This is a genomic window from Tateyamaria omphalii, assembly GCF_019802125.1.
Lineage (GTDB): Bacteria > Pseudomonadota > Alphaproteobacteria > Rhodobacterales > Rhodobacteraceae > Tateyamaria > Tateyamaria omphalii_B.
Map to the genome: position 1 here is coordinate 507,159 of NZ_JAHVHT010000003.1, position 176,591 is coordinate 683,749.

173 protein-coding genes, 1 other RNA gene and 1 pseudogene (1 of these 175 only partly in view) are annotated in these 176,591 nt (G+C 61.4%); 86 read left to right on the forward strand and 89 right to left on the reverse strand.

Annotation, left to right across the window (positions count from 1 at the left end):
- From KUV51_RS14935 to KUV51_RS14945, 3 genes are all read left to right on the forward strand, one after another.
- Positions 1–1,787: the 3' portion of an ABC transporter transmembrane domain-containing protein gene (locus KUV51_RS14935; RefSeq protein ID WP_218463147.1), read on the forward strand. It extends 25 nt beyond the left edge of the window; 1,787 of the gene's 1,812 nt are visible here — the last part of the coding sequence; its start codon lies beyond the left edge, outside the window; the stop codon is at positions 1,785–1,787.
- Between the two features lie 165 nt (positions 1,788–1,952).
- The gene (locus KUV51_RS14940) at positions 1,953–3,851 is read left to right on the forward strand and encodes an acyl-CoA synthetase (protein ID WP_218463146.1); all 1,899 of its coding nucleotides are present in this window, start codon (positions 1,953–1,955) and stop codon (positions 3,849–3,851) included.
- 323 nt (positions 3,852–4,174) lie between these two features.
- Positions 4,175–4,645 (forward strand): hypothetical protein, encoded by a 471-nt coding sequence (locus KUV51_RS14945; RefSeq protein WP_222522394.1) that lies wholly within the window; start codon positions 4,175–4,177, stop codon positions 4,643–4,645.
- Positions 4,646–4,827: 182 nt separating this feature from the next.
- Here KUV51_RS14945 and KUV51_RS14950 read toward each other — a convergent pair whose 3' ends face one another.
- The 8 genes from KUV51_RS14950 to KUV51_RS14985 all read right to left on the reverse strand — a co-directional run bounded on the left by KUV51_RS14950 (position 4,828) and on the right by KUV51_RS14985 (position 14,901).
- On the reverse strand, positions 4,828–5,664 hold the full coding sequence (locus KUV51_RS14950) for an alkaline phosphatase family protein (protein ID WP_218463144.1): 837 nt from the start codon (positions 5,662–5,664) through the stop codon (positions 4,828–4,830).
- Between the two features lie 145 nt (positions 5,665–5,809).
- Positions 5,810–7,444 (reverse strand): ABC transporter ATP-binding protein, encoded by a 1,635-nt coding sequence (locus tag KUV51_RS14955; RefSeq protein ID WP_218463143.1) that lies wholly within the window; start codon positions 7,442–7,444, stop codon positions 5,810–5,812.
- Positions 7,445–7,508: 64 nt separating this feature from the next.
- On the reverse strand, positions 7,509–8,327 hold the full coding sequence (locus KUV51_RS14960) for an ABC transporter permease (protein WP_218463142.1): 819 nt from the start codon (positions 8,325–8,327) through the stop codon (positions 7,509–7,511).
- A 19-nt stretch (positions 8,328–8,346) separates the two neighbouring features.
- Positions 8,347–8,763 carry a hypothetical protein gene (locus KUV51_RS14965; protein WP_218463141.1) on the reverse strand — a complete coding sequence of 139 codons (417 nt, stop codon included), beginning with the start codon at positions 8,761–8,763 and terminating at the stop codon, positions 8,347–8,349.
- On the reverse strand, positions 8,763–9,719 hold the full coding sequence (locus tag KUV51_RS14970; RefSeq protein ID WP_218463140.1) for an ABC transporter permease: 957 nt from the start codon (positions 9,717–9,719) through the stop codon (positions 8,763–8,765). Before KUV51_RS14970 ends, KUV51_RS14965 begins: the two co-directional genes overlap by 1 nt.
- Positions 9,720–9,815: 96 nt before the next feature.
- Positions 9,816–11,408: an ABC transporter substrate-binding protein gene (locus tag KUV51_RS14975; protein ID WP_218463139.1), complete on the reverse strand. Its 1,593-nt coding sequence runs from the start codon at positions 11,406–11,408 to the stop codon at positions 9,816–9,818.
- A gap of 132 nt (positions 11,409–11,540) precedes the next feature.
- Entirely contained in the window at positions 11,541–13,493 is a 1,953-nt protein-coding gene (locus tag KUV51_RS14980) for a CocE/NonD family hydrolase (protein WP_218463138.1), read from the reverse strand.
- 307 nt (positions 13,494–13,800) lie between these two features.
- Positions 13,801–14,901 carry a DUF4147 domain-containing protein gene (locus KUV51_RS14985; RefSeq protein WP_218463137.1) on the reverse strand — a complete coding sequence of 367 codons (1,101 nt, stop codon included), beginning with the start codon at positions 14,899–14,901 and terminating at the stop codon, positions 13,801–13,803.
- Positions 14,902–15,123: 222 nt separating this feature from the next.
- On the opposite strand from KUV51_RS14985, the gene KUV51_RS14990 reads away from it, so the two are divergent.
- The 4 genes from KUV51_RS14990 (at position 15,124) to KUV51_RS15005 (ending at position 23,219) form a co-directional block, all read left to right on the forward strand.
- Positions 15,124–18,327 carry an Ig-like domain-containing protein gene (locus tag KUV51_RS14990; protein WP_218463136.1) on the forward strand — a complete coding sequence of 1,068 codons (3,204 nt, stop codon included), beginning with the start codon at positions 15,124–15,126 and terminating at the stop codon, positions 18,325–18,327.
- Positions 18,328–18,487: 160 nt separating this feature from the next.
- Positions 18,488–19,810 carry a TolC family protein gene (locus tag KUV51_RS14995; protein WP_255553511.1) on the forward strand — a complete coding sequence of 441 codons (1,323 nt, stop codon included), beginning with the start codon at positions 18,488–18,490 and terminating at the stop codon, positions 19,808–19,810.
- Positions 19,807–22,041: an ATP-binding cassette domain-containing protein gene (locus KUV51_RS15000; protein ID WP_218463135.1), complete on the forward strand. Its 2,235-nt coding sequence runs from the start codon at positions 19,807–19,809 to the stop codon at positions 22,039–22,041. Before KUV51_RS14995 ends, KUV51_RS15000 begins: the two co-directional genes overlap by 4 nt.
- Positions 22,038–23,219 carry an HlyD family type I secretion periplasmic adaptor subunit gene (locus KUV51_RS15005; RefSeq protein ID WP_218463134.1) on the forward strand — a complete coding sequence of 394 codons (1,182 nt, stop codon included), beginning with the start codon at positions 22,038–22,040 and terminating at the stop codon, positions 23,217–23,219. The genes KUV51_RS15000 and KUV51_RS15005 overlap by 4 nt, the downstream gene beginning before the upstream one ends.
- A 20-nt stretch (positions 23,220–23,239) precedes the next feature.
- On the opposite strand, the gene KUV51_RS15010 is transcribed toward KUV51_RS15005, so the two are convergent.
- The 5 genes from KUV51_RS15010 to KUV51_RS15030 are packed head-to-tail and all read right to left on the reverse strand — an operon-like array spanning position 23,240 to position 26,284.
- Positions 23,240–23,575, reverse strand: a complete 336-nt coding sequence (locus KUV51_RS15010; RefSeq protein ID WP_218463133.1) for a hypothetical protein — start codon at positions 23,573–23,575, stop codon at positions 23,240–23,242.
- A gap of 60 nt (positions 23,576–23,635) precedes the next feature.
- Positions 23,636–24,082: a D-aminoacyl-tRNA deacylase gene (dtd, locus tag KUV51_RS15015; RefSeq protein WP_218463132.1), complete on the reverse strand. Its 447-nt coding sequence runs from the start codon at positions 24,080–24,082 to the stop codon at positions 23,636–23,638.
- Positions 24,079–24,750, reverse strand: a complete 672-nt coding sequence (locus KUV51_RS15020; protein ID WP_218463131.1) for a nitroreductase family protein — start codon at positions 24,748–24,750, stop codon at positions 24,079–24,081. Before KUV51_RS15020 ends, dtd begins: the two co-directional genes overlap by 4 nt.
- A complete protein-coding gene (locus KUV51_RS15025; protein WP_218463130.1) occupies positions 24,747–25,868 on the reverse strand; it encodes a TFIIB-type zinc finger domain-containing protein in 1,122 nt (373 codons plus the stop codon). The genes KUV51_RS15020 and KUV51_RS15025 overlap by 4 nt, the downstream gene beginning before the upstream one ends.
- A complete protein-coding gene (locus KUV51_RS15030) occupies positions 25,865–26,284 on the reverse strand; it encodes a hypothetical protein (protein ID WP_218463129.1) in 420 nt (139 codons plus the stop codon). The genes KUV51_RS15025 and KUV51_RS15030 overlap by 4 nt, the downstream gene beginning before the upstream one ends.
- Before the next feature lie 570 nt (positions 26,285–26,854).
- Between KUV51_RS15030 and KUV51_RS15035 the strand changes: the two genes are divergently transcribed.
- Positions 26,855–27,697 carry a hypothetical protein gene (locus tag KUV51_RS15035; RefSeq protein ID WP_218463128.1) on the forward strand — a complete coding sequence of 281 codons (843 nt, stop codon included), beginning with the start codon at positions 26,855–26,857 and terminating at the stop codon, positions 27,695–27,697.
- Positions 27,698–27,794: 97 nt separating this feature from the next.
- On the opposite strand, the gene KUV51_RS15040 is transcribed toward KUV51_RS15035, so the two are convergent.
- From KUV51_RS15040 to KUV51_RS15070, 7 genes are all read right to left on the reverse strand, one after another.
- Positions 27,795–28,904, reverse strand: a complete 1,110-nt coding sequence (locus tag KUV51_RS15040; protein WP_218463127.1) for an SPFH domain-containing protein — start codon at positions 28,902–28,904, stop codon at positions 27,795–27,797.
- Positions 28,905–28,995: 91 nt separating this feature from the next.
- Positions 28,996–29,466, reverse strand: coding sequence for a hypothetical protein (locus KUV51_RS15045; protein WP_218463126.1), 471 nt, complete (start codon positions 29,464–29,466; stop codon positions 28,996–28,998).
- A gap of 85 nt (positions 29,467–29,551) precedes the next feature.
- Positions 29,552–30,514, reverse strand: a complete 963-nt coding sequence (locus tag KUV51_RS15050) for a DUF2927 domain-containing protein (protein WP_255553510.1) — start codon at positions 30,512–30,514, stop codon at positions 29,552–29,554.
- 38 nt (positions 30,515–30,552) lie between these two features.
- Entirely contained in the window at positions 30,553–31,749 is a 1,197-nt protein-coding gene (locus KUV51_RS15055; RefSeq protein ID WP_218463124.1) for a toxic anion resistance protein, read from the reverse strand.
- 16 nt (positions 31,750–31,765) lie between these two features.
- On the reverse strand, positions 31,766–32,665 hold the full coding sequence (locus KUV51_RS15060; protein WP_218463123.1) for a 5-bromo-4-chloroindolyl phosphate hydrolysis family protein: 900 nt from the start codon (positions 32,663–32,665) through the stop codon (positions 31,766–31,768).
- 4 nt (positions 32,666–32,669) lie between these two features.
- The gene (locus KUV51_RS15065) at positions 32,670–33,296 is read right to left on the reverse strand and encodes a M23 family metallopeptidase (RefSeq protein ID WP_222522395.1); all 627 of its coding nucleotides are present in this window, start codon (positions 33,294–33,296) and stop codon (positions 32,670–32,672) included.
- 298 nt (positions 33,297–33,594) lie between these two features.
- The gene (locus KUV51_RS15070; protein WP_218463121.1) at positions 33,595–34,395 is read right to left on the reverse strand and encodes a pseudouridine synthase; all 801 of its coding nucleotides are present in this window, start codon (positions 34,393–34,395) and stop codon (positions 33,595–33,597) included.
- A 56-nt stretch (positions 34,396–34,451) separates the two neighbouring features.
- Between KUV51_RS15070 and KUV51_RS15075 the strand changes: the two genes are divergently transcribed.
- Entirely contained in the window at positions 34,452–34,901 is a 450-nt protein-coding gene (locus KUV51_RS15075) for a nucleoside deaminase (protein WP_218463120.1), read from the forward strand.
- Positions 34,902–34,934: 33 nt separating this feature from the next.
- Here the strand turns inward: KUV51_RS15075 and KUV51_RS15080 are convergent, their stop codons facing one another.
- On the reverse strand, positions 34,935–35,627 hold the full coding sequence (locus KUV51_RS15080) for a metal-dependent hydrolase (RefSeq protein WP_218463119.1): 693 nt from the start codon (positions 35,625–35,627) through the stop codon (positions 34,935–34,937).
- 335 nt (positions 35,628–35,962) lie between these two features.
- On the opposite strand from KUV51_RS15080, the gene KUV51_RS15085 reads away from it, so the two are divergent.
- The 6 genes from KUV51_RS15085 to rnpB all read left to right on the forward strand — a co-directional run bounded on the left by KUV51_RS15085 (position 35,963) and on the right by rnpB (position 40,455).
- A complete protein-coding gene (locus KUV51_RS15085) occupies positions 35,963–36,610 on the forward strand; it encodes a ceramidase domain-containing protein (protein WP_218463118.1) in 648 nt (215 codons plus the stop codon).
- Between the two features lie 52 nt (positions 36,611–36,662).
- A complete protein-coding gene (gene gatC / locus KUV51_RS15090; RefSeq protein WP_218463117.1) occupies positions 36,663–36,950 on the forward strand; it encodes an Asp-tRNA(Asn)/Glu-tRNA(Gln) amidotransferase subunit GatC in 288 nt (95 codons plus the stop codon).
- The gene (gene gatA, locus KUV51_RS15095) at positions 36,950–38,434 is read left to right on the forward strand and encodes an Asp-tRNA(Asn)/Glu-tRNA(Gln) amidotransferase subunit GatA (RefSeq protein WP_218463116.1); all 1,485 of its coding nucleotides are present in this window, start codon (positions 36,950–36,952) and stop codon (positions 38,432–38,434) included. Before gatC ends, gatA begins: the two co-directional genes overlap by 1 nt.
- Positions 38,435–38,468: 34 nt before the next feature.
- Positions 38,469–39,284, forward strand: coding sequence for a hypothetical protein (locus KUV51_RS15100; protein WP_218463115.1), 816 nt, complete (start codon positions 38,469–38,471; stop codon positions 39,282–39,284).
- 47 nt (positions 39,285–39,331) lie between these two features.
- Entirely contained in the window at positions 39,332–39,949 is a 618-nt protein-coding gene (locus KUV51_RS15105; RefSeq protein ID WP_370630852.1) for an N-acetylmuramoyl-L-alanine amidase, read from the forward strand.
- A 117-nt stretch (positions 39,950–40,066) separates the two neighbouring features.
- An RNA gene (rnpB, locus tag KUV51_RS15110) (RNase P RNA component class A) lies at positions 40,067–40,455 on the forward strand.
- 63 nt (positions 40,456–40,518) lie between these two features.
- Here the strand turns inward: rnpB and KUV51_RS15115 are convergent.
- From KUV51_RS15115 to KUV51_RS22305, 4 genes and pseudogenes are all read right to left on the reverse strand, one after another.
- Entirely contained in the window at positions 40,519–40,995 is a 477-nt protein-coding gene (locus tag KUV51_RS15115) for a YHS domain-containing (seleno)protein (RefSeq protein WP_218463114.1), read from the reverse strand.
- 105 nt (positions 40,996–41,100) lie between these two features.
- Positions 41,101–41,466 carry a hypothetical protein gene (locus KUV51_RS15120; protein WP_218463113.1) on the reverse strand — a complete coding sequence of 122 codons (366 nt, stop codon included), beginning with the start codon at positions 41,464–41,466 and terminating at the stop codon, positions 41,101–41,103.
- 139 nt (positions 41,467–41,605) lie between these two features.
- A complete protein-coding gene (locus KUV51_RS22300) occupies positions 41,606–41,956 on the reverse strand; it encodes a helix-turn-helix transcriptional regulator (protein WP_315898836.1) in 351 nt (116 codons plus the stop codon).
- Positions 41,957–41,989: 33 nt separating this feature from the next.
- Positions 41,990–42,634, reverse strand: a pseudogene (locus KUV51_RS22305) (cupin domain-containing protein); the annotation flags it as partial.
- A 143-nt stretch (positions 42,635–42,777) separates the two neighbouring features.
- Here KUV51_RS22305 and rpmG point away from each other — a divergent pair.
- From rpmG to KUV51_RS15140, 3 genes are all read left to right on the forward strand, one after another.
- Positions 42,778–42,945 (forward strand): 50S ribosomal protein L33, encoded by a 168-nt coding sequence (gene rpmG, locus KUV51_RS15130; RefSeq protein WP_039682682.1) that lies wholly within the window; start codon positions 42,778–42,780, stop codon positions 42,943–42,945.
- Between the two features lie 71 nt (positions 42,946–43,016).
- Complete coding sequence (locus KUV51_RS15135; RefSeq protein ID WP_218463112.1) at positions 43,017–43,319, forward strand: hypothetical protein; 303 nt, start codon at positions 43,017–43,019, stop codon at positions 43,317–43,319.
- The gene (locus KUV51_RS15140; RefSeq protein ID WP_218463111.1) at positions 43,316–43,795 is read left to right on the forward strand and encodes a GNAT family N-acetyltransferase; all 480 of its coding nucleotides are present in this window, start codon (positions 43,316–43,318) and stop codon (positions 43,793–43,795) included. Before KUV51_RS15135 ends, KUV51_RS15140 begins: the two co-directional genes overlap by 4 nt.
- A gap of 117 nt (positions 43,796–43,912) precedes the next feature.
- On the opposite strand, the gene KUV51_RS15145 is transcribed toward KUV51_RS15140, so the two are convergent.
- Complete coding sequence (locus KUV51_RS15145; protein WP_218463110.1) at positions 43,913–44,692, reverse strand: Bax inhibitor-1 family protein; 780 nt, start codon at positions 44,690–44,692, stop codon at positions 43,913–43,915.
- Positions 44,693–44,875: 183 nt separating this feature from the next.
- The gene (locus tag KUV51_RS15150) at positions 44,876–45,091 is read right to left on the reverse strand and encodes a DUF1127 domain-containing protein (RefSeq protein ID WP_218463109.1); all 216 of its coding nucleotides are present in this window, start codon (positions 45,089–45,091) and stop codon (positions 44,876–44,878) included.
- 123 nt (positions 45,092–45,214) lie between these two features.
- Between KUV51_RS15150 and KUV51_RS15155 the strand changes: the two genes are divergently transcribed.
- The 5 genes from KUV51_RS15155 (at position 45,215) to KUV51_RS15175 (ending at position 49,494) form a co-directional block, all read left to right on the forward strand.
- A complete protein-coding gene (locus tag KUV51_RS15155; protein ID WP_218463108.1) occupies positions 45,215–46,099 on the forward strand; it encodes a LysR family transcriptional regulator in 885 nt (294 codons plus the stop codon).
- Positions 46,100–46,516: 417 nt separating this feature from the next.
- Positions 46,517–46,888, forward strand: a complete 372-nt coding sequence (locus tag KUV51_RS15160) for a helix-turn-helix domain-containing protein (RefSeq protein ID WP_218463107.1) — start codon at positions 46,517–46,519, stop codon at positions 46,886–46,888.
- A gap of 55 nt (positions 46,889–46,943) precedes the next feature.
- Complete coding sequence (gene hisN / locus KUV51_RS15165; RefSeq protein WP_218463106.1) at positions 46,944–47,738, forward strand: histidinol-phosphatase; 795 nt, start codon at positions 46,944–46,946, stop codon at positions 47,736–47,738.
- Complete coding sequence (locus KUV51_RS15170; RefSeq protein WP_218463105.1) at positions 47,735–49,075, forward strand: 8-oxoguanine deaminase; 1,341 nt, start codon at positions 47,735–47,737, stop codon at positions 49,073–49,075. Before hisN ends, KUV51_RS15170 begins: the two co-directional genes overlap by 4 nt.
- On the forward strand, positions 49,072–49,494 hold the full coding sequence (locus KUV51_RS15175) for a CAP domain-containing protein (RefSeq protein ID WP_218463104.1): 423 nt from the start codon (positions 49,072–49,074) through the stop codon (positions 49,492–49,494). The genes KUV51_RS15170 and KUV51_RS15175 overlap by 4 nt, the downstream gene beginning before the upstream one ends.
- Here the strand turns inward: KUV51_RS15175 and guaD are convergent.
- Positions 49,491–50,777 carry a guanine deaminase gene (gene guaD / locus KUV51_RS15180; RefSeq protein WP_218463103.1) on the reverse strand — a complete coding sequence of 429 codons (1,287 nt, stop codon included), beginning with the start codon at positions 50,775–50,777 and terminating at the stop codon, positions 49,491–49,493. The genes KUV51_RS15175 and guaD overlap by 4 nt on opposite strands.
- 113 nt (positions 50,778–50,890) lie before the next feature.
- On the opposite strand from guaD, the gene mgtE reads away from it, so the two are divergent.
- The 6 genes from mgtE (at position 50,891) to KUV51_RS15210 (ending at position 57,149) form a co-directional block, all read left to right on the forward strand.
- Complete coding sequence (gene mgtE, locus KUV51_RS15185) at positions 50,891–52,285, forward strand: magnesium transporter (RefSeq protein WP_218463102.1); 1,395 nt, start codon at positions 50,891–50,893, stop codon at positions 52,283–52,285.
- Positions 52,286–52,352: 67 nt separating this feature from the next.
- Entirely contained in the window at positions 52,353–52,907 is a 555-nt protein-coding gene (locus KUV51_RS15190; RefSeq protein ID WP_218463101.1) for a 5-formyltetrahydrofolate cyclo-ligase, read from the forward strand.
- Between the two features lie 115 nt (positions 52,908–53,022).
- Positions 53,023–53,832: a TIGR00282 family metallophosphoesterase gene (locus KUV51_RS15195; protein ID WP_218463100.1), complete on the forward strand. Its 810-nt coding sequence runs from the start codon at positions 53,023–53,025 to the stop codon at positions 53,830–53,832.
- Positions 53,829–54,755 (forward strand): DMT family transporter, encoded by a 927-nt coding sequence (locus KUV51_RS15200; RefSeq protein WP_218463099.1) that lies wholly within the window; start codon positions 53,829–53,831, stop codon positions 54,753–54,755. The genes KUV51_RS15195 and KUV51_RS15200 overlap by 4 nt, the downstream gene beginning before the upstream one ends.
- Before the next feature lie 25 nt (positions 54,756–54,780).
- Entirely contained in the window at positions 54,781–56,559 is a 1,779-nt protein-coding gene (locus tag KUV51_RS15205) for an SLC13 family permease (protein WP_218463098.1), read from the forward strand.
- Positions 56,560–56,651: 92 nt separating this feature from the next.
- Positions 56,652–57,149 (forward strand): hypothetical protein, encoded by a 498-nt coding sequence (locus tag KUV51_RS15210; protein ID WP_218463097.1) that lies wholly within the window; start codon positions 56,652–56,654, stop codon positions 57,147–57,149.
- 47 nt (positions 57,150–57,196) lie between these two features.
- Here KUV51_RS15210 and KUV51_RS15215 read toward each other — a convergent pair whose 3' ends face one another.
- The 5 genes from KUV51_RS15215 to KUV51_RS15235 all read right to left on the reverse strand — a co-directional run bounded on the left by KUV51_RS15215 (position 57,197) and on the right by KUV51_RS15235 (position 63,362).
- A complete protein-coding gene (locus KUV51_RS15215) occupies positions 57,197–57,619 on the reverse strand; it encodes a PAS domain-containing protein (protein ID WP_222522396.1) in 423 nt (140 codons plus the stop codon).
- A gap of 189 nt (positions 57,620–57,808) precedes the next feature.
- Positions 57,809–59,467, reverse strand: a complete 1,659-nt coding sequence (locus tag KUV51_RS15220) for an FAD-binding dehydrogenase (RefSeq protein WP_218463095.1) — start codon at positions 59,465–59,467, stop codon at positions 57,809–57,811.
- A gap of 11 nt (positions 59,468–59,478) precedes the next feature.
- Positions 59,479–60,336, reverse strand: a complete 858-nt coding sequence (locus KUV51_RS15225) for a bile acid:sodium symporter family protein (protein ID WP_218463094.1) — start codon at positions 60,334–60,336, stop codon at positions 59,479–59,481.
- 123 nt (positions 60,337–60,459) lie between these two features.
- A complete protein-coding gene (locus KUV51_RS15230) occupies positions 60,460–62,232 on the reverse strand; it encodes an SLC13 family permease (RefSeq protein WP_218463093.1) in 1,773 nt (590 codons plus the stop codon).
- Between the two features lie 179 nt (positions 62,233–62,411).
- Positions 62,412–63,362 carry a glutathione S-transferase family protein gene (locus KUV51_RS15235; RefSeq protein WP_218463092.1) on the reverse strand — a complete coding sequence of 317 codons (951 nt, stop codon included), beginning with the start codon at positions 63,360–63,362 and terminating at the stop codon, positions 62,412–62,414.
- Between the two features lie 156 nt (positions 63,363–63,518).
- Between KUV51_RS15235 and KUV51_RS15240 the strand changes: the two genes are divergently transcribed.
- Entirely contained in the window at positions 63,519–64,265 is a 747-nt protein-coding gene (locus tag KUV51_RS15240) for a YebC/PmpR family DNA-binding transcriptional regulator (protein ID WP_218463091.1), read from the forward strand.
- 94 nt (positions 64,266–64,359) lie between these two features.
- Entirely contained in the window at positions 64,360–65,103 is a 744-nt protein-coding gene (locus tag KUV51_RS15245) for a metallophosphoesterase family protein (RefSeq protein ID WP_218463090.1), read from the forward strand.
- A gap of 154 nt (positions 65,104–65,257) precedes the next feature.
- On the opposite strand, the gene KUV51_RS15250 is transcribed toward KUV51_RS15245, so the two are convergent.
- Positions 65,258–65,494: a hypothetical protein gene (locus KUV51_RS15250; RefSeq protein WP_189369043.1), complete on the reverse strand. Its 237-nt coding sequence runs from the start codon at positions 65,492–65,494 to the stop codon at positions 65,258–65,260.
- 280 nt (positions 65,495–65,774) lie between these two features.
- On the opposite strand from KUV51_RS15250, the gene KUV51_RS15255 reads away from it, so the two are divergent.
- The 8 genes from KUV51_RS15255 to KUV51_RS15290 all read left to right on the forward strand — a co-directional run bounded on the left by KUV51_RS15255 (position 65,775) and on the right by KUV51_RS15290 (position 74,849).
- The gene (locus KUV51_RS15255) at positions 65,775–66,371 is read left to right on the forward strand and encodes a LysE/ArgO family amino acid transporter (protein WP_218463089.1); all 597 of its coding nucleotides are present in this window, start codon (positions 65,775–65,777) and stop codon (positions 66,369–66,371) included.
- Between the two features lie 39 nt (positions 66,372–66,410).
- A complete protein-coding gene (locus KUV51_RS15260) occupies positions 66,411–67,313 on the forward strand; it encodes a DMT family transporter (RefSeq protein WP_255553509.1) in 903 nt (300 codons plus the stop codon).
- Positions 67,314–67,382: 69 nt separating this feature from the next.
- A complete protein-coding gene (gene betI, locus KUV51_RS15265; protein WP_218463088.1) occupies positions 67,383–67,958 on the forward strand; it encodes a choline-responsive transcriptional repressor BetI in 576 nt (191 codons plus the stop codon).
- Positions 67,955–69,463, forward strand: a complete 1,509-nt coding sequence (gene betC, locus KUV51_RS15270; protein ID WP_218463087.1) for a choline-sulfatase — start codon at positions 67,955–67,957, stop codon at positions 69,461–69,463. Before betI ends, betC begins: the two co-directional genes overlap by 4 nt.
- A gap of 88 nt (positions 69,464–69,551) precedes the next feature.
- A complete protein-coding gene (locus tag KUV51_RS15275) occupies positions 69,552–70,733 on the forward strand; it encodes a BCCT family transporter (protein ID WP_218463086.1) in 1,182 nt (393 codons plus the stop codon).
- Positions 70,734–70,790: 57 nt separating this feature from the next.
- Positions 70,791–72,242: a betaine-aldehyde dehydrogenase gene (betB, locus tag KUV51_RS15280; protein WP_218463085.1), complete on the forward strand. Its 1,452-nt coding sequence runs from the start codon at positions 70,791–70,793 to the stop codon at positions 72,240–72,242.
- 255 nt (positions 72,243–72,497) lie between these two features.
- Positions 72,498–74,144 carry a choline dehydrogenase gene (betA, locus tag KUV51_RS15285; RefSeq protein ID WP_218463084.1) on the forward strand — a complete coding sequence of 549 codons (1,647 nt, stop codon included), beginning with the start codon at positions 72,498–72,500 and terminating at the stop codon, positions 74,142–74,144.
- Positions 74,145–74,198: 54 nt separating this feature from the next.
- On the forward strand, positions 74,199–74,849 hold the full coding sequence (locus KUV51_RS15290) for a thermonuclease family protein (RefSeq protein WP_218463083.1): 651 nt from the start codon (positions 74,199–74,201) through the stop codon (positions 74,847–74,849).
- Positions 74,850–74,879: 30 nt separating this feature from the next.
- Here the strand turns inward: KUV51_RS15290 and KUV51_RS15295 are convergent, their stop codons facing one another.
- Positions 74,880–76,280: a short-chain fatty acyl-CoA regulator family protein gene (locus KUV51_RS15295; protein ID WP_218463082.1), complete on the reverse strand. Its 1,401-nt coding sequence runs from the start codon at positions 76,278–76,280 to the stop codon at positions 74,880–74,882.
- Between the two features lie 65 nt (positions 76,281–76,345).
- A complete protein-coding gene (locus KUV51_RS15300; RefSeq protein WP_218464882.1) occupies positions 76,346–77,563 on the reverse strand; it encodes a multidrug effflux MFS transporter in 1,218 nt (405 codons plus the stop codon).
- A 180-nt stretch (positions 77,564–77,743) separates the two neighbouring features.
- On the opposite strand from KUV51_RS15300, the gene KUV51_RS15305 reads away from it, so the two are divergent.
- From KUV51_RS15305 to KUV51_RS15345, 9 genes are all read left to right on the forward strand, one after another.
- The gene (locus KUV51_RS15305) at positions 77,744–79,276 is read left to right on the forward strand and encodes an acyl-CoA carboxylase subunit beta (RefSeq protein WP_039682631.1); all 1,533 of its coding nucleotides are present in this window, start codon (positions 77,744–77,746) and stop codon (positions 79,274–79,276) included.
- 32 nt (positions 79,277–79,308) lie between these two features.
- Positions 79,309–79,782 (forward strand): hypothetical protein, encoded by a 474-nt coding sequence (locus KUV51_RS15310; protein ID WP_222522397.1) that lies wholly within the window; start codon positions 79,309–79,311, stop codon positions 79,780–79,782.
- 456 nt (positions 79,783–80,238) lie between these two features.
- Positions 80,239–80,634 carry a cupin domain-containing protein gene (locus tag KUV51_RS15315; protein ID WP_218463080.1) on the forward strand — a complete coding sequence of 132 codons (396 nt, stop codon included), beginning with the start codon at positions 80,239–80,241 and terminating at the stop codon, positions 80,632–80,634.
- A 128-nt stretch (positions 80,635–80,762) separates the two neighbouring features.
- Positions 80,763–81,119: a DUF6497 family protein gene (locus tag KUV51_RS15320; protein ID WP_218464881.1), complete on the forward strand. Its 357-nt coding sequence runs from the start codon at positions 80,763–80,765 to the stop codon at positions 81,117–81,119.
- Between the two features lie 178 nt (positions 81,120–81,297).
- Positions 81,298–81,441 (forward strand): hypothetical protein, encoded by a 144-nt coding sequence (locus tag KUV51_RS15325; RefSeq protein WP_172839352.1) that lies wholly within the window; start codon positions 81,298–81,300, stop codon positions 81,439–81,441.
- A 57-nt stretch (positions 81,442–81,498) separates the two neighbouring features.
- Entirely contained in the window at positions 81,499–81,855 is a 357-nt protein-coding gene (locus KUV51_RS15330) for a hypothetical protein (protein ID WP_218463079.1), read from the forward strand.
- A 421-nt stretch (positions 81,856–82,276) separates the two neighbouring features.
- Positions 82,277–82,480 carry a hypothetical protein gene (locus KUV51_RS15335; RefSeq protein ID WP_218463078.1) on the forward strand — a complete coding sequence of 68 codons (204 nt, stop codon included), beginning with the start codon at positions 82,277–82,279 and terminating at the stop codon, positions 82,478–82,480.
- A gap of 108 nt (positions 82,481–82,588) precedes the next feature.
- Positions 82,589–84,607 (forward strand): acetyl/propionyl/methylcrotonyl-CoA carboxylase subunit alpha, encoded by a 2,019-nt coding sequence (locus tag KUV51_RS15340; protein WP_218463077.1) that lies wholly within the window; start codon positions 82,589–82,591, stop codon positions 84,605–84,607.
- Positions 84,604–85,191 carry a hypothetical protein gene (locus KUV51_RS15345; RefSeq protein WP_218463076.1) on the forward strand — a complete coding sequence of 196 codons (588 nt, stop codon included), beginning with the start codon at positions 84,604–84,606 and terminating at the stop codon, positions 85,189–85,191. Before KUV51_RS15340 ends, KUV51_RS15345 begins: the two co-directional genes overlap by 4 nt.
- Before the next feature lie 160 nt (positions 85,192–85,351).
- Here the strand turns inward: KUV51_RS15345 and KUV51_RS15350 are convergent, their stop codons facing one another.
- Positions 85,352–85,801: a DUF4174 domain-containing protein gene (locus KUV51_RS15350; protein WP_218463075.1), complete on the reverse strand. Its 450-nt coding sequence runs from the start codon at positions 85,799–85,801 to the stop codon at positions 85,352–85,354.
- Positions 85,802–86,141: 340 nt separating this feature from the next.
- Between KUV51_RS15350 and KUV51_RS15355 the strand changes: the two genes are divergently transcribed.
- Positions 86,142–86,909 carry a hypothetical protein gene (locus tag KUV51_RS15355; RefSeq protein WP_261385855.1) on the forward strand — a complete coding sequence of 256 codons (768 nt, stop codon included), beginning with the start codon at positions 86,142–86,144 and terminating at the stop codon, positions 86,907–86,909.
- Complete coding sequence (gene scpA, locus KUV51_RS15360) at positions 86,866–88,992, forward strand: methylmalonyl-CoA mutase (RefSeq protein ID WP_218463074.1); 2,127 nt, start codon at positions 86,866–86,868, stop codon at positions 88,990–88,992. The genes KUV51_RS15355 and scpA overlap by 44 nt, the downstream gene beginning before the upstream one ends.
- A 51-nt stretch (positions 88,993–89,043) precedes the next feature.
- Here the strand turns inward: scpA and KUV51_RS15365 are convergent, their stop codons facing one another.
- A complete protein-coding gene (locus KUV51_RS15365) occupies positions 89,044–89,703 on the reverse strand; it encodes a phage tail protein (RefSeq protein WP_218463073.1) in 660 nt (219 codons plus the stop codon).
- Positions 89,704–90,020: 317 nt separating this feature from the next.
- Here KUV51_RS15365 and KUV51_RS15370 point away from each other — a divergent pair, with 317 nt between their 5' ends.
- The 5 genes from KUV51_RS15370 to KUV51_RS15390 are packed head-to-tail and all read left to right on the forward strand — an operon-like array spanning position 90,021 to position 93,202.
- Positions 90,021–90,629, forward strand: coding sequence for a VOC family protein (locus KUV51_RS15370; RefSeq protein WP_218464879.1), 609 nt, complete (start codon positions 90,021–90,023; stop codon positions 90,627–90,629).
- The gene (locus KUV51_RS15375; RefSeq protein WP_218463072.1) at positions 90,626–91,129 is read left to right on the forward strand and encodes a GNAT family N-acetyltransferase; all 504 of its coding nucleotides are present in this window, start codon (positions 90,626–90,628) and stop codon (positions 91,127–91,129) included. Before KUV51_RS15370 ends, KUV51_RS15375 begins: the two co-directional genes overlap by 4 nt.
- Positions 91,130–91,138: 9 nt before the next feature.
- On the forward strand, positions 91,139–91,819 hold the full coding sequence (locus KUV51_RS15380; protein WP_218463071.1) for a molecular chaperone DjiA: 681 nt from the start codon (positions 91,139–91,141) through the stop codon (positions 91,817–91,819).
- The gene (locus KUV51_RS15385) at positions 91,819–92,820 is read left to right on the forward strand and encodes an endonuclease/exonuclease/phosphatase family protein (RefSeq protein WP_218463070.1); all 1,002 of its coding nucleotides are present in this window, start codon (positions 91,819–91,821) and stop codon (positions 92,818–92,820) included. The genes KUV51_RS15380 and KUV51_RS15385 overlap by 1 nt, the downstream gene beginning before the upstream one ends.
- Positions 92,821–92,836: 16 nt before the next feature.
- On the forward strand, positions 92,837–93,202 hold the full coding sequence (locus KUV51_RS15390) for a hypothetical protein (protein WP_218463069.1): 366 nt from the start codon (positions 92,837–92,839) through the stop codon (positions 93,200–93,202).
- Here KUV51_RS15390 and KUV51_RS15395 read toward each other — a convergent pair.
- The 4 genes from KUV51_RS15395 to KUV51_RS15410 form a co-directional block, all read right to left on the reverse strand.
- Complete coding sequence (locus KUV51_RS15395) at positions 93,199–94,749, reverse strand: Ppx/GppA family phosphatase (RefSeq protein WP_218463068.1); 1,551 nt, start codon at positions 94,747–94,749, stop codon at positions 93,199–93,201. The genes KUV51_RS15390 and KUV51_RS15395 overlap by 4 nt on opposite strands.
- A 131-nt stretch (positions 94,750–94,880) precedes the next feature.
- Positions 94,881–97,049 (reverse strand): RNA degradosome polyphosphate kinase, encoded by a 2,169-nt coding sequence (locus tag KUV51_RS15400; protein ID WP_218463067.1) that lies wholly within the window; start codon positions 97,047–97,049, stop codon positions 94,881–94,883.
- 52 nt (positions 97,050–97,101) lie between these two features.
- A complete protein-coding gene (locus KUV51_RS15405) occupies positions 97,102–97,773 on the reverse strand; it encodes a DnaA ATPase domain-containing protein (protein WP_218463066.1) in 672 nt (223 codons plus the stop codon).
- 2 nt (positions 97,774–97,775) lie between these two features.
- Positions 97,776–98,882, reverse strand: a complete 1,107-nt coding sequence (locus tag KUV51_RS15410) for an AI-2E family transporter (RefSeq protein WP_218463065.1) — start codon at positions 98,880–98,882, stop codon at positions 97,776–97,778.
- A gap of 267 nt (positions 98,883–99,149) precedes the next feature.
- On the opposite strand from KUV51_RS15410, the gene proS reads away from it, so the two are divergent.
- The 6 genes from proS to KUV51_RS15440 all read left to right on the forward strand — a co-directional run bounded on the left by proS (position 99,150) and on the right by KUV51_RS15440 (position 105,084).
- Complete coding sequence (proS, locus tag KUV51_RS15415) at positions 99,150–100,487, forward strand: proline--tRNA ligase (protein ID WP_218463064.1); 1,338 nt, start codon at positions 99,150–99,152, stop codon at positions 100,485–100,487.
- A gap of 13 nt (positions 100,488–100,500) precedes the next feature.
- Complete coding sequence (locus KUV51_RS15420; RefSeq protein ID WP_222522398.1) at positions 100,501–101,502, forward strand: serine hydrolase domain-containing protein; 1,002 nt, start codon at positions 100,501–100,503, stop codon at positions 101,500–101,502.
- Complete coding sequence (locus tag KUV51_RS15425; protein ID WP_218463062.1) at positions 101,499–102,005, forward strand: DUF2937 family protein; 507 nt, start codon at positions 101,499–101,501, stop codon at positions 102,003–102,005. The genes KUV51_RS15420 and KUV51_RS15425 overlap by 4 nt, the downstream gene beginning before the upstream one ends.
- Before the next feature lie 51 nt (positions 102,006–102,056).
- A complete protein-coding gene (locus KUV51_RS15430) occupies positions 102,057–103,343 on the forward strand; it encodes a lipoprotein-releasing ABC transporter permease subunit (protein ID WP_218463061.1) in 1,287 nt (428 codons plus the stop codon).
- Positions 103,336–104,034, forward strand: coding sequence for an ABC transporter ATP-binding protein (locus KUV51_RS15435; protein ID WP_218463060.1), 699 nt, complete (start codon positions 103,336–103,338; stop codon positions 104,032–104,034). Before KUV51_RS15430 ends, KUV51_RS15435 begins: the two co-directional genes overlap by 8 nt.
- A 63-nt stretch (positions 104,035–104,097) precedes the next feature.
- Positions 104,098–105,084 carry an Ldh family oxidoreductase gene (locus KUV51_RS15440; RefSeq protein ID WP_218463059.1) on the forward strand — a complete coding sequence of 329 codons (987 nt, stop codon included), beginning with the start codon at positions 104,098–104,100 and terminating at the stop codon, positions 105,082–105,084.
- On the opposite strand, the gene KUV51_RS15445 is transcribed toward KUV51_RS15440, so the two are convergent.
- Both KUV51_RS15445 and KUV51_RS15450 read right to left on the reverse strand, forming a co-directional pair.
- Complete coding sequence (locus tag KUV51_RS15445; protein ID WP_218463058.1) at positions 105,081–105,515, reverse strand: DMT family transporter; 435 nt, start codon at positions 105,513–105,515, stop codon at positions 105,081–105,083. The two genes, KUV51_RS15440 and KUV51_RS15445, sit on opposite strands and share 4 nt — an antisense overlap.
- A gap of 24 nt (positions 105,516–105,539) precedes the next feature.
- Entirely contained in the window at positions 105,540–106,220 is a 681-nt protein-coding gene (locus KUV51_RS15450; protein WP_255553508.1) for a hypothetical protein, read from the reverse strand.
- Positions 106,221–107,328: 1,108 nt separating this feature from the next.
- Between KUV51_RS15450 and KUV51_RS15455 the strand changes: the two genes are divergently transcribed.
- Positions 107,329–107,832 (forward strand): hypothetical protein, encoded by a 504-nt coding sequence (locus tag KUV51_RS15455; RefSeq protein ID WP_222522399.1) that lies wholly within the window; start codon positions 107,329–107,331, stop codon positions 107,830–107,832.
- Between the two features lie 71 nt (positions 107,833–107,903).
- Complete coding sequence (locus KUV51_RS15460) at positions 107,904–108,191, forward strand: hypothetical protein (RefSeq protein ID WP_218463055.1); 288 nt, start codon at positions 107,904–107,906, stop codon at positions 108,189–108,191.
- Here the strand turns inward: KUV51_RS15460 and parE are convergent.
- The 4 genes from parE to KUV51_RS15480 all read right to left on the reverse strand — a co-directional run bounded on the left by parE (position 108,188) and on the right by KUV51_RS15480 (position 113,105).
- Complete coding sequence (parE, locus tag KUV51_RS15465; RefSeq protein ID WP_218463054.1) at positions 108,188–110,143, reverse strand: DNA topoisomerase IV subunit B; 1,956 nt, start codon at positions 110,141–110,143, stop codon at positions 108,188–108,190. The two genes, KUV51_RS15460 and parE, sit on opposite strands and share 4 nt — an antisense overlap.
- Before the next feature lie 63 nt (positions 110,144–110,206).
- Complete coding sequence (locus KUV51_RS15470; protein WP_218463053.1) at positions 110,207–110,881, reverse strand: lipase family protein; 675 nt, start codon at positions 110,879–110,881, stop codon at positions 110,207–110,209.
- A 71-nt stretch (positions 110,882–110,952) separates the two neighbouring features.
- A complete protein-coding gene (locus KUV51_RS15475) occupies positions 110,953–111,816 on the reverse strand; it encodes an alpha/beta fold hydrolase (protein WP_218463052.1) in 864 nt (287 codons plus the stop codon).
- Positions 111,816–113,105 (reverse strand): alpha/beta hydrolase family protein, encoded by a 1,290-nt coding sequence (locus tag KUV51_RS15480; protein WP_218463051.1) that lies wholly within the window; start codon positions 113,103–113,105, stop codon positions 111,816–111,818. Before KUV51_RS15480 ends, KUV51_RS15475 begins: the two co-directional genes overlap by 1 nt.
- Before the next feature lie 195 nt (positions 113,106–113,300).
- Between KUV51_RS15480 and KUV51_RS15485 the strand changes: the two genes are divergently transcribed.
- The 3 genes from KUV51_RS15485 to KUV51_RS15495 all read left to right on the forward strand — a co-directional run bounded on the left by KUV51_RS15485 (position 113,301) and on the right by KUV51_RS15495 (position 116,286).
- Entirely contained in the window at positions 113,301–113,927 is a 627-nt protein-coding gene (locus tag KUV51_RS15485; protein WP_218464877.1) for a DUF1007 family protein, read from the forward strand.
- Positions 113,915–114,805, forward strand: coding sequence for a nickel/cobalt transporter (locus tag KUV51_RS15490; RefSeq protein ID WP_218463050.1), 891 nt, complete (start codon positions 113,915–113,917; stop codon positions 114,803–114,805). The genes KUV51_RS15485 and KUV51_RS15490 overlap by 13 nt, the downstream gene beginning before the upstream one ends.
- 83 nt (positions 114,806–114,888) lie before the next feature.
- Positions 114,889–116,286 carry an MATE family efflux transporter gene (locus tag KUV51_RS15495; RefSeq protein WP_255553506.1) on the forward strand — a complete coding sequence of 466 codons (1,398 nt, stop codon included), beginning with the start codon at positions 114,889–114,891 and terminating at the stop codon, positions 116,284–116,286.
- Positions 116,287–116,302: 16 nt separating this feature from the next.
- Here KUV51_RS15495 and KUV51_RS15500 read toward each other — a convergent pair whose 3' ends face one another.
- The 3 genes from KUV51_RS15500 to KUV51_RS15510 form a co-directional block, all read right to left on the reverse strand.
- Positions 116,303–118,003, reverse strand: a complete 1,701-nt coding sequence (locus tag KUV51_RS15500; protein ID WP_218463049.1) for a calcium-binding protein — start codon at positions 118,001–118,003, stop codon at positions 116,303–116,305.
- Between the two features lie 168 nt (positions 118,004–118,171).
- The gene (locus KUV51_RS15505; RefSeq protein ID WP_218463048.1) at positions 118,172–118,588 is read right to left on the reverse strand and encodes a hypothetical protein; all 417 of its coding nucleotides are present in this window, start codon (positions 118,586–118,588) and stop codon (positions 118,172–118,174) included.
- 13 nt (positions 118,589–118,601) lie between these two features.
- Complete coding sequence (locus KUV51_RS15510) at positions 118,602–119,804, reverse strand: pyridoxal phosphate-dependent aminotransferase (protein WP_218463047.1); 1,203 nt, start codon at positions 119,802–119,804, stop codon at positions 118,602–118,604.
- A gap of 90 nt (positions 119,805–119,894) precedes the next feature.
- Between KUV51_RS15510 and KUV51_RS15515 the strand changes: the two genes are divergently transcribed.
- From KUV51_RS15515 to KUV51_RS15525, 3 genes are all read left to right on the forward strand, one after another.
- The gene (locus KUV51_RS15515) at positions 119,895–120,293 is read left to right on the forward strand and encodes a multiprotein-bridging factor 1 family protein (RefSeq protein WP_218463046.1); all 399 of its coding nucleotides are present in this window, start codon (positions 119,895–119,897) and stop codon (positions 120,291–120,293) included.
- Positions 120,286–120,552 carry a succinate dehydrogenase assembly factor 2 gene (locus tag KUV51_RS15520; protein WP_218463045.1) on the forward strand — a complete coding sequence of 89 codons (267 nt, stop codon included), beginning with the start codon at positions 120,286–120,288 and terminating at the stop codon, positions 120,550–120,552. Before KUV51_RS15515 ends, KUV51_RS15520 begins: the two co-directional genes overlap by 8 nt.
- Positions 120,553–120,630: 78 nt before the next feature.
- Positions 120,631–121,152 (forward strand): MarR family winged helix-turn-helix transcriptional regulator, encoded by a 522-nt coding sequence (locus KUV51_RS15525; protein WP_370630849.1) that lies wholly within the window; start codon positions 120,631–120,633, stop codon positions 121,150–121,152.
- A gap of 3 nt (positions 121,153–121,155) precedes the next feature.
- Here KUV51_RS15525 and KUV51_RS15530 read toward each other — a convergent pair whose 3' ends face one another.
- From KUV51_RS15530 to KUV51_RS15550, 5 genes are all read right to left on the reverse strand, one after another.
- Entirely contained in the window at positions 121,156–121,908 is a 753-nt protein-coding gene (locus KUV51_RS15530) for a DUF1194 domain-containing protein (protein WP_218463044.1), read from the reverse strand.
- The gene (locus KUV51_RS15535) at positions 121,905–122,633 is read right to left on the reverse strand and encodes a DUF1194 domain-containing protein (RefSeq protein ID WP_218463043.1); all 729 of its coding nucleotides are present in this window, start codon (positions 122,631–122,633) and stop codon (positions 121,905–121,907) included. The genes KUV51_RS15530 and KUV51_RS15535 overlap by 4 nt, the downstream gene beginning before the upstream one ends.
- Positions 122,600–123,028 (reverse strand): VOC family protein, encoded by a 429-nt coding sequence (locus KUV51_RS15540; RefSeq protein ID WP_218463042.1) that lies wholly within the window; start codon positions 123,026–123,028, stop codon positions 122,600–122,602. Before KUV51_RS15540 ends, KUV51_RS15535 begins: the two co-directional genes overlap by 34 nt.
- Before the next feature lie 71 nt (positions 123,029–123,099).
- Positions 123,100–124,482 carry a surface lipoprotein assembly modifier gene (locus tag KUV51_RS15545; protein WP_218463041.1) on the reverse strand — a complete coding sequence of 461 codons (1,383 nt, stop codon included), beginning with the start codon at positions 124,480–124,482 and terminating at the stop codon, positions 123,100–123,102.
- Between the two features lie 6 nt (positions 124,483–124,488).
- Positions 124,489–125,490 carry a hypothetical protein gene (locus tag KUV51_RS15550; RefSeq protein ID WP_218463040.1) on the reverse strand — a complete coding sequence of 334 codons (1,002 nt, stop codon included), beginning with the start codon at positions 125,488–125,490 and terminating at the stop codon, positions 124,489–124,491.
- A 209-nt stretch (positions 125,491–125,699) separates the two neighbouring features.
- Here KUV51_RS15550 and thyX point away from each other — a divergent pair, with 209 nt between their 5' ends.
- The 3 genes from thyX to KUV51_RS15565 all read left to right on the forward strand — a co-directional run bounded on the left by thyX (position 125,700) and on the right by KUV51_RS15565 (position 128,498).
- A complete protein-coding gene (gene thyX, locus KUV51_RS15555) occupies positions 125,700–126,605 on the forward strand; it encodes an FAD-dependent thymidylate synthase (protein ID WP_218463039.1) in 906 nt (301 codons plus the stop codon).
- Positions 126,602–127,540, forward strand: coding sequence for a hypothetical protein (locus tag KUV51_RS15560; RefSeq protein WP_218463038.1), 939 nt, complete (start codon positions 126,602–126,604; stop codon positions 127,538–127,540). Before thyX ends, KUV51_RS15560 begins: the two co-directional genes overlap by 4 nt.
- A gap of 700 nt (positions 127,541–128,240) precedes the next feature.
- Positions 128,241–128,498, forward strand: coding sequence for a hypothetical protein (locus tag KUV51_RS15565; RefSeq protein WP_218463037.1), 258 nt, complete (start codon positions 128,241–128,243; stop codon positions 128,496–128,498).
- Here KUV51_RS15565 and KUV51_RS15570 read toward each other — a convergent pair.
- Entirely contained in the window at positions 128,495–128,734 is a 240-nt protein-coding gene (locus tag KUV51_RS15570; RefSeq protein WP_218463036.1) for a hypothetical protein, read from the reverse strand. The two genes, KUV51_RS15565 and KUV51_RS15570, sit on opposite strands and share 4 nt — an antisense overlap.
- 169 nt (positions 128,735–128,903) lie before the next feature.
- On the opposite strand from KUV51_RS15570, the gene KUV51_RS15575 reads away from it, so the two are divergent.
- Positions 128,904–129,200: a hypothetical protein gene (locus KUV51_RS15575; protein ID WP_218463035.1), complete on the forward strand. Its 297-nt coding sequence runs from the start codon at positions 128,904–128,906 to the stop codon at positions 129,198–129,200.
- A 66-nt stretch (positions 129,201–129,266) separates the two neighbouring features.
- Here KUV51_RS15575 and KUV51_RS15580 read toward each other — a convergent pair whose 3' ends face one another.
- The gene (locus KUV51_RS15580) at positions 129,267–129,473 is read right to left on the reverse strand and encodes a cold-shock protein (RefSeq protein WP_039682550.1); all 207 of its coding nucleotides are present in this window, start codon (positions 129,471–129,473) and stop codon (positions 129,267–129,269) included.
- A gap of 185 nt (positions 129,474–129,658) precedes the next feature.
- On the opposite strand from KUV51_RS15580, the gene KUV51_RS15585 reads away from it, so the two are divergent.
- Positions 129,659–129,976, forward strand: coding sequence for an ArsC/Spx/MgsR family protein (locus KUV51_RS15585; protein ID WP_218463034.1), 318 nt, complete (start codon positions 129,659–129,661; stop codon positions 129,974–129,976).
- On the opposite strand, the gene KUV51_RS15590 is transcribed toward KUV51_RS15585, so the two are convergent.
- From KUV51_RS15590 to KUV51_RS15615, 6 genes are all read right to left on the reverse strand, one after another.
- A complete protein-coding gene (locus KUV51_RS15590; protein WP_218463033.1) occupies positions 129,973–130,536 on the reverse strand; it encodes a DoxX family membrane protein in 564 nt (187 codons plus the stop codon). The genes KUV51_RS15585 and KUV51_RS15590 overlap by 4 nt on opposite strands.
- Before the next feature lie 4 nt (positions 130,537–130,540).
- Positions 130,541–131,299 carry a DUF2063 domain-containing protein gene (locus KUV51_RS15595; protein ID WP_218463032.1) on the reverse strand — a complete coding sequence of 253 codons (759 nt, stop codon included), beginning with the start codon at positions 131,297–131,299 and terminating at the stop codon, positions 130,541–130,543.
- A 4-nt stretch (positions 131,300–131,303) separates the two neighbouring features.
- Positions 131,304–132,164 (reverse strand): DUF692 family multinuclear iron-containing protein, encoded by an 861-nt coding sequence (locus KUV51_RS15600; RefSeq protein ID WP_218463031.1) that lies wholly within the window; start codon positions 132,162–132,164, stop codon positions 131,304–131,306.
- Between the two features lie 75 nt (positions 132,165–132,239).
- Positions 132,240–132,548 (reverse strand): DUF2282 domain-containing protein, encoded by a 309-nt coding sequence (locus KUV51_RS15605; RefSeq protein ID WP_218463030.1) that lies wholly within the window; start codon positions 132,546–132,548, stop codon positions 132,240–132,242.
- Between the two features lie 191 nt (positions 132,549–132,739).
- Positions 132,740–134,698, reverse strand: a complete 1,959-nt coding sequence (gene thrS, locus KUV51_RS15610; RefSeq protein WP_218463029.1) for a threonine--tRNA ligase — start codon at positions 134,696–134,698, stop codon at positions 132,740–132,742.
- Positions 134,699–134,785: 87 nt separating this feature from the next.
- Positions 134,786–135,949, reverse strand: a complete 1,164-nt coding sequence (locus tag KUV51_RS15615) for an MFS transporter (protein WP_218463028.1) — start codon at positions 135,947–135,949, stop codon at positions 134,786–134,788.
- A gap of 172 nt (positions 135,950–136,121) precedes the next feature.
- Here KUV51_RS15615 and KUV51_RS15620 point away from each other — a divergent pair, with 172 nt between their 5' ends.
- A complete protein-coding gene (locus KUV51_RS15620) occupies positions 136,122–136,334 on the forward strand; it encodes a hypothetical protein (RefSeq protein ID WP_076626896.1) in 213 nt (70 codons plus the stop codon).
- Here KUV51_RS15620 and KUV51_RS15625 read toward each other — a convergent pair.
- From KUV51_RS15625 to KUV51_RS15635, 3 genes are all read right to left on the reverse strand, one after another.
- Positions 136,319–136,783: a GNAT family N-acetyltransferase gene (locus tag KUV51_RS15625; protein WP_218463027.1), complete on the reverse strand. Its 465-nt coding sequence runs from the start codon at positions 136,781–136,783 to the stop codon at positions 136,319–136,321. The genes KUV51_RS15620 and KUV51_RS15625 overlap by 16 nt on opposite strands.
- 192 nt (positions 136,784–136,975) lie before the next feature.
- On the reverse strand, positions 136,976–137,392 hold the full coding sequence (locus KUV51_RS15630) for an MAPEG family protein (RefSeq protein WP_218463026.1): 417 nt from the start codon (positions 137,390–137,392) through the stop codon (positions 136,976–136,978).
- 3 nt (positions 137,393–137,395) lie between these two features.
- Positions 137,396–138,169: an ArsR/SmtB family transcription factor gene (locus KUV51_RS15635; protein ID WP_218463025.1), complete on the reverse strand. Its 774-nt coding sequence runs from the start codon at positions 138,167–138,169 to the stop codon at positions 137,396–137,398.
- Between the two features lie 122 nt (positions 138,170–138,291).
- Between KUV51_RS15635 and KUV51_RS15640 the strand changes: the two genes are divergently transcribed.
- The 7 genes from KUV51_RS15640 to KUV51_RS15670 all read left to right on the forward strand — a co-directional run bounded on the left by KUV51_RS15640 (position 138,292) and on the right by KUV51_RS15670 (position 145,038).
- A complete protein-coding gene (locus KUV51_RS15640) occupies positions 138,292–139,044 on the forward strand; it encodes an alpha/beta fold hydrolase (RefSeq protein WP_218463024.1) in 753 nt (250 codons plus the stop codon).
- Positions 139,045–139,116: 72 nt separating this feature from the next.
- Positions 139,117–140,463, forward strand: a complete 1,347-nt coding sequence (locus KUV51_RS15645) for an MFS transporter (protein WP_218463023.1) — start codon at positions 139,117–139,119, stop codon at positions 140,461–140,463.
- Positions 140,453–141,334, forward strand: coding sequence for an alpha/beta hydrolase (locus KUV51_RS15650; RefSeq protein ID WP_218463022.1), 882 nt, complete (start codon positions 140,453–140,455; stop codon positions 141,332–141,334). The genes KUV51_RS15645 and KUV51_RS15650 overlap by 11 nt, the downstream gene beginning before the upstream one ends.
- Before the next feature lie 17 nt (positions 141,335–141,351).
- Positions 141,352–141,966 (forward strand): hypothetical protein, encoded by a 615-nt coding sequence (locus tag KUV51_RS15655; protein WP_218464874.1) that lies wholly within the window; start codon positions 141,352–141,354, stop codon positions 141,964–141,966.
- 124 nt (positions 141,967–142,090) lie between these two features.
- Positions 142,091–143,170 (forward strand): transporter substrate-binding domain-containing protein, encoded by a 1,080-nt coding sequence (locus KUV51_RS15660; RefSeq protein WP_218463021.1) that lies wholly within the window; start codon positions 142,091–142,093, stop codon positions 143,168–143,170.
- Complete coding sequence (locus tag KUV51_RS15665) at positions 143,170–144,222, forward strand: transporter substrate-binding domain-containing protein (RefSeq protein WP_218463020.1); 1,053 nt, start codon at positions 143,170–143,172, stop codon at positions 144,220–144,222. Before KUV51_RS15660 ends, KUV51_RS15665 begins: the two co-directional genes overlap by 1 nt.
- A 105-nt stretch (positions 144,223–144,327) precedes the next feature.
- Entirely contained in the window at positions 144,328–145,038 is a 711-nt protein-coding gene (locus KUV51_RS15670) for an alpha/beta fold hydrolase (protein ID WP_218463019.1), read from the forward strand.
- A gap of 27 nt (positions 145,039–145,065) precedes the next feature.
- On the opposite strand, the gene KUV51_RS15675 is transcribed toward KUV51_RS15670, so the two are convergent.
- The 3 genes from KUV51_RS15675 to phaZ form a co-directional block, all read right to left on the reverse strand.
- Positions 145,066–147,177 (reverse strand): hypothetical protein, encoded by a 2,112-nt coding sequence (locus tag KUV51_RS15675; protein WP_218463018.1) that lies wholly within the window; start codon positions 147,175–147,177, stop codon positions 145,066–145,068.
- Between the two features lie 83 nt (positions 147,178–147,260).
- The gene (locus KUV51_RS15680) at positions 147,261–147,842 is read right to left on the reverse strand and encodes a DUF6151 family protein (RefSeq protein ID WP_218463017.1); all 582 of its coding nucleotides are present in this window, start codon (positions 147,840–147,842) and stop codon (positions 147,261–147,263) included.
- A 5-nt stretch (positions 147,843–147,847) separates the two neighbouring features.
- A complete protein-coding gene (phaZ, locus tag KUV51_RS15685; protein ID WP_218463016.1) occupies positions 147,848–149,122 on the reverse strand; it encodes a polyhydroxyalkanoate depolymerase in 1,275 nt (424 codons plus the stop codon).
- A 148-nt stretch (positions 149,123–149,270) separates the two neighbouring features.
- On the opposite strand from phaZ, the gene KUV51_RS15690 reads away from it, so the two are divergent.
- Together KUV51_RS15690 and KUV51_RS15695 are read left to right on the forward strand one after the other, a co-directional pair.
- Entirely contained in the window at positions 149,271–151,076 is a 1,806-nt protein-coding gene (locus KUV51_RS15690; RefSeq protein WP_218464873.1) for a PHA/PHB synthase family protein, read from the forward strand.
- Between the two features lie 142 nt (positions 151,077–151,218).
- On the forward strand, positions 151,219–151,665 hold the full coding sequence (locus tag KUV51_RS15695) for a phasin family protein (protein WP_218463015.1): 447 nt from the start codon (positions 151,219–151,221) through the stop codon (positions 151,663–151,665).
- Positions 151,666–151,754: 89 nt separating this feature from the next.
- Here KUV51_RS15695 and KUV51_RS15700 read toward each other — a convergent pair whose 3' ends face one another.
- Positions 151,755–152,627 (reverse strand): LysR family transcriptional regulator, encoded by an 873-nt coding sequence (locus KUV51_RS15700; RefSeq protein ID WP_218463014.1) that lies wholly within the window; start codon positions 152,625–152,627, stop codon positions 151,755–151,757.
- Positions 152,628–152,729: 102 nt separating this feature from the next.
- On the opposite strand from KUV51_RS15700, the gene KUV51_RS15705 reads away from it, so the two are divergent.
- Together KUV51_RS15705 and phaR are read left to right on the forward strand one after the other, a co-directional pair.
- Positions 152,730–153,620 (forward strand): epimerase, encoded by an 891-nt coding sequence (locus tag KUV51_RS15705; protein ID WP_218463013.1) that lies wholly within the window; start codon positions 152,730–152,732, stop codon positions 153,618–153,620.
- 125 nt (positions 153,621–153,745) lie between these two features.
- Positions 153,746–154,303, forward strand: a complete 558-nt coding sequence (gene phaR / locus KUV51_RS15710) for a polyhydroxyalkanoate synthesis repressor PhaR (RefSeq protein ID WP_218463012.1) — start codon at positions 153,746–153,748, stop codon at positions 154,301–154,303.
- Positions 154,304–154,556: 253 nt separating this feature from the next.
- Here phaR and KUV51_RS15715 read toward each other — a convergent pair whose 3' ends face one another.
- From KUV51_RS15715 to KUV51_RS15800, 18 genes are all read right to left on the reverse strand, one after another.
- Complete coding sequence (locus KUV51_RS15715) at positions 154,557–156,167, reverse strand: calcium-binding protein (protein WP_218463011.1); 1,611 nt, start codon at positions 156,165–156,167, stop codon at positions 154,557–154,559.
- Between the two features lie 525 nt (positions 156,168–156,692).
- Positions 156,693–157,871, reverse strand: coding sequence for a DegT/DnrJ/EryC1/StrS family aminotransferase (locus KUV51_RS15720; protein WP_218463010.1), 1,179 nt, complete (start codon positions 157,869–157,871; stop codon positions 156,693–156,695).
- An 89-nt stretch (positions 157,872–157,960) separates the two neighbouring features.
- Entirely contained in the window at positions 157,961–159,259 is a 1,299-nt protein-coding gene (locus tag KUV51_RS15725) for an NAD(P)/FAD-dependent oxidoreductase (protein WP_218463009.1), read from the reverse strand.
- A gap of 46 nt (positions 159,260–159,305) precedes the next feature.
- A complete protein-coding gene (locus tag KUV51_RS15730; RefSeq protein ID WP_218463008.1) occupies positions 159,306–160,667 on the reverse strand; it encodes a glutamine synthetase family protein in 1,362 nt (453 codons plus the stop codon).
- Complete coding sequence (locus tag KUV51_RS15735) at positions 160,660–161,349, reverse strand: type 1 glutamine amidotransferase (RefSeq protein WP_218463007.1); 690 nt, start codon at positions 161,347–161,349, stop codon at positions 160,660–160,662. Before KUV51_RS15735 ends, KUV51_RS15730 begins: the two co-directional genes overlap by 8 nt.
- A 39-nt stretch (positions 161,350–161,388) precedes the next feature.
- Positions 161,389–162,723 (reverse strand): glutamine synthetase family protein, encoded by a 1,335-nt coding sequence (locus KUV51_RS15740; protein ID WP_218463006.1) that lies wholly within the window; start codon positions 162,721–162,723, stop codon positions 161,389–161,391.
- A 52-nt stretch (positions 162,724–162,775) separates the two neighbouring features.
- On the reverse strand, positions 162,776–163,582 hold the full coding sequence (locus KUV51_RS15745; protein ID WP_218463005.1) for an ABC transporter permease: 807 nt from the start codon (positions 163,580–163,582) through the stop codon (positions 162,776–162,778).
- A complete protein-coding gene (locus KUV51_RS15750) occupies positions 163,582–164,466 on the reverse strand; it encodes an ABC transporter permease (protein ID WP_218463004.1) in 885 nt (294 codons plus the stop codon). Before KUV51_RS15750 ends, KUV51_RS15745 begins: the two co-directional genes overlap by 1 nt.
- A gap of 51 nt (positions 164,467–164,517) precedes the next feature.
- Positions 164,518–165,240 carry a transporter substrate-binding domain-containing protein gene (locus KUV51_RS15755; protein ID WP_218463003.1) on the reverse strand — a complete coding sequence of 241 codons (723 nt, stop codon included), beginning with the start codon at positions 165,238–165,240 and terminating at the stop codon, positions 164,518–164,520.
- Positions 165,241–165,267: 27 nt separating this feature from the next.
- Entirely contained in the window at positions 165,268–166,041 is a 774-nt protein-coding gene (locus tag KUV51_RS15760; protein WP_218463002.1) for an ABC transporter ATP-binding protein, read from the reverse strand.
- A gap of 125 nt (positions 166,042–166,166) precedes the next feature.
- Positions 166,167–166,904, reverse strand: coding sequence for a phosphate/phosphite/phosphonate ABC transporter substrate-binding protein (locus KUV51_RS15765; protein WP_218463001.1), 738 nt, complete (start codon positions 166,902–166,904; stop codon positions 166,167–166,169).
- Complete coding sequence (locus KUV51_RS15770) at positions 166,901–167,335, reverse strand: TerB family tellurite resistance protein (RefSeq protein ID WP_218463000.1); 435 nt, start codon at positions 167,333–167,335, stop codon at positions 166,901–166,903. The genes KUV51_RS15765 and KUV51_RS15770 overlap by 4 nt, the downstream gene beginning before the upstream one ends.
- A 24-nt stretch (positions 167,336–167,359) precedes the next feature.
- Positions 167,360–167,794 carry a TerB family tellurite resistance protein gene (locus KUV51_RS15775; RefSeq protein WP_218462999.1) on the reverse strand — a complete coding sequence of 145 codons (435 nt, stop codon included), beginning with the start codon at positions 167,792–167,794 and terminating at the stop codon, positions 167,360–167,362.
- 5 nt (positions 167,795–167,799) lie between these two features.
- The gene (gene rlmJ / locus KUV51_RS15780) at positions 167,800–168,573 is read right to left on the reverse strand and encodes a 23S rRNA (adenine(2030)-N(6))-methyltransferase RlmJ (protein ID WP_218462998.1); all 774 of its coding nucleotides are present in this window, start codon (positions 168,571–168,573) and stop codon (positions 167,800–167,802) included.
- 167 nt (positions 168,574–168,740) lie between these two features.
- Complete coding sequence (locus KUV51_RS15785; RefSeq protein ID WP_218462997.1) at positions 168,741–169,364, reverse strand: ferric reductase-like transmembrane domain-containing protein; 624 nt, start codon at positions 169,362–169,364, stop codon at positions 168,741–168,743.
- Between the two features lie 3 nt (positions 169,365–169,367).
- Positions 169,368–169,859 (reverse strand): twin-arginine translocation pathway signal, encoded by a 492-nt coding sequence (locus tag KUV51_RS15790; RefSeq protein ID WP_218462996.1) that lies wholly within the window; start codon positions 169,857–169,859, stop codon positions 169,368–169,370.
- 198 nt (positions 169,860–170,057) lie between these two features.
- Positions 170,058–175,301, reverse strand: coding sequence for an NACHT domain-containing protein (locus tag KUV51_RS15795; protein WP_261385857.1), 5,244 nt, complete (start codon positions 175,299–175,301; stop codon positions 170,058–170,060).
- A 160-nt stretch (positions 175,302–175,461) separates the two neighbouring features.
- Positions 175,462–176,211, reverse strand: a complete 750-nt coding sequence (locus KUV51_RS15800) for a hypothetical protein (RefSeq protein WP_218462994.1) — start codon at positions 176,209–176,211, stop codon at positions 175,462–175,464.
- Between the last annotated feature and the right edge of the window lie 380 nt (positions 176,212–176,591).

Genomic DNA, 176,591 nt, shown 5'->3' on the forward strand with positions numbered 1-176,591 from the left:
CACCGCCCAACCCGGGCACGGAAGAGCGCGAAAAATCCAAGCAGATTGGCGCCTTGCGCGCGCTTTGGCCCTTTGTTGCGCCCTATTGGAAGCTCATGTGCGCGGCGATTGCAGCGCTCGTGTCGACGGCCATCGTGTCGCTGACGCTGCCCCTGGCTGTCCGCCGGGTGGTGGACAATTTCAATACCGAGCATTCGGAAATCCTCGATCTCTATTTTCTTGCCGCCATCGGCATAGCTGGGCTTTTGGCCATCGGCACCGCCGTTCGATACATGCTTGTCACGCGGCTCGGCGAACGGGTCGTTGCCGACATCCGCAAGGCCGTTTTCGACCGCGTGATCGGCATGTCGCCCAGTTTCTATGAAAACATCATGACGGGCGAGGTTTTGAGCCGGATCACCACCGACACCACGCTGATCTTGAGCGTGATTGGCTCGTCCATCTCCATCGCCCTGCGTAACGTGTTGATTTTTATCGGCGGTTTGATCCTGATGCTGCTGACGTCTGCCAAACTGACGGGGCTTGTTCTGCTGATCGTGCCTGCTGTCGTGGTGCCGATCCTCGTGCTCGGGCGGCGCCTGCGCGTGTTGAGCCGCGAGAACCAGGACTGGATTGCTGCTTCGTCCGGCAGTGCCTCGGAACAGTTGAGCGCCGTGCAGACGGTGCAGGCCTTCACCCACGAGGCAACCAGCCGAGCGATGTTTTCGGACGTGACGGAGTTGAGCTTTGGTTCGGCCCGTCGTCGGATCGCGGTGCGGGCCTTGATGACTGCCATCGTGATCTTCCTTGTGTTTGTCGGGATTGTCGGGGTGCTGTGGATTGGTGCGAACGATGTCCGGTCGGATGTGATGACCATGGGCGCGCTGATCCAGTTCGTGATCTACGCTGTGATGGTGGCCGGGGGCGTGGCGGCTCTGTCAGAAATCATCGGAGAATTGCAGCGCGCGGCCGGTGCGACGGAGCGATTGGTGGAGTTGTTGCAGGTCGAGGATGCGGTGCAAGATGTGGCTGCACCAGCACCTGTGCCATCGCCGGTCAAGGGGCATATTCAGTTCGAGGATGTACGCTTTGCCTATCCCGCGCGGCCCGGGATCAATGCGCTGGATGGTGTGACGCTCGACATTCAGCCGGGTGAAACGGTCGCCTTTGTCGGTCCGTCCGGGGCTGGGAAAACGACGATTATTCAGATGCTTCTGCGGTTCTACGATCCCCAGGACGGGCGGGTTTTGCTGGACGGTGTGGACGTTGCCGAGATGGCGCGCGAGGCATTCCGCCAACAGATCGCGCTTGTGCCACAGGATCCGATCATCTTTGCCGCATCTGCCGCCGAAAACATCGCCTTCGGGCGACCGGGTGCCACTGCGGCAGAGATACAGGCCGCGGCGCAGGCGGCCGCGGCGCATGAGTTCATCAGTGCGTTGCCGCAGGGGTACGACAGCCCGCTCGGTGAACGTGGCGTAATGCTGTCCGGTGGACAGAAGCAGCGTATCGCCATTGCGCGTGCGATCCTGCGGGATGCGCCGGTCCTGCTGCTGGACGAAGCGACAAGCGCGCTGGATGCAGAAAGCGAGCGTGCGGTGCAGGAGGCGGTGGATACGCTAGCGCAGGGGCGCACGACGCTGATCGTGGCGCACCGTCTCGCCACCGTGAAGATGGCGGACCGGATTGTCGTCCTCGATCAGGGGCGCATCGTGGCCCAGGGGCCGCATCACCAGCTTGTGGCCGAAGACGGTCTCTATGCCCGTCTCGCGCGATTGCAGTTCACGGATGGGGTCGCCGCCGAGTAGCGCGTACATACAGCTTTGACCCAAGGTCACCCGATCTGACGCCGCGTCCGACCGGACGCTGACCCCTTGCAATGCTTGAACATTGCGGCAATCCACCGCATCTTGTTGGACGAGGGATCAATGCGCCAACACGAATAAATACATGGCGCTACAGGGAGGAAGACCATGACATATGCCGGGTTCGCGGACCGCGATGCCATTGAAAACGAAATGCCATGGGAAGAGCGTGACGTCGCCAAGACCCTCTTTGGTATGCTCAGCAACACGGCTGAAAAGTTCCCCAACCACAACGCTGTCAGCTTCCAGATATTCTCGGATCCGAAGTCCAAGGCCGAGACGCTGAACTGGACCCAATTGCAAGGCCGTACCGCGCAATGCGCCAACATGTTGCGCAGTCATGGTATCGGACCGACAGATGTCGTGGCCTATGTTCTGCCCAATGCGACCGAGACCATCGTGACACTGCTGGGCGGTGCGACCGCTGGCATCGTGAACCCCATCAATCCGCTGCTGGATGCCGAGCAGATCGGTGCCATCCTGCGCGAAACAAATGCCAAGGTCCTTGTCACCCTGCGCGCGTTCCCCAAGACGGACGTGGCGCAGAAGATGTCCGAGGCGGTCAAGCTGGCGCCCAACGTCAAGACCGTGCTCGAGGTCGATCTGCTGGGCCACGTGTCGGGTCTCAAATCCTTCATCATCCCGCTGATCCGTCCGAAGATGGAAAAGGCGCCGGGCGTCACCTATCTGGACTTCAACGCCGAATGTGCCAAGCAGCCGACCACGCTGCAATTTGAGGACGTGCAGGAAGATCGCGTTGCCTGTTACTTCCACACGGGCGGCACAACCGGCATGCCGAAGGTCGCGCAGCACAAGTATTCGGGCATGGTCTACAATGGCTGGGTCGGGGCGACCACGCTTTTGACCGCCGAAGATAACATATTGGCGCCATTGCCACTTTTCCATGTGATGGCGGCGCATGTGTTGTTGTTGGGTGCGGTTGCATCCGGCGCGCACTGCGTTTTCCCGACGCCTCAGGGCTACCGGGGCGAGGGTGTGTTCGACAATATCTGGAAGCTGACCGAGCGCTGGAAGATCACCTTCATCGCCTCCGTTCCCACGGCTATTGCGGCGATGATGCAGCGCCCGATCGATGCCGATATCGGCACGGTGAAGTCCACGTTCTCCGGTTCGGCGCCGCTGCCGCAGGAACTGTTCAGGCGCTATGAAAGTGCTGCCGGCGTCGAGATCGTCGAAGGCTATGGCATGACCGAGGCGACCTGTCTCGTGTCCGGCAACCCCATCGACGGCGAGAAGAAAATCGGGTCCGTTGGCATCCCGTTCCCCTACACCGAGGTCAAGATCTACAAGGGTACTCCCGAGGGCCCGATCGAGGCCGGTGTGGACGAGATCGGCGAGATCTGCGTCAGCAATCCAGGGGTCTGGCCGGGCAATACATACACCGAGGCGGATAAGAACAAGGACTTGTTCTACAATGAAAAATTCCTGCGCACGGGCGACCTGGGCCGCCGCGATGCGGACGGGTATCTGTGGATCACGGGGCGCGCCAAGGACCTGATCATTCGCGGTGGTCACAACATTGATCCTGCCGAGATCGAAGAGGCATTGCTTGGCCACGAGGCCGTCGCCTTTGCCGGAGCCATCGGGCAGCCAGACCAGCATTCGGGCGAGGTGCCGTGTGCTTATGTCGAGCTTGTCGACGGGGCCAGCGTGACGCCGGATGAGCTGATGGCGTTCTGCAAGGAGCATGTGCACGAGCGGGCGGCGCAGCCTAAGCACATGACCATTATGGACGAGTTGCCGAAAACGGCGGTTGGCAAGATCTTCAAACCCGACCTGCGGAAAGAAGCCATCACCCGCATCTACAATGCGGCGCTGAACGATGCCGGGTTGAAGGCGGAGATTGTGGCCGTGACCGATGACAAGAAGCGTGGGCTGGTGGCGCAAGTGGTTGCCAATGGCGAGAGCGAGACCGCGATCCAGACGGTGCTGGGCGACTTTGTCCGGCCCTGGGAAATGTCGTCGGAGGCGATGGCGGCCGAGTAATCCTTAACGCACCGTGCGGTGCGCTGTGAGACCGGGGAAGGCGCGAAACTGCGAAGTTTGTCGCGCCTTCTGCACATTTTGGGGCCTGTGAATGCACCCGATTTCGGGGTGGATTTGGCAAACTGCGATATTTGGTCGTGAAACTGCGCATTTTGGGGCGCTGTGGCCGGTTAAGCTTCTGTTCACATGTGCAGTGCCGTTAACCTTTCTGCCGGGCCGTTAACGGGCGGGTCATCTTTGCCGTGACATGACAGAGACGTGAGCGGTCTTGGCCGCTGTTTCGCAGTAGGGTTGTCGGACAACATCTGCGAACGAGAGAGCCCATGCCAAAGTCCAAGAAACGCGCAAAGGCGGTTGCGCCGTCGCCCGCACCCTCCGGCGGCGTATCGCGCCGGTCACTCCTTGGCGGTGGGGCTGTTGCCTCTGCCGTTGTGCTTGGGGGTGGGTTTTGGGGCGTGAGTTCGTTTCGGTCCTATGCGGCGGAGCACGACCTGACCCGCGTGGGCAAGGGCGATCTGGCCATCGTGCAGATCCATGATCCGCAATGTCCGACCTGCACGGCCTTGCAGAAACAGACGCGGCGGGCGCTGCGTGATTTTGACGACTGCGGGATGGCGTATCTGGTGGCGGACATCAACACACCCGAGGGAGCCGCCTTTGCCCGGCGGTTCAATGCGCCGAATGTGACGCTTTTGCTGTTTGACGGGCAGGGGGCGTTACAGCGTCGGGTGCAGGGTATGCAGCAGGCGGCGGATCTGGCGCAGGTGTTTGCGGCGCACAAGGCGGCGGTTTGAACGAAGCGTCTCGGGCACGGAATCAAGCCGAAGGCGCCGTGCCAGCGCCGGCTCGTCCCGGCGGGCTGCCGCTACCTATCCGTTGGGGCGCAGCAGGACTGTCATAGGCAAATGACAACGGTAAAGTGCACTGAAAGGGCGGTGGGGCGGCAGCCCACGGGCCGCCCCTGGCAGGGCTTCGGTTAGCTTAGAAACGGCTTGGCCTGCATCGTGTCCGGGATGTCTGCGCCGAGGCGATGCAGGATGGTGGGCGCGAGTTGCAACTGGTCGATGACGGTGTCCGCGTCCGGCCCCGTTGCGTCCCCGAAATAGTAGAGCGCCGTCTCCTGCTGCAGCGCGCCGCGCCCGCCGTGGTGGCCGCGTTCGTCCTGTCCGTGGTCGGCGGTCACGATCACTTCGTACCCCATGTCGCGCCAGCGCGGAATGAAGGGGGCCAGCATTTCGTCCATGACGAAACAGGCAGCGTCCATTTCCTGGCTTTCGTGGAAGAAGCGGTGGCCCATGCTGTCGAGTGTGCAGGTGTGCAGCATCCCGTAGCTGAGGTCGAAGCGGGCGCAAAGGTTCGTGAGCGTGCCGAAGAGGTCCACGTCTGAGGGCGTCATCTGATTGTTGGCGCCGTAGCCCGTCATAGTGTGGAAGCGCCCGTGGTTGATCGTGTCGCTGTCCGGCTCGTCGTATTCGATGTCGCGGGTGACATCGAACGGGTGACGGTTGAAGAATTCGGACCAGAAGGAGTGGGCGACGGCCCCGGTGGTGCCGCCTGTCTTACGGACCTGACCGAAGACATCCGGGTGCGTCAGGCGAAAGACGTTGCCGTTGCCGGTGCAGCCGTGTTCGGCAGGTGTGACACCGGTATGGATCGAGGCATAGCAGGAGGCGGAGATCGACGGGATGACGCTGCGGTGCGTCCATGTCTGGGCGTCACCGCTGTCCACCCATCCTTCGAGATTGCCGAAGAGGCGGCGGAAATTGCGCAGCGGTACGCCGTCGAGGATGATCAGCAGGAGTTTGTTGGTCATGGCAGGCCCCCTTCGTGTCAGGGCACTGTAGGCATACGGGCGTGACGGGACCAAGACACAGTTGTGCAGGTCAGGTTGCGAAATTGGTGGGTGGGCCGGGGCGGACGCGCTTTGCCCTTGGCAAAGACGCCCCGCCCGCCGTCCCTTAGTTGCCGGCGCTTTCCATCTTGCGGTTGGCGATCACGTCTTCGAGCCAGCCGAGTTTCATTTCCGGCACCGAGCTGAGCAGGAGGTCGGTGTAGTCGTCATAGGGGGGCGTGAGCACTTCGGACTTGGTGCCGTAGCGCTGGACCTTGCCCTGGTACATCACCGCGATGCTGTCGGAGATCGCTTTGACCGTGGCGAGGTCATGGGTGATGAAGAGGTATGCCACGTCCTCGATCTTTTGCAGGTTCAGGAGCAGTTTGAGGATGCCGTCTGCAACGAGCGGGTCGAGGGCTGATGTGACCTCATCACAGATGATCAGTTTGGGTTTTGCGGCGAGCGCACGGGCGATGCAGACGCGCTGTTTCTGGCCGCCTGAGAGTTCTGCCGGGTAGCGGTCCTGGAAGCCTTTTCCCAGCTCGATTTCGTCCAGCAGTTCCTGGATGCGTTTTTGTTTTTCGACGCCTTTGAGCCCGAAGTAGAATTCGAGGGGGCGTCCGATGATCGTGCCAACAGTTTGGCGCGGGTTCATGGCGGTGTCGGCCATCTGGTAGATCATCTGCAGCTCGCGCAAGTCTTCGATGCTGCGGGAGGGTTGGTCGGGGCTGAGCGTGCGGCCTGCGAAGGTGATCTTGCCGGCCGTGGGGGGCAGGAGGCCCGTGATCACCCGTGCGAGGGTGGATTTGCCGGAGCCGGATTCCCCCACCACCGCCAGTGTCTGACCCGGGCTGATGTCGACGCTGACATCGTGCAGCACGTCGAAGCTGGTGCCCTTGTAGCGGGCGGTGATCCCTTCGACGCGCAGGACGGGTTCGGTGGGTTGTTTTTCCTCGTGCGTGATCGAGCGGACGGAGACGAGCGCCTTGGTGTAGTCTTCCTGCGGCGCGTTGATGATCTGATCGGTGGTGCCGTATTCGACCATGCGCCCATGGCGCAGCACCATGATATGGTCAGAGACCTGCGCCACCACGGCGAGGTCGTGGGTGATGTAGAGCGCGGCCACGCCGGTGTCGCGGATCGCGTCCTTGATCGCTTTGAGCACGTCGATCTGCGTGGTGACGTCGAGCGCCGTGGTGGGTTCGTCGAACACCACGAGGTCGGGTTCGGGGCAGAGGGCGAGCGCCGTCATGCAGCGCTGGAGTTGGCCGCCGGAGACCTGGTGCGGGTAGCGGGTGCCGATCGTGTCTGGGTTGGGGAGGCCGAGTTTCTTGAACAGTTCCACCGCACGTTTCTGGGCTTGGGATTTGGTGAACTTGCCCTGGCCCACGGCGGCCTCGATCACCTGTTCCATGATCTGCTTGGCCGGGTTAAAGGAGGCGGCGGCGGATTGGGAGACGTAGGTCACTTCTGCGCCGCGCAGTTTGCGGATGTCCTTGAGCGGGGCTTTGAGCACGTCGCGGCCATTGACCTCGACCGAGCCGGCGGTGAGTTTCACGCCGCCGCGCCCATAGGCCATGGAGGCGAGGCCGATGGTGGATTTGCCCGCGCCACTCTCGCCGATCAGTCCCAGCACCTTGCCCGGTTCGACGTCGAAGTCGACGCCGTGCACGATGTCGATGTCGTGCGGTTTTTCCCCCGGCGGATAGACTGTGGCGCCGATTTTGAGGCCGCGGACTTTGAGGAGTGGTGTGGTCATGGTTGCATATCCCCGGGGCTCTGCCCCGGACCCCGAAGTATTTTCAGCCAGAAGAAAGGAGGTGTCATCCGCGGCCCCCTTTGAGAGACGTGGTGCGGTTGAGGATCCAGTCGGCGATGAGGTTGACGCTGATCGCCAGCGTGGCGATGGCGACCGCCGGGTAGAGGGCGGCGCCGATGCCGAAGTTGATACCTTCCTTGTTCTCTTTCACGATGCCGCCCCAGTCCGCGAGCGGGGGTTGCACGCCAATGCCGAGGAAGGAGAGTGTCGAGATGAAGAGCACCATGAAGATGAAGCGCAGACCCATTTCGGCGACGAGGGGCGAGAGCGCGTTGGGGAGGATTTCGCGGAAGATGATCCAGCCGAGCTTTTCGCCCCTGAGCCGGGCGGCTTCGACGTAGTCCATGACCGAGATGTCCACCGCGACGGCGCGGGCGAGGCGGTAGACGCGGGTGGAATCGAGCAGGCCCATGATGACGATCAGGGTGACCACCGTGGCCTCGATGCTCGACAGGATGACGAGGGCGAGGATCAGGGATGGGATCGACATGAAGAGGTCGACGAGGCGTGACATGACCTGATCCACCCAGCCGCCGGAGACGGCGGCCAGGAAGCCGAGGACGGAGCCTGTGGTGAAGCTGAGGATCGTGGCGGCGGTGGCGATGAAGATCGTGGTCTGGCCGCCAAAGATCATGCGGGTGAGCAGGTCGCGCCCGATCTGGTCGGTGCCGAGCCAATGGGCGGCTGACGATGGCTCCCACACGTCGCCCACGGTTTCGGCCATGCCGTAGGGGGCGATGAGCGGCGCGAAGAGCGCGGCGAGGAAGTATGTGCCGGTGATGATGAGGCCGAGGGCGGCGGAGAGGGGGATGTTTTTTAGCATAGTGTTTTTCGATCAAACATCACTTGTTGCCCATCGAAGGGTAGTGTTGGTTGAAGACAAGCTCGACTGTGCCGTCCACGGAGGCCCAAATCATGCGTTCCATCTTTTGGGCAAGGCCGAGATACGGTGTCGACTTGCGCGCGGAGAAGATTTCGCAGGTGTTGTTGAGGCAAAATGCTTTCAACGCGTCAGCGTGGGAGCTGTAAATGATAGGATGAAGAATATGCCGGTGGTTGCTTTGGGTGTAAAACCAGCCGTCATCTTTTTTGGTAGCGATCTTAAAACCCTTGTTCTCAAGCTTGGTGATGAGAGCCTTCGTGTCTCTACCAGTGTATTTGGCCGCTGCATTGTTCACAGCAGAATGGTTGTACCAAAATACGAACGCCGCAATTGGCAGAACCAGGATCGAAACAAAGATATAGCCAGCGATCCGCATTATTTTGGATGCCTTAGTCTTGGGTTGGCCAAGATCGACACAACGTCCGCCACAATATTCAAGATGATATACACGGCAGCGAAGATCACACCGCAGGCGAGCACAACCGGCACGTCCCGTTTGACGACCGCGTCCACCAGGTATTGGCCCATGCCGGGGTAGGCGAAGACGACCTCGACCACCACGACGCCGACCACCAGATAGGCGAGGTTGATCATCACCACGTTCACGATGGGTGCGATGGCGTTGGGGAAGGCGTGGCGGTAGATGACCTTGAACGTGGTCAGGCCCTTGAGCTCAGCGGTTTCTATGTAAGCTGATTGCATCACGTTCAGGATCGCAGCCCGTGTCATGCGCATCATATGGGCCAGTACCACCAGCGTCAGCACGGCCACGGGCAGGGAGATGGCGTGGAGTTGCTCCAGGAGCGGCATGCCGGGGCTGATCGAGGCGAAGGATGGGGCCCAGAACAGTTTGACCGCGAAGAAGAAGACAAGGATGTAGGCGATCATGAACTCGGGCAGCGAGATCGAGGCGAGCGTGACGCCCGAGATCAGCTTGTCAGGCCAGCGGTTCTGGAACCGCACGGCGATGAGACCCAGAAGGATGGCCAGCGGCACCGAGATGATGGAGGCCCAGAAGGCGAGGAACAGGGTCGATGACATGCGCCGGGCGACCTGATCCGCGATGGGCAGGTTGTTGGTGAGCGCGTTGCCCATGTCGCCCGTGACGATCCCGCCAAGCCATTCGAAGTAGCGGGTGAGGGCAGGGCGGTTCAGGCCCATTTCCTCGCGCAGGTTGGCGAGGCTTTCGGCGGTGGCGGCCTGGCCGAGGATGGCCTGGGCTGCGTCACCGGGCAGGATTTCGGTCAGGCCGAACAGCAGAGCGGAGGCGGCGACCAGCAGGATCAGGCCAAGGCCGAGGCGCTGCAGGACAAGTGTCAGGATGGGGTGCATGAAAGGTCGGTTCTTGGGGGTGCGCCTGTGGGCGCGAAAATCTGCGACACGCAACGAAAAACCGCGCCCGGACGGACCGGGCGCGGTTTATTCAGGTTACGCTTTCCAGGTTTTCTTGAACGCGTACCAGTTCATTTGCGGGCCGTTCGGGTCGCTTTCCCAACCCTGGACCTTGGTCGAGACCGCATCGACAAAGTCGTTGAACATGGGCACCATCAGGCCGCCCTCTTCGTTCAGCATGCGGCCCATTTTCGAGTAGATCTCTTTCCGCTTGGCCTCGTCCAGTTCGGCGCGGGCTTCGAGCAGCATCGCGTCGAACTCGGGGCGCTTCCAGCGGGTGTCGTTCCAGTCCGCGGTCGACAGATAGGCCGTGGTGTACATCTGGTCTTGCACCGGGCGACCGCCCCAGTAGGAGCAGCAGAAGGGCTGTACGTTCCAGACCTCGGACCAGTAGCCGTCGTTCGGTTCGCGCTTGATTTCCAGCGGGATGCCTGCGGCTTGGCAGGATTGCTGGAAGAGCGCTGCGGCATCAACCGCACCGGGGAAGGCGCCGTCGGCTGTGCGCAGGATGATGGGCGAGCCATCGTGGCCGGACTTCTTGTAGTGCTCGGCCGCTTTTTCCAGATCGAATGTCCGCTGCGGGATCGTGTCGTCAAAGAGCGGGTAGGCCGCGTTGATCGGCATGTCGTTCCCGATGGAGCCGTAGCCCTGCAGGATCTTTTCGACCATTTCCTCGCGGTTGAGCGCGTGTTTCAGGGCCAGCCGCAGCTCGTTTTCGTCAAACGGGGCGGTGTCGATATGCATGATGAAGACGTAGTGGCCGCGACCGGCTGTGGACAGCACGTCCACGGTGGGCGCGCGGTCGAGCAGTTTGGCGATCTTGGGTTCGACCCGGTTGATCGTATCGACCTGGCCAGACTGCAGGGCGGCGGTGCGGGCGGTGGCGTCGTTCAGCACGATGACTTCGACGGTGTCGTAGTGGGCCGTGACCGTCTGGTCGCCGCCCCAGTAATCGTCGCGCCGCTTGGCGACCATGCGCACGCCGGGCTCATCGCTTTCCAGTGTGTAAGCGCCAGTGCCGATGGCGGCGGCGGGGTCGTCAAAGCCGCCACCCGGCTGGATCATCAGGTGGTAGTCGGCCATCAGGTAGGGCAGGTCGGCGTTGCCCACGGCGAGCGTGACTTCGAACACGTCACCATCGGTGCGCATCGACTCGATGCCTTGCACGATGCCGAGCGCGCCGGATTTGGATTCTTCGTTGGAGTGGCGCTCCATTGTTTTCATCACGTCTTCTGCGGTGACGGCCTGACCGTTGGAGAAGGTGATGCCCTGGCGCACCTTGAAACGCCATGTCTTGGCGTCTGCGGACCCTTCCCAGCTTTCGGCGACGAGGCCGGTGAGAGAGCCATCGGCTTCGACCTCGACCAGACCTTCGCCCCAGAGCTGGCCGCCCGCGATTGGCACGTCGGAAGCCCATGTGGCCGGGTCCTGGCTGTTGGTGGACTCGCCGCCCTGCACACCCATCTTGAAGGTGCCGCCCGCGACAGGGGCTGCCTTGGCTGGGGTGGCGAGCATCGAGGTTGCAGCGGCGGCGGATATGCCGAGGGCCGCGGCGCGTGCCATGAAGTCGCGGCGCGTCATCGTCCCTGCCGCCACCTTTGCGGACAGGTGTTTCAATTCGTTAGACATCGGTTTCTCCCGGTTGGTCCCCTGCGCCTTGGCGGCGCGTTTTTTTGATTACACCGTTAGCGTACGCATTTGATGATACCCTTCAAGGGGGAATCCTGAGGCATGCACGGCTTCGTGCGTGGGTTGCCGCCGTCAGAGCAGGTCTCGGGCGATCTTGTCGGTGATCTCCTGGTGGTAGATCCGGGTGTCGTTTTCGAAGGCTTCCATTGATGCGCTGAGGTGGAAATGGGTGGCGTCCGACCACATGGCACAGCGGGCTTCGGTGCGGAGCCGTGTGCCGTCGCGCTCCAGCTCGTCCGTCCAGTGGCAGGTGCCGCGCGCGGACAGCGGGTCGTCCGGGTGGATGTCCCAGCGCTCACGGGCGATGGAGCCGGTGATGAGGCCGTGGTCGAGGTCGCGGAGTTTGCCGAAGTCGTCTTCGATCACCAGTGAGGTGATGCCGGTGACCATATCGGTTTCCTGGCGGCGCGTGTGGGTTTCGGGGCGGAGCTCTTCGGTCTGCCAGGGGGGTGCTGCATCAGGCGGTGGGAAGGTCCAGTCGCCGGCGGTTGTTAAGGAGTCTATACTTATGGAGCCGCCGTGCAGTGTGACCGTTGCAGCTTCTGGCGCGGGCCAGATCAGGGGCCAGTAGGCGGTCGAGATTGCTACGCGGATACGGTGGCCCGCAGGCACCGTGTAGGCGATGTGGTCGAGCGGCAGGCGGATCGTCTCTTGCTGGCCCGGCGCAAGCGGTCGGCCAAGATGTTTGGCGAGGTTCAGAACGCCGTAGGTGATCCGGGTGGAGGCGCCATCAGGGTGGACATGGTTCAGACGCACGGCGATGTGGGCGACGGGTTGGTCGGCGCTGAGGGTCAGGCGGATGACGGGCGCGCCTGTGATGGACAGGTCGCTGTCGAGCGGCGCGCTGTCGAAGCAGGCGCTGAGCGCGTCGTCGCGCCTCTGATCGCCGGGCAGTTCGGGGCCGAGCCAGATGGCGCAGTATTCCCCGGCATCGGTGCCTGTGTCCTGGGGTGACGCCACCGCGCGGTGCAAGCTGCCTTGGTCCGGTTCGAGCCCATTGTCGGTCAGAAACCAGGTGCGCTCTTCGCTTTGTGCGTCGGCGAGCCAACGCCCGGGGCGGTTGGTGTACCATGTGGCGGGGCGCACGCCGTCCATCAGGTAGCTGCGCAGGGCGGGATCATCCTCGACCCCCGTGTCTGTCCCCTTTAGCCAACGGTCCCACCAGCGCAGCGCCTCCTGCAGAAAGCCGATGCGGGGTTCGGGCACGGCGAAGTGGGGATACTTGTGCACCCAAGGGCCAAGGATGCCTTTTGCGCCGGGGATGTTTTCGACGACCTGGGGTACGGCGTTCTTGTATGAATCCCCCCAACCGCCGATGGCGAGCACCTTGGCCTTGATCGTGTCGTAGCTTTCGCAGACGGAGCCGTGTTTCCAATAGTCATCCCGGCTCTGGTGGCGCAGCCAGACCGAAGGCAGGAAGGGTTCGTTCTCGAGCCGCTCCAGCCACATCTCGCGCCAATCGGGGCGCAGGGCGGGATCGGGCGCGCGGGAGGAATAACTCCACATCGTCGCCCCCCAGCCGAGGTTCTCATTCAGCAGGCAGCCGCCTTTGAAGTGGATGTCATCCGCAAACCGGTCGACGGTGGAGCATAGCGTGATGATGGCCTTGAGCGGTTCGGGTGCCAAAGCGGCCACCTGCAGGCTGTTGAAGCCACCCCAGCTGATGCCCATCATGCCGACATTGCCATTGCACCACGGCTGAGCGGCGGCCCAGGTGATCACCTCTACCGCGTCATCCAGTTCCTGCTGGGTGTACTCATCCTGCATCAGCCCATGGCTGTCGCCATCGCCGCGCATGTCCACCCGCAGGCAGGCATAGCCGCGCTGGGCAAAGTAGGGATGGGTGAGCGCATCGCGGGCGCAGGTGCCGTCGCGCTTGCGGTAGGGCAGGTATTCCAGAATGACCGGTACCGGATCGACGGCGGCGTCCACGGGTCGCCACATGCGGACGGACAGGCGCGTGCCATCGCTGAGGGTGATGCCCAGATCGGGCTGCTCTTCGATCTCGCGCAGTGTGTTTTGCATCAGGGCAAGGTGGGCGGCGGCGTGCATTGCTGTCAAGCGGGGTCGGGGGCGCTGCCCCCGGCCTGCGGCCTCCCCCGAAGTATTTTCGGCCAGAAGAAGGGATTTGTTTACCTTGTCCCTGCAGTCTGCATTTGCGGTACAGGCGGAAGCGCCGATGGCCGCGCCAGGAGAAGGGGTTGCCTTTCTTCACGAGGGGAGGGCCAGGTGCCTTCCCCTTTCTTCTTCTGGCTGAAAATACTTCGGGGGAGCGCGGCACGCGCGGGGGCAGAGCCCCCTGAAGAGTGTCGTCGCGCAAGCGGCCTTTGGATCAGGCCTTGTGTGCGATCAGCAGGTCCATGACATTCGTGCCTGTGGGTCCTGTCACCACCAGTGCGCCGTGGTCTTTCAGCCAGGGATAGGCGTTGGCACTGGAGAGTGCGTCCGCCGCGCCGTCCTGCCATGTCGTACCATCGACCAATGCGCCCGCTGCATCCGTCGGGCCGTCGGTGCCGTCGGTTCCGGCCACGAGGATGCGCAGACCCTGCGTTCCGGCAATTTCACGGGCAAGTGCGAGACCAAGAGCCATGTTGCGGCCGCCAAGGCCGGGATTTTCGGGCAGGTGCACAACGGGCTCGCCGCCGAGGATGTGCAGGCCAGGCGCTGCGTCGCGCAGCATTTGACCCAGCCGGGGCGCCAGTTGCGCCACGTCGGCATAAAGCGTCTCTTCGTTTGTGTGCACGGGTAAGGGTGACGTGTCGGCGATGGCAGCGCGCGCGATTGCGTTGCTGGCGATGATGTGTGGCGTGAAACTGAAGGGCGCATCTGGCGATGCGTCCCCGATGCCAGAGCCTATTGTGGCGAGACTGTCTCCCTCCACATCCGAGAGGGCGAGCGTGGTGACGCGCGCGCCTTGGAAGCGAGCCAGGAGCTTGCCGCCCTTTATCTGAGACCGGGCCGTGCGGTGGGCGTTCATGTCACCGATCGGGGTGCCCGAGGCCAGCAGTGCTTCGGTTTCGGCCCGCAGGTCTTCGAGGCTGAGGTCGCCCTCGGGCACTTCGGCGAGCGACGAAGCGCCGCCAGAAACCAGCATCAGCAGATGGCTTCCCGGCGCGCAGGCTGCCACGGCGTCCAGCAGGGCATGGCCCGCTGCGAGGGACGCATCATCCGGAACCGGATGGGCCGCTTCAATGACCGTTGCCTGAGGGGGCGCGTTGTCCGAGTGATGATACTTCGTGACAATCAGGCAAGGGATGTCGGGCCATTGTTCCGAGGCCGCGCGCGCCATGGCCGTGGCGGCCTTGCCCACGGCAACAATACGGTCTGGTTTGGAAATGCCGTCTTCCTCAAGGGCCGTCTTGACGGCGGCGTATCCTTCAACCGCTTTGATGCCAGCCTGCCAAAGCGCGAGGAGATCTGGGGTGTCAGCCATGTTGGAACCCTTGTCGCTGCGTGAATGTGAGTCCGAATCAGCACAATATCTACTCGGAATCGCTGGAAATTGTGATGCTTTGACAAAAAGACTCTAGCCCTAGAATCATGATTCGCGTATCACTACCGCCACAACAAGTGGTCAGCACGGCGAAACAAGGCCGGCGACGCGATTACCAGAAGGGTCCGCAATAAAGCGGTCTGAGGCGAGAGTGGTGGTGTTATGAAGGCGATTGATTTCGTCGTCCGCAATGGTGCGGGCGCAGTGCAGCGTGGAGTCGTGCCGGTTGATGGCAATACGGCGGTGTCGCTGACAAGCGGGCAAGAAATTTCATTCAATCTTCGGCAAATTGATCTGGCCGGGCAGCAGCGCAGCGGAGATGACCTTATCATCACGCTGGTCGACGGGCGCCAGATCACGCTTGAGAATTACTTTAACGATGCGGGCGTTGCCAATCGCCTGTTCATCTCGGCGGACGGTTATCTGAACGAGGTCGCCTTTGTCGAAACAACCGATGGCGAGCTTTTTGCGCAGTACGGTCCGACGGAGCAGTGGGGCAAGTGGAGCCCGTCCGACGATCTGATCTATCTGGGTCGGACGGAAGTGGCGAACCTGCCGGTGACAGATGACGAGGAAGTGTCCATGCTGGGCGCGGCGCTGCTTGGCGGCTCGGGCCTGCTGGGCGGTGGCGCGGCGGCCGCGGCAGCCGTGGTTGGTGGAGCAGCGTTGCTCGGCGGTGGCGGCGGCGGTGGTGGCACCGGCAGTGACGGCGGTGGTGGTGGCGGCGACAACCCGCCTCCCTATGTGCCGGCCGATCCCACTGTGAACGATGTGGGCACATCCACCGATATTGGCGGCGACGATACGTCAACGCATGTTGTAACGGTCACTGGCACTGGAGAGCCGGGTGATACGGTCGAAGTGACCGCCGGCGATCAGGTGGGAACGGTGACGATCGGGGACGACGGCTCCTGGGAGTTGGATTTCGAGGGCGATACCTTCCCCGGCGATGGCACGGTCGAGACGGTTGCCGAATTCACGCATACGGGTGGTGGTTCCACCACGATTGCCGGTCCGACATTCGTGATCGACACGACGCCACCCGATGTTGCAATCACCCACGGGGTGGAATCGGTCGGGCATGTAGTCAATGGTGGTGAGCTGTCCGGCGGCGTCACGCTGCAAGGTACGGGCGAGGCGGGCGCGACGCTGGAGATCACGATCTCCGGTGTGACACGTACGGTCACCGTCGCTGACGACGGGACGTGGGAGGCCACCTGGCAGCCGGGAACACTGGCCGATGGAGAGTATTCCACCGCTGTCACCGTTGTTGCATCGGACAGTTTTGGCAACACCACCACGATCACCGACATGCTTGTCGTGGATACTGTGGCCGAAGTCACAATGGAAACCGCGACCGTTGAAACCGATGGGATCATCAACGCCGAAGAGGCGTCCGATGGTGTCACTCTGACGGGCACGGCGCAGGCCGGTTCGACTGTCGAAGTGACCTTTGGCACGGTTGTAACCAGCGCGATTGTCGATGCGTCCGGCAACTGGACGGCGACCTTTGCAGCGTCCGACATCCCTTCGGGCGAGACAACAGTTGCCGTGACCGCGGTGGCTACCGATGCCGCAGGCAACACGGCCACAGCCACGGGCGACGTTCAGGTCGACACGCTGGTCAATGCGCTTGGATACACCTCTACTGCCGGTGGCGATGGCACGATCAACGCGGCGGAAGCGGCGTCTGGCCTTGTCGTCACAGGCGTGGTCGAGCCGGGCTCGACCGTATCGGTTGAACTGGCTGGTGTGACCACCGCCGCAGTGGTCGCCGCAGATGGCACGTGGACGGCGACTTTTGCACCGGGCGCATTGCCTTCGGGCACCTACACCTCGGATATGGTCGCCACGGCGACCGACGCGGCTGGCAACATGTCGAGTGTCACCCAATCGGTGAACGTGGACACGCAAGCCAGCGTTCTGACGCTGGATGGACCGGTTGAGGGCGATGATGTCATCAACGGGGCAGAGGCGAGCGACGGCGTTGTGTTGTCAGGCACGTCCGATCCGGGCGCGGTTGTGGATGTCACGCTGCACGGTGTCACACATCAGACGGTGACAGGGACCAACGGGACCTGGCAAGCATTCTTTGCTGCAAGCGAGATCCCTGAAGGAACCTACGACGCTCAGATCAGCGCGACGACAACGGACGCAGCGGGCAACACGGCGACGGTCACCGATACGGTGCATGTGGATACGCGGGTCGACAACCTGTCCGTTGCCGCAGACGCCATTGAGGGCGACAACATCATTTCGGAAGCAGAACGTCTGGATGGTACGGTCGTCACTGGCACGACGGAGCCGGGCTCGACCGTGACCGTCACAATGGGCAGCCATACAGTGCCTGCCATCGTGGATGCGAATGGCAATTGGCAAGCGCCCTTTACCGCGGATCAGATCCCGCAAGGTGAATACACCACGGACGTGTCCGTTACCGCGACTGACGTTGCAGGGAATGTCGCGACTGTCACCGATACGGTGCGGGTGGATACGCTGGTCAATGCCCTGAGCCTGAACAAGCCGATTGCCGGAGACGACGTTGTCAACGGCGAGGAAGCGCGCGAAGGCATCAATCTGGGCGGCATGGTCGAGCCTGGCTCGACCGTGATGGTCGATTTCAACGGCACCGTGCTTGAGGCCACTGTGGATGCAGGCGGCACATGGTCGCTTGATATTCCGCCCGCGGCCATACCGGGTGGTGAATACGATGCAGCCATCACTGTCATGGCCACAGATGCCGTCGGCAACACCGATACGCTCAGCGACATGGTGCGCATCGACACGCAAGCTCCAGACGGGCCGGTCATCGCGAGCTACACGCGCGATGCTGACGGGATCCGCGGCATTTCGACAGAGCAAAGCGATGGCGATCTGTCTGTCGCGCAGGTCAATGCGGATGGGTCGATCACCAACGTCGTCGCCAACCAGGTCGACATCGATGTGCTGGGCGAGACGAACTTCCAGTTCCAGACCGATGTGCCGGACGGTTCGCACCTGGTCGTCAGCTCGGAGGATGCGGCGGGCAACACCATCGGCACCTACGTTGTGCTGGATGACGAGAGCGCCAATTCGACCGTTGATCTGGGCAACGCCAACCTTGGCAACTACCAGATCGAGGCGGTGGAACTGCAATTCGCGGAAGAGGCCAGCCTGACCATCACCGAGGCGCAGCTTCTGGATCTGTCGGACGGCACCAACACCCTGACCATCCATGGCGGCAGCGACGACAAGGTCACGATTGCGGGTGCCACGCGCACCGGGTCGACCACGGTCGATGGCCACACCTATGACGTCTACAGCCTGGGTACCGAGGGCACGATCATCCTGGACGACGACATCACCGTGAACACGGGCGTCGTCTAAGGCACTGCAACACAAACGAACTTTCACTGGGCAAGAGCAACAAGACCAAAAAATCGAGCATTCTCCAGCAAGACAGAGGCGCGGACCGGACACCGCAACCGCGCCCACCTCCAAAAACGATAAAAACCCGAACCGGGGCAGGACTATGGGGCAAGGTGGTATGAGGTACGCGGTGGTGTTCACCGCCGTCTCGCTTACAGCGGGATGTATGGGGGACATGGGCGAAATGCCCTTTGTGTCCCGATCCGATGCAGGGGCTGACGCGGAGGTCGTGGCCCCGTCGCAGGCGGCGCTGCGGGCGACACCCACGACACATGACGAGACATTGAACGCGGAAAGCCCGGTTATTCAGGGTTTGCTTGCGCGCCGGTCGGTACTGCCGTCGGGCAGTGCGTATGACCGCGTGGCGACGTCTGTTCTGGCAGCTAATGCCCGCGCCGCGGAGACCGAGTTGCGCGCAGCACGTCTGCGCGCGTCTGCCGCGTCAAAGAACTGGTTGCCGACCATCGGGCCGCGCGTGTCGTTGAACTCGCTGGGCGACATCATCAGCCAGATCGTCGTCGAGCAGGTGATTTTCGACAATGGCCGCAAGAAGGGTGAACGCGCCTTTGCCAAGGCAGATGTCGAGGTGGCCGCCGTCGCGCTGGCCGAGGATACGAATGCCCGGGTGGCGACGGGGTTGGATCTTTATCTGACCGCTGCCGAAGCCCGTGAAAGCGCTGTCGTCCATCGCGCGACCCTGCGTGAGATGGAGCATTTCGAATACATCATGTCAGAGCGCGTCCGGGGCGGCGTGTCGGACATGTCCGATCTGAACGTGATCCGCCAGAAGCTGGCAGAGATCCGAGCCGCCATTGCTGCGAGCGAAGAGGCGGAGGCAACGGCGATTTCCGAGTTGAACGCCATGTCGATCCAGCCGCTGGGCGATGTGCGTGGGCTTGAGACGCTGGCTGTGGGTGGCGCTGCCGCACAGCCCTTGGCCGTGACGCGGGCGGAAGCCGAGAAGGAGCGCAGCATTGCGCAGGCGCAGATTGATCGCGCCAACCAATTGCCCGGCATCACCGCCACGGCGACGGCTGGGGAAAACAGTGGGGCTGGGATCACGGCCGGCGGCACTGGCATCGGCTTTGGCACCGCTGGGCGTTTGCGTGCCATCGAGGCTGCGCGCGAGGCGGCGGGCCGTCAGGTGGCCCAGGCCAATGAGGATGCGAACCGCACCTTGCGCCGTTTGGAGGGCCAGTCTGCTGCCACCGCCCGTCAGGCGGGTGAGGCGCGGGGGCTGACTGCGCAGGCCAAGACGAACCTTGATCTGTTTCAGGATCAATATCAGGCCGGACAGCGGCAGGTCATGGACGTGGTGGGCGTCTATGAAACCTTTGCCGCGCGCCAGGTCGCCGAAGTGCTGCTGAAATACGAAGCGCTCCGCCTGCAGGTCGAATTGGCCCGCGTGCAAGGGGTGCTGGCGGATGGAGAGCAGATTTGACCGAGAAACGCCCCTTTACCCTGACCATCACCAACGGCAATCGGGCGCAGATCACGGCGGCCCCGGTCAAGGAGACGCCGAAGGCCGATAACGCCAATCATGAGGCGGACCGTTTGAGTGCCCGCGCCGATGTGGCGGTGGCCTATGCCGGTTTGCTTGGGGTGTCTGCGGCGGCGTCCGACATGCTGACGACCCTGCGGCAGAACGCGCGTGAGGGGGCAAGTGACAAGGTCGAAGCCGGGACGCTGGCGGGCTGCTTGCGTGGCGCGGGTTTGCAGGCGCAGGTGATGTCTGTGAAGGCCTTGACGCCGGAACACTGGCCCGCACTGGCCTATATGACCAGCGGTCAGGTGGTGTTGGTTGTCGGTCAGGACCGCGATGACCTGATCATTTATGACAAGACCTGCCCGGACAATCGCGCCCATGTGCCGATGGGGGAGTTCATGCCGTTCTTTGCCGGTCTCTTGGTCAAGGCGGAGGCGCCGCTGGAGCGGGTGGCGGAGGTGCACAAAACCTTTGCCGTGCGCAATCACTGGTTCTGGGGGCAGTTCCCGCGCTTTCGCAAGGCGCTGGCGGAGGTGGCGCTTGGGTCTTTCGTTGCGAACCTGCTGGCTGTCGCCGTGGCATTGTTTTCCTTGCAGGTCTATGACCGTGTGATCCCGCATCAGTCCGAGGCGACTTTGTGGGTGCTGGCGGCTGGAGCCTGTCTGGCCCTGTTGCTCGAGGCGTTTATCAAGATCGCCCGTGCCCGCCTGATGGACGGTGCGGGGCGGCAGATTGAGTTGTCCGTTCTGACCCTGCTGATGCAGCGCGTCATGGGGATGCGGAGCGATTTGCGAGGGCAATCTCCGTCGATGACATTCTCGGCCATGCGCGAGTTCGGGTCTGTGCGCGAGTTCTTTACCGCTTCGACGATCGGCACCATTGCCGACATCCCGTTTATCTTTGTGTTCCTGTTGCTGGTCGCGTCCATTGCGGGGCCGGTGGTCTGGGTGCTCATCCTTGGCGGGGTGCTGATGGTGGTGCCCGGTTTCTTCCTGCAGCGCCGGATGCTGCGTTTGACGCAGGAAACGCAGGGCGCGTCCGCCAAGTCTTCGCGGCTGCTGCACGAGGCGATTTTTGAGCGGGATACGGTGAAGACGCAGCGCGCCGAGGACCGTGTGATGCGGTTGTGGCAGGAGTTGACGACTCTGTCGGCCATGAAGTCGTCGGAGCAGCGGCGGCTGGCGTCGGCCCTGACCTTCTGGAGCCAAGGCATGCAGCAGATGACCTATGTGGCTGCGGTGATTGCGGGGACGTATCTGGTCTTTGCCGGGCAGTTTACCGTCGGGTCGATCATTGCGGTGGGTATTCTGTCGTCGCGGACTTTGGCGCCGCTGACGCAGTTGGCGGGCACGATGGCGCGTTGGGGCAATGTGAAGGCGGCGCTCGATGGCCTGGACGCCATTGCCGACGCGCCGCAGGATGTGGATGAAAGCCGGACCTATCTGCGCCGTGATGCGCTGAAGGGGCATTTCGAACTGCGTGAGGTGCAGTTTCAATACGAGGACGATGGCGCGCCGACGTTGGACCTTCCCGGTGTGCAGATCATGCCGGGGCAGCGCGTTGCTGTTCTGGGATCGAACGGGGCGGGCAAGTCGTCTCTGCTCAAGCTGCTGTCGGGGGTCTATGCGCCGAGCAAGGGCCGCGTGCTTATTGATGGCACCGACATGGCGCAGATCGAGCCGCGGGATTTGCGGCGGCTCGTTGGCTATCTGGGACAGGATGTGCGCCTGTTTTCGGGCACGCTGCGGGACAATCTGAACCTGACGTTGCTGGAGCGGGACGATGATCGCCTCTATGCCGCGCTGGATTTCGCGGGGCTGGGGCCGTTTGTGAAGGGGCACTACAAGGGACTGGATCTGGAAATTCTGGATGGCGGGCAGGGCCTGAGCATCGGGCAGCGCCAGTCGATCGGCTGGGCGCGGCTGTGGTTGCAGGATCCCAAGATTTGCCTGTTGGATGAACCCACCGCCGCCTTGGATCAGACGCTGGAAAGCACTCTGGTCAGTCGGCTCGAGACATGGATGGAGGGCCGCACGGCCATCATCGCCACCCACCGCGTGCCGATCCTGTCGCTGACCAACCGCACGCTGATCCTGCAGAACGGGCGCATGACCATCGACGGCCCGCGGGATGAGGTGCTGAGCCATATCGGCAAGACCGTACCGCTGAAGGGCAAGATCGCATGAGCATCGCGCACACCAATCTGAGCGGACAGCTTGAAAGTGACATGCGTGGCCCATCGCTGGTCGTATGGCTGAGCGCCGGGGCGGTGCTGGTGTTTGTTCTTTGGGCCGCGTTTGCCTGGGTGGACGAGATTGTCCGCGGCTCGGGTGAGATGATCTCGTCGTCTCGACCACAGATCATTCAGAACCTTGAGGGCGGTATTCTTGCCGAATTGGCTGTGGCCGAGGGCGACGTTGTCGAGCAGGGTGATGTGCTGGCGCGGTTGCAGGGGACACAGTTTCAGTCTCAGGCCGATGATCTGCAGGATCAGATCGCGGCTCTGGCCGTGCGCCAGTTGCGTCTGGAAGCTGAGTTGGCGGGCCAGTTTGATTTTGCGGTGCCGGGTGCGTTGGAGCAGCAGATGCCGGGGCTTGTGGCGTCGGAGCGGGCGCTGCTCAATGCGCGGCAGACCGACTTTCTGAGCCGCCGCGAGGGCGCGCAACGGGTGCTTGATCAGGCCGCCAAAGAGCGGACGCTGTTGGAGGACTTGCTGGAGCGCAACATCGTCGCACTGATCGAGGTGACGCGGGCGCGTAAAGCCCATGCGGATGCGCGTATCAAGCTCGATGAGATCATGACCCAGACTGAGCTGGAGCGGGCGCAGGCCTATTCCGATACGCTCAAGGAACTGGGCACACTGCGCCAGACCTACAAGGCAGCGCAGGACCAGTTGAACCGGACCGTTCTGGTCAGCCCCATGCGGGGGATCGTGAACAATCTGAGCGTCACGACCATTGGCGGTGTTGTGCGGCCTGGTGAGGAGATCCTGCAGATCATCCCGCTGGACGAGGAGTTGTTTGTCGAGGCGCGCGTGGCGCCCAAGGACATCGCCAACGTTCTGCCGGGGCAGGAAGCGAGCGTGAAGCTGAGCGCCTACGACTACACGATCTATGGTGCGCTGAAGGGCGAGGTGAAGCTGATCTCGGCCGATACATTCAAGGACGAGCGCAAGCCGGACAGCGAGGCGCACTACAAGGTGACGGTGCGGGTGGACATGTCGGCGCTGACGGAGCGGCAACGGTCAATCTCGATCCGGCCGGGGATGCAGGCGGAGGTTGAGTTGCACACCGGGGCGAAGACGGTGCTGCAATATCTGATGAAGCCGCTTTACAAGTCGCGTGAGGCGTTTCGGGAGCCTTAGGGCATGGTTCTGTGCGCGCTTTAATTTTCCTCTCGGAGAGTGGCTGCTAGAGCTACGATTTTTTCATTCTGTTCGGAAAGTCGCGCCTTTGCCGAAACACCGTCCAGAGGGCGAGACATTGGAATTTCCGATGCTAAATTGACCGCCCAAACTGCTTCATCGGGCGGATTGTTATCATCGTATTCGCACAGCGGATCCAGCAAGAAGGAAAGGTATATAGTGCGGCCAAGTGGGCTCCATTTTGGAGTCAGTCTCCAGATTTCCTTCGCCCACCAACAGTCGCTTGAAAGGCAAACCGTTTCAACGTCCCAGCCATTGTTTTTTAGCTTTTCTTTGAGCGGCGCAAATTTCGACATAACGTTCTGAATACCTCAAATCTTGAAAGGCAGCATAGCATGCACCGGAGACGTCTCCGGTTAACTCGCCTCTGTATCCAGCCAGATCGTCACCGGCCCGTCATTCGTTAGTCCCACGGCCATCTCGGCACCGAATTGACCTGTTTCTGTCTCAACCCCAAGATCGCGCAGGGCCTCGGCAAATTGCAGGTAGAGCGCCTCGGCCTCGTCTGGCTTGGCTGCCCCTGAAAAGCCAGGGCGGTTGCCGCGGGACGTGTCCGCTGCAAGCGTGAACTGGCTGACCACAAGCGCGCTGCCGCCTGTTTGCAGGATCGACAGGTTCATTTTGCCGGCGTCGTCCTTGAACAGTCGCAGTTTTGAGACCTTCGCGGCGAGCGCCTTTGCCGTTTCGGTTGTGTCGCCGGGCATAGCGCAGACAAGGATCAGGAGGCCTGGGCCGCATCTGCCGATCGTTTGGCCATCCACGGTGACGGAGGCTTCGGACACCCGCTGCAGGAGCGCCCTCATTCCTTCCACTCCATGACGTCGGCCACTTCGGCACGGTCAGCGCGGAAGGTGTTGGCCGGGTGGTCCGGATCGGCATAGCCGAAGGAAATGGCGCACAGGATCTGCCGATCCTCTGCGATGTCGAAGAAGTCGCGCACGAACGGGGCCTGAGCTGCGATGGCGGCCTGCGGGATGGTTGCGACCTCCAGCGCTTGTGCGGCAAGGCAGAAGGCCGTGACGAAGCCGCCCGTGTCCATGGCGCCGTAGGGGCCCAGCACTTTCGGGCTGGTAATGATTGCTACGTGGGGTGCACCAAACAGCCGGTAGTTTTCCATCATCTGTTGGGCGGAGGCGGCGCGGTCGCCTTTTTCGATGCCAACCGCGTCGTAAAGCTGGAAGCCGCAGGCGCGGCGGCGGTCACCGTAGACGCCGGGGTAGCCTTCGGGCCATGGCATGTCTGGGGCAGGGGCGGTGGTGCTGGCAGCGGCATAAAGCGCGTCGCGGAAGCGCTCGGTCTCGGCCTCGGCGGTTACGATCACCTGCCACGGTTGGGCGTTGCACCAACTCGGCACCTTTTGTGCGGTGGCGATGATGCGTTCGACATCGGCGCGGGGCACCGGGGCGGGTCGGAAGGCGCGGCAGGAGAAGCGGGCTGAGAGGACGGCGTCCAAGGCGTTGAAGTGGGTCATTGCTGTGTAGCGATCACGAAACCGATGCCTGCGGCGACGATCAGGCCCAGCACCGCGGCGATGGCGATCTTGATCTTGGACCAGGGGCGTTCACCCTGCACCCGGCCCGTGCGCCCGTTGACGACAAAGCGGTAGGTTTCGCCCCGGTACTTGTAGGCGGCGAGCCAGACAGGCAGTAGCACGTGTTTGAATGTGATGGCCCCCAGCTTGGTGTCGATGGCGTGGATGCGCTGGCGGTCGCCTCCGATGTCGAACTTGACGTCGCGGGCGATGACGCGGTCCATCTTGGCGCGGGCTTCTTCGAACCCTTCCTCCAGCTCGACTGCATAACCTTCGGCCCGGAAACCGGCGAGGAATTCGGGCGCGTAGGGTTCCAGCGCGCTCAGATCCCAGGGTTCCAGCGCGTCGGTGAAGCGTTTGGGCAGGGACTTTGACGCCAGCACCAGCACGTCGTCGAAGAAGCGGGCGACCTTGCCGTGTGCAGGGCGCCAGCGCACTTTGGCCACGCGCACCTGTTGGCGCTTACCGTCGCGCATCACCGTTCGGGTTTCGTAGTAGACGGTGCCGCGTTCGCCGGAATAGCTGCTGCGGGTGTCGGCGTCGAAGGTCCAGTAGGGGACGTAGATGCCTTGCATCGCGCGGCCCTTGCGCGCGTAGTCCTGCAAGCCGCCGGGGGCGAACCAGAGATTGCCGAGCCAGGTGGTCATGGCATCCCGTGCCTCTGCCTCTGTCAGCGCGAAGGGCAGGACGCCGCGCGGCTTGATATGCCGGTGGGCGCCGGTGTCGGTGACGACCGGCGTGGCGCAGAACGGGCATTCGGTGGCGTGGAGGTCGGCGTCAAATTCGACCTGTGCCGCGCAGTTGGGACAGGTGGAGACGCGGGTCTCCTCGATCTCCGCCGCTGGCAGGTCGGCGGTGAGGGCCGCGCGGTAGTCCAGTTCGGCGATGGGGGCGATGGTGCGCGGGGCGTCCGTGTCCATGGGGGCCGTGTTGCCGCAATGGTCGCAGACCAGCAGGCCCGCGCTTGGATCAAAGCGGAAGTCGGCGCCGCAATTGTCGCAGGGAAAGCGGTGATCGGCTGTGGTGGCCGCAGCGGTTGGGTCGGAAGAGTCGGTCATAGAAGCGAATGCATGGCCTTTGGCGTGATCCGGCGCAAGGCGCCGTCGCCGAGCGCGGTGTGTCGCCAGAGGTGGAAGATGGCGTGCAGCGATGAGGCCGCGATCAGGTAAAAGTACAGATCGACGAGGGCGGGGCCACCCCAGCGTCCACCGAGCATATACCATGCAGTGAGTGCCGCCACGAGGCCAAGCGCGGCGTACATGCCGCGGCTGAGCCATGGGTGTACGGTGCGCAACGCGCCTTCGAGCTTGGGGCCGGGGCCGTTCATCAGGCCCTGGACGATGGCGATGGCGCACATGCCGACGCCTGTCAGCACAAAGGCCCAAGCGATGGCGGGGATCGGCCCGCCTGCCACCAGAAGGATCAGGAGGACGAAATTCGTCCAGTGGAGGGCAATGGTGACTTTGCGGCGCATGGCTGTTCCTGTGTCAGTATCGTCGAGCGTACTGGTCTGGACAGATGTTGGCTATATCGAATGGTGTAAGAAGGTGGGCTTTCACTTTGTGAACAACGCGAGTTTCCATTCAGCTGGAAAGCCGACAAGATGGGGTGCGGGGGGGCTCTAGCGAGGCAGAGGGTTTGGTATGCCTATGGCCCTGAGAGTTCCACGTGCTGTCTTTGCAAGAGCCCATGCGCGTTGTCGGGTTTCTTTGCCATGCGCAGGCGGCTTCTTGGTCCTTCGCCGAATACCGGTAGCGTGGCGGCCTTTGCAAAGGGTTCGCCACCTCCGTCTGATTGATGTCTTCCAACCACTCCTAGCCGCTGGAGCGCTGGGCTTCGAAATTTAGTAACCGCCGCTGGATATGCTGCTGTTGGAAGCCGCAACAGCAAACTGAAAAGACCGCCATACATCAGCGGACATTTGCCGTATTTTGCCGTATCGGTCGGCAAACCTCCCGTCCCGTCTGGGCTGTGTCATTTACTGTGATTATCTGATCGACATAATCTATGGCGGTAGACATTCATTTTAATTCGTTGAGGTAATATGCCAACTCAAGCCAAATCAAGCACGCATTATATGCCCGGAAATTGTGATCCAAAAGTGGTCGTTGACAGCTATCTCAAGGGTGAGAGAAGTCGTATTTTTGGTAAATTCAATTCGAAACCTGAAACAGCTGATATGATCGCGCTAAAGGAAAAGATGACCAGCTTTCTTTTCCTGAACACTTTGAGTGGATTGGTTGGGAAAGACACGCGCCGGCATCTTGAACACTACTTCACAGCTTCAGGAAGAGACTTGGATCTGAATGTAGAAAACATCATTGCGTCTTCACCTGCTGCGCACAAAAGATTTACTGAAGAGGTTGGTCAGGCCAAGGCTTATGTGGAGACGCTGCCGTTTGGACGTCACAGCTTTGCGTCAGCCCGGCCGGAGTCTGCTGCAGTGCGCAAAGAAGAGTGTCCGAACTGGTATTTCGCAATGCACGGATATCAATGTTGGGGCATGGGGGAGGTTTTGGTTACCCCGGACGGAAACCAGGTGCGATACGATATGAAATTTACGTACAAAGTGTTCGATGACTACGATTGGCACAACGGTATGAATGTGACCATTCTCAAAAAGACCATGGCAAACTTGGTAAAAAGAATTCCATATGTTGATGATCTTCTCAATACTAAGCCCACGACCAAGAAGAAGAACGGAGATTACATCGTTGAAGATGGGACCATGCGGGAATTCCATGCCCAGGGCTTGGCGCGGGAGTTTCTGATGCAGGGTGAAACCACTCGGGAATTCTATTGGTGCAAAGGTGAAAAAATTCCAGAATATCAGCTTGCGATTGATCCGCATAAGGCAGGCGATGTGAGCTGTGGAGTGAAGCTTTAGCGAATACGGAGCGCAGGCGGCGTGATTGATGGTGCCGCCGCAAAGGCGACACTACGCTTCCATGGTTCGTGCCAAAGGCGGGCGCTACAGGTGTCTGTTACACCCCGGGCGGCGGTGGTGGCGGCAGGATGGTGAAAAGCTGGGCCAATTCAGTCACGTCCTCTGCCTTCATCCAGCCGTCCTGGCCTGCTGTCCAGACATAGCTTTCGCGAGACAGCTCGCCCGCTTGCGCCATGCGACCCAGCTGTGCCTTGGAGAACGGGCCCTTCGTCTCGCCGTTTTCTGCCACGTGCCAGACATGTTCGACAGGCGGGGGCGGCGGTGTGGCGCCGCCGCGTGCAGGTTGCGCGCCCCAGGGGCCGGGGGATGCAGCCTGCTGACCCATTTGCAGGCCCATCGCCGCGCCCAGCCCGGCCTGCATCGCGTCAGATGCGCCGCTGCCCTCACGGCCAAGCGCTTCTGCCGCCTGGAACTGCATGTATTCGTTGAGATTTCCGATCACGCCCATGGAGGACCGCTTGTCCATCACCTCCTCGACCGCCGGCGGCAGCGAGATGTTTTCGATGTAGAGCTCGGGCAGGGTGAGCCCGTATTCGGTGATTTGGGCGCTGATTTCCTTGGCCACAAGTTGGCCCAGTTCGCGCGTGTTGGCGGCCATGTCCATGACCGGGATGCCGGACTTGGCAAGGCTGCGGGACATCTCCTGCACGATGATGTTGCGGATCTGGAAGCTGATCTCGTCCATCGTGAATTCGCCGTCGGTGCCGACGATCTCGACCAGGAACCGCGCAGGGTCCGCCACCTTGACCGAGTAAGTGCCGAAGGCGCGCAGGCGCACGGGGCCGAATTCCGGATCGCGGCAGATGATCGGGTTCTTGGTGCCCCATTTCAGGTCGTTGAAGCGGGTGGTGTTGACGAAATAGACCTCGGATTTGAACGGGCTTTTGAAGCCGTGATCCCAGTGCTGCAGCGTCGTCATGATGGGCATGTTGTTGGTCTCGAGCATGTAGAGACCGGGGGTGAAGACGTCGGCCAGTTGGCCTTCGTGCACGAAGACGGCAGCTTGCCCCTCGCGCACCGTCAGCTTGGCACCGTATTTGATCTCGTGCCCCTCGCGTTCGAACCGCCAGACCATCGTGTCCCGGCTGTCGTCGACCCAGTGGATGACGTCGATGAACTGGCCGGAGAGGAAATCGAAAATGCTCATTGCGGTGCCCTTTGTATTCAGTTGCAGCCAATATAGGATGCCATGGCAGCAAGTGCGAAGGGTTTTGACGGCACGTGCGTGTGGCAGCCGTTTACGCAGTTCGTTCTGCGCGGTGGCGCGCTTGCAGTCGCGCGATGACGGCCCCCATGATCGTTGCCATGCCGACATGGCCGACAAAGGACGACTGTGTGTATGCACCGAACCCCATCATGAAGTCGCGCCCGACCAATTGGGCGAGGCCGCCTTGCGCCACGAACCAGAGCGCAAGGCCGGTCAGTGCCCCCGCCAGTTCCGGGCGCAGGCCGCTGAGGCGGTGGATCAGCCAGACGGCGCTGCCGAACCCCACGACACCGATGGCGAAGTGCACCGCAAAGGCTGCCCCGTAGCCGAGCGATGCATCGAGGTAGATCCTGGCGAGTGCCGCGATCAGGTTGCTGGGTTCGAGCACGACGCCGAAGATCAGGGGGGACATGAGCCAAGCATAGGCTTCGAAAGCAAGCTCGCCGATCAGGCCCGCGATCAGGACAATGCGCAGGGGAAAGGCTGTGAGCGTGGAGAGCATGATGGGGCCGACCTTGTGCGTTTCATGTGATGAAGCGCACATATGTACGGGCTTGTGGTCAGACAGGTGGCCTCACGGCAATGTGCTATTGTTGAGCGCTGGCCTGCAGTTCTGCGATGTCTTCGCCCAGCTTCTCCCGCGCCAGGTCGGCGACGATAGGTTGCGCTTCGACCAGCCCCATGCCAGGGCGCAGACGGTCGTCGTAGAGCATACCCAGCAGCAGCTCATCATGACCTGTCAGCAGCGCGAACTCATCGTCGTCATTGAAGATCGACGGGCGCGCATCCGGGCTGTCATTGGCAAGGCCAAGGCCCTGGGCAAGCTCCTCGTGAATGCAGGACAGTCGCAAGAGGTCGGGGTTCTCCGACCGTATCACGGCAACGGCCGCGGTGTAGGTCGATTTTTCGGCGCCGCCTGCATAGGCTGCGACGGCGCAATAAGCATCACTGGGCAGATCCCGTACCGGCCCCACGTTGATCCGGTTTACCGCAGGCAAACGGGTGGCGCGCGCATTCAGCGCAGCGGCCCGGTCGTCTTCCGAGACGAAAAAGACCAGGAAATTCGGATTGTCGGACACCGAAATGGGGTGGCCCGTCGCTTGCGACAATCGCCGGGCATAGGCGATCACATCATTGGTGTCGCGCGTGCGCTGACTGGGCGGGACCGACGCACCAAACTCGATCCCAATGCGCACAGGTGCCGCCCATCGGCGCAGGGCGCTGGGCGCGCCGGGGCGGACGCCGGGACTGGCATATTCGTTGAAGAACACGATCTCTTCGAAATTGCGGGCCAGCATGTCGGAGGTGAAGGGCGTGTCCGGCCCGCCGCCATCCTGCCTGAGCAGCCCGGAGGTCAGTTGGCTGGACTGGACCTGTGCCAGATAGGCGCGCAAGGCCGCACTTTCCTGCGACGTCGCCTGGATGTCCGGGACCGGTGGTGGTGCCAGTCCGGCTGGCCGCACTTTCGGCGTCAGCACGGGTTCGACGGGCTGGAACACGTCGCAGGCCGCAAGAAGCCCAAGGGCGACGAGGCCGCCCCATGCCGTCATCCTGCGTCTGATCCGTGCCCCGAGCATCGTTTTTTCGGTCAGTTCGGAACCGAAGTGCCAGCGGTGTCGCCCACGCCATCCTTGCGGGCCTTGGCCGACGCAAGTGTGTCGCGCAGTTCGGCCTCCATCTTCTTCAGTTCTTCCTCGGCAGCCGCACGCTTGGCTTTGCCCTCGTCGGCGATCTGCAGGCTTTCCTCGATGGTGCCGATCAGGTCGGCATTGGCTTGCTTGACGGCCTCGATGTCGAAGACGCCGCGCTCCATCTCGGTTCGGATCGCCTTGTTGCTTTCGCGCAGGTTGGCGGCGTTGGCAGTGAGCAACTCGTTGGTCAGGTCGTTGGCGTCACGCACGGCAGCCGCCGCTTCGGCGCTGCGCTGGATGGTTACGGCCTGAGCCAGTTGTGTTTCCCAAAGCGGCACGGTGTTGACGAGGGTGGAGTTGATCTTGGTGACAAGGCTCTTGTCGTTTTCCTGCACCAGCCGGATCGAGGGCAGGGATTGCATCGTCACCTGACGGGTCAGTTTCAGGTCGTGTACCCGCCGCTCCAGATCGTCGCGGGCGGCGCGCAGGTCGCGCAGTTCCTGCGCTTTCATCACCTGGTCATCCTCGGCGGCGGCATCCACTTCGGCCTGTTTGGCGGGAATCACCTTGTCGTCCAGTTCCTTGATCTTCTCCTCGCCCGCCGCGATGTAGAGCGCCAACTCGTCGTAGAATTGCAGTGTCTTTTCATAGAGCAGGTCGAGCGACTTGATGTCTTTCAGAAGCGTGTGCTCATGCGAAAGCAGATCGTCGGTGATCTTGTCGATCTGGCCCTGCACCGTTTCGAACTTGGCAGTGAACTTGGCAAAGGGGGCCGCGCGGCCCAGAAGCTTCTCCCAGAAGCTGCGCTCGCGCCGGACATCGAGTTCGGAAACCGAAAAGCCCCGGATTGTGGTCACGATATTGCGCAAGCTGTCGCCTGCCGGGCCCACATCCTTGTTTCGGACGTCCTGCAGCATGGACTGGCTGATTTCCTGCAACTCTGCCTGCGCGGCAGAGCCGAAAGACACGATGGATTGCGTGTCTTCCATGTCGATCTCGTCCATACGGGCGCGGATTTCGGTGCCAACGGGCGCGTCGGCCTGTTCCAGCGGGACAATCGCGTTGGCGTCCTTGGGTTCGGGCAGCACCACGGCGGTGACTTCCTCGACCTGTGCAAGAGCGGCTTCGGCCTTTTGGCGAACTGTTTCGGACATGACTTGATCCTTATCGTTAAGCGTCATCGGCGGGCGACACGCGCACGCCTTCGCGCTGCAAGCGGTCGCGCAGCACGTCGATTTCGATGGTGAGGTCGGAGCGATCCTCGGTGAGCAATTTGCGGGTGCGCGCGGCGAAGTTCTCTTCCAGATCGTCCAGAAGGGCTGCGTAGTCGGTGCGGGCCTGCGCGTCGCGGCTGCGCCCGTAGATGTCGGCGAACTTGATCGTCGCGTCGCGCGCACCGATCAGGTAGACGCCCAGATATTTGCGTGCCGCGGTCAGGTCGCGCGGGTCTTCCTCGACCGTGCGGATGAGGTCGCGCACGGTGGTCTGGAACTGGTCGAGACGCAGTTCCATCTTGCGATCTTCGGCGCGCTTCATGGCGTCGCGCATGTCGGCCAGCAACTCTTCGGCCCCATCCACGACGCGGGCAACGCGGTCTTGTTGGAAGCTGTCGACGCCTTCGAGGCCCTTGGATTTCAGAGGGTCGATGCCGAAAGCGGCCAAGTGCAGGCCAAAGGCGGCCAGCCCGTAGAGCAGAGGTGCGATGATGCCCGGATCGGAGCGATAGGCAGCCAGCGTGATGCCGAAACCAACGAGGAAGGCCGCGATGATCTTGCGCGGCAGGGCAGGTCGGCGCGCGACCTTGCGGGTATGGTATGCGGCTTCAGCCTTCAGCCCCTCGCGCAGCATGAATGCGCCGCCGGTCAGCACGGCGGCAGATACCAGCGCGGTCACAAGCCCGGTCGCCCCATCGTTCAATGCCAGAAACACCATCGGTATGGCGGGCAGGAACATCAGGTTGGCGCGCGCGCCAACCGGGTCCACCTTGGCCCGATCAAAAGCCGGGCGGTCGCCTGTGTCGGGTGCGTCGGTCGGGTCGGGGCTGTACTTGCCGCCAAAGCGTTTGGCCATGGTCTCAGGCTCCTCCGGCGCAGGGCACGGGGTAGGTCAGCGTTCCGGCGGGATAGCTGCGTCCGGCGTCGAAACAGGTGACACGATTGGGCCCGTCTGCCCAGTATTGATGCGGATTGGTGCCTCGTTTGCCATCCCGCAGATAGCGCATGTGGCCCCAGAACGTGCCCTTTTCCGGTCCGCGCCACGCGCGGCCCAGCTGGAAATGCAGGTGGCGCACGCCGCCGATACATCTGAAGTCGCGCTGGTTGTTGCCTAGCGTACCGATCAACTGCCCGCGGCGTACGCTCTGGCCGGACTTGACCTGCATTTGACCAAGGTGCCCGTAGGCCGCAATCAGAGGCTTGCCATCCCGGCCGATGCCGTGGTCGATAACGACAGTTGGCCCCCAGCAAGATCCGACATCCGTCTCAAGTACGCGCCCGTCGGCTGCGGCAATGATCTGGCTGCCGTTTGGACCGGCCAAATCAATGCCTTGGTGGACTGACAGCCGCAAACCGCCGCGAACGTTGGTGCGCGACCGGAAGTCCGAGATGATTTTCGGAGCGCCCGCCGGGTATGTAATTTCGCCGACATTCCTCGCGAGCAGCGGTGAATCGGGCGTGCAGATCAGAGCGCTGATCAATGCCACCGCTTTGCCACTCAAAACGCTGCGGGCGCAGCGACGGTGAGGTTGACGCTTCATCATCAGGTCAGAGGCCACCGAGCAAACCCAGTGTCACGCCGAACATCAATGCCAGCAATGCGGCAAAGGCGATTTTCTGAAAAGCGGTCGGCTCCATCCCGTAGTTCCCTGTTGGCTATCAGATATATAGCCGCTTTGCGGGTGCGGCACTAGGGGTGCGCGCGTCCCCTCCACTGCATGAGAGGTGTGACGCGCAAATGACGGGCACAAGGGGAAAGTTTCACGCCGCGTGTCACATATGAGCTTACCGTCGAGGCGGCTTGCGCGTGCGGCGGGGTTTGCCCTTGGGTTTGGCCGTACCGGTCTCTGGTTCAGGATCAAGACCCAGTTGGTCGCGCACGATCCGTCTGCGCACCTCCTCGACCGCGCCCTGTTTCAACTCGCCCAGTTGGAAAGGACCGTAGCTGACGCGGATCAGCCGGTTCACGGCGAGGCCGATGCTGTCCATCGCGCGCCGGATCTCGCGGTTCTTGCCTTCGCGCAAGCCGACGGTGAGCCAGGCATTGGCACCCTGCTGGCGGTCCAGCGTGACCTGCATGGGCTGGAAGTGCTCGCCCTCGACCGTGACGCCCTTGCGTAAGGGTTCAAGCTGCGGATCGGTTGGCCGACCGTTCACCCGCACGCGGTAGCGCCGCATCCAACCGGTCGAAGGCAGTTCGAGCTTGCGCTTGATCCCGCCATCGTTGGTCAGCAGCAGGAGCCCTTCGGAATTGAGGTCGAGCCGTCCGACGCTCATCACGCGCGGCATGTCGTCTGGCAGGGCATCGAAGATAGTCTTGCGGCCTTGTTCATCCTTTGTGGTCGTCACCAGCCCAGCAGGCTTGTGGTAGAGCCAAAGTCTTTCAGGATCAGGGGCTTGCAGGGGTTTGCCATCCACTGTGATCTTGTCGCTGTCGGTTACGTTCAGCGCCGGGCTGTCGATCTGCTTGCCATTCACGCTCACGCGGCCAGCGGCGATGATATCTTCCGCGCCGCGGCGGCTGGCGATACCGGCGCGGGCGAGAACCTTGGCGATGCGGTCGCCTTTGGGGGTGTCTTGGGTCATGGGCCGGGCTTACCGCCGGGTTGCGCGGCAGGCAAGCGGCGTGGCAGGGAAGCGCCATGGAGTTTCGGTCATTCATGGATCAGGCGCTGGAGGAGGCGCGGGCGGCGGGTGCGCGGGGCGAGGTGCCTGTGGGCGCTGTTGTGGTGTCGCCTGCCGGGCAGATCGTGGCGCGGGCGGGCAACCGGACGCGGGAGTTGAACGATCCGACGGCCCATGCAGAGGTTCTGGCGATCCGGGCGGCTTGTGCTGATGCTGGGTCGGAGCGGCTGGTGGGCCATGATCTTTACGTGACGCTGGAACCTTGCGCCATGTGTGCGGCGGCGATTGCGGCGGCGCGGATTGCGCGGGTGTATTATGGCGCGTCAGATCCCAAGTCCGGCGGTGTGGCCCATGGGGCGCGGGTGTTTTCGCATCCCCAAGCGCATCATGTGCCCGAGGTCTATGACGGGATTGCAGCGACAGAGGCCGAGGACCTGTTGAAGCAGTTTTTCGCATCTCGGCGGTAGCTATTTCCTTTGAAGGCTTCGGGATGTGCCGTGTCAGAGGGTGATGGGCTGCATGACCTCCGGCTCGATCACCTTGACGCCCGGCAACCCCTCCTTCAGCACCTCTGCCGATTGTTCGAGGAGCGGGAAAGTCCTGTAATGACATGGGATTACAGTATCGAAGTGAAAGAAGTGCCGGGCGGCATAGGCGGCGCCGGCCATGTCCATGGTATAATATCCCCCTGCCGACAGGATGCCGATATCGGGTTTGTGGTAGTCGCCGATCCACGACATGTCCGCCATGATGTCAGTGTCGCCCGAGACATAGATCACCTTGTCTTCGCCGCGAATGATGAACCCGCATTCCTGGCCCGAATAGCGCGGGTTCTCGTCGTCTCCGATGGAGGATGAGTGCGATGCCGGCACCAGGGTCGCGGTGACGTTACCAAGGCTGATCGTGCCGCCGCGACCGTATGCATGACCTTGGATCGCGCCCTTGGCAAAGAGCAGGTTGCCCAGCTCGAAGATGGCCGAGACTGGTGCGCCGGTCTTCTGGCTGATCGCAACGCTGTCGGCGGTGTGGTCGAAATGGCCATGCGTGACGAGGATGTGGGTGGCGTCCTGGATGGCCGCCTCGTGCTGGTCTTCGGCAAGCATGGGGTTGCCGGTGAGCCAGGGGTCGATCAGCAGGATCTGGTCCCCGATTTCGATGCGAAAGCTGCCGTGGCCGAGCCAGATGATGTTCATGGTGCGTCTCCCGTTTTACGCGAGTGTAGCGCCGATTTCAGGGTGCGGGAGCCTCCGGCGGGGATTTTTTTTGAAACAGGGAATTCGGACCGGTCCGCGCAGCGGCAAACACCGTGGGGCGGTGTTTGAGGTCCGAATGGGCGGAGCCCCGGATCGGCGCGATTCGCGCCGGGATTTACCTGATTTTTACGGAGTTTAAGGGGCGGAGACAGGGTGTCACCCCGCGTGCACCATCCGTACACCCCCTGTGCACCCCCATCGGGCGGTGGGGCAGGGGTTAACGCAACGTGCGGTGCCCTCTTGAATGGCGCGTTGGGAGGGGTAGGTGACAGGGCATGGAATTGCTGCGCCAGATTGACGGGTATTGCGAGCGGTTGGGGCCGGACTATTGGGCCGAGCCGGTGAATGCGGTGACCAACGCAGCCTTTGTCATTGCCGCCCTTTGGATGTGGCGGCGTAGTGCGGGGGTGCCGCTGGCCCGTGTGCTTTGCATCATCCTTGGGCTGATCGGGCTGGGCAGCTACCTGTTTCACACCCACGCGCAGGTGTGGTCGGCCATTGCGGATGTGGCGCCGATTGCAGCGTTCATTCTACTATATATCTTCGCCATCAACCGGGATGTCTGGGGCATGCGGACGGGTTGGGCGCTGGGCGCGACGGCATTGTTTTTCCCGTATGCCGCGGCAACCGTCCCGCTGTTTCAATATGTGCCCGTGCTGGGTGTATCGGCGGGGTATCTGCCTGTCCCCGCGCTGATCCTGATCTATGCCGTCGCCCTGTGGCGCCGTGCGCCTGCGCTGGCGCGCGGATTTGTGATCGGCGCCGTCATTCTGCTGGTGTCTCTGACCGCGCGGTCGGTTGATGATATGCTGTGCAACCAGATCCCCTTGGGCACGCATTTTCTGTGGCATATCCTCAACGCGGTCATGCTGGGCTGGATGATCGAGGTGTATGTGCGCTTCTTGCGCGCCCGAGAGGCTTGAAGGCACACCCGCCGCGCGATAAAGCCGCCTCAAGACGCAAGAGAGGGATTTCATGTCCATCGATCAAAGCACCGCCGCCCGCGTGGCGAAACTGGCCCGGATCAAGGTCGAGGAAGATCAGCTTCCGGCGCTGGCTGACGAATTCAACACGATCCTCGGCTTCATCGAGCAGCTGAGCGAGGTCGATGTGGAGGGCGTGGAGCCCATGACATCCGTGACCCCGCAGCGCCTGAAGCGCCGTGTGGACGAGGTGACGGATGGTGGTCAGCAGGACAAGGTGCTGGCCAACGCGCCGGATGCCCGCGAGGGGTTCTTTGCCGTGCCGAAGGTGGTTGAGTGATGAGCGAATTGAACAAGCTGGGGCTGGCTGAAGCCCGTGATGCACTGCGCGAAGGTGACGTGACCTCGGTCGAGTTGACCGAGGCGTGCCTGACTGAGATCGAAGGGGCTGGGGCGCTGAACGCCTTTGTCCACAACACGCCCGAGATTGCACGGGAGCAGGCCAAGGCGGCGGATGCGCGGATCAAGGCGGGTGATGCGCCCGACATGTGCGGCTTGCCCATCGGGATCAAGGATCTGTTCTGTACCAAGGGTGTGCCGTCTCAGGCCGGGAGCCGTATTCTGGAAGGGTTCCTGCCAGAATATGAGAGCACCGTCAGCGGCAACCTGCTGGATGCAGGTGCGGTGATGCTGGGCAAGTTGAACATGGATGAATTTGCCATGGGCTCGTCCAACGAGACGTCCGTGTATGGCAATGCTGTGAACCCGTGGCGGCGCGGCAATGATGAGGCTGCCCTGACCCCCGGCGGGTCGTCGGGTGGCTCGGCCAGTGCTGTGGCTGCGGATCTGTGTCTGGCGGCGACCGGCACTGATACGGGCGGCTCCATTCGCCAGCCTGCGGCCTTTACCGGCATCACCGGCATCAAGCCGACCTATGGACGGTGTTCGCGTTGGGGTGTGGTGGCCTTTGCGTCTTCGCTGGATCAGGCGGGGCCGATGACCAAGTCGGTGCGCGATGCGGCCATCATGCTGGAAACCATGTGCAGCCATGATCCCAAAGACAGCACCAGCGTCGATCTGCCGGTGCCGAAATTCGAGGCCATGCTGACCGGCGACATCAAGGGCAAGAAGATCGGTATTCCCAAAGAATACCGCATGGACGGGATGCCGGACGAGATCGAAACGCTCTGGGCGCAAGGCCGCGAGATGCTGGCCGATGCGGGAGCGGAGATTGTCGATATTTCGCTGCCTCACACCAAATACGCGCTGCCTGCTTACTATGTGGTAGCGCCGGCCGAGGCGTCCTCGAACCTCGCCCGCTATGATGGGGTGCGCTATGGGCATCGCGCCAAGCTGGATCAGGGCGACGGCATCACCGAGATGTATGAAAAGACCCGGGCCGAGGGTTTTGGTGACGAGGTGAAGCGCCGCGTGATGATCGGGACTTATGTGCTGAGTGCCGGGTTCTATGACGCCTACTACAACCGTGCGCGCAAGGTGCGGACGCTGATCAAGAAGGACTTTGAGGACGTCTTTGCCCAGGGGATCGACGCGATCCTGACGCCTGCGACGCCCTCTGCCGCCTTTGGGTTGGGCGAGGCGTCGGATGATCCGGTGCAGATGTATCTGAACGACGTGTTCACCGTGACCGTCAACATGGCGGGCCTGCCGGGCATCGCCGTGCCTGCGGGAACCGATGCGCAGGGTTTGCCGTTGGGCCTGCAGTTGATTGGCCGTCCATGGGAGGAAGGGGATTTGCTGAACACCGCTTATGCCCTGGAGGCACGGGCCGGTTTTGTGGCCAAACCGCAGAAATGGTGGTAATCCCGTTCGACCAAAACCCAAAAGGGTAGAGCAGATGATGAGTTTCCGCAGTTTCCTGATGCTGGGTGCCGTGGCCGGACTGGCCGCGTGTCAGCCCGCGATCCCAGACAGCAATCCGGGTGATTTTGCCGATCCTGGACGTGGCGTAGGCTTTGACAACCCCAACACGCTGGCCGCGCGCGAGGCCCGCGACGCACAGCTGACAGGTCCGGCGGTTCAGCCCGCTGCACCGGTTGGCACGCAACCCTTGCCCCCTGCGGGGCAGCAGCCTGTGGCAGGTGCGCCTGCGCGGCCGGCCACGGCGCAAACGCCGCGTGCGGTATCGAATCCGGCCAGCCTGGATGCGGAGCTGGCGCAGATTGCGGCGAACAATGATGCGGCGGCCGCCCGGGCCAATTCCGGGCAGACCGTGGTCAACGCGAGCCCGTCGAACGCGGCGCCCGTGATCCTGAACAATCCGGGCATATCGGACGAGAACAATTTCGATGCGGTGTCGTCGCGCGAATCCATCGCAAGCGATGCGGCCCGTCTGGAAGCGAACCGGCAGCAATATCAGGTGGTGCAGCCCACGGCCTTGCCCTCGCGGGCGGGCAGTGCGCAGCCGAATGTCGTCCAATATGCCCTGCAAACCCGCCATCCGAAGGGCACGCAGATGCATCGCCGGTTCTCGGTCGCGTCGGCGGCCAAGTTTCAGCGCAATTGCGCGGTCTACAACTCCAGTGACGAGGCGCAGATCGACTTCCTCGCCTCCGGTGGGCCGCAGCGCGATCGCAAGGGGCTGGATCCGGATGGCGACGGCTATGCCTGCGGCTGGGACCCGGCACCATTCCGCCGGGCGGCTGGCAACTGATCCTGCATCAGCATCCTTCGCCGAATTGCGGGCCGCGGCGGGACGGGTTGCGACCGACGCATGTGGTGCTGCACTACACCGCGATGGCGACGGCGGAGGAGGCCATTGAGCGGCTTTGTGATCCAACGGCTGAGGTGTCGGCGCACTACGTGATCTGTAAATCGGGCAGTGTCACCCAATTGGTGCCGGAAGGGCTGCGCGCATGGCATGCGGGTGCGGGAGAGTGGGACGGGCTGTCCGACATCAACTCGCGGTCCATCGGGATCGAGCTCGACAATGACGGGCAGGGGCCGTTTGCGGAACCGCTGATGCAGAGCCTTGAGGGGCTTTTGGCGCGCATTCTTGCTGCGTGGGCGATCCCGGCCCGGAACGTCATCGGGCATTCCGACATGGCGCCGGGGCGCAAGTTCGATCCGGGACCGTTCTTTGACTGGGCACGGCTGGAAGCGCGGGGCTTGGCGGCGCGGCCTGTGGCGAAGATCTCGCCCTCCGGCGAGGGCAGTGACGCATTCCGGCACGTCGCGCGCGTTGCCGGGTACACTGCCGATGCCTCGGATGAAGCCCTTCTCGCGGCGGTGCGCCTGCGCCATCGGCCCGTTGCGACCGGGCCACTTGATCCCGCGGACTTTATTGCTTTGAAAGGCAAAACGAGGGTTTCCACCTGAGCGCTGCGATCCTCCTTCATCTTGCCAAATAAACTCCCGCCGGAGGCTCCCGCATCCACAACCCGCGCAACACCACCCATTGACGCACCCCCGGTTCCGCACGTATGCGCGTCCGGCGCGGAGGGGCGGATGGCCGCTTGGGTGGGGCAACCTACCTGAGAGGAAAGTCCGGACTCCCAGAAGCAACGGTGCCGGGTAACACCCGGGCGGGGCAACCCGACGGACAGCGCCACAGAAAACAGACTACCCCGGTGCGCCGGGGAAAGGGTGAAACGGTGGGGTAAGAGCCCACCGCCGGGCTGGCAACAGACCGGGCACGGCAAGCCCCACCGGGAGCAATGCCAAATAGGGACCGCGTGGGCCGGCAACGGTCCGGGGCTGCTTCTGCCCCAGCAGGTCCGGGTTGGCAGCTAGAGGGATGTTGGCAACAGCATCCCAAGATGAATGGTCATCTCGGGCAGGGCAACCTGCCTAGACAGAATCCGGCTTACAGCCCCTCCGCGCGCATGAAAAAACGGGCAAAGGCCCATGCCCTTGCCCGCTTCGATATCCAAGACCTGGCTGACGGATCAGAGGTCTTCGACAGCCACGCTGTGGATATCGGTCCAGTTGGTGGCCGCCTTGGTGATCGTGCCTGCGCGGTCCTTGTTGAAGGCCGCGAAGATGTCGGCGTTCAGGAACACGTAGAGCTTGTTGTCGATCACGGCGGCGTAGTCGGGATCACCGTCGAACTTCTTGCCGACTGACACGCCGAAGGTGCAGAAGCCACCATTCTCCGGCAGGTAGGATGCCGGGTCGGCTTCGAACGCGGCCAGATTGTCGGCGGAGGCGAAGCGGTAGGCGACACCGTCATGCACGGCCGCGTGGGCGGCGGAGCCTTCGACCGGATTGCCCGTGGCGATGAAGGCCACCGGGTCGACGCCGTGCAGGCCCAGCGGTGCGCCTGCCGCCGTCAGGCCGGTCGAGACATTGTATTCATCTGCGGCCAGGGCGGCAGAGCCAATGGAGAGGGCAGCGACGGTGGCGATGGTCAGGGTGCGAAACATGGGATTTCCTTTCGTTTCAGCGGAGTGTGGGCAAAGCCCGGGTGGTCTGGCGCATCGCTGCGCCAGGGGTGAAAGCTGTGAAATGTTGGTAAATGGAGTGGTGGATCAGCCCAGTGCGGGCGTTTCGCCTCGGTGCAGGGATACGACAGCCATGACCGTGGCGCCGATGAGCCAGTAATAGGCGGCGTCGAGACCCGAGAAGCCCAATGCAAAGGGTGCGATCAGGAAGACCGCACCCACCGCACCGTCAACGGCCAGATGCAGCTTGTAGGGCAGGACCCGGATCAGGCCCAGATGGTGGTCCGTCAGGATGGTCAGGCCGACGGCGGCCACACCGGTGGCGACCGAAAGCCAGAAGGCCAGCATGTGGCTGCTGCCAAGGCCCAGCAGGGCGGGCATCGCCATCAGGCCGAGGGCAACGGGGTAGTCGAGATAGGCGTGGATTTCCTTGGTAACAAAACGCAGTGACATGAGCGGTCCTTTCCTCTGATCTGCAGCGCGTCAGTGCCCGCTTCTGTGAGAGGAATGTGTGCGTTTTGGCGGGTTGGTTCCATTTGCGAGCGTTCAGCAAAACCGACAGATCGTTCAAATCTGCGAACGAAAGTGCAGTTCAAGCCGGATTTTTTGTTCGATTCTTCCGAAACGCGGCAGGGCTTTGGCCTACTTCGCGCTTGAATACGCGGGCAAAGGCGGAATCCGAGGCATAGCCGACGTCATAGGCAATGTCGGCGATGGACTTGTTGGTGTCCTGCAGGTCCTGCTGTGCGATCTGCATCCGCCACTCGGTCAGGTACTGCATGGGGGTGACCCCCATCTTGTCGGCAAAATGCACGGCAAAGGCGGTGCGGGACTGACCGGCGGCGTGGGCGAGGTCTTCGACACTCCACTGCGATGCGGGGTTGCGGTGAAAGGCATCGAGCGCGCGCGAGATGTTGGGGTCGGCAAAGCCGGCAAGGCCCAATTGCGCTGCGGCATCCGTTTCGATGAACGCGCGCAGGGCCTGGGTAAAGATGACCTCGGAGATCTTTTGCGCGATCAGGTCGCCGCCGATCCGGTCCTGCCCTGCTTCGGATGCGATCATCCGCAGAGACGTTTCCATCCAGCGCCCGGCGCTTTCGCCGTAATTCTCGATCAGGATGTGATCGGGCAGCTTGTCGATCAGCACGTGCGAGGCGCGGTCGGCCAAAGAGAAGTGGCCGCAGATCAGTTGCGTGGTGCGGGTCTGATCCTCACCCCCGTAGACCAGCACGCCGCGGCCGGTTTATCCGGCTTCTTCGAGCACGGATTCAAGTGGGGGCACGCCGCGGTCTGCGCCCTCCGCGCTCAGCAGATCGTGCGCGGCGCCGTGGGGGATGATGATCAGGTCGCCCTGGCGCACGTGGACAATGGTGTCTGTGGACGCGATGCGCACCTTGCAGTCGCCGCGATCCGCGTAGTGGAACCGCGCCACGTTCTTGTAGGACGGCACGCCCACGCCCCAGGGCGCGGAAAAGGCGGTGCGGAAGTACAATGTGCCCTGAAGCGTGAGCCGCGTCAGGATATCGCTGAGAGGATCGAGCATGCCTTGAAATAGGCATGTGCCTGCCTGACTGTCCAGCATCCGGAACGAACGGCACGAAATTGTGGACGAACAGCGCATGGCTGCGCTGGCGGCCAAAATAGTTGCGCATGTGGGTCCCGGGCGGGCTTGACTCGGGGCAGGGCGCGGGTAAAAGCGCGGTTCAAGACGAATTTCCCGCTGGCGGGCCGTGCAGGCTTTTCTGGCGATGCAGGAGACAGAACATGGCCAAGCCAACCACGATCAAGATCCGCCTGAACTCGACCGCAGGCACCGGCCACTTCTATGTGACCAAGAAAAACGCACGCACCATGACCGAGAAGATGGTCGTACGGAAGTACGATCCCGTGGCGCGCAAGCACGTCGAATACAAGGAAGGCAAGATCAAGTAAGATCGCCCCTCTTTCGAATTCAAAGGCCGCGCCCTCCGGGACGCGGCCTTTTTCTTTTGTGGAGATGGACCATGGACAGCTTTACGCTCACCCGCCGGTCGGATGGCCTCGTATACCGCTTTGCGCGCGACCCACGGGCGGTGCGCTGCTATCGACGCGCGGATCGACCTGACCTGACGGTGGTATGGGAGGCGCGCCTTGGCTGGATCATGCGCGATCCGCAGACCGGCGCCCTTGTGGGCCGGACATGGGAGATGCCGGTGGCAGAGCAGGGCATGTGCCCGCCCGAGGGGCCGTGGGTCACGGCGAAGGGGCGCAAGAGTTACATCTATGATTTGTCTCATGCGGATACGGATGAGAGGGAGGAGGCATGATGCAGATCAGACCGACAACCAAGGCGGATTTGGCCGCCGTGGACGCGCTGCTGGCGCGCACCTATCCCAAGCTGCTCAAGGCCGACTATCCACCCTCGGTGCTTGTCACGGCGTTGCCCATCATCAGCCGGGCGCAACCGGATCTGTTGGCGTGTGGCACATACTACGTGGTTGAGGAGGAGGGCGTCGTGCTGGGTGCAGGCGGGTGGACACCGGATCGAAAGGAGTCCGGCCTGGGCCATATCCGGCACGTCGTGACCGATGACCGGGCGCTGCGGCGTGGGGTGGGGCGGCTACTGATGCAGCACTGTTTTGACGTCGCGCTTGCTAAGGGGGCCACACGGATGGAGTGTTGGGCCACCCGCACGGCGGTGCCGTTCTATGAAGCTGTGGGGTTTCGACAGGTTGGGCTGATTGATGTGCCGTTGGGCGATGGGATCGTCTTTCCCTCCGTACGGATGACGCAGAGCCTGTGATGTCGCCGGGTGCTCTGTTTTGCGCGGTCCGCGCAAAAGGCGCCCACCCACCGACCCGACAAAGAAAAAGGCCGGTCGCTTTGGACCGGCCTTTTACATTTGTGCTTGATGCGCAGCCTATTCCTGCTGACCCATGAACATGAGCAGGAACTGGAACATGTTCAGGAACGAGATGTAGAGGCTCAGCGCGCCGTCGATGGCGGCCTTGTCCAACCAGTCCTGATCGCCATGCGATGCGTGGGCGATGTAGGTGTTCTTGATGTCCTGCGTGTAGAACGCTGTCAGACCTGCAAAGATCAGGACGCCGATGGCGGAGATGGCCATCATTATCACGCCCGATTGCAGGAACAGGTTGATGATCATCGCGACGATCAGGCCGATCACACCCATCATCAGGAACGTGCCCATGCCGGACAGGTCCTTCTTGGTGGTGTAGCCGTAGAGGCTGAGACCCGCGAAGGCGATCGCCGTGACCAAGAAGGTCTGCGTGATCGAGTAGGGCGTGAACACCAGGAAGATCGAGCTCATCGACACGCCCATGACGGCGGCGAAGATGAAGAAGCCGAGCTGCACGGCGGCTGCCGAGCCGCGGCGCATCAGTGCGCCCCAGCCGAAGAGCAGGAAGGCCAGCGGTGCAAACATCACGACCCAGCGCAGCGGCGTTGTGTAGAGCACTTCACCCAGGCCCGTCAGGTACTGGCCTTCGCGCAATGCGACGGTGGCACCGGTCGGATCTGACGTCACTGCCAGACCAGCGATGGCCCAGGCTGCAAGTGCCGTGATCAGCATGCCGCCGGACATCGTGCCGTAAACTTTATTCATGTGGGCGCGCAGGCCCGCATCGATCTGGGCGGCGCGTGTACCGGCCGCGGACCGGATCGTATTCAACTCAGCCATATTTGACCTCCAAATTGATACAAAAGCCGGTGGCGGTGCCACCGGTCGCGGATTTCCGCCCGCATTGGGTCAAATATCGGGTCACTGCCCCTGTCATTCAAGAGTTTTTAAAGGGTTTTGAGCAGCTGAGGTGCGACATTCCGACCGTTTTTGTCTTAAATGCCGCACAGTCTGTTTTGTGGATCAATCGCGCCAGGTTGCAGGCACATCCCAAATCGGTTTCGCGCTTTCACGCGCCGCCATGTTGGCGTTGAGCCCGATGTCCTCAAGACCACGTGCGTCGAGGCGTGCCAGAGCGCGACGGGATTTCCAGACGTTGAACAGGGTGTGTAGCGAAAAAGAGCGCCGATCGTGAGGTTTGCCGGTAACGGTGCGTGCGTTGACATCGGTGAGGGCCATGGGTCTTCCTTTCTCAATTCGTGATGCAATTCGATATTTTCATCAGATCTGTTGATGTATATGGTCGAGGAAGGCGCATTCTTAAAACGAATGTTTTTGATGTAACCCATCAGGATGTATGATATGAGAAATCTGGATGTCACCACGCTTCGATCCTTTGTTGCGGTTGCCGAAAGCGGTGGGGTGACACGGGCCGCCGGATTTCTGCATCTTACGCAGTCGGCCGTGTCCATGCAGTTGAAGCGGCTGGAAGAATTGTTGGGTCTTGATCTGTTTGACCGGTCGGGCCGCACGATTGCGTTGACGGCCTCAGGCGAGCAGTTGCTGGTCTATGCGCGACGGATGGTGGCGTTGAATGATGAAGTGATCACACGTCTGACCGATCAGGCGTATGAAGGTGAGATAACCCTCGGTGTGCCCCATGACATCGTCTATCCCGCCATTCCGCGGGTCCTGAAGCAGTTCCATGCCGCTTTTCCGCGGGTCAAGGTGCAACTCGACAGTTCCTATACCCGGCGGTTGAAGGCGGAGTTTGCCAAGGGGGCCTGTGATATCATTCTGACAACGGAAACCGGAATTGACGCGGGGGGCGAGCAGTTGTGCACCAAACCCCTGTTCTGGGTTGGAGCGCCCGGTGGGTCCGCGTGGCGGCAACGCCCCCTCAAACTCGCCTTTGGCCGTCAATGCACCTTCCGCCCGCGCGTTGTTGAACAATTGGATGCTGCTGGTATCGCCTGGGATGTGGTGGTTGAGACCGAAAGCGATAGAACGATCGAGGCGACGGTCGCCGCGGACTTGGCCGTGCACTCCATGATCGAGGGGACGGAGCCGCCGCATCTCGATCGGATCGAGCATGGTGGTGCGCTTCCCGATCTGCCGGCTCACAGCATCAATCTGTACGGAGCGGGCGGGGCCACAGGCGAAGTGCATGATGCCCTTGTCGGTTTCCTGCGTCGGGCCTTTCAGGCAAGCGATGGGGTCGCCTTGCGGGCTGTTTCCGGCCGCTGAGGCCACGCGGCGAATCAAAGATGTCAGCGAAAACTGGCCGACCGGGTGGAGGTGTGCCTGAATATTGACCACATGATCAGATCCTTAACTTTTGTTAACGGCTTCAATGCCATTTTTCAATTATAGGTAGCAATTTGGGGTCATCTTTAGCGCGTAACGTGTTGAACAGCGAAAACAAACTCGGTAATCCTGAGATGATGCGAAAGGGTGCAAAACGTACTCCGCTGAACTGTATTTGCTCAAAACCGTACCCGTTGCGGTCGCTGTTCGTGAGCGCATTCGCGCGTTGCGGGTAGATTTCATTGAAAACATTCAACTTACCGACTATTCTCTTACAAGCTACCCACGATGACGCGTGATGCTTGACCCGGCATCTCTCGCGTCGACGCAACACTAAGTATCAAGGTTGGGATTTAGATGGCACATCTGGTGGACGTTCATGTCGGCAAACGTATCCGACAACGCCGATGGCTGATCGGTATGACCCAGCAGAAGCTGGCAGATATGGTCGGCATCAAATTTCAGCAGATCCAGAAATACGAGACGGGCGCAAATCGCGTCAGTGCATCCCGCCTTTGGGATATTGGCGAGGCCATGGGCGTCCCTGTCGCGTTTTTCTTCGAAGGGTTGAAAGACGACGGCGCGCAGCCTGAAGCGACGGGCAATGTCCCCACGGATATGCTGAGCGACAAGGAAGCGATGGAGTTGGTACGTACGTATTACGCCATTCCGGAAGCGCAACGGCGTCGCCTGTTTGAGCTAGCCCGTGTCCTGACGGACGTCGCCTGACGTTGCAAGACAGTCTTTTGTTGCACTGAGGGTGTCAGTCTGGCACCCGATGTTCATGAAACAACTTCTTCCTGAATTGACAGACGTGGCGCACGCTATGGCTGACGCTGCGGCGTCTGCCATTCTTCCGCATTTCCGCCGCGCGGATCTTGGCACGGAAAACAAGGATGCGGACGGGTACGATCCGGTGACCGTCGCTGACCGTGCAGCAGAACAGGCTATGCGTGCAGTTCTGGCCGACATGCGACCAGCGGACGGGATCGTCGGTGAGGAGTTCGGTGCGCAGACAGGTGACAGCGGACTGACCTGGGTATTGGACCCGATTGACGGCACGCGCGGCTTTGTCTCGGGGACACCGACCTGGGGTGTTCTGATTGCGGTGGGCAATGCGGCTGGACCGACGCTTGGCATGATCGACCAACCTTACATCGGCGAGCGTTTTTGGGGCTCTGATGGTATGGCCTGGCTCAAGGGTCCGCTTGGTGAGGACAGGATTTTCACCCGTGCCCCGCGCCACCTTTCTGATGCTGTCCTTTTCACGACATTCCCCGAAGTCGGTCGCCCGGTCGAACGCGCAGGCTTCGAAGCGGTCGCGGGCCGGGTCAAGCTGGTGCGCTACGGAATGGATTGCTACGCTTACGCCCTGCTGGCCAGCGGCCAGATTGATCTGGTGATCGAGGCGGGCCTGAACAGTTACGACATCCAAGCGCCAATTGGCCTGATCGAGGCAGCGGGTGGTGTGGTCACCGACTGGTCCGGCCAGCCCGTTCACGATGGCGGACGTGTTGTTGCTGCATCGCATCCGGATGTGCATCGCGCAGCGCTCGACATACTGGCAGGCTACATTTGACCGAAATCCTGATCCGTGGCGCGTCGCATCTGGTGACCGTCGATGATGAGCGGCGCGTCTTGCGTGATGCCGATCTGAGGTTGCGGGGCGGTCAGGTGGTTGAAGTCGGTCAAGGCCTGTCGACGGACGGCGAGGTGGTCGATGCGCAAGGGTGCGTCGTCACGCCCGGTCTGGTCAACACGCATCACCACTTGTTCCAGACACTCACGCGGGCGGTTCCGCTGGCGCAGAATGCGCTGCTCTTCGGGTGGTTGCAGACACTCTATCCAATCTGGGCGCGGTTCACTCCTGAACATATGTATGTCTCCGCGCAGATTGGCCTTGCGGAACTGGCCCTGTCGGGCTGCACGCTATCTTCGGACCATCTGTACCTTTACCCCAACGGCGCGCGGCTTGATGACACCGTTGCTGCAGCGGCAGAGGTGGGCCTGCGCTTTCATCCGACCCGCGGTGCCATGAGCATCGGCACAAGCAAGGGGGGCTTGCCCCCGGATGCGCTGGTCGAGGAGGAGGCCGCGATCCTGGAAGACATGGTGCGTGTTATCGATGCCTTCCATGACGACGGCTATGGTGCAATGTGTCGTGTTGGCGTGGCACCTTGCTCTCCGTTTTCTGTCAGTCGTGAATTGATGCGAGACACGGCGCTGCTTGCCCGCGACAAGGGCGTGATGATGCACACGCATCTGGCCGAGAATGACGAGGACATCGCCTATTCCCTTGAACAGTTCGGCTGTCGGCCCGGCCAGTATGCGCAGGATCTGGGCTGGGTCGGGCCGGATGTCTGGCATGCGCATTGTGTCAAACTCGATCCGTCCGAGATTGATCTCTTTGCCCGGACAGGCACCGGTGTCGCCCATTGTCCGTGTTCGAATTGCCGACTTGGGTCGGGCATCGCGCCGGTGCGTGCGATGCGGGACGCGGGGGTGACCGTGGGGCTGGGCGTGGATGGCTCGGCCAGCAATGATGCGGGCAACCTTGTGGCTGAAGCCCGACAGGCGATGCTGTTGCAGCGCGTGGTGCGTGGCGCGGATGCGATGAGCGCGCAAGAGGCGCTGGAGATTGCAACGCGAGGCGGGGCCGATGTCTTGGGCAGGCCGGAGTGCGGGCGCCTGTCGGTCGGCGCACGTGCCGATGTGGCGGTCTGGGATGTGAGCGGGATCGAGGCCGCGGGCAGTTGGGATCCCGCGGCCCTTTTGCTGGCGGGGCCGACAACCGTGCGCGATCTGTTTGTCGAGGGGCGGCAGATCGTGCGGGGCGGGCAGGTGACGACCTTTGATCTGGGTTCGGCCATCACGCGGCAGAATGCGTTAGCCAAGGCGTTGAGCGAGGCGATATGAGATACGTTTTCCTGACTGGGGTGCTTGCTCTTCTCGGCACTATCGCTTCGGCCGATCCGGTTGCTTTGGCGGCCATCAATGCCGAACGCGCTGCACAGAACCGTGCGCCGCTGGTCTATGATGCAACGATTGAGCAGGTTGCACAGGCGCATGCGCAGGATATGGCAGCCAACGGGTTCTTCTCGCACACAGGCTCGGACGGGTCCGACATCGGCCAGCGTCTGAAGCGCGGCGGATACAGGTTTTGTTTTGGGGCCGAAAACATCGCCTCCGGCCAACGGTCGCTGACCGAAGTGATGGCGTCGTGGATGGCGTCGCGCGGGCATCGCCGCAACATCCTGCACCGTCAGGCGCAGGCGGTGGGGCTGGCGCAAAGCCCTGGCAACATCTGGGTGATGGTGCTGGCCGCGCCCTGCTAGGTCCGTCGCTCGCCTGCAATCCAGACATCGGCCACAGCCCGGTCATCGCCCATCATGATGGTGGGAAAGACGGCATCCCATATGTCATCCGCCCGCGCGTGGCGCTGCGCGATGGCAGGGGTAGAGGCGAGGTCCAGAATGCACAGGTCGGCCATATGGCCCGGAGCGATCTGTCCGATCTCATCCTGTCGGTGCAGCACGCGTGCGGACCCTGCCGTGGCAAGCCACAGAAGCTGCGCGGCATGGACCGCGACCCCCCGCAATTGCGCGATTTCGTAGGCGGCTGCCATGGAGCGGAGCATGGAAAAGGATGAACCGCCGCCCGTGTCCGTGGCAAGGCCCGCGCGCAGCCGCTGAGACGTGAGGCCCATCAGGTCAAAGAGGCCCGAGCCGATGAAGGTGTTCGAGGTTGGGCAATGCACGAGCCCCGCACCAACTTCACGCAACCGGTCAATCTCGCGCGGCTCAAGGTGGATGGCATGGCCGTAAAGACCGCGTGCGCCCAGAAGTCCATGCGCTTCGTAGGTGTCGAGGTAGTCGCGCGCTTGTGGGCAGAGGCCGCGGACCCATGCGATCTCGTCCACCTGTTCGCTCAGGTGGGTTTGCATCAGGGCGTCGGGACATTCGGCCCAAAGCGCGCCCAGGGCGGCCAGTTGATCTTCGGTCGAGGTGGGGGAAAAGCGCGGCGTGATGGCGTAACGCGCGCGGCCTTGGCCGTGCCAGCGCTCAAGCAGGGCCTTGCTGTCGTCATAGGCAGATTGCGCCGTGTCGCGCAGCCCGTCGGGCGCGTTGCGGTCCATGCAGGTCTTGCCCGCAACCACGGCCATGTTGCGGTCCGCCGCGGCGGTGAAAAGGGCATCCACGCTTGTCGGATGGATGGTGCAGAAGCTCGCCACCGACGTGGTGCCGTGATCAAGCAGCAGATCAAGATAGCGCTCTGCGGTGTCGCGCGCGTAGGCCGGATCGCCAAAGCGCATTTCCTCAGGGAAGGTATAGGTGTTGAGCCAGTCGATCAGGCGTTTGCCCCATGACGCGATGATGGCCGTTTGGGGGTAGTGCGCGTGGGCGTCGACAAAGCCGGGGCAGATCAGGTGGCCCGGGTAGTCGTGGCGTGTGGCGCCTGCGCCCCGTTCGATGGCGTCGGTGCCGATAGCCGCGATGCGACCGTCCTCGACCAGCACGGCGCTGCTTTCCTCGATCCGCACGGCCTCGGCCCACGGCACCACGAAAGGGTCGTCGGAGAAGGTCAGGACATGGCCGGTCAAAAGCTGTGCATGTGTCATCCCCGCCTTATGCCGAGGCGGGTGGAACAGCGCAAAGCGAAATGCGGCCCATTGTCAGCCCAAGGGGTGCGCCCTATGGTCTGTCCGAACGTCAAGGAAGGGAGATGCAGGCCATGTCAGATCAGACCGACGTGCCCGATCCCGGCCAGGACGAAAACGCCTATGTCCTTGAACGCAAGGACGTTTCCGCGATCCTCTATGCGGTCGATATCGAAGATCGCGATCAGCTGACCAAGCTGATGGAGCCGCTGCACGCGGCCGACATTGCCGACCTTCTGGAGCAGATCAACGCCTTTGATCGGTCGCGCCTGATCCGGCTGTATGACCGCGAGTTCGATGGCGACATCCTGTGCGAATTGGACGAGTCGATCCGCGAAGAGGTGATTGGGGTCCTGAAGCCCGCCGTTCTGGCAGAGGCGGTGCGTGATCTGGACAGCGATGACGTCGTGGATCTGGTGGAGGATCTGGACGACGCGCAGCAGGAGCAGATCCTTGACGCGCTCGAGGACACTGACCGGGCGCTGGTCGAGCAATCGCTGACCTTCCCCGAATATTCTGCCGGTCGCCTCATGCAGCGCGAGGTCGTCATGGCGCCCGAGCACTGGACCGTCGGTGAAGCCATCGACCGGCTGCGCAGCGCCGATGAAGATGAATTGCCCGATCAGTTCTACCACATCGTTTTGGTGGACCCGCGCCTGCACCCCATCGGCAATGTTACCCTGGGCAAGCTGATGCGCTCGCGCCGCGAGGTGCCGCTGGCCGATCTGGTGGAGGAGACGTTTCAGGTCATCCCGGCCAATCAGGATGAAAGCGATGTGGCCTATGCCTTCAATCAGTACCACTTGATCTCGGCCCCGGTCGTGGATGACGAGGGGCGGTTGATCGGTCTGATCACTATTGATGACGCGATGGCGGTGCTAGATGAAGAGCACGAGGAAGACATCCTGCGTCTGGCGGGTGTGGGCGAGGAATCGGCGCTGTCGGACAGCGTGCGCGAGACGACGAAGCGGCGTATCCCGTGGTTGGCGGTGAACCTGGTGACGTCGATCCTCGCCTCGTTGGTCATTGCACAGTTCGACGCGGCTATCGCGCAGATCGTGGCGCTGGCCGTGCTGATGCCGATTGTTGCATCGATGGGCGGCAATGCCGGCACGCAGTCGCTGACCGTGGCGACACGGGCGCTGGCCACCAAGGACCTGACCGGCGCGAACGTGTGGCGGGTTATCCGTCGCGAAGTGCTGGTGGGACTGATCAACGGCGCCGTCTTTGCCGTTGTCATGGGCGTCGTCGGCATCATCTGGTTCGGCTCGCCCGCCTTGGGCTACGTGATTGCCGCTGCCATGGTGGTGAACATGGTTGTGGCGGGCTTGGCGGGGACAGGCATTCCCATCGTCCTTGACCGGATCGGGATCGACCCGGCGCTGGCGTCGGGCGCATTTGTGACCACGGTGACGGATGTGGTTGGGTTCTTTGCCTTCCTGGGTCTCGCGGCCGCGGTGCTTTTGTGACGGGGGCGGACGCTGTTTGCGCTTGCGCGCAAAGTCGCCCCGCCCACCGTCCCGTAGAGATGTGCGTATGGATTTGAGCGAAGACAAGGCCACGATCCGCAAGGCTGCTTTCGCGGCACGCAAGGCCGCGTTTGATCTGGATGCGGGAGGGGCCTCCGGCCTGTTGTCCTCGGTGCTCGCTGGCTATCGCGGTGTGCCCCTGTCCGGCTATATGCCCATCCGGTCGGAGATTGATCCTCTGCCTGCGATGGCGGAAGCCGCCGCACATGGGCCCGTGGCCGTTCCGGTGATCCGGGCAGCAGGGCAGCCGCTGGTGTTTTCGCGCTGGACACCCGATGCGCCAATGGCCGAAGGGCCGTTCGGCGCGCAGGTTCCGGCTGTCGAGGATCTGATCGAACCGGAGATCGTCATTGTACCCCTTGTCGCCTTTACCCGCGCCGGTGGGCGGTTGGGCTATGGCGGCGGGTTCTATGACCGCACTCTCGAGGGTCTCCGGGCCAAACGCGCGACATTGGCCATCGGGTTTGCCTATGGGGCGCAGGAGATGCCTGATTTGCCGCTTGAGCCGACCGATCAGACGCTCGACATGATCGTGACCGACAGCGACATCATCGAGGTCTGAGGGGGCCAGCCCCCCGGCCTGCGGCCGTCCCCCGGGATTTGTTGAAAACAGGGAAGGCGTGTGGACTGGTGCATTTCGCTTGCCGTTCCCGTGCGTCGGGGCATATGGGGCAGGTATGAAACTGCTTTTCCTGGGTGATGTGATGGGCCGCGCGGGCCGTCAGGCGATCACCGAACACCTTCCGCGTCTGCGCGCCGACTGGGACCTCGATTTCGTCGTCGTCAATGGTGAGAATGCGACCTCGGGCATGGGGCTGTCCGGCGCGCATGCCAAGGTGCTGCTTGAGGCAGGCGCCGATTGCGTCACCCTGGGCGATCACGCGTTCGACCAGAAGGACATGCTGGGCTTCATCGCGGAGGAGCCGCGGATCATTCGACCGCTGAACTTCTCCAAGGCGGCACCGGGCAAGGGTGCGCGGCTGTTCACGGCGCGGGGCGGAAAGAAGGTGCTGGTCGCACAAGCGCTTGGTCAGGTGTTCATGAAGCGGCCCTTTGACGATCCGTTCTCGGCGCTTGAAACCGTGTTCCGCACCCACCCGCTGGGCGGACAGGCCGACGCGATCATCGTCGATTTCCATTGCGAAGCCACATCCGAGAAGATGGCGATGGGGCACTGGTGCGACGGACGCGCGAGCCTGATGGTCGGCACCCACACCCATGTGCCAACTGCGGATGCCATGATCTTGTCGAAAGGCTGCGCCTACCTGACCGACGCGGGCATGTGCGGGGACTACAATTCGGTCATTGGGATGCAGCGGGACGAGCCCTTGCGTCGCTTCATCACCGGTATGCCCAAGGAACGGTTTGCGCCCGCGCTTGGCCCTGCCACGCTGTCGGGTGTTTATGTCGAAACGGGTGACGACGGCCGCGCGACCCGGATCGAAATGGTGCGCGACGGAGGGCTGCTCAGGGCCAGCGGCCCGTGACGGGTCGCGCGGCGCTTGGATTTACAGCCGTCCTTGTCCTGCTGGGGGCGGGGTGGGGGCTGACAATGCCCTTGACCAAGATCGCAGTCAGCACCGGCTACCAGCATTTCGGCCTGCTTTTCTGGCAGTTGGTAATCGGAGCGGTGGTGATGACCGCGCTGGCTACCTTGCGCGGTGTCCGTCTGCCGCTGGGGGCAGCGCAGATCCGCGTCTACGTCGTGATCGCGCTGATTGGATCGGTCTTGCCCAATTCGGCCAGCTACCAGGCGGCGGTGCACCTGCCGTCGGGCATCCTTTCCATTCTGCTGAGCATGATACCCATCTGGGCCTTTCCCATTGCATTGTCCCTCGGCCTCGACCGGTTCGAGTGGCGACGGTTCGGTGGCCTTTGCGTGGGACTGTCGGCCGTGATGCTGATCGTGCTGCCCGGTGCCGGTGTGACGGGTAGTATACCGGTTTTTTGGGTGTGTGTTGGCCTCATCTCCGGCCTGTTCTACGCATTCGAGGGCAACTACGTGGCGCGCTGGGGCACGGCGGGTCTGGACGCGATCCAGGTGCTGTGGGGCGCATCTATCGTGGGCGCGTCCATTGTCCTGCCGCTGGCGCTTTTGAGCGGCCAATGGATTGATCCGCGCCTCTCCTACGGTGCGGCCGAAACCGCGCTGGTCCTGAGCGGGACGACCCATGTGCTGGTCTATGCGGGCTATGTCTGGCTGGTCGGACGGGCGGGTCCAGTCTTTGCGGTGCAGGTCAGTTTTCTGGTCACGCTCTTTGGTGTGTTCTGGGCGCGCCTGATCCTGAGTGAAGATTATGCACCAACGGTTTGGCTCGCGCTTGTCTTGATGCTTTTGGGCATGTTTTTGGTGCAACCGCGCAGGAGCCGGGTTGAAGAGCCGGGTCCCTTGGGGGACAGTGTGCGCTGATCTGCGCGCGGACAAAGGCAAGACTATGGGGCTGATCGAGCTTTCGCAAACCGGCAATGCCATTCTGACACTCGTGGTTGTCGGCATCATGTTTGTGCTGTTTTTGCGCGAGGTGTTTCCGACAGAGGTTGTGGCCATCACCGGCACGGCGTTGTTGTTGGCGTCAGGCGCGCTGCCGTATGAGGACGCGTTGGGTGTCCTGTCGAACCCGGCCCCGTGGACGATTGCAGCTATGTTCATCATCATGGGGGCGTTGGTGCGAACCGGTGCGCTGGATGCGTTTACCGGGTTGGCGGATCGCAAGGCACGCAGCAATCCCGCGCTTGCGGTGGTCATGCTCATGGCGTTTGTCATTCTCAGTTCGGCCATCGTGTCCAATACGCCGGTGGTTGTAGTGATGATCCCTGTCATCATCCAATTGGCCAAGACCATGGGGGTTGCCCCGTCCAAGATGTTGATCCCGCTCAGCTATGCGGCGATCCTGGGGGGCACGCTGACCTTGATCGGAACATCAACAAATCTGCTTGTCGACGGCGTTGCGCGGACGCAGGGCATGGAGCCCTTCACCATCTTTGAAGTCACCCCGCTGGGTGTCATTCTCGTGGTCTGGGGGATGATCTATCTGCGCTTTTTTGGCCCCATGCTGTTGCCGGAACGGGACAGCATGGCAGGCTTGCTCAGTGATCGCAGCCGCATGAAGTTTTTCACCGAGGCCGTCATCCCACCGGAATCCAACCTGGTTGGCCGCGACGTGACGGGTGTGCAGCTGTTCAAGCGGGACGGTGTGCGCCTGATCGACGTGATCCGGGGCGATCAGTCCCTGCGCCGCAACATGGCCGGTGTTCAGTTGCAGGTTGGTGACCGTGTGGTCTTGCGCACGCAGATGACCGAACTGTTGAGCTTGCAACGCAACAAGGAACTGAAGCGGATCGACCAGGTTGGCTCGGTCGAGACCACGACAGTCGAGGTGCTGATTACGCCCGGGTGCAGGATGGTAGGCCGAAGCCTGGGGGCGCTGCGGCTGCGTCGCCGTTACGGTGTCTATCCTCTTGCCGTGCATCGCCGGAACCAGAACATCGGACGCCAGCTTGACGAGCTCGTCGTCAAGATTGGCGACACGCTGTTGTTGGAAGGCGCGCCGGAGGACATTCAGCGGTTGGCCAGCGAAATGGACATGGTTGACGTGTCAAAGCCGTCGCAACGGGAGTTTCGCCGAAGTCATGCGCCCATCGCGCTGGCCGCGCTTCTGGGGATTGTGGTTTTGGCTGCCTTTGGCGTGGCACCCATCCTGATGCTGTCCGTCTTGGCCGTGGCCACAGTGCTGATCACCCGCTGCATCGATGCGGACGAGGCGTTCTCTTTTGTCGACGGGCGTCTGTTGGCGCTTATTTTCTCAATGCTCGCCATTGGTGCGGCCCTAGAAGCAACGGGGGCCGTTGCCTTGATCGTCGATGTGGTTGCGCCAGGGTTGATGGTCCTGCCGCCATTCCTGATTGTCTGGGCGGTGTATCTGCTGACGTCGGTGTTGACCGAGTTGGTCAGCAACAACGCCGTGGCTGTTGTGGTCACACCCATTGCCATCGGTCTTGCGACAGCACTTGGCATCGACCCCAGACCGCTGGTGGTCGCGGTGATGGTGGCGGCATCCGCGTCCTTTGCCACACCAATCGGCTACCAGACCAACATGCTGGTGTACGGTCCGGGAGGTTACAAGTTCACCGATTTCATGCGGGTTGGCATCCCGTTGAACCTGAGCGTCGGTTTGTTGGCCTCTGCTGTTATTCCCTTCATCTGGCCGCTCTAGTGTACCGGTCCGCGCGGGTAAAATACGCGAGCGCGGAAAGACCCTGTTAAGGTCGGACGGCTAAGACGGCCCAAGTTCACCTTGGTTGCCGCATGCCCGACCTTCGCCGACCCGCGCATCACATCACCCCTGCTTACGAAGACAACGGGCTGTTTCGGTCGCCCGTGCGCAGGATCACGGTTGGGCTGGTGCCACAGATGCATCGGAACAACCGGCAGGACCTGGTTGTGCGGGCCTTTTTGTCGGATGGCGCTGCGATAGAGGTCTTGTTCGCCGGACGACGCACGAAGCAAGCTCTTGGGGTCGAAAAGCGTCTCCGGTCGCTTCTGTTTCAGACGCGAACGAAAACGCCTGGGTGGAGGGACGAGGGTATCGACACCGTCCAGTTGCCGGTGCGGATTGAAGGCGTCTGGCGGTCACGCTTCATCCGGGATGCCTGGGGGTGCGAAACAAGGCAATATCAACTGATCGCGGCGCGCTGGGCCTTGTTCGACGAAGCAGGCATTGCCCACTTGTTCGGGGAAGCGCCGGTTCACCTTGCACCACCGCGTCCCGCACGTATTGAAGGGCGACCGCGCGGCACTGTGTAGCCTCGCAGTCCTGCGGGTTACATCTACTTGGTGTGGCTGATTGTGTGTCAGGTGATTGTCAACGGGCGGCAGGGATCCAAGGTTTCCCGTGACACGGCCATGATTTCATCAAGCCTGCCATCCTGACCTGCAATACCGATGACCGTCACATCCCATCGCGCCAGTCGCTGCCGTGCGGTCGGGCATTCTGCAATGAAATGTGCCATCTTGCCGTCACAGGCGGCGGTCACGGCCCCTTCGATCAACGGCGTGCTCTCCGACGGCCACACCTCCGACCAGCGACGGCCTACGATGGCGCCGAGATCGTCAATCTCCATCGCGCATCTGCCATTGTGGCTCATGTAGGTGATCAGACCTTCCGGAGATAGGAGTTTGACGCAATCGCGGGTGCACGACATCATGGCGGCAGCGCGTTCCGGCGCCGGAAAGCCCAGGTCCCGCATTTCGATGAGGTCAGTGTTTTCGATCATTTCCAGCGCGCACTGTTCACATGTTTTTGCGCGTTTGCAGACCCGCGCTTTCATACCATGCAACGTTGTAACCCGATTGGACGCAACCACAAGACGTGTTTCAGCGGCCTTGCACACGTTGCACCGTTGTGTCGCACCCTTTGGGTTTGAAATACGAACAGTGGCTTCCGGCTTTGTTGGTGCATTTCGCTAGGCGATGGCGCTGGACCGACCTGCATTGCGTCCAGAGAAGATGCAGCCGCCGAGGAAGGTCCCTTCGAGTGCGTTGTAGCCGTGATAGCCGCCCCCGCCGAAGCCTGCGACTTCGCCCGCGGCAAAGAGGCCGGGCACGGGCGCGCCGTTTGCACCGATCATCTGGCTGTCCAGCGTGGTGTGCAGCCCGCCCAGCGTCTTGCGCGTGAGCACGTGCAGTTTGACCGCGATCAGAGGGCCGTTGGCGGGATCGAGGAACTTGTGCGGTTTGGCCGTGCGCAGGAGCCGGTCGCCCCGGTAGTGGCGCGCGGCGTGGATCGCCATCATCTGCGCGTCTTTCGAGAACGGGTTGTCGATTTGTGCATCCCGCGCCTCGATCTGGGCGCGCAGTTTCGCCTCGTCGATCAGGTTGCCGCCTGCGACCTGGTTCATGCCGCGCACGAGAGTGGAGAGGTCGTTTGCGACGACGAAGTCCTCTCCCCGTTCCTTGAACGCCTCGACCGGGCCGGTGGCGTTCTTGCCCGACAGCACGCGCTGCTTGATCACCTCGGACCATTTTTTCGACGTGAGGTCGGGGTTTTGTTCAGAGCCCGACAGCGCGAATTCCTTTTTGATGATCTTCTGGGTCAGGACGAACCAGCTGTAGTCGTAGCCTGTGGCCAGGATGTCGCGCAGGGTGGACATGCTGTCGAAGCCGGGCAGGGCCGGAGGGGCGAAGCGGTTGCCTTCCGCGTCGAACCACATGGACGAGGGGCCGGGCAGGATGCGGATGCCGTGGCTGGGCCAGATCGGGTCCCAGTTCTTGACCCCTTCGGTGTAGTGCCACATGCGGTCGCCGTTGATGACGTGGCCGCCTGCGGCTTCCGAGATGCCGATCATGCGGCCGTCGACGTGGGCGGGGACGCCGGCCACCATGTCCTTGGGTGCGGGGCCGAGCCGGTCGGTGGGCCAGACCTGGCGCACCATGTCGAAATTGCCGCCGATGCCGCCGGAGGTGACGATCACCGAGGGCGCGCGGAGGGCGAAGTCGCCGATGGCGTCGCGGTTGGTTTTGGCGCCGCGTGCCGCGCTGTCGTCGGCGAGGATGGTGCCGCTCACGCCTTTGGCCGCGCCGTTTTCCATGTCGATGCGGTCGACCTGGTGCCGGAAGTTGAACTGGATCAGGCCTGCGCGTTCGTGTTCTTCGCAGCGGCGCACGAAATGTTCGATGATGCCGGGGCCGGTGCCCCATGTGATGTGGAAGCGGGGGACGGAGTTGCCGTGCCCGTCGGCGTAGCTGCCGCCGCGTTCGGCCCAGCCGACGACGGGGAACCAGCGCAGGCCCATGGCGTGGAGCCATGGGCGCATCTCGCCTGCGGCGAAGTCGATATAGGCTTCGGCCCATTTGCGGGGCATGGCGTCTTCGTCGCGGTCGAACTGGGCGCTGCCCATCCAGTCGTTCAGTGCCAGCGCGCGGCTGTCCTTGATCCCCATGCGCCGCTGTTCGGGCGTGTCGATCATGAAGAGGCCGCCCAAGGACCAGAAGGCCTGACCGCCGAGGAAGCTGCGGGGTTCCTGGTCGGCGATGATCACCTTTTTGCCCCGGTCGCCCAGTTCGGCGGCGGCGGCGAGACCGGCGAGGCCGGAGCCCACGACGATGGCGTCTGCTTGATCCATGAGTGTCTCCTTTACCGGCTGCGGAACCACGCCACGAAGGGTGCGGCGACGATGTACATGAGGATACCATAGACGCCCGAGGGCAGGGCCATGGCGCTGAAGCCCTCTGACTGGCCCGAGATCAGGGCGGCGAGGGTGATGCCGAGGGTGGCGTTCTGGATACCTGTCTCGACCGAGATGGTCTTGGCCTGGTCCCAGGGCAGGGCGAGTGCCAAGGCGAGACCCAGGCCTATGATGAGGAGCGCTGCGTTCAGGACGATCAGGGCGGGGCCGAGCGTGCCGAGATTGCCGATGAACACGTCCCAGTTGGCGGCAAGGGCGGCCACCACGATGATGATGAAGAGCAGGGTCGCAAGGCGCGACAGGAACGGCTCGATCCGGATGGCGAAGCCGGACGCGAAGCGGCGGATCAGGACACCGATCAGGACAGGCAGTGTCACGATGATGAAGACCGAGATGGCGAGACCGGTCACCGACACGTCCGGTGCCGCGTCACCCATGAAATGCACGACCGACCAGGCGGCGAGAATGGGCACGGTCAGGATGCTGAGCAGGCTGACCACGGCGGTGAGGGAGACGGAGAGGGCGACGTCACCCTTGGACAACCGCGCGATCATGTTGGACGTCACCCCGCCGGGGCAGAAGCTGAGCAGCATGAACCCCACGGCGATTTCCGGCCCCAGGCCGAAGCCGAGGACAATACCGTACGTGACCACAGGCAACAGAAGGATTTGTGCGATGGCGCCGATGGCGAAGGCCTTGGGCGTGCGCAGGACGCGGCCGAAATCGGCGAATGTCAGGCCGATGCCAAGGCTGAGCATGATGATGGCCAGCGACAGTGGCAGCACCACGTTGATAAGTATATCCATAGTCTCTCTCTCCCTGCACGCGACGTTAGACGGGACTATCGTCAACGCGCAACGTTGACCCTTGGTCAGCCGTTTTCCGAGGCGGAAAACGGACCGGAATTTTTGAAAAATTCCGGCGCCCGGTCAGAGCGGCCAGAAGACGAGGATGGCGGGGATCGACACGGCGATCACGATCACTTCAAGCGGCAGGCCGATGCGCCAGTAATCCCCGAACTGGTAGCCGCCGGGGCCAAGGATCAGCGTGTTGTTCTTGTGCCCGATGGGGGTGAGGAAGGCCGATGAGGCCGCGACCGCAACGGCCATCAGGAACGGGTCGGGCGACACGCCCAGCGTCTGTGCCATCTGGATGCCCACGGGGGCAGCGACAATGGTTGTGGCGGTGTTGTTGAGCACGTCCGACAGGCTCATCGTGACGACCATCAGCACCGTCAGCACAGCCCATGCAGGCAGGCCGTCGGTCATCGTGACGAGCCATCCGGCAATGAGTTCGGTGCCGCCCGAGGTCTCCAGCGCCGCGCCCAGCGGGATCATGGAGCCCAGCAGGACGACGACCGGCCATTCGATATGGGTGTAGAGTTCAGAGAGTGGTACGATCTTGGACAGGACATAGGCCACGACAACGAGGCCAAGGGCGATGGGCAGGTAAAGGAGACCCACGCTTGCAGCGGCGACCGCACCGGCGAAGAGGCCGATGGCGAGCCAGACCTTGTCATCGGCGGTCACGGCGAGGCCGCGTTCGGCCAGTGGCAGACAGCCGAGCCATTGGGTCACGTCCTGGCCGGTGTCGCGCGGCACCAGCAGCAGGAGGATGTCGCCGGCCTTCACTTCGGTCTTGCGGATCTGCTTGATCACGCGCACGCCCTCGCGTGACAGGCCAAGCAGCACCGTGTTGTGCCGCCAGGCCAGCCCGACCGATTGTGCTGTGCGTCCGACAAGGCGGCTGTGTTCCGTCACGACAACTTCAATGATCTCGACGCCTTCTCCGGCGGCGTTCAGCCGTTCTTCGCGGGCGGCATCGGCCACGGCAAGGGCGGTTGCGCTGCGAAATTCGTCGAGCGCGTCGGGCGTTGCTTCGATGACGAGCGCATCGCCCGCACGCAGGACCGCGTTCAGGGCGCGGCCATAGCGCCGCTTGCCGTCGCGCAGAAGGCCCACGATGGCGACGTCGGTCTTTTCAGCAACCTCTTCCAGTTCCGCGAGACGCTTGCCGATATGTTTGCTGTCCTCGGGTACCATCAGTTCGGCGACGTAGCTTGCCAGATCCTCGAGTTCGGCTGTCGCGTCCGCGCGCGCGGGGATCAGGCGCCAGCCGATGAGCGCCACGAAGGCGAGCCCGGCGATGGCGGCGACACCGCCCACGGGGGCGAAGTCGAACATGCGGAAGGGTTCGCCAAGCGCATCCTCGCGGATGGTGGCGATGATGATGTTGGGCGGTGTGCCGATCAGCGTGACCATGCCGCCGAGGATGGTGGCGAAGCTGAGGGGCATGAGGCTGAGCCCCGGGGTCCGCCCGGCCTTTCGCGCGGTCTGGATGTCGACCGGCATCAGGAGGGCGAGGGCCGCCACGTTGTTCATGAAGGCCGAAAGCACGCCGCCGATGGCGCCCATGAGCGTGATATGGGCGCCGAGGGAGCGGGACGCATCGACCAGCGTGCGGGTGATCAGGAAGACTGCGCCGGAGCGCACGAGACCGGCGGAGACCACCAGTACCAGCGCAACCACCAGTGTGGCGGGGTGGCCAAAGCCGGAGAAGGCATCCTCGCTTGGGACCACGCCCAGGACGACGCCGAGCATGAGGGCCGAGAAGGCGACGATATCGTAGCGGAACCTGCCCCAGAGCAGCAGGCCGAAGACGGCGCCGAAAAGGGTGAAGAGGATGATCTGGTCTGTCGTCATTCGGGCAGGGTAGGGATGTGCGCGTGGCGGTGCCAGTTGTATTTCGGTCACGCGATCCGGGTGCCGCGCTGACGCGCGACGACATGTTTTAGGGGGCTCTGCCCCCGGTATCTATTTTGGGGGCTCTGCCCCCGGCGCGTGCGCGCCTCCCCCGTCGTATTTTCAGTCAGAAGAAAGGGCTAGTCAGGGAGTTGGATCGTGCGGCGCGGTGGGTGTGTCCAGTCGACTTTTGGTCCCGCGGGGACGATGCCGAGCGGGTTGCGGAGTTCTGACGGGGAGAAGTAGCCCGCCTTGTAGATGTCGGGTTTGACCGTGGCGGCGATGCCTGGGAGCGCGTAGAGCGCGCGGGCGTAGTCCCAGAGCGCCGGGTAGTCGCTGAGTTTGGCGAGGTTGCATTTGAAGGCGTAGTGGTAGGCCACATCGAAGCGGGCGAGGGTGGGGAAGAGGCGCAGGTCGGCTTCGGTGAGTGTGTCACCGGTGAGGGTGGTGTGGTCGGTGAGGTGGGATCCAAGGTCGTCGAGGGTTTTGAACAGGTCGGTGACGGCGTTGTCGTAAGCCTCTTGCGTGCGGGCGAACCCGGCGCGGTAGACGCCGTTGTTGATTTTCGTGTGGATGAGGGTGTTCCAGCGGTCGATTTCTGCCTCGTGCTCGGGTGGGCAGAGGCGGCGGGCGGGGTCGAATGTCGTGCCCAGCATCCGCACGATGTCGGCGCTTTCGTTGGAGACGATCTGTTCGGTGTGTTTGTCCCAGAGGACCGGGACCGTGATGCGGCCCGTGTAGGTGGGGCGTTGGCGGGCGTAAACCTCGTGCAGCGCTGTCGCTTGCAGCTCGGGGTCTGCGAAGGCGCCGTCGGTGTCGAAGGTCCAGCCCTGGTCCGTGCGGCGGGGTTTGGCGATGCTGATCGAGATCGCGTCCTGCAGGCCGAGGATGGCGCGCACAAGGAGGGTGCGGTGCGCCCAGGGGCAGTTCCAGGCGACGAAGAGGTGGTAGCGGCCCGGGTCGGGGGTGAAGGGGCCGTCCGGGGTGATCCAGTGGCGCAGCGTGCTTTTGGCGCGCTCGTAGGCGCCGTTTTTCGTGCTGCCGGGGCCGGGGTCTTCGGCCTCGTACACGCCGTCGATCATCACGCCCATGGGCTGCCTCCTCTTTGCGTGACTTGAAGGTAGCAGGCGGGGCGGGGCGCGCCACGCACGCAGGCTCTGCGCGGGTGCACAGGGCGGCCTTGCCCCTGTGGCGGCCGATGTCCTATAGACGCCCGGACCACCGAATTTGCGAGACAGGAGGCGCGCATGGCCGGCCACTCAAAATGGGCAAACATCCAGCACCGCAAGGGGCGTCAGGACAAGCTGCGCGCCAAGCTGTTTTCGAAGCTGTCGAAGGAAATCACCATCGCGGCGAAGATGGGTGATCCGGACCCCGACAAGAACCCGCGCCTGCGTCTGGCGGTGAAAGAGGCGAAGTCGCAGTCGATGCCCAAGGACAATATTGATCGCGCGATCAAGAAGTCGGTTGCGGGCGAGGGCGAGGATTACGAGGAAATCCGCTATGAGGGCTATGGACCCAACGGTGTTGCTGTGATTGTCGAGGCGATGACGGACAACCGCAACCGCACGGCATCGACCGTGCGCTCGACCTTTACCAAAAATGGCGGGAACCTGGGCGAGACCGGGAGCGTGGGCTTCATGTTCGAGCGCAAGGGCGCGGTGTCATATCCGGTTGAGGCGGGGGATGCTGATACAGTCATGATGGCCGCCATCGAGGCCGGGGCCGAGGATGTGGAGAGCACCGAGGATGGGCATGTGATCTGGTGTGCGGACACGGATCTGAACGAGGTGTCCAATGCGCTGGAGGCCGAGTTGGGCGAAAGCGAGAGCACCAAGCTGATCTGGCGCCCGACCACCACGACCGAGATGGACCTGGAAGGCATGCAGAAGCTGATGAAGCTGGTGGATGCGCTGGAGGATGACGATGATGTGCAGACCGTCACCACCAATTTCGAGGCCAGCGACGAGGTGATGGCGCAGCTCGACGGGTAAGCCTTTCAGCGTCGCTTTGCTTTTTCGGCGCAGAGTGACACATTTCCCCGCGCTGGCTTGCGAAGACTGTCGCTATTGATGTTGACTGCCCAAGATGAAGTTCGCCGTTCTAGCAGATATCCATGGCAATTCCTTTGCGCTGGACGCCGTGCTGCATGACATGGACGTGCTGGGCGTGACCGAGGCTGTGAATCTTGGTGATCTGTTCAGCGGTCCCATAGATGCAGCGGGTACGGCGGACCTGCTGATGGAGCGCAGCTTCCCGTCCGTCCGGGGCAACCATGACAGGTACTTGTTGGAACAGGAACGGGCGGATATGGGCCCGACGGACCAAGTGGCCTTTGATCAGTTGAGTGCGGAGGCGCTTGATTGGCTCGGTGCTCTGCCGACCTCTCGGACCGTTTTTGGCGATGTTTTTCTGTGTCACGGCACGCCCATGAGCGACACGACCTATTGGCTTGAACGGGTGGAGGCGGATGGAACCGTGCGCGCCGCGTCTTTGGAAGAAGTCGCCGCGGAGGCGGGTGATGTGGATGCCAGCCTGATCCTGTGTGGGCATACGCATACGCCACGCTGCGTGCGCTTGCCTGATGGCCGTGCCATCGTCAATCCCGGAAGTGTCGGATGCCCCGCATATGACGACGACGCCCCGGTTTATCATGTTGTGCAGACCGGGACGCCGAATGCGTCCTATGCGATCGTTGAGCGCGAGGGCCGGGAGTGGGCAGTGACCTTTCGATCCGTGCCTTATGACTTCCAAAGAGCGAGCGCGTGTGCGGTCCGATATGGAAGAGCGAATTGGGCGCGGGCGCTCGCGACGGGGTGGTTCGATAAATAACCTGATTTATGGTGCCGATGCGCGTGCGCCGGTGTGGTGGGCACTCGTCATCCTTTGAGCCTAACATCGAAAGCTGGCACTCACGAATGCAAAACGCCGCCCCGGTCCCGGAGCGGCGTTTGTGTTTGCTCTTGTGGCGCTGATCTGATGCAGATCAGAAAAACAGTTGCCGGGCCACCTGGCTCCAGCTTTGGGAGCTGTCGGCGTGGGGGGCGGGTGTCTGGCGGCGCAGGCGGCGCATCAGGCCCTTGAGGTCATTCAATCGGGTGCGCGCTGCCGCCCCGCCCGCGCGGCTTTGCACGGACAGGATCTTTTCCTGGGTTTGCAGCGCGGCCTCGATCAATTCGAGGTCCTGCTTCGTAAGATCAACGGTATGCGTATCGTCGAGCATCGGATTTCATCCTTGTTATCGTTGACCAGCATATGGGGTCTGTAAGGTCATACGCCAATCATCAAAGATCAGATCAACGTGATACCTGTGTCAGGTGACATAAGCTGGCAGTAATGAGCGCGTGTTATTGCACGCGGGTTGCAGCGATATAGGGAGTGTTCACCGGGAATGCTCTGCCTATTTGCGCAAGGCTGCTGTGCAAAAAACGTATAGCTTGGATAGGGTTGCAGCGCGCAGTTCATACGGGTAGGTCCTTGTGGCTTAAATTATGAACGGTGCCATGGCTTCTTTCGTTCCCGGATTCCTTCTGTCGTTGTCTCTGATCCTTGCCATCGGGGCGCAAAATGCGTTTGTCCTGAGACAAGGGTTGCGCGGCGCGCATGTGTTCTGGACGGTCGTTGCCTGTTCGGTGTCCGAGGTGATCCTGATCGCCGCGGGCGTCTTCGGATTTGGGTCGCTTGCCTCGGCCGTTCCGTGGTTCGAGCCGCTGATGCGCTACGGCGGAGCGGCATTTCTGTTGTGGTATGGATGGCAGAACGCCCGGTCGGCCTGGCGCGGGGGAGCCGCACTGGACACGTCGGGGACCGAGACCCAATCGCTGCGCGCCGCCGTGGGGACGGTTCTGGCGATCACGTGGCTGAACCCGCATTTTTACCTGGACACCGTTGTCTTGATCGGATCGGTGTCCTCGCAATATCCCGACCGCTTGGCGTTCGGTGTCGGCGCGTCTGCCGCCAGCATCCTGTTTTTTGTTCTGCTGGGGTATGGCGCACGGGTGATTGCACCGCTTTTCGCGCGCCCGCGCGCATGGCAGGTGCTGGACGGGATCATCGCGCTGACCATGTGGGGCATCGCGTTGAAATTGCTGTTGCTTTGACGCCTTGTGCTTGGCGGCGCTTTCGGGATTGATGGGCGCATGACGTCTTCCCCCTCTCGTCCTGTTGTTGCCATCTTCTGGATGCTGGTGACCGGCTTCTGCTTTGTCGCGGTGACGGCGCTGGTGAAGTATATGGGCGACCGCATTCCACCGGCCGAGGCGGCGTTTTTGCGGTATCTGCTGGGGCTGGTGTTCTTGCTGCCGATGCTGCCCGCGCTGCGTGAGGCGCATCTGACGGGGCGCCAGTGGAAGCTGTTCACGCTGCGGGGCGCGTTTCACACCGGTGGCGTGATCCTGTGGTTCTTTGCCATGACGCGCATTCCCATCGCCGAGGTGACGGCGATGAACTATCTGGCGCCTGTTTACGTGAGCATCGGCGCCGCGTTGTTTCTGGGTGAGCGGTTGGCGTTGCGCCGGATTGCGGCGATTGCGGTTGCGCTGATCGGGACGGCGGTGATCCTGCGTCCTGGCTTTCGCGAGGTGGCACCGGGGCATATTGCCATGCTGTTTTGCGCGGTCAGTTTTGCGGGGTCCTACCTGCTGGCCAAGATCATGGCGGATGAAGCGAAACCGGCGGTGGTGGTGGCGATGCTGTCCATCGTGGTGACGATCTGCCTTGCGCCTTTCGCTTTTGCCAATTGGGTCTGGCCGACGGGGTGGGAGCTGGGCCTGTTGTTCCTTGTCGCCTGTTTTGCGACTGCGGGGCATTACACGATGACCATGGCCTTTGCCGCGGCCCCCGTGACCGTGACGCAGCCGGTCACGTTTTTGCAGCTTGTGTGGGCGGTTCTGCTGGGGGCGCTTGTTTTCGCGGAGCCGGTGGATGTCTGGGTGATCCTGGGCGGCGCGCTGATCCTTGCCGCCGTGTCCTTCATCACCTGGCGGGAGGCGGTGCTGAAGCGCAGACCCATCACGCCGCCGAGCCCTGCCACGAAGCTGTAATTTTTTATTGATTGACGGGTCAATAAAAAACCGGCACCTTGCGCCGCATCTTTGCGAAAGGGGATGCGCGTGCCGAAACTGGGGATGGAACCGATCCGTCGGGCGGCATTGGTCGAGGCGACGATTGCCGAGATTGGCGAGGCCGGATCGCTTGATGTGACCGTGGGCCAGATCGCCAAGCGGGCGGGCATGTCGACCGCGCTGGCGCATCACTATTTCGGCGGCAAGCATCAGATTTTCCTGGCGGCGATGGGGCAGATCCTGCTTGATTTTCGCAAGGAGGTTGTCGTCGGGCTGCGCGGCGCGCGGACGCCGCGGAAGCGGGCCGAGGCATTGATCGCGGCCAGTTTTGCACCCTCGAGCTTTGCGCCTGCGACCGTTGGCGCGTGGATGACGCTTTACGCGCAGGCGACGACCCATCCCGAAACGCACCGTTTGCTTGAGCTGTACCAGCGCCGATTGCGGTCGAACCTGACCCATGCGCTGCGCGGGATCAGCAGTGATCCGCGTGGGGATGCCGAAATGCTGGGGGCGCTGATCGACGGACTTTATCTGCGAGCAGCTCTCTCCAAGGATGCATCGCGCGATGTGGCACAAGCGACCGCGCTGCGTGCGCTGGATACCTTGACGGGGGCCTATCAATGACGCGGCCCAACATCCTGATTTTCATGGTGGATCAGTTGAACGGGACGCTGTTTCCCGATGGTCCTGCTGAGTGGCTGCACGCACCGAATCTGAAAAAGCTGGCGGCGCGGTCGACCCGGTTTCGCAACGCTTACACTGCCTCGCCCCTGTGCGCGCCGGGGCGGGCGGGCTTTATGTCGGGGCAGTTGCCCAGTGCCACGGGTGTCTATGACAATGCGGCCGAGTTTCCGTCGTCGATCCCTACCTATGCACATCACCTGCGCCGGGCGGGCTATCAGACCTGTCTGTCAGGCAAGATGCACTTTGTAGGCCCCGATCAGTTGCATGGCTTTGAGGAGCGGTTGACCACCGACGTTTACCCGCCGGATTTCGGGTGGACGCCGGATTACCGCAAGCCTGGCGAGCGGATTGACTGGTGGTATCACAATATGGGGTCCGTCACTGGCGCGGGTGTGGCGGAGATCACCAACCAGCTCGAGTTCGATGACGAGGTCGCCTATCACGCGACGCGCAAAATCTATGATCTGGGGCGCGGGCATGATCCGCGGCCCTGGTGCCTGACCGTCAGCTTCACGCATCCGCATGATCCATATGTGGCGCGGAAGAAGTATTGGGATCTCTACGAGGATTGCGACCACCTGATGCCGGAGGTGGGGCCGATCCCCTATGAGGATCAGGACCCGCATTCGCAGCGTATTCTGGACGCCAACGACCGCGACAACTTCACCATATCGGATGAGGATATCCGCCGGTCGCGGCGGGCGTATTTCGCCAATATCTCCTATCTCGATGACAAGATCGGGGAGGTGCTGGAGGCGCTGGAAGGCACCCGGCAGGAGGCGGTTATCCTCTTCGTGTCCGACCATGGCGACATGCTGGGCGCGCGGGGGCTGTGGTTCAAGATGTCCTTCTATGAGGGGGCGTCGCGAGTGCCGTTGATGATTGCGGCCCCGTCGATGGAGCCGGGTCTGGTAACTGACCCCGTGAGCAATATCGATGTGTGCCCGACGCTCTGTGATCTGGCGGGTGTGGACATGTCCGAGGTGATGCCGTGGACCACCGGTCAGTCGCTGGTGCCGCAGGGGCAAGGCGTCGAGCGCACGGAGCCAGTGGCGATGGAATATGCGGCCGAGGCGTCTTACGCGCCCATGGTGTCGCTGCGCTATGGCAAGTGGAAGTACAACCGCTGTGCGCTGGATCCCGATCAGCTTTTCGATCTTGAGGCCGACCCGCATGAGCTGACGAACCTTGCGGATGTGCCTGCGCATCAGGGCACGCTTATGCAACTGCAAGCGAAAGCGGCGGCGCGTTGGGATCTTGAGCGTTTTGACGCCGACGTGCGCGCATCTCAGGCGCGGCGCTGGGTGGTGTACGAGGCTTTGCGGCAAGGTGGGTACTACCCCTGGGACTACCAGCCGCTGCAGAAGGCATCGGAGCGCTACATGCGCAATCACATGGATTTGAATGTTCTAGAGGAAAATCAGCGGTTTCCCCGCGAAGAATAAACCATCGCATGAAGACCCTTGGCGTGGGCAGACGATGGGTTCTTAGGAAGCGCCACAGCCAACGGGTCAACATGGAGGGACCTTTTATATGCTTACGACGATTCTTTCATTCGGTGTGCTGCTGGCCTTTGTGCTGGTCGGCTTCGTCACCATCAAATACTGGAGCGTGCGCCTGACCGGGCCGCAACCGGTCAGCCTGTTTGTCTTTATCGCGATCCTGTTCACGTCCGGTCTGGATGTCGGATTGATCATGTTCCCGATCGCCTTTGACTTTCCGCTCTATGCTGATACGGCGGCTGAACCGGCCTATGCCTTTACCAACCCGCTGGCGCTGGAGTTTGGCTTCTGGGGCTTTCTGATCTGGGCGTTCTACTTCCTGACAGCGTTCTATTTCTGCGCCATCGAGCCGCGCGTGAAATTCTTTGAGAACGGCATCGTGAAGCTGATCAACAACATGGTGATCATCACCACCTGCGCATTCACCGGCGCGCTGTTCCTGATCTACATGCCCTATTACATCCCCGAAGTGGGTGATGGCGAAACGGTGATCCCGGCGTTTTATGTCATTTGTTTTCTGGTGATCCTGGCGGCGAGCTATTCGTCCACCGACATCAAGTACGTCAAGATCCTGTCAGTCGCGTCGACCCTCGTGTTCTTTGCCCTGATCATCGGCATGTGGGCCAATGCGCGCATGGGCTTTGGCGAGTTCCTGTCCACCGGCAGCAACATCGGCGGCTACTTCGCCAACATCCACAAATTCGTCATTCCGCTAACGGATTATCACGAGTTCTACCTGTTCTGGTGGTTCGCCTGGTCGATCATGATCGGTCAGTTCACGTCCCGTTTCGTGGGCGGGCTGGCGACATGGCAATTGCTGGCCGCACTCCTGATCTTTCCGTCGATCCCCTTGGGCATCTGGTTCACGGTGGCCTATTGGTATCACCTGAACAGCATCGATATGACCGGGCTGGTCAACTGGTCGATGACCGTTGTGGGCATCCTGTTCGTCATCAACTCGTTTGACTCGCTGATCCGGCTTTACACCGACAACCTGAACGTGACCGCCGACTGCTACGGCAAGGTGCAATACGTGCTGGGCAACGCCGCACTGCTGTTCGTGCTGACCCTGCTGTTCCAGAGCCAGTGGTTGCAGATCCAGTGGGTCGGGACCGCCGTCATCGGGATGTATGTGGCGTGCCTGGCCTGGGTGCTGACCCGCCGCGATACGCTGGGTGATTTGCGCAGCGTGCACGCGGCCCCCGCAGAATAGACATCGCGTGGGCGACGGGTTTCATCCGCCGCCCCGTACAACACCAAGAGGATTTGAATGCAGACCCAACCGACAGCAAGCCACTATATTGGTGGCGCTTATGTGGAAGATACGGCGGGCACGCCCATCGACGTGATCTATCCGGCGACCGGAGAGGTCATTGGCCGCGTGTATTCCGCGACGCCTGCGGTGATAGATCACGCCCTGACATCCGCGCGGGCAGCGCAGGCGGAGTGGGCGGCGATGACCGGTACGGAGCGGGGCCGCATCCTGCGCCGTGCTGCCGACATCCTGCGCGAGCGGAACCACGATCTGTCGGTGCTGGAGACCTATGACACCGGCAAGCCCTATCAGGAGACAAGCGTGGTCGACGCCACCAGCGGGGCGGATGCGCTGGAGTATTTTGGCGGTATGGCCGCGACCTTGACGGGCGAGCACATCCCGCTGGGTGAGGATTGGGTTTACACCCGTCGTGAGCCTTTGGGTGTGTGCGTCGGGATCGGGGCGTGGAACTACCCGACCCAGATTGCCTGCTGGAAGAGCGCGCCTGCGCTCGCCTGCGGCAACACGATGGTGTTCAAGCCGTCCGAGACGACGCCGCTTTGTGCATTAAAAGTGGCTGAGATCCTGCACGAGGCGGGGGCGCCTGCGGGTGTCTATAACGTGGTGCAGGGGCTGGGCGATGTCGGCGCGGCGCTGGTGTCGGACCCGCGTGTCGACAAGGTGTCGTTGACAGGTTCGGTGCCGACGGGCCGCAAGGTTTATGCTGCCGCCGCGGCTGAGATGAAGCATGTGACGATGGAGTTGGGGGGCAAGTCGCCCCTGATCATCTTTGACGATGCGGATCTTGAGAATGCGGTGTCGGGGGCGATCCTGGGCAACTTCTATTCCTCAGGGCAGGTCTGTTCCAATGGGACCCGCGTCTTTGTGCAGTCGGGGATCAAGGAGGCGTTTCTGGCGCGTTTGACCGAGCGGCTGGGCGCTGCTGTGATTGGTGATCCGCAGGATCCCGAGACGAGCTTTGGCCCGATGGTCAGCGAACGGCAGATGGAGATCGTGCAGGGCTACATTGCCAAGGGACAGGACGAAGGCGCACGGCTTGTGACCGGGGGCGAGCGGCTGGAGCGGGACGGGTTCTTTCTGGAGCCGACCGTTTTTGCCGACGTGACGGACGACATGACCATCGCGCGGGAAGAGATTTTTGGCCCGGTGATGGCGGTGCTGGATTTCGAAGACGAGGCCGACGTTATGGCCCGCGCCAATGACACGGAATTTGGCTTGGCCGCAGGTGTGTTCACAAGCGATCTGACCCGAGCGCATAGGGTGGCCGCCGGGTTCGAGGCGGGGACCTGTTTCATCAACAGCTACAACGATGCGCCGGTTGAAGCGCCCTTTGGTGGGGTCAAGGCCTCGGGCGTGGGGCGCGAGAATTCGAAGGCGGCGATCGAACATTATAGCCAGGTGAAGTCGGTTTATGTGCGCATGGGCGATCTGGAGGCTCCGTTTTGATGGGTCGGGACGCCCTTTTTTGGAGCGCGGCCGCCCACCCACCCCGCACTCCGAAAAAGGGCGGGCAGGGGGCAGATGCTGCGCTGTTTGAGATATGTGAAGGATGTGTGCTGAGAGGTGCTTGAGGGCGCTTTGTGCGCCTCAAGACACCCTTTCAAGGATGAGATGCGATTCCCCGAAGCCTCAAGGACAAGCCGCGCCTGCGCGCGGTGCTGCGCATCCTTGACCCTTCGCGGAATCACCGGAAGGTGAGTGATGGAAGCGGATTACGTGATTGTGGGGGCCGGGTCGGCGGGGTGCGCCGTGGCTTACAGGCTGGCCGAGGCGGGCAAGTCGGTGCTGGTAATTGAGCATGGCGGCACCGATGCGGGGCCGTTCATTCAGATGCCTGCGGCCTTGTCCTATCCGATGAACATGAAGCGCTACGATTGGGGCTACATGTCCGAACCTGAGCCGCATCTGGGCGGGCGGCGGTTGGTCTGTCCGCGCGGCAAGGTTGTGGGTGGGTCGTCGTCCATCAACGGGATGGTCTATGTGCGGGGCCATGCGCTGGACTATGACCATTGGGCGGAGAGTGGCGCGGATGGCTGGGGCTATGCCGACGTGCTGCCTTACTTCAAGCGGATGGAAAGCTGGGACGGCAATGGCCATGGGGGCGATCCGGCGTGGCGCGGCACCGATGGGCCTTTGCACGTCACGCGCGGGCCGCGCCGGAACCCGCTGTTCAAGGCGTTTGTCGATGCGGGGCGGCAGGCGGGCTATGAGGTCACGGGCGATTATAACGGGCAGAAGCAGGAAGGCTTTGGCCCCATGGAGCAGACCGTGCACAAGGGCCGGCGCTGGTCGGCGGCGAATGCCTATCTGAGGCCTGCGCTGAAGCGGCCCAATTGCGATCTGGTGCGTGGGCTGGTCGAGCGGACCGAGATGACCGATGGGCGCGCAATGGGCGTGGTTCTGGCCGGGGGACAGGTGGTGAAGGCGCGGGTGGAGGTGATCCTTGCAGCCTCGTCCATCAACTCGCCTAAGATCCTGATGCTGTCGGGAATTGGGTCGGGCGCGCATCTGGCCGAGCATGGGATTGATGTGGTGGCTGACCGCCCCGGTGTGGGCGCGAACCTGCAGGACCATCTGGAGATGTATATCCAGTATGCCTCCAGCCAGCCGATCACGCTCTACAAGCACTGGAACCTGATCTCGAAGGCGATGATCGGGGCGCAGTGGCTGTTTACCGGCACCGGTCTGGGCGCGTCCAACCAGTTCGAGAGCGCGGCTTTCATTCGCAGCAGGGCCGGGGTGCCCTATCCGGACATTCAGTATCACTTCCTGCCCATGGCGGTGCGGTATGATGGCTACGCGCCAGCTGAAGGGCATGGGTTTCAAGCGCATGTCGGCCCCATGCGGTCCCCGTCGCGAGGTGCTGTGACGTTGCGGTCGGCGGATCCCGCAGACGATCCGGTGATCCGCTTCAACTACATGAGCACGGAGCAGGATTGGCAGGACTTCCGCGCCTGCATCCGGCTCACGCGCGAGATCTTTGCGCAGGAGGCGTTTGCGCCGTTTGTGAAGCATGAGATCCAACCGGGTGATGCGCATCAGAGCGATGATGAGCTGGATGAGGTGATCCGCGAACATGCAGAGAGCGCGTATCATCCGTGCGGGACCTGCCGGATGGGGCGGGCCGATGATCCGATGTCGGTTGTCGATCCGGAGGGGCGTGTGATCGGGGTCGATGCCTTGCGCGTGGTGGACAGTTCGGTCTTTCCGCGTATCACCAATGGCAACCTGAACGGGCCGTCGATCATGACGGGTGAGAAGATGGCGGATCACATTCTGGGCCGTAGCCTGCCGCGCAGCAATGACGTGCCCTGGGTGCATCCGGAGTGGGAGACGGCGCAGCGTTAAGGATGGCTGCAGGCACCGTTTGAACTCGGTCAGGTCCGTTGTCATATTAACGGAATGTTAAGACTTTGTTCGGTGCTTGTTCTATCCCTCTTGCCCTCGTTTGGGTTCGCGGATTTCAGCGGTGTCTTGCGTGTGACTGATGCCGACACGGTGGATGTGGGCGACGTCCGGGTGCGGTTGCACGCCATTGATGCGCCTGAAGTGGATCAGACGTGTGAGACAGCGGCAGGCCAGCCTTTTGCCTGCGGGACTTGGGCGACCGTGCAGGTCGAGGCGCGGTTCGGCGGGCAAACGGCCCGGTGTGAGACGCTGGATACGGACCGGTATGGCCGGACGGTTGCGAAGTGCCGGGTGGACGGTGCCGACATGGGGGCGGAGATCGTAAGCGCCGGATGGGCCTTTGCCTATCGGCGCTACGGGATGGACTACGATCTGGATGAAAAGGCGGCCTATGTCGCGGGGCGCGGGTTGCATGGTTACCGTGTGCAGTCCCCAGCCGCGTTTCGTGAGGCGCGGGGGCAGGGGCGTTTGCCACCCGACCCGGCCTGTCGGATCAAGGGCAATATTTCTGGCAGCGGGCAGATCTTTCATGTGCCGGGGCAGGAGTTCTATGATCGCACCGGTATCAACGAGGCGCGGGGCGAGCGGTGGTTTTGTTCCGAGGGGGAGGCGCTGCGGGCTGGGTGGCGGCCTGCGCGGCGTTGAGGTGCAGTCGTAAGGCGGATCCTGATCCGCCTAGTTCACCGCATAGGGCAGCACATCGCGCGTGTCCGGATCGACCGATAGCTTGCGTTCCAGCGGCGGGACGGAGCGCTGGTGACACATCTTGCGTTCGCAGATCCGGCAGGAGATCCCGATAGGTTCGAACGCCTCGGCCCGCGTGATGTCGAGCCCGTCGGCATAGACAAGCTGGCCTGCATGGGTCACCTCGCATCCGAGTGCGATGGCGTAGCGCCGGACTGGTGCACCGAAGCGCCCGCCGGATTTGGTGACGTCGCGGGCGAGGCTGACATAGCGCACGCCATCGGGCGTTTCGGCAAGCTGACGCAGGAACTGGCCAGGCTGTTCGAACGCACGGTGCACGTTCCAGAGCGGGCAGGCCCCGCCGAAACGTGCGAATTGCAGTCTGGTGGCGGAGTGGCGTTTGGTGATCGTGCCCGCCTGGTCGACGCGGACGAAGAAGAACGGGACGCCCTTGGCCCCTGGGCGCTGCAGCGTCGAGAGCCGGTGGCAGACCTGTTCGATGGAGGCGCCGAAGCGCGTGGCGAGTTGTTCGAGGTCGTGCCGTGTTTCTTGCGCGGCGTGCAGGAACTGGCCGTAGGGCATGAGCGCAGCGCCTGCGAAGTAATTGGCAAGCCCGATTTTGGCGATGGCCCGTGCCTCTTCCGTCTGGAAGCGGGCGAAATCGAGGGTCGCTTCGAGCAGCTTGTCCTGCCGCAGCAGCGCCACTTGCAGCAGCAGTTGGAAGGTCTGGCTTTCCTGGCTGGCACGGTGGGACAGGATGAGTTTTCTGGCGTCGTGGTCGTAGCGCCGCAGGGTGTCGGTGTCTTCGAAACTGACCTCCACGCCGCCATGGGCGAGGGAAGAGACAGCAGCGACACGGATGTTGCGGTGGTGACCTTCGGTACCGGCGAAGTGTTCGGCGGCGCGGTCCACGGCGTCGATGTAGTTGTCGCAGTAGTGGAAGAAATCGCGCACTTCCTCCCAAGGGCTGGGGCGTGCGCGGGCGTCTTCGCGACCCAATGCTTCGTCGAGGGATGCGAGCCGTTCGTGGGTTTGGCGGTAGGCGCGGTGCAGTTCGAGAAAGGCGTGGGCGAGCGCTGGCGCATTGGAGGCGGCGAGCCGCAGGTCTGCCATGGGGGGCATGTCGCTGGAAAAGACGGGGTCGGACAGCGCCTCGCGCATGTCCGAGACGATCCGTTCCCCGTCGCCCGAGCTCAGCTCGGTCACGTCGAGGCCGAATTCCTGCGCCAGCGACAGCACGACCGTCGTGCTGACGGGCCGGTTGTTGTTCTCCATCTGGTTCAGATAGGGCAGGGAGACGCCGAGCTTGGCGGCGAAATCCTTTTGCGTGAGGCCGACGCGGGTGCGCACCTCGCGCAGCTTTGCTCCGGCATAGAGTTTTGGGGCGGCCATGGCGATCCGTCTTTGCAGATTTGCAGTGCGGCGACACTAGGTTTGCAAAGCTGTGGGCGCAAGAGTTACGCCACCGCCAGTCTCCGCTCGCGGCGATAGACCGCGCCGATGGCCAGTAGAGCGCAGACGCCTGTGATGCACATGATGTAGAGCAGGGGGTATGCGCCGGTTTCGGGCGTCAGTAGGAAGCCTGCCAGTGCCGAAAGGGCCGCGCCGCCGCCGATCATGATCGCGCCGCCCAGGCCCGAGGCGGTGCCCGCCAGATGCGGCCGCACCGACAGCATCCCCGCGGTGGCGTTCGGGATCACGAGGCCGTTGCCGAGGCCCACGAAGGTCATCATGCCGAAGAAGGACAGGGGCGTGCCCATGCCAACCACGAAGATGCCGAGGGATACGAATGTGCCGAACGCATTCGCGATGGAGCCCCAGAGGACCAGACGGTTCACACCGAAACGGGTTGCGTAACGCCCGCTGAGGCCGTTGCCGACGAAGTAGCCGACGGCAGGTGCGCCAAAGAAGAAGCCGAGGACCGCTGGCGTCATGCCGAAAACTTCGGTGCCCACGAACGGGGCGCCGCCGAGATAGGCGAAGAACGAGCCGGAGCAGAAGGCCGCCGCCAGCGAATAACCCCAGAAGCGGGGGGAGCGGAGGAGTTCCGGGTATTCCTTGAATTGTCCAATCAGCGATTTAGAAGAGGGCTGCGCCGTTTCGCCCACGTCCCGATGGACGAGCCACAAGAGCAAGGCGCCTGTGAAGAAGAAGAACCAGAATACCGACTTCCATCCCAGCCCTTCGTCCAGCAGGCCGCCGAAGAAGGGGGAGATCATCGGCACAACCGCCATGCCCATGGTGACGTATCCGATCATGGAGGCGGAGTGATCCTGATCATAGAGGTCGCGGATGATGGCGCGGCTCAGCACCATGGCGACGGCGATTATGGCCTGGCACATGCGGAAGAACAGGAAAACCTCTGCGCTGGGCGCATAGATGCAGCCCAGTGTTGCAAGCATGAACAGGCCAATTCCCCACATCAGCACCTTGCGCCGGCCGAGATTGTCCGAGATGGGCCCGATGATCGTCTGCATGATGGCCGAGACGGCAAGGTACAGCGCGACCGACAGCTGCATCAGACGATATTCGGTGTCGAAATAGGCCGTCATGTTCGGCAGGCTGGGCAGGAACATGTTCATCACCATGGCCGACACTCCGGCCAAGAGGATCAGCGTGATGATATGTGGCGGGGTCGTGCGGTCCAGAAATCGGACCTTGGGCGGCGCTTGCATTGGGCTGAGGTATGTCTGAGAAAGTGAACTGTCCAGTGCAGTGATGCACGCATAGGTGTGTTTTGCTGTTTTGCAATTTGCATCACCGCCACTGAATAAGATTTGCAAATATTCCGATTGATCCTTCAATCGCGCGTATGTGCACCTGTATAAGCCACCCAAACCACCAGCGGGGACAGCATGAAAGATATTCTGACCGAATTGGAATCACGGCGCGCGGATGCGCGTCTTGGCGGCGGGCAAAAACGGATCGACGCGCAACACGGGCGCGGCAAGCTGACCGCACGGGAGCGTATTGATCTGCTTCTGGACGAGGGATCGTTCGAAGAGTTCGACATGTTCGTCACGCATCGCTGCACCGATTTCGGGATGGAAAAGCAGAAACCTGCAGGCGACGGCGTTGTCACCGGCTGGGGCACGATCAACGGACGGCAGGTCTATGTCTTTTCTCAGGACTTTACGGTTCTGGGTGGATCCGTGTCGGCAACTCATGCAGCCAAGATCTGCAAGATCATGGACAAGGCAGTCGAGAACGGTGCGCCGGTCATCGGCATCAACGACTCAGGTGGTGCGCGTATTCAGGAAGGCGTCGACAGCCTTGCCGGTTATGGTGAGGTGTTCCAGCGCAACATCATGGCGTCGGGCGTGGTGCCGCAGATTTCCGTCATCATGGGCCCGTGCGCCGGTGGTGCTGTGTATTCGCCTGCCATGACCGACTTCATCTTTATGGTCAAAGACAGCTCATATATGTTCGTGACGGGTCCGGACGTTGTGAAAACCGTGACCAACGAACAGGTGACGGCCGAGGAATTGGGCGGCGCGTCCACCCACACCAAGAAGTCGTCGGTGGCCGATGCGGCCTTTGACAACGACGTGGAAGCACTGGCCGAAGTGCGCCGCCTCGTGGACTTCCTGCCCCTCAACAATCGTGAGAAGCCGCCCGTCCGCCCCTTCTTTGACGAGCCGGACCGGATCGAGACGAGCCTTGATACGCTGGTGCCCGACAACCCGAACGTGCCCTACGACATGAAAGAGCTGATCGTGAAGCTCGCGGACGAGGGCGACTTCTACGAGTTGCAGGAAGAGTTTGCCAAGAACATCATCACCGGGTTCATCCGACTTGAGGGGCGCACCGTGGGTGTTGTCGCCAACCAGCCCATGGTGTTGGCGGGCGTTCTGGACATCGACAGCGCGCGCAAGGCGGCACGCTTTGTGCGCTTCTGCGACTGCTTCGACATTCCGATCCTGACCGTTGTTGACGTGCCCGGCTTCCTGCCCGGAACGACACAGGAATACGGTGGCGTGATCAAACACGGCGCGAAGCTGCTTTACGCCTATGGTGAGGCGACGGTGCCGAAGGTGACGGTCATTACCCGCAAAGCCTATGGCGGTGCTTACGTTGTGATGGCGTCCAAACATCTGGCGGCTGATTTCAACTATGCCTGGCCCACGTCTGAGATTGCGGTGATGGGTGCCAAGGGTGCGACCGAGATCATCCACCGTGCCGATCTGGGTGACGCCGAGAAGACGGCGCAGCACACCAAGGACTATGAGGATCGCTTTGCCAATCCGTTTGTGGCGGCCGAGCGTGGGTTCATCGACGAGGTGATCCAGCCCCGGTCGACCCGCAAGCGGGTCAGCCGTGCCTTTGCGTCACTGCGCAACAAGAAGACTCCTATGCCGTGGAAGAAGCACGATAATATCCCGCTATAGGGGAATCGCACGGTGCGATCCCCAATACGGAAATGGAGAAAAAAGTGCGGTACATTCTTACTGTCCTAGTGATGTGTTTTGCGTTGCCTGCGATGGCGCAGCAGGAGCGTGAGTGTCGTGGTAAGCAAGCGTTCGACCTGGGCGACGGCTCCTATGGTTGTCTGCTCGAAGTAGGGACATCATCGATCACCACCACGCTGACCCGTGACGATGGCGCCAGTTCCCGATCAAGCAGGAACGCTGCGGGTGAGATCGTTGTCGCAATGTTCGGCAGTCATTCGGGGTCACGCCAAGTTGTTCGCAATCGTATGCTTGCGGTTTGCCGCACTTTCTTGCCTCGGGTGAAGCAGGAGCTTTCGGGACGTAACTACAGCCGGATCGTGATTCAACTGGTGTGGCCACGTGTCAAAAACACTGGAGACTTTGTTTCGGTGTCCAGTACTTCCGTTGATGTTCAGCCAGCATTCTCGAATGCGAACTGCCGCGGCATCCGGTTCTTCGGATGACGCAAGCCCCTCGCAGAATGTGTGCGGAACGCGCTTCTGTCAGAATTGGCGCAGCTTTGATTGCGTGGCGTCGCCGTGTCGTCGCTGATGCGGTCATCGGCGGACCTGCGAGGGACAAATCATGAGACGTCGCTGGCATCTCTTGAGTGACGGCGACAGCATTACGCTTTGCCGTCATTTGCCCGCGCGGTTTGATTTTGCGGCCCGTACTGTTTTGCCGCGCGGGAAGGCCATTCGACTGGCTCACCAGATCCGTCAGGATCTTTGGCGCGCATTGCAAAATGTACGGGGCTTTTCTCCGGTCGTGCGGCTGGAGAGCGTTGCCGAGGGCTGGCGCGTTACGGCGGGTGGACGTGCGGCTGGGCCGGTACCTGCGGTCGTTTTTGCACGCGCCGATGCAGTTTTGAATGACGCCTCCAACCGCGCGCGTTGGGTTCGCCATGCGGGGTGGCGGCCATGAGTTTGTGGAAAAACCAGGCTTTTGCGATCTCGCACGCGGATAGCGGCGCGTTCCAATCCGAAGGCCTCCGCCCCTTTTTCGAGTATCGTCAGCTTGGCATCTCCGAGGCGACCAAGGGCGCTTATGGTGCGCATGTGATCCGCGCCGTTCCCGGAATGGAGAGCTCCGGCACCTGGCATTCACATGATCTGGACTTCCAGATGGTCTACGTCATCAAGGGCTGGGTGGTGTTTGAATATCAGGGGCAGGGGGAACATGTGCTGCGTGCATGCTCCTGTGTTTTGCAGCCTCCAGGGATCGTGCACCGGGAGATTCGGCACTCTGACGACCTCGAATTGATTGAAATCACCTCGCCTGCGACCTTTACAACGCAAGAAGAAGATGCACGATGAAGGGTGACAGGCAACATACTGTGCCGAACGGAACAGTGCGACGGGTTATCACCGCACGCACAGCAGCCCCGGAGGGAGGAGCCCGGACCTGGAAACGGGAATGGGTCCGGGGCTGCGTTTCGGCCTTGATGCTTTATGCAACTCCATTGTTTGCCGAGGATGTGCCATCCGGCCAACCAGTTTCACTATCCGAAGTCCTGATCGATGAAGTTGGTGCTGAAATGTGGATGCGTTTCCGGTTTCTGGCGCCGGACATCGCACGGGAGTCGGGGACCGTGACTTACGCGGAAGCCGAGCCGGATTTTCAAGCGCTCTGCGATGGGTTTGCACTTTCATATATGTCCAACTTCGGATTGAGCGCAGACGTCGTTGTGATCTCGCTTATGGATCGACCTGTCGCTTTCGGTACGACTGATCCTGACGCGACACAGTTTTTCGAGGCCTTCCGTCCGGGGCCCAACGGTTGTGTCTGGGAGGCATTGTGATGGCTCAGCGGAATTTTGCATATGCGTCTTTGAGGCCACAACACGCGCAAGCCTGTCTGCACCCGTATCTTTCAGCCCGAAAATCACGTATATGCAGCCCAAGGGGTCCCCAAGACCCCCTTACCTCGCATCAGGCGCGTGATTTTGCGTGTCTGGAAGTTGACTACAGGAGAGACAGATGTCGAAGAGCATCAAAGTGTTGGGCATGGTTAGCCTCATGGTTCTGGTCGCAGCATGCGCCCGCAACAACAACGAAGAGTTCGTCGTTGTCGAGCCAGAGCCCATCAGCCAAGAGCCTGTCCACACGGGCAAGTTCAAGTAATTCTGCAGGGCGGGCGTTTCTGCCCGCCCTGACACCCCTCACCGCGGGGGGCAGCGCATGCTGAAACATCGCGGTTTCCCCGGTCGACTGACCGGCACAGACTTCCAATTCACAATTCGCCGTCCGAACCCCAAGGGGGTCACACCGCTGCAGCGGCGCGAACGTTTTGCCGATCGCAAACCGGCAGACCGGCGTGCGGATGCGGCGTTCATGGCTGCTTTGTGGGCACATTTCGGCACTGAACCGTTCGAGCGTGGCAATCTGGATGCAGGGCGCCTGTCCTGGCTTTTCGGGCGTGAAGTGATTCCGGCCACAGATCCCTTTGATCCTGCTGATTATGAAGCACTTTTGCAGATTGATGAGACTGCTGCGCGTGTGTCTTTCCCTGACGCTTTTCAAGAGGGGTGGGACTGATGTTGCTAGCTCTCATCGGCGCTTTCTTGCCGTCGAATTCCCGTATTTGGCGAAACATGGCTCATTCCCGCCGGTCCTCTCACAACCCCTTTGTGCGCGTCGAAAAAGCGTGCGAGCGTGATCAAGCAGCGCCGCTTCCCCAGGTTATCTGCGGCGTTGTGTACCATTTCCGTACCCCTTCCCCTGGTGGGCAGCACATGTCGCAAGACATCATGCTGCCCACCTTTTTTTTCGTGCCGTCGCGTGATGCTGCGGCAGCATCCTGCGCATCTGTGGTTCATATGGCGGATCGGCGGCAAACCGGTGTTCGCACCAGCCGGTTTCGGCGGTCTGGTGCGCGTTCCACCGCATGTCGGTGGGAACGATTGATCGACCGTGGCGTTTGTCACAGGACAAAGACGTCAGATAAAGGAAGATCATTATGCGTATCAAATTCGCAATCCTTGCCACCGCGGCCGCGTTCGGTCTGGCCGCCTGTGGTGACACGGTGGGTGAGCAGGCTGTCCTTGGTGGCGCCGTCGGCGGCGTCGGTTCCGCAGCACTTGGCGGCAACGCCGTTGCAGGTGCAGCGGTCGGTGCCGGTGCCAACGTGCTTTATTGCGACCGTTACCCAAGCCGCTGCTAACACCAGCGCCGCGCGCCTGACGCGCGTTTTTCAGTCACACGCGGAACGCCGTCTTGCCTCCGGGCAAGGCGGTGTTTTGCGTTTCAAGACCCAGAGAAGTGAGGCCCTATGTTCAACAAGATCCTGATCGCCAACCGGGGGGAGATCGCCTGCCGCGTCATCAAGACGGCGCGCAAGATGGGTATTCCCACCGTTGCCATCTATTCGGATGCCGATGCCAAGGCACTGCATGTGCAGATGGCGGACGAGGCGATCCATATCGGGCCACCGCCCGCCAACCAATCATATATCGTCATCGACAAGGTGATGGATGCGATCAAGCAGTCGGGCGCGCAGGCTGTACACCCCGGCTACGGCTTTTTGTCCGAGAACGCGAAATTCGCCGAAGCGCTGGAAGAAGCGGACGTCGCTTTCGTTGGCCCGCCCAAGGGCGCCATCGAGTCGATGGGCGATAAGATCACCTCGAAGAAAATCGCGCAGGACGCGGGCGTCAGCACGGTCCCCGGTTATATGGGCCTGATCGACGACGCAGACGAGGCCGTCAAAATCTCGACCGAGATCGGCTATCCCGTCATGCTCAAAGCCTCCGCCGGCGGCGGTGGCAAGGGGATGCGCATTGCCTGGAATGATGAGGAGGCGCGCGAGGGCTTCCAGTCTTCCAAGAACGAGGCGGCCAACAGTTTCGGTGACGACCGGATTTTCATCGAGAAATTCGTCACACAACCGCGCCACATCGAAATTCAAGTGCTCTGCGACAGTCATGGCAATGGCATCTATCTGGGTGAGCGCGAATGCTCGATCCAGCGGCGGAACCAGAAAGTGGTCGAGGAAGCGCCGTCGCCGTTCCTTGATGAAGCGACACGCAAAGCCATGGGGGAGCAGGCTGTCGCTCTGGCCAAGGCCGTCGGCTATGCCAGCGCCGGGACCGTCGAATTCATCGTGGACGGAGATAAGAATTTCTACTTCCTCGAAATGAACACCCGTCTGCAGGTGGAGCACCCGGTGACCGAACTGATCACGGGCGTCGATCTGGTGGAACAGATGATCCGTGTTGCTGCGGGCGAAAAGCTGTCGATCACCCAGGACGATGTGAAGCTGAACGGCTGGGCCATCGAAAACCGGCTTTATGCCGAGGATCCGTATCGCGGCTTTCTGCCGTCAATTGGCCGTCTGACCCGCTACCGCCCCCCGGCCGAGACCGAGAGCTACAGCCCCGGTGTGACCCCGGACAGCATTGTCGTGCGCAACGACACGGGCGTCTACGAAGGCGGCGAGATCAGCATGTATTATGACCCGATGATTGCCAAGCTGTGCACATGGGGCCCTGACCGTGCCACGGCCATCGAAGCGATGCGCGTCGCTCTCGACAGTTTCGAGGTCGAAGGCATTGGCCACAACCTGCCGTTCCTGAGCGCCGTGATGGACCATCCGAAATTCATTTCCGGTGACATGACGACAGCATTCATTGCCGAGGAGTATCCCGAAGGCTTTGAAGGTGTGGAGCTGGCCGAAAGCGACTTGCGCCGTGTGGCCGCCGCCTGTGCTGCCATGCACCGCGTCGCGGAAATTCGCCGCGCCCGCGTGTCTGGCCGCATGGACAACCACGAGCGCAAGGTAGGCAAGGACTGGAACGTCACGTTGCAGGGGCAGTCCTATGACGTGGTTGTCAACGCCGACCACGATGGGGCGACCGTTTCGTTCAATGGGACGGCGGTTCGTGTCGCGGGCGATTGGACGCCGGGGGATCAACTGGCGGAGATGACCGTCGATGGTGCACCGCTTGTTCTGAAAGTGGGCAAGGTATCGGGCGGGTTCCGCATCCGCACCCGCGGTGCCGACCTGAAGGTGCATGTCCGCTCACCGCGGCAGGCCGAACTGGCACGCCTGATGCCCGAGAAGCTGCCGCCGGATACGTCCAAGATGCTGCTCTGCCCCATGCCGGGCTTGGTCGTGAAGATCGACGTGGCCGAGGGTGACGAGGTGCAGGAGGGGCAAGCGCTTTGCACGATCGAGGCGATGAAGATGGAAAACATCCTGCGCGCCGAGAAGAAGGGCATCGTGTCCAAGATCAACGCAGGCGCGGGCGACAGCCTGGCCGTCGATGATGTGATCATGGAATTCGAGTGAGTGCGGCCCGTCATATCCTTGACGGGTTGGCGGCCGTTGACCCCCGCATCTGGCAAGCTGTCATTGCGGGGCTCTTCGTCGCCGTGGGGTGGATCGTAAACGGCAGGCAAAACCGCCGTGCGGCTGCCCGGCTGCGGCATGAGCAGCGCGAGGATGTTCAGCGCGCGCTTGTGGCCGAGATAAAGCATTACCTTGAAGTGCTGGAAAGCGAGGATTTCGATGCTGTCTGGGAGGCGATGCAGCCCCGCATCGCTGCGGGCTACGTGCCGTTTTTGCCCACGGAATACAACGACATGGTGTTCCAGTCGGTCCTTGAGAACATCCACATCCTGCCGAAATCAATCATTGATCCGGTTGTGAAATACTACTCGCAACTCAATGCCATCGAGGTGCAGATCGCGGACTCACGGCTCAAACCATTTGTCGAAGGCACGGATACGGCCAGCCGCAAACGGCGTGAGATTGCTTACTTTGAGTATTTGCAGATGAAGCAACGCGCACGGACCTACGCGGTGGAAGCGTTGCGCCAGATGGGCGCCGATCCGGTCGTCAGTAACCCGGGCTCGGCCCGTTCCGACCAGTGACGGGAGTGGTACGTTTGGGTGTATCCGACATATCCGTCTCCTTTCCTCTTACGGTGCAGCCATCCCGTGACTGCATAAACAATATAGGCTGTGCACCGGTTTTTCACAAGCACAAGGGCACAGCTAGCCCGCAATCGTTAACGTGCTGTGACGCAGGCGTTCAGCTACCCCGCCCGCGCCGTTCCCGGATTTCGCGTTGCCGGATCGGCATCTTGTCGATGGAGCGTGTGATTTCGCGGACGTCCCATGGGAAGGGCTTGCGCTGTATAACGCCACCATCCTTGGCAACAATGACCAGCATGAAGCCGCGCGGGCGGAATTTCAGTCGCAAATCGCTGTCCACAGAGGGGTCTGTGTCCGTCAGCACGATCACATCCCGTTCGGCCAATTCATCAGCGCGATCTTCCAGAAAATCCATCTGTTGTCCGAAGTTTGGATCGTTCGGGCTGTCGGCAAACACGATGATCGGCCGCTTTTCCCAGACAAATTCGCTCAAATCCGGGACATTGCCGGTGACAAAGATGGAAGGCTCGGGCGCGTCATCACTTGCTGCAGCGACGACGGAACCGCCGAAAAGTCCAACCAGAACAATGGGTAGTAGCTGTTTCATCTGCCCTCCTGCTGGGATCAATGTAGCGGCTTTTTCCCCGATTGCGACGGCTGCTCGCGTCAATTTTAGCTTTAATCGCTCCGCAAGGCTTGCCGTGCGATCGCTGACCCATCTGCGCCGGCCCAACACGGGGCGATCGGCGCGCAGGGCAAGGGATCGCGGCGGCATGAAAGTTACACTGCACATTGGGGCGCACCGGACAGGAACGACATCCTTTCAGGCTTACGTCCGGCAAAACGCGGACTTCATGCGTGCCCGGCGCCTGGGCTTCTGGGGGCCACTGCGGACCCGGAAGGGATTGTTCTCCGGTGTTCTGCCATCGCCGACATCAACGCCCCAAATGACGCGCAGGGCCCGTGGGCGTGTCTTGTTGCACCTGAACAAGGCCGAGCGGAATGGCACGAAATCGCTGATCATCTCGGATGAAAACATGATTGGCACGATGCGTCGAAACATGCGTCGGCGGTCGCTTTATGACGACGTGGGAGAGCGCATGGCGCGCTATGCCGCGGCCTTCGATGGACGGATAGATACGGTCGTCTTGTCGATCCGGTCGTTGAACCACTACTGGGCCTCGGCTGCGGCGTATAGCATGGCGCGCGGCCATGCGACGCTGGAGCCTGATCAATGTGTGCGCATCGCATTTGGCGCGCGTGCATGGCGGGACGTGGTGATGGATGTTGCCTGCGCTGTCCCGTCCGCGCGCCTTATCGTTGTGCCGTTCGAGCGCACCGCGGGGCGGCCTGATGCAATGTTCCGGGCGATGACCGGTCTGCACGGCCCGCGCGCCGGAGCCGAAACCTGGCTGAACCGGTCACCCGGCGTGACCCAACTGCGCGGGATCCTCGCCGAACGCGGGAACGATCCCGACATGATCCGGGGCAGCTCCGAAAGCTGGGCGCCTTTTGACCCCGCCGCAAGCGCAGCCATGCGCGAAGCGTATCTCGATGACATCCACTGGCTGACGGCCGGTGCCGACGGACTTGCAACACTGACAGAGGATTTGGGCCAGAGAGGAGCGGGGCAAACCCTGCCGCATGGCCCGCTGACAAGAGGACATGGATATGACAACCAAGAAAGACGATTGGCAGAACCTCGCGGAGGGTGAGCTGCGCGGCCGCCCGGTCGAGGATCTGACCTGGAACACGCTTGAAGGGATCGACGTTGCGCCGATCTATACGGCTGACGACCTGGAAGGCGTGGATCACCTGGGCACAATCGCCGGAGAAGCGCCGTTCACGCGGGGTGTGAAAGCCACCATGTACGCGGGCCGTCCTTGGACCATCCGGCAATATGCGGGCTTTTCAACAGCCGAAGAATCCAACGCCTTCTACCGTCGTGCGCTTGCTTCGGGCCAGCAAGGCGTGTCCGTGGCCTTCGACCTCGCCACCCACCGCGGCTATGACAGCGATCATGAGCGTGTCGTCGGCGATGTGGGCAAGGCCGGCGTTGCCATCGACAGCGTCGAGGACATGAAGATCCTGTTCGACGGCATCCCGCTCGACAAGGTGTCCGTGTCGATGACCATGAACGGGGCGGTCATCCCGATCCTCGCCAACTTCATCGTCGCAGGGGAAGAGCAGGGCGTGGACCGCGCGCAACTGTCCGGCACCATCCAGAACGACATCCTCAAGGAGTTCATGGTCCGCAACACCTACATCTATCCGCCCGAACCCTCGATGCGGATCATCGCGGACATCATCGAATACACCTCGAATGAGATGCCGAAGTTCAACAGCATCTCGATCAGCGGCTACCACATGCAGGAAGCGGGCGCGAACCTGGTTCAGGAGCTCGCCTTTACCCTCGCTGACGGGCGCGAATACGTGCGTGCCGCCATCGCGCGGGGCATGGATGTGGACAAGTTCGCCGGGCGGCTGTCCTTCTTCTTTGCCATTGGCATGAACTTCTTCATGGAAGCCGCCAAGCTGCGGGCCGCGCGTCTGCTGTGGCACCGCATCATGTCCGAGTTCGAGCCGAAGAATCCGAAATCCATGATGCTGCGCACGCATTGCCAGACCAGCGGTGTAAGCTTGCAGGAGCAGGACCCCTACAACAACATCGTGCGTACCGCGTTCGAGGCGATGAGCGCTGTGCTGGGCGGCACCCAATCGTTGCACACCAACAGTTTTGACGAAGCCATTGCTTTGCCAACGCAATTCTCAAGCCGCATCGCGCGGAATACGCAGCTCATCCTGCAGAACGAGACGGGCGTGACCAATGTCGTCGACCCGTTGGCGGGTTCTTACTACGTCGAAAAGCTGACCCACGACCTGGCAACCGAAGCCTGGAAACTGATCGAAGAGGTCGAGGAGATGGGCGGCATGACAAAGGCCGTCGGCTCCGGCATGCCCAAGCTGCGCATCGAGGAGGCGGCTGCACGCCGTCAGGCCATGATCGACAAGGGTGACGAGGTGATCGTCGGCGTCAACAAGTTCCGGCTCGAGAAAGAGGACGAGATCGACATCCTCGACATCGACAACGCCGCCGTGCGCGAAAGCCAGATTGCGCGGCTGACTCGCATCCGGTCGGAGCGGGACGAGGATGCCTGCCAGGCCGCCCTGGAGGCGCTCAGCGCCGTGGCAGCCGCAGACGGTAACTTGTTGGAAGCCGCGGTAAACGCGGCGCGGGCACGTGCAACGGTGGGAGAGATCAGCATGGCCATGGAAAAAGAGTTCGGTCGCCACCGGGCAGAGGTGAAGACGCTCGCCGGAGTGTACGGTGCCGCCTACGAGGGCGACGAAGGCTTTGCCGCGATCCAGAAATCGGTCGAGGACTTCGCAGAAGCCGAAGGCCGCCGCCCGCGTATGCTGGTGGTCAAGATGGGCCAGGATGGGCACGACCGCGGGGCCAAGGTGATCGCGACGGCTTTTGCCGATATCGGCTTCGACGTCGATGTGGGGCCGTTGTTCCAGACCCCTGCAGAAGCGGCACAGGACGCCATCGACAACGATGTGCACGTGATCGGCATCTCGTCACAGGCGGCAGGGCACAAGACGCTGGCGCCGCAACTGGTGCAGGCACTGAAAGATGCGGACGCCGAGGACATCATCGTGATCTGTGGCGGGGTCATTCCGCAACAGGACTATCAGTTTCTCTATAATGCAGGGGTAAAGGCGATCTTTGGCCCCGGCACCAACATCCCGGATGCCGCGCAGGAAATCCTGTCGATCCTGCGCAACGATACCTGACAAAAAAGGGCCGCCTTCAGGGGCGGCCCTTTGTGTTTGAGCGGATGTTTATCAGTTGCGTGACGGGAAGATACCGGTCAACGCAATACACGGGCGCAGCACCAGAACCGGGTCCTGCAAGGGAACCGATTGGTTGCTGCCTGTGAACGTGATCGAATTCGTGTTCATGGTCGTGTTCGGATTCAGGTTGGAATAGATGTTGATGTCCGGATTTGGGTTGCCGGGTGCATTAAAGTCCGGGGTTGCCAGCGTGTCCCCGCCGGGGCCGGCTGCATCTGCATAGCCGCCACCTGCTTGGTCATTCTTATTCACACCACGCAAGAGGTGGTTGTGCGACGGCAATTGCGCGGCTGTCAAATTCGTGAATTCAAAGCCCTTTTTCTGGCCAAGAATTGCCGGGCTCAGACCGGGCCCGGTGCCCTGACCCATCGCCGTGCGTCCGCTCAGGTCTGGGAGGCCGAAAGTCGTTCGTCCGTCGCCGCCGTAGTTGGTGCCAAGGAGCGAGAACAAAGCGCTGTACTGGGAAATTGCCAGAAGCCGCCCATCCGTCTCTGCCCAACCACGAGGACAGAATGTGTAGGGGAACCAGGTGATCTGACCAAGAAATTGATCCGCCGCCTGGGCCTGCGCTTGTTGTGGAGTGAATGTCAGTGATGCTGCAACCGTCGCAGCCGCAGCCAGTGATGTGGTGAGTTTCAGAAGATGTTTCATTCCGGTGCCTTTCCCGCACCATTCGCTGAAAACCGCTCGAACGAATTTGGTGCAAATGAGTTCTATTCAATCTTTACGCGCACCACTGTCGGCGAAACTATGCCGATGTGTCAACATTTTGGGCGGGTTTCCGCGTTTATCTTTGTGGGCGTTTTCCTTGACAATCGGACAGGGTGACATCGTCGAGACGTTTGATTTTGCGCGACATCTCGGGCTTTTCCGCGCTGATGGCCTTCTCATCCGTATGCACTGCTGCGATATTGCGATCGCATGGCGCGCTCTGGCGCGGTGCATTTGATCTCGGATTTGGATTCTTCATGTTTTTTGATCATCTCGTCGTCGGAGCCACGATGCTTGAAGCCGCACGGACACATGTTGAAGAGGCGCTGGGTGTCAAGATGCAGCCGGGCGGGTCTCATGCGGTGTTTCAGACCCATAACGCCCTGATGGGGCTTGAGGACGGCATCTACCTTGAAGCCATTGCACCCAATCCGGAGGTCTCGCCACCGAAGAGGCCGCGCTGGTACGATCTGGACCGTTTCGAAGGCCAAGCGCGGCTGTCGAACTGGGCGTGTTCCGTGTCGGACATGGACCGCGCGCTCAATAACATGCCCAGCGGTGCCGGAACGCCCGTCGCCGTCCGTCGCGGTGACTTGGCGTGGCGCATGGCGGTGTCGGAGGAGGGGACGACCCCTTTCGACAACCTGTGGCCGGCGCTGATCGAGTGGCCCGCTGGCGTTCACCCGGCAACGCAGCTTGAACCGACAGGCATTCGTCTGCGCCGCCTAACGCTCTCACACCCGGACGGAGACGCTCTTGCAGCCGCGCTTGCGCCGCACCTGTCAGATGACCGCGTGTCGGTCGAGGTTGGAGCGGTCGGCATGTGCGCCGAGTTTGACACACCACATGGGCCACGTGTCCTATGATCCGCAACGCCGCGCGCGACGATGCAGCATGGATCGCGGACATCTGGAATGCGGTGATCACGCACACGCAGATTACCTTCACGACAGCGCCCAAGTCGTTGACCGATATTGAAAAAATGATCGAATGCCAGGCTGTTCTGGTTCTGCAGGATCGGGGTGGGTTTGCGACCTATGGCCCGTTCCGGAGCGGCCCGGGTTATGCGGCGACGGTCGAACATACCATTCTGTTGGCCGATGGTGCGCGTGGGCGCGGTCACGGCAGGGCACTTCTGACCGCGCTTGAAGCGCGCGCAGCGGCGGAAGGGCATCACATCATGGTGGCAGGGATCAGCGGCACCAATGACGCGGCCATCGCGTTCCACTCTGCCATGGGGTTCTCGAGGGTCGGCCATATGCCGGAGGTGGGGCGAAAGGGCGGCGTGTGGCTTGATCTGGTCCTCATGCAAAAACGGCTGGGTGCGACGGCAAGCGCCGACGCCAAGCCCCGAGATACGGTATAGGGTCGACACATGTCCCTTTGGGCCCGCATATCCGACGCACTTGCTGCCTTGACCGCCGGCGAAAGCCTGACGGATGTTTTCGACAAGCTGCGTGCGCCACCGGAACGCAGCGTGGCCTTTGCCATTGCGGTGATCGCACTCGGGGCCAAGATGGCCAAGGCGGATGGCCAGGTGACGCGCGACGAGGTCACCGCCTTTCGCGAGGTGTTTCACATCGCGGCCAAGGACGAAGCCGGGGCGGCGAAGGTGTTCAACCTCGCCCGGCAGGATGTCGCCGGGTTCGCGGACTATGCCACCCGCATCCACGCCATGTTCGCAAGCCAGCCCGAAACCCTGACCGATCTGATTGAGGGGCTGTTTCACATCGCCATGGCAGACGGGTTCTATCACCCCAACGAGGACGCATTTCTCGAGGAGGTGGCGCACATTTTCGACATCTCCGACGCCGATTTTCGGGCCTTGCGCGCACGGTTTGTACCTGACGCGACGCCTGATCCCTATTCGGTTCTTGGCGTCGATGCGGGGTTGGAACTGAACGACATCCGCACGGCCTGGCGCAAGCTGGTGCGCGAAAACCACCCCGACGCAATGATGGCGCGCGGTGTCCCGGAGGAGGCCGTGCGCCTTGCTGAGAAGCGGATGATCGACATCAATCGTGCCTGGGAAGAGATCTTGAGCACCCGAAGCTGATGCGGATTGCCACCTACAATGTCGAATGGATGAACAGCCTCTTCGATGATGACGGGGCGTTGTTGAATGACGACCAATGGTCTTCGCGCCATGACGTGACGCGGGCCGCGCAAATCGACGCGCTTCGCACCGTGTTCCGTGCGCTCGATGCCGACGCGATCATGGTGATCGAAGCACCCGACACCAGCCGCGGCCGCGACACGGTGCGCGCGCTGGAAACCTTTGCCCGCCATGCCGATCTGCGTGCACGGCAGGCAGTGATCGGCTTCTCGAACGACACGCAGCAAGAAATCGCGCTGCTCTATGACCCGGATGTGCTGGTGGTCACCCACGCGCCGCAAGTCCATGCAGGCGCGCCACGCTTTGACGGCAGTTTCCGGATCGACCTCGATATCGATGCCACCGAAGACGAGGTGGTGTTTTCCAAACCCCCGTTGGAGTTGCTTGTCGAAAGCGAAAGTGGCGCCATGCTCAGGATGATCGGCGCGCATCTGAAATCCAAGGCGCCGCACGGTGCCCGCGACCGGGACGAGGTGATGCGCATCTCAATCGCCAACCGGCGCAAGCAATTGGCCCAGGCAATCTGGCTGCGTGCGCGGGTCGATGCCATTCTGGCGGATGCGGAGCCCTTGATAGTCTTGGGCGATCTGAACGACGGTCCAGGGCTCGATGAATACGAGCATCTTTTCGGGCGCTCGTCGGTCGAGATTATCATGGGGGCAGGCGACACCGCATTGTCCGACCCGCATGCGAGACAGGCGTTGCAACGCCGCCTTGGGGCGACCCCGACCACCGCGCGGTTCTGGATACGGCCCGAACAGCGTTTTCTGCAGGCCTTGCTGGACTACGTGATGATCTCACCGGATCTGGCGGCGCGGTCACCCACGTGGCGCATCTGGCACCCGCTTGATGATCCCAAATGCTGGTCCGACCCCGCGCTTCGCGATGCCTTGGTCACCGCATCGGATCATTTCCCGGTGAGCTTGGATATCGTGCTATGATCCCCATATGTTTGGCATGAAACCGATTGTTGCTGCAGCTTGCATGGCGATCCTTGCCGGTTCAGCCATCGCGCAAGAGACCGAGGACGAGCGCGGGTTGTCGCTGATGGAACGCGGGGCGCAGATGCTCATGGAAGGGCTGATGCGCGAAATGGAGCCCGCGATGGACGATTTGCAGGGCCTGGCCGAAGAGTTTGGTCCCGCCATGCGCGATTTCGCGACGCAGATGGGACCAGCCTTGCGTGGTCTTCTGGAAGAGGTCGAGGACTGGAGCGTCTACCATCCGCCCGAAAAACTGGAAAATGGGGACATAATCATTCGTCGCAAGACCCCGGAAGAACTGCAGAAGACGCCCGATACGGACACCGAGATCGAAATCTAGCGGCGGCGCTTTTTCACCGTCACCTTCGCCTCGAGCGAGTTGGCAAGCGAGTTCAACCGCGCCTCGGCCACCTCACCAAAGAGCGGCATGGCGTCGGGCGACAGATGCAGTTCCAGTTCGCGTTTCTTCGGAAACCAGCGGAATTCGCCACGCTCGGCATCTTTTTCCATCCACAGCATGGCCCCGAAGCGCATCGCCTTTCCCAGGATTTCGGCGTCGCGCTGGGTTTTGTCGTCGATCAGGTCGTACAGACCCTCGAAATGCGTGCCTTCGCGCTTGTTCGTATAGCGGTGCAGCAACGCAAGCCCCAGGAAGACACGTTCTGCGTGCTTCAATCCGCCCAGATTGGCGCGCGTTGCATTGTCGAAACAGACCTCGGCCCGGTAATCCGGATGCGCGCGCCAGCTGACGTCGTGCAGCAGGCACGCCGCCTTGATCAAACGTTTGCGCTGCTCAGGCGCGGATTTGAAGATCGGTTCGATGAATTGGTAGAGCAGCTTGCCGAACCCGGGCATCCGCGCGTCTTTCGCCTCGGCAAAGCGGCAGGCTTCGATCAGGGGGTCACGGTCGCGCAGGCGCTGTGGCATCTGTTCGTAGAGCATCCCCTCCCGGATGCCGTAGCTTGAGACGGCGATGTCCTTTGGGCGAAAAGTCTTGACCAGGCGCCACAGGACTTCTGCGGCCAGCGGAACAAGAGCCATCCGGGCCGAGGAGATACCGCATTCGCCACGCAAGGCCTCGTGATCCTCATGCTCGCGAATGAATTTTGCGGTGCGTTGCACGGACTGTGGTGTCATCCGGTATTCATGCAGGACGTGCAGGGGATAGCCGCGGCGGTGCATGTCGACGCGCGCAATGGCCCGCCATGACCCGCCGACAAGGAACAGCCGGTCGCGCTGCGCTCCCATTTCCTCGTGAAGCTGCGCCATCACGTCCTTGATATGCGCGCGTCGCCCTTTCTTGCCGCCCCTGACGGTTTGCAGCTTGAGCGGACCAAGGTCCGACGTGACGCGCCGGCCCACCTCGCCGTCCGAAATCTCGGCCAGTTCCATGGAGGACCCGCCGATGTCGCAGACCAGGCCATAGGAGCCAGGCCAACCCAGCAGCACGCCTTGGGCGGACAGGCGGGCCTCTTCCCGACCGTCGATGACCCGGACGTTCAGGCCCGTTTCGCGCAACACATCCGAGCGGAATTCGAGCCCGTCGCTTGCATCACGTACTGCGGCGGTGGCAACGACAGACAAGTCCGACAGGCCCATTCCTTCGGCGAGACGCTGAAAGCGGGTCAGCGCATTGAGGGCGCGCACACGCCCCTCGGGGCTCAAGTGACCTGTGTCGGACACGCCTGCGCCAAGGGCGCACATGATTTTCTCGTTGTAGAAATATGCAGGCGAGCGTGCCGCACCATCAAAGACAACCAATCGGACCGAGTTCGATCCCACATCGACCACGCCTACGCGCGAGAGCGCTCGTGCCGACGGATCTTCGAACAAGGGTTTGCCAAATAGGCTGCTGTCGCCCGTCTGTGGCGAAACAGATACGTTCATGGGGCCCCCGCGATGCGCACTTGCACCCTTTGATGGACCAGCCTTCCGCGCCGGTCAATGATGCTGTCGGTCGGGTGGCTCTGTTTCGGCGTGCGCCGAAAGGCGCCCACCCGCCGACCCATCCGTCGCGCCTAGGCCTCGGTATGCGTCAGTTTCGGTACATCTGCCGCCCCGGCGGAACCGCGCCCGGACAGCGACGGGTTTTCCATGAAGAAGCGGTGGCAATTGAAGGCAAATGTGCCTTCCGCCAGATGGGGCCGGGAAAAGGAGCCTTCGGGCGACATCACCCAACTTTGCGCCACGTCGGCGAGGTTTGCGGCCATCACCTGGCTCACGATCTGCGCCTTGACCGTGTTGTTCTCGATCTCGACCAGCGTTTCGACCCGCCGGTTCAGGTTACGCCCCATCCAATCGGCGGAAGAGATGAACACGCGTGCCTTTTTCGAGGGCAGTCCATGCCCGTTACCGAAACAGACGATGCGGCTGTGTTCCAGAAACCGTCCGACGATGGACTTGACCCGGATGTTGTCCGACAGCCCCTCGATGCCCGGCCGCAGCCCGCAGATGCCACGGATCACGAGACTGATCTTCACCCCGGCCTGGCTGGCGTCATAAAGCGCGTCAATCACCTCGCTGTCGATCAATGAGTTCATCTTGGCCCAGATTTCGGCCGGTTTGCCTGCACGCGCGTAGTCAGCTTCTGCCGCGATCATATCGAGCAGGCGGGGCTTCAGCGTGGTCGGCGAGATGGCGAGATTGTCGAGCCCCTCGGGCGGCGCATAGCCCGACAGGTAGTTAAAAACCTTGGTCGCATCCCGCCCCAGCTTGGCATCGCAGGTGAACAGAGAAAGGTCGGTATAGATGCGCGCGGTGATGGGGTGGTAGTTGCCGGTCCCATAGTGCGTGTAGGTCACCAGGTCCTTGCCCTCACGCCGCACCACCGTGCTGATCTTGGCGTGGGTCTTTAGATCCATAAAGCCATAGACCACATGCGCGCCCGCCCGTTCCAGCCGCCGCGATTGGCGGATGTTGGCAGCCTCGTCAAAGCGGGCCTTGAGCTCGACCAGCGCCGTGACGGACTTGCCATCCTCGGCCGCTTCGCACAGCGCTTCGACGATGGGCGAGTTCTTGGACGTCCGATAGAGCGTCTGCTTGATCGCCACCACGTTCGGATCGCGGGCCGCCTGCTGGAGGAAACGCACCACCATGTCGAACGTCTCGTAAGGATGGTGCAGCAGCATGTCCTTCTGCCGGATCGCGGCCAGCATGTCGCCGTCGAAATCCGTTACCCGTTCGGGCACACGCGGGGTGAAGGAGGGCCAGAGCAGATCGGGGCGCGCATCGAGAACCAATTCGCCCAGATCGGCCATGCCCAACATGCCGTCCATCTCGATCACCTCGGCATCGCTGACGCCCAGTTCTTCCATGATCACGGCCTTCAGGGCTTTGGGTGCGCCGGCAGAGTGGGTCAGGCGGACAACCTCGCCCCGGCGGCGGCGCTTCAGGGCCACCTCGAACTCGCGCACGAGGTCTTCGGCCTCTTCTTCGACCTCGAGATCGCTGTCGCGCAACACCCGGAACCCGAAATGGGACTTCAGCTTGTAGCCCGGAAACAGGCTGGGAATGTGAAGGACCAGCAGTTCCTCGAGCGGCAGGAAACGGTGACCAGGACCGGGCAGGGCGATGAAGCGGTCGATCTGGCCTGGGATCGGCAGCAGGGCCTGAAGCGAGCGCTTGTCCTTGCTACGCTCAAGCTGCAGTGCCAGCGCGTACCCGGTGTTCGGGATAAACGGAAAGGGGTGTGCGGGGTCGATGGCCAGCGGGGACAGGACGGCAAATACGCGGTTCAGGAACACATCGGCCAGATGTGCGGTATCGTCGTCTGTAAGATCCTTCGCGGTCAGGACGCTTATACCTTCTGCCTCCATCTCGGCCTTCAATGCCGACAGAACCTCGGTCTGGCGCTGGATCAGTTGACGGGCGTTCTCGTCGATCAGGACCAGTTGTTCGGCCGGCGTCAGCCCGTCTGCGGCCGGAGTCGTGTTGCCTGCGATTGCCAATTCGCGCAGACCCGCCACGCGGACCGTGTAAAATTCGTCGAGGTTGCCCGCGCTGATCGACAGGAAACGGAGCCGCTCCAGCAGCGGCACGCGCGGGTTCTCGGCCTCTTCCAGCACCCGCCAGTTGAAACCCAGCCAGCTCAGTTCGCGATTGAAAAACCGCCCCGGACCACTGGTGTCCAGATCGGGAAGTGGCTTGGGCTCGGGAAATTCCGAGCCGAGAAAGTCAGCATTGGTCATGCGCGGCTTATGTCGACGGGGTGTAAAGGTTGAGTGACACTTATCCGCCGGATCACCGGGGATTGTCCAGACATGCCGCTGCAAGTGCCCGTGTGATTGGCTTTTTCTGCGCAAGGCTGCGCGCATCTATGGCAGCGACGACCGTGCGGGCGGCGGCAAAGCTGCGTTCCATATGGGTGACGAGATAGGGGATGACATCTGGGCGAGGGGTGAGTTGCCGGTCGGCAAAGAGTTTGGCGAGAACCGCAGCCAGCAGGCTGTCATCGGGCGCATCAAGCGCCGCATGGCCAGCGGCATCCACCCGGCTTTGCAGGTCGGGCAGGCTCAGCCGCCAGAGATTGGGCGCGTGCTCTCCTGTCATCAGAAGCGGATGGCCCGCCGCCTGCAGCGCGTTGTGGATGTGAAAGAGTGCGGTCTGACATTCGATGTTCTGTGCGATGCGGTCGACATCCTCGACCGCGAGCGGACCGTCGAAAAGCGCTTCGGGCGCAGCCGCATCAAGCGCATCCGCTGCAATGATCTGGGCACCGCTTTCTGCGGCCCAGACATGGGCAAGATGGGTTTTGCCGGATCCCGCGGGGCCTGTCAGCACCAACTTGCCCAGCGGCCAGGACCGCCAGCCGTCCACCATCGACAGCGCAACGGCATTGGACGGCGCGACAAGAAAGTCGTCCCGCCCCAGTGCGACGCGCACCGGAAGATCAAAACCAAGCTGTTGAGCCATGATCAGTCCTCGGTCTCGACCGTGGCTTCAGGCGCGGGCGCCTCTGCCTGTGTGTGGCCGGATGTACCGGTGTAAAGTCTGCTGCTCTGATATTGATCGATAACGAAGCGGACAAGCACGCCGAGCGCGGCGGCCATGGGCACAGCCACCAACATACCGACAAATCCAAAAAGCGCGCCAAAGACCGACAGGGCCAGGATCAGCCACACCGGATGCAGACCCACGCTGTTGCCAACGAGTTTCGGCGTCAGGAAATTGCCCTCAGCAATCTGGCCGATCTGAAACACGACGGCGACCGCCACGATCCACCACCATTCGCCCCAGAACTGGAACAGGGCGAGCCCCACCGCAAGCAACCCGCCCACAATGGCGCCCACATAGGGAATGAAGGTCAAAAGTCCGGCGACAAAGCCCACGACCAGCCCGAACTGCAAGCCGATCAACATGAGCGCAATGGCGTAGTACGCCCCGAGGATCAGGCAAACGGTGCCCATGCCGCGGATGAACCCGGCGAGTGTCGCGTCGACCTCTCCGGCGAGGCGCCGGATCACCGGCGCATGATCGCGCGGCAAAAGCTCATCCACACGGGCAATCATGCGGTCCCAGTCCAGCAGCAGGTAAACACCGACCACAGGCACGATGACAAAGAGCACCACAATGTTGATCAGGCTGGCCGCTGACGTCAGAGCGGTTTCCAGCAGTTGCCCGCCACGTTCCGAGATGGTCTGGCCCAGCGAGTTGATTGATTGGCGCACTGTTGAGCCTTCATCGAGCAGGCTGGGGAAGCGTTCGGTCAGGAACGCACTCAGATCGCGGGCAAATTGCGGTGTGGCACCGAACAGCTGAACCGCCTGTTCCACCAGCGTCGGAATGACCAGCAATGCGACGATCACGAAGATAATGATGGCGCTGATCGTGATGATCCCCGTCGCCACGCCCCGGCTGCACCCATGCGCCTCGAGCCAGTCGGCGACCGGGTCAAGAAAGTAGGCAATGGCGGCGCCGAGAAAGAAAGGTAGCAACTGGTCGCCCAGCAGATAGAGCAGCAGAAAGAAGATCGCTGCCGCGACCCCCCAATACTTGAACTGTTTACGGACGGGCAGGGCCATGAGCATTCCATCGTTGCATTGCACCTAGAGATGCGGGGTTTTGGCCGTGGCTTCAAGGGGCTTGGTGTCACGCCTGACCCAAAGGCGCGCTGACGCGCACTGCATTTGTTTGGGGGCATCGCCATTGTCTCTCGGACCAATGGCGTTCCAATGGCAATCCCCGTCGCTGCCGCGACTCCCCGGGATTTTTTCAAAACAGAGAAGGGGACATTGCGGGCGTTTGGGCTTTGTCCTAATCAGGGCGAAATGTTCTGAGGGAGCGCGATCATGCGTTTGAGCCGTTATTTTCTGCCCGTGCTGAAGGAGAACCCGAGCGAGGCGCAGATTGTGAGCCACCGTCTGATGCTGCGCGCAGGCATGATCAAGCAGGCAAGCGCCGGCATCTATTCCTGGTTGCCGCTGGGCTTCAAGGTGCTGCGCAAGCTGGAAAATATCGTACATGAGGAACAGGTGCGCGCGGGCCATATCCCGATGCTGATGCCCACGCTGCAATCGGCGGACCTCTGGCGCGAAAGCGGGCGCTATGACGACTACGGCCAGGAAATGCTGCGCATCAAGGACCGGCACGATCGCGACATGCTCTATGGCCCCACGAACGAAGAGCTCATCACCGACATCTTCCGCGCCCACGTGGGCAGCTACAAGGACCTGCCGCTGACCCTTTACCACATCCAGTGGAAGTTCCGGGACGAGATCCGCCCGCGCTTTGGCGTGATGCGGGGCCGCGAGTTCTTTATGAAAGACGGGTACAATTTCGACCTGACCAAGGAAGACGCGTTGCACGCCTACAACCGTCATCTTGTCAGCTATCTGCGGACATATGAACGCATGGGGCTCCAGGCCATTCCGATGCGTGCCGACGGTGGGCCGATTGGAGGTGACTACACCCATGAATTCCTTGTGCTAGCCGAAACGGGCGAGAGCGAGGTGTTCTATGACAGCGCCGTCACCGATCTGACCTTTGGGGATCGGGATATCGACTATGATAGCGTCGAGGAGTGCCAGGCGGTTCTGGAAGAATTCACTTCCAAATACGCCCGCACGGACGAAACCCATGACGAGGCGCTGTTCAACGACATCCCCGAAGACCGCCGCCGCGTCGCACGTGGCATCGAGGTCGGACAGATCTTCTATTTCGGGACCAAGTATTCCGAAGCGATGAACGCCGTTGTCCAGGGTCCGGATGGCAAGCAAGTGCCTGTGCACATGGGATCGCACGGGATCGGCGTCAGCCGCCTAATGGGAGCGATCATCGAAGCGAGCCACGATGACAAGGGCATCATCTGGCCCGAGGGGGTCACGCCCTATCACTGCGGGATCGTGAACCTGAAACAAGGCGACGAAGAAGCGGACGCCGCGTGTGATGCGCTCTATGCCAGCCTGACGGCGCTCGGGCTCGAGCCGCTCTATGATGACCGGAACGAGCGGGCAGGGGGCAAGTTTGCCACCATGGACCTGATTGGCCTGCCCTGGCGCATCACCGTCGGCCCGCGCGGGCTCAAGAACGGCGTGGTCGAACTGACCTCGCGCCGGACGGGCGAAAGCGAAGAACTGCCGCCCGAGGCAGCGGTGCAGAAAGTGGCGGAGATCTACGCGGGGTTGTGATAACCTGATGGCAATGCAGGCGTTTCTCAGATGGGTGACCTGCGCGGCCCTCGTATCCGCGCCGACTTTACCGCACGCGGGCGAAGAACCCTCGGCGATGCATCAGGCTTTGGAAAGCGCCTTCGTCGACTGGCTGGGGTCCAACGGCACCACTGGTCTGATCGGCGCGAGTGTCCGGGATACGAACGGCAGCTGGCAAACCCACCGCCACATTACGCGCGCCGACACAGGTGCAACGGTCGCAGATCTGGCGAGCGTGTCGAAGTCGATCACCGCCGTCTGCATGATGGACCTTGTGGACGACGGCCTTGCCGATTGGTCCAACCCGCTGCACAACTTCGTCGAACCCGCGCCTGACGTCACCTTGGGCGAGCTGGTCACGCACACCTCCGGCATCGGTCCGGACGTCACCCAGATCGCGATGCTGGGCTGGTTGGGCCAGACGGCCGGTGACAGCGGCCATTTCAGCCGCCAAGTGCTCGACCTCGTCAACGCACGGGGAGAGCTGGGCGGCACGCGAGGCCAGTACAACTACAACAATGAAAACTACGCGATCCTCGGGCTCGCGATCGAAACCATCACGGGCCAGCCGTTCTTTGAGGCCTGCGCAGAGCGACTGGAGCTGCCAGCCAGCATTCAGCCCGGCCCCGAAAGCGGCGTGTTCCAGCCCTGGGGCGGCCTCGCGTCGGACGTGGATGGTTACCTGCAGTTCATGCAGACGCACTTTGGAGAGGGCAGCCGGATTGCATCTGACCCCTTTGCCCTGCCGCATGTCGCCTTGGGCGGAGGAGCCTACTACGGCATGGGCATGGTGTTCCGCCCCTTCCGCGACAGCTACAACTTCTGGCACTTCGGCGCGCTCTGTTTTCCCAATCGACTGCGCACCGGCAGCTTTGCGGTGATCTGGGAGGGCAAGGTCGGTGTCCTTGCGATGTATGACGAATGCATCGACGAGGGGGCAATGGGCGATCTGGATGCGACGCTGAGCGCTGCGGTGTTCGGAGACCGACCATGATCCTGCGCGCCGCCGTGCTGGCCGGTGGTGTCATCGGCGGCGCAATGGCCTCGCAATTCCCCGAGTTTTCCCAGCAATACCAGCAGCGGCTTGGCGGCGCCGTCGACGCGCTGGCCGAAGTGGTGGCCGATTTCGACGCCTCGGCCCAAGCGGCGGGCCTCACCCGCGAAAGCGCACTGGCCGAGATGCAGGGCACTGCGTTTCTCGACCGCCGCCGGTCCGACATGGTGCGCACCTTTGCCCGCTATGACCGGCTCAGCGCCGATCTGGTTGCGCTCGAAACAGCCGGGCCCTTCATGCGTGCCTACCATGCGGCACATTCCACCGATACTGAGGTTGCAAGCGCCGCGCTGAGCGCGTTCAAGCCTGCCGTGCCCCTCACATTGGCCGGTGCGATTTTTGCTCTCGCGGGGTTTCTGGTGGGCGCTGCGGCGATCTCCGCGGTTCTCAAACTCCTGCTCTGGCCTTTCGCTGGACGGCGACAGACCGCGCGCGGGACTTGACCTCGGCCCCTGACCTGGCCACATCTCCCAAAGCCCGAGCAGGAGCCGTAAATGGCCAGACAGACAGCCCCCTTTGCCCCGTTTGAGTGGATGATCGCATGGCGCTACCTGCGTGCCCGCCGGGCCGAAGGCGGGGTCAGCACCATGACCTGGATCAGCCTGATCGGCATTACGCTCGCCGTCTTTGCCCTGATTGCCACGCTGGCCGTGCGCTCTGGCTTCCGGGCAGAATTCGTGGACACGATCCTCGGCGCCAACGCCCACGTGACCGTCTACAACATCGGCGAAGTGACCGAGACGGGGCGCATCAACCGCACAATTTCCGACTACGACGCACTCGCCGCGTCACTGGCCGAAGTTCCAGGCGTTGTCCGCACCGCGCCGCTGGTGCGGGGGCAGGTCATGGCCAACCTGCGCAGCCGCAACGCGGGCGTGCAGGTCTTTGGTATGAGCGCTGAAAACCTCGCCGGACTGCCCCGCATCGCGGACCCGGAGACATCGCAGGGTGATATCGCACGCTTTGAGCAGGGCGTCGCCATTGGCTCGGGCGTCGCACAGGAGCTTGGCGCGCAAGTGGGCGATCGGATCAAGCTGATTTCGCCCAACGGCGTGCGCACCGCCCTTGGCACCAGCCCGCGCATCAACGCCTACGAGGTAACCTATATCTTCTCTGCCGGGCGCTATGACATCGACCGCGTCCGCGTCTACCTGCCGCTGGCCGAAGCACAAAGCTTCTTCAACCGCGAGGGCGTCGTGGACGAGATCGAGGTGATGGTGGATGAACCGGAATCCATCGACCAATACCTGCCCGGCCTTCTGCAAAACGCAGGTGAACGGGGTCAAGTCTGGACATGGAAAGACGCCTCTGGCGGCTTCCTCCGCGCGCTCGAGGTCGAGGACAATATCATGTTCATCATCCTGTCCATCCTCGTACTGGTCGCAGCCATGAACATCGTCTCGGGCCTGATCATGTTGGTCAAGAACAAGGGGCGCGACATCGGCATCCTGCGCACCATGGGTCTGACCGAAGGGTCTGTGCTGCGTGTCTTCTTCATCTGCGGATCGTTCACCGGGATCATCGGCACGGCGATGGGAGTGATCCTTGGATGCCTCTTTGCGATCTACATCGACCCGCTCTTTGCACTGGTAAACCAGATCATGGGCGGTGGCGTGTGGGATCCGTCCATTCGCGGCATCTACGCGCTGCCAGCCGAGTTGCACCTGCGCGATGTGCTCAGCGCCGTCGCTCTGTCGCTTGGCCTGTCCTTCATTGTCACGATCTTCCCCGCGCGCCGCGCCGCCCGCATGAACCCGGTGGAGGCCTTGCGCTATGAGTGATGCGGTCCTGTCGCTTTCGGGTATCACCAAGTCCTACAACAAGGGGCTGCCGGGGCAGGTCGATGTGCTGCGGGGCGTCGATCTTCAGGTGCAGCGGGGCGAGGTCGTGGCTCTCGTCGCCCCCTCGGGCGCGGGCAAGTCCACACTCCTGCACATCGCCGGGCTGCTCGACACGCCTGATGCCGGGACAGTCACGTTGCACGGCCAGAACCTGACCGACCAATCCGACCGCCGCCGCACGCTTGCCCGCAGGGCGGAGGTCGGGTTCATCTACCAATTCCACCACCTGCTGCCCGAGTTTTCGGCCCTCGAAAACATCGCGCTGCCGCAATTGGCTGCGGGCACGTCGCGTGCCGATGCGGATGCGCGGGCATTGGAACTACTTGAAAAGGTCGGCGTCGGCCATCGCGCGACCCACCGACCTGCCGAACTGTCAGGGGGCGAACAGCAGCGCGTCGCCTTTTGCCGCGCTCTTGCCAATGGCCCGGCGTTGCTCCTTGCGGATGAGCCCACGGGCAACCTCGACCCGGCCACGTCGGATCAGGTCTTTGACGCACTGATGGGCCTCGTGCGCGACACCGGGCTGTCGGCGCTGATCGCCACGCACAATCTCGATCTAGCCCAACGCATGGACCGCACTGTCAGGTTGGATACGGGCCTACTTGTCACCGGAACAGCAGCGCCCGCTTGACGGCTGCAGTTCGGTTTGCTCTGTCTGGACCCCGCAGTATGGGCTGCTGGGGACAGAACAAACATGACGGCAATCACTCAGGCCGAAATTGAACGCACCGTGCAGGCAGCGCTGATGGCGCATGGGGCAGGGGCCTTTCCCGCGGCCGAGGTCGCGCGCGCCGTCGCGCAGGCCGAAGCACTTGGGAACCGCATCTGCGGCCTCTATTACCTCGAAAGCTACTGCCAGCAGCTACAGACGGGCCGGGTCCAAGGGGACGTCGTGCCTGTGGTAAGCGCCCCACGGCCCGCGACGGTGTATGTTGACGCGCTGATGGGGTTTGCACAGCCTGCCTTTGCCTATGGGCTGGCCCCCGCTCTCGACGCCGCACGCCAATACGGCATCGCCAGCCTCGCCGTAGGTCACGCGCACACCTGCACGGCGCTGGGTTACTTCACAGAACAGATCGCACGCGCGGGCGTCATCGGGCTTGGCATGACCAACGCATCGCCCATCGTGGCACCGCCCGGCGGCAAGACAAGGATGATCGGCACCAACCCCATCGCGTTCTCCGTCCCCGATGGTCACGGCGGGCTCGCCATGCAGTTCGACCAATCCACCACGACCGTGGCTTTGGGCAAGATCACCATGGCCAAGGCAGCCGGGCAATCGATCCCCGAAGGCTGGGCCGTGGATGCTGACGGCAACCCCACAACCGACCCCGAAGCGGCGCTGGCCGGATCGCTGGTCTCCACAGGTGGGCCCAAGGGCTGGGGCTTTGGCCTCATGGCCGAGCTTCTGACCGCAGGCCTGACAGGCGGCGTGCTCAGCCGCGATGTCAAACCGCTCAAGGCGCCGGAGGGGCCGCCGCACGACCTTGGCCAATACTACATCCTGATCGACCCCAGCGCGTCGGGCGCGTTCATGGACCGGCTGGAGCAGTTCCAAAACTACCTCTCCGAAGACCCCGCAGGCCGGATGCCGGGCCAGTTGCGCAACCCCGCGGACCCGGTGGAGGTCGACCCCGCAGCCTGGGCACAGGCCTTGGCGCTTGCGGGCAGGGACAGCTAGGCCAACTGCGTCAGCCACACCCCGGCCGCCATCAAGGCGATCCCGCCCATCCGCGTCGCGCTCAAAACGGTGGCCTGCGCACCGAACAGGCCGAAATGGTCAATCGCCGCGGCCGAGATCAACTGACCGAGCAGCACGAAGAACACGGCATTGCCCACCCCGAAATGCGGCGCGATGTAAGTGATGCTGAGGACGTAGAAGGCGATCAGCACGCCCGCCAACAGCAGATGCTTGGGGGCAGCGGCTACCTTGGACAACCCCTGCGCCCCCGTCAGGACAAAGACGGTGGCCGCCGTGCCAAAGGCGATGATGAACAGGATCGTGGCCGCAGCAGCCGGGCTGCCCAAACGGGTGCCAAGGGCGGCGTTCAACGCGGCAAGGATCGGGATGCCGATCCCGGCCAAAAGCATGATCAGGGCATATTGGGCCATGGAACTCCTCCGGGTGGTGATGGCTCAGCCGCAGATGCCCTTCACCTGCACCCCGTCCCAGGGCAGCAGCACATCGTTCTGACGGGACTGAGGGAGGGGGGACACGGGCATCGACTGTGAAATCAGAGCGTGCAGGCGCTTGGTCCGGTCCCCCTGCGGGTCAAGGGCACGGCAGCACACGAACTCTTCCACGATCGAGCCCTGCTGCTCGAACCCGAAATCCAGAAAGCGGCGGCTGCCCGACACGTCGAACAGATAGGGATCATCGCTAAACCGATGCTCACGGGCGGCGCGCAGCGGCGAATATCCCGTCACCTCCCGGTTCTGCCACTGCCAAACATGGGTCAGCTCATGGGCGAGCAGCATGGCCGCGATCAGGTTGATCTCACCCGGATAGTCCGGAACATAGTCGTCCAGATACCAGTCCTTGTCGAACAGTACAGTCTGCCACAGGGCCACGGCCGCCGGTTTGGCGGTGACGATGTCGGTGGTGGGCGGCGGCAGGATGCGCTCGCGACAGGTCGTGCGGGGGCGCGCCTTGCGCTTGAAAGTCACGGCGCGCGTGGGTGCGCCATCCACCAGCCGCACACGCGCATGGTTCAGTTGATCGCCATGAATGGTGCTGGCAAAGGCCCGCTCGGCATCCGTCAGGGGACGGCCGCAACCGGCCAGAAGCATCAGGATCAGAAGGGCACGCAGGATCATGGTCGCAGTAGGGGCCAGATCGGGCCGGGGATCAAGACAGGAAACCGCAGATGGGCGCACGAAGCCGTCGCATCTCCGTGATCAGAGGTGATGAAAGCGGGGGTGTTTGTGTCAAAGGGGCGTCCCCACGTCTTTATCATCATCGCGGAAACACCTTCCGCGGAACGCACCGCAGGCCACCACTCACGGGTTCCCGGCCTGCCTGGAAAGGAGAAGATGAGATGGCAAAAGTCATTGTGCCGACCCTGTTCGGCTTCGCCAGCCTGATGAGCCTGTGGGCCATCGTCGGCGTCACGATCTGATGGGTTTCGCCCCCGGTTGTCTGGACGTCCCGGGGGCGACGCGCGCGGCGGAGGGTCGTTTCGTTTGTCCCCCCTTAACGAGTGTGTCCCCCGCCGCCTTCGACATGCCCCGAAGATGCCCCGGTTTGGTAAATCGTCGTTAACGAGTGAAGGGGCATATGGAAGCAACACCGGCCATGTTGGTCCGGTTGGCTTAGCGAGTACCGGCGGAGGCGAAAGCCTCCGCTGTTTTCCAGCGTACGGCGAAGCCGTGCGCGTCGCCCGGCAGCGTATCAAGCGCCAGCTCGCTGGCGCGTAACTTGGCAGCACATCGCAGCGCGATGTGTGAGAAAGCACGGAGTGATGCGCGAGAGGGTTCGTTTCAATTCTCGCCACACAAAGCACCAATCCCGTCTGATCTGCGCACCTAGGGCGGAATCAAGCCGCAGGCGCCGTCCCATCCAAGCGTACGGCAAAGCCGTGCGCGTCGCCCGGCAGGCGATTTTGCAGAAGCAAAATCTGCCGAGAGGGGCCGGGCCGATCTACGCACCCAGGGCGGAATCAAGCCGCAGGCGCCGCCCCATCGCCGGGTCAGCGGCTTTGCCGCGTCATTCGGCAGCGTATCGCAAAGCGATGCGCGAGAGAAACGCCCCCCGGCACGGCGATATGGTTGATGATAGCGCGTCGTTCAGATCGAAGATGTGCTTGGCCGCCATAAAGCGTTGCTGCGGAGAGGTTGGTTCGCCGCACCGCGTCCCGTCGATGGGCGTATCCTAAAAACATGTAATTCGCTTGCGGATAACTCAAAAATACCAAATCAATATAGTATGGGTTTCTGGAATAATTTATATGATTGGCCGGGCTATGATTTCTGGGGTGTCTTGCTGGCTCTTGTCGGCTTTGCAGCATCCATTTCGTTTGCACGCTCGGCAAGTAGCAAAGCGTCTGCTGCAAAGTCAGCAGCATTGGAAGCAAAACGTAATCTAGTATTGGTCGACACGGTCGGACAGTTGAGAACCACGGAACAGATATTAACAGAGCTAAGGTTACGATTGGACCAGCCTCAATGGCAACTTATCAGTGAGAAATGTGGACTCATCCGGTCAAGTCTGGCGTCCATCCTTCGCGGCCAAACTATCCGCCTTCCTGATGCTGTGAAGGAAGATTTGCTTTCAATCCAAGGTCAGATAACGAACTTGCAAGAGGAGGCTGACAAGGCTGCACACACTGACGCACCGGTAAACATAGTCAAAGCCAAAAGGGCATTGGCAGGGTGTTTGGAGACTGTTTCTGGGGCAATCCGTGAGCTTTCTGAGTCAGAGGAGATGTAAAAAATATGAGCCCAAATAACAAATGGACAAAGCTGACCCGACTCCTTCTTTCACGGACGGAGTCAGGAAAAATGAGTTGGAAACCGACCTCAACTGTAAGTGAATATCAGGCTGTAATTGACGATTTCGTCGTCGAGATCGAAGGTTTCGATGACCACGTTGAAGTGCGGCTTCGCGATGTAACCGGTACAACTATCGATCAGTTTTCTGATGGCGATTTAGTTGAAGAGTTCTACCAAGACTCATGGAAGAAGACACTTCTTGCATTTGTCTCCAAGCTGGACCGAAAAGCCTCGGGCGCGGATCAGGCCTTGGATGAGCTTATCAGCAAACTGGATGATGACGAAATACCATTCTAAACATCCAACTCCTCCACAAACCGCGCGTTCTCCTGGATGTACTGAAACCGCATCTCAGGCTTCTTGCCCATCAAACGCTCGACCAGATCGCCGGTCTCGCCCGGTTCATCCTCGTCGATCGACACGCGGATCAGTTTGCGTGTCTCGGGGTTCATGGTGGTGTCTTTCAGGTCCTTCGCGTCCATCTCGCCCAGACCCTTGAAGCGCGACACGTCGATCTTGCCCTTGCCGCCCAGACCACGCTCCATCAGATCGTTCTTCTCGGCCTCATCAAGGCAGTAGACACGGCGCGCACCTTGCGTCAGCCGGAACAGCGGCGGGCAGGCCAGGTACAGGTGCCCCGCATCGATCATGGGCCGCATCTGGGTGTAGAAAAAGGTCATCAACAGCGCCGCGATATGCGCGCCGTCCACGTCGGCGTCGGTCATGATGATGACCTTGTCATAGCGCAGATCATCCAGGTTGAACTTCGCCCCCAGCCCCACGCCAAGTGCCTGCGTCAGATCGGAAATCTCGGCGTTCGACCCCAGCTTGGACGAGGCCGCGCCCAGCACGTTCAGGATCTTGCCGCGCAGGGGCAACAGCGCTTGCGTCTTGCGGTCCCGCGCCATCTTGGCTGAGCCACCCGCGCTGTCGCCCTCGACAATGAACAGCTCGGTCCCGTCGCGCGACGTCGCCGAACAATCCACCAGCTTGCCTGGCAGCCGCAGTTTCTTTGTGGCCGACTTGCGCGCGGTTTCCTTCTCCTGCCGACGGCGCAGTCGCTCCTCGGCCCGCAGCACCAGAAAATCAAGGATCGCACCCGCCGACTTCGTGTCCGCCGCCAGCCAGTTGTCAAAGTGGTCGCGGACGGAATTCTCGACCATCCGCTGGGCCTCGACCGTGGCGAGCCGGTCCTTGGTCTGGCCCACGAACTCAGGCTCACGGATAAAGCAGGACACCAGCGCACCGGCCCCGGTGGTCAGATCCTCGCGCGTGATGGTGCCCGCCTTCTTGTTGTTGACCAACTCGCCATAGGCCTTGATCCCCTTCAGGATCGCCGCCCAGAATCCGGCCTCATGCGTGCCGCCCTCGGGCGTGGGCACGGTGTTACAGTAGCTCTGGATGAACCCGTCGCGCGACGGCGTCCAGTTGATCGCCCACTCGACCTTGCCCGGCACCTGGAACTTCTCGAACGACACCGACCCGGCAAAGGGGGCGTCGGCATAGGTGGTCGCCCCGCCCAGCGCCTCGGTCAGGTAATCGGACAGACCGCCGGGAAAGTGGAACGTCGCCTCGCGCGGCGTCTCGCCGTCGTCGATGCCGGATTTCCAGCGGATTTCCACGCCCGAGAACAGATAGGCCTTCGACCGCGCCATCTTGAACAGGCGGGCGGGCTTCAGCTTGAGCGACCCAAAGATCTCCGCATCGGGGTGAAAGGTGACGGCTGTTCCCCGCCGGTTAGGGGCCGCGCCCACCTTCTCTAGCTTGCTCTGCGGCACACCACGGGCAAACTCCATGGCATAAAGCTCTCGGTTCCGCGCCACCTCGACCCGCAGATGGTCGGACAGGGCGTTCACCACCGAAGAACCAACGCCGTGCAGACCACCCGACGTCTCATAACTGTCGCCCGAAAACTTGCCACCCGCGTTCAGCGTGCAGAAGATGATCTCTAGCGCCGATTTCGACGGATCCTTCGGGTGCGGATCGGTTGGGATGCCGCGGCCATTGTCGCGCACCGACACATGGCCGTTCTCGTGCAGCTCCACCTCGATCCACGTGGCATGACCGGCAACTGCCTCGTCCATCGAGTTGTCGATGATCTCGGCCACCATGTGGTGCAGCGCGCGGTCATCCTTGCCCCCGATATACATGCCGGGGCGCAGGCGCACGTGCTCCATATCCTCCAACACCTGGATCGAAGATGCGTCATATTCCGAAGACTTGGGTGTCCCGCTCAGAAGGTCGGTCATGGCAGCTGCTCTTTGTTGGTTGGCAGCCACTATGCCAGACCGGATCAGACGGGGGAAGAGTGATCAGGCAGGCCAGTGGGTGCCCAGATGGCCTGCTGCCTGTTGCGCGGTCACCATCTCCTGATACCGGTCCATCTGGTGATCAAAGCGCAGGAACCTGCGCTCCCCTTCACCGGCATGGACCTCGCCCAGATGCTGGAAGCTCCCGGGCAGGTCACAGACCTTGTCGTCATTGCGGTTCAGGCACAGGCATTTCGAGGCTGGCGCCGGTTGCACGATCCCGCGCGTCACCCGCGGTGCGGCAAAGGCGATGCCGGGAACATCATGTGTGCGCACAAGGATCTGCGTGGCCGCCGCCCCCAGCGAATGGCCGATGATATATTTCGGACGGTAGCGTTTCACCTGCATCCAGTCGGCAATCACCTTGGCATGGCGCATGAACCCCTGATGCCAGATCACATCGTGCGCCCCCCACTTGTCGGTCAACTCGTCGTTCAACCGGTACTTCTTGCCGCCAAAGTTCAGGACCCGCAGGTTGAACTTCACGTAATCCCCGACCGAGTTCGAGCCCGGGATCAGCAGGATGTTCTGCTTCAGGAACACCGCCTGCACGTGGTTCTTGTCCAGCTTGTCCTTCACGCTCGCATCCAGTGATGTGCGGGGCGGGCGGCGTTTGAACAGAAGGTAAGAGGCTTCGACCATCTGGGCCGCGCGTGCAATGTCGTATCTATGGGTCACTGAAATCGTCCGTCGCTGCAAAATATGCACACGACTATGACGCGAACGGATGCGTCTGTGAAGCCTGTTGGCTAGCCCAGCCACTCCCGTACGATCCGGGCAACCTCATCCGGTTTCTGATGCAGCAGCCAGTGATCTGCGCCATCCACATGGGCGCGGGTCAGGTCGGGGGCAAACTCCTCCAGACCCTCGGTCGACACCGGCAGCAGGGCCGTGTCGCCTTCGGCCCAGATCAGCAGGTGCGGACATCTCACCTTCAACCGGTCCAGCGGCAGATCGGGCATGTCCACCGGCGCACCGGGGTCCGCCACCATCAGCGGAGAGGCGCGGTACCAGTGGATCATCCCCTTCAGCCCGGATTCGCGCCAAACAGCCTTGTAGGCGTCCAACCGGTCGCCATGCAGCCACGACATGTCCATCTTGGCTGAAAACAGCTGCAACAGCTTGTCGAAATCGTCCGCGGCCAGCGCGTCTTCCGATCCGGGACTGCGCAGGAAGTTGATGTATTGCGACGCTTCCGACTGCGCACCTCCGGCTGCCATGGCCCGTTGAAACGGCACGGGATGCACACCGTTGGCAATGATCAGGTGCGACACGAGCTCAGGGCAGAACATCGCAAGGCCATAGGCCACCGAAGCCCCCCAATCGTGGCCCATGACAATGACCGGACCCTGATCGCCGATCAGGGCCGCCATATCGCCGACCAGCTTGGACGTGGCATAGGCGCCAACGTCACCCGGGGCATAACTCGCCCCGTATCCACGCTGATCCGGTGCAATGCAGTAAAACTGGTCGGACAGCCGTGTCGCAACCTCGTCCCACGCGCCACCATATTCGGGAAAGCCGTGCAGCATCAGGATCATCGGCAGCGACGGATCGCCCCAACTGCGGACCGTGAACTCGTGCCCGCCCAATGCGCGGGTCGTCACCTGCATCACTGACCCTTGGGCAGGGTCTCGAACCGCAGACCTTTGGCCGTACGCGGGGCAAAGCCCTTCCAGTAGGTATGGTCCTCGGTCGGCTCGCCCGCATCATCGACGGCTACGATCCCGTCAGCGGCGTTGGGCACCAGCTCAAGGTACTCCGCCTTCTCGGCATCCTCCTTCAGGTGCAATGCGAAAAAGGCGGTCGCGAAATGCTGCGCGATGTTGTTCATGCGCGTCGTGTCCCACACTGCGTCGGCGTAGTGATCAAACGGGGCGAACTCCAGACCTTCGACCGGCTCCCAGCTTTCGATGGGCGCGGGCATGGGCGCAGCGGCGTTGTGATTGGCATAGTCAAAGGTCAGCAAATGCCGATCCGTGCCCTCGGCACCCGCGAAAAAGGCGCGCATCGCATCATAGACCGACACGTCGTCATCGCTGCCGGCCATGAACAGCGTCGGAATACGCAGATCGGCAACGCCGCTTGCGTCCCAGAACCCTGCATTGTTGCCCCAGGGGCCGATGGCGACAATCGCCTTGACCCGTGAATCCATCAAGGCCTCGTGGCTCTCGGACTGTTCCAGATGGGTCTCCAACAAACCGTTTGGCGCGCCCCAGCTGAACTCTGTCGAGGCTTGAGTCACACCCGCCCCTCCAAAGATCAGGGCGCCATAGCCGCCCATGGAGTACCCGATGACACCGGTATTCTCGGCGTCGATGATATCGCCAATAGGGCCGTCGAGACCCGCCATGTGATCAAGGACAAAGGCCTGATCGAGCGGACGGTTGTAAAGGGTGGAGCCAAAGGCCGCCTGATCGGAATACAGGCTGTCCGTGTGGTCGATGGACACGGTGACGTAACCCTTCGAGGCCAGGTTCTCACCCAAATGGCTCATCAGGTAGCGGTTGCCGGGATAGCCGTGGCTGATGATGACCAACGGATAGCGGGTGCCGCTTGCCGGGGTTGCATCACGGGCGGCTCGACCGGTCAACGTGACTTCTGTTGCACCGTCACGCAGCATCGCGGTGTATGAGCCACCCTGTTCGGTGCCTTCCGCCGCCGGATACCAGACTTCCAGCGTCAGGGGGCGGTCGTATCTTGGGATGACACCCTCGTCGACATTCAGCACATCGACACTGTCCGGGATCGTCACCTCGAGGGTTTGCACACCGATGGGCAACGGGCCGTAAGGTGCAAGTTCAGGGGCATCAGGCCGGATCTGGTCAATCGGATTGCCTGCAACGCCACCAGCCGCAAGAGTTGTGGCAAGGGCCAAAGCAGGGGTGCGAAGCGCAGTCATCAAGAAATCCTTTGGCAAATTCAACCTGTGGTAACACGTTCGTAAACGATAACGCCACTGTGACAGAGCTATTTCCGAGTGCAAGCAGTGTCTCGTGCTGCAATCCTGGGATGCAATGCAGCGCAGCTTCGCGCAGATGGCAGATCGGGGTTGAGGCCGCACCCGCCTGCGCCTAAGTCTGGTCTCATGCGGTTCATGCGCTCACTCGCCCTCGCGTCGGCCATTGCCTTGCCCGCCACCATGGTGGCGGCACACCCACATGTGTTCGTGGACACGAAACTGCGGGTGGTGGTTGGCGATGACGGTGTCTTTCAAGGGGTCGAGGTGCAGTGGACCTATGACGACTTCTATTCCCTGCTGCTGCTGACCGATTATGGTCTCGACAATGATGGCGATGGTCGCTTGACCGAGAACGAGCTGCGGCGTCTCGATGGGTTCGACCTGCAGTGGATCGCCGGGTTCGAAGGTGACAGCTACGCGCTTCGGAACGGCAAGACGGTCAAGCTCGGCAAACCGCAGGGGCGCGGGACCTCGGTAGAAGCGGGGCGGATCACCACCGTGCATTTCCGGCCGGCCAAGGCAACAGCGGACGGTCTGGTGCTCAAGGCCTACGACCCGACATTCTACACGGCCTACGATCTGATCGGCCCCGTTGCGGTCGAAGGGCCATGCAACGCCGCGATCCAGCCTGCCGACCTGGATGCAGCCTACACCCTGGTCGAGGAGTTGCTCTACGCCACCCCGTCAGCAGAGGTCGAGGATGCCTATCCAGAGGTGGGTGAAGCCTTTGCCGACACGGTCACGCTGTCATGCTCTGGCTGAGGATCGGCGTTCTTCTGACCGTCGTTGCGGCACTGCTCTGGCTCTTCGGCTTTGGCGGTGCTTCGGACATCGGTCAATGGGCCGCGGCGCAACAGCGTGACGCGCAGAATGCGCTGGCGGGCGGGCTGCGCGCGGTCCGTGCGGGCGAGCCGGGGGCCTGGCTCGGCCTGATGGGCCTCTGCGGCGCATACGGCTTCTTCCACGCTGCGGGGCCGGGACATGGCAAGCTGGTGATCGGCGGGTATGGCGCGGCCGAGCAGGTGACGGCCTGGCGGCTGTCATGGCTCGCCGTGGCCTCGTCTCTGGCGCAGGCGCTGGCGGCGATTGTCCTCGTGACACTCGGCGCCTTTGTGCTGGGCTGGGGACGGACGGAAATGACGGATACCGCCGAAAAGGTGCTTGCGCCCGCAAGCTATATCGCGATTGCGCTTGTTGGGCTGTGGCTGGTGGTGCGCGGCCTGCGCCGCGCGCGTGGCGCGCGCACGCACGCGCACGAGATCGATGATCACGGGCATTGCAGCACCTGCGGCCATGCACATGCGCCAACGCCGGCGCAGGCAGCGGCGGTAACGTCCTGGCGCGACGCAGCGGCCATCATCGGCTCCATCGCGATCCGGCCCTGTACGGGGGCGGTCTTCCTCCTGATTCTGTGCTTCGGCCTCGGCATTCCGCTTGCGGGGATTGCCGGAGCCTTTGTCATGGGCCTTGGCACAGCCAGCGTGACGGTGCTGGTGGCGCTCGCCGCCGTCGGGGCACGCCAATCGACCTTTGCAGGTTGGTCCGGGGCAGGGGCCGTGCGCGCCATGGGGCTGATCGAGGTCGTGGCCGGTGCCCTGATCGCCCTGATCGCCACGACGCTGGTCCTGCCGCTGCTCTGATCGACGGCCCCGAAGGGCGGCATCCCGTCACCAGCATCACGCGAGGTCTTCACTTGCTCAAAAAGCAGGCGTAAGGGTGGAGCATGTCCACCCAGCAGATGTCATATCTGGCCCACACACGTGCGGTCCTTGTCCTCGGTCTGCCGCTCATCGGCGGGCATCTCGGGCAGGTGGCGATTGGCGTGACGGATACGGTCATGCTCGGCTGGTACGGGGTGGAGGAACTCGCGGCGCTCGGGGTCGCGGGCAGCTTGTTTTTTGTTCTGTTCCTGATGGGGTCCGGCTTTGCCTGGGCGGTCATGCCCATGGTGGCCTCCTTCCATGCGGAAAGGGACGAGACCAACCTGCGGCGCGCCACGCGCATGGGGATTTGGCTGAGCCTCGGCTTTGCCGTGCTGGCCCTGCCGGTGATGTTGATGTCCGAACGGGTACTCTTGGCACTGGGGCAGACCGAACAGGTGGCGGCACTTGGGGCCGACTACCTCTCCATCGCGGGCTGGGGGATCGTGCCCGCGCTGATGGTGATGGCGATCAAGAGCTATCTTGCTGCCCTCGAGCGGACGCAGATCGTGCTCTGGATCACACTGATCGCGGCGCTGGCCAATGCGCTTGCGAATTACGCCTTCATCTTCGGCAATTGGGGCGCTCCGGCCTGGGGTATCGCAGGGGCTGCCGTGGCGTCGCTTGTGACCCAGTTCGTGATGCTGGCGGGGATCGTCGGTTACGCGCTGATCGCACTGCCGCAACACCAGCTGTTCAAGCGCTTCTGGCGCCCCGATTGGGAGATGCTGGGCCGGGTTTTCCGGCTCGGCTGGCCCATCGGGCTGACCAATCTGAGCGAAGTGGGCCTCTTTGCCGCCTCCGCATTCATGATGGGCTGGCTGGGAACGATCCCGCTTGCGGCCCATAACATCGCGCTGCAATTGGCCTCGATCACGTTCATGGTGCATCTGGGGCTCAGCAACGTGGCGACGATCCGGGCAGGCAACGCCTATGGGCGCGGCGACCTCGACCACATGCTGCGCGGCGCACGCACAGTCATTGTGATGAGCCTGGCCATGGCGCTGGCCACGATCATCCTGTTCATCGCGCTGCCCGAGCCGCTGATTTCCCTGTTCATGGAACGGGACGAGCCAGCGCGGGACCAGATCCTCGAGATCGGGATTGTCCTTCTGGCCCTCGCGGCGCTGTTCCAGCTTGTGGACGGGGCGCAGGTGATTGCGCTGGGGCTCTTGCGCGGGGTGCAGGACACGACTGTGCCCATGGTGCTGGCGGCAGTCTCCTACTGGCTGGTGGGCATGCCCGCGTCTTACGTTCTGGGCTTTGTTCTGGGGTGGGGCGGGGCAGGGGTCTGGCTGGGCCTCGTGCTGGGGTTGGCCTGTGCCGGTGTCGCACTCATGTGGCGCTTCTGGGCTGTATCGGTGCCTGCTCTGCGTCAGCCGAAGCGCGCGGCGGCGGTCTCCACCCCGCAGGCGGGGTGAAGACCAGCGTTCGCAGTCACAAAATGAAGTCTGCCGCTTCGACTGCGTTTACCCATTCAAGCTCGATCATCTCGTCGGCATTGCCATCGCCATCGCTGTCGATCTGCACGAAGTCCCCGTCAAACAACACTTCGGCCTGCGTGCCCGAGAACGTGTCCCCCTCGACAAAGGTCAACCCGCCGAATGCAGTCAGATCCAGCTTGTCGATGATCGACGTAAAGCCGCGGATCACGTCCATCGACGCCTCGGTCACGCCGCTGTCACCGGGATTGAAGACAAATATGTCGCGTGCTTCGATGTCCTCGTAATCCAGCAGCACATCGGCACCGGCACGCCCGGCGATGACATCCTCGCCATTGCCGCCCGACACGGTGTCATTGCCCTTGCCGCCCGACAGCGTGTCGGCCCCGTCACCGCCATGCATGTCATCGGCGCCATCACCGCCCGACAGGCGGTCATCGCCCGCATCCCCGCGCATGCTGTCATTGCCGCCATCGCCGATCAGACGGTCATCATCATCGCCGCCGCGCAACGTGTCGTTGCCTGATCCGCCAAAAAGACTGTCGGACCCTTCCTGCCCGCCAAGCGAATCGTCGCCCGCCGCGCCCAGCAAGGTATCGTTGCCCAGACCGCCATTCGCCGTGTCATCGCCCGAACCGGCATCAATCCGGTCATTGCCCGCCGCGCCATAGGCGTCGTCGTCGCCCGCGTTCATCCATATGTTGTCGTTTCCGTCGCCACCATCGGCCCGGTCGTTGCCGCGTCCGCCGAACATACGGTCATCGCCTTCGTTGCCCCAGACACGGTCATCCCCGTCGTCGCCCGCCAGAAAGTCATCGCCGGTGCCGCCAGAAACGGTGTCGTCATCGTCACCACCGCGCAGCGTGTCATTCCCGGCATCGCCATAAAGCTTGTCTTCACCGGCGCCGCCTTCGATCCGGTCCTTGCCATCGCCACCCCCGAGGGTGTCGTTCCCGTCCTCGCCGTACAGCCGGTCATGGCCCGCGTCGCCGTTCATTTGGTCGTTGCCCGCGCCACCATAGAGACGGTCATTGCCGTCACCACCACCGGCGCGGTCATTGCCGTCGCCTGCATAGATGCGATCATTGCCGGCATCCGCCCAGATCCTGTCATCTCCGCCCCAGGCCTGAAAGATCTCATCATGGCCGATGGCCAGATCAAAGCTGTAATGGCCCGAATGCAGGGTTTCGCCCTCTTCGGTGCCATAGACACGGTTCTGGCCGTTGACGAAAAAGTTCATCCAACCGGCCACATCCTCGACCGTCTCGTTGGCATCGCCGTCTTCGTTCTGGAACCGGCCGTCCACAATGGCAAAGCCCACGTGATAGATGGCGTCCGCAACGGTGTCTATGAAATCTCGCCCCTGAAAGATGTAAGCGCCGCCGTCGCCCTGGACCAGGTGAAACCCGGTTTCGAGATTGCCCTCATCATCGCCGTGGCCTTCGATGAAGGACGCGTAGAGCGCGGGATTGGCGCGGATATGCGCCGACAAAATGACAAGATCATCCGGCGTCAGCTTGCCATCCCGATTGACGCCGGTGGCTGCTATCGCCTGCGCAATGACGTCGTTCATCTGACGGGCGGCGTTGGCCCCCTGCTGTATCTCTGACGGAATGACATTGGCGATCAGACCGGGATCGGCTTCGGTCAGCTCGGTAATGGTTTCAAGGGACAAGGGGGGTGTGATGGCTGGCATGACGCTGGCTCCTTTGTTCGTACACGTTCCGCCCCTTGCATACGCCAGCTCTGACACGAAGCGAGGTGAGCGCAGCGTTCCGGTATCGGCGGAGTTCCGTCGAAAACCGGCGAAAACTACACATAACTTCGGTCGGGAATTGCCGCACGCAAACGGATGCGCACGGGGTCAGGACGCGGAGCCGTTTCCCTTGATCAGGCGGTCCGCCTTTTTACGCACCAGCACCGACCGCAGATCGTGCATCGCCAGCAGCAGCGCGTCGGTGACATTCTCCAACTGCTCATCCGTCGCCCGGCTTTGCGCCCATTGGGTCGTCAGGTTCAGATAGTCCACCGCCCGGTGAATGTCGTCGATGTCACGATGGGCCAGCACCTCGGCCCGGTCCTCCATCCACGCCTCGATCCGCGCCAGATCATCAGGTGACAGTGTTCGGTCACCATGGGGCTTGATCTCGCCATTGCGGATATTCACGACCGCGATCTGGTCCATCTCGATGCGGCGCTGGCGGTTCTCGGTGTCCACCCGAAACACAGCAGCGCCGTTCTCACGCACACGGAAGTAGTAGTCAGGAAGCTCCGCGCCCATTGCCCGTCCCTCGTTATCTCAGCCCCGCACAGAAGGTCTGGATGCGGGTGCAGGCCTCTTTCAGGGCCTCGTCGGACGTAGCGTAGCTGACGCGAAAGTTTGGCGATAGCCCGAATGCGGCACCAAAGACGACGGCAACGCCGGTCTCTTCCAGCAGCGCGGTGCAAAAATCCTCGTCATTCTCGATCTTTACGCCCCCGGCCGAGGTCTTGCCGATGCAGCCCGCAATCGACGGATAGACATAGAATGCCCCGTCCGGCACCGGGCAGGCGATGCCCTCGGCCGCGTTCAACATCTCGACCACCAGATCGCGGCGGCGTTTGAAGATTTCATTGTTGGGCGCGATGAATTCCTGCGTCCCGTTCAGCGCCTCGACGGCTGCGTGCTGGCTGATCGAACAGGGGTTCGAGGTGGATTGCGACTGCACCTTGCGCATCGCCTTGATCAAGTCTTCGGGTCCTGCGGCATAGCCGATGCGCCAGCCGGTCATGGCATAGGCCTTGCTGACGCCGTTGACGGTCAGCGTCCGGTCATAGAGGCGCGGTTCGATCTGGGCAGGGGTCGTGAACTCGAAATCGTCATAGACAAGATGCTCGTACATGTCGTCCGTCATCACCCACACATGCGGGTGCCGCATCAGTACATCGGTGATCTCTTTCAACTCCTCGCGGGTGTACCCCGCGCCCGTCGGGTTCGAGGGCGAGTTGAAAATCAGCCACTTGGTCTTGTCGGTGATGGCGGATTCCAGCTGATCGGCGGTCAGCTTGAACCCGGTCTGCAGTGACGCCTCGGCAATGACGGGTGTGCCGCCCGCGAGCAGGACCATGTCCGGATAGCTGACCCAGTAAGGGGCCGGGATCACGACCTCGTCGCCTTCGTTCAGTGTCGCCATCAGCGCGTTGTATAGGATCTGTTTGCCGCCCGTACCCACGGTCACTTGCGCGGTCGTGTACTCCAACCCATTGTCGCGCTTGAATTTATCGACGATGGCCTGCTTCAGATCTGGAATGCCATCGACCGGGGTATACTTTGTTTTGCCAAGCGCGATGGCCACCACGGCGGCGTCCTTGATGTTCTGCGGCGTATCGAAATCCGGCTCACCCGCGCCCAGGCCGATGATATCCTTGCCCTGCGCTTTCAGGGCAGCCACCTGGCCCGTGAGGGCGACAGTCGGGGACGGTTTGACGCGGTCGAGTGTCGCGGAAAGGAATGTCATGTTGGCCTCTGGGTGCTAGCGCGGTATCCAGCCCCTCATAGGCGGCACCTCGGACGCGATCAAGCGCAACGCCAAAAAGGAGACGACCCTATGGACGATCTACAGGACTGGTACAGCGCCGACGCGGCAACCTTTGGCGACCGTGTGGCAGGCGCGCGCGAACAGGCGGGCATGACGCAAAAACAGCTCGCCAAGCGGCTGGGCGTGCGTCTTGCGACCCTCAAATCCTGGGAAGACGACCTGAGCGAGCCCCGCGCCAACCGCCTGTCGATGATGGCTGGTCTGCTGAACGTCTCGATGATGTGGCTGATCAACGGCGAAGGCGAAGGGCTCGACGCGCCGGTGGAGGAAGAGCCGCTGACCGCAGACATGCGCGACCTGCTGACCGAAGTGCGCGACATGCGCTCCGACATGCTGGCGCGGGCAGAGCAACTGGGACGTCTGGAAAAGAAACTCCGCGCCGCAATGCAGGCCCCCGCTGATGTCTGACGAACCGCGCGAACACCGGCTCAAACGGCTGCACATGCGCTCCATGCGCCGCGGGATCAAGGAGATGGACCTGATCCTGTCGACCTATGCGGGCCGTCATCTGTCGGGCATGACGGATGCCCAGCTTGATACCTATGACGCGATGCTGAACGAAAACGATCAGGATCTCTATCGCTGGGTCACGGGTCAAGAGGCCGCGCCGGACCATATCGCAGCCCTGATCGAAGATGTCTCACGCACGTTTCAGCCCGAAAAATAAGGGCTCTGCTGCACTTAACTGAATATTTCCGAATCATCCCCATCTTCTGATCCGAGCAGATCAGGTCGGAGAAGACGGATGAGCATTCAGGACCCCATTGGCCAGGTCCCCGGGATGGCCGAACGAAACGCAGCGAACGCGGGCTTCATGGTCGGGTATCTTGAGGCGCTGTCGCTGGTGGAGCGGTTGCACAGGTTGCTGCTGGACGTCATCAAGGACGAATTCGAACGTGTCGGGGTGCTGGAAATCAACGCGGTGCAGGCGCTCTTGCTGTTCAACATCGGCGATAACGAGGTGACGGCGGGCGAGCTGAAAAGCCGCGGCTACTACCAGGGCTCCAACGTCAGCTACAATCTCAAGAAGCTGGTCGAAATGGGCTACATGCACCACCAGCGGTGCGAGATTGACCGCCGCTCGGTGCGCGTCAAACTGACCGAAAAGGGGCGCAAGATCCGCGACGTGGTGAACGAATTGTTCCTGCGCCATGCCGAAGGGCTGCAATCCAAGGGGGTGCTCGGCCCCGAGGGGATCATCGACATCACCGCATCGCTCAAGCGGATGGAACGGTACTGGACGGACCAGATCCGCTATATCTACTGACCGCTACTTTGACGACGGGTCTGCATCGGGCACACGGGGCAGGGGCCCCTTGCCCAGAATGATCGTTTCCAACTCGCGCTCAAGTTTGCGTGCCATCGCAGCGGCATAGTCCTCGAACCCCAGCGCCGTTTCGACAAAGCTGTCAGAGCCGACGATGACGTTGTTCTGGAAATAGGCGGACAGGCTCGAAATCTCCGCCTGCCGCGCGTCACCGAAACTGGGCGCGTCCGCACCAATGACCAGCGCATTGATCGTAATACCGGTGGGCGCCACTTCCGGCTTCACATCCACCGGCCTGATGCCCAGGTTCGACTTCCCGTCCCCAGAAATATCCAGCGTCAGCTTCCAGCAGTCCGACCGGTCCATCAGATGCGCCACACCCTCGCGCATGGCGAGGCCCAGTGCCGTGCCCGGGCTGGCCTGCCGCCGCTTGGTCGCGCGCAAATGGCCGATGACGGCATCAAGCGCAGGCGCGCTGTCGATGTCGGTCCACGGCAGGATCACGGCAGGGTCTTCCGGCCCGCTCCATTCGTAGACCAGCAGACTGACCGGCGCAGATGGCATCTGCAATAGAGCCTGCCGCACCCGTCCGCTGTCCAGTGCCTCGGCCAGCCCCTCCATCTGCAACTGATACTCCAGCGCATCAACCGACCCCGACACATCAAGCCCCAACGCCAGCGCCTGCCGACAGGCACCATGCGCACTGGCACCGATCATCGCCGCACAACAGGCCATGATCAGCGCGGCGCCCCTCATCCGCCGCGCTGTCCGGTGTCGAGACTGCCAATGATGGGCGGTGTCAACTCGCGCTCCAGCTTGCGGCGCATTGCGCGTTCGTAGTCTTCGAACCCCTGCGCCACTTCCAGAAACGCACCGGGGCCACGCAACACTTCGCTCTGGTAAAACTCGATCAGCATGGTTTCCGACGTAAACTCGGCCGCATTCACCACCAGCCCGTTCACCGTCACCTCGTCAAAGGCGAACTCGCGATAGGCAAGCTGCGGCCCGAACCCTTCGTTGTTCTGACCGTCACCTGCCATGTCGATGGTGCGGTACAGGCATTCGGGCGCCCTCGCGAGCATCTCGGCGCCAAAGCCCAACGCATAGCCCATGGCGGTCGGAAATTCGTTATGCGACCGCTTGCTGGCCGCCACGGTCTCGGCGGCATCAAGCAAGGTGGCGGGGCTGTCGATCAGCGTCCAGTCCAGCACGACCTCCTGATTGTAGCGGCCCGACCATTCATACACCGCCAGCGCCACCGGCGCGTCGACGGCAAAAAACGCGGCCCGCACCTCGGGCGCCGTCAGCGCGGCCACCAATCCGCCGCGCTGCAACTGGTCCTCTGTCGCATCGACAGAGGACGACACGTCCAGCGCCAAAAGCAGCGCAAGTCTGCACGCCGCGGCAGGGGACGCCGCAACGCACAAGGCCAGGCAGGCCGCGGTTCTTACCAATGGCCCGTGTTTTCCATGCTGGCCCATGGCTCCTGCGCGGGCAGGGCATCACCGGCCTGCAACAGCTCGATCGAGATATTGTCCGGCGACCGGACAAAGGCCATGTGGCCGTCGCGCGGCGGGCGGTTGATGGTCACACCATTGTCCATAAGGTGCTGACACATCTCGTAAATATTGTCGACGCGGTAAGCGAGGTGGCCAAAATGACGGCTGTCGCTGGGCAACTCATCGTCGCCATCCCAGTTATACGTCAACTCGACCGGGCACTCGGGTTGATCGGGCGGCGCCATGAAAATCAGCGAAAACCGCCCGCCTTCACTGTCGTGGCGCCGGGTCTCTTCCAGCCCCAACAGCTTGTAGAACGCCATCGAAGCGTCCAGGTCCTTCACCCGAACCATTGTGTGCAGATAGGTCAAAGCCATGGGGGAGGTCTCCGTCAAACTGTGATTGTTGACGCTAACCTAGCATAGCGCCCGGCGGGCACCAGCGCCTCTCAGAACTTTGATTGGATCCCAAGCGTGATGGTCGTCTCATCGGTCTCGAACCGGTTGACGTTCGAGGTCCGGCGCCCCGTCCGCACGCGAATGGTCGGAGCAAAGCCCGCAAAGTCATAGTCCTTGAAGAACAACGACACGTCACCATAAAGGCTCTCGTCCTGTCGCCCGCCCTGCACGGTCCGGACCAGCCGGTACTCATCGTAATCGGTGTAACCCATCGTCAGGCCGGTCGAGATTTCCATCGGGCCCAACTGCTTGCCAAAGGTGTAACTCGCCCGCACGCTGGCCGTCTGATACGCGGCGTTGACAAAATCGCCCGCAATATCCTGCACCGTCAGTCCGACGCTGAACCGGTCGCCCCGCTCAAGCTTGTGGCTGTAGGTTGCACCAAGTGTCAGCACATCCAGATCGCGCAGATTGGTGCGGGTCGAAAACCGCCGCTCGGCGGCACCGCGCAGCGTCAGGCGACCCACATCGCCCATCTTCAGGCTCCGGCTCAGCGACAATTTGGCAAAGTCATAGGACCGGTCGCCCCCGAACCAGCTTGCGCCCACGGCCCCACCGACCGTCACAAAGTTGCCGCGCTGGCCCAGGGCAAACGTATGTTCGACCCCGGTCTCGGCATAGGTCGACCCGAAGTCGCTGTTGCGCAGGTCGGGCACGCTGGCTTGTGCTTCGTCACTCAGATCGACACGCCGCGTGTAGACGCGGCCCGTTGCGGTGGTCTGGCTCTTTTCGGACTGCGCAACTCTGTAGCGCAGATGCACGTCGAATGTACCGACAATGCCGTCAAGGGCACGCGAGCTGGGTCGAAAGACGCCCAGCGTCGGCACGCCGTTGATCACCTCGAGCACGTTGTCGGTGCCGTTGTTCACATTGTCTGACGGGGCCAGGGACATGTTGATGTTGAAGCGCAGCGGGTTGGCTGCGCGCACACGGCCATAGTCCTGCGCCAGCGCTTTCTCCTGTGCATCCGTATCTGCATGGGTCGCGGCCAGTCGCAACCACCCTTGCGACACGGTGGGCCGTTTCTGCTGAAACGCCACGCTGGCTGCGGTGCGCGCAGCACCGAACTTTTGTTCGGGCGTTTCGCTGTACTTGTAGGACAGGCGCGCAGCCGCCCGGGCCAGTTTCGGATCGTTCAGCCGCGAATGCGCCGCGGCCAGCACCCCGTAGGCGTAGGCATCCTCCGGATCGGTGCGCACCAGAACCATGGCCACGTCACGCGCCAGGTCAAACCGGCCCGCATACAGCGCCTGCCGTGCCAGAACCCGCGCCTGTTCGATGCTGAAGGTTCGGGTGTCGTCAGAGGACTGTGGGTCCGTGGCCCCCGCCGACGCCCAGAGCGTCAGCAAGGCACCAACAAGCGCGCGCTTCATCGGGCCTTACGGCTGCAGCGCGTTTACGCAGACGGGGTCGGTGTCTGCGGCGGTGCACAGGTCCAGGACAAAGACACCCATCTCGATCTCGTTGTCGAAGTCTTCAAGAACGTCGGTCGCGTTGATGCCGCCCGCCATGACCTCCCCGTTCGGTCCACCGATTACCCCGGCGAAATCACCAATATCCGTCCGTTCGGTCGAATCGGGGAAAGCCGGGTCGGTCGTATCCACTTCGATGTTTCCGCTGAAGGTGCCCTCACCGGTCAAGGTCCCGTCCACCAGAACGATATCCTGCATGTCGAAGTTCCCGACTTCCGTAACGGCCGTCCGGTTATAGATCTCGCCCTCGACCGACATTTCGTTCAGATCGACGTTCACGAACATCAGGCCATGCACGTAACCTGCCTGGTTCGGCGTGTTCACATTGGGGTCCACGCCAGGGGTCGGGAAAATATCGGTGCGCGGGCCGTCGACATTCAGACCGGCGGCGTAGTTGCCGTAGTAGGTCACGTCGAACCGGCTCTCGGGCGCGGTGGGGGCCACATATGCGCCGGACCTGTCGAAATAGACGCCACCGAAGAACGTGTTGAACTGCGGACCGGTCAGAACCACACCCGCCTGCACGCCGTCACGGCTTGCCACGAATGCAGTCGCATGACGGCCCAGCGGATCGTTCTGACCTGTAAAGGTCTCGTACCCATCGACAAAGCTGGTGGCCACATGCCGGTACTCGTTGACCAGCGGCACACCATCCTGGGTCAGGCCGGTCACCGTCAGTGTGTTCGTGTCGGCATCAAAGCTGATGCTGTCCAGATCACTCGCGATGATCTCCGGCACGGCCAGCGGGTCCGTCGGATCGGTCGGATCGGTCGGGTCTGTTGGTTCGGTCGGCTCCGTCGGGGTCGTTGGCGTTTCCCCTCCGTCCGTATCTTCTGTCGTAAAGGGGTTGCCGTCCCCGCACGCCGCCAAAAGCGCGGCAAGCGCAAACACTGCTGCTGTCCGTTTCATGCCCGAAAAACCTTTGCGGTTTATATAACTGCCTCTTTTGGCTGAAGACTCCGCGCTAACCCCCCAAAAGTCAACGCTTTCGTATGGGGGGCGATTCGCGCCTCCCAAGAACCGTTGCCAAAAAACCGCCCTTATATAGCGGTTCTCATGTCGGCATCCCCAAGATAAGGTGTAGGCCCGACAGATTCTGTGGATAAAGGACGCGCCCCATGCCGCTCAGCCCCGAACAACAGTCCGAAATCGACGCCCTGCGCGCCCAGTCCACCCAAACGCTCCGCGCCACCGTCCCGGGGATGGAGGCGCACCTGTATAAGGCGCACGAGGTCCTCGACCACGGCTTTGTCCGCGTCATCGACTACATGGGCGACGACGCCGCCATCTGCCAGGCCGCGCGGGTCAGCTACGGCAAGGGCACCAAGTCGGTCCAAAATGACGAGGGGCTGATCCGCTACCTCATGCGCCACTGGCACTCGACCCCGTTCGAGATGTGCGAGATCAAGCTGCACGTCAAACTCCCCGTCTTCGTCGCCCGCCAGTGGATCCGCCACCGCACCGCCAACGTGAACGAATACTCGGCGCGCTACTCGATCCTCGACCGCGAATTCTACATCCCCGCGCAGGACGCACTCGCCGCCCAATCGGTCGTCAACAACCAGGGCAGGGGCGAAGCACTCACGGGCGACGAAGCACAGCGCGTCCTCAACTACCTGCGCGACGACGCCATGCGCTGCTACGACCATTATGAAGAGATGATTTCCCAGGACGGCCAGCAGGGCCTCGCCCGTGAACTCGCCCGCATGAACCTGCCTGCCAATGTCTACACCCAATGGTACTGGAAAGTGGACCTGCACAACCTCTTCCACTTCCTCCGCCTGCGCGCGGACGCCCACGCCCAATACGAAATCCGCGTCTATGCCGATGCGATCTGCGACATGGTCAAGGATTGGGTGCCCGCGGCGTACAAAGCGTTCGAGGATTACCGGATGGGCGGGGCGACACTTTCGGCGACTGCACTGGGGTGCATCCAGCGCATGTTGAAAGGTGAAGAGGTCACGCAGGAAAATTCCGGCATGTCCAAGGGGGAATGGCGGGAGTTTATGGAGGTTATTAGGTGAATGATGACAAAGATAAACGGTGTATATTTTGCCGGGGTAAAGCGACAGGTAAATTCTACCGCTCCAAGGAACACGTGTTGGGGCAGTGGCTTCAACGCGGGTTGTTCAGCTATAACCAGAATTTAAAAGGCAGGCGCAATCATCTCGAAAACCAAGCTGTAAGTGATACAGAGTTTGTAGTGAGACTTGGTGAATTCGCAAAAGCGGGTCACGGGTTACACAGAACGGTGGCAGGCGTCGTTTGCAACACTTGTAACAATGGTTGGCTGAGTGATATACAAAATGCTGCGAAAAAACCATTTACAAAGATTCATAACATAGGACCAGTAAGTTTGTCGGTCAGTGACCAGAAGGATCTGGCACGCTGGGTTTCGCTATTCACTATCTACTGCCGAAATGCACTTGATGACTCCGCTTTAAATGTCGGGGACGTTAGCGGGCAATTTGACCGAAGGCAAATAAGGCGATTATTTTCGGTTGACCATGAAGGCTTCTATTCGGATTCAAGAATCCCTGAAAATTGGCGGGTTTTTGCAATTCGCACAAACCCCTGCCGTACAGATTTAGGTGGTCATAATCTTTTACCGCACGGGATGTCGTTCTACGAAGATACGCCGAACAAGCTGCACGACTGGCTCTTTGTCAACCTGTGTTTTGTTGGTACAAGCTCGTATCTTATTACAAATATGTACTCAATATTTCCAAGCGAAGTGAGGGTTCGGTTATATGAACTAGGTATGCGCGAACTAGCCGCATCAAACGCTGTTGAAATAGACTTTTCGGACAAACAGGTTGATGGGGATATTTTTGAACGTGAGGCGATTTCTTGGATTTCAAAAGTTCGCCTGTCAATTGGCGCTCCAGAAGTGAGATTGAACCATGCTTCATATCTGCCTTGGGAGGGGGAGTGCATTTCAGAACGCGCGAAGTCCTAAAACAGAACTTTGTTGCGTGTGAAACGGTCAACTGGCTTTTCGCGCTCTATTCTTTTCCTGGCTCACACCATAACTACAAACCGCGCCGCACGCCTGTCGCTGCGCCAATCCGCGGCCCGGCGCTGCCCCGGCTCCGCGCACGATCGAAACGTCGGACGGCGGGATGAAATCCCGCCCTACCAAGACATGCCAGCGGGCGGGACAGAGAGCGACCCTCGCCCCCGCCCGCACCATCCCCGCCAACCCGTAGGGCGGGGTTCACCCCGCCATCCCCACCTATCAAACCATCCCCGCAAGCCCGGACCATCCGCCCCAAAACGGTAGGGTGGGGTTCCACCCCACCACCCCAACCACAAGAAAAATCACCCGCATTAACCACCGCCCGGACCCCATCCACGCAAGCACCCCAAAAACACGCAGTTTCACCGCCAAAATGTGCAGTTTCCCCAAAACACGCTCATTTCCCCCGAAATCCGCCCCCTCAAAACACGCAGTTTCCGCCCGAAAATGTGCAGTTTGCCCCCATATCCCGCCGCACAGACACTTCCGCCGCCCCCATCCCCTATGGGTAAACACAAGGCGCGCAGTGTTTAGACACCGTTCACACTCCGGCCCGGTTTTAACCAAAATGAAGGAAATACTTATCCACAGCGCGTCATAAAACTGTTACGTTGGGCACATGATCAGAGCAGCCGTATGTATGACCCTTCTGGCCGCGCCCGTGGCGGCCAATCCCATCGCGGACATCCTCTGCGCGCCCACGAAACAGATGCAGCAAAAGCTGGAACAGCAGTTCCATTCCGCCCGCACGGCCTCCGGCATACGTGCGCCCGATCAGATGATGGAAGTGTGGACGGATGCGCGTGGCGACTGGGCCATGGTGGTGCGCTATGCCAGCGGCACCTCATGCATCGTCTCGATGGGAGAGCATTGGGAAGAAACGGAAAATCCGACCTAGCGGATCGCGCGGTCCCGCAATTGGGCGACCAGCGCGCCGTTCTGATCTTCCCACGTTTTCCAGGCACGATACCCTTCGATCTGCGCCTGCGGCCCGGTCAGATCGCCCGCAAAATGCGCCTTGACCGCGTGGTAGTGCCCCATGCACCGCGCCCATTCGGTGGGCGACGGAAACGTCGTCTCGGCCGAGACTTCACAGGCATAATACAGCGCCAACAGTCGCATCAGTTCGGTCATCTTGGGCACCGATCCTTTGGAAAACTGTTTCCAGCCTAGTCACAATTCCCCAAAATTTGAGTAAATCATGCGTGCGCCGTGCAAATCTCCCAAAAATTCTGGACTTGTGATCACATCACGGGCATCGTGCCCATAGATTTCGTGGTGTGTTGAGAGAACGAGGGAAGATATGCCATTCAAAAAAATATTGGCCACAGCAACAGTTTTTGCAGTCCTGGGCGCCGGCGCCGCACTCGCCCAAAGCCACGGCGGCCCCAAGATCTATGCCTACCACAGCCAGCACAACTACTGCCCCGCCGGGCTTCAACCGGTGACAATGGATGGCGTGATTTGCTGCGGTCGTCCGAACCAGGGCATCAGCTACCAGCAAGCGCTGGCGCACCCGGTCAAGAAACGTGTGAAGCATGTGCGCCACGTACGCCAAAGCAGCTGCCCCGTCGGGACCAAAGGCTGCACCTACGACTGATCTGATCGCACCTGGATCAAGCGGCGCAGGATGGCATATCGTGCGCCGCCTGTTCGCGTCTTGGCGCTAGAGCAGTTTCAACTCGCCTGCCATCTGGCGCCCATCGCGCCCTTCGAGCAGTTCGAAACTCACTTTTTGATTGTCGGCCAGCCCGGTCAGTCCAGACCGTTCCACCGCTGAAATGTGAACAAAAACGTCCTTGCCGCCCTCGTCTGGGGCGATAAAACCGTAGCCTTTCGTGGTGTTGAACCACTTCACGGTGCCAGTTGGCATGTTCCCGTGCCTCCTTTACCTTGCAGTCTCCCCCGCGTCGGTCGTTCGGGCAGGGGCCTTGGACAACCCAGTCAAAACGACTGCGCCGCTCATTCAGAGATTGCCCTCAGTGCGGGAAAATCAAGGTTGGGCCTCGCATTCCGCGCGAGATGCCGCTTAATTCTACGCAAAAGTGAGGTCGAGATATGGAAATATACGGATTGAAAACTTGTGACACCTGCCGCAAGGCCATCAAGGCCTTGCCAGATGCGCATTTTGTGGACGTGCGGGCCGACGGTGTGCCCACCGATGTGATGGATGCAGCCCTCGCCACTTTCGGCGAAAAACTCGTCAATACGCGCTCCACCACATGGCGCGGGCTGTCGGAGGAGGAGCGCAAGGGCGCGCCGAAGGACTTGCTCGCGGCGCATCCCACGCTGATGAAACGGCCATTGATCGCGACCAACGGCAGCCTGCACCTTGGTTGGACCAAGGACGTGCAAGCCGCCCTCGGCGTGGACTAGGCGGCGGCTGGCGCGGCCTTCGGGGCAAGGGCGCGATCGAATGAGATCGGCCCGGCCCCTTTGATCACCAGAAGCAGCAGCAAGAACACCCACAGGGACCGCTGGTCCATGATCAGGCTGTTTGATGGCGCGTCGAACCACGCCCCCAGCACCAGCCCGTCGCCCCACTTGTCGTGGCCGTTCAGGTCGGTCAGCGATTGCACTACGATAAATCCGATCATGCCCAGCGACGCGAGCCGCGTCAGCAGGCCAATGATAATCAGCAGGGGCAGCACGAACTCTGCCACCGTGCCCGCGGTCACGACCGCCCAGTGATAAACGCCCAGCTGTGTCACGTCGTAGCCGACGTTTTCCATCACCTTGGGAAAGATCTGCGCATAGGCCCCCAGCGATGGTTGGAAGATGCCAAATATGCCGTCGCCCAGCTTCGTCAGGCCAGATACCCAGAAATATACGGCCAGCACGGCGGCGAACAGGAAACGGGCAAGGGTCGGCAACAGCCAGTCCGCGCGTTCAAGCGGGCCAAAGATTGCGGCGTGCAGGCGGGTCAGGGCAGTCATGGGGTCAGTCCTTTGGAGTGGTGATGTCGGTCAAGGCGTTGTGCTGGATCAGAAGGGTCAGCAGGGGTCCAAGGTCGAAATTCGCGTCGATGGCAGTCGCGGCATCCACGGCGTTTTCCAGCGTTGCACCATCGATTATGGCCTGTATCCACGCGGCCTGTGCCGGCGTCAGCGCGTGCGGTTCGGGGTCAAACTTAGCGCGCGTGACGAGAACCGGTTGAGCGATACTGCGTGGTTTTTGCGCGCCCGCCCGGGTGTTGTAGCACCAGATATCATGGATGGGCCAACGGGAGTGCACCAGTTGAACGGCCGGAGACAGGTGCAAGCGGGTCTGCATCAGCACCTCCGGTGGTAGAGCGCCAAGCCGGGCTGCATCCAGCGGCGTACTGTCCGCCGCGTGATACGCATGGCGCAAGGCCAGTTCGAGGCGGGCGATGTCAGGCAGGTAGCCGATACGCGCCAGCGGTTCGAACCCATCCAGAAACGCGGGCAAAGCCGCGCCATAGTGCATCATCAGCGGCGACGTCGGCGGGTGCGCACGCGCAAAGACCCGAGCCAGTTGATCGAAGTTCTGATCGCCAAGCAGCTTGCACAGAACCGGAAAGCCGGTGCGCAATGCGTCGATCAGTGCGACGGTGACGTTGTTGCGATAGACAGCGAAGCGGCGCTTTGTCGGCTGACCTGCCGGATCGGTCAGCCCGTCCGGCACTGCGCGCTCCGGATCAAGGAGTGCGGCGCGAAAGTCGGCTTGCGTGGTGGTCATCACGTCACCCGGCAGGGACGGCGGCCAGTGCGCTGGCGGCACGGTCGGCCTCGGCCCGCAGGGTGGGCCAGTCGGGCACGTCGTTGTCCCATTCGACCAGCACAGGCGCAGGTCCCGTACCGGCAAGCGCGTGGTCCAGCAGCGCCCAGACCGGCTCTGCTGCCTCGCGCCCGTGGCTATCGATGAGCAGCGGCGCGCCGTGGTCGTCTTCGTCCTCATCATGGCCGCCGACATGGATTTCTCCAACGGCGGTAAGGGGATAGGCGTCGAGATAGGACTGCGGTGTGTAATCCAGATTGGTTGCTGAAATGAACACGTTGTTCACGTCGAGCAGCAGGCCACAACCGGTGCGACGCACCAGCTCGGCCAGGAAATCGGTTTCGGACCAGGTGCTTTCGGCAAAGGCCAGATAGCTTGAGGGGTTTTCCAAGAGCATCCGGCGGCCAAGCACGTCCTGAACCTCATCGATATGGTCCGCAACGCGGATCAGAGTCGCATCGGTGTAGGGCAGGGGCAGCAGGTCATCCAGAAACTCGGCCCCATGGGTCGACCACGCCAGATGTTCGGAAAAGCTGGCCGGTTCCAGCCAGCCCACCAGCGCCTTCAAACGGGCCAGATGATCCGGATCCAGGCGCCCTTCGCCACCGATCGACAGGCCGACGCCGTGGACCGAAATGGCAAAATCCTCGCGCAGCGCGCGCAGTTGGGCATGTGGACGGCCACCATCGCCCATGTAGTTTTCCGCGTGTATTTCCAGCCACTTGACTGGGCCGGGCGCCGCGCGCAGATCGGCAAAATGCTGTGCCTTGTATCCCACGCCGGGGGCTGCGGGCAGGCGGGGCGGTGTCAATGTCGCATCCAGCATGTCGGAACCTTGGGGGCAGGGGATCAGGCAGGGGTGCCAGGCCCTGTGGGGCCCGGCGCAGGCGTGTGACGCGCCTTATGCGGAGGGCAGATCGCGGTTCAGCTCTTCCAGCGAGCCGGTGCGCGGTGTGCCGTCTGCCATGGCGGGCAGGTCGATCTCGGCGCAGGTGCCGGCGTCAACCAGCGTCCAGGCATTGCCCTGGTAGTCCACTGTCGAGGTGCCAGCGCAAGTGGTGCCGGGGCCGGCAGCGCAATCGTTCTCGCCAGCCAGCGAGATGCCATAGCATTTCTCTTTGCCTGCCGCTTCGGCGGTCGTGGCGGAATGGGCGGTCATGGCGGCGGCAACAGCGCCAACAATTGCAACGGATTTCATTGTCTTCGACATCTTCAAACTTCCCTTTCGGATATCGGTTACTCTGTGTTCGTGAGCCGAACATAAGACGGCTTGCCGACAAGTTACCACTCACGAGGCGGTGTGTCACAGACCCGTTATCAGATGTCATAAGATGGGCCGAAATCCCCTTGGATTCCGGCCCTTTGTTGCATTCACCAATGCGCTTTGTTGCAGAATTCGCCTCAGCGCTGGTCTGGCGGTGTCGCGTCTGCACCCAGTTGAGCGGCCACATCGGCCAAGGCCTGCACGCTGGTCTGCTTTTCACCCAGACGGCGCACCGACACGGTCTTTTCCTCGACCTCGCGCGCACCCACAGCGAGGATCACAGGCACCTTGCCGACCGAGTGTTCGCGCACCTTGTAGTTGATCTTTTCATTGCGAATGTCGGCCTCAGCCCGCACGCCAGCGGCGCGCAGTGTCTCGACGACCTCCGCCACGTAGTCATCAGCCTCGGAGGTGATCGAGGCCACGACAACCTGTCGCGGGGCGAGCCAGAAGGGCAGCTTGCCCGCATGTTCTTCGATCAGGATCCCGATGAACCGTTCGAACGACCCGAGGCACGCGCGGTGCAGCATGTAGGGGCGCTGTTTCGACCCATCCGGCGCAATGTAAGTGGCTCCCAGCCGCTCGGGCAGGTTTGGATCGACCTGGAAGGTGCCGCATTGCCAGACACGGCCCAGCGCGTCGGTCAGGTAGAAGTCCAGCTTCGGGCCATAAAAAGCACCATCGCCCGGCTCCAGCGTGAAATCACGCCCGGTGGCCTTGATCGCGGCTTCAAGTGCGCCTTCCACATGGTCCCAGGATTCCTCGCTCCCCACCCGCTTTTCGGGGCGGGTGGCGAACTTGATCTCGAACTGCTCGAACCCAAGGTCGGTGTAGACCTCGGCCAGGAAGTTGATGAACTTCGCGCATTCCGACTCGATCTGATCTTCGGTGCAGAAGATGTGCGCGTCGTCCTGGGTAAACCCGCGCACGCGCATGATGCCATGCAACGCGCCTGACGGCTCGTAGCGCGAGCATGATCCGAACTCGGCCAGCCGCAGCGGCAGATCGCGATACGACTTGAGGCCCTGGTTGAACACCTGCACGTGGCAGGGGCAGTTCATCGGCTTCAGCGCGTTGATCGCCTTTTCCTTGGCATGTTCCTCCTCGACCTCGACGATGAACATATGCTCCTGGTATTTGTCCCAGTGGCCCGAGGCTTCCCACAGTTTGCGGTCCACGACCTGCGGAGTGTTGATTTCCTTGTACCCGCCCGCGCGCTGCTTGCGGCGCATGTAGTCCTGCAGGCCGGTGTAGATGGTCCAGCCATTCGGATGCCAGAAGATCTGGCCCGGCGCCTCTTCCTGCATGTGGAACAGGTCCATCTCGCGCCCCAGCTTGCGGTGGTCGCGCTTGGCGGCTTCCTCCAGCATGTTCAGATGCGCGCGCAGCTTTTCCTTGCCGGTAAAGGCCACGCCGTAGATGCGTTGCAGCATCGCGCGGCTGCTATCACCGCGCCAATACGCGCCCGCGATCGACATCAGCTTGAACGCATCGCCAGGCACCTGCCCGGTGTGCTGCAAATGCGGACCGCGGCACAGGTCCTGCCAGTCGCCGTGCCAGTACATGCGCAGCGGCTCATCGCCCGGAATGCTCTCGATCAGCTCGACCTTGTAGGGCTCGCCCCGGTCCTCGTAATACTTGATCGCCACATCGCGGTCCCACACCTCGGTGGTGACGGGATCACGCTTGTTGATGATCTCTTTCATCTTCTTTTCGATCAGGCCGAGGTCTTCAGGGGTAAACGGCTCCTCCCGGTCGAAGTCATAGTACCAGCCATTCTCGATCACCGGGCCGATGGTGACCTTGGTGTCGGGCCAGATCTCCTGTACGGCGCGGGCCATGATGTGTGCCAGGTCGTGGCGGACCAGTTCATTGGCCTGCGCTTCGTCCTGCATGGTGTGGATGGCAATCTGTGCATCGCCGTTGATGGGCCACTGCAAATCCCAGTGCTGGCCGTCGACGGTCGCACTGATCGCTTTCTTGGACAGGCTTTTGGAAATGCTTTCGGCCACGGCGGCAGGGGTCACGCCTGCGTCGTACGCGCGCGCATTGCCGTCGGGAAAGGTAAGGGAAATCTGGTGCTGATCTTTGGCCATATCGGCATCCTCGTCAGTTTGGCGCCCACGGAACGCCCGGTTGCTAGGGTATGTGTCTGGGCGATGTGACAGGCGCGAGGGCCTGCGTCAAGCGGTCTGTGCGGTAGGACCGATCTTTGCGGACAGGGTGAGATGCAAAAGAGCCATCACTGCCACGGCCCCTGCGACCATGCCGACGCTGGAAATGCCGTGTCCAAGAATAGCCAGGCCACCAATCGCTGATCCTGTTGCAATGCCGACGTAAATTGCGGCGGCGTTCAACGCCAGAACAACCGGTGCCTGTGGGCCGGCCAGCCCTATCAGGCGCAACTGCTGACCCGCCATGAACGACCAGCCGGACATTGACCATGCAAAGGTCAGCGCCAAAAGGAACGGAGCGGGTAACGGCAAAAGGGAAAAGGTTGGCATGATACAGGCCTGCAATATGCACAACAAAGTGAGCGTGCGGTGCCATCCGATCCTGTCAGCCAGAATGCCACCCATGATGTTCCCTATGACCGCGCCTCCACCGAACACCACGAGAACCAAGGTGATCCCGTCCCGCCCGTAGCCCATCGTTTCGCTCAGCAAAGGCGCGATGTAGGTGTAGAGTACGTTGACGGCCGCCAGAAAGGTTGCGGTGAACAGCACGGCGAGCATCATGCGTCCGTTCCGCAGCGTGCCCATCAAGTCACGCAATGATACAGGCTGAAATGCAAGTCCGCTTGGAACGAGAACCCAGATCAAGGCGATGCAGGGAAACGCCAGTCCGACGACAAGCCAGAAGGCCCATTGCCAGCCAAAGGTATAGCCGATCCACCCGCCGGCAGGCACACCGATCACCTGCGCCAGTGAAAGACCGAAAAACACAGCCGCCAACACTCGGGCGCGCTGCTCGGCGGGGTAAAGGCCTGCAGCAACCGCGGCAGCAACAGGCGTGAACAAACCAGCTCCGGCCGCTGCAAGAAGGCGCGCGGCACTCAGCACTGTCATATTGGGCGACACAGCTGACAAAAAAGCTGCCGCAAGAAACATTGACAAGCCGAGAGCCATAACGCGTCGCCGACCCATTGCCCCCGTCAAAGACACCAATACAGGCGACAGCACCGCATAGGACAGGGCATAGACCGTCATCAACGTTCCGGCAGAAGCAGCCGATATGCCGAAATCAGCACCCAAAGGCTCCAACACGCCGACAATGACAAAGACGCCCATGCCGATCAGGAAATTACACGCGGACAGGACTGCAATAAGTATGGATGGAGGCGTCATCCTCGCCGTTATGGTGCATATTGCGGCGGCTTCAATGCGACACACAAATGTATGTAGGCAAAACGACAAAAAACAGACGAAAACCGACCTTTTGCACTGGACGGGCGCGCGCGAATCCTTAAGTAAGAGGGTGTTCACTATCGGAAACTTCTGATCGCGAGAGGAACGCGCAGTGCCCAAGTACAACAAGACGTTTGAACTGTCCGTTGAAGACCTGGACCTGATCGAGGATGCGCTGCGCGCGTCCAAGAACGCCGCCATCAATGACGACCTCGCCTCGAAAGCGGCAAATGACAATGTCCGCCAGATCCACGATCTGTTGGGGCGGCTGCACAATCAAAAGACGTTCTACCGCCCCGCCAAGGGTCCTTACGTAGGCGGCTGATCCAATCGAACGCTGAAACGCGGTCCCGTGCCGCTGCGGCGCAGGAACCCCTCGCGCTCGTAAAAGCGCTTGGCCTTGTGATTGTCGGGATGCGTGCCCACGGTCATGAAGCTGCACTCTTGTGAATGGGCCATCTCCCGGCAGGCCCGCACCAAGGCGGCCCCCACATTGTTGCCCCGCGCGTCACGACAGACAAACAAGTGGTGCAGGTTCATTCCCCGCGCTCCGAAGTGGAGTTGCGCCTCCCGCATCAGAGCAGCGTAGCCAACCAATCGTGACCCGCCGTCGGCGACCAGAACGGTCATCCACGGATCTTTGCCCAAAGCATCTCGCGCCAGCCTGTCCGGGTCAATATCCGGCACATCATCATGGCAGGCCGCCAAACCGCTGATCATGGTCACGACCTCGGGAACGTCCGTCTCGCGCATCTTTCGTATCGTTATCGGCATCTCTGCCTCCTCTCTCAAACGCGCCGCGTTCGGGAAGGCAGGGAAAGGCCGCTCGAACGCGGCCTTGGTGTTATGCAGTCACACCAAAAGCACGCAGGGAATGCGTGCCATAGTAATAGGGGTGTGTAATGCGGTTGCTCATGGGCACACAGAAACCGGCAAATCCGCGCCCGTCAAGGGCGCGGACCGGCGTCAGGCCGCAAAAAGCGCCCAGCCCATCAAAAGGCAACAGATCCAGCCGCCGGTAAAGATCAGCGGACGCCCCGGAAAGCGCGCCGTGCCGGTGATGTAACCCACCGCATGTGCGATCCGCAGCAGCAGAAAGGCAATGCTGGCCCACAAGGTCAACGCCGTGAACCCGTCCACGCGATCGACCAGCAACACCAGCACGGCAAACGGCACCGATTGCTCCAGCAGGTTCAGATGCGCACGGTATGCCCGCCGCACCCAAGGCCGGTGGACGTTCGGGTCAGGGGGCAGGATGAACCCATCGGGCGCATCGGCGGGGATTGACCCTTCTGGCGCGGTGTTCACGCCGACGATGTACGGGATCCAGAGGGAGGCCGCCATCAGCGCGAGAATACCGAGAACAACAAGTTCGGTCGCCATGACTTACGCCTCCGCCCGGTCCATGGGGCCGATATGGGCGTCCTCGCCCGTCTCAAGCCAGGTTTTCAGGCCCGCCGCCCAGCGCACCCAGCCATCGGCCACCCCTTCACCCGGCACGGCCGGTTCGCCCAATTCGTAATGTTCGACGGTCAGACGGACAAAATCACCCTCGGGACGCATCAAATACACCACGCGGCTGGCTGGGATCTCGGTCGTGGGGTCCCAATGCGGCTCGAACGTCCATTCCTGGCGGCTTTTGGGATCGGATGACAGCAGCCGGTTGGTCAGCATGGGCGAGCCGTCGGGAAAATGCATGGTGATCGCTTCGCCATTGCGCGTCGCCTTGCTGCAGATGAAGTGATAATGCGGGATCGCATCTTCATCCAGCAGCACGTCCCACAAACGGTCCTGCGTGGTCTTGATATATGTCTCCATCACGAAATCGGGTTTTGACATCTCGGGGTCTCCTTCGTCTTCAAGCTGATATTTTAGGTCGAGTACCGCTCGGGCCGCAGGTTTGACCCGGTAGGGGTCGATCCAACGGTCAATCGCTTCCTGCAAGGGCAGGGCGTTGAGGTAGTGGTGCTTGAAGCGCCCCACCTTTTTCGTGGTGATCAGCCCGGCCTCTTCCAGCACGCCCAGATGCTTCATGACCCCAAACCGGGTCATGTCCAGCAAGCCCTGCAAATCCTGCAGGGACTGACCGTCGCGGTCGCGCAGGGCATCAAGCAGCGTGCGGCGGGCGGGGTCGGACAAGGCTTTGAACAGATCATCCATGGAATACTTATATGTGAGTAAATAGTCACGTGACAAGGTGGTAACATATAGAAATTGCAACGACCGGGATGGACAGTCACCAGATGCTTGCGGATGATCCGCCAAAACGCAGGAGGGTGGACATGAGCGGACCGGACTATCTCGACACGCCGCAGGGGCGGCGGCTGGCCTATCACCGGGCCGATGGGTCGGGACCATGCGTGGTGTTTCTGGGTGGTCTGAAATCCGACATGGAGGGGACCAAGGCGATCCACCTCGAAGCATGGTGCCGCGCGCAAGGCCGTGCCTTTCTGCGGTTCGACTATTCAGGCCACGGAGAAAGCTCAGGCACGTTCGAAGAGGGCAGCATCGGCGACTGGGCCGAGGACACGGCGCACGCTCTGAACACGCTGACAACCGGCAAGCTGATCGTCGTCGGCAGTTCCATGGGGGGCTGGCAATCGCTGCTTTATGCTCGCGCGCATCCCGATCGGGTTGCGGGGCTTGTCACCATCGCTGCCGCCCCCGACTTCACCGAGGACGGCTATTGGGCCAGCTTCACCGACGCGCAAAAGGGCGAGCTTGAGACCAACGGCCAGATCGCCTTGCCCTCGGACTATATGGAGCCCTACATCATCACCAGTCGGTTGATCGAAGATGGGCGCAACAATCTGGTCCTGCGTGATCCACTTTCCCTGCCATTCCCCGTCCGCTCCCTGCAAGGCACTGCCGACACGGCGGTCAGCACTGAAACGGCCGTCCGCCTTTTGAACCACGCCGACAGCCCCGACATGCGCCTGATGCTGGTCAAGGATGCCGACCACCGCTTTTCCGACGACACCTGCCTGCGCCTGATCGAACAGGCGGTGGAGGAGGTTAGCCTACTCTCCGCGTGACGTCGCGTTTTGTTGGCGCTGAGGCCGATTTTGGACAAGGTGGCGCAAAACCGGACCTGGGGAGGGGACGATATGGCGCTGTCGCGCGGACAAAAGGCGGGCTGGGGCCTGGCCGACATGGGCATCGTGGTCTTTGTGGTGGTCAAGCAGTTGCTGGTGCTGGCCTTTCTGACGTCGGTGCTGGGCGTGCCGGTTGGAATTGCTGGCATGATCACGACAGGCATTCTGGCCTTTGACATCATCACCGACCCGCTCGTGGGCTATTTGTCGGACAACACCCAAAGCCGCTGGGGCCGCCGGGCGCCCTGGATGATCGTGGGCGCCGTGGTGATGACGGCAGGGACGGTGGCCATGTTCATGTCGCCCGCAACAGGCATGTCCGGCGCGCTCTGGGTCGCGGGCTTCTTTGTCGTGGCGACCATCGGCTTCACCATGGTCGTTATCCCCTATGGCGCGACGGCAGGGGAGATGACGCAGGATCCCCGCGAACGCTCTGCCATGACCGGCTGGCGCATGGCCTTTGCCTCCATCGGTATCCTGATCGGCGGCGCCGTGATCCCCGGCCTTGCACAGGGCCAGGGCTATGACGGTGCGATGCTGATCGCGGCCCCGTTGATGGTGTTGCCCATTTGGGCGTCGGTCTGGTTCACGCGCAAGGCCCCCCGGATCGAACACAGCAGCCAGGTCGGCCTCTTGGCCTCCCTGCGGCTTGTCCTTTCAAACCCGGCATTCGCCACGCTGGTTGTGCTATACGGCGTCATGACCCTCGCCGTCTCGACCATCACCGCCGGTCTGCCCTTTGCCGCGCTCTACCTGGTGCAGGACCCCGGGGGCACGTTGCTCAGCGGCGCCGCGCAAGCGTTGTCGATGCTGTCGCTGCTCTTTGCCGCCTTTGTCGTGGGCGCGATCCTCAGCCAGGTGATCTGGGTGCTCGCCTCCGGACGGCTCGGCAAGCTTCAGGCCCTGATCCTCGGGCTCGTGCTCTACATCGCCCTGCTCAGCACGCTCTACACCCTGCTGCCCAGCACAAACACCACGCTCATGGCCGGCATGTTCGTTCTGGCCGGCATGACCAACGGCGCCTACCAACAGATCCCCTGGGCCATGTTCCCCGACCTCATGGACGTCACCCGGCGCGAGACCGGTGCCGCGATCGAAGGGGCGTTCTCCGCCGTCTGGATCTTCGGCCAGAAGGTCGCCAACGCCATAGCGCCCCTGCTTCTCGGCCTCGTATTGGCCACCTATGGCTGGCAGGAAACGACCCAAGGGGTGACCGACCAGACCGACGCCGCCATCGGCGCCCTGCGCCTGTCGATCACGCTGCTCCCAGCACTGATCCTCGCCCTCTCGATCCTCGGCCTCCTGCTGATCTACCGCCCCCGCGCCCGCGCACTTCTCGGAGCCGACCATGCCCTTTGACCCCACCCGCATCGGCCCCGACATCGACGCCTATTTCGCCGAAACCGAAGCGCAGTTCACCGACATCAAGCCGGGCACGGAAAAGCGGGTGATCTGGGCCACCGCACCGGGCACCCGCACCGATTGGGTCGTGGTCTACATCCACGGCTTCTCCGCCTCGTCCGAGGAAATCCGCCCCGTCCCGGACCGCATCGCGAACGAGCTGGGCGCAAACCTCGTCTACACCCGGCTCGCCGGACACGGGCGCGCGCCCGACGCCATGGCCGAAGCCACGCCCGATGCCTGGACCGACGACGTCACCGAAGCGCTGACAGCCGCACGGGCGGTGGGCGACAGGATCATCGTCATCAGCACCTCGACCGGCGGCACGATCGTCACGGCGCTCTCGCAAGACACTGACGTGATGGAGGGGGTCGCAGGCTTCATCTTCGTCGCCCCCAACTACGGCATCAACAACCCGCTGGCCCCGCTGCTGAAATGGCCGCTGGCCCGGCATTGGCTGCCCTGGATCGGCGGCAGGCGGCGCACCTTCGTTGCGCGCAGCGACCGGCACGCGACCTACTGGACGCTCGACTACCCCAGCGTCGCGGTCATGCCGATGGTGCCGCTGATCGATCGGGTACACGCGCTGGACCACGGCAAACAGACGATCCCCGCGCTCTTCTGGTATGCTGAACAGGACAACATCGTGCTGTCGGACCGCACCAGAACCATCGCCGCCGCCTGGGGCGCGCCGAAGCAAACCGTACACCCGGCCCTGACAGACAAGGACGACATCGAAAGCCACGTGGTCGTGGGGGACATCCTGTCGCCGGGACAAACGGATGCGGCAGTCACAGGTATGCTCGACTGGATCAGGGGGCTCGACTGATGCGCCGCCCCGGCAGCATGTGGAGCCTCGAAAACCTCGGGCGCGTCCGGTTGTCGAAACACTTCTACATGCGCGATTTTCTCTATTCCGAGATCGGCAACTACCACCAGATCCAGAACCTGCCGCGCGACCCGGACCTTGCCATCGCAAACGGTCGGGAGCTTTGCACCCAACTCCTCGACCCGCTCGAGGAAACATTTGGACGGCTTGCCATCCGCTCGGGCTACCGCTCGCCCGAACTCAATCAATACGGCAACGACAACAAGCTGAACTGCGCGCGCAACGACAACCCCATCGAATGCCACATCTGGGACTGGGCGGACGGGGACAAGGCCATTGCTGGCACGTCGCTCGCGATCCCGTGGTTCACGGATCAATACGAACAGGGCCGCGACTGGCAGGACCTCGCATGGTGGATCCACGACCACTTGCCGTATTCGGGCATGTGGTTCTTTCCCAAACTCTGTGCGTTCAATCTCGATTGGCGGCCCATCCCGCATCGCATGATCGGCAGCTACATCGCGCCGAAGGGGCTGCTTCTGCGAAGGGGCGAAAACCCAACCGAGCCCTTGGAGCAACGCCAGCGGCGCTACGCAGACTTCCCGCGGTTCCGAGGAATCGCATACCCCTGATGCGGTGCTCGCGGTGCGCGAGCTGTCAACCAATATACTTGCGCACAATATCTGGTTTGTGAGTTGACGCAGCCCAGCAAAATAAGGGATTTTATGGCCCAAATAGATCCTGGGGGAACGGGCAATGAAACGATTCTTGGGGGCGGCGGCGCTTGCGCTGGCCGCATCTGCTACCGTTGCAGCAGCACAGTCATGCGGGGGTATCTACACGGTGCAGCGCGGTGACAGCCTGTCGCTGATTGCCGATCGGCAGTACAAGAACGCCTCGACCTGGACCGAAGTGCACCGCAACAATCTGTCGGTGATCGGCGAGAACCCCAATGCACTGCGCGTGGGCATGGAATTGCGGCTGGGCTGCATTGATGGACTGCCGGTGGGCTTGCCGGGCGCCAATGCGCCCGTCGTCGCAGCGCCAGCGATCCAGACAGCATCGGCTGCTGCCCCGTCGCGTCGCAAACTGGAACAGTCCATCAACCTCGTGACCGCCGGTGACTTTGCCCCCTTCACCGACCAGGCGCTGGAAAACGAGGGGCTGATCACTGACGTGGTGCGCACCGCCATGCAAAGCTCGCAATCGGCCGACAATTACAACGTCCACTGGGTCAACGACTGGTCTTCGCACCTCGATCCGCTGATGACCAATGCGATGATGGACATGGCCTTTCCCTGGTACAAACCCGATTGCGCGGGCTCGCCCGACAATTACCGCTGCACGAACTTCCACTTCTCCGACCCGATGTTCGAGATGCTGATCCTGCTTTTCGTGGACAAGGCGCGGCCCATCCCCTTCGCCCAGGACAGCGACATCGAAGGGCGTACGCTCTGCCGTCCGGCGGGCTATTTCACCCACGACCTCGACCGTGCCGACCGCCGCTGGATTTCCGATGGCAAGATCACCCTGAAACAGCCGCAGACCGTCAAGGGGTGCTTTGACATGCTCGTCTCGGGTGAGGTCGACGCAGTCGCCATGAACGAATTTACAGGCCGCGCCGCGATCAAGGATCTGGGGCTGAAGGATCAGGTCGAAGTGGTGCAGGGGCGCCCGATCTCCATCGAAGGGCTGCATGTGCTGGTTCACAAGGATCACCCGCAAGCCGATGCGCTCGTATCGACGATCAATGGTGGCCTCGACGCAATCAAGCTGTCGGGCGAATACCAGCAGGTGATCGACCGGCACATGTCCAAGATCTGGGCGGAGTTCTGATGTCCTTGCGCACCTTCGCCTTGTCGGTAACGGCCACGCTCGGTGTCGGATCCGCCGCCATGGCGTGCGAACCCTCCGTCGTCGTGGCGCCCGGCGACACGCTCTTTTCCATCGCCGAGGATCACTTGGGCGATCTCTCTCGTTGGTCGCTCATCTTCTACAACAATCCCGACATCCAGGGCGGCAGTCTCTTGGACCTGCCCGCGGGGACGGTGCTGTCGATCCCGTGCCCCAATGTCGCCGCCCAGCCCGCAGCACCCGCGCCGGTGGTCGAGGCAGACCCCAAGCCATTGCAGCAGGACACCGAGGCGGAAATCAGGCTCGTCACCGCATCGAACTACGCGCCTTTCACCGACCTTAGTTGGCCGGGGCAGGGGATGCTGACCGAACTGGTCAATGCCGCGTTCGAGGCAACGCCGAACCCGCTCACATACTCCATCGAATGGGAAAATGACTGGTCCAAGCACCTCTTTCCCATGCTCGACAGCAAGGAGTTCGACATGGGGTTCCCGTGGTTCAAGCCCGACTGCGCGGGCAACCCGTCGAACGAACGCTGTGCAAATTTCCATTTCTCGGACCCGCTGGTTGATCTGGTCATCCTGCTCTTTGCGCGCAGCGATAACCCGTTCAACTTCGATCAGGACAGCGACCTGCACGGCAAGACGCTGTGTCGTCCCGCAGGCTATTTTACCCATGACCTCGACCGCGCCGACAGACGGTGGTTGTCCGAGGGGCTGGTGATGCTGAAACAGCCCGCCACACCCGATGACTGTTTCAACATGCTGGTCGCGGGTGAGGTCGACGCGGTGGCTTTGAACGAGTTTCTGGGCGTGCAGAAGATGTTCGAGATGGATCTGACCGACCAGGTCGCGCCCTTGTCGCGGCCCGTGTCGGTCGAGGGCTTGCATGTCCTTATTTCGAAAAAGCATTGGCGGGGGACCGCGCATCTCTACCGCTTCAACGCAGGTCTTGCGCGACTTAAGCAATCAGAGCGCTATAACGAGATCGTCAGCCGCCATTTGGCGCTGTTCTGGGATCAGATCAAAAACTGAGACGCAGCAGGGCTTGCCGCGCCTGTTCGGTCGGGTCATGGTTAACAAAAAGTAAACGACAAGGCGTAGACAGGCAGACGATGGCAGCAGTTGCAGGGCAGGGGCATGGCTGAACCCCTTGTTTTTCTTCCCGGGATGATGTGCGACGCGCGGCTCTTCGGCCCGCAGATCGCCGAGCTGTCCTCCGAGTTCTCCGTCATGGTCGCGCCCGTTACCCGCGGGGAACGGATCGAGGAGATCGCAAGCGGCCTGCTCGACGAATTACCCCAGCGCTTCGCGCTCGCGGGTCTGTCGATGGGCGGGATCGTGGCGATGGAGCTTCTGCGCCGCGCCCCTGACCGGATCACACGGCTCGCGCTGATGGACACCAACCCGCTGGCCGAGACACCCCAGATCGCTGCCGCGCGCGAGCCGCAGATCGTCAAGGTGCGCACGGGCCGGATGCACGAGGTGATGCGGGATGAGATGAAGCCGAACTACCTGGCCCCCGGTCCTTACGTCGACGAGATCCTGGCGCTGGTCATGGACATGGCCGACGCGCTTGGCCCCGAGGTGTTCGTGCGCCAATCCCGCGCGTTGCAACGCCGTCGCGATCAGCAGGGGACGCTGCGCAAGTGCAAGGTGCCGACGCTCGTGATGTGCGGCGCACATGATGCGCTTTGCCCGGTCAAGCGGCACACGTTCATGGCTGAGTTGATTCCAGGCGCCGAGTTGAAAATCCTGGAGGATGCGGGGCATCTACCCACGCTGGAGGCACCGGCAGAAACGACGCGGGCCTTGCGTGATTGGCTGAAACAGCCGCTGATCCTGCGATAATGTCGGGCTGTCAGTTGAAACTCCGCGCTAGCCGGATGTGATCACCACTTTGCCTTGGGGCCGGTCGAACAGTTCGAACCCAACGTCCTCCCACATGCGGGTCCAGACCTCGTAGTCGGTGAAATACCCCAAATGACCCGCGGCGTTGACGTCGAGGTTCTGCGCCACACCCGTGTCTTCATCGATGCGTGTGCCGACATAGTCGTCAATTCGGTAGATGTTGTGCCAGACGAGGCCATCCGGCATCTTGTCCGTCGTCACCTTGAACGCGTGCGGAAAGTAGTGGCGATAGACCTGCGTTACCGGCGAGCCCATGGTGATCAGGGTGATGGGCGGATTGCCATGCTCAGCAAGCAGGTCATGGACACGAGAGTTTTGCAGCATCTGGGTCGAAATCACCGTGCCTTGCGAATGTGAAATGATGGTGATCCGCGATGGTGTCATCGTCTGAAGCGTGTAGTGCAGCACCTTTGTGAAACGGCGATTGATGTCGTTGCGCAGAATGAAATTCGCGCGGTACTTTCCGGTCTTCACGCGGCAGATGCATCGCGCCTGCACCGCATAGGAGACTATGTCGCGGACCACACCCAGCGCACCCGCCACGAAGGACGGAAAGTTATAGATCAACACGCCCAAGCCCAGAGCGATCGCTCCGATGGTGCCATTGCGGGCATCGTTGAAGGCCACAAGGTCCATCGCCGCGCGGACGATTGTCCCCTCGGCCATGAAGGCAAAGCTGAACCGTTCAAGAAAAAGCGCGACAGCCAAGACAAATACAGCGACGACGAACAGTTTCAGAAGAAATGACAGGAACGGATGCAGGATGACCCGGCTGATCCATGGCGAGGGGTCTTTGGCGCTCAGTTTGCCGCGGCTGAAGCGGCGCACGAACACCAGGGCAAAGGCCGCCAGCAGAAATATCCCCAAAGCGTATATGGACAGGCCAAGCGTATCTTGTGCGTCCCCGAACTGGCGGTGAAAGACACCGTGCAAAAAGCCGTCGGGTTGGTGGGCGTCGTTGATCGCGGTGTTTGGCGGGTGCCCACGTTCTGTGCTGAGACGGGCAACCAGACTTTGGAACAGGAGCCAGAATGACGATGTGAAGGTCATCCAGAACATGATCATTGCGCCGACGATCGCCGGGTAAAGGGTATCGGATTGTTCGTTTTTCGGCGCATCCAGGGATCGTGGCAGGAAAAAACTGCTGAACAGAACGATGAAACCCAGGGTGATGGTCAGAAACCAGGATGCTTCAAGAAGTTTCACAGTATACGTAACGACGCACTCCAGGGATCCGTTCGGGTCTGCCCGTTGTCGAAAACTGTCGAGTACATCAGCGGGAGGCGAACAGAGCGGCCCTCCGGCGCCTCCGAACCAAGGCAGTATGGACGCGTGTGCCGTTTCGATACCGTGTGCGAGCCACGCCATCAGCGGCACCTGGTATGCGACCCAGATCAGAACGATCAGCGCGCCGAAAGCGGCAAGGCCGATGGTGAATATTCGAATGAGATAGCTGAGCCGCGCAACAGCCAGGATCAGTCCGGCGATGGCCAGAGCAATCAGCCCCTGCCCCAGCAGGGTAAGTGCCGTCGGGACATGAACGCCAATGTCGAGCGGCGTCACGTCGATCAACAGCAACAATGCCCCGATCAACAGGATCGCGTTCAGCGGTGCGACGAGCCCATAGAACGCCCATGTGAACCCGTGAAACAGCGCGATAGACGACTTCGTACGTGTGTTTTCGACATTGTCCATGCCGATGTATCCCAGCCCGAGAATGACGCTGAGCAGATCAAAAGCGGTGCGGAAAAATCCGTGAGGTGCAGGCGACTTGTCGGCCCAGAACACCTCGGCAAAGACTGTTTCGTTTGTGGTATCCTGACTTTGCGCTGGTCGCACGCGGCGCAGGTTCACAGGAAACAGCTTGGCGTTGCGTGGGCTTCCGTCGAATTCCCGTTCGGGCAGTTCGATCAGGTCGCGGTAGACATCAACGGGTCCATTGCTTCTGCGTTCTCTTGGTATTTCCTTGCTACCGCCATCGACCAGGTCGGTTGTGGCTGCTCCGACAATTGCATCCACGGTGTCGCCCGGTTTTTGCTCACCAATGCCATGCACGGCGAGGATCAGGTGCCTTCCCATGACGCGCCTCAATAGATTTAACCAATAGCGGGAATTTAGCAGCACCAATGGCCGCTGCGTCAAGACTTCTGAGGAATCGGTGATCAGGCTTGCGGTGGGTAAACCGCCGCGCGCTCAGTGTCTGTCAGGACATAAATGTCGCGGACCGCTTGCCCATCGGGCGTGAAAAACGGGGTCTGTTTCCACTTCCCGCCAATACGCCGAGGAAGCGCACGGGCGATCACACAGAACAGGAACTTCAATCCGCCTTCGTGTCCGCGTTTACCATTGGCCTTGCGGACAAATGCGCGCGCCTTGATCGGCCCGAGAGGACTGTCATCTTTCAACCGGTCGGTTCGAAACGAGGCAAAGGCCAGTTTCGGACTGCGCGCAGTGTTGAACATGATCGACCCGCAGCAGCGTGCGTGCCAGCGCAGGAGCCCCTTTTCTGAAAGGGAAAAGACGGCGAGCTGATCTTCGCCCGAGTCAAAGCGCACACGATCCGGCACGGTCTGGTAGACTTGGACGGCACCCGGTGCCGGATCAGGTTGGCCCGCATGAAGTTCGGTGGCGCGGCAATCGTGGCAGAAACACTCGGCGCGCGTACCGTTTGACGGTGACACGCCCAGAAGCGTGCCGCGCAGTTTTCCACAATCGCAGGCAAAGGGGAGATCCGCGCCCGCCATGACGACTATGCCGCCTGGTTCTTGTTCGCAGCCTTCTTGCTTGGCGGTGGCGGTGAATTGGCGTCGATGAAATCAAGAACCAGAGGCCGGATGTTGTTGCGCCAGCTCTTGCCTGCGAAAATCCCGTAGTGACCTGCGCCGGGCTCAACGTGGCTCGCCTTTTTCTCGTCCGGCAGGCCGGTGCAGAGATCGAGTGCTGCCACGCATTGTCCTGGGGCAGAGATATCGTCATTCGCGCCTTCGACGGTCTTTACCGCAACGGTGGTGATCTTGCCGATGTCGACTTGCTTGCCGTTGACGGTGAACATGTTCTTGGCGATCTCGCCTCGTTTGAAGATGCGTTCGACCGTGGACAGGTAGAATTCAGCCGTCATGTCCATGACAGCCAGGTATTCGTCATAGAAGCGGTTGTGCTTGTCGTGGTCGCTCGCCTCGCCCCGTGCGGCGCGGCCGATCTGGTCGGTGAACGCCTTGGAGTGCTTTTCGGCGTTCATCGACATGAAGGATGCGAGTTGCAGCAGGCCCGGATAGACCATGCGCCCGACGCCCTTGTATTTGAAGCCGACCCGCTGGATCATCATTTCCTCGAGCTGGCCCATGGTGACGCGGCGGCCGAAGTCGGTCACGTCCGTCGGCGTCGCGTCGGGGTCGATGGGACCGCCGATCAGGGTGAGGGAGGCGGGCTGCGCCTTGGGGTCTTCCTCGGCCAGGTAGGCGGTGGCGGCCAGTGTCAGCGGTGCGGGTTGGCACACGGCGATCACGTGGGTGTCGGGGCCAAGCTCGCGCATGAAGTCGACGAGGTAGAGGGTGTAGTCCTCGACATCGAACTTGCCGGCGCTGACGGGGATGTCGCGCGCGTTGTGCCAGTCGGTGATGTAGACCTCGCAATTGACGAGCAGCGATTTGACGGTCGAGCGGAGGAGGGTGGCGTAGTGGCCGGACATGGGTGCCACCAGCAGGATCTTGCGGGGCTGGGTCTTGCGGCCCGAGACATTGAAGTGGATGAGGTCGCCGAAGGGCTTTTCCATCACCTTCTCGATGTTCACGAGGTGGTCGCGACCGTCTTCGCAGGTGAAGGTGCGGATGCCCCAGTCAGGCTTGGCCACCATGCGTTCGAAGGTGCGTTCGGTCACCTCGCCCCAGGCCGACATCATCTGAAGGGCCGGGTTGGGCAGGGCGGCGAAGGCGGGGTAGGCGCCGATGGCCCGTGCGGTTGCTCCCAACCATTGATTGGTGTTGCGGACCGTTTCCATGAGATCGTAGCTCATCATGTAGCGCATGGCGCTCTCCTTCACTCTAGGGGCGGGTACGCACTCCCGCATTGGACGGTTTGTCGCTTTGCCCCCTGAAACATGCGACCATACATGTACAACCAACACGCGCACGCGCATTTGCTGCACGTGCAAAGACTACGGGGAAGACGTTAACATGACAACCAAGGACACTACCGATGGTGCTGTCACAGGCGAAAACCTCGATAAATTGAACACAAATCTCCGGAAGGTTGAGGAGCTCACACAGCGACTCACCCAGGTTTTGACGCACCGCAGCACGCACAACGCGGCGCTTGATGGCCCGAATCAGGAATTGTTTCAGAAAGCGGCTTCGGCCTACTGGACCGAAGCCTTTCGCGATCCGGCCAAGGTGCTGGAACACCAGCTTCAGTTCTGGTCGAAATCCGTCACTCATTTCGTCGAGGCGCAGCAGGCGCTGGCGCAGGGCAAGTTGCAGGCCCCCGCCGATCCCGGACCGAAAGACCGCCGCTTTGCCAACCCGCTCTGGGACACGCACCCCTATTTCAACTACGTCAAGCAGCAGTACCTGATCAACGCGGACGCGATCGCGCAGGCGGTTGAGGACGTGTCGGATATGGACCCGGTCGAAAAGCAGCGCCTCGCCTATTTCTCCCGTCAGATCGTGGACATGATGGCGCCGACCAACTTCCTCGCCACCAACCCCGATGCGCTGGAAAAGGCCGTCGCGACCGAGGGGCAAAGCCTGATCGACGGGCTGGAGAACCTGATTTCCGATCTCGAAGCCAACAATGGCGAGCTGATCGTGAAGCTGGCCGATGACAAGGCGTTCGAGTTGGGCGGCAACATTGCCACCACGCCGGGCAAAGTCATCTACCGCAACCGGATGATGGAACTGATCCAGTACACGCCAACGACAGAGAAGGTACACAAGACCCCCGTCGTGCTGTTCCCGCCCTGGATCAACAAGTTCTATATCCTCGATCTGAAACAGCAGAACAGCCTGGTGAAGTGGATCGTGGAGCAGGGGCACACCCTGTTTGTCGTGTCCTGGGTCAACCCCGATGCGGCCTATGCCGGGGTCGGGCTCGAGGATTACGTCGAGGACGGGTACCTGGCGGCGATCCGGGAGGCCAAGGCCATCACGGGCCAAAGCCAGGTGAACGCCATCGGCTACTGTATCGCCGGGACGACCTTGTCCCTAACGCTCAGCCTGCTGAAGCAGCGCAAGGACAAGTCGATCAAGTCGGCCACCTTCTTCACCGCGCTGACGGATTTCAGCGATCAGGGAGAGTTCACGCCGTTCCTGACCGACGACTTCATCGACGGGATCGAAGCGGAATGCGCGGACAAGGGCATCCTGCCATCCGTCATCATGGCACGGACGTTCACGTTCCTGCGCTCCAACGACCTTGTCTATACGCCCGCCATCAAAAGCTACATGATGGGAGAGACGCCGCCCGCCTTTGATCTGCTCTACTGGAACGGGGACGGGGCGAACCTGCCCGAGAAGATGGCGATGCAATATCTGCGCGGACTGTGTCAGCGGAATGAACTGGCCGAGTGCGGTTTTGAGCTTTTGGGTCACACGCTGAAATTGTCGGACATTGACGTGCCGCTGTGCGCCATCGCCTGCCAGACGGATCACATCGCGCCGTGGAAAGACAGCTACCGCGGGATCCAGCAGATGGGGTCGAAGGACAAGACCTTTATCATGACCCAATCGGGTCATATCGCGGGCATCGTGAATCCGCCCAGCAAGAACAAGTACGGCCACTATACGAACCCGGATCTTACCCTCGATCACAAAGACTGGCAGGAGACCGCGGACTTCAACGAAGGGTCCTGGTGGCCGCGCTGGGGCGCCTGGCTGAAAAAGCGGGGCGGGGCGATGGTCAAGGCCCGCGAGCCGGGTGATTCTGCCCACCCTGTGCTGGAAGATGCGCCCGGAACCTACGTGACGGTCAAGGCAAGACCCTGAAATTCCTGATCCTTTCCGCTACGGAAATTATTTTTTCTGCACTGCAGCAAAAACCTTGATATGCTGCAGCGCAGCATGTATATTTTGTGCAGACGCAGAAACACCGGGATGATCCGGCACAGGCGCAAAAGGATTGAAGACAATGGCTAAGCAACAAGACATGACCGCAATGTTCAAAGACATGATGGGTGCATTCCCCGTGGACACAGCGGCCATGGAAGACGCATTCAAAACAGCAACCACGCTGAACGAAAAACTGAGCCACGTGGCAATCGACGCGGCTGAAAAGTCGACCGAGATTTCCTCGAAGTGGACCAAAGAAACTCTGGCGAAACTGGGCGACATGTCCAAAGCCAAGGCAGAGCCTGCCGACTACGCCAAAGCCATGACCGATTTCGCATCGGCCTATGCTGAAGTGACAGCCGAGCACATGGCCGCCTTCGCTGAAGTTGCCAAGAAAGTGCAGATGGACACCGTCGAGCTGATGATGGCCGCAGGCAAAGACATGAGCGAAGACGCGCAAGCAGCCGTCAAGAAAGCCACCGGCGACATGACCGCCGCGGCCAAGAAGGCTGCTGCTGCGAAGTAAGTCGCACAAAGATATATCGCGCCAACTTTCCTCCCTGAAAGGCGCGGTGACTATGGCGGGCCACATTTGGCCCGCCTTTTTCCTTTGGATCAGGCGAGGTGCCGCGCCAGCCAGTCATACACCCGCCGCACCCGCGGGATTCGGCGCACGTCTGGATGTGCTGTGAGCCACAGCGGCATGGTGCCTGCATCCTCATCCCGTGAAACGCGGATCACGCGGCTGTCGGCATCCCCGACGCGCCGCGGCGCAAAGCCGATCCCGTATCCGGCAATCACCATGTGCCAGCACAGCACCTGATCATCGCTGCGAAACGCAAAGAAATCGCGGCCGACTTTGAGCCCGCGCTGTGCAAATGCTTCAATGATCAGTGTGCTGCGGTCATAGCCGACCAGGCTGTGATGGTGCAGGTCTTGCAGTGTGTCCGGGGCACCGTGCCTTTCGATGTAAGCCGGTGCGGCATAGGCACCAAGCGGCAGGTCGGTGATGTGCCGGGCGATCACGTCCGGCTGCGTGGGCCGGTACATGCGCAGCGCGATGTCCGCCTCGCGTCGCAACAGGTTTTCTGTGGTGTCCGAGGCGACGACCTCGATCTCGATCCCCGGGTATGTGGTGTGAAGATCCGACAGGATCGGGGGCAGAATGAAGTTCGCCACCACATGGCTGGCCGTAAGCCGCACCGTGCCGGCAATGTCGGTGCCGTGCCCATCGCGGGTCGTGTCGAAGCGTGCTGCTGCGTCGGCCATGGCGGTGGCGTGCGCGAGAAGGTCTGTGCCTTCATCGGTCAGGATCATGCCGCCGCGCGACCTGTCGAAGAGCCGCGTTCCGAGTGTCGCTTCGAGCTGGGCGATATGCCGGCTGAGCGTCGGCTGGCTGCTGCCCTGGGCGCGCGCGGCAGCAGAGAGCGAGCCGTGTTCCGCAACGGCGGCAAAGGATTGTATCTGGGACCAGTCAGGTTGGGTCATCTATTCAATTTTGTATGGACCGTGTCATCTTGATCCAAATGATATTCGAAAATAGGTGATTTAGATAGGGGGCAGATCAAGCGTTTTAAGGAGATCTGTTCCATGTCGTCAGTGATTGTTTTGGGCGTGAAAGGCCGGTTCGGACGCGCGGCCGCGGATGCCTTTGCCGAGGCCGGGTGGCGGGTCACTCGTGCCGGGCGCGGATTGAGCGGAGAAGGCTGCGTGGACGTCGATGCCACGGAGACCGCCGCCGTGGTGTCGGCTTGCGCGGGCCATCAGGTGATCGTCAACGCGGTCAATCCGCTTTACCATCACTGGGCCGACACCGTGCCGCGGGTGACGGAGGCCGTCATTGTGGCGGCGCGTGCGGCGGATGCCACCGTGATGATACCGGGCAACATCTACAATTACGGGCGCGACATGCCCCCGATGCTGACCGAAGACACCCCATGGGGGGCGGAAACCCGAAAGGGCAAGATCCGAATCCGTATGGAGGAGGCTTATCGGGACAGCGGGGTGCGGACCATCGTGCTGCGGGGCGGTGATTTTCTGGACACCAAGGCGTCGGGCAACTGGTTTGAAAGCTATATCGCGCCCAAGGCGGGGCAGGGCAAGCTGACCTATCCCGGTCCGCGCCACCTTGTTCACGCCTGGGCTTATCTGCCGGATATGGCTCGGGCCATGGTGGCTTTGGCGGAGCGGCGGCTTGAGTTCGACGGGTTTGAAGAGTTCGGTTTCGGTGGCTATGCCCTGACCGGCCATGACCTGATCGCGCTGGTGGAAGATGTCATGGACAAGCCAATGCGTGTATCGCGCTTGCCTTGGTGGGCGGTGGGCGTGATGGGCCTGTGGTCGCCATTGATGCGCGAGGTGGTCGAGATGCAGTATATCTGGCACCGGCCGCATCAGGTTGACGGTGCAAAGCTGCGCGCGGCGCTGCCGGAGTTTCGCGAGACACCGGTTCGGGATGCCATCGCTACATCACTCTCCTAGCAAACGAAAGCGTATGGTGAGATGCAACAAACAGCCTGATTTGCCGCATCTGCACACACCCTTTCTTTTTGTCCACACCCCGCCTAAGCTGCGTTGCAGCACGCGGCATCGGGGAGATCAGGCACGTGACAGAAAAACCAGCACCCTTGTTGATCAAGCGGTATGCCAGCCGACGGCTCTACAACACGGAGACCAGCGACTATGTCACGCTGGAGGACATTTCGGGTTTTATCCGGGATGGGCGCGAGGTTCAGATCGTGGACCTCAAGACCGGCGATGACCTGACACGGCAGTATTTGCTGCAGATCATCGCGGAGCATGAAAGCCGTGGCGAGAGCGTCCTGCCGGTCGACGTGCTGAACGATCTGGTGCGCAGCTACATGGGCGGTGGGGCGTCCGTAGTGCCGCAATTCCTGCAAGCGTCGTTCGAGATGTTGCGTGATGGGCAAAGCAAGGTGATGGAGAACATGAACGCCATGAACCCCATGGCCAAGATGCCGGGGTTCGAGATGATGCAGGCCCAGCAGGAAGCCTTCATGAAGGCGATGACGGGCGGGCTCGGAACCGCTTGGGGATCGTCGGGCCCCGCACCGGAAGCCGAAGACAAGGATGACGGTGAGGATCTGGACGCCATCAAAAAGCAGCTTGCCGAGTTGCAGGACAAGCTGTCGAAATTGTCCTGAAGGATATTTCGTTCAGCCGTTCGCTTTTGCGTCGCCACCTGCTTGATGAACAAGGTAACGCCATGAATGCGAGTGTCGGCATGGCATGGCTGCGATACGTGGCCTGACCGAGAAACAGGAAACCATCATCCAAACGGTTCGTGACGCGAAGCCGACAAACCAGTGTCGCTTCGAAGACGATGCGACCTGGCCGCCTACGGTGGCGACGAGAAAGCCCAGCGTTCGTAAACGCTGGGTTCGTGCGCTTGTGACTTTACAGAATGAAGTCTTCGATACTCAGATCAGTTGTGCCGCGAACCAGAAAACCGGTGTCTGCCACGCCGTCTCCGTCGACGTCGACAAGAACTTGCGACGCTTTGCCATCAATTGTGACGATGCGGAACTCGGCGGTTGAGGATCCTGTAAAGTTATCGACCAGTTGGAGCGCCCCAGCGTCGCCAAGATCGGCGATGTCGATCTTGTCCTGGCCCTTTTCGAAATCCGCAATCACATCAGTCTCGCCAAAGGCCACAGCACTGTCAGCGACACTGTTGAAAACAAAGATATCCTCGCCGTCGCCGCCGTTCAGCACGTCGCGACCGGTACCGCCGGTGATGATGTCGTTGCCCGCGCCGCCGAACAGTTGATCGTCGCCCGCACCGCCATCAAGGGTATCGCTACCGGTTGAACCGGACAGCCTGTCTTTGCCAGAACCTCCGTCGAGTTTGTCGTCGTCTGCGCCACCTCGCAATGTGTCGTTGCCATTGCCGCCGTCGAGCTCATCATTGCCCGCGCCGCCGTTGAGCCTGTCGTCGCCATTTTCACCTATCAAGGTGTCGTTGCCGGCGTCACCGTCGAGTCTGTCGCCGCCGCCGCCGCCTCTCATCACGTCGTTGCCAGCGCCACCGAACAAGAGATCGTTGGCGCCGCCACCATCCACGCTGTCGTCTCCATCGCCAGCAAAGACACGATCAAAGCCGGAACCGCCAGAGATCATATCATCCCCGGCACCGCCGAAGAGGAGATCATTGCCCGCGCCGCCGTCCAGTACGTCGTCACCATCATCACCAGAGAGCCGTTCATTGGAATCACCGCCCAGCAGGGTGTCGTTTCCGCTGCCGCCGTGGACAACATCGGGTGTGATAGGATTGCGTGTTTCGCTATTGCGTGCATCAAACAGGTCATCGCCACCTTCGAGAAGGACATCGCCAATGATGAGGCCGTTATTGATGACCGTTTGACCGGTGTCGTTTCCCTTGATCGCGATTGAGTCGATGAGGTTACCGCCAGATATTATGTCATTGTTTCGTACAATACCGCCAACGGCACCTGCCGCGAACTCAATGCCAACGCCGTCCGTTACACCGCCATTGATGCTCAAATTGTTGATAATTTCGACATTATCCGACGCAACAACAATACCTGTTTTGGCCCGAATGAACCCGTTGTTCACGATCAGGTTGTTTTCACCCTCATCATATATGCCAACTCCGTCATCGAAATTGCCGGAAATGCTCCCCGAATTCAGAATGGTGTTGTTTGAGCCAACAGACTTTATTCCGGTGTTGCCCGAAATATCTGCAGGTTTCGAGTTCAGGATCAAATTGTCTGAACCGACCATATTGATACCGATGTCGGTGCCTTCGATATCACCGCCTTCGTTGTATATGATGCCGTCCGACACAGAGGCACTGATGCCGGTGCCAACCCCGTCGATGACGCCGAAATTCGTGATACTCAAATTGAGAGCCGATTCAACTGTCAAGGCTGCCGGAAGATCGCCGAGCTGGTTGGAAATCCTGACATCTTGATCGATCACGTACGGGCCAGGATCGGCTTCGAAAAACAGCCCTTCGTTGGTGGATTCGAGAAATTTGATACTCATCTATTGCTCCTGATTTATATCCGGTGCCTTTGTCGCGCCGGATGGGGTCAAAATGCCCAAGACGGTTTGATCGCCTGGACGTCTTCAAAGCGGAAACATGTAAGCTTGCGCAGCACGAACGTGCTCAGTGCAGACTGAAACAGTGGTTGGTCTGAATTATGATGTGCGTCCGTGCACCGCCTTCGATCGAAGCAAGAATGAGCCCGACCGAACTGGCGCTGTGCCCTTGGTGATGGCGACACGCAAACATGCGTGCCCCGACGGGCGTGGAAAACTTACTAAAATATATTTCGCGCTAATAGTTTGCCGACCGCAGCCGACACACGCAGCAGTAGCAAGGCACCGCATAGGTTGGAATGCGGGATTTTATTCGGCGCTGGGGGTGTGAGCGCGAATTCGCCCGCGTCTGGGCGCTTGTTTGCGCATGACGTTACGGCAGGCATGCGCCACCACTTGAAACGGACGATGGGGCTCAACACCCAGACCTGCGCGCCGGGTGTTGGAGGTTGTTGCAGGCAGTGGCCTTTAAGCTGCGCGCTGTTCCGTGGCTGAGGCAATGGCCAAGAGCAGCGCATCTGCCACTGCGTCGAGTGTGTCAGCGGAAAGATGCACAGGCAGGCGCACGTCACAAGCCCGCATCAGCATCGCCCGTGTTTGCGGCAGTTCAGGCAGATCTGGTATGAACTGCCAGTTCCAGAAGGCGCGTGCATTGTCCGTGCTGGCGCCGAAGACCTGAACTTTGACACCGGTCTGTGCTGCAGCTTCCACAAAGGCCGCGACCTGATTGTCGGTGACATTGACCAGATTGAACTGGATTGAATCCGGCGCACGCAACTCACCTGGCAGGGGGGCGGGCACGTGGATGTATGGGCTGTCCTCCAACAAGTTTGCCACGTGGTCGTGGTTGCGCCGCCCATCCTCGACCCGTTGCGCGAGGTGTGGCAACTGCGGGCGTATGACAGCCGCGCTCAGGTTCGACATGCGCAGATTGTAGAGCGGCCATTTGTTCTGATGTTTTGCAAAGGCGTCCTGCAGCACTGGGTGTTTCTTCCAGTTGTGCTCGTACGCGCCGGACATGATGATCGCGCGCGCCACCAGATCGGCGTCATCGGTGATCATGATGCCGCCTTCGCCTGCGTTGATCATCTTGTAGGACTGGAAGGAAAAGCAGCCGATGGCGCCGATGGTGCCAATCTTCTGCCCGTTCCACAGCGTGCCCAGCGAATGTGCCGCATCCTCGATCACCGGGACTTGGGCCGCGCGGCACAGGGTCATGATCGCGTCCATGTCCGAGGTGTGGCCGCGCATGTGGCTGATGATGACGGCCTGCACCGTGGGCAGCTTGGCCACGAAGTCGTCGATGTCTATACGGTAGTCATCGCGCACTTCGCAAAGCACCGGCAGGCAGTCGGCGTGCAGAACGGACGAGGGTACGGCAGCAAATGTAAAGCCCGGGATCAGGACGCGCGCATCGCGGGGCAGGTCCAGCGCTTTGAGCGACAGGAACAGCGCGGCCGAGCAGGAGGACACGGCCAGCGCGAACTTGCTGCCCATCATCTCGGCGAACTCGGCTTCAAGCAGGGAGACCGGCGCATCCTGCGCTGCGGTGTAGCGGAAGAGATCGCCGGAGGTCAGGAGCCGGTCAATCTCGGCTCGGGCAGCGGCGGGGATGGGTTCGGCGGAGTGCATATCGGGCAGGGCCATATTTCAGAATCCTTATGCTCGGTTTTTGGTTTTCTAAATCCGATAGGCGCAAAAGGAAACGATTTTGTGACGCGAAGGCGGGATTGAGGTCAGATTCCCAGCCTGTCGCGCAGGCTGTACCAGGTCATCGCAAGCATCAGGAGCGGCGTGCGCAGGCGCGGGCCACCCGGAAACGGGATGGACGGAATAGCCGCCATGGCGTCGAACCCATCCGATTGACCCTGAATGGCCTGCGCCATCAACATACCGGCATGGGTTGCCGTCCCGACGCCGTGCCCTGAATAGCCCGAAGCGCTCAGCACATTGGGCGCCAGCCGTGCGAGATAGGGCAGGCGTTTCATCGTGATCGCCAGCGTCCCGCCCCATGCGTAGTCGATGGGCACATCTGCGAGGTGGGGAAAAATCTCGGACATGGGCGCGCGCACCTTTGCCGCGATGTCGGACGGGAAGCGGTAGCCATAGCTTTCGCCGCCGCCAAACAGCAGCCGGTTGTCATGGCTGAGCCGGAAATAGTTGATCACGAACCGATCATCGGCCACGGCGATGTCGCGCGTAAGCACGCGTGCAGTTTCCTCCAGTGGCGCGGTGGCGGCGATGAAGTTGTTGATCGGCATCACGCGGGCGGCGACGCGCCTGTTCAAGGTGCCCAGATAGCCATTGCACGCGAGGATGACGTGGTCTGCGGTAACTTTACCTGCGTCGCTCTCGACCGTGACCTTTGCGCCTTCGGTCATGCGCGTTACCGTGCTGCGCTCGCAGATCGTAACACCCGCATCTTCCGCCGCGCGCGCCAGGCCCAGGGCAAAGCGCAGTGGATGAAGGTGTCCTGACATCGGGTCAATCACACCGCCGCGATAGGCAGGCGACGGACAGATGGCGTGAAACCCGTCCCGGTCCAGCACCTCCAGCGGGTGGTCGTAGTGTCGGTCCATGTGGTCTGCATAGGCATGCAGGTCAACAACGTCCGCGTCACTCTCGGCGGTCCATGCCACACCGGGACGATACATACAGTCGATCCCATGGGCATCGATCAGATGCCGGACCAGATCGGTTGCCTCAAGGCCCAGATCCCACAGCTTACGGGCATCCGCCTTTCCCAGCATCTGCTCCAGATACGGCTGTTCGACCCGCTGCCCGGTCCCGAGCTGCCCGCCATTGCGCCCCGAGGCACCAAAGCCAACGCGCTGCGCCTCGAGCACGACAACGCGCCGCCCGGCTTGTGCCAGATGCAGGGCGGCGGACAATCCGGTGTAACCTGCGCCCACGACGCAGACATCGGCCTGCATTGGCCCCTGCAATGGCGCGCGTACATCCGGAATGTCAGCAGTGGCCGCATACCAACTGTCCGGATACGCGCCGGGCTGATCATTGGCGGTCAGAAGGTCCATGCTTCCCTGTTTCCAAAAAATCCTCCCCGAAGGGCCGGGTTGCCGCCTAGACGTTCAGCAGCAAATGCTCGCGCTCCCATGGGGAAATAACCTGCAGGAACTCGTCATACTCGGCCCGTTTCACGATGGAATAGACGCGGGCGAACTCTTCTCCCAACACCTCGTGCAGATCGGTCGCCTGATCAAAGAGATCGAGAGCAGAGCCCAGAACACGAGGGATGTCGCCATCCCCCTCGTAGGCATCGCCCCGGAACTGAGCCGAGGGCCGCTTTTCCTGAACTAGGCCCAGATAGCCGCAGGCCAGTGACGCTGCGATACCCAAGTAAGGGTTGCAGTCCATCCCTGCGATGCGGTTCTCAACCCGTCGCGCCTGCGGTTCAGACAGGGGGATGCGGATGCCGGTGGTGCGGTTGTCGCGGCCCCAGGCCAGGTTAATCGGGGCGGCATGGTCCTTCACGTAGCGGCGGTAGCTGTTGACGAAAGGGGCCATAACGGCAAGGGCAGAGGGCAGGTGGGTCTGCAAGCCCGCTATGAAGTGAAAGAACGCGTCGGTGTCGCCTTCCTGCGGGCCGACAAACAGGTTCTGGCCGGTCTCCATGTCGATGATCGAGTGATGGATGTGCATGGCACTTCCGGGCTCGCTCGCGATGGGTTTGGCCATGAAGGTGGCAAAGCAATCGTGGCGTAGCGCCGCCTCGCGGATCAGACGCTTGAAATAGAACACCTCGTCCGCGAGCTTGACCGGATCGCCGTGGCGCAGGTTGATCTCAAGCTGGCCTGCGCCGCCTTCCTGCGTGATGCCGTCGATCTCGAACCCTTGCGCTTCGGCGAAATCGTAGATGTCGTCGATCACCGGGCCAAACTCGTCCACGGCCGTCATCGAATATGCCTGCCGCGCGGCGGCCGGGCGTCCGGACCGGCCCACCATCGGCTCGATCTCTTGCGCCGGATCGAGGTTGCGTGCGATCAGGAAGAACTCCATCTCGGGCGCCACAACAGGTTTCCAACCCCTGTCCTTGTACAGCTGAACAACCCGTTTCAGCACGTTGCGCGGGGAGAAGGGCACAGGGTTGCCCTTGCGGTCATAGGCGTCGTGGATCACCTGAAGCGTCCAGTCGCCGGTCCACGGGGCGGCGGTGGCGGTGGACATGTCCGGCTTCAGGATCATGTCCTTTTCGATAAAGCCGTCCTCGTCCGCGGCTTCTCCCCAATCGCCGGTGATGGTCTGGTAGAAGATGCTGTCCGGCAGGTGGAAATAGTCCTGGCGCGCGAACTTGCTGGCGGGCACCGCCTTGCCCCGTGCGATGCCGGGCAGGTCGGCGATGATGCATTCAACCTCGTCCAGCCGTTTGCCTTCGAGGTATAGCTGCGCCGCTTCGGGCAATCCGGCTGTCCAGTGTTCAGACATCGACGCAGGCCCCCTGTTTGAGGAAAGCCGCCATGTCTTCGGCGATCCTGTTGCGCTGTGTTGGCGTGTCGAGCTGCGCGCGGGCTGTTTCAATCAGCGGGTCAGGGACCACACCCGGGGCACGATATTTGGTCAGGGCGTCGATCATGTCGGCCCCGAATTCGGGATGCGGCTGAACGGTCCAGATGCGGTCACCATAGACAAGTGCAGCATATTCGCAAAAGTCGTTGGACCCAATGACCTCTGCAGCCGGGGGCAATTCGACAACCTGATCCTGATGCCATGCATTCACGGCCAATGTTTCGCCCTTGTATGCATATTCGCGCCGTCCCACAGACCAACCGCCATCAAACTTGACCACCTTGCCCCCCATGGCCTGCGCTATGATCTGATGGCCGAAACAGACCCCGATCATGGGGCGGCCTGAGGCGTGAATGGCGCGGATCAGGTCTTCGAGCGGTGGAATGAACGGATGATCTTCGTACGCGCCATGTTTCGACCCCGTCACAAGCCAGCCATCGCAGGCGTTCGGCCCGTCGGGAAACTCCATATCCACGACATTGAAGGTTTGGAACTCAAAGCCGTGCCCGTCCAGGAGGCGCGCGAACATGGCGTCGTAGTCGCCCAAGCTGCCCAACACTTCGTCGGGCGCGTGGCCGGTTTGCAGAATGCCGATTTTCATGGATCACCCGATGGTTGCGCGGCGAAGATAGTGTGCTGCTCAGACGCTGTCGAGGTAGATTTCGGTCTGTTCCTCGGGGCTGAGGTCGGCCATGTGCTTTGCCTCCTGCCGCTTGGTCATGAGCATGTTGCGGATCAGTTCGGCGTCGAAAATGCGCGCGATCTCGGGACTGTTTTCAAAAGCGGTTATCGCGCTGTCCCACGTGCCCGGCACCTGCGGCAGGTCCTGCGCGTAAGCGTTGCCGGTGATCGGCGCTTGTGGCTCGGTGGCATCCTCGATCCCGTTCAGTGCGGCGCCGAGGACCGCGGCAATGGACAGGTACGGGTTCACGTCGCCCCCGGCAAGGCGGTGTTCGATGCGCCGCGCTGCGGTGGGGCCGGAAGGCACGCGGATCGCCGCCGTTCGGTTCTCATAGGCCCAGGCGATACCCGTGGGCGCGTGGGCGCCGGGCACGAGGCGGGCATAGGAATTGGCATGCGGTGCAAAAACCAGCATGGAGCCGGGCATGGCGGCTAGACATCCCTGAATGGCGTGGCGCAGGGCATCGCTGCCCGCGTCCGTGCCGTCGTCAAAGATGTTGTTGCCATCCGCATCCAACACCGAAAAGTGCATGTGCAGACCGTTGCCGGCATAGTCGGGGTAGGGCTTGGCCATGAAGGATGCGGCGAACCCGTGCTTGCGCGCCAGTCCCTTGACCAGAATCTTGAACAGCCACGCGTCATCTGCCGCTTTCAGCGCGTCGGGCTGGTGCATCAGGTTGATTTCGAACTGGCCCAGACCGCTTTCGGAAATGGCGGTGTCGGCGGGGACGTCCATTGCCTCGCAAGCATCGTAGAGCTCGGTAAAGAAATCGTCGAAGGCATCGAGGGTGCGCATCGACAGAATCTCGCCCGCCACGCGCCGTTTGCCTGAGCGCGGCGACGGCGGCACGCGCAACCGGCTGCCTGCGTCGTCAATCAGGAAGAACTCAAGCTCCACTGCAACAACGGGGGTCAAGCCCGTGTCTGTGAAACGTTTTTGCACGTCGGCCAGGGCATGGCGCGGATCGCCCATGAAGGGGCGGCCATCTTCGTGATACATCCAGATCGGCAGCAGCCCGGTGGGTGTGTTCAGCCACGGCATCGGTACGAAACCACGCTCGGTCGGACGCAGGACGCCGTCGCGGTCGCCCGAGGCAAGGACCAACGGACTGTCCTCGATATCCTCGCCCCAGATGTCGAGGTTCAGGACGGACATGGGAAAGCGCGTGCCATCTCGCGCCACCTTGTCGGCAAAGCGCACCGGCATCCGTTTGCCCCGCGCCACCCCGTTCAGATCGGCAGCAGCCACGCGGATCGCGCGGATTTCAGGGTTGTCTGTAAGCCAATCGTGCATCACGCGTCTTTCATTGTTCCGACAAGTATGCCCGCCGGAGGCACAAAATCCTTCACCGGATCAGGTTCATGCGCAGCTTCATCTTCTGGCGCGTGTTGGCTGGCAAATGGCGGTTCAGGCGACGGTTCACCAGGCCAAAGATGCCAATGATGATCAACGTCAGCAGGATGAAATATCCTGCAAGGATGGGATAGGGTACAAACGGGTTGAACGTCTTGTCTGCAAAGTAATTCGCGTAGTAGAGCGCATCGCCCCGCTGTTGCCACGCCGGAAAGCCGGAGAAATACACCAGTGTCGTGGCGTGAAACAGAAAGATGGCTTCGTTCGTATAGGCCGGCCAGCCCAGCCGCAGCATCGTGGGCCAGACGACGCGCTTGAAGCGGGGCCAGCCGGATAAGCCGTAGGCATCGGCGGCCTCGACCTCGCCCTTGGGGATGGATTGCAACGCGCCGTAGAAAATCTCGGCTGAGTAAGCGGCGGTGTTCAGGAACAGGACAATCAGCGCGCCCAGCCATGCGGCCGAGAAGGGATGAAAGAAGGGGTGCACGCCCTTGAGCTGCAGGAACAGGAAGTAGGCAAAGAAGAACTGGATAAAGAGCGGCGAGCCTCGGAAGATGAAAATGAACCATTCCGATGGCTTGCGGATCAGCTTCGACTGCGCGTTCTTGCCCATGGCGACCGCCGTGGCCAGGACAAAGCCGAAAGCCAGTGCGAGCAGGCCAAAATAGATGTTCCAGATCATGCCAGAGCCGATCAGGGTGAACTGCTGGCACAGCGTGAAGTCATCGCGCGGCAGGAGCCGTTCGCCAATCCCGATGGAGCGCAGGCCGTAGTCCATGATGGTCTGGGCGCAGGACATCAAGCGGCGGCCTTTCGCTGTGCTTCACCGCCTGTCGTCGCTTGTCCATGCGTCAGGCGCACCATCAACCTGTCGAGGACGATCTCGGACGCGCGGGTGAACATCAGGTAGAAGATCAGCAGCGCGAGAAAGTACCACATGCGCCAGTCGCCATGTGGGTACTCCGTAAAGCGCGAGGTCTTGGTCCCGCCCAATTCGCGCGCCCAATACACGATGTCTTCGACACCCAAAAGAAACAGAAGGGGTGTCGCCTTGATCAGTACCATCCACAGGTTTGACAGGCCCGGCAGGGCAAAAACCCACATCTGGGGCACCATCACCCGCCAGAAGGTCTGGCGCGTGGTCATGCCATAGGCTTCTGCCGTCTCGAGCTGCGCCTTGGGCACGGCGCGCATGGCGCCGTAGAGCACATTGGCTGCGAAGGCGCCGAACACGATGGCGAAGGTTAAAACGGCAAGGCCAAAGCCGTAAGTTTCGTGCATCCATTGCGGGGCATTGCCCAGGGGCATCTTGGCCGCCGCACAGACCACAAAATCGTTGCCTTGGCGGATGGGGTCGGTCCAGTCGGGGCAAAGTGCGCGGTGGCGCAGATATTCAATGGCCTGGTCAAGCGCGATCACGAAAAACAGGAAAAACGCGATATCGGGCACGCCCCGTACAATCGCGATGTAGCCGCGCCCGAGCCAGGACACTGGCGCAATACGCGATCGAGCCGCCGAGGCTCCGGCAAAACCAAAGGCCAGGGCCGCGGGCGCAGTGATGGCCAACAGTAAAAAGACAGTCAGCACCGACCAATAGATCGACATGTGCTTGCCCGTTGTCAGGTAGCACGCCATCCACTGCCAGTCGGGCAGGGTGCTTGGATCGGTACAGAAGGAAAACATGAACGCCAGAAAAAGGAGGGCGGAGGTGTCCTCCGCCCTGCTAAATGGTCTTTAGAAACCGTCGCCGATTTCCCATTTGGCGATCAGTTCGTTCAGCGAGCCGTCTTCCTTCATCGAGGTGATGGCCGCGTCGAACTTCTCTTTCAGCTCGGTGTCGCTTTCACGCAGGCCCAGACCGATGCCGCCGCCGATCAGCTCTTCCTTGTCGAGCATCATCAGGTCGGCGTCTTCGTCGGCGATGGGTGTCAGGAATGCTTTGTCGGCCAGAACCGCGTCGGCTTCACCGTTTTTGACGGCAGCGATCGTTTCCTCGGGTGTCGCAAATTCGACCAGTGTCGCGCCGGTTTCGGCGATGAAAGCCGCCTGGATCGTATTGGCTTGCGCAGCCAGTACGCCGCCTTCCAGATCAACATCTGCCGACATGGCGACATAGGCCGACGGGTCGGGCAGGGTGTAGTTCTGAGTGAAGTCGATAACCTCGTCACGCTCGTCCGTGATGCTCATGCCCGCGATGATCGTGTCATAGTTGCCGGACACCAGGTTGGGGATGATGCTGTCCCATTCGTTGGTGACCCATTCGCAGGTCAGTTCGGCGCGCGCGCACAGTTCGTCGCCCAGCTCACGCTCGAACCCGTCCACTTCACCGGCGTCGTTGATGAAGTTGTAGGGAGGGTAGGCGCCCTCGGTGCCCATGCGCACGACCGAGTGACCGTCGGCCAGGGCGAACGTGGCGGTCACCGCGACCGCAACCGTCGAAAGAAGGATGGATTTCATGAGTGATACTCCCGTTGGTGTGTTGATTTACGCGGCGTGGGTTGCAGACAGAAACCCGCGCAGACGTTCCGATTTGGGCGCGCCGAACAGATCGTCGGGCGCCCCTTGTTCTTCGATCAGGCCCTGATGCAGGAATACGACATGGTCGCTCACGTCATGGGCCAGTTTCATATCATGCGTGACAATCAGCATGGTGCGCCCTTCGGCGGCCAAGTCCTTGATCACCTTGACAACTTCCTGTTCCAGTTCAGGGTCCAGGGCACTGGTTGGTTCGTCAAACAGCAGCGCTTCCGGCTCCATGCAAAGTGCCCGCGCAATCGCCGCACGTTGCTGCTGGCCACCGGACAATTGGGCCGGATAGACGTCGCATTTGTCGCCAATGCCCACCTTGTCCAGGTATTTGCGGGCGGCCTGCTCGACCTCTGCCGGGTCGCGGCGCAGGACGGTCACGGGCGCTTCCATCACGTTTTGCAGGATCGTCATGTGGGCCCACAGGTTGAACTGCTGGAACACCATGGACAGGTTCGTGCGGATACGCAGAACCTGCTTTGCGTCGGCGGGGCGGCGGGCGTGATCGCTGCCTTTCCAGGTGACCGGTTCGCCCTTGAACAGAACCTCGCCCTGCTGGCTGTCTTCCAGCAGGTTGCAGCAGCGTAGAAGTGTTGATTTGCCCGATCCGGATGACCCGATCAGCGACACCACGTCACCGCGTTTCGCCCGAATATCCACGCCTTTCAGCACCTCGAGCGTGCCATAGGCTTTGTGTAGGTTGCGGATTTCGATAACGGCGGTGTCGGACACGTGTGGGCAGCTACGTCTGTTTCGATCAGCCGGTATAAGGGAGGAAAAGATGTGCCTTGTCCACGGGCAAAAGGGACGTTTTGCCTGCGTTTTGCGCAAATTGACGTGGGGAGAGGCCGGATTGATCAGGGCGTGGGCGGAATGGGCAGGGCGAGGTACTCGGATGCCGGGATGTCGACCATCCCCTTGAGGCGCAGATCGCACCGGTCCTCGTGTGGCATTGCAGCGATGGCTGAGCGTACGGCATCCGCAATTGGTGCGGGATCGCGATCCAGTGCGGTGATATAGGGCAGTGCCGGTGTTGGTTCGGTCGTGTCGAAAGCTTCGAGATAAGCAACCGCATCCATATCGTGAGCGCCCCAGAGGAGCATTGTTACGGCGTCGATGGCTGCGTAATCTGCTGTTTTTAACAGCACACTATTAATGCTTCCCAAGTGGGACCCGGTTTGTTTGATCCGCTTCGGTCTTAGCCCACGCGCGGCCAAATGCGCCACCGGAGCGGCCCAACCGGATTGTGATAGCGGTTCGTTGTAGGCCATAACCCCTTGTTTCGAAAGCTCTCTCAAGGGCCGAGGGTCGTCGCGCCGTCGGATCAGGTAGCTGAAGTAATACCCCGATGGACAATCCGGCAGGTCATAATCCGGCGTGCCGACGAGTGTGACCTTGTCATGCAACCGTGCCCGATACGGCAGGCCACAGGTCTGGGCCAGAAGCAGGTCGGGGGATTGCCATTCCGCCCATGGATCACCACCCCGAGTGAGGTGGTCGGGGCCATATCCAAGGGCAGTGCGGATGCCAGCCCATAGCCGGTCATGGGCGCGTTGGAGGTGCGGCATGTCGTACATGCCGAGCGATGCGATCATCCGCTGACGCGCTGGCGTGCCTTGGCGCTGTCCTGGTCGGTGATGCCCAGCAGGTTGGTGACGAGCCGCAAAAGCGCATCCTCTTCCTGTGCCCGTTGCCCGTCGGCCAGAACCACCTTCCAGAGCGCTTCGATCACGGCCAGACGCTCTTCGTACGGGACGGCGTCCTTGATCGCGCGGGTGAAGCGCACGGTGTCGGGGGCTTCGGCTTCCATGGCTTCAGCTTCGGTGCGTAACGCTATGGCATCGCTTGCAGAAAGCCTGTAGCGATCCTGCGCGATCTGGTCGATCAGCACCCGTTCGTCGCCGGAATAGTCATTGTCGGACCGGGCCACGCGCACCAGCAAAGCCGTGAGGGCCAGTCGAGCGTCAGCATCGGGAAGTTGGGCGGGTTCGGGCTGGATCAGCCGTTTGAGCAGGTCTTGGAACATGGGAGCGATATATGCCGCTATACGTTAGTCGCCAAGCGCTTGCGTTCGGATGGCGGCGCTGTCTTCGGGTGTAATGGCAAGGGCGGCTTCGATCTGGTGCAGCACATCCTCTTCGATCCGGGCATGGTCACCATCGGCCAGAAGCACCTGCCACATCGCCACGGCGAGGCCGCGTCGATCCTCGTAAGCTACTGTTTCCCTGAGGATATCCGTGTACTCTGGTGTGCCGGGCGCATGTCGTTCCAATGCCTCGCACGTGGCACGCAGCTTGGCGGCTTCAAGCGGCTTTAGGTTGAAGGTCGCAGCGAGGATCTTGTCGATGGCGGCGACTTCGGGGGCCTGATACTCCCGATCGGCCATCGCCACACGCACCAGCAGCGCGCCCAGGGCCAGTTGCGGTGTTGGCTCCGGCAAGGGCGCGGTTTCTTTGGGTCTTTTGGGGAATAGGCGTTCGAACATTTTGGTCACTTCAGCTGGTCGAAATGAGTTTTCAGAATTGCGGCTTCTTCGGCAAGACCGAAGGGCGGTCGGATCACGAATAGGCCGGATCCCACCATGCCATGCCCCGGTCTTGCGGGGGGAAAGCGGACCTCGTGCCTGAGGGCATCATGGTGGTCTTTCTCAAGTGATTTCAGCATGTTGTTGTGCGCGCCTGATGTCAGAATCGGGTACCACAGCACAATGATGCCCACATTCCAGGCGCGTGCGTATTTTCGGATATGCCCGGGGATCGTTTGGTAGTCGTCCTTGATCTCGTAGCTGGGGTCGATCAGCATCAGACCCCGCCGCGGCGTGGGCGGTAGGATCGAGTGCGCCATTGCAAAGCCGTCGGCGCGGTGAACCTTGGCCGTGGGCAGCGCCAATTCGAGGGCGTTGTGTTCGGCCGGGTGCAGTTCTGCGATGGTCAGGCTGTCAGTGTCGCGCAGGATTTGGGTGGCGAACAGAGGTGAACCGGGGTATGCATTTTGTCCATGTAAGCCAGAGGTTTGCGTCAGGCACTTGATGTAAGGATGGTCAGGCGCAAACCAGTCCCGCGCCCGCGCGATCCCCTGCGCAGCTTCGCCCGTTTTCAGCGCTTCGTCTGCCCCCAGATCATAGAGCGCACGCCCGCCATGCGTCTCGATGTAGCTGACCGGTTTGTCCTTGCGCGTGAGGTAGGCGAGCATCCAGGCGAGCAGGCTGTGCTTGTGGACGTCGGCGAGGTTTCCGGCGTGATAGATGTGCTGGTAGCTGAGCATGGGCGCTTATGGCCCGGCGACCACCGTACGCGCAACGGTTAACGGGCTGTTTTCCTGATTGGTGGAGAATCGGGGGTTAACGCCCGTAAAACAAGGGATATGGGCGATGCACCGGGCGTGCACCCTCTGTACACCCCCCGTACACCGGTCCGGCACAAAATCCGTGTTTAACGGTGCGTGCGCTGCGACGCGTTGCCAAAGGGTAAACGCGGGATCATGCCGCCGATAAACGCGATGCGCAGGGCCGCCAGACCAACACAGATGCTCAGGGCGTATTTGGTGAACGGCTCCATCGTGCCCTGGATCAGCAAGGCGTGCGCAACCGTCCCGCCCGCTACCGTGACCACCAGCGCTGCGTGCAGGCGGCGCCATGATGTTGGGCGCAGGGGCAGGCGTTTGCGCAGGGCGGCGATCAGAGCTGCGGCGAAGACGGCCCACATGGCGATCACGCCCCAGATGGCAAAGGGTGTAGGAGAGCGAAAGAGCAGCACGTCGATCACATCGGGCGGGCTGGTGATCCAGAGCCCGGCGACGTGGCCCACAACGGCAAGGACAAGTAGCGCGCCCGTAATGCGGTGGATGCGGCGGCTGCGCGTAGGGGACAGACCGGGCAGGTCACCTGCCGCGAGCAAGGGTTGCAGGAGCAAAAGCGCCATGCCGAGGATACCGGCAAAGCCGGAGGCGATGTAGATCCCCTCGCGCCATTGCAGAAGCGGGCTGAACGCTGCTGCCGTGATCGGGGCCAGAAGTGCAACGCCGAGCGCCGCCCAGATCAGAGTGGCGCGCAACAAGGATCAGGCCGGGACCAGCACGAATTGCACATCAAGCGTTGTGTCGGAGGCGCTGGCCATGATCGGGCGCAGGAACACCGTCTCGAACCCGTTGTCGTCGTAGTCTGCATCATAGGCGAGGTGGCCGTGTGGCTGGCCGAAGGCGGGCACGATTTGGGGCATGTCCATCTGGAAGCGGCCCTGCGCGTCCGTGAGCGTGGCGCCATGGCTGCGTTCGTCGCGCTCGTGCCCTTCGGTCGTGTGGGCCCACATCTGGATGCGTGCGTTGGGAATGGGTGCCCCGTCACCTGCGCGCAGAACGGTGCCTGTCATCAGGAAGCCGCCACCCCCGATGCGGTCCATGATGGGCGCGCCGGGGCGGTAATTGTTGGCGCCGCCCCGCATTGTGGGCGTGGGGGCGATCCCCTGGGCGCGGGCAGGGAGCGTAAGACCGGTGGTGAGCAGGGCGGCGGAGCCGGTGGCAAGAACGGTGCGGCGGGGCAGTGAGGTGGTCATGTTCATGTCTCCTCAGTTGGCGGTTGCCTTTGAGGTAAGAGGGTAACACGACGGATAAAGCGGCGTCACGCGGTCGTGATGCCTGCGCGCGATTTGGAAAGGTCCGCTGTGCGGACGAAGCGGACCTTCGCTGCGGTTGCAAACGGGCAAGCCATAGCCCTTTAAAGCGGACCTTGGACACGAAGTTATGATCTGGCCTCACGGCGAAGTTTCGATTTGTAAGACCTGTGGCGGATTGCTGAAACGTGGCCGGTCAAACAGCGAGCTCATTTGAAGTGCTGCTGCGCGACGATCCCCAAGTTCAGTCAAGTGATCGAGAATCTCCAAGAACTGAACGTGGACATCAGACTGCAATGGGGCGTCTCGTTCGGCAAAGGATTGAAATAGACCGGCGAGTTGCGCAGTTCTTCCCCCGGACCAAAACCCTCTAGACTGCCAAACTGCGGGCGCGATGCCTCCCAACCTCGAAGCGAGGAATTCGCTGCTGCGGTGATCGAATGACCTTTCAACATGGAGCAAGAATGCTTGCATGACCTGCGGTAGATGGCCAAATCTTTCGAGCATCCAATCAATCAATGGGTCCAGTAGCTTTGCATCGGACCAATCATTGTTAGCGAAGCGGGCCGCACCCATTGCTGGCCGATCCCAATTTGCCCCCATTGCGATACGAACCAATTTGTGAAGCTGCTCGGGAAGTCCATAGTCCTCCCGCCACTCCGGACGCTTCCAATCCGGGTCATCTGCGACTGCCTCAAAGATGTCGAGAAAAACATCAACAATGCCCGCTGGAACTGTCGGTGAATCCAGAAGTCGCATGCAGGAGTACGCATTTGCGAAAGTCGAGAGAGCTTCGCTCTTCGGCTCATGGGGCAACTGAGACAGGATAGGTATGATTGCACTACGAATACTTTGAATTGGCAATTTCTCGCACAGCGCTGCCAAGTCCCAAATGCAACTGGAAAACTCCAAACTTAGCCTTGAACCTGAACGGTGCTCGGCTTCGTCAGCTGCGCCAATTGCCGCAGTGAGCTTTTCAACGAAGCTATGCAGAAGAGCTATTAGGTCGTCACGAAAAGCATGATCTTCGTTGAACCTGTCTTTCGGGATGATCGACAACACCGACGCGAAATCCTTGACCCGCCATTGATCTAAGTGTTCCGGCTCGATTTCGGCATACGTCTCAGACAGCCCTTTTCCTTCGCCAGAAGCTAGAGCTCGTATAGTTGCCTCAAACAGCCGTTGTTTTTCGGACGCCAGACTGTTTTCTCTCTCATCGCGTCGTCGGTACCAATCAGGTGAACCACGATCCAGTTCGAGAGTCGTCAGCTTGAAAGCGAGTGCTGTGCACTTGTCAGCGAAGCCCTTGTGTTCTCGCCAACATGATGCGGCATTTGCCAACGCAGCCAACTGCACGCCCTTGTAGGGATGAAAGCACAACCGAACCAGTTCTTCCTGTGCTGAACCTGCTAATGGTCCGCCATTCTTGACTATCGCCGTCAATCCCTTCGATGCAAACGTTTCGGGTCTGTCGTCGGAAGGAGCATCAGCGTGAAAAAACTCATCGTTTGCCGGAACAGTACTGGCGGCGCGAAATGCAACGCTTTCGGCCCATTCCACTTGATCACGTGGAAGATCGGGCTTCAAACTCAGAATCGCTGCTGACACGGCTGCTACTCCGCCAGCGCGGCGGCTGCCGGGGTCTCCGGCATCAAAACCAGATTTGAACAGGTCCTCGTTTTCGACCTGGCGTGCGAGCGCTACAATTTCCTCTCGCGTCTGATCATCAATTTTGCCGCCCTCAAACCAAGACTCACATTGGTTCAGCAGTTGGAAGCCTTCGTTCCAATGGGCTAGCCGCTCACCTGCTTCTTCAGCTTGTTGCACTCGTTCGTCTGACGGCTGAAATGCAACGCCGACTTTCCCATCATCGGTTTCCACCTGAGCATAGTTCGACAGGTCTGCCATCGCGGCCCACTCCTCGGCTCGATGCAGAAAATATGCGACTAGCTTATCGTCATCTTCTTGGCCTTCGTGGGTGAAGGGTAGCTCATTTGGAAAGCTAGTAAGCTTTTCCGCCACCTTTTCGCGTTGGTCGTTAGCTGTGAGTATGAATGCTGTCGCGAGCCATCTGATGTTCTTCTTCCGGGAAGGCCGCGAGTTGAGGCGTTTCAGTGCTTCAAGGTGAGTTGTATCGTTAGACAAGCCGAAGCTCGCTCCGATTTCGTTTGAATGAAGGCCTTGGACGTCATGTTGCCAGCGGTACTCGTCCATGGCCCAGATGTGCTGGCAGCCTACCAGAGCGGCTGCCGCCGGTGACAGCGCATCCTTGTCCAACAAGACTCCCAAAGCGATGCCCAGCGTGGCCACGCTTTCGTGTCCGGTAACAAGCTCCTCTACGATCTCATCAACGTCACGTCCGGCTTCGAGCTCGGAGAACGCCCAATCTTCCAGCGCCATGAGTGCCGACCCGAGGATGTCGCAAGAAAACAGACCCCGATACCAACCATAAATCCTTCGTCCGCCCCAAAACGTTTGGGATCCCCAAGGGAACTCCACACTAAATGAAACCGGAATTTCTCGGTTACGATAGTCGTATTGGGGAAGCTCTCTCCACGCGACAACGGTCCGGCTGAGCAGCTTGCGAACTAAACGAAGACCTTCTTGAGGCGCGTGCTCGAAAAGGGCTGCGAATGGTTGCTGAATAGGCGAGGCTGGATGGCAGTGGCGCGAATAGTCGCAAATTCCCGGAGAATCCCAATCATTCATATGGGGCGACCAACCGATCATCTGCCCCCGCGACCTCTTGGCTGACTCTGATGGTAATGGGTCGATAAACGCTTGGAAGGAAAAGTCGGCTAGGGCTTCAGGGACAACACTGGCAAGGCGCACGCTCCATGCAAAGACGCTGGTTTGGATCTTGTCGTCAATTCGTTCGCTTGTCCACGCTTGAAGCCTACGAGTTAGCAGGTCCGTGTTAGTGAGCGAGGATCTTAGGAAAGCCTGTCGAAGTTTGCGACCGAAACCATCCTTACGAAACCCTAATGGAGTGATCTTTTTGCTCCGTTCCCTATAGTCGTAGGCATCCCATTCAGTCAATATCTGATCGACTCGTTCAGCAAAACGATCTTTGATCTTGTCGGGATAATCTTGAAACAGGTTCAGCCATACTTCGAACGTGTCAACAATGTCCTCGGCCGTTGCCTCGTTCCAATCAAGCGAAAGCAACCAGATCAGCAATCGCCTCCAATTCCGAACAGGGCGGGGCCAAGACAAGAAGTCAGCTAGTCTGAATTTTTCAAACTTAGTTTTCTCGCCGAGTTCAAGAGCGCCATGAACGACTAGAAGGTTTTCGATAGTTTTGTGAGCGCGGAAAGAAGAAAGGAGCCTGATAAGCCGGTGGTCTTCCCTCAAGAATTCTGAAATCGTGTCTTTACGGTCAAAGAACGCTGGCGAGGAAAATGGTGCAAGGAGCCAAACCCTGCTCCAATGACGCCACGCTTCCTGCTGCTCCAGTGCCAATTGAGTTTCTGACCAGTTGTGTCCGGTCTCGAATTCAAACTGTGACAGTAGCTCCACTACCCGGATCATTCCTGGCCTGTCTCCAGCGGCGGTGAGGGTGCTCGGCCAATCTGGACCATTTTGGCGGCACAAACCGAACATCGCCCATTCAAGAAATATGTCGTGGGTAAAGGAATATCGTCCGCTACCCGCAACCTCCGCTATCGCTCGTTCTTGTACTAGTTCCGTCAGAGCTTGAGCGGAAATGCCTTCTACTGCGGCGCTTCTATTGGTTGCTTGAGCACATCTCGCGGCTAGCTCACCCATCGCTTGGCGGCGTTCAATTGAAGAAGCTTTATCTTGTAGAGCCTGCGCTCCTTCCAACCAAACCTGCGCCAGCGAAATCTCGGAAAATTTGTCCGGTGCTCCATCAGTGCCCACTGAACGCTGTGCCAAAACCTGAGCAAAGAAAGGGCGCCTTGCAAATTCCTTTTCTTGACCCTCGGCGAACAGGACTTCGTGCATCGCTGGAAACCGCTCGGCAAGGATGCCAGCCTCACTATCATCAAATCCATCGATCTCGACGATGTGTGCTTGGCCCTCCTCAACAAGTTGAGGAGGTAGCCATATTCTCAAGTCCTCGAGGTGTGACGACCGGGTAGATGCCACAACGCGCCAGTCCGCAAGCCTTGGATCATCGAGAAGAATAGTTACGATATCCAAGATTGTTTGACGGGTCTCATTTCCTAGGCGATCTATCCCGTCGATGAAGAGAGTTGGTTTTCCAAGTGTGGCTAGCTCAAAAAGGAGGTCAGCAAGTCGTTCCGCTTCTAGGCGCAAGTGCTTGGCCAGTGAGGGCCAGCCGGGGCCGACGAGACGCTTGTCGGTCAGAACTAGAGCGAAACCGTGCCTGGCGTGCTCTTCGGCCAGCGCGCGTAACACCGCGGACTTTCCCGAACCGGCCTCGCCCGCTAATTGGATAAATCGCTTTCCGTCATCAATTTCGTTAATCTTTTCGAGAATACTGTTCCGCGGGACAATCAGCCCAGAGATATCCATTCGGATACCTTGAAGAGCGTGTCTTGTTTCTTCTGCTACCTTAACCAGATCGCTGCGCATGCTTGGAAGAGAAGAAAGATCAAACACTCCCGAAAGCTGCTCAACCAATGTTGCCCTTGAAAAGCTACCTGCTGCGCCGGACGCTTGTCGTGATATCTGGGAAAGTCGTACCCAAAGCTCTTCGGCACGATGACGCTCTCCAGTTGGTAGCGCATTCCTCAGACGTTCAATCGCCTCGAACGAACCTGACGCTCCTTCTGAAAGCGTGTCAAAGACGAGGATGACAAAACGCCTTAGAAACTGCCACGAATTTTCCTCATCTTGCGCGTCTGCTGGGAGCAAAGCTTGGACATCGCTCACGAACCTTCTTTGTGCGTCGCTTGCGAAATTCTCGGTTTCGAGCCGCCTAAAAAAATCGTCTGCCGACTTGGATGTACGAGCCCATTCAAGCGTAGAGCGGGCTGCCCGGAGTGTGGACTGGGCGATATTAGCAGCAGCTAGTCCGACACGGTCCCGACCTATTCTGAAGCCGTCTTTCTTGAATTCTCGCCAGCTAGCCGAAATAACGTCTCGAAAGTCGGTATTCGTTTCAGCAGAACTCAGCGTTGGGCTTTGCTTCACTTGTAGAGCCAGTTTGGAAGGTTGGCCGTATCGATCCGACCCCTCCACAATAATGTCGTCCAGTGGCTCGCCAAGCGCCGCGCGCTGGAGAAGGACGCCGTCAGTAATCGCTTCAGAGATCCCTCGCGCTCCGCCTTCAACAAGTAGGCTGGTCAGATATGAAGCCACTACCGAATCTTCAAAGGTGTAGCCAACGCCACCTGTTGCCTCGGGACTTGCGGTCATTAATTTTCCACATTTTTTTTGCTCGAATGGCCCTATCATACTCGGACTCGAGTGGAGCAAAAACATGAATTTGTCAGATTGCCCGGTATTGCGAACGCAATGTCCAGAAAGGCGGGCCGCAACGTAGTGCTTCAATCATCTAGTGGAGGTCGGTTATGGGCTACGATTGCTACAAAAGATGAGGAAAACTAGAATAGACTTATCCAGACAGCTCGGGAAACTCAGCCTTTGGTAGATTGCCTTCACGTAAACGATAGTGGACATAGCGATGAACTAGAAGCCATGCCATTTGACTTAGTTTCCGATTGGTTGCCGCACTAACTGGTGTCCGATTTCCGTGTCTTGGATCAGTTGATGCCTCCGTCAGCGCTCTCAAATAACCTTCGCTGACCCTGAGTTCGCTCCGCGCTTTAGCCCACATGGCACCTTGCTTTTCATTTGGAGCTATGAGTCGCGCGATGCTTTCCGCAACTCTACCATAGCTGATCGGAGCGTAGTGGGTCTTGCTGAGCATCGATAGAAGATCTGCTACCGCTTCGCCAAATGCATGATCTGCAATCATAAGATCAGCGATGGTCTCGATGTCGTCATCGGTGAAAGTACCAAGTGATCTCAGATAAGCATCACCAAGTGCAAGTGCTTTAACGGAGCCGTCTGGCCTCACGACAAAATCGACAACAATCTGATAAGGGATAGCACTGATAAATCCTGCCGCATTCGCCAAGCGTTGAGCTGCGTCCCAGGCCGCTTGGAAAAGCGCTAGTGCTTTGTCGTCGGTATACTGCTCGACCTCAACTTTAACTTGGAACCCGCCCTCAAGAATCGAGACTTCGATGACAGATTCGGGTTCTGTTTCCACACTTGGCTTCCGCTCGAATTTTGGAGTGTAGTTCACTGTGAGCGGTACGTGGTCAGGGACTACGCGGCCTTTGAAATAGAAGACTTCCATCTAGTTTGATTCCTTGAAAAATTTCACGGCAATACCGATGCTACAGCATCTTTCGTGCGCATTGGCTCGGGTTTGAGACAAAAAAATAAAAGCCCACTCTGAAGAGCGGGCTTTGGCGGGGAGCACCGGGCTCGAACCGGATGCCCTTTCGGGCACATGACGCTTATCAGGCGCCTGCGAGGACCTCCTCGCTTCACTCGATAGTGATATGTTGCGTGCTCAATCATATTTCAAGCAAGCTGGCAGGATTTCTTTATGTCCGCTTCTCTAATTGGGCATTTGGGTCAAGCTCGTTTTCCTTCTTTGTTTGGGACCGTTGTCACTCATCCGGGTCACGCTTCTCTTCGCAGTCTGGGTGATGCCTCGTGGGACATCGCTGC

What these genes read in the sequence shown, in the direction of transcription:
- KUV51_RS14940 (WP_218463146.1), top strand. Translation starts at nt 1,953, where the DNA reads ATGACATATGCCGGGTTCGCGGACCGCGATGCCATTGAAAACGAAATG.
- KUV51_RS14945 (WP_222522394.1), top strand. Translation starts at nt 4,175, where the DNA reads ATGCCAAAGTCCAAGAAACGCGCAAAGGCGGTTGCGCCGTCGCCCGCA.
- KUV51_RS14950 (WP_218463144.1), bottom strand. Translation starts at nt 5,664, where the DNA reads ATGACCAACAAACTCCTGCTGATCATCCTCGACGGCGTACCGCTGCGC.
- KUV51_RS14955 (WP_218463143.1), bottom strand. Translation starts at nt 7,444, where the DNA reads ATGACCACACCACTCCTCAAAGTCCGCGGCCTCAAAATCGGCGCCACA.
- KUV51_RS14960 (WP_218463142.1), bottom strand. Translation starts at nt 8,327, where the DNA reads ATGCTAAAAAACATCCCCCTCTCCGCCGCCCTCGGCCTCATCATCACC.
- KUV51_RS14965 (WP_218463141.1), bottom strand. Translation starts at nt 8,763, where the DNA reads ATGCGGATCGCTGGCTATATCTTTGTTTCGATCCTGGTTCTGCCAATT.
- KUV51_RS14970 (WP_218463140.1), bottom strand. Translation starts at nt 9,719, where the DNA reads ATGCACCCCATCCTGACACTTGTCCTGCAGCGCCTCGGCCTTGGCCTG.
- KUV51_RS14975 (WP_218463139.1), bottom strand. Translation starts at nt 11,408, where the DNA reads ATGTCTAACGAATTGAAACACCTGTCCGCAAAGGTGGCGGCAGGGACG.
- KUV51_RS14980 (WP_218463138.1), bottom strand. Translation starts at nt 13,493, where the DNA reads ATGCAAAACACACTGCGCGAGATCGAAGAGCAGCCCGATCTGGGCATC.
- KUV51_RS14985 (WP_218463137.1), bottom strand. Translation starts at nt 14,901, where the DNA reads ATGGCTGACACCCCAGATCTCCTCGCGCTTTGGCAGGCTGGCATCAAA.
- KUV51_RS14990 (WP_218463136.1), top strand. Translation starts at nt 15,124, where the DNA reads ATGAAGGCGATTGATTTCGTCGTCCGCAATGGTGCGGGCGCAGTGCAG.
- KUV51_RS14995 (WP_255553511.1), top strand. Translation starts at nt 18,488, where the DNA reads ATGAGGTACGCGGTGGTGTTCACCGCCGTCTCGCTTACAGCGGGATGT.
- KUV51_RS15005 (WP_218463134.1), top strand. Translation starts at nt 22,038, where the DNA reads ATGAGCATCGCGCACACCAATCTGAGCGGACAGCTTGAAAGTGACATG.
- KUV51_RS15010 (WP_218463133.1), bottom strand. Translation starts at nt 23,575, where the DNA reads ATGTCGAAATTTGCGCCGCTCAAAGAAAAGCTAAAAAACAATGGCTGG.
- dtd (WP_218463132.1), bottom strand. Translation starts at nt 24,082, where the DNA reads ATGAGGGCGCTCCTGCAGCGGGTGTCCGAAGCCTCCGTCACCGTGGAT.
- KUV51_RS15020 (WP_218463131.1), bottom strand. Translation starts at nt 24,750, where the DNA reads ATGACCCACTTCAACGCCTTGGACGCCGTCCTCTCAGCCCGCTTCTCC.
- KUV51_RS15025 (WP_218463130.1), bottom strand. Translation starts at nt 25,868, where the DNA reads ATGACCGACTCTTCCGACCCAACCGCTGCGGCCACCACAGCCGATCAC.
- KUV51_RS15030 (WP_218463129.1), bottom strand. Translation starts at nt 26,284, where the DNA reads ATGCGCCGCAAAGTCACCATTGCCCTCCACTGGACGAATTTCGTCCTC.
- KUV51_RS15035 (WP_218463128.1), top strand. Translation starts at nt 26,855, where the DNA reads ATGCCAACTCAAGCCAAATCAAGCACGCATTATATGCCCGGAAATTGT.
- KUV51_RS15040 (WP_218463127.1), bottom strand. Translation starts at nt 28,904, where the DNA reads ATGAGCATTTTCGATTTCCTCTCCGGCCAGTTCATCGACGTCATCCAC.
- KUV51_RS15045 (WP_218463126.1), bottom strand. Translation starts at nt 29,466, where the DNA reads ATGCTCTCCACGCTCACAGCCTTTCCCCTGCGCATTGTCCTGATCGCG.
- KUV51_RS15050 (WP_255553510.1), bottom strand. Translation starts at nt 30,514, where the DNA reads ATGACGGCATGGGGCGGCCTCGTCGCCCTTGGGCTTCTTGCGGCCTGC.
- KUV51_RS15055 (WP_218463124.1), bottom strand. Translation starts at nt 31,749, where the DNA reads ATGTCCGAAACAGTTCGCCAAAAGGCCGAAGCCGCTCTTGCACAGGTC.
- KUV51_RS15060 (WP_218463123.1), bottom strand. Translation starts at nt 32,665, where the DNA reads ATGGCCAAACGCTTTGGCGGCAAGTACAGCCCCGACCCGACCGACGCA.
- KUV51_RS15070 (WP_218463121.1), bottom strand. Translation starts at nt 34,395, where the DNA reads ATGACCCAAGACACCCCCAAAGGCGACCGCATCGCCAAGGTTCTCGCC.
- KUV51_RS15075 (WP_218463120.1), top strand. Translation starts at nt 34,452, where the DNA reads ATGGAGTTTCGGTCATTCATGGATCAGGCGCTGGAGGAGGCGCGGGCG.
- KUV51_RS15080 (WP_218463119.1), bottom strand. Translation starts at nt 35,627, where the DNA reads ATGAACATCATCTGGCTCGGCCACGGCAGCTTTCGCATCGAAATCGGG.
- KUV51_RS15085 (WP_218463118.1), top strand. Translation starts at nt 35,963, where the DNA reads ATGGAATTGCTGCGCCAGATTGACGGGTATTGCGAGCGGTTGGGGCCG.
- gatC (WP_218463117.1), top strand. Translation starts at nt 36,663, where the DNA reads ATGTCCATCGATCAAAGCACCGCCGCCCGCGTGGCGAAACTGGCCCGG.
- gatA (WP_218463116.1), top strand. Translation starts at nt 36,950, where the DNA reads ATGAGCGAATTGAACAAGCTGGGGCTGGCTGAAGCCCGTGATGCACTG.
- KUV51_RS15100 (WP_218463115.1), top strand. Translation starts at nt 38,469, where the DNA reads ATGATGAGTTTCCGCAGTTTCCTGATGCTGGGTGCCGTGGCCGGACTG.
- KUV51_RS15115 (WP_218463114.1), bottom strand. Translation starts at nt 40,995, where the DNA reads ATGTTTCGCACCCTGACCATCGCCACCGTCGCTGCCCTCTCCATTGGC.
- KUV51_RS15120 (WP_218463113.1), bottom strand. Translation starts at nt 41,466, where the DNA reads ATGTCACTGCGTTTTGTTACCAAGGAAATCCACGCCTATCTCGACTAC.
- rpmG (WP_039682682.1), top strand. Translation starts at nt 42,778, where the DNA reads ATGGCCAAGCCAACCACGATCAAGATCCGCCTGAACTCGACCGCAGGC.
- KUV51_RS15135 (WP_218463112.1), top strand. Translation starts at nt 43,017, where the DNA reads ATGGACAGCTTTACGCTCACCCGCCGGTCGGATGGCCTCGTATACCGC.
- KUV51_RS15140 (WP_218463111.1), top strand. Translation starts at nt 43,316, where the DNA reads ATGATGCAGATCAGACCGACAACCAAGGCGGATTTGGCCGCCGTGGAC.
- KUV51_RS15145 (WP_218463110.1), bottom strand. Translation starts at nt 44,692, where the DNA reads ATGGCTGAGTTGAATACGATCCGGTCCGCGGCCGGTACACGCGCCGCC.
- KUV51_RS15150 (WP_218463109.1), bottom strand. Translation starts at nt 45,091, where the DNA reads ATGGCCCTCACCGATGTCAACGCACGCACCGTTACCGGCAAACCTCAC.
- KUV51_RS15155 (WP_218463108.1), top strand. Translation starts at nt 45,215, where the DNA reads ATGAGAAATCTGGATGTCACCACGCTTCGATCCTTTGTTGCGGTTGCC.
- KUV51_RS15160 (WP_218463107.1), top strand. Translation starts at nt 46,517, where the DNA reads ATGGCACATCTGGTGGACGTTCATGTCGGCAAACGTATCCGACAACGC.
- hisN (WP_218463106.1), top strand. Translation starts at nt 46,944, where the DNA reads ATGAAACAACTTCTTCCTGAATTGACAGACGTGGCGCACGCTATGGCT.
- KUV51_RS15175 (WP_218463104.1), top strand. Translation starts at nt 49,072, where the DNA reads ATGAGATACGTTTTCCTGACTGGGGTGCTTGCTCTTCTCGGCACTATC.
- guaD (WP_218463103.1), bottom strand. Translation starts at nt 50,777, where the DNA reads ATGACACATGCACAGCTTTTGACCGGCCATGTCCTGACCTTCTCCGAC.
- mgtE (WP_218463102.1), top strand. Translation starts at nt 50,891, where the DNA reads ATGTCAGATCAGACCGACGTGCCCGATCCCGGCCAGGACGAAAACGCC.
- KUV51_RS15190 (WP_218463101.1), top strand. Translation starts at nt 52,353, where the DNA reads ATGGATTTGAGCGAAGACAAGGCCACGATCCGCAAGGCTGCTTTCGCG.
- KUV51_RS15195 (WP_218463100.1), top strand. Translation starts at nt 53,023, where the DNA reads ATGAAACTGCTTTTCCTGGGTGATGTGATGGGCCGCGCGGGCCGTCAG.
- KUV51_RS15205 (WP_218463098.1), top strand. Translation starts at nt 54,781, where the DNA reads ATGGGGCTGATCGAGCTTTCGCAAACCGGCAATGCCATTCTGACACTC.
- KUV51_RS15210 (WP_218463097.1), top strand. Translation starts at nt 56,652, where the DNA reads ATGCCCGACCTTCGCCGACCCGCGCATCACATCACCCCTGCTTACGAA.
- KUV51_RS15215 (WP_222522396.1), bottom strand. Translation starts at nt 57,619, where the DNA reads ATGATCGAAAACACTGACCTCATCGAAATGCGGGACCTGGGCTTTCCG.
- KUV51_RS15220 (WP_218463095.1), bottom strand. Translation starts at nt 59,467, where the DNA reads ATGGATCAAGCAGACGCCATCGTCGTGGGCTCCGGCCTCGCCGGTCTC.
- KUV51_RS15225 (WP_218463094.1), bottom strand. Translation starts at nt 60,336, where the DNA reads ATGGATATACTTATCAACGTGGTGCTGCCACTGTCGCTGGCCATCATC.
- KUV51_RS15230 (WP_218463093.1), bottom strand. Translation starts at nt 62,232, where the DNA reads ATGACGACAGACCAGATCATCCTCTTCACCCTTTTCGGCGCCGTCTTC.
- KUV51_RS15235 (WP_218463092.1), bottom strand. Translation starts at nt 63,362, where the DNA reads ATGGGCGTGATGATCGACGGCGTGTACGAGGCCGAAGACCCCGGCCCC.
- KUV51_RS15240 (WP_218463091.1), top strand. Translation starts at nt 63,519, where the DNA reads ATGGCCGGCCACTCAAAATGGGCAAACATCCAGCACCGCAAGGGGCGT.
- KUV51_RS15245 (WP_218463090.1), top strand. Translation starts at nt 64,360, where the DNA reads ATGAAGTTCGCCGTTCTAGCAGATATCCATGGCAATTCCTTTGCGCTG.
- KUV51_RS15250 (WP_189369043.1), bottom strand. Translation starts at nt 65,494, where the DNA reads ATGCTCGACGATACGCATACCGTTGATCTTACGAAGCAGGACCTCGAA.
- KUV51_RS15255 (WP_218463089.1), top strand. Translation starts at nt 65,775, where the DNA reads ATGGCTTCTTTCGTTCCCGGATTCCTTCTGTCGTTGTCTCTGATCCTT.
- KUV51_RS15260 (WP_255553509.1), top strand. Translation starts at nt 66,411, where the DNA reads ATGACGTCTTCCCCCTCTCGTCCTGTTGTTGCCATCTTCTGGATGCTG.
- betC (WP_218463087.1), top strand. Translation starts at nt 67,955, where the DNA reads ATGACGCGGCCCAACATCCTGATTTTCATGGTGGATCAGTTGAACGGG.
- KUV51_RS15275 (WP_218463086.1), top strand. Translation starts at nt 69,552, where the DNA reads ATGCTTACGACGATTCTTTCATTCGGTGTGCTGCTGGCCTTTGTGCTG.
- betB (WP_218463085.1), top strand. Translation starts at nt 70,791, where the DNA reads ATGCAGACCCAACCGACAGCAAGCCACTATATTGGTGGCGCTTATGTG.
- betA (WP_218463084.1), top strand. Translation starts at nt 72,498, where the DNA reads ATGGAAGCGGATTACGTGATTGTGGGGGCCGGGTCGGCGGGGTGCGCC.
- KUV51_RS15290 (WP_218463083.1), top strand. Translation starts at nt 74,199, where the DNA reads ATGTTAAGACTTTGTTCGGTGCTTGTTCTATCCCTCTTGCCCTCGTTT.
- KUV51_RS15295 (WP_218463082.1), bottom strand. Translation starts at nt 76,280, where the DNA reads ATGGCCGCCCCAAAACTCTATGCCGGAGCAAAGCTGCGCGAGGTGCGC.
- KUV51_RS15300 (WP_218464882.1), bottom strand. Translation starts at nt 77,563, where the DNA reads ATGCAAGCGCCGCCCAAGGTCCGATTTCTGGACCGCACGACCCCGCCA.
- KUV51_RS15305 (WP_039682631.1), top strand. Translation starts at nt 77,744, where the DNA reads ATGAAAGATATTCTGACCGAATTGGAATCACGGCGCGCGGATGCGCGT.
- KUV51_RS15310 (WP_222522397.1), top strand. Translation starts at nt 79,309, where the DNA reads ATGGAGAAAAAAGTGCGGTACATTCTTACTGTCCTAGTGATGTGTTTT.
- KUV51_RS15315 (WP_218463080.1), top strand. Translation starts at nt 80,239, where the DNA reads ATGAGTTTGTGGAAAAACCAGGCTTTTGCGATCTCGCACGCGGATAGC.
- KUV51_RS15320 (WP_218464881.1), top strand. Translation starts at nt 80,763, where the DNA reads ATGCTTTATGCAACTCCATTGTTTGCCGAGGATGTGCCATCCGGCCAA.
- KUV51_RS15325 (WP_172839352.1), top strand. Translation starts at nt 81,298, where the DNA reads ATGTCGAAGAGCATCAAAGTGTTGGGCATGGTTAGCCTCATGGTTCTG.
- KUV51_RS15330 (WP_218463079.1), top strand. Translation starts at nt 81,499, where the DNA reads ATGCTGAAACATCGCGGTTTCCCCGGTCGACTGACCGGCACAGACTTC.
- KUV51_RS15335 (WP_218463078.1), top strand. Translation starts at nt 82,277, where the DNA reads ATGCGTATCAAATTCGCAATCCTTGCCACCGCGGCCGCGTTCGGTCTG.
- KUV51_RS15340 (WP_218463077.1), top strand. Translation starts at nt 82,589, where the DNA reads ATGTTCAACAAGATCCTGATCGCCAACCGGGGGGAGATCGCCTGCCGC.
- KUV51_RS15350 (WP_218463075.1), bottom strand. Translation starts at nt 85,801, where the DNA reads ATGAAACAGCTACTACCCATTGTTCTGGTTGGACTTTTCGGCGGTTCC.
- KUV51_RS15355 (WP_261385855.1), top strand. Translation starts at nt 86,142, where the DNA reads ATGACGCGCAGGGCCCGTGGGCGTGTCTTGTTGCACCTGAACAAGGCC.
- scpA (WP_218463074.1), top strand. Translation starts at nt 86,866, where the DNA reads ATGACAACCAAGAAAGACGATTGGCAGAACCTCGCGGAGGGTGAGCTG.
- KUV51_RS15365 (WP_218463073.1), bottom strand. Translation starts at nt 89,703, where the DNA reads ATGAAACATCTTCTGAAACTCACCACATCACTGGCTGCGGCTGCGACG.
- KUV51_RS15370 (WP_218464879.1), top strand. Translation starts at nt 90,021, where the DNA reads ATGTTTTTTGATCATCTCGTCGTCGGAGCCACGATGCTTGAAGCCGCA.
- KUV51_RS15375 (WP_218463072.1), top strand. Translation starts at nt 90,626, where the DNA reads ATGATCCGCAACGCCGCGCGCGACGATGCAGCATGGATCGCGGACATC.
- KUV51_RS15380 (WP_218463071.1), top strand. Translation starts at nt 91,139, where the DNA reads ATGTCCCTTTGGGCCCGCATATCCGACGCACTTGCTGCCTTGACCGCC.
- KUV51_RS15385 (WP_218463070.1), top strand. Translation starts at nt 91,819, where the DNA reads ATGCGGATTGCCACCTACAATGTCGAATGGATGAACAGCCTCTTCGAT.
- KUV51_RS15390 (WP_218463069.1), top strand. Translation starts at nt 92,837, where the DNA reads ATGAAACCGATTGTTGCTGCAGCTTGCATGGCGATCCTTGCCGGTTCA.
- KUV51_RS15395 (WP_218463068.1), bottom strand. Translation starts at nt 94,749, where the DNA reads ATGAACGTATCTGTTTCGCCACAGACGGGCGACAGCAGCCTATTTGGC.
- KUV51_RS15400 (WP_218463067.1), bottom strand. Translation starts at nt 97,049, where the DNA reads ATGACCAATGCTGACTTTCTCGGCTCGGAATTTCCCGAGCCCAAGCCA.
- KUV51_RS15405 (WP_218463066.1), bottom strand. Translation starts at nt 97,773, where the DNA reads ATGGCTCAACAGCTTGGTTTTGATCTTCCGGTGCGCGTCGCACTGGGG.
- KUV51_RS15410 (WP_218463065.1), bottom strand. Translation starts at nt 98,882, where the DNA reads ATGGCCCTGCCCGTCCGTAAACAGTTCAAGTATTGGGGGGTCGCGGCA.
- proS (WP_218463064.1), top strand. Translation starts at nt 99,150, where the DNA reads ATGCGTTTGAGCCGTTATTTTCTGCCCGTGCTGAAGGAGAACCCGAGC.
- KUV51_RS15420 (WP_222522398.1), top strand. Translation starts at nt 100,501, where the DNA reads ATGCAGGCGTTTCTCAGATGGGTGACCTGCGCGGCCCTCGTATCCGCG.
- KUV51_RS15425 (WP_218463062.1), top strand. Translation starts at nt 101,499, where the DNA reads ATGATCCTGCGCGCCGCCGTGCTGGCCGGTGGTGTCATCGGCGGCGCA.
- KUV51_RS15430 (WP_218463061.1), top strand. Translation starts at nt 102,057, where the DNA reads ATGGCCAGACAGACAGCCCCCTTTGCCCCGTTTGAGTGGATGATCGCA.
- KUV51_RS15435 (WP_218463060.1), top strand. Translation starts at nt 103,336, where the DNA reads ATGAGTGATGCGGTCCTGTCGCTTTCGGGTATCACCAAGTCCTACAAC.
- KUV51_RS15440 (WP_218463059.1), top strand. Translation starts at nt 104,098, where the DNA reads ATGACGGCAATCACTCAGGCCGAAATTGAACGCACCGTGCAGGCAGCG.
- KUV51_RS15445 (WP_218463058.1), bottom strand. Translation starts at nt 105,515, where the DNA reads ATGGCCCAATATGCCCTGATCATGCTTTTGGCCGGGATCGGCATCCCG.
- KUV51_RS15450 (WP_255553508.1), bottom strand. Translation starts at nt 106,220, where the DNA reads ATGATCCTGCGTGCCCTTCTGATCCTGATGCTTCTGGCCGGTTGCGGC.
- KUV51_RS15455 (WP_222522399.1), top strand. Translation starts at nt 107,329, where the DNA reads ATGGGTTTCTGGAATAATTTATATGATTGGCCGGGCTATGATTTCTGG.
- KUV51_RS15460 (WP_218463055.1), top strand. Translation starts at nt 107,904, where the DNA reads ATGAGTTGGAAACCGACCTCAACTGTAAGTGAATATCAGGCTGTAATT.
- parE (WP_218463054.1), bottom strand. Translation starts at nt 110,143, where the DNA reads ATGACCGACCTTCTGAGCGGGACACCCAAGTCTTCGGAATATGACGCA.
- KUV51_RS15475 (WP_218463052.1), bottom strand. Translation starts at nt 111,816, where the DNA reads ATGCAGGTGACGACCCGCGCATTGGGCGGGCACGAGTTCACGGTCCGC.
- KUV51_RS15480 (WP_218463051.1), bottom strand. Translation starts at nt 113,105, where the DNA reads ATGACTGCGCTTCGCACCCCTGCTTTGGCCCTTGCCACAACTCTTGCG.
- KUV51_RS15485 (WP_218464877.1), top strand. Translation starts at nt 113,301, where the DNA reads ATGCGCTCACTCGCCCTCGCGTCGGCCATTGCCTTGCCCGCCACCATG.
- KUV51_RS15490 (WP_218463050.1), top strand. Translation starts at nt 113,915, where the DNA reads ATGCTCTGGCTGAGGATCGGCGTTCTTCTGACCGTCGTTGCGGCACTG.
- KUV51_RS15495 (WP_255553506.1), top strand. Translation starts at nt 114,889, where the DNA reads ATGTCCACCCAGCAGATGTCATATCTGGCCCACACACGTGCGGTCCTT.
- KUV51_RS15500 (WP_218463049.1), bottom strand. Translation starts at nt 118,003, where the DNA reads ATGCCAGCCATCACACCCCCCTTGTCCCTTGAAACCATTACCGAGCTG.
- KUV51_RS15505 (WP_218463048.1), bottom strand. Translation starts at nt 118,588, where the DNA reads ATGGGCGCGGAGCTTCCTGACTACTACTTCCGTGTGCGTGAGAACGGC.
- KUV51_RS15510 (WP_218463047.1), bottom strand. Translation starts at nt 119,804, where the DNA reads ATGACATTCCTTTCCGCGACACTCGACCGCGTCAAACCGTCCCCGACT.
- KUV51_RS15515 (WP_218463046.1), top strand. Translation starts at nt 119,895, where the DNA reads ATGGACGATCTACAGGACTGGTACAGCGCCGACGCGGCAACCTTTGGC.
- KUV51_RS15520 (WP_218463045.1), top strand. Translation starts at nt 120,286, where the DNA reads ATGTCTGACGAACCGCGCGAACACCGGCTCAAACGGCTGCACATGCGC.
- KUV51_RS15525 (WP_370630849.1), top strand. Translation starts at nt 120,631, where the DNA reads ATGAGCATTCAGGACCCCATTGGCCAGGTCCCCGGGATGGCCGAACGA.
- KUV51_RS15530 (WP_218463044.1), bottom strand. Translation starts at nt 121,908, where the DNA reads ATGAGGGGCGCCGCGCTGATCATGGCCTGTTGTGCGGCGATGATCGGT.
- KUV51_RS15535 (WP_218463043.1), bottom strand. Translation starts at nt 122,633, where the DNA reads ATGGGCCAGCATGGAAAACACGGGCCATTGGTAAGAACCGCGGCCTGC.
- KUV51_RS15540 (WP_218463042.1), bottom strand. Translation starts at nt 123,028, where the DNA reads ATGGCTTTGACCTATCTGCACACAATGGTTCGGGTGAAGGACCTGGAC.
- KUV51_RS15545 (WP_218463041.1), bottom strand. Translation starts at nt 124,482, where the DNA reads ATGAAGCGCGCGCTTGTTGGTGCCTTGCTGACGCTCTGGGCGTCGGCG.
- KUV51_RS15550 (WP_218463040.1), bottom strand. Translation starts at nt 125,490, where the DNA reads ATGAAACGGACAGCAGCAGTGTTTGCGCTTGCCGCGCTTTTGGCGGCG.
- thyX (WP_218463039.1), top strand. Translation starts at nt 125,700, where the DNA reads ATGCCGCTCAGCCCCGAACAACAGTCCGAAATCGACGCCCTGCGCGCC.
- KUV51_RS15565 (WP_218463037.1), top strand. Translation starts at nt 128,241, where the DNA reads ATGACCCTTCTGGCCGCGCCCGTGGCGGCCAATCCCATCGCGGACATC.
- KUV51_RS15570 (WP_218463036.1), bottom strand. Translation starts at nt 128,734, where the DNA reads ATGACCGAACTGATGCGACTGTTGGCGCTGTATTATGCCTGTGAAGTC.
- KUV51_RS15575 (WP_218463035.1), top strand. Translation starts at nt 128,904, where the DNA reads ATGCCATTCAAAAAAATATTGGCCACAGCAACAGTTTTTGCAGTCCTG.
- KUV51_RS15580 (WP_039682550.1), bottom strand. Translation starts at nt 129,473, where the DNA reads ATGCCAACTGGCACCGTGAAGTGGTTCAACACCACGAAAGGCTACGGT.
- KUV51_RS15585 (WP_218463034.1), top strand. Translation starts at nt 129,659, where the DNA reads ATGGAAATATACGGATTGAAAACTTGTGACACCTGCCGCAAGGCCATC.
- KUV51_RS15590 (WP_218463033.1), bottom strand. Translation starts at nt 130,536, where the DNA reads ATGACTGCCCTGACCCGCCTGCACGCCGCAATCTTTGGCCCGCTTGAA.
- KUV51_RS15595 (WP_218463032.1), bottom strand. Translation starts at nt 131,299, where the DNA reads ATGACCACCACGCAAGCCGACTTTCGCGCCGCACTCCTTGATCCGGAG.
- KUV51_RS15600 (WP_218463031.1), bottom strand. Translation starts at nt 132,164, where the DNA reads ATGCTGGATGCGACATTGACACCGCCCCGCCTGCCCGCAGCCCCCGGC.
- KUV51_RS15605 (WP_218463030.1), bottom strand. Translation starts at nt 132,548, where the DNA reads ATGTCGAAGACAATGAAATCCGTTGCAATTGTTGGCGCTGTTGCCGCC.
- thrS (WP_218463029.1), bottom strand. Translation starts at nt 134,698, where the DNA reads ATGGCCAAAGATCAGCACCAGATTTCCCTTACCTTTCCCGACGGCAAT.
- KUV51_RS15615 (WP_218463028.1), bottom strand. Translation starts at nt 135,949, where the DNA reads ATGACGCCTCCATCCATACTTATTGCAGTCCTGTCCGCGTGTAATTTC.
- KUV51_RS15625 (WP_218463027.1), bottom strand. Translation starts at nt 136,783, where the DNA reads ATGCCGATAACGATACGAAAGATGCGCGAGACGGACGTTCCCGAGGTC.
- KUV51_RS15630 (WP_218463026.1), bottom strand. Translation starts at nt 137,392, where the DNA reads ATGGCGACCGAACTTGTTGTTCTCGGTATTCTCGCGCTGATGGCGGCC.
- KUV51_RS15635 (WP_218463025.1), bottom strand. Translation starts at nt 138,169, where the DNA reads ATGGATGATCTGTTCAAAGCCTTGTCCGACCCCGCCCGCCGCACGCTG.
- KUV51_RS15640 (WP_218463024.1), top strand. Translation starts at nt 138,292, where the DNA reads ATGAGCGGACCGGACTATCTCGACACGCCGCAGGGGCGGCGGCTGGCC.
- KUV51_RS15645 (WP_218463023.1), top strand. Translation starts at nt 139,117, where the DNA reads ATGGCGCTGTCGCGCGGACAAAAGGCGGGCTGGGGCCTGGCCGACATG.
- KUV51_RS15650 (WP_218463022.1), top strand. Translation starts at nt 140,453, where the DNA reads ATGCCCTTTGACCCCACCCGCATCGGCCCCGACATCGACGCCTATTTC.
- KUV51_RS15655 (WP_218464874.1), top strand. Translation starts at nt 141,352, where the DNA reads ATGTGGAGCCTCGAAAACCTCGGGCGCGTCCGGTTGTCGAAACACTTC.
- KUV51_RS15660 (WP_218463021.1), top strand. Translation starts at nt 142,091, where the DNA reads ATGAAACGATTCTTGGGGGCGGCGGCGCTTGCGCTGGCCGCATCTGCT.
- KUV51_RS15665 (WP_218463020.1), top strand. Translation starts at nt 143,170, where the DNA reads ATGTCCTTGCGCACCTTCGCCTTGTCGGTAACGGCCACGCTCGGTGTC.
- KUV51_RS15670 (WP_218463019.1), top strand. Translation starts at nt 144,328, where the DNA reads ATGGCTGAACCCCTTGTTTTTCTTCCCGGGATGATGTGCGACGCGCGG.
- KUV51_RS15675 (WP_218463018.1), bottom strand. Translation starts at nt 147,177, where the DNA reads ATGGGAAGGCACCTGATCCTCGCCGTGCATGGCATTGGTGAGCAAAAA.
- KUV51_RS15680 (WP_218463017.1), bottom strand. Translation starts at nt 147,842, where the DNA reads ATGGCGGGCGCGGATCTCCCCTTTGCCTGCGATTGTGGAAAACTGCGC.
- phaZ (WP_218463016.1), bottom strand. Translation starts at nt 149,122, where the DNA reads ATGCGCTACATGATGAGCTACGATCTCATGGAAACGGTCCGCAACACC.
- KUV51_RS15690 (WP_218464873.1), top strand. Translation starts at nt 149,271, where the DNA reads ATGACAACCAAGGACACTACCGATGGTGCTGTCACAGGCGAAAACCTC.
- KUV51_RS15695 (WP_218463015.1), top strand. Translation starts at nt 151,219, where the DNA reads ATGGCTAAGCAACAAGACATGACCGCAATGTTCAAAGACATGATGGGT.
- KUV51_RS15700 (WP_218463014.1), bottom strand. Translation starts at nt 152,627, where the DNA reads ATGACCCAACCTGACTGGTCCCAGATACAATCCTTTGCCGCCGTTGCG.
- KUV51_RS15705 (WP_218463013.1), top strand. Translation starts at nt 152,730, where the DNA reads ATGTCGTCAGTGATTGTTTTGGGCGTGAAAGGCCGGTTCGGACGCGCG.
- KUV51_RS15715 (WP_218463011.1), bottom strand. Translation starts at nt 156,167, where the DNA reads ATGAGTATCAAATTTCTCGAATCCACCAACGAAGGGCTGTTTTTCGAA.
- KUV51_RS15720 (WP_218463010.1), bottom strand. Translation starts at nt 157,871, where the DNA reads ATGGCCCTGCCCGATATGCACTCCGCCGAACCCATCCCCGCCGCTGCC.
- KUV51_RS15725 (WP_218463009.1), bottom strand. Translation starts at nt 159,259, where the DNA reads ATGGACCTTCTGACCGCCAATGATCAGCCCGGCGCGTATCCGGACAGT.
- KUV51_RS15730 (WP_218463008.1), bottom strand. Translation starts at nt 160,667, where the DNA reads ATGTCTGAACACTGGACAGCCGGATTGCCCGAAGCGGCGCAGCTATAC.
- KUV51_RS15735 (WP_218463007.1), bottom strand. Translation starts at nt 161,349, where the DNA reads ATGAAAATCGGCATTCTGCAAACCGGCCACGCGCCCGACGAAGTGTTG.
- KUV51_RS15740 (WP_218463006.1), bottom strand. Translation starts at nt 162,723, where the DNA reads ATGCACGATTGGCTTACAGACAACCCTGAAATCCGCGCGATCCGCGTG.
- KUV51_RS15745 (WP_218463005.1), bottom strand. Translation starts at nt 163,582, where the DNA reads ATGTCCTGCGCCCAGACCATCATGGACTACGGCCTGCGCTCCATCGGG.
- KUV51_RS15750 (WP_218463004.1), bottom strand. Translation starts at nt 164,466, where the DNA reads ATGTTTTCCTTCTGTACCGATCCAAGCACCCTGCCCGACTGGCAGTGG.
- KUV51_RS15755 (WP_218463003.1), bottom strand. Translation starts at nt 165,240, where the DNA reads ATGAAATCCATCCTTCTTTCGACGGTTGCGGTCGCGGTGACCGCCACG.
- KUV51_RS15765 (WP_218463001.1), bottom strand. Translation starts at nt 166,904, where the DNA reads ATGATCGCATCGCTCGGCATGTACGACATGCCGCACCTCCAACGCGCC.
- KUV51_RS15770 (WP_218463000.1), bottom strand. Translation starts at nt 167,335, where the DNA reads ATGTTCCAAGACCTGCTCAAACGGCTGATCCAGCCCGAACCCGCCCAA.
- KUV51_RS15775 (WP_218462999.1), bottom strand. Translation starts at nt 167,794, where the DNA reads ATGTTCGAACGCCTATTCCCCAAAAGACCCAAAGAAACCGCGCCCTTG.
- rlmJ (WP_218462998.1), bottom strand. Translation starts at nt 168,573, where the DNA reads ATGCTCAGCTACCAGCACATCTATCACGCCGGAAACCTCGCCGACGTC.
- KUV51_RS15790 (WP_218462996.1), bottom strand. Translation starts at nt 169,859, where the DNA reads ATGACCACCTCACTGCCCCGCCGCACCGTTCTTGCCACCGGCTCCGCC.
- KUV51_RS15795 (WP_261385857.1), bottom strand. Translation starts at nt 175,301, where the DNA reads ATGATAGGGCCATTCGAGCAAAAAAAATGTGGAAAATTAATGACCGCA.
- KUV51_RS15800 (WP_218462994.1), bottom strand. Translation starts at nt 176,211, where the DNA reads ATGGAAGTCTTCTATTTCAAAGGCCGCGTAGTCCCTGACCACGTACCG.